Source organism: Sphingopyxis sp., assembly GCF_035998905.1.
Classification (GTDB): Bacteria; Pseudomonadota; Alphaproteobacteria; order Sphingomonadales; family Sphingomonadaceae; genus Sphingopyxis.
In genome coordinates, this window is record NZ_DASYHG010000018.1 from 1 (window position 1) to 217,598 (window position 217,598).

At 65.4% G+C, this 217,598-nt stretch carries 187 protein-coding genes, 1 tRNA gene and 2 pseudogenes; 90 read left to right on the forward strand and 100 right to left on the reverse strand.

All coding sequences use genetic code 11. The features are described 5' to 3' along the window. Window positions 1–321: 321 nt before the first annotated feature. A complete protein-coding gene (locus VGN62_RS08870) occupies window positions 322–1,167 on the forward strand; it encodes a 23S rRNA (adenine(2030)-N(6))-methyltransferase RlmJ (RefSeq protein WP_327452864.1) in 846 nt (281 codons plus the stop codon). Window positions 1,168–1,263: 96 nt separating this feature from the next. Here VGN62_RS08870 and VGN62_RS08875 read toward each other — a convergent pair whose 3' ends face one another. Next, window positions 1,264–2,469 carry an acyl-CoA dehydrogenase family protein gene (locus VGN62_RS08875; protein WP_327452866.1) on the reverse strand — a complete coding sequence of 402 codons (1,206 nt, stop codon included), beginning with the start codon at window positions 2,467–2,469 and terminating at the stop codon, window positions 1,264–1,266. 1 nt (window position 2,470) lies between these two features. After that, window positions 2,471–3,886, reverse strand: coding sequence for an aldehyde dehydrogenase family protein (locus VGN62_RS08880; protein ID WP_327452869.1), 1,416 nt, complete (start codon window positions 3,884–3,886; stop codon window positions 2,471–2,473). Between the two features lie 111 nt (window positions 3,887–3,997). On the opposite strand from VGN62_RS08880, the gene VGN62_RS08885 reads away from it, so the two are divergent. Both VGN62_RS08885 and VGN62_RS08890 read left to right on the forward strand, forming a co-directional pair. After that, a complete protein-coding gene (locus tag VGN62_RS08885) occupies window positions 3,998–4,408 on the forward strand; it encodes a GFA family protein (protein WP_327452871.1) in 411 nt (136 codons plus the stop codon). Then, entirely contained in the window at window positions 4,405–6,633 is a 2,229-nt protein-coding gene (locus tag VGN62_RS08890; RefSeq protein WP_327452873.1) for a CoA transferase, read from the forward strand. Before VGN62_RS08885 ends, VGN62_RS08890 begins: the two co-directional genes overlap by 4 nt. A 100-nt stretch (window positions 6,634–6,733) precedes the next feature. Here VGN62_RS08890 and VGN62_RS08895 read toward each other — a convergent pair whose 3' ends face one another. The 4 genes from VGN62_RS08895 to gluP form a co-directional block, all read right to left on the reverse strand. After that, window positions 6,734–14,686 carry an autotransporter-associated beta strand repeat-containing protein gene (locus tag VGN62_RS08895; protein WP_327452875.1) on the reverse strand — a complete coding sequence of 2,651 codons (7,953 nt, stop codon included), beginning with the start codon at window positions 14,684–14,686 and terminating at the stop codon, window positions 6,734–6,736. A gap of 269 nt (window positions 14,687–14,955) precedes the next feature. Then, entirely contained in the window at window positions 14,956–16,068 is a 1,113-nt protein-coding gene (locus VGN62_RS08900; RefSeq protein ID WP_327452877.1) for an endo-1,4-beta-xylanase, read from the reverse strand. 1 nt (window position 16,069) lies between these two features. Next, complete coding sequence (locus VGN62_RS08905; RefSeq protein WP_327452879.1) at window positions 16,070–17,083, reverse strand: formylglycine-generating enzyme family protein; 1,014 nt, start codon at window positions 17,081–17,083, stop codon at window positions 16,070–16,072. 68 nt (window positions 17,084–17,151) lie between these two features. Next, a complete protein-coding gene (gene gluP, locus VGN62_RS08910; RefSeq protein WP_327452881.1) occupies window positions 17,152–18,453 on the reverse strand; it encodes a glucose/galactose MFS transporter in 1,302 nt (433 codons plus the stop codon). A 174-nt stretch (window positions 18,454–18,627) separates the two neighbouring features. On the opposite strand from gluP, the gene VGN62_RS08915 reads away from it, so the two are divergent. Both VGN62_RS08915 and VGN62_RS08920 read left to right on the forward strand, forming a co-directional pair. Continuing rightward, window positions 18,628–20,238 (forward strand): sulfatase, encoded by a 1,611-nt coding sequence (locus tag VGN62_RS08915; RefSeq protein ID WP_327452883.1) that lies wholly within the window; start codon window positions 18,628–18,630, stop codon window positions 20,236–20,238. Next, a complete protein-coding gene (locus VGN62_RS08920; protein WP_327452885.1) occupies window positions 20,235–21,911 on the forward strand; it encodes a sulfatase in 1,677 nt (558 codons plus the stop codon). Before VGN62_RS08915 ends, VGN62_RS08920 begins: the two co-directional genes overlap by 4 nt. On the opposite strand, the gene VGN62_RS08925 is transcribed toward VGN62_RS08920, so the two are convergent. Genes VGN62_RS08925 through VGN62_RS08935 form a run of 3 tightly spaced genes read right to left on the reverse strand, consistent with a single transcriptional unit; the run spans window position 21,877 to window position 26,731 of the window. Next, window positions 21,877–23,088 (reverse strand): MFS transporter, encoded by a 1,212-nt coding sequence (locus VGN62_RS08925; RefSeq protein WP_327452887.1) that lies wholly within the window; start codon window positions 23,086–23,088, stop codon window positions 21,877–21,879. The genes VGN62_RS08920 and VGN62_RS08925 overlap by 35 nt on opposite strands. Further along, window positions 23,085–24,137 (reverse strand): LacI family DNA-binding transcriptional regulator, encoded by a 1,053-nt coding sequence (locus VGN62_RS08930; RefSeq protein ID WP_327452889.1) that lies wholly within the window; start codon window positions 24,135–24,137, stop codon window positions 23,085–23,087. Before VGN62_RS08930 ends, VGN62_RS08925 begins: the two co-directional genes overlap by 4 nt. A gap of 14 nt (window positions 24,138–24,151) precedes the next feature. Then, window positions 24,152–26,731, reverse strand: coding sequence for a glycoside hydrolase family 3 protein (locus VGN62_RS08935; RefSeq protein ID WP_327452891.1), 2,580 nt, complete (start codon window positions 26,729–26,731; stop codon window positions 24,152–24,154). A gap of 134 nt (window positions 26,732–26,865) precedes the next feature. On the opposite strand from VGN62_RS08935, the gene VGN62_RS08940 reads away from it, so the two are divergent. The 3 genes from VGN62_RS08940 (at window position 26,866) to VGN62_RS08950 (ending at window position 29,110) form a co-directional block, all read left to right on the forward strand. Beyond that, window positions 26,866–28,365 carry a sulfatase gene (locus VGN62_RS08940; protein WP_327452894.1) on the forward strand — a complete coding sequence of 500 codons (1,500 nt, stop codon included), beginning with the start codon at window positions 26,866–26,868 and terminating at the stop codon, window positions 28,363–28,365. 114 nt (window positions 28,366–28,479) lie between these two features. Continuing rightward, complete coding sequence (locus VGN62_RS08945) at window positions 28,480–28,722, forward strand: hypothetical protein (RefSeq protein WP_327452896.1); 243 nt, start codon at window positions 28,480–28,482, stop codon at window positions 28,720–28,722. A gap of 73 nt (window positions 28,723–28,795) precedes the next feature. After that, complete coding sequence (locus VGN62_RS08950) at window positions 28,796–29,110, forward strand: EF-hand domain-containing protein (RefSeq protein ID WP_327452897.1); 315 nt, start codon at window positions 28,796–28,798, stop codon at window positions 29,108–29,110. Between the two features lie 105 nt (window positions 29,111–29,215). Here the strand turns inward: VGN62_RS08950 and VGN62_RS08955 are convergent, their stop codons facing one another. Next, entirely contained in the window at window positions 29,216–32,110 is a 2,895-nt protein-coding gene (locus VGN62_RS08955) for a TonB-dependent receptor (RefSeq protein ID WP_327452899.1), read from the reverse strand. A gap of 196 nt (window positions 32,111–32,306) precedes the next feature. Here VGN62_RS08955 and VGN62_RS08960 point away from each other — a divergent pair, with 196 nt between their 5' ends. The 5 genes from VGN62_RS08960 (at window position 32,307) to VGN62_RS08980 (ending at window position 40,118) form a co-directional block, all read left to right on the forward strand. Beyond that, window positions 32,307–33,761: a sulfatase family protein gene (locus VGN62_RS08960; RefSeq protein WP_327452901.1), complete on the forward strand. Its 1,455-nt coding sequence runs from the start codon at window positions 32,307–32,309 to the stop codon at window positions 33,759–33,761. A gap of 70 nt (window positions 33,762–33,831) precedes the next feature. After that, window positions 33,832–35,409: a sulfatase gene (locus tag VGN62_RS08965; RefSeq protein WP_327452903.1), complete on the forward strand. Its 1,578-nt coding sequence runs from the start codon at window positions 33,832–33,834 to the stop codon at window positions 35,407–35,409. A gap of 12 nt (window positions 35,410–35,421) precedes the next feature. Then, window positions 35,422–36,450, forward strand: coding sequence for a hypothetical protein (locus VGN62_RS08970; RefSeq protein WP_327452905.1), 1,029 nt, complete (start codon window positions 35,422–35,424; stop codon window positions 36,448–36,450). Window positions 36,451–36,631: 181 nt separating this feature from the next. Then, window positions 36,632–38,296, forward strand: a complete 1,665-nt coding sequence (locus tag VGN62_RS08975; RefSeq protein ID WP_327452907.1) for a DUF1565 domain-containing protein — start codon at window positions 36,632–36,634, stop codon at window positions 38,294–38,296. 193 nt (window positions 38,297–38,489) lie between these two features. Then, complete coding sequence (locus tag VGN62_RS08980; protein WP_327452909.1) at window positions 38,490–40,118, forward strand: putative Ig domain-containing protein; 1,629 nt, start codon at window positions 38,490–38,492, stop codon at window positions 40,116–40,118. A gap of 133 nt (window positions 40,119–40,251) precedes the next feature. Here VGN62_RS08980 and VGN62_RS08985 read toward each other — a convergent pair whose 3' ends face one another. Continuing rightward, entirely contained in the window at window positions 40,252–40,605 is a 354-nt protein-coding gene (locus tag VGN62_RS08985; protein ID WP_327452911.1) for a helix-turn-helix domain-containing protein, read from the reverse strand. 104 nt (window positions 40,606–40,709) lie between these two features. On the opposite strand from VGN62_RS08985, the gene VGN62_RS08990 reads away from it, so the two are divergent. Further along, the gene (locus VGN62_RS08990; RefSeq protein ID WP_327452913.1) at window positions 40,710–41,414 is read left to right on the forward strand and encodes a glutathione S-transferase family protein; all 705 of its coding nucleotides are present in this window, start codon (window positions 40,710–40,712) and stop codon (window positions 41,412–41,414) included. Window positions 41,415–41,502: 88 nt separating this feature from the next. Next, window positions 41,503–41,985, forward strand: coding sequence for a GFA family protein (locus VGN62_RS08995; RefSeq protein ID WP_327452915.1), 483 nt, complete (start codon window positions 41,503–41,505; stop codon window positions 41,983–41,985). A 12-nt stretch (window positions 41,986–41,997) separates the two neighbouring features. Here the strand turns inward: VGN62_RS08995 and VGN62_RS09000 are convergent, their stop codons facing one another. Beyond that, complete coding sequence (locus VGN62_RS09000; protein WP_327452917.1) at window positions 41,998–42,684, reverse strand: AraC family transcriptional regulator; 687 nt, start codon at window positions 42,682–42,684, stop codon at window positions 41,998–42,000. A 43-nt stretch (window positions 42,685–42,727) separates the two neighbouring features. Beyond that, a complete protein-coding gene (locus VGN62_RS09005) occupies window positions 42,728–43,156 on the reverse strand; it encodes a nuclear transport factor 2 family protein (protein WP_327452919.1) in 429 nt (142 codons plus the stop codon). A 122-nt stretch (window positions 43,157–43,278) separates the two neighbouring features. Between VGN62_RS09005 and purT the strand changes: the two genes are divergently transcribed. The 6 genes from purT to VGN62_RS09035 all read left to right on the forward strand — a co-directional run bounded on the left by purT (window position 43,279) and on the right by VGN62_RS09035 (window position 52,024). Beyond that, the gene (gene purT, locus VGN62_RS09010; RefSeq protein WP_327452921.1) at window positions 43,279–44,457 is read left to right on the forward strand and encodes a formate-dependent phosphoribosylglycinamide formyltransferase; all 1,179 of its coding nucleotides are present in this window, start codon (window positions 43,279–43,281) and stop codon (window positions 44,455–44,457) included. A 29-nt stretch (window positions 44,458–44,486) separates the two neighbouring features. Beyond that, a complete protein-coding gene (polA, locus tag VGN62_RS09015; RefSeq protein ID WP_327452923.1) occupies window positions 44,487–47,303 on the forward strand; it encodes a DNA polymerase I in 2,817 nt (938 codons plus the stop codon). A 100-nt stretch (window positions 47,304–47,403) separates the two neighbouring features. Next, window positions 47,404–49,101 (forward strand): Hsp70 family protein, encoded by a 1,698-nt coding sequence (locus VGN62_RS09020; protein WP_327452925.1) that lies wholly within the window; start codon window positions 47,404–47,406, stop codon window positions 49,099–49,101. Continuing rightward, a complete protein-coding gene (locus VGN62_RS09025; protein ID WP_327452927.1) occupies window positions 49,098–50,699 on the forward strand; it encodes a hypothetical protein in 1,602 nt (533 codons plus the stop codon). Before VGN62_RS09020 ends, VGN62_RS09025 begins: the two co-directional genes overlap by 4 nt. Before the next feature lie 25 nt (window positions 50,700–50,724). After that, entirely contained in the window at window positions 50,725–51,231 is a 507-nt protein-coding gene (locus tag VGN62_RS09030) for a hypothetical protein (RefSeq protein ID WP_327452929.1), read from the forward strand. 118 nt (window positions 51,232–51,349) lie between these two features. Then, window positions 51,350–52,024 (forward strand): CDP-alcohol phosphatidyltransferase family protein, encoded by a 675-nt coding sequence (locus VGN62_RS09035; protein WP_327452931.1) that lies wholly within the window; start codon window positions 51,350–51,352, stop codon window positions 52,022–52,024. Between the two features lie 3 nt (window positions 52,025–52,027). Here the strand turns inward: VGN62_RS09035 and VGN62_RS09040 are convergent, their stop codons facing one another. Beyond that, the gene (locus VGN62_RS09040; protein WP_327452933.1) at window positions 52,028–52,921 is read right to left on the reverse strand and encodes a prephenate dehydratase; all 894 of its coding nucleotides are present in this window, start codon (window positions 52,919–52,921) and stop codon (window positions 52,028–52,030) included. A gap of 181 nt (window positions 52,922–53,102) precedes the next feature. Between VGN62_RS09040 and VGN62_RS09045 the strand changes: the two genes are divergently transcribed. After that, window positions 53,103–53,753, forward strand: a complete 651-nt coding sequence (locus VGN62_RS09045; RefSeq protein WP_327452935.1) for a cytochrome c family protein — start codon at window positions 53,103–53,105, stop codon at window positions 53,751–53,753. Then, window positions 53,753–54,190: a cytochrome c family protein gene (locus tag VGN62_RS09050; RefSeq protein ID WP_327452937.1), complete on the forward strand. Its 438-nt coding sequence runs from the start codon at window positions 53,753–53,755 to the stop codon at window positions 54,188–54,190. Before VGN62_RS09045 ends, VGN62_RS09050 begins: the two co-directional genes overlap by 1 nt. 34 nt (window positions 54,191–54,224) lie before the next feature. Here VGN62_RS09050 and VGN62_RS09055 read toward each other — a convergent pair whose 3' ends face one another. Together VGN62_RS09055 and VGN62_RS09060 are read right to left on the reverse strand one after the other, a co-directional pair. Beyond that, entirely contained in the window at window positions 54,225–55,100 is an 876-nt protein-coding gene (locus VGN62_RS09055) for an LOG family protein (protein WP_327452939.1), read from the reverse strand. 48 nt (window positions 55,101–55,148) lie between these two features. After that, entirely contained in the window at window positions 55,149–55,850 is a 702-nt protein-coding gene (locus tag VGN62_RS09060; protein WP_327452941.1) for an extensin family protein, read from the reverse strand. A 171-nt stretch (window positions 55,851–56,021) separates the two neighbouring features. Here VGN62_RS09060 and VGN62_RS09065 point away from each other — a divergent pair, with 171 nt between their 5' ends. The 3 genes from VGN62_RS09065 (at window position 56,022) to VGN62_RS09075 (ending at window position 59,986) form a co-directional block, all read left to right on the forward strand. Beyond that, on the forward strand, window positions 56,022–57,149 hold the full coding sequence (locus tag VGN62_RS09065; RefSeq protein WP_327452943.1) for a phosphoserine transaminase: 1,128 nt from the start codon (window positions 56,022–56,024) through the stop codon (window positions 57,147–57,149). Between the two features lie 81 nt (window positions 57,150–57,230). Next, on the forward strand, window positions 57,231–58,817 hold the full coding sequence (gene serA, locus VGN62_RS09070) for a phosphoglycerate dehydrogenase (protein WP_327452945.1): 1,587 nt from the start codon (window positions 57,231–57,233) through the stop codon (window positions 58,815–58,817). Window positions 58,818–58,873: 56 nt separating this feature from the next. Beyond that, entirely contained in the window at window positions 58,874–59,986 is a 1,113-nt protein-coding gene (locus tag VGN62_RS09075; RefSeq protein ID WP_327452947.1) for an ATP phosphoribosyltransferase regulatory subunit, read from the forward strand. Here VGN62_RS09075 and VGN62_RS09080 read toward each other — a convergent pair. After that, entirely contained in the window at window positions 59,983–60,360 is a 378-nt protein-coding gene (locus VGN62_RS09080) for a DOPA 4,5-dioxygenase family protein (protein ID WP_327452949.1), read from the reverse strand. The two genes, VGN62_RS09075 and VGN62_RS09080, sit on opposite strands and share 4 nt — an antisense overlap. Window positions 60,361–60,792: 432 nt before the next feature. Further along, entirely contained in the window at window positions 60,793–61,737 is a 945-nt protein-coding gene (locus VGN62_RS09085; protein ID WP_414713264.1) for an alpha/beta hydrolase, read from the reverse strand. Window positions 61,738–61,873: 136 nt separating this feature from the next. On the opposite strand from VGN62_RS09085, the gene VGN62_RS09090 reads away from it, so the two are divergent. After that, entirely contained in the window at window positions 61,874–63,163 is a 1,290-nt protein-coding gene (locus tag VGN62_RS09090) for an adenylosuccinate synthase (protein WP_327452951.1), read from the forward strand. Here VGN62_RS09090 and VGN62_RS09095 read toward each other — a convergent pair. Continuing rightward, on the reverse strand, window positions 63,153–64,040 hold the full coding sequence (locus VGN62_RS09095) for a haloalkane dehalogenase (RefSeq protein WP_327452953.1): 888 nt from the start codon (window positions 64,038–64,040) through the stop codon (window positions 63,153–63,155). The two genes, VGN62_RS09090 and VGN62_RS09095, sit on opposite strands and share 11 nt — an antisense overlap. 88 nt (window positions 64,041–64,128) lie before the next feature. Here VGN62_RS09095 and VGN62_RS09100 point away from each other — a divergent pair, with 88 nt between their 5' ends. Further along, window positions 64,129–64,629: a L,D-transpeptidase family protein gene (locus tag VGN62_RS09100; RefSeq protein ID WP_327452956.1), complete on the forward strand. Its 501-nt coding sequence runs from the start codon at window positions 64,129–64,131 to the stop codon at window positions 64,627–64,629. A gap of 9 nt (window positions 64,630–64,638) precedes the next feature. Further along, complete coding sequence (locus VGN62_RS09105) at window positions 64,639–65,229, forward strand: NADPH-dependent FMN reductase (protein ID WP_327452958.1); 591 nt, start codon at window positions 64,639–64,641, stop codon at window positions 65,227–65,229. On the opposite strand, the gene VGN62_RS09110 is transcribed toward VGN62_RS09105, so the two are convergent. Then, window positions 65,226–66,530: a spinster family MFS transporter gene (locus VGN62_RS09110; RefSeq protein ID WP_414713265.1), complete on the reverse strand. Its 1,305-nt coding sequence runs from the start codon at window positions 66,528–66,530 to the stop codon at window positions 65,226–65,228. The genes VGN62_RS09105 and VGN62_RS09110 overlap by 4 nt on opposite strands. A 112-nt stretch (window positions 66,531–66,642) precedes the next feature. Here VGN62_RS09110 and VGN62_RS09115 point away from each other — a divergent pair, with 112 nt between their 5' ends. Then, a complete protein-coding gene (locus VGN62_RS09115; protein WP_327452960.1) occupies window positions 66,643–68,220 on the forward strand; it encodes an amidase in 1,578 nt (525 codons plus the stop codon). A gap of 3 nt (window positions 68,221–68,223) precedes the next feature. Here the strand turns inward: VGN62_RS09115 and VGN62_RS09120 are convergent, their stop codons facing one another. The 3 genes from VGN62_RS09120 to VGN62_RS09130 form a co-directional block, all read right to left on the reverse strand. Further along, a complete protein-coding gene (locus tag VGN62_RS09120) occupies window positions 68,224–68,979 on the reverse strand; it encodes a methyltransferase (RefSeq protein WP_327452962.1) in 756 nt (251 codons plus the stop codon). An 85-nt stretch (window positions 68,980–69,064) separates the two neighbouring features. Further along, complete coding sequence (locus tag VGN62_RS09125) at window positions 69,065–69,547, reverse strand: DUF2721 domain-containing protein (protein ID WP_327452964.1); 483 nt, start codon at window positions 69,545–69,547, stop codon at window positions 69,065–69,067. Then, entirely contained in the window at window positions 69,547–70,767 is a 1,221-nt protein-coding gene (locus VGN62_RS09130; RefSeq protein WP_327452966.1) for an LL-diaminopimelate aminotransferase, read from the reverse strand. Before VGN62_RS09130 ends, VGN62_RS09125 begins: the two co-directional genes overlap by 1 nt. A gap of 114 nt (window positions 70,768–70,881) precedes the next feature. On the opposite strand from VGN62_RS09130, the gene VGN62_RS09135 reads away from it, so the two are divergent. The 3 genes from VGN62_RS09135 to clpS all read left to right on the forward strand — a co-directional run bounded on the left by VGN62_RS09135 (window position 70,882) and on the right by clpS (window position 74,120). After that, entirely contained in the window at window positions 70,882–72,657 is a 1,776-nt protein-coding gene (locus VGN62_RS09135) for a class I poly(R)-hydroxyalkanoic acid synthase (RefSeq protein ID WP_327452969.1), read from the forward strand. 123 nt (window positions 72,658–72,780) lie between these two features. After that, the gene (locus VGN62_RS09140) at window positions 72,781–73,530 is read left to right on the forward strand and encodes a phasin family protein (RefSeq protein ID WP_327452971.1); all 750 of its coding nucleotides are present in this window, start codon (window positions 72,781–72,783) and stop codon (window positions 73,528–73,530) included. A gap of 236 nt (window positions 73,531–73,766) precedes the next feature. After that, window positions 73,767–74,120, forward strand: coding sequence for an ATP-dependent Clp protease adapter ClpS (gene clpS / locus VGN62_RS09145; RefSeq protein WP_414713266.1), 354 nt, complete (start codon window positions 73,767–73,769; stop codon window positions 74,118–74,120). Between the two features lie 3 nt (window positions 74,121–74,123). Here clpS and VGN62_RS09150 read toward each other — a convergent pair whose 3' ends face one another. Together VGN62_RS09150 and VGN62_RS09155 are read right to left on the reverse strand one after the other, a co-directional pair. Next, window positions 74,124–74,651 carry a hypothetical protein gene (locus VGN62_RS09150; RefSeq protein ID WP_327452973.1) on the reverse strand — a complete coding sequence of 176 codons (528 nt, stop codon included), beginning with the start codon at window positions 74,649–74,651 and terminating at the stop codon, window positions 74,124–74,126. A 51-nt stretch (window positions 74,652–74,702) separates the two neighbouring features. After that, window positions 74,703–75,194, reverse strand: coding sequence for a helix-turn-helix domain-containing protein (locus VGN62_RS09155; protein ID WP_327452975.1), 492 nt, complete (start codon window positions 75,192–75,194; stop codon window positions 74,703–74,705). 89 nt (window positions 75,195–75,283) lie between these two features. Here VGN62_RS09155 and VGN62_RS09160 point away from each other — a divergent pair, with 89 nt between their 5' ends. Then, the gene (locus tag VGN62_RS09160) at window positions 75,284–76,015 is read left to right on the forward strand and encodes an SDR family oxidoreductase (protein ID WP_327452977.1); all 732 of its coding nucleotides are present in this window, start codon (window positions 75,284–75,286) and stop codon (window positions 76,013–76,015) included. Continuing rightward, on the forward strand, window positions 76,009–76,611 hold the full coding sequence (locus tag VGN62_RS09165; protein WP_327452979.1) for a 2-hydroxychromene-2-carboxylate isomerase: 603 nt from the start codon (window positions 76,009–76,011) through the stop codon (window positions 76,609–76,611). Before VGN62_RS09160 ends, VGN62_RS09165 begins: the two co-directional genes overlap by 7 nt. Before the next feature lie 4 nt (window positions 76,612–76,615). On the opposite strand, the gene VGN62_RS09170 is transcribed toward VGN62_RS09165, so the two are convergent. Next, the gene (locus tag VGN62_RS09170) at window positions 76,616–77,524 is read right to left on the reverse strand and encodes a DMT family transporter (protein ID WP_327452981.1); all 909 of its coding nucleotides are present in this window, start codon (window positions 77,522–77,524) and stop codon (window positions 76,616–76,618) included. A gap of 81 nt (window positions 77,525–77,605) precedes the next feature. Continuing rightward, window positions 77,606–78,592 carry a DUF3011 domain-containing protein gene (locus tag VGN62_RS09175; protein ID WP_327452983.1) on the reverse strand — a complete coding sequence of 329 codons (987 nt, stop codon included), beginning with the start codon at window positions 78,590–78,592 and terminating at the stop codon, window positions 77,606–77,608. 211 nt (window positions 78,593–78,803) lie between these two features. On the opposite strand from VGN62_RS09175, the gene VGN62_RS09180 reads away from it, so the two are divergent. Both VGN62_RS09180 and murA read left to right on the forward strand, forming a co-directional pair. After that, window positions 78,804–79,265, forward strand: a complete 462-nt coding sequence (locus tag VGN62_RS09180) for a hypothetical protein (RefSeq protein WP_327452985.1) — start codon at window positions 78,804–78,806, stop codon at window positions 79,263–79,265. A gap of 43 nt (window positions 79,266–79,308) precedes the next feature. Further along, window positions 79,309–80,595, forward strand: a complete 1,287-nt coding sequence (gene murA, locus VGN62_RS09185; RefSeq protein WP_327452987.1) for a UDP-N-acetylglucosamine 1-carboxyvinyltransferase — start codon at window positions 79,309–79,311, stop codon at window positions 80,593–80,595. Here murA and VGN62_RS09190 read toward each other — a convergent pair. From VGN62_RS09190 to VGN62_RS09215, 6 genes are all read right to left on the reverse strand, one after another. Next, window positions 80,582–81,847, reverse strand: coding sequence for an alpha/beta hydrolase family protein (locus tag VGN62_RS09190; RefSeq protein WP_327452989.1), 1,266 nt, complete (start codon window positions 81,845–81,847; stop codon window positions 80,582–80,584). The two genes, murA and VGN62_RS09190, sit on opposite strands and share 14 nt — an antisense overlap. Before the next feature lie 35 nt (window positions 81,848–81,882). Further along, complete coding sequence (locus VGN62_RS09195) at window positions 81,883–82,791, reverse strand: DMT family transporter (RefSeq protein WP_327453234.1); 909 nt, start codon at window positions 82,789–82,791, stop codon at window positions 81,883–81,885. A gap of 50 nt (window positions 82,792–82,841) precedes the next feature. Continuing rightward, window positions 82,842–83,852 (reverse strand): threonine aldolase family protein, encoded by a 1,011-nt coding sequence (locus tag VGN62_RS09200; RefSeq protein ID WP_327452991.1) that lies wholly within the window; start codon window positions 83,850–83,852, stop codon window positions 82,842–82,844. Window positions 83,853–84,230: 378 nt separating this feature from the next. After that, window positions 84,231–84,710 (reverse strand): hypothetical protein, encoded by a 480-nt coding sequence (locus VGN62_RS09205; protein WP_327452993.1) that lies wholly within the window; start codon window positions 84,708–84,710, stop codon window positions 84,231–84,233. 41 nt (window positions 84,711–84,751) lie between these two features. Beyond that, complete coding sequence (locus VGN62_RS09210) at window positions 84,752–85,969, reverse strand: argininosuccinate synthase (RefSeq protein WP_058536710.1); 1,218 nt, start codon at window positions 85,967–85,969, stop codon at window positions 84,752–84,754. A 77-nt stretch (window positions 85,970–86,046) separates the two neighbouring features. Then, window positions 86,047–86,610: a hypothetical protein gene (locus VGN62_RS09215; protein ID WP_327452998.1), complete on the reverse strand. Its 564-nt coding sequence runs from the start codon at window positions 86,608–86,610 to the stop codon at window positions 86,047–86,049. 83 nt (window positions 86,611–86,693) lie between these two features. Between VGN62_RS09215 and VGN62_RS09220 the strand changes: the two genes are divergently transcribed. Both VGN62_RS09220 and VGN62_RS09225 read left to right on the forward strand, forming a co-directional pair. Continuing rightward, the gene (locus VGN62_RS09220; protein WP_327452999.1) at window positions 86,694–87,653 is read left to right on the forward strand and encodes a YafY family protein; all 960 of its coding nucleotides are present in this window, start codon (window positions 86,694–86,696) and stop codon (window positions 87,651–87,653) included. 48 nt (window positions 87,654–87,701) lie between these two features. Next, on the forward strand, window positions 87,702–88,139 hold the full coding sequence (locus VGN62_RS09225) for a DUF1801 domain-containing protein (RefSeq protein ID WP_327453001.1): 438 nt from the start codon (window positions 87,702–87,704) through the stop codon (window positions 88,137–88,139). Window positions 88,140–88,145: 6 nt separating this feature from the next. On the opposite strand, the gene VGN62_RS09230 is transcribed toward VGN62_RS09225, so the two are convergent. The 5 genes from VGN62_RS09230 to VGN62_RS09250 all read right to left on the reverse strand — a co-directional run bounded on the left by VGN62_RS09230 (window position 88,146) and on the right by VGN62_RS09250 (window position 93,490). After that, a complete protein-coding gene (locus tag VGN62_RS09230; protein ID WP_327453003.1) occupies window positions 88,146–88,772 on the reverse strand; it encodes a hypothetical protein in 627 nt (208 codons plus the stop codon). Between the two features lie 61 nt (window positions 88,773–88,833). Continuing rightward, the gene (locus tag VGN62_RS09235) at window positions 88,834–90,081 is read right to left on the reverse strand and encodes a cyclopropane-fatty-acyl-phospholipid synthase family protein (RefSeq protein WP_327453005.1); all 1,248 of its coding nucleotides are present in this window, start codon (window positions 90,079–90,081) and stop codon (window positions 88,834–88,836) included. Window positions 90,082–90,119: 38 nt separating this feature from the next. Beyond that, on the reverse strand, window positions 90,120–90,899 hold the full coding sequence (locus VGN62_RS09240; protein WP_327453007.1) for a molybdopterin-dependent oxidoreductase: 780 nt from the start codon (window positions 90,897–90,899) through the stop codon (window positions 90,120–90,122). Then, complete coding sequence (locus tag VGN62_RS09245) at window positions 90,896–91,747, reverse strand: cytochrome b/b6 domain-containing protein (protein WP_327453009.1); 852 nt, start codon at window positions 91,745–91,747, stop codon at window positions 90,896–90,898. The genes VGN62_RS09240 and VGN62_RS09245 overlap by 4 nt, the downstream gene beginning before the upstream one ends. A gap of 30 nt (window positions 91,748–91,777) precedes the next feature. Then, window positions 91,778–93,490 (reverse strand): class I adenylate-forming enzyme family protein, encoded by a 1,713-nt coding sequence (locus VGN62_RS09250; protein ID WP_327453011.1) that lies wholly within the window; start codon window positions 93,488–93,490, stop codon window positions 91,778–91,780. A gap of 77 nt (window positions 93,491–93,567) precedes the next feature. On the opposite strand from VGN62_RS09250, the gene lgt reads away from it, so the two are divergent. The 6 genes from lgt (at window position 93,568) to VGN62_RS09280 (ending at window position 99,557) form a co-directional block, all read left to right on the forward strand. Beyond that, the gene (gene lgt, locus VGN62_RS09255) at window positions 93,568–94,443 is read left to right on the forward strand and encodes a prolipoprotein diacylglyceryl transferase (RefSeq protein ID WP_414713267.1); all 876 of its coding nucleotides are present in this window, start codon (window positions 93,568–93,570) and stop codon (window positions 94,441–94,443) included. Between the two features lie 52 nt (window positions 94,444–94,495). After that, complete coding sequence (locus VGN62_RS09260) at window positions 94,496–95,500, forward strand: class I SAM-dependent methyltransferase (RefSeq protein ID WP_327453013.1); 1,005 nt, start codon at window positions 94,496–94,498, stop codon at window positions 95,498–95,500. Continuing rightward, window positions 95,497–96,015: a GNAT family N-acetyltransferase gene (locus VGN62_RS09265; RefSeq protein ID WP_327453015.1), complete on the forward strand. Its 519-nt coding sequence runs from the start codon at window positions 95,497–95,499 to the stop codon at window positions 96,013–96,015. The genes VGN62_RS09260 and VGN62_RS09265 overlap by 4 nt, the downstream gene beginning before the upstream one ends. After that, a complete protein-coding gene (gene pgeF, locus VGN62_RS09270; RefSeq protein WP_327453017.1) occupies window positions 96,012–96,779 on the forward strand; it encodes a peptidoglycan editing factor PgeF in 768 nt (255 codons plus the stop codon). The genes VGN62_RS09265 and pgeF overlap by 4 nt, the downstream gene beginning before the upstream one ends. Window positions 96,780–96,786: 7 nt before the next feature. Next, complete coding sequence (locus VGN62_RS09275; protein ID WP_327453019.1) at window positions 96,787–98,193, forward strand: DASS family sodium-coupled anion symporter; 1,407 nt, start codon at window positions 96,787–96,789, stop codon at window positions 98,191–98,193. A gap of 71 nt (window positions 98,194–98,264) precedes the next feature. Continuing rightward, entirely contained in the window at window positions 98,265–99,557 is a 1,293-nt protein-coding gene (locus tag VGN62_RS09280) for a cystathionine gamma-synthase family protein (protein WP_327453021.1), read from the forward strand. Here the strand turns inward: VGN62_RS09280 and VGN62_RS09285 are convergent. After that, complete coding sequence (locus VGN62_RS09285) at window positions 99,554–100,279, reverse strand: HAD-IB family hydrolase (RefSeq protein WP_327453238.1); 726 nt, start codon at window positions 100,277–100,279, stop codon at window positions 99,554–99,556. The genes VGN62_RS09280 and VGN62_RS09285 overlap by 4 nt on opposite strands. A 101-nt stretch (window positions 100,280–100,380) precedes the next feature. Here VGN62_RS09285 and VGN62_RS09290 point away from each other — a divergent pair, with 101 nt between their 5' ends. From VGN62_RS09290 to VGN62_RS09310, 5 genes are all read left to right on the forward strand, one after another. After that, entirely contained in the window at window positions 100,381–101,487 is a 1,107-nt protein-coding gene (locus VGN62_RS09290) for an ABC transporter permease (RefSeq protein WP_327453023.1), read from the forward strand. Beyond that, on the forward strand, window positions 101,487–102,353 hold the full coding sequence (locus VGN62_RS09295) for an ABC transporter ATP-binding protein (protein ID WP_327453025.1): 867 nt from the start codon (window positions 101,487–101,489) through the stop codon (window positions 102,351–102,353). The genes VGN62_RS09290 and VGN62_RS09295 overlap by 1 nt, the downstream gene beginning before the upstream one ends. Next, on the forward strand, window positions 102,353–103,294 hold the full coding sequence (locus tag VGN62_RS09300) for an MlaD family protein (protein ID WP_327453027.1): 942 nt from the start codon (window positions 102,353–102,355) through the stop codon (window positions 103,292–103,294). The genes VGN62_RS09295 and VGN62_RS09300 overlap by 1 nt, the downstream gene beginning before the upstream one ends. Window positions 103,295–103,305: 11 nt before the next feature. Continuing rightward, window positions 103,306–103,905 (forward strand): ABC-type transport auxiliary lipoprotein family protein, encoded by a 600-nt coding sequence (locus VGN62_RS09305; RefSeq protein WP_327453029.1) that lies wholly within the window; start codon window positions 103,306–103,308, stop codon window positions 103,903–103,905. Between the two features lie 137 nt (window positions 103,906–104,042). Then, window positions 104,043–104,363 carry a multidrug efflux SMR transporter gene (locus tag VGN62_RS09310; RefSeq protein WP_327453031.1) on the forward strand — a complete coding sequence of 107 codons (321 nt, stop codon included), beginning with the start codon at window positions 104,043–104,045 and terminating at the stop codon, window positions 104,361–104,363. Between the two features lie 6 nt (window positions 104,364–104,369). On the opposite strand, the gene pepN is transcribed toward VGN62_RS09310, so the two are convergent. After that, window positions 104,370–106,970 carry an aminopeptidase N gene (gene pepN / locus VGN62_RS09315; RefSeq protein WP_327453033.1) on the reverse strand — a complete coding sequence of 867 codons (2,601 nt, stop codon included), beginning with the start codon at window positions 106,968–106,970 and terminating at the stop codon, window positions 104,370–104,372. A 46-nt stretch (window positions 106,971–107,016) separates the two neighbouring features. Between pepN and VGN62_RS09320 the strand changes: the two genes are divergently transcribed. Beyond that, entirely contained in the window at window positions 107,017–107,808 is a 792-nt protein-coding gene (locus VGN62_RS09320) for an SDR family NAD(P)-dependent oxidoreductase (protein ID WP_327453035.1), read from the forward strand. On the opposite strand, the gene VGN62_RS09325 is transcribed toward VGN62_RS09320, so the two are convergent. The 16 genes from VGN62_RS09325 to VGN62_RS09400 form a co-directional block, all read right to left on the reverse strand. Beyond that, a complete protein-coding gene (locus VGN62_RS09325; protein ID WP_327453037.1) occupies window positions 107,805–109,070 on the reverse strand; it encodes a DUF445 domain-containing protein in 1,266 nt (421 codons plus the stop codon). The genes VGN62_RS09320 and VGN62_RS09325 overlap by 4 nt on opposite strands. A gap of 70 nt (window positions 109,071–109,140) precedes the next feature. Further along, complete coding sequence (locus VGN62_RS09330) at window positions 109,141–112,557, reverse strand: efflux RND transporter permease subunit (protein ID WP_327453039.1); 3,417 nt, start codon at window positions 112,555–112,557, stop codon at window positions 109,141–109,143. Window positions 112,558–112,595: 38 nt separating this feature from the next. Next, window positions 112,596–113,774: an efflux RND transporter periplasmic adaptor subunit gene (locus VGN62_RS09335; RefSeq protein ID WP_327453042.1), complete on the reverse strand. Its 1,179-nt coding sequence runs from the start codon at window positions 113,772–113,774 to the stop codon at window positions 112,596–112,598. Window positions 113,775–114,095: 321 nt separating this feature from the next. Continuing rightward, window positions 114,096–114,365 carry a GlsB/YeaQ/YmgE family stress response membrane protein gene (locus VGN62_RS09340; RefSeq protein ID WP_327453044.1) on the reverse strand — a complete coding sequence of 90 codons (270 nt, stop codon included), beginning with the start codon at window positions 114,363–114,365 and terminating at the stop codon, window positions 114,096–114,098. Between the two features lie 122 nt (window positions 114,366–114,487). Then, a complete protein-coding gene (locus VGN62_RS09345) occupies window positions 114,488–114,751 on the reverse strand; it encodes a GlsB/YeaQ/YmgE family stress response membrane protein (protein WP_037555527.1) in 264 nt (87 codons plus the stop codon). Between the two features lie 1,015 nt (window positions 114,752–115,766). Beyond that, window positions 115,767–116,909, reverse strand: coding sequence for a DUF2853 family protein (locus tag VGN62_RS09350; protein ID WP_327453046.1), 1,143 nt, complete (start codon window positions 116,907–116,909; stop codon window positions 115,767–115,769). Window positions 116,910–117,039: 130 nt separating this feature from the next. After that, on the reverse strand, window positions 117,040–118,029 hold the full coding sequence (nadA, locus tag VGN62_RS09355) for a quinolinate synthase NadA (protein ID WP_062184388.1): 990 nt from the start codon (window positions 118,027–118,029) through the stop codon (window positions 117,040–117,042). Between the two features lie 68 nt (window positions 118,030–118,097). Continuing rightward, window positions 118,098–118,811 (reverse strand): adenylate cyclase, encoded by a 714-nt coding sequence (locus VGN62_RS09360; RefSeq protein WP_327453050.1) that lies wholly within the window; start codon window positions 118,809–118,811, stop codon window positions 118,098–118,100. Between the two features lie 65 nt (window positions 118,812–118,876). After that, window positions 118,877–119,512 carry a DUF4230 domain-containing protein gene (locus VGN62_RS09365; RefSeq protein WP_327453052.1) on the reverse strand — a complete coding sequence of 212 codons (636 nt, stop codon included), beginning with the start codon at window positions 119,510–119,512 and terminating at the stop codon, window positions 118,877–118,879. Further along, complete coding sequence (locus VGN62_RS09370; RefSeq protein ID WP_327453054.1) at window positions 119,509–120,303, reverse strand: hypothetical protein; 795 nt, start codon at window positions 120,301–120,303, stop codon at window positions 119,509–119,511. Before VGN62_RS09370 ends, VGN62_RS09365 begins: the two co-directional genes overlap by 4 nt. Then, on the reverse strand, window positions 120,288–121,205 hold the full coding sequence (locus tag VGN62_RS09375) for an MBL fold metallo-hydrolase (RefSeq protein ID WP_327453056.1): 918 nt from the start codon (window positions 121,203–121,205) through the stop codon (window positions 120,288–120,290). Before VGN62_RS09375 ends, VGN62_RS09370 begins: the two co-directional genes overlap by 16 nt. 151 nt (window positions 121,206–121,356) lie before the next feature. Then, on the reverse strand, window positions 121,357–123,033 hold the full coding sequence (locus VGN62_RS09380; protein ID WP_327453058.1) for a M56 family metallopeptidase: 1,677 nt from the start codon (window positions 123,031–123,033) through the stop codon (window positions 121,357–121,359). Further along, window positions 123,030–123,398, reverse strand: coding sequence for a BlaI/MecI/CopY family transcriptional regulator (locus VGN62_RS09385; RefSeq protein WP_327453060.1), 369 nt, complete (start codon window positions 123,396–123,398; stop codon window positions 123,030–123,032). Before VGN62_RS09385 ends, VGN62_RS09380 begins: the two co-directional genes overlap by 4 nt. 582 nt (window positions 123,399–123,980) lie before the next feature. After that, window positions 123,981–124,313, reverse strand: coding sequence for a Grx4 family monothiol glutaredoxin (gene grxD / locus VGN62_RS09390; protein WP_327453062.1), 333 nt, complete (start codon window positions 124,311–124,313; stop codon window positions 123,981–123,983). A gap of 49 nt (window positions 124,314–124,362) precedes the next feature. Further along, window positions 124,363–124,596, reverse strand: a complete 234-nt coding sequence (locus VGN62_RS09395) for a BolA family transcriptional regulator (protein ID WP_327453064.1) — start codon at window positions 124,594–124,596, stop codon at window positions 124,363–124,365. Between the two features lie 10 nt (window positions 124,597–124,606). Then, on the reverse strand, window positions 124,607–124,933 hold the full coding sequence (locus tag VGN62_RS09400; protein WP_327453066.1) for a DUF1476 domain-containing protein: 327 nt from the start codon (window positions 124,931–124,933) through the stop codon (window positions 124,607–124,609). Window positions 124,934–125,141: 208 nt separating this feature from the next. On the opposite strand from VGN62_RS09400, the gene VGN62_RS09405 reads away from it, so the two are divergent. From VGN62_RS09405 to VGN62_RS09440, 8 genes are all read left to right on the forward strand, one after another. Further along, window positions 125,142–128,246: a CHAT domain-containing protein gene (locus tag VGN62_RS09405; RefSeq protein ID WP_327453068.1), complete on the forward strand. Its 3,105-nt coding sequence runs from the start codon at window positions 125,142–125,144 to the stop codon at window positions 128,244–128,246. Window positions 128,247–128,250: 4 nt separating this feature from the next. Next, entirely contained in the window at window positions 128,251–130,341 is a 2,091-nt protein-coding gene (locus tag VGN62_RS09410; protein ID WP_414713268.1) for a CHASE2 domain-containing protein, read from the forward strand. Continuing rightward, window positions 130,328–131,089, forward strand: a complete 762-nt coding sequence (locus VGN62_RS09415) for a hypothetical protein (RefSeq protein WP_327453073.1) — start codon at window positions 130,328–130,330, stop codon at window positions 131,087–131,089. Before VGN62_RS09410 ends, VGN62_RS09415 begins: the two co-directional genes overlap by 14 nt. A 182-nt stretch (window positions 131,090–131,271) precedes the next feature. Then, on the forward strand, window positions 131,272–133,095 hold the full coding sequence (locus VGN62_RS09420; RefSeq protein ID WP_327453075.1) for a ShlB/FhaC/HecB family hemolysin secretion/activation protein: 1,824 nt from the start codon (window positions 131,272–131,274) through the stop codon (window positions 133,093–133,095). Window positions 133,096–133,124: 29 nt separating this feature from the next. After that, window positions 133,125–140,879, forward strand: a complete 7,755-nt coding sequence (locus VGN62_RS09425; protein WP_327453077.1) for a hypothetical protein — start codon at window positions 133,125–133,127, stop codon at window positions 140,877–140,879. A gap of 49 nt (window positions 140,880–140,928) precedes the next feature. Continuing rightward, window positions 140,929–142,395 (forward strand): cysteine--tRNA ligase, encoded by a 1,467-nt coding sequence (gene cysS / locus VGN62_RS09430; protein WP_327453079.1) that lies wholly within the window; start codon window positions 140,929–140,931, stop codon window positions 142,393–142,395. Between the two features lie 38 nt (window positions 142,396–142,433). After that, on the forward strand, window positions 142,434–142,790 hold the full coding sequence (locus VGN62_RS09435) for a hypothetical protein (protein WP_327453081.1): 357 nt from the start codon (window positions 142,434–142,436) through the stop codon (window positions 142,788–142,790). Window positions 142,791–142,797: 7 nt separating this feature from the next. Continuing rightward, window positions 142,798–143,742 (forward strand): D-2-hydroxyacid dehydrogenase, encoded by a 945-nt coding sequence (locus VGN62_RS09440; RefSeq protein ID WP_327453083.1) that lies wholly within the window; start codon window positions 142,798–142,800, stop codon window positions 143,740–143,742. On the opposite strand, the gene VGN62_RS09445 is transcribed toward VGN62_RS09440, so the two are convergent. From VGN62_RS09445 to pyk, 7 genes are all read right to left on the reverse strand, one after another. Continuing rightward, the gene (locus VGN62_RS09445; protein WP_327453085.1) at window positions 143,739–144,587 is read right to left on the reverse strand and encodes a metallophosphoesterase; all 849 of its coding nucleotides are present in this window, start codon (window positions 144,585–144,587) and stop codon (window positions 143,739–143,741) included. The two genes, VGN62_RS09440 and VGN62_RS09445, sit on opposite strands and share 4 nt — an antisense overlap. Window positions 144,588–144,630: 43 nt before the next feature. Next, on the reverse strand, window positions 144,631–146,565 hold the full coding sequence (locus tag VGN62_RS09450) for a cytochrome C (protein WP_327453087.1): 1,935 nt from the start codon (window positions 146,563–146,565) through the stop codon (window positions 144,631–144,633). 16 nt (window positions 146,566–146,581) lie between these two features. Then, window positions 146,582–147,463 (reverse strand): hypothetical protein, encoded by an 882-nt coding sequence (locus tag VGN62_RS09455; RefSeq protein WP_327453089.1) that lies wholly within the window; start codon window positions 147,461–147,463, stop codon window positions 146,582–146,584. Next, window positions 147,463–149,898, reverse strand: a complete 2,436-nt coding sequence (locus VGN62_RS09460; RefSeq protein WP_327453091.1) for an NAD(P)-binding domain-containing protein — start codon at window positions 149,896–149,898, stop codon at window positions 147,463–147,465. The genes VGN62_RS09455 and VGN62_RS09460 overlap by 1 nt, the downstream gene beginning before the upstream one ends. A 248-nt stretch (window positions 149,899–150,146) precedes the next feature. Beyond that, a complete protein-coding gene (locus VGN62_RS09465; protein WP_327453093.1) occupies window positions 150,147–150,536 on the reverse strand; it encodes a DUF3060 domain-containing protein in 390 nt (129 codons plus the stop codon). 92 nt (window positions 150,537–150,628) lie between these two features. Continuing rightward, window positions 150,629–151,402, reverse strand: coding sequence for an arginyltransferase (locus tag VGN62_RS09470; protein WP_327453095.1), 774 nt, complete (start codon window positions 151,400–151,402; stop codon window positions 150,629–150,631). Window positions 151,403–151,730: 328 nt separating this feature from the next. Continuing rightward, entirely contained in the window at window positions 151,731–153,185 is a 1,455-nt protein-coding gene (gene pyk, locus VGN62_RS09475) for a pyruvate kinase (protein WP_327453097.1), read from the reverse strand. A gap of 122 nt (window positions 153,186–153,307) precedes the next feature. Between pyk and VGN62_RS09480 the strand changes: the two genes are divergently transcribed. The 14 genes from VGN62_RS09480 (at window position 153,308) to pal (ending at window position 162,228) form a co-directional block, all read left to right on the forward strand. Beyond that, window positions 153,308–153,628, forward strand: coding sequence for a DUF1244 domain-containing protein (locus VGN62_RS09480; protein WP_327453099.1), 321 nt, complete (start codon window positions 153,308–153,310; stop codon window positions 153,626–153,628). Window positions 153,629–153,692: 64 nt separating this feature from the next. Next, window positions 153,693–153,935, forward strand: coding sequence for a DUF2312 domain-containing protein (locus tag VGN62_RS09485; RefSeq protein WP_192648455.1), 243 nt, complete (start codon window positions 153,693–153,695; stop codon window positions 153,933–153,935). Window positions 153,936–153,956: 21 nt separating this feature from the next. Continuing rightward, complete coding sequence (locus VGN62_RS09490) at window positions 153,957–154,274, forward strand: YbjQ family protein (RefSeq protein WP_327453106.1); 318 nt, start codon at window positions 153,957–153,959, stop codon at window positions 154,272–154,274. A 57-nt stretch (window positions 154,275–154,331) separates the two neighbouring features. Further along, window positions 154,332–155,078, forward strand: a complete 747-nt coding sequence (locus tag VGN62_RS09495; protein WP_327453108.1) for a YebC/PmpR family DNA-binding transcriptional regulator — start codon at window positions 154,332–154,334, stop codon at window positions 155,076–155,078. Further along, window positions 155,075–155,548, forward strand: coding sequence for a crossover junction endodeoxyribonuclease RuvC (ruvC, locus tag VGN62_RS09500; RefSeq protein WP_327453240.1), 474 nt, complete (start codon window positions 155,075–155,077; stop codon window positions 155,546–155,548). The genes VGN62_RS09495 and ruvC overlap by 4 nt, the downstream gene beginning before the upstream one ends. 58 nt (window positions 155,549–155,606) lie before the next feature. Beyond that, window positions 155,607–156,206, forward strand: a complete 600-nt coding sequence (gene ruvA / locus VGN62_RS09505) for a Holliday junction branch migration protein RuvA (protein ID WP_327453110.1) — start codon at window positions 155,607–155,609, stop codon at window positions 156,204–156,206. Further along, window positions 156,203–156,607 (forward strand): GFA family protein, encoded by a 405-nt coding sequence (locus VGN62_RS09510; RefSeq protein WP_327453112.1) that lies wholly within the window; start codon window positions 156,203–156,205, stop codon window positions 156,605–156,607. The genes ruvA and VGN62_RS09510 overlap by 4 nt, the downstream gene beginning before the upstream one ends. Further along, window positions 156,600–157,628, forward strand: coding sequence for a Holliday junction branch migration DNA helicase RuvB (gene ruvB / locus VGN62_RS09515; protein ID WP_327453114.1), 1,029 nt, complete (start codon window positions 156,600–156,602; stop codon window positions 157,626–157,628). Before VGN62_RS09510 ends, ruvB begins: the two co-directional genes overlap by 8 nt. Before the next feature lie 101 nt (window positions 157,629–157,729). Next, window positions 157,730–158,209 carry a YbgC/FadM family acyl-CoA thioesterase gene (locus VGN62_RS09520; RefSeq protein WP_327453116.1) on the forward strand — a complete coding sequence of 160 codons (480 nt, stop codon included), beginning with the start codon at window positions 157,730–157,732 and terminating at the stop codon, window positions 158,207–158,209. After that, a complete protein-coding gene (tolQ, locus tag VGN62_RS09525) occupies window positions 158,203–158,901 on the forward strand; it encodes a protein TolQ (protein ID WP_327453118.1) in 699 nt (232 codons plus the stop codon). The genes VGN62_RS09520 and tolQ overlap by 7 nt, the downstream gene beginning before the upstream one ends. Further along, entirely contained in the window at window positions 158,901–159,410 is a 510-nt protein-coding gene (gene tolR / locus VGN62_RS09530; protein ID WP_327453120.1) for a protein TolR, read from the forward strand. The genes tolQ and tolR overlap by 1 nt, the downstream gene beginning before the upstream one ends. Window positions 159,411–159,551: 141 nt before the next feature. Continuing rightward, the gene (locus VGN62_RS09535) at window positions 159,552–160,241 is read left to right on the forward strand and encodes a hypothetical protein (RefSeq protein ID WP_327453122.1); all 690 of its coding nucleotides are present in this window, start codon (window positions 159,552–159,554) and stop codon (window positions 160,239–160,241) included. A 5-nt stretch (window positions 160,242–160,246) separates the two neighbouring features. Continuing rightward, window positions 160,247–161,611: a Tol-Pal system beta propeller repeat protein TolB gene (gene tolB / locus VGN62_RS09540; protein WP_327453124.1), complete on the forward strand. Its 1,365-nt coding sequence runs from the start codon at window positions 160,247–160,249 to the stop codon at window positions 161,609–161,611. A 101-nt stretch (window positions 161,612–161,712) separates the two neighbouring features. Beyond that, window positions 161,713–162,228, forward strand: coding sequence for a peptidoglycan-associated lipoprotein Pal (gene pal, locus VGN62_RS09545; protein ID WP_414713269.1), 516 nt, complete (start codon window positions 161,713–161,715; stop codon window positions 162,226–162,228). Here the strand turns inward: pal and VGN62_RS09550 are convergent. From VGN62_RS09550 to VGN62_RS09620, 15 genes are all read right to left on the reverse strand, one after another. Further along, window positions 162,215–162,955 carry a prepilin peptidase gene (locus VGN62_RS09550; RefSeq protein ID WP_414713271.1) on the reverse strand — a complete coding sequence of 247 codons (741 nt, stop codon included), beginning with the start codon at window positions 162,953–162,955 and terminating at the stop codon, window positions 162,215–162,217. The two genes, pal and VGN62_RS09550, sit on opposite strands and share 14 nt — an antisense overlap. 31 nt (window positions 162,956–162,986) lie before the next feature. Continuing rightward, window positions 162,987–163,703, reverse strand: a complete 717-nt coding sequence (gspN, locus tag VGN62_RS09555; RefSeq protein ID WP_327453128.1) for a type II secretion system protein N — start codon at window positions 163,701–163,703, stop codon at window positions 162,987–162,989. Beyond that, window positions 163,700–164,182, reverse strand: coding sequence for a type II secretion system protein GspM (gene gspM / locus VGN62_RS09560; protein WP_327453130.1), 483 nt, complete (start codon window positions 164,180–164,182; stop codon window positions 163,700–163,702). The genes gspN and gspM overlap by 4 nt, the downstream gene beginning before the upstream one ends. Then, window positions 164,179–165,324 carry a type II secretion system protein GspL gene (gene gspL, locus VGN62_RS09565; RefSeq protein ID WP_327453132.1) on the reverse strand — a complete coding sequence of 382 codons (1,146 nt, stop codon included), beginning with the start codon at window positions 165,322–165,324 and terminating at the stop codon, window positions 164,179–164,181. The genes gspM and gspL overlap by 4 nt, the downstream gene beginning before the upstream one ends. Window position 165,325: 1 nt before the next feature. Next, the gene (gene gspK / locus VGN62_RS09570) at window positions 165,326–166,333 is read right to left on the reverse strand and encodes a type II secretion system minor pseudopilin GspK (protein ID WP_327453134.1); all 1,008 of its coding nucleotides are present in this window, start codon (window positions 166,331–166,333) and stop codon (window positions 165,326–165,328) included. After that, complete coding sequence (gene gspJ, locus VGN62_RS09575) at window positions 166,330–166,944, reverse strand: type II secretion system minor pseudopilin GspJ (RefSeq protein ID WP_327453136.1); 615 nt, start codon at window positions 166,942–166,944, stop codon at window positions 166,330–166,332. Before gspJ ends, gspK begins: the two co-directional genes overlap by 4 nt. Continuing rightward, window positions 166,941–167,318, reverse strand: a complete 378-nt coding sequence (gene gspI / locus VGN62_RS09580; protein ID WP_327453139.1) for a type II secretion system minor pseudopilin GspI — start codon at window positions 167,316–167,318, stop codon at window positions 166,941–166,943. The genes gspJ and gspI overlap by 4 nt, the downstream gene beginning before the upstream one ends. Then, entirely contained in the window at window positions 167,308–167,790 is a 483-nt protein-coding gene (locus VGN62_RS09585; protein ID WP_327453141.1) for a GspH/FimT family pseudopilin, read from the reverse strand. Before VGN62_RS09585 ends, gspI begins: the two co-directional genes overlap by 11 nt. Further along, a complete protein-coding gene (gspG, locus tag VGN62_RS09590; protein WP_414713272.1) occupies window positions 167,765–168,241 on the reverse strand; it encodes a type II secretion system major pseudopilin GspG in 477 nt (158 codons plus the stop codon). The genes VGN62_RS09585 and gspG overlap by 26 nt, the downstream gene beginning before the upstream one ends. Before the next feature lie 32 nt (window positions 168,242–168,273). Next, window positions 168,274–169,488, reverse strand: a complete 1,215-nt coding sequence (gspF, locus tag VGN62_RS09595; RefSeq protein ID WP_327453145.1) for a type II secretion system inner membrane protein GspF — start codon at window positions 169,486–169,488, stop codon at window positions 168,274–168,276. Further along, the gene (gene gspE / locus VGN62_RS09600; RefSeq protein ID WP_327453147.1) at window positions 169,481–170,974 is read right to left on the reverse strand and encodes a type II secretion system ATPase GspE; all 1,494 of its coding nucleotides are present in this window, start codon (window positions 170,972–170,974) and stop codon (window positions 169,481–169,483) included. Before gspE ends, gspF begins: the two co-directional genes overlap by 8 nt. After that, window positions 170,971–173,184: a type II secretion system secretin GspD gene (gene gspD, locus VGN62_RS09605; protein ID WP_327453149.1), complete on the reverse strand. Its 2,214-nt coding sequence runs from the start codon at window positions 173,182–173,184 to the stop codon at window positions 170,971–170,973. Before gspD ends, gspE begins: the two co-directional genes overlap by 4 nt. A 6-nt stretch (window positions 173,185–173,190) precedes the next feature. Next, window positions 173,191–174,072, reverse strand: a complete 882-nt coding sequence (locus VGN62_RS09610) for a type II secretion system protein N (protein ID WP_327453151.1) — start codon at window positions 174,070–174,072, stop codon at window positions 173,191–173,193. A 163-nt stretch (window positions 174,073–174,235) separates the two neighbouring features. Continuing rightward, window positions 174,236–176,938: a TonB-dependent receptor domain-containing protein gene (locus VGN62_RS09615; RefSeq protein ID WP_327453153.1), complete on the reverse strand. Its 2,703-nt coding sequence runs from the start codon at window positions 176,936–176,938 to the stop codon at window positions 174,236–174,238. A gap of 81 nt (window positions 176,939–177,019) precedes the next feature. Continuing rightward, entirely contained in the window at window positions 177,020–178,594 is a 1,575-nt protein-coding gene (locus VGN62_RS09620; protein WP_327453155.1) for a hypothetical protein, read from the reverse strand. Window positions 178,595–178,909: 315 nt separating this feature from the next. Between VGN62_RS09620 and VGN62_RS09625 the strand changes: the two genes are divergently transcribed. Continuing rightward, window positions 178,910–178,996, forward strand: a tRNA-Leu gene (locus VGN62_RS09625). 329 nt (window positions 178,997–179,325) lie between these two features. Here VGN62_RS09625 and VGN62_RS09630 read toward each other — a convergent pair. The 15 genes and pseudogenes from VGN62_RS09630 to VGN62_RS09700 all read right to left on the reverse strand — a co-directional run. Then, a complete protein-coding gene (locus VGN62_RS09630; protein WP_327453157.1) occupies window positions 179,326–179,979 on the reverse strand; it encodes a hypothetical protein in 654 nt (217 codons plus the stop codon). Then, a complete protein-coding gene (locus tag VGN62_RS09635) occupies window positions 179,954–180,850 on the reverse strand; it encodes a DNA-processing protein DprA (protein WP_327453159.1) in 897 nt (298 codons plus the stop codon). The genes VGN62_RS09630 and VGN62_RS09635 overlap by 26 nt, the downstream gene beginning before the upstream one ends. A 426-nt stretch (window positions 180,851–181,276) precedes the next feature. After that, window positions 181,277–181,498: a DUF2274 domain-containing protein gene (locus VGN62_RS09640; protein ID WP_327453161.1), complete on the reverse strand. Its 222-nt coding sequence runs from the start codon at window positions 181,496–181,498 to the stop codon at window positions 181,277–181,279. Between the two features lies 1 nt (window position 181,499). Beyond that, a complete protein-coding gene (locus tag VGN62_RS09645) occupies window positions 181,500–182,732 on the reverse strand; it encodes a TrbI/VirB10 family protein (protein WP_327453164.1) in 1,233 nt (410 codons plus the stop codon). Further along, a complete protein-coding gene (trbG, locus tag VGN62_RS09650; RefSeq protein ID WP_327453166.1) occupies window positions 182,729–183,550 on the reverse strand; it encodes a P-type conjugative transfer protein TrbG in 822 nt (273 codons plus the stop codon). Before trbG ends, VGN62_RS09645 begins: the two co-directional genes overlap by 4 nt. Beyond that, a complete protein-coding gene (gene trbF, locus VGN62_RS09655) occupies window positions 183,547–184,371 on the reverse strand; it encodes a conjugal transfer protein TrbF (protein WP_327453168.1) in 825 nt (274 codons plus the stop codon). Before trbF ends, trbG begins: the two co-directional genes overlap by 4 nt. Window positions 184,372–184,374: 3 nt before the next feature. Next, window positions 184,375–185,691 carry a P-type conjugative transfer protein TrbL gene (gene trbL, locus VGN62_RS09660; RefSeq protein WP_327453170.1) on the reverse strand — a complete coding sequence of 439 codons (1,317 nt, stop codon included), beginning with the start codon at window positions 185,689–185,691 and terminating at the stop codon, window positions 184,375–184,377. 158 nt (window positions 185,692–185,849) lie between these two features. Beyond that, window positions 185,850–186,563 (reverse strand): P-type conjugative transfer protein TrbJ, encoded by a 714-nt coding sequence (trbJ, locus tag VGN62_RS09665; RefSeq protein ID WP_327453172.1) that lies wholly within the window; start codon window positions 186,561–186,563, stop codon window positions 185,850–185,852. Next, window positions 186,560–189,010: a conjugal transfer protein TrbE gene (gene trbE / locus VGN62_RS09670; protein WP_327453175.1), complete on the reverse strand. Its 2,451-nt coding sequence runs from the start codon at window positions 189,008–189,010 to the stop codon at window positions 186,560–186,562. The genes trbJ and trbE overlap by 4 nt, the downstream gene beginning before the upstream one ends. Next, window positions 189,004–189,273 carry a VirB3 family type IV secretion system protein gene (locus tag VGN62_RS09675; RefSeq protein ID WP_327453177.1) on the reverse strand — a complete coding sequence of 90 codons (270 nt, stop codon included), beginning with the start codon at window positions 189,271–189,273 and terminating at the stop codon, window positions 189,004–189,006. Before VGN62_RS09675 ends, trbE begins: the two co-directional genes overlap by 7 nt. Next, window positions 189,270–189,638, reverse strand: a complete 369-nt coding sequence (locus tag VGN62_RS09680; protein WP_414713270.1) for a TrbC/VirB2 family protein — start codon at window positions 189,636–189,638, stop codon at window positions 189,270–189,272. Before VGN62_RS09680 ends, VGN62_RS09675 begins: the two co-directional genes overlap by 4 nt. Window positions 189,639–189,640: 2 nt before the next feature. After that, window positions 189,641–190,582 (reverse strand): P-type conjugative transfer ATPase TrbB, encoded by a 942-nt coding sequence (trbB, locus tag VGN62_RS09685; RefSeq protein WP_414713273.1) that lies wholly within the window; start codon window positions 190,580–190,582, stop codon window positions 189,641–189,643. A 32-nt stretch (window positions 190,583–190,614) separates the two neighbouring features. Then, a complete protein-coding gene (locus VGN62_RS09690; protein WP_327453183.1) occupies window positions 190,615–191,019 on the reverse strand; it encodes a CopG family transcriptional regulator in 405 nt (134 codons plus the stop codon). Between the two features lie 4 nt (window positions 191,020–191,023). After that, on the reverse strand, window positions 191,024–193,078 hold the full coding sequence (locus VGN62_RS09695; protein WP_327453185.1) for a conjugal transfer protein TraG: 2,055 nt from the start codon (window positions 193,076–193,078) through the stop codon (window positions 191,024–191,026). A gap of 202 nt (window positions 193,079–193,280) precedes the next feature. After that, a pseudogene (locus VGN62_RS09700) lies at window positions 193,281–193,601 on the reverse strand (EamA family transporter); the annotation flags it as partial. A gap of 150 nt (window positions 193,602–193,751) precedes the next feature. Here VGN62_RS09700 and VGN62_RS21335 point away from each other — a divergent pair. From VGN62_RS21335 to VGN62_RS09715, 3 genes and pseudogenes are all read left to right on the forward strand, one after another. Beyond that, window positions 193,752–194,234, forward strand: coding sequence for a proton-translocating transhydrogenase family protein (locus tag VGN62_RS21335; protein ID WP_349256065.1), 483 nt, complete (start codon window positions 193,752–193,754; stop codon window positions 194,232–194,234). Between the two features lie 13 nt (window positions 194,235–194,247). After that, window positions 194,248–195,705 carry an NAD(P)(+) transhydrogenase (Re/Si-specific) subunit beta gene (locus VGN62_RS09710; protein ID WP_327453187.1) on the forward strand — a complete coding sequence of 486 codons (1,458 nt, stop codon included), beginning with the start codon at window positions 194,248–194,250 and terminating at the stop codon, window positions 195,703–195,705. 29 nt (window positions 195,706–195,734) lie between these two features. Beyond that, window positions 195,735–195,827: pseudogene (locus tag VGN62_RS09715) on the forward strand (ATP-binding protein); the annotation flags it as partial. A gap of 91 nt (window positions 195,828–195,918) precedes the next feature. Here the strand turns inward: VGN62_RS09715 and VGN62_RS09720 are convergent. The 5 genes from VGN62_RS09720 to VGN62_RS09740 form a co-directional block, all read right to left on the reverse strand. Next, the gene (locus VGN62_RS09720) at window positions 195,919–197,067 is read right to left on the reverse strand and encodes an acyl-CoA dehydrogenase family protein (protein WP_327453189.1); all 1,149 of its coding nucleotides are present in this window, start codon (window positions 197,065–197,067) and stop codon (window positions 195,919–195,921) included. 37 nt (window positions 197,068–197,104) lie between these two features. After that, window positions 197,105–198,121, reverse strand: a complete 1,017-nt coding sequence (locus VGN62_RS09725; protein ID WP_327453191.1) for a phosphotransferase family protein — start codon at window positions 198,119–198,121, stop codon at window positions 197,105–197,107. A gap of 50 nt (window positions 198,122–198,171) precedes the next feature. Next, on the reverse strand, window positions 198,172–200,547 hold the full coding sequence (locus VGN62_RS09730; RefSeq protein WP_327453193.1) for a TonB-dependent receptor: 2,376 nt from the start codon (window positions 200,545–200,547) through the stop codon (window positions 198,172–198,174). A 293-nt stretch (window positions 200,548–200,840) separates the two neighbouring features. After that, window positions 200,841–201,623 (reverse strand): SDR family oxidoreductase, encoded by a 783-nt coding sequence (locus tag VGN62_RS09735; RefSeq protein ID WP_327453195.1) that lies wholly within the window; start codon window positions 201,621–201,623, stop codon window positions 200,841–200,843. Next, window positions 201,620–202,966 (reverse strand): 3-hydroxyacyl-CoA dehydrogenase, encoded by a 1,347-nt coding sequence (locus tag VGN62_RS09740; RefSeq protein WP_327453197.1) that lies wholly within the window; start codon window positions 202,964–202,966, stop codon window positions 201,620–201,622. Before VGN62_RS09740 ends, VGN62_RS09735 begins: the two co-directional genes overlap by 4 nt. A 121-nt stretch (window positions 202,967–203,087) precedes the next feature. On the opposite strand from VGN62_RS09740, the gene VGN62_RS09745 reads away from it, so the two are divergent. From VGN62_RS09745 to VGN62_RS09790, 10 genes are all read left to right on the forward strand, one after another. Further along, the gene (locus VGN62_RS09745; protein ID WP_327453199.1) at window positions 203,088–204,266 is read left to right on the forward strand and encodes an acetyl-CoA C-acyltransferase; all 1,179 of its coding nucleotides are present in this window, start codon (window positions 203,088–203,090) and stop codon (window positions 204,264–204,266) included. A gap of 13 nt (window positions 204,267–204,279) precedes the next feature. Beyond that, window positions 204,280–205,818, forward strand: coding sequence for a class I adenylate-forming enzyme family protein (locus tag VGN62_RS09750; protein ID WP_327453201.1), 1,539 nt, complete (start codon window positions 204,280–204,282; stop codon window positions 205,816–205,818). Continuing rightward, window positions 205,815–206,324, forward strand: coding sequence for a flavodoxin domain-containing protein (locus VGN62_RS09755; RefSeq protein ID WP_327453203.1), 510 nt, complete (start codon window positions 205,815–205,817; stop codon window positions 206,322–206,324). The genes VGN62_RS09750 and VGN62_RS09755 overlap by 4 nt, the downstream gene beginning before the upstream one ends. Before the next feature lie 44 nt (window positions 206,325–206,368). After that, a complete protein-coding gene (locus tag VGN62_RS09760; RefSeq protein WP_327453205.1) occupies window positions 206,369–208,099 on the forward strand; it encodes a long-chain fatty acid--CoA ligase in 1,731 nt (576 codons plus the stop codon). Continuing rightward, window positions 208,096–208,890: an enoyl-CoA hydratase/isomerase family protein gene (locus tag VGN62_RS09765; protein ID WP_327453207.1), complete on the forward strand. Its 795-nt coding sequence runs from the start codon at window positions 208,096–208,098 to the stop codon at window positions 208,888–208,890. The genes VGN62_RS09760 and VGN62_RS09765 overlap by 4 nt, the downstream gene beginning before the upstream one ends. Beyond that, window positions 208,887–209,657, forward strand: coding sequence for an enoyl-CoA hydratase-related protein (locus tag VGN62_RS09770; RefSeq protein WP_327453209.1), 771 nt, complete (start codon window positions 208,887–208,889; stop codon window positions 209,655–209,657). The genes VGN62_RS09765 and VGN62_RS09770 overlap by 4 nt, the downstream gene beginning before the upstream one ends. After that, window positions 209,575–210,852, forward strand: coding sequence for an epoxide hydrolase family protein (locus VGN62_RS09775; protein WP_327453211.1), 1,278 nt, complete (start codon window positions 209,575–209,577; stop codon window positions 210,850–210,852). Before VGN62_RS09770 ends, VGN62_RS09775 begins: the two co-directional genes overlap by 83 nt. Beyond that, the gene (locus VGN62_RS09780; RefSeq protein ID WP_327453213.1) at window positions 210,849–212,087 is read left to right on the forward strand and encodes an FAD-dependent oxidoreductase; all 1,239 of its coding nucleotides are present in this window, start codon (window positions 210,849–210,851) and stop codon (window positions 212,085–212,087) included. Before VGN62_RS09775 ends, VGN62_RS09780 begins: the two co-directional genes overlap by 4 nt. Window positions 212,088–212,164: 77 nt before the next feature. Beyond that, complete coding sequence (locus VGN62_RS09785) at window positions 212,165–212,980, forward strand: Phenylacetic acid catabolic protein (protein WP_327453215.1); 816 nt, start codon at window positions 212,165–212,167, stop codon at window positions 212,978–212,980. A 159-nt stretch (window positions 212,981–213,139) separates the two neighbouring features. After that, window positions 213,140–213,976: an alpha/beta hydrolase gene (locus tag VGN62_RS09790; protein WP_327453217.1), complete on the forward strand. Its 837-nt coding sequence runs from the start codon at window positions 213,140–213,142 to the stop codon at window positions 213,974–213,976. On the opposite strand, the gene VGN62_RS09795 is transcribed toward VGN62_RS09790, so the two are convergent. Together VGN62_RS09795 and VGN62_RS09800 are read right to left on the reverse strand one after the other, a co-directional pair. Next, window positions 213,973–214,908: a PaaX family transcriptional regulator C-terminal domain-containing protein gene (locus VGN62_RS09795; RefSeq protein WP_327453219.1), complete on the reverse strand. Its 936-nt coding sequence runs from the start codon at window positions 214,906–214,908 to the stop codon at window positions 213,973–213,975. The two genes, VGN62_RS09790 and VGN62_RS09795, sit on opposite strands and share 4 nt — an antisense overlap. Window positions 214,909–214,989: 81 nt before the next feature. After that, complete coding sequence (locus tag VGN62_RS09800; RefSeq protein ID WP_327453221.1) at window positions 214,990–215,373, reverse strand: hypothetical protein; 384 nt, start codon at window positions 215,371–215,373, stop codon at window positions 214,990–214,992. A gap of 91 nt (window positions 215,374–215,464) precedes the next feature. Here VGN62_RS09800 and VGN62_RS09805 point away from each other — a divergent pair, with 91 nt between their 5' ends. From VGN62_RS09805 to VGN62_RS09815, 3 genes are all read left to right on the forward strand, one after another. Next, complete coding sequence (locus VGN62_RS09805; protein WP_327453223.1) at window positions 215,465–215,764, forward strand: putative quinol monooxygenase; 300 nt, start codon at window positions 215,465–215,467, stop codon at window positions 215,762–215,764. Between the two features lie 89 nt (window positions 215,765–215,853). After that, window positions 215,854–216,363: a DUF3617 domain-containing protein gene (locus VGN62_RS09810; RefSeq protein ID WP_327453225.1), complete on the forward strand. Its 510-nt coding sequence runs from the start codon at window positions 215,854–215,856 to the stop codon at window positions 216,361–216,363. Window positions 216,364–216,599: 236 nt separating this feature from the next. Then, the gene (locus tag VGN62_RS09815) at window positions 216,600–217,538 is read left to right on the forward strand and encodes a tyrosine-type recombinase/integrase (RefSeq protein ID WP_327453227.1); all 939 of its coding nucleotides are present in this window, start codon (window positions 216,600–216,602) and stop codon (window positions 217,536–217,538) included. Window positions 217,539–217,598 lie beyond the last annotated feature (60 nt).

Here is a 217,598-nt window from a genome sequence, read left to right on the forward strand (position 1 = left end):
CGGGAGGGGTCGGGGGTGGGCAGCCACGTTACGATCAGGCCCACCCCGCTGCGGCTAACGAACAAGTTCGCAAGCCTCGCTGCCCCTCCCGCAAGCGAGAGGGGAAATCAGTTCATCACCGCAACGTCCGCTCTCCACCCCAAAGCGGACGGTCTCTGCCGGTTTGGTCGGATCGCAACGCGGACTTGAGGCCTTGCACGGAATGCTTTGAAGGTTGCCGCCCGACGCTATACGGGCACCGGATTGGTTGCTTCCATCGCCTCGCCCGGCTTCCGCGCCCGGCCGTTCGATGAAGGCAGATCGCCGGGATTCTGAATTACAATGAATTATCGCCATAGCTTCCATGCCGGCAACAGCGCCGATGTCGTAAAGCACGCCCTGCTGATCGCCCTCGTGCGGGCCTTGCAGCAAAAACCGGGCGCGCTGACCCTGATCGACACCCATGCCGGTTGCGGGCTGTACGACCTTGGGGGCGAGGAGGCGAGGCGCACCGGCGAGGCTGTACAGGGCGTGCTGCGCGCCTTTGCCGACCCGAACCCCTTGCTGGACGACTATCGCGCCGCCGTGCGGGCGGTGAATGCCGGCGAAGAGCCGCGTCTCTACCCCGGATCGCCGCGATTTCTGGCGCAGCTTCTGCGCCCGCAGGATTTTCTGGTCCTGAACGAGAAACATCCCGACGACGTCTATGCCCTGCGCGGCGCGATGCGCGGCACTTCCGCCGCCGTGCATCAGCGCGACGCCTACGAGCTTTGGCTGGCGATGCTGCCGCCCCGAACGCCTCGCGGCGTGGTGGTGGTCGACCCGCCGTACGAGCAGACCGACGAACGCGAACGTATCACCGCCACCCTCGCCACCGCGCACCGCAAATGGGCGCATGGCGTGACGGTGATCTGGTATCCGCTTAAAGACCGCGCCACGCATGCGCGCTGGAAAGGGCAACTCCGCAATCTTGGCATCCCGAAAATGCTGAACGTTGAGCATTGGTTGTACGATAGCGACCAGCCCGACATCTATAACGGCGCGGGCTATAACGGCGCGGGCCTTTTTATCGTCAACCCGCCCTACGCCTTCACGCAGGCGCTGCCGCCTCTGCTGGAAGCGCTGCGCGCGGCGCTGGCGCCCGAGGGGCATAGGGGGAAGATCACGACCGACTGGTTGGGCGACTAGAACAAATCGCCTTCGCAGGGGCGACGGTGGTGCAATCGTCCGCTTCCCGCACCGTCCTTGACGTCCACCGGAAGGACGGGTTCGCGATTACGGGAATCAAATCCCCAGTTCCGCCTTCGCCAATATCCCGCGCTGGATTTCGTTCGTCCCCGCGTAGATGCTGCTCGCGCGTTCGTTGAGATAGTGGAGCGGTGCGATCGCCTGCCACACCTCTCCGCTGCAATAGTCGTCGAGGATATGGCCGGGGATCGGACCGCCGGGCATCGCGACGCCGGGCTGGAACGCGCGGGCGAGCGGCCCCGCAGCGTCGAGCGCGAGTTCGGTCACGCGCTGCTGCAATTCGGTGCCGAGGATTTTCATCATCGAGGCATCGGCGCCGGTCGGTGCGCCCGCCGACAGCCGCGAGAGGATATCGCTTTCGAGCCGGGCGAGGATGTCGCAGCGGATGCGCGCTTCGGCGATCCGCACGTCGAGCAAGGCACGCGCGGGGCCGGCAGGCTGCGCCGCGACCTGCTGCGCCAGTTCATCGAGCGCAACCTCGATCTCGGGCGCATAGGCGCTGCCGCCGCGTTCGAATTCGAGCAGATATTTGGCGACGGTCCAGCCGTCGTCGATTTCGCCCAGCACGTTCGCGACCGGCACGCGAACATTGTCGAAGAAGATCTGGTTCTGGATATGCTCGCCCGACGCCATGACGATCGGGCGCACCTCGATCCCCGGCGAGGTCATGTCGATGAGCAGGAAGGTGATGCCCTGCTGCTTGCGTTCGGTCTTCGCCGTGCGGACGAGGCAGAATATCCAGTTCGCGACATGGGCGTGCGTCGTCCATATCTTCGTGCCGGTGCAGACAAGATTGTCGCCGTCGCGCACCGCCTTCATCTGCAGCGCGGCGAGGTCCGATCCCGCGCCGGGTTCGGAATAGCCCTGGCACCAGAAATGCTCGCCGTTCAGCATCCGCGGCAGGAAGAAAGCCTTTTGCGCATCGGTGCCGAAACCGATGATCGCGGGACCGCACATCCTGATCCCCATCGGCGACACCGGCGGCGCGCCGGCGCGCACCCGCTCGCTCGCGAAGATATGATGCTGGACGACGCTCCAGTCGCAGCCGCCGTGCTCGGCGGGCCAGGCGGGCGCCGCCCAGCCCTTCGCGTGCAGCCTTTCCTGCCAGGCCATTTGCGACGCGTGGTCGGCGTAAACCGAGGTCATCAGCTTGCCCGCGCGGCGCAGTTCGGGGGTCAGCTCGGCCGCGAAGAAGGCGCGAACCTCTTCGCGGAACGCGTCGTCTTCGGGGCTAAGCTGCATGTTATCGGGCCGCCTTCGGGATGAAGATCGCCTTGGGGCGGGTGAATTCGAGCAAGCCGGGCACGCCATTTTCCTGTCCGAAGCCCGACTGCTTCGCGCCCGCGAGCGGAGTGAAGGGCGTCGACTGGAGATTCTGGTTGATCCAGACGGTGCCGGTGTCGAGCCGGTGCGCGATCGCGGTCGCCGCCTCGACATCGCCCGACCACACCGCGCCGGCGAGGCCATAGTCGCTGTCGTTGGCGCGCGCGACGACATCGTCGATGTCGGTGAATTTGAGGAGCGGCAAAACGGGGCCAAAGGCTTCTTCGACGACGACGCGGCTGTCCTCGGGCGGATTGTCGACGAGCGTCAACGGCACGAAATAGCCGCGATCGGGCACCGCCCCGCCTTCGAGCAGGGTCAGCCCATTGGCGCGCGCATCGTCGAGCAGCGCGAGGACGCGGCGATATTGCGGCTCGTTCTGGATCGGGCCGTAGCGATTGCCCTGCTCCGCCCCGTCGCCGACAGGCAGGTCCTTTGCGAGCTGGTGGAGACGGTCGCGCAAGGCATCGTAGATGTCGGCGTGGATATAGAGCCGCTTGGTCGCGACGCAGACCTGCGCGCTGTTGTGGAAGGCACCTTCGAACAATTGCGCCGCGACCGCGTCGACATCGACATCGGGCAGCACGATCGCGGCGTCGTTGCCGCCGAGTTCGAGCGTGATGCGCTTGAGATCCTTCGCCGCCGATTCCATCACGCGGCGGCCGGTCGCGGTCGAGCCGGTAAAGCTGATCTTCGCAAAGCCCGGATGCGCGGTCATCAGCGGGCCGAGCGCATCGCCGCCGCTGATGATGTTGATCACGCCCGCGGGAAAGACATCGCGGATCAGTTCGCCGATACGCAGCGTGCAGAGGGGCGTGAAGGGCGAGGGTTTGAGCACGAGCGTGTTGCCCGCCATCAGTGCCGGGCCGACCTTCCACGCGGCGAGCAGCACCGGGAAATTCCATGGCACAATGCCGCAGACGACGCCGAGCGGGACATGATGCACCTCGATCCGGCGCGTATCGCTATCCTCGGTGACGTCGACGGGGATGTCGAGCATCGTCGTCGCCTTCATCCACATCGCGGCGCCGAGGATTTCCATCTTCGCGCCGGGCAGCGGACGCCCCTGTTCCCGGACGAACAGCGCGGCGAGTTCGTCGGCATGCGCCTCGATCGCGTCGGCCGCCTTCGCCAGCGCGGCCTTGCGCTCGGCGATCGGCGTGTCGCGCCATGCGGGAAAGGCGCGCGTCGCGGCGGCGACCGCGGTGTCGAGATCGGCGGCATCGGCATCGGGCGCGGCGGCGAATATCTCGCCCGTCGCGGGGTTGCGTACATCGATCGTCCGCGCCGCAGACACCGCGCGGCCATCGATCGTCATCGCGAAAGTCTCGCTCATTTACCTCTCCACCTCTTGCGGCCGGTTTTGCGCCGACCGATTGTCTGTTGCCGACTCCATAAACTAATGTCATTAGATAAAAGCGCAACAGCAAAGATATGGGAGAGAGTGATGAGCGAGATCGAGGGCGGGTGCAATTGCGGCGTGGTGCGTTACCGGCTGAGCGCCGATCCGATCGCCGTCGCGGTGTGCCATTGCGCGAACTGCCGCCGCCAGTCGGGCAGCGCCTTTTCGGTCAACGTCATCGTTGCGGAAGGCGCGATGACGCTGACGGGCGACCTCGCCACTTATGAGGATTCCGACACCGAAAGTGGCCAGCCGGTGCTGCGGCAATTCTGTGCGACCTGCGGCTCGCCGATCCGGTCGCTTTCCGCTGCCTCGCCCAAGGTCGCGATCGTCAAGGCAGGGACCGCCGACGAGCCGGGGCGTTTCGAACCGGCGATCCATGTCTGGACCTCGACCGCGCTGCCGTGGGTCGAAATCCCCGCGAACCTGCCGCAATTCCCCCGCAACCCCGGATGAGCGCCGACCGGCCGCTGGCGGGGCTGCGCGTCGTCGATCTCGTCGAAGGGCCGCTGGCGCCGATCACACGCTACCTCGCCGAACTGGGAGCGCGCGTCGATCGCTATGGTCCGGTGACGGGCGATGCGGCGGATATTGCGGCGAATGCGGGAAAGATCGTTCACGCCGGGCCGGTCGATCCGGATGCACTGGCCGAGGCGGATATCATCGTCGCGCCGCCGGCTGCGCTCGATTATGATGTGCTCGCCGTGGCCAATCCCGCGCTCGTGCTGATGGAGGTCAGCGCTTTCGGCATCGGCAACAGCCTGAGCGACTGGCAGGCGAGCGATGCGGTCCTGCACGCGCTGTCGGGCAGCCTGTCACGTTCGGGCATTCGCGGGCGGGCGCCGCTGCTACCGCCCGGCGAACTCGCCTGGCAATGCGCCGCGGCGCAGGGCGCTTATGTGCTACTCGCCGCCTGTTTCAAGGCGCTGCGTTCGGGCGTCGGCGACCGCATCGACTTTTCGGCGCTTGACGGTGCGATGCAGGCGCTCGATCCGGGCTATGGCATCAACGGCAGCGCGACGATGGGACGCCCCGTTCACCTGCTGTCGCGCGACCGGCCCGCGAAGGGCACGCAATATCCGATCTTCCCCTGCGCCGACGGTCAGGTCCGCATCTGCCTGCTCGCGCCGCGCCAGTGGCAGGGGATGCTCCGCTGGATGGGTGAGCCCGCAGCCTTTGCCGGGCCCGAATTTGCGAAGATCGGCACGCGGCAACAGTCGGAAGAGCTGCAGGCGGCGCTCGCCGCCTTTTTCGCGCCGCGGAAGCGCGCCGAACTGGAAACGGAGGGCCAGGCGCACGGGGTGCCGATTGCGGGGTTGCTGAGTTTCGACGAGTTTGCGGCGAGCGAGCAGGTCGCGGCGCGCGAGGCATTGACCGAGGTGGCACTGGCAGACGGGCGGCGCGTGACGCTTCCGAACGGGGTGCTGACGATCGACGGCGCGCGCATGGGACCGGTCGGCGCGGTAGAGGATACGCCATCGCTGGCAACCGGCGACGAGGCGCTCGCCCGGCCGTTCGAGGGCCTGAAAGTCCTCGATCTCGGCGTGATCGTCGTCGGGGCCGAAGCAGGGCGCATGTTCGCCGACGGCGGCGCCGATGTGGTGAAGATCGAAAGCGCGGCCTTTCCTGACGGATCGCGCCAATCCTACCTGCCCTACGGTCTCTCGGCGAGCTTCGCCGCGGGGCACCGGGGCAAGCGCAGCCTCGGACTCGACCTGCGGCAAGATGAAGGCCGCGCGCTGTTCCTCGACCTGGTGCGCCAGGCCGATGTTCTGCTTTCGAACTTCAAGCCGGGGACGCTCGACGCGCTCGGTCTTGGCGCCGATGTGCTGACGGCAGCGAACCCGCGGCTGGTGATGGCCGACAGCTCGGCCTTCGGCCCGACGGGGCCGTGGGCGAAGCGGCTCGGCTATGGCCCGCTCGTCCGCGCCGCGACGGGGCTGACCGGGATGTGGCGATATGAAGACGATCCGGCAAGCTACAGCGACGCGGTGACAGTCTATCCCGACCATGTCGCGGGCCGCATCAGCGCACTCGGCGCGACCGCGTTGCTGATCCGGCGACTGCGCACCGGACGCGGCGGCACCGCAAGCGTGTCGCAGGCCGAAGTGATGCTGGGGCAGTTTGCCGCACTGTTGATGGCGGACGACGCGCCGCAATCCGCCGGCCCCTCGATAGTCATGCGCGCGCTAGGTGACGACGAATGGTGCGTACTTACCCTTCCCGGCCGCGCGTCATCGTTGGAGGGTCTGCTCGGCGGTGCTTCGCTCCATGAATGGGTCGGCGCCCGATCGCCGATCGACGCCGCGCAGGCCTTGCAGGCCCGGGGCATCGCAGCAGCACCGATGCTTCGGGTCGCCGACCTGCCCGGCTTCGCCTATTGCGTGGAGCGCGACTGCTTTCGAAGCGATCGACACCCGTACCTCGCCGAACCGGTCGTATCGGAACGCGCTGCGGCACATTATCGCAACCTCGCGGCTCCGCCCGACCAGCCGGCACCCCTGTCGGGCGAGCAGACAAACGAGGTCATTGCGACCTGGCTTGGCCTCGGCGCTGCCGAGATGGCGGCATTGGAGAGCACAGGAATTTTGCAGCCCACTGCCCCGACTGTGTACGCGACGATCGATTCCCATCTCGCCGCCGAGACGTCACCGCAATCGCCAGCCGCTGTTACCACTTAGGCGGTGGTGGGCCGCCTTGCCGTCAGCGCGGGCCACGAGACCCCCGCAGGCGCGCGAAAGCACCGCCACAGCGGGTCAACGCTGCACAAGGCGACCATGATCAGAAATCCCAGCGTGCGCGCAGACGCACGCCATAGTCCTTTTGTGCGGACGAGAGGGCGCCGACGAAGCCGAAGCCGAATTCGCCGCCCATCGCTTCGGTCGTCGCGCCGAGCCGCAGCCGGATCACGTCACGCCCGGCATTGACCGCACCGACGGTGAAGCGTTCGCCGTTCGAGGCAAAGCTGGCGACCCGTGTCGCACGGTCGTTTCCGAAGCGATGCTCGCCCGCCACTTCGACATCGAGCGCCAACGGCGTCTTGCCCAGCCTGAACAACGGGCCGCGCAAGCGGATGCCTGCGGTACCGGTCACGACCTCCTGTGCCGCGCGGGCGATGTCGAGCGCCGCGACCGAGCTCCCTTCGCTGGCCGCATCGAGTTCGGTACGGACGAAGGCTGCTCCCGCGAAGGGTTCGATCGCGAGCGATCCGGCTTGCGCCTTATAAGCGAGTTCGCCGAAGGCCTGCCACTGCTCACCCTCCTGCTTCGCCTTCAGCGCATTCTGGATCGTTCCGAGCGAAACGCGGCGGCTGGTGTCGATGCCGAGCCAGCTATATCCTGCGCCAAGCCGCACGGCCGCCTTGCCGAAATCGAAACCGCCATAGGCAAAGAGCGACGTCGTATCGATCTTCGCCTCGCCCGCCAGCGCACCGAGGTCGAGGTCATCCTTGGCATAGAGCGCGCCGACGCCGATCTTGCCGGTGCCGCCAAGGCCATATTCGAAGCCCCCGGCCAGCCCGTAGCGGACGCCGTCCATGCCCTGATAGCCGCCCCGTGCGTCGAGCTTGCGGTCGGCGATAATCGCATCGCCCCACGCCGATCCGCCCTCACCGCTCGCTCCCGCGAGGCGTTCGGCGATCGGACGGCGATCGTCGGCCGCGTTGCGCCCGGCGGCCGCCAGGACGCCAGCGTGAACCTCTCCCGACAGCGCCGAAAAGGCGCGCCGCGCCCGGTCGCCGTCGAGGTTGAGCACCGCGTCGTAGAGCGTGCCCGGCCCGCCCGCGTCGAGCGCCGCACCGACCGCGCGCTGGTTCGGCGTCGCCCCGATCCCGGCGAAGCTGACGTCGTTGCGCGTCATGCGAAGCTGTACCGCGGCGGGTCCATAGAGGAGCGACGCGTCGAGGAAGGCAAGATTGTCGGTGACACCGGCAAAGGTGCCGGTCACCGCGCTGCCCGTCAGGATCGTATAATCGGTGCGGTTGGCAAAATTTGTGCTGCCGTCGCCGAGGACCGAAACGGTGCCGCCCTGGATCGTGACGGTGCCCGTTGCCGCGATCAGGTCCGACGCCCCCGCCGGATTGATTTCGACCTGGTAGGTCGATCCCGCGGCGAAGGTCAGGTTACCCGCGACATTCAGCGTGCCAATCGAATTGCCGGGCGCGATAGCGCCGGTCACGACGAGTCCGCCGACGCGGCCGCTGCCGCCCAGCGTCGCGCCGCTCGCGACGTTGACCGTCGAGGCCAGCGATCCGTTGACGACCAGCCGTCCGGCAAGGACATTGGTCGCGCCGGTGAAGCTGCTGGCGCCCGAGAGGGTCAGCGTCCCGCTGCCGGCTTTCGCGAGCGTGCCGCTTTCGGTGATAATTCCGGCAAATTCGCTGTCCGCCGCACCGCCGACAGTCAGCGTCGCGCCGCCGAGCATCACCGTACCCGCGCCCGAAAGCCCGGCCACCGACTGCGCAAACCCGTCGATATCGGCGGTTGCCCCGGTGCCGGCGGTGAGCAGCCCGGACCCGAACGCGCCCGCCGCAGCGGCGCGCAGCGTGCCACCCTGCACGGTTGTCGGACCGCTATAGCTGTTGGCGGCGGAGAAGATCAGCGTCGAGCCGCCTGCCTTCGTCAGTCCCCCGCTGCCAGCGATGGTGCCCCCGAAGCTCTGGCTGCCGCTGGCGCGGTTGACCGTGAGGACATTGCCGCCGAGCCGCACCTGCGAGCCCGCCGCGCCCGTCAGGCCGCCGACCGTCTGCGCGCCGCCATTGGCAATATCGAACGCTGCGCCCGCCGCAAGCGTCAGGTTCGACGTCGCCGCGATCGAGCCGCCCGGACCGATCGCAAGCACGCCCCCGTTGACTGCGGTCGCCCCGCTATATGTGTTGGTTCCCGCAAGGGTCAGCGTGCCGGCGCCCACCTTGGTCACCCCGCCGGTGCCGCCGATCGCGCCTTCGAAGCTTCCCGCCCCGACGGTGAGCGAATTCGCGCCCAGCGCCACCGCGCCGCGCCCGTCGAGCATCGCGAGCGTCTCGTTCGTCCCAAGCCCGAGCGTCGCACCCGCCGCGACCGTTACCCGCGCGGTGTCCGCGAGCGCGCCGGCGCTCGCCGCCTGCAGCGCCCCCGCCGCAACGAGCGTCGCGCCGTCATAGCTGTTCGTCCCCGAAAGCGTCAGCGTGCCCGTGCCCGTCTTGGTGAAGCTGCCGCTGCCGCCGATCGATCCCGCAAAGCCGCTGTTCGCCGCGCCGCCCGCGCTGAAACCATTGCCGCCGAGCAGGATGGTGCCCGCCCCCGACAGCGTTGCCACTGCGTTGACCGTTCCCGCCTGATCGAAGCTCGCGCCCGCGGCGATGCCAAGGTCGCCGCCGCCGATCTTGCCCGCGAGCGTGCCGCCCTCGACAAGCGTCGCTCCGGTGTAGGCGTTCGCACCGGTCAGGGTCAGCGTGCCCGCGCCCTTCTTGGTCAGGCCGCCCACGCCCGAAATCGTACCGCTGAACAGGGTCGAGGTGCCGTTGCCGCCCGCCGTCAGCGAACCACCCGACAAAGTCACCGACCCTGCACCCGCAAGGCTGCCGATTTCCTGTGCCGCCGCGATATCGAGCGTCGCGCCGCCGTCGACGGTGACTGCGCTCGTCACCGGGATCGCCGAACCGCCGAGGGCGCGGAGCGTCCCGAACGCGACCTTGGTATCGCCCGCATAGCTGTTGGCGCCCGACAGGATAAGTGTGCCCGTGTCGTTCTTGACGATGCCGCCGGCGCCGCGGATCGTTTCGGCGATCGTCACGGTGACGCCGGGGTCGACGCGCAGGTTCGTCGCCGCATCGGCGATGACAAGCGCGCCCGATCCGTTCGCGATGACATAGCCGTCGGTCATGAACTGCATGCCGCGCAGTGCGATAGTGTCGTCGACGGTGACCGTTCCGGCCGCGCCCGCGAAGACCGCGAAATTGCCGCCCCAGACATTGTTGGTGGCGCCGGTCATGCCGGTCCAGTTGGCCGCCGCATTCGTCCAGCTTCCGCTGCCGCCCGCGATGACGCCGTCGGCGGCGGGATTCGCGCCGTCCCAGAACTGGATGTCGGGGATCTGCTCGGCGATGACGAGGTTGACCTGCCCGCCGATCGCGGTCTGGATCTGCGCCTGTGCGGGCGAAAAGCCCGCAGGAAGTGCGCCGACCGACAGGCCGTTGTCGGTAAGGGTGCCGCCATAGTCGAACAGGCGATAGACGCCGGTGCCGAACCCGCCGGCATTGCGCCCGTTGACGGTACCATCAAGCGTCAGATTGCCGCCCACCTGGATGCGGTCGCTCGCCGCGAGATTGCCCGGCGCGCCGAGATCATAGTTCAGCACCGTGTCGGCGCCGAGCACGAGCCCGCCGACGGTCAGCGTGCCGACGCCATTGCCGCCCGCCTCGATAATCCCGCTTCCTGCGGTCAGCGTTCCCGCGATGCTGCCCATGCCGGCGAGCGTCGCGCTGCCGCTCAACGTTGCATCACCGCCGACGCTGCCCGTCAGGAGAAGCGTACCCGCGGTGACGTTGGTGACACCGGTCAGGCCGTTACTTCCCGACAGGGTCAGCGTCCCTGCACCCGCCTTGGTAAAGCTGCCGCTGCCGCCGATCGATCCCGCAAATTCGCCATTGACCGCATAGGTTGCGGTCAGGCTGCCTCCGCCGAGTGCAACCACGGTGCCGGTGACCCCGGTCAGGTTGTTCACCGATCGCGTGCCCGAGGCGCCCGAAATGTCGAGGGTGGCACCCGCGCCGGTGAGCGCGACCGCCGCCGATCCGGCGATCGCCCCGTCGCCCGACAGCGCCAGCGTACCGCCGGAGATCGTCGTCGCGCCGGTATAGCTGTTCGCACCGCCCAGCGTCTGCGTACCGCTGCCGCCCTTCGCCAGCCCCGCGCCCCCAGAAATCACGCCGGTAAAGGCGAAGTCGCCGCCGCCGGTCAGCATCAGCCCGCCGCTCGCCGCGCCGAGCGTGACGGCGCCCGCGCCGAGGAGGCCGCTGGCGTGCGCTCCGAAACCGGCAAGGTTGACGGTCGCGCCCGCGCGCACGTCGAGCGACCCGGTGCCGAGGGCGTCGATCGCCTGCGCACGGAGTGTGCCGCCCTCGACGATCGTCCCGCCGGCATAGCTATTGCTGTTGTTGAAGCTGATCTGGCCGGTGCCCGTCTTGCGGATGCCGCCGGTGCCGGTGATCGTCCCCAGATAGTTGAGACTGCCGCCGTCGTTGACGATCGTCAGCTGGTTCGCGCCAAGCCGGATCTGCGACGTCGTCACCGCGCTTTGCAGACGGGTGATCGTGCGCGCGCCATTCGCTCCGCTGATATCGAACACGCTGTTTTCGCCCGACATGTTGAAGCCGCTCGTCGCGTCGACGCTGCCAGTGCCGGTTAGCGCGAGGGTACCGCCCATGACGTTCGTCGTGCCGGTATAGGCATTCGCCCCCGACAGCGTCAGCGTTCCGGCGCTGCTCTTCACGATATTCCCGGTGCCCGAGATCACGCCCGCGAAGCTGCCGTCGTCGATCTGGAGCCGGCTGGCCCCGCCCGCGACCGCGCCGCTGCCGGTGAGCGTGCCGAGCACGCTGTTGGCGCCGAGCGCAAGCGTCGCGGCTGCGTCGACCTGGACGTCGGCGCCGCTGCGCAGCGCGTTGGCGACGCCGAGCACGAGGGTGCCCTGCCCCACTGTCACCAGCCCGTCGAAGCTGCTGGCGCCTGCCAGCGTCATCGTCCCCGCGCCGGCCTTGGTGAAGCCTCCCGCGCCGGTCATGGCGCCCGAATAGCTGGTCGAGCCGCCGTTGGCGCCCGCGGTCAGCGTCGCGCCGAGCGCGACATTGCCCGCCCCGGAGAGCGAACCGACGGTTTCGGCATCGACCAGTGCGAGCGTCGATCCCCCCGCCAGCGTGACCGCGCTGGCGTCGGCGATCGCCGCGCCGCCCTGCACCTGCAATGTGCCGCCTTCGACGAGGGTGGCGCCGCTATAAATATTCGCGCCCGACAGGATCAGCGTGCCGCCGTCGCGCTTCGACAGGCCGCCGGTGCCGCCGATCGCGGCCGCGATGGTCGCGGTAACGCCGGGGTCGGTACGCAGGCTGGTTTCGGCGGTATCGGTGGAGAGGCTGCCCGTCCCCGCGGCGATCACATAGCCGTCGGTCATGAACTGAAGGCCGTCGAAGACGATCGCATCGTCGACGCTGACCGTTCCGGCGGCGCCCTGGAAGACCCCGAACGCGCCTTCCCATGCGGCGTTTGTCGCGCCGTCGAGGCTGGTCCAGTTGGTCGCCGCATTGGTCCAGCTGCCGCTGCCGCCCGCAATCACACCGTCATCGGCCGTGCCCGCGCCGTCCCAGAACTGGATTCCCGACGCGGTCGCGGAGATCACCAGATTGACCTGGTTCGGCGCGATCTGGACCGTACCCTGCGACAGGAAATAGCCGGCGGGCAATCCGGTCACCGAGAGGCCGTTGTCGGTCACCGACCCGGTGACGTCGATCAGGCGATAGACCCCCGCGCCAAAGCCGCCGGCATCGCTTGCGTTGAGCCGCCCGTCGAGCGTCAGATTGCCGTTTACCTGGATACGGTCGCTCGCCCCGCCGACCCCGGGTGCGCCGAGGTCGTAGTTCAGCACCGAGGTCGAGCCGAGGATGAGCCCGCCGACGGTCAGTGTGCCCACGCCGCCATTGCCGATATTGAGCGTCGCATTGTCGGCCAGGGTCAGCGTGCCGCCGATGGTCCCCGCGCCGTCGAGAATCGTTCCGCCGAGCGCCGAGACGTCGCCCGCGACGCTGCCCGTCAGGAGCAACCGTCCGAGCCCCAGCTCGAGCGGCCCGGTCAGCGCGTTCGCCCCCGACAGGGTCAGCGTCCCCGTTCCCGCCTTGGTGAACTTCCCGCTGCCCGCGATATTGCCCGCGAACACCGCATCGGCCGAATAGGTCGCGGTCAGGTCGACCGCGCCGAGTTGGACGCTGCTGCCCGCGGCGCCCGAGAGATTCTGGACCGATTGCGCGCCGCTTGCGCCCGCGATGTCGAAACTGGTTCCCGCATTGGCGAGTACCAGCGACGCCGACGCGCCGATGCTGCCGGCACCCGCAATCGCGAGTGTTCCGCCGCTTACCGAGGTGTTGCCGGTGTAGCTATTGGCGCCCGACAGCGTGAGCGTGCCGCTGCCCGCCTTGGTCAGGTTGCCCGCCTGTTCGATCGTACCGGAAAAGCTGGTCGAGGCGTTGTTGCCGCCGGCGGTCAGCGTCGAATTCCCGGCCGTTCCGAGCAGTACCTTGCCCGATCCGGCAAGGCTGGCGACGGTCTGGTCGAAGCCATTGGCGTTCAGCGTTCCCGTCGCCGAAATGTCGACCGCCGATCCGGGCGCGAAGACATTGGCCGCGTCGCCGCGAAGGCCGCCATTTTCGATGAAGGTCGTGCCGGTATAGCTATTCGGCGCGGTCAGCACGAAGGTGCCGCCGTTCTGGATCCGGAGGTCGCCCGATCCCGACAGCACCGAGTGCACCGTGACGGCCGTCCCGTCGCCGGGGTCGTATGTGCTCGACTGGGAGGTGAAACCGGTGCGGCCGACGACGAAGGTCCCGTTGTTGGTGATCGCACCGCGCAGGAAACCGCCGCCCACCCCGCTGGGGCTGTCGACCCAGCGCAAGGTCGCGCCGCTGTCGATCGTGACGCTGGTCAGCGGTGCCCCCGATTCGGAGCTGATCGTCGCGTTCTGCGTCCAGTCGCCGCTTTGGACATGGATGTCATCGAAGTTGCTGACGACGCCAAGCGTCGCCGGCCCCGTACCGGCGAGCAGGTTCAGCCGGTCGCCGCCGGCGCTGGATCCGTTGAGCCGCCCGATCACCGTCGCGCCGGCATGGAGGTTGAGTATATTGGCGCCCGTGCCCGTGAAATTGACGGCGTTGGCGTTGGTGCTGGGCGTCGCCGGGGCGGGCGTTGCGCCGGGTGCGTTGCCGTTCTGCGTCAGGCTCGATGCGCCGAGGGTGACGGTATTGCCTGCATTGCTGCTCAGCACGATCGCGCCGGTGCCGAACCCCGTGATCGTGCCGTTATTGGTGATCGTCGAAGCGCCGTTCAGCACGATCGCGCTATTACCAACCCCTGTAATCGTGCCGTTGTTGGTGATCGTCGAAGCCGTTCCGGAGATGATCGCCTGCAGTCCGGCCGCTGCGATCGTCGCTCCGGCATTGTTGGTCAGAACGAACTGCGCCCCGCCGATGTCGCCGATCTCGATCGCCGCATTGCTCGTACCGGTGGTTTCGATGCGGCCGCTGTTGTCGATGCGGATCACCGACCCCGGCGCACTGAACCCCGGGTTCGTCGGGGCGAAGCGAATGGCGTTGCGGATCGTGCTGCGGATGGTTCCGCTCGCATTGTTGGTGATGGTGACATTACGCGCAGCGAAGTCGCCATTGCTGTTGATCGCGCGGGCGTTCGCGTTGGTGGTCGCCTCGATCAGCCCCGAGTTGGTGATCACGACACCGGCGCCGCTGGTGACCGCATTGATATTGACGGCCTGTGGGCCGTTGACGCTGAAGCTCGCGCCGGGATCGACTGTCAGCGTATCGTCGGCGTCCATGTTGAGGTTGGTGGTACGCGGCGTTCCTGCAGCGACCGTCGTATTTTGCGCCAGAGCGACGGCCGGGAAAGCAATTACTGCGCATCCCGAGAGCAACAGCGCCATCTTCGCGCCTCGCCCCAAGGCCGAAAATTCGCGCGCGCGGTTGCTGGTCCCTTGCATCGTCAACTCTCCCCTGTCCCGGCCGATTCGACCGCGGATTTCCCACCGAAAGAAGGTTACCCCTTCCTTCTTGACAATGTTGTCTATCCTATTTTTCCGCCATTGACAATAAAGTCATAGACCGGACAATTTGCCACCGGTGTCTGAAAGGCAGCGGCGCTCACGGTCGCGGGCCGTCAGGGCGAAGCGATCCCGCCCAGCCGGATTCCATATAAGTTAGGGAGGAGCGCGGCCGGTTCGCCGGCCGCGCCATTCAACGGACGATCGGTCTACGCCTTGCGGACCGGCGCAGCGGCGAGCGCTTCGGCGATCGCAGTGCGCAGCGGCTTCGGCCGCATCTCTGCATCATAGGGATGGCCGCGCATCGCAAGGCCGTCGGGGCGACGGCGCTCGCCGGGATAGCCCGGGCGGTTAAGGTAGGAATCGAAGTCGGTCAGGCTCCATGTCACGACCTGCCTCACATTGGTGAAGCTCAAGGTCAGGTCGAGATACCCCTTGGTGAACGCTGCGACCTCGGCATCGCGCACGGCAGGCTCGGTCGCGGCGACATTACGGTCGCTGCAATCGAGTTCGGTGATCAGCACGTCGAGCCCCATGCCCTGCACCGCCTCAAGGAATTTGCGCCACGCCAGCTCGTCGCGCTTGCGGCCGAGCGTGCCGCCGATATGGCTCTGGATGCCGAGCGCGTCGATCTTCACGCCGCGCCCCAGCGCGCCTTCGAGCATCCGCAGCACGCCGTCGCGATGGTCGGCCTTCGCGTCCCAGCTCATATAGTCGTTATAGACCATCTGGCACTTGGGCAGCGCTTCGCGCATCATCGCAAAGGCGATGTCGATAAAGCGTTCGCCGAGAACGCGCAGGAAGAGCGAGCTGCGCAGTGCGCCATCCTGCAACTGCACCACCTCGTTCACCGCGTCCCACGACGGGATCGTCGGATAGCGTTTTGCCAGATAGTCGCAATGCCGCTGCATCAGCGCGACGAGCGGCTTGCCGCCGTCCCTCGCCAGATCGGCCTCTTTCGCGAGCATCCAGTCGGGGATGCGATTGTCCTGGCTCCACACAAAGGTGTGACCGCGCAGCTGCATCCCCTCGTCGGCAGCGAAGCGATAGAAAGCGTCGGCCTCGGTCTCGCGATATTTGCCCTCGATACGTTCGAGATGCTTCCACTTGAACTCGTTCTCGGCAGTCAGCACCCCGCACTCGCGCGCGATCAGCGCGCGCGAGTCAGCCCGCTTCAGCTGGTCGAACGACGCGGCGGTCCCGAAGCGCAGGCCGCGGCGCCGCGCGATGGCCTCGAGCGTCCCGGCCTCGGCCGCGCGCGCGGCTGTTGCGGCGAGCGCGGCGCCGGCGGCGCTGGCGATGAAGGAACGACGACCGAGCATCTCAGGCCTTTGGCGCCTGATCATAGACAAGGCGGAAGCCGACATTGCTGGTGCCGAGGCCGGGGTCGCGGCCCTGCCGCGATGCGGGGCGGTAGCGCTGGCAATAATTGGGGGCGCACAAATAGCTTCCGCCCTTGACCGTGCGCGACGGCATTCCGGGGTTCAGCGGGTCATAGGCGTTATTCTCGTCCGGACCCTTTGGGTTATCCTTGTCGTCGGGGTTGTGACCGGGCTTGAAGAAGTCGGTCGTCACTTCCCAGACATTGCCGACCATGTCGTAAAGCCCGTTCGCATTGGGCTTGTAACAGCCGACCGGCGAGACGCCCTTGAACCCGTCGGTTTCGGCATTGTAGTTCGGGAAGGCGCCCTGCCAGCTGTTTGCTTCCTCCGGCTGGACATTCTTCGACCGCTTGCCCGCGCTCGCGGCATATTCCCATTCGGCTTCGGTGGGCAAGCGCCCCCCCGCCCATTTGGCATAAGCGACCATATCGTCCCATGCGAGGTGGACGACGGGCTCGTTCGCGATCCTATCGGCACCGGTCGGGCCATAGGGTTTTTTCCAGTTCGCGCCGGGCACATATTTCCACCAGTCGGAATAGTTGTTCGACGGGAAATCGGGCGGGGTGAACACCGCCGACCCCGCCTTCAGCATATCGGCCGGAATCTGCTCCACGGGCACCTGGAACTGCTTCGGATCGACGGGCTTTTCGGCGACGGTGACATAGCCGGTCGCCTTGACGAAATCGGCGAACTGGCGGTTCGTGACCTCGTGCGGATCGATCCAGAAGCCCGCGACGGTCGTTTCGCGGACCGGGCCTTCCTCGGCATAAACATCGTCTTCGCCCATCGCGAAGGTGCCGCCCGCAAGCTTGACGGGCGTGTCCCCGATCGCGGGACATTTGCGCGGCGTCGCCGCAGCTGCCGCGGTTTCCTTGGCAGCGTCCCCATCGCTGCACGCCGACACAAGGCCGAGCAGCGCGACACCGAGAATCGGAAACAGGGTCGAACGGGTCATCATTTTCTCCACGCGGGCCGTGGTAACGGCCATCAGGCTACCGGGGCTGAACGCCATCCGGCGGCAGGTCAATGGGCAAGTGCGGGCGTTCCCTGGGCGGCGGCACGCGGCTCTGCGCGCCCGGCGGCGAGCGCGAAGAGCATGAGCAGCACATAACAGGCGAGCGGCACGACGAAGGCCGCCGCATAGCCCGACGCGTCCGCCACCGCGCCGGCGGCGAGCGGCAACAGCGCGCCGCCGATGATCGCGGTGCAGAGGAAGCCCGAGGTTGCTTCGGCCGACGCCGCCGAGCGTTCGAGCGTCAGCGTAAAGATCAGCGGGAACATGATCGAGTTGAACAGCCCGATGCCGAGCGCCGCATAGCCCGCCGCCGCGCCGGGCGTCATATAGACAAACAGGCACAGCAGCGCGTTGGCGACCGCAAAGGCCGCGAGCAGCCGCGCCGCGGGGATCCGCGTCAGCAGCGCCGACCCGGCGAAACGGCCGATCATCGCGCCGAGCCAATAGAGGCTGACGAAATAGCCCGCCTTCTGGAGCGGGATACCCCACACGCCATCGTCCGCGAGGAAGAGCGCAAGCTGCGTCCCGATTGCGACCTCCGCGCCGACATAAAGGAAGATCGCGAGCCCGCCGAGCAGCGCCCAACGCGACGAAAAAACCTGGCGCAGCGTGTCGATGAAGCCGGGTGCCGCGCCGACCGCGGCGGGCGCGGCGTCGGCGATCCGGCGGCGCGAACGCCAGATGAAGGCCGCAAGGAATGCCAGCAGCGCGGCGACGATCAGGAAGCTGAGATCGATCGAGGCGAGCGCGGCCGAGCGGTCGGCGGCGCTGATCACCTGCCCCTCGGGCACTTCGACGCGTTCGAGCAGCAGCTTCGCGCCGAGCAGCGGACCGAGCACGGTGCCGAGCGAGTTGAACGCCTGGCTGAAGGTCAGCCGGAAATGGCTGCGTTCGGGCGAGCCCAGTGCGGCCGCGAGCGGGTTCGCCGCGACCTGCAGGATCGTGATCCCGCTCGCGAGGATGAACAGGCCGAGCAGCACGCCTTCGTAAGTCGCGAGATTGCTCGCGCCGAGGATCACCGCGCAGGCGAGGATCATCAGCAGGATCGCGAGCACGATCGACGGGACGGCGCGCAGCCGCGCGACGAGCAGCGCCGCGGGGATCGAAACGACGCCATAGGCGATGAAAAAGGCGAAGGCGGTGAGCTGTGCCTCGACGTTCGAAAGCGAGAAAATGCCCTTCACCGCCGCGACGAGCGGGTCGATCAGCGAAGTGATAAAGCCCCACGCGAAAAACAGGGTCGTGACGCTGGCGAAGGCGCCAGTGGCCTGGGACGCGGCGCGCGTCGGGGCTTCGGCCCGGTCGTTCATATTGGCTCTCCCGCTGCCGAATCAAATCGTCGGCGACGCGGCGACATTGGCAGGTTGCCATCTTATGTCAATATTGTCATAACTGCGAATCAGCCATTTATGAACAGTTGGCGCGATCGGGCAGGCCACGGCGGCCGAACGATACCGATCCGCCGTATCGGGTGAGGAATGACAATGAAGAACGACAAGCCGGGACATTTTCGCGCGGTGCGGATCGCCCTTGCCGCGACAGCGCTCACGCTCTTGGTGCCGGCGAATCCGGCCTTGGCGCGCGAAGCCGCGAAGCCCGCGCACCCGAACATCATCTTCATCCTCAACGACGACCAGCGCTATGACGCGATGGGGTTCCTCGACCCGTCGATCAAAACGCCGAACATGGATCGTATCGCACGCGAGGGCGTGCATTTCCGCAACGCCTTTGCGACCACCGCGCTCTGCTCGCCGAGCCGCGCCTCGATCCTGACCGGGCAATATATGCACAACCACGGGATCGCCGATAACAATATCAAGTTCCGCCCCGGCACCTTCTTCTTCCCGCAGGCGCTCCAGCAGGTCGGCTATGCCACCGCCTTCATCGGCAAATGGCATATGGGCGGGCATACCGACGCGCCGCAGCCGGGCTTCAACCACTGGATCAGCTTCAAGGGCCAGGGCAATTACCTGCCCGACGACGGCAAAGGTGGGCCGCGCCACGTCCTCAACATCGACGGCAAGCGCGTCGAACAGCGCGGCTATATCACCGACGAGCTCAACCAATATGCGCTCGACTGGCTGAAGCAGCAGAGCGGCAAGCAGCCCTTTTTCCTCTATCTGTCGCACAAGGCGGTGCACGCCGATTTCGTCCCTGCCGAGCGCCACAAGGCGCTCTATTCGCGCGACAGCATCAAGGTGCCCGATTCGATGGCCGACACGCCCGAGAATCGCGCCGGCAAGCCGATGTGGGTGCAGAACCAGCGCAACAGCTGGCACGGCGTCGACTTCCCCTATCACTCGACGCTCGACATCAAGGATTACAAGCTTCGCTATAACCAGACGCTCGCGGCGGTCGACGAAGGGATCGGCGCGATCATCAAGCAGCTTCAGGAGCAGGGCCAGCTCGACAACACGATCATCATGATGATGGGCGACAATGGCTTCATGTTCGGCGAGCATGGCCTGATCGACAAGCGCAACGCCTATGAGGAATCGATGCGCGTCCCGCTGATCGCGTTCAGCGGCGGGATGAAGGGTGGGCGCGTCGTCAACGATATCGTCGCCAACATCGACATCGCCCCGACCTTCCTCGCCCTCGCCGGCGCAAAGACCGATGCGAAGATCGACGGGATGAGCTTCGCTGACCAGCTGATGGGCCGCGCGGTCACCGGCAAGCCGCGCACCGCGCTCAATTACGAATATTATTGGGAATATAATTACCCGCAGACGCCGACGACCTTCGCGCTGCGCGGCGACCGGTATAAATATATCCAGTATCACGGGGTGTGGGACACCGAAGAGCTCTACGACCTCCAGAACGACCCCAGGGAAATGCGCAACCTGATCGCTGACCCGTCGCTGAAGAATATCGTCCGCACGATGCGCGCGGCGCTGTTCGCGGGGCTCGATCCCGAAGAAGCGCGCGCCTATGTCACCTTTACCGAGCGCAATGGCGAGGGCGCGGTGCTCCGCAATCGCAAGGGCGGAAAGGCGGCCGATTTCCCCGATCGCTGGATGCGCAACGGCGACGAGGCGGACCTGCGCGACAACCTCAAGACCGAGGGCGGCAAGAAAGAGAGCATTTCCGAATGAGCCGTGCGCTGGCCGCGCTCGCGCCCCTGCTCCTCGCCGGCTGCGCGATGTCCGCGCAGCCGGCCGGGGTCGCCCCGCCCGTGGCGGCGCGTCCCAACATCATCCTGATCACCGCCGAGGATCTGAGCCCGCGTTTCGGCGCCTATGGCGACACCGTCGCGGTGACCCCCAACATCGACCGGCTGGCGGCCGAAGGCGTGAGCTTCATGCGCGCCTTCACCACCGCGGGCGTCTGTGCGCCGTCGCGGTCGGCGCTGATCACCGGGGTGCACCAGGAAACGCTCGGCACGATGCACATGCGCACGCGCGATTTCGGGACGAAGAGTAAGGACGGCACGCCCTATGAAGCGGTACCCCCCGCCGAGGTCAAAGCCTTTCCCGAACTGCTGCGCGCCGCGGGCTATTTCACGATCAACGACCAGAAGACCGACTATCAGTTCGGCAATCCCTTCACCGTCTGGGACCAGAACCGCGACGGCGCCGACTGGAATGCGCGCCGCTCCGGCCAGCCCTTCTTTGCGATGATCAATCACGAACATACGCACGAAAGCCGCACCTGGCCGCCGGGTACCGACCCCGCGCTGCACTCGTCGGTGCCGAATGTGATGAAGCAGAACGCGCGCCTCGACGCCGAGAAGAATTTCGCGCCCACCGACCCCGCGATCGTGCGCGTCCCGCCCTATTACCCCGACACCCCGATCGTTCGCGCCAATATTGCGCGGCAATATGACAATGTCCGCGCGATGGACGCGGCGGTCGGCCGCCTGCTCGACCGGCTGCGCACCGAGGGGCGCTTCGACGACAGCATCATCATCTTCATGACCGATCATGGCGACGGCCTGCCGCGCGGCAAGCGGACGATCTTCGACAGCGGCACGCAGGTCCCGCTGATCGTCCGCTTTCCCGACAAACGCGGTGCGGGCACGAAGCGCGACGATCTGGTCAGCGCGGTCGACCTCGCACCGACCCTGCTCCACTGGGCGAAGGCACCGGTGCCGAAATGGATCCAGGGCCGCGACCTGTTCGGCGGCAAGGCGCCGCAAGCGATTTTCATGGGCGGCGACCGCTTCGACGAGGTCACGCAGCGCTTCCGCGGCGTGCGCGAGGCGCGGTTCCATTATATCCGCTATTTCTCGGACCTGCCCGTCATCCCGTCGCTGGCGTACCAGAACGTCAACCCGATCATGCGCGAATGGCGCCGGATGCTCGCCGCGGGCGGGCTGACGCCGGTCCAGCGATCCTATCTCGAAGGCCCGGCGCCGCGCGAGCTGCTGTTCGATACCGCCGCCGACCCCGACGAAGTGACGAACCTTGCGGGCGACCCGCGTTACGCCGATGTGCAGAAACGGCTGGCGGCGCGGCTCGATACGTGGATCGCCGCGAGCGGCGACCAGGGACGCGACAGCGAGGCGGTGATGGTCGCGCGCATGTGGCCGGGCGGCAAGCAGCCAGCGACCGCGCCCGTCACCGCGTGCCGGATAGCGCCGGGTAAGCTGCGCCTGCAGTCGGCGACGCCCGGCGCGTCGATCGGCTGGGGCGGCACCGACGGCAAGGCCAACCTCTATGCCGCGCCGCTGGCGGAAGGGGCGCCCTTCATGGCGGCAGCGATCCGCTATGGCTACAGCGCGAGCGCCGCGGTCACGATCGATCCGGCGCGGGTTCCACGGTGCTGAACGCGCGTCCGTAGCGCAACGCGAACAGCGCGATACAGGCAAAGCAGAGCGCCGGCACGACCAGCGCGGCGGCGAGCGAGAATCGATCGGCGACCTCGCCATAGACAAGCGGGATCACACCGCCGCCGACGATGCCGGTGCAAAGCCAGCCCGCCGCCTTCGCGCGTGCCTGCGGCTCGAGGTCCGCGCTCGCGATCGCGAAGACGGTCGGGAATTGCGGTCCGCCGAACAGGCCTACGGCAAGGATTGCGACCGCCGCCGCAAGACCGCCTGCGCTGCTCGCGACCATACACAGCGCGGCCGCGACCAGCGCCGCCGCAGCCAGCACCTTCTGCCGTTCGAAGCGCACAAGCAGCGGCACCGCGCCGAAGCGTCCCGCCAGCATACCGAGCCAGTAGAGCGAAACCAGCGCTGCCGCCGCATCGCGCGTCACCATCAGCCTGTCTTCGAGCAGGTTCACGAGCGTGGTGGTGATCGCGACCTCCGCCCCCACATAGAGGAAGATCGCGGCGACCCCGGCGCGCAGTCGCGCCGCTTCGGCCGGTCCCATCGTCCGTCCCGGTCCCTCCGGACGGGGCGATTGCGCGGCGTCATTCTCGCGCAGCGTCAGCCGCGCGAGGAGCGCGAGCGCGAGGACGAAGATCGCGACGCCGACGAACAAGAACCGCACGGGTTCGAGTGCATTGTCGGGGGTCCCGAGAAACGCCGCCCCTGCGATGATCGGCGCAGCGACCGTCCCCAGCGAGTTGAACCCTTGCGCAAAGGTCAGATTGCCCGACGCGCTGCGCAATCGTCCCTCGACCGCCGCGAGCGGGTTCGCCGACACTTGCAAGAGCGTGATTCCGCTCGCGAGCACGAAGATCGACGGCAGCAGCGCGACGAATTCGCCCGCGAGCGTCGCCAAGGCCAGCCCGAGCGCACCCAGCCCCATGAGCAAGAGACCGAGCATCGCGCCGTTACGAAAGCCGATGCGCGCAGTGATCGCTCCCCCGGCCCGCGAGAAGAGCAAATAGGTGATGAAGAACGCCGACTGGACGAGCAGCGCGTCGCGATAGCCGAGTTCGAACGCCGCCTTGAAATGCGGAACGGTCATCCGCACGAGCACGCCGACGACGCCCCAGCTCAGGAAAACGGCGAGCAGAGTTAGCCGCCCCGCGAGACCGAGCCGGTAGTTCACCGCCGCTGCGGCGCGGCGCCCGTCGATTCGCGCACGACCAGTTCATAGTCGAGCTGGACGCTGTCGAGCGTCGCCTCTGGGTCGCGCTGATATTCGATCACCTTGCGCGCGGCGGTCGCAGCCATTTCGGCGACCGGCTGGCGGATCGTCGTCAGCGGCGGCCACATCGCCGCAGCCGTCGCGGCATCGTCGAAACCCGCCACCGAAACGTCGCCCGGCACATGGAGTCCGCGGCGCTGCACCGCGATCAGCGCGCCCGCCGCCATATCGTCGTTGCTTGCAAAGATCGCCGTCGGCATATCGGCGAGCGCCAGCAGCGCATCGGCGCACACGAGCCCCGACCGCATCTGGAAATCGCCCTGCTGCACCAGCGCCTCGTCGAAGGGGATGCCGGCGGCGGCCAGCGCCTCGCGATAGCCCCGCAGGCGGTTTTCAGTCGTCGCGGTCCCCGCACGGCCCTTGATGAAGCCGATGCGCCGGTGCCCCAGTTCGATCAGGTGGCGCGTCATCGCGGCGGCGGCGGCACCATCGTCCATCGACACGCCGAAGCCGAGGGTGAGTTCGCGGCTCGGCGCGATCCGCGCAAACGGACGCCCCAGCTTCGACAGCGCCCCGAGCACCGACGGATCGTCGCACAGCGGCGGCGGTACGATCACGCCGTCGAGATTGCCCTGGACGACGAGCTGGGTGATCGCCGCGCCCAGTCCCTTGCCGTTACGTTCGAGCGGCTCGAACACGAGCTGGTAGCCCTGCTCCTTCACCGCCTGCTGCGCCCCGATCAACAGGTCGAAGGTATAGCTTGGGTTGGGGTTGTCAAAGACGAGGCCGAGCATGAACGAGCGCGACCCGGTCGTGCTGCGCGCCGAGATGGTCGGGCGATAGTTGAGCTGCTCGATCGCCGCGCGGACGGCCTTGCGCGTTTCCTCGCTGACATTCGGTTCCTGCCGCACGACGCGCGAGACCGTCTTGATCGACACGTCCGCAAGGCGCGCGACATCGGTGATCGTCGAACGACGCACCTGGGTGTCGAGGCTCTCCCCGTCGGACATGCTTCTCCCTCGCATCAGCAGGACAGTTTCCGTCCACGCGCCGGGCCGAGGCCCAGGCTAGCAAGCTGGATAGCGAAGCGACCGTCGGTGGCAAGCATCAGCGGCATGTCGACGTTCGAAAAATCGACATTGGCGCCGGTGAAGCATTTGAGCGGGATGCTGACTTCCTCCCACTGGCCGACGGTCAATTGCTTCAGAAGCGGCGTCAGGTCGACGCTGCCATTTTTCGGCACGGTGCCGAAGCTGGCGGTTACATTGGCCGTCGGCGCATCGAGAAGCGAAGCCGAAATCACGACCGCCTCGTCGTCGGCGACGCGTTTCGACATGTCGACATCATTATAGCCGAGCACGAACATCTTGCCGCTTCCCTTGCCCGACCAGCGCGCGATCTTCGTATCTTCCTGCCGGTTGCGGTCGGCGCTCTCGAAGCTCACCGCGCCGGTGCGGCTGGTGACGAAACGGTCGCCTTCGGTCTTCAGCCGCGCCTCCGCGCTGTCGCCGAGATAGACGCGCCAGGGTGCGATTGCGCGGCCTTCGGAAAAGAAGATGCCGTTGCTCGCGGCGCGCAACATATCGGCGGAGATGCCCGGGTCCTCGCCCAGCTTGCCGAGCGGCTTGCGGCTGGCGAGCGAGAGGCCGTAGCCGACGGGGAACAGCGGATCATAGCCCTTGTCGCCGACGTTGAGCGCGCTCTGGCTCGCGAGCTTCGGCCACGAGAAGGACAGGCGGCCGGTGAAATCATGGACCGGCCCGCCGTCGGCGTCGGCGACGATCAGGTCGGCAACGGCGCGGCCGCCTTCGGTTCCCGGCAGGAACGCCGCGATCATCGCGTCGCTCGCGTTCAGTTGCGGGTTGATCCACAGCGGCCGGCCGCTGAGGAATACGCCGATCGTCGGGATGCCCGCGGCCTTGAGCTTGCGGATAGTGGCGAGGTCGGGATCGCTGTCCGCGGCCTTGTAGATCACGCTTTCGCGGTCGCCCTGATATTCCGCATAGGGCGTCTCGCCGAACACAACGACGGCATAGTCGGGCTTGTCGGCAAAGCTGCCGTCGCGGCTCAGTGTCGCGGCGCCGCCATTCGCCTCCAGTGCCTTTTTCAGCCCGGCATTAACGCTCGTCGATCCGGGGAAATCCTTGTTGGCGAGGCCGGTGCCCTGCCAGTTCATCGACCAGCCGCCGACGAGCATCGGCACATTGTCCGCCGCCGCGCCCGCGACGAGCACCTTGGAGTTCGCCGGGAACGGCAGGATTTTCGGATCGTCTTTCAGCAACACCATCGACTGGCGTGCCGCACGGCGCGCGACCTCGCGATGTTCGGCGGTGCCGATATGCTGCTGCCCCGCAAAGGCGCGCGCCGACGGCTTGGGCGCATCGAACAGCCCGGCGCGTTCCTTGACGCGCAGGATGCGGCGCACCGCATCGTCGAGCCGCACCATCGGGATCGTCCCGTCACCGACCTGCTTGACGAGATTTTCGTAGAGCGGCTTCCAGTCGACGGGGATCATGTACATGTCGACCCCGGCGAGCAGCGCGTCGGGGCAATTGCCGTTCGAGCAGCCGGGGATCAGCGCATGGCCGTTGAAATCGCCGACGACGAAGCCGTCGAAGCCGCCATGCTCCTTGAGCATCGAGGTCAGGAGCGGTCCATGGCCGTGCATCCGCACCCCGTTCCATTTCGAATAGGACGCCATGATCGTCTGCGCGCCCGCCTGGAGCGTCGGCACATAGGGCGCGAAATGAATATCGCGCAATTCGCCCTCGGGCACCACGGCGTCGCCTTGGTCGCGGCCGTTCTGCGTGCCGCCGTCGGCAACGAAATGCTTGGCGGTCGCGATGATCGACCCCGCCGGGAAGAATTTGCCCTTGGGATCGCCCTGCAACCCCTTGGTATAGGCGGCGCCGAGAATACCCGCGATCTTCGGGTCCTCCGAAAAGCCTTCATAGGTACGGCCCCAGCGGTCGTCGCGTGGGATCGAGAGCGCGGGCGCAAAGGTCCAGTCGGTGCCGATCGCGGCGCTTTCGACCGCGGTGACGCGCCCGATCTCGACCATCAGCTTCGGATCGTTTGCGGCGCCGAGCCCGATATTGTGCGGAAAGATCGTGCCGCCGAACACCGAATTATTGCCGTGGACCGAATCGATGCCCCAGATGATCGGCACCCCGGCGCCGCCATCGGCCTTGTCGGTCGACGCCGTCCAGAAGGCGTCGGCGAGCTTCAGCCAGTCCGCCGCGGGCGCATAGACATTCTTGTTCGGACGCCCGTTGCCGCCGTTCAGCACCGACCCGATGTGATATTTTTTCACCTCTTCGGGGGTGATGTTCATGATCTCGGGCTGGAGCAGTTGGCCGACCTTTTCCTCGACGCTCATCCGCTTCAGGATCGCGTCGATGCGCTTCTCGGTCTTCGCGCGGGGCCCTTGCGGAACCGCCGAGCCGATCACCGGCCAGCTCTTGATGTCGAGCTGGACCTCGCCCGCGGGAAGACGCGCAGGCTTCGCCGCTCCATCGCCGGCGATCGCCGCCGCCGAGCAACCGGCCATGCCGAACGGCAGCATCGCGAGAGCCCAGAGCGAGGGGCGGAAACCTTTGGCCATCATATTCTCCCTTTGCCGGTGATCCGGCCTGGCGCGACGCCCCAGTTCTGCGACAAAACTGCGACAATTGCGCGATTGACAATGTTGTCTATTTAAGGAATGACCGGGCTAGTCAAGAAAAATATGGGATATGGATGAGTATGTCTGGATTGCTTCCCCTGCTGCGTTCGACCTCGCTGGCCACCGCGGGCCTCGCCCTCGCCGCGTGCGCGTTGACCGGTGCCTCCGCCACGCCGGCGCCTGCTACGGCGATGGAACAGGCCCCTGCCCCCAAAGCCAAGGGCAAGCCCAATATCCTCTTCATCATGATCGACGATTTGCGCCCCGATCTTGGCATCTATGGCCATCCGACCGCGCAGACGCCGAATATGGACGCACTCGGCAAGTCGGGGATCGTCTTTGAAAATGCCTTCGTCAGCCAGGCCGTATGCGGGCCGTCGCGCGCGGCGCTGATGACCGGACTGCGCCCCGACACGACGGGCATCCAGGATTTGCAGACCCCCGTCGACAAGGCGGTTCCCGACGCGGTGACGCTGACCGACATGTTCAAGCGCGCCGGGTACGGCACCTATGGCTATGGCAAGATCTATCACCACACCGACGACAATGCCGACGGCTGGACGGTCCGCAAACCCGACATGGAAAAGGTCCTCCAGCGCCAGAAGCGCAAGGATGGCGAAGAGAAGGTCGCGGTCGGCCGCGTCGCGAGCGGCGACGACCTGCCCGACACGATCAACGTCAATCTCGCGCTCGAACAATTGCCCAAGCTCGCGAAGAGCGGCGAACCCTTCTTCATGGCGGTCGGTATCCACCGCCCCCACCTGCCCTTCGTGTCGCCGAAGAAGGATTGGGACCGCTACACCGCAGCGAAGGTCCCACCGCCGATCAACCCGGAGGGTCAGAAAGGCGCGCCGCCATGGGCGCTCGTCGCCTATGAGGTGTGGAATTATCCCGACACCAAGCCCTTCCAACCCGACATGCCGAAGGACAAGGCCGACGAACTGCGCTGGGGCTATCTGGCCGCGGTCAGCTATGCCGACGATCTCGTCGGCAACCTCATGGCCGAACTCAAACGCTCGGGGCTCGACGACAACACCATCGTCGTCTTGTGGGGCGACCATGGCTGGAAGCTCGGCGACCACGCCAAATGGTCGAAGCACAGCACCGCGAACATCGACATCCACATCCCGCTGATCATCCGCGCGCCGGGCGAGACCCGCGCGGGCAGCCGGACGAAGGCGCTGGTCGAGACGGTCGACATCTATCCGACGATCGCCGAACTCGCGGGCCTTTCGGCGCCCGCCAATCTCGAAGGCCTGTCGATGGTGCCCGTGCTCGAACAACCGGCCCGCGCATGGAAACAGGCCGCCTTCGCCCAATATGGCCGCGCTGGCGGCCTCACCGAGGGCAATGGCGCGCTGACCGGCTATACCGTCCGCACCGACCGCTATCGTTACACCGGCTGGGTCACCGCCGCGGGCAAGCTCGTCCGCGCCGAACTCTACGACCTCCAGAAGGACCCGGCCGAAAGCGTGAACCGGATCAACGAAGCCGGGTACAAGAGCGCCGCCACCGAACTCGAAGCGATCCGCAAAGGAGGCTGGAAGCCGGTGCGCGAACGCGTCGGGCGCTGAGACAGACAATGCCCCCTCTGTCGCGACACTCTGCGACAATTTTATACAGCGATGGCATCAGATCGAGCGATGTGAATGGTAGGAGCACGGCAGTCATAAAAAAGGAGAAACTCCATGATTGCCTTGCTCCCCACCCTGCTCCTGTCCGCCAGCGCCGTCGATGCTGCCCCGGCGCCGACGACCTTCGAATACGACGGCCAGCGCTATCGCGCGGTCGATTTCCAGCGCGGCGCGAACCGGATCATCCGCGGCAAGCGCAGCGACGGCAAGAAGTTCCGCTTCGTCGTGCGCGACGACCGGGTGACAGGCGTGGTCGACGACCAGCCGGTCGAATTCCCGCTCGCCGACGCGCGCTGACCGGACAGGCGGCCCGAGGGGCCGTCCAATAACCGCCAACCAATGACCATCGGGACGAAATAGAGGATTGCACATGCGTAAACTGATCATTGCCTTCACCGCCATCGGCCTCGCCGCCGGCACCGCACCCGCTCACGCCCAGGAAGGGCGCGGCAAGATGTTCGCCAAGTTCGACGCCAATGCCGACGGCCAGCTCGACGAAAGCGAAGTCACCGCGTTGCTGAAAGCGCGCGCCGAAAAGAAGGGCCAGCCCGAGATCGCCGATCCGAAGAAGGTGAAGCGCTTCATCAAGAAAGCCGACACCGACGGCAATGGCACCGTCAGCCAGGCCGAGATGCAGGCTGCGGCCGCCAAGCCCGCCGCCCCCGAAGGCGGCGCTGCCGACTAATCCTGCCGACAAGCCACAAGAGAAAGGGGCCGGGGATCGTCATGATCCCCGGCCCCTTTCCTTGATGCCGGACCCGCAGCGACCACGCGGACCCGGCGGGGATTGTCAGTTCTTGATGCGGATCCCGATCAGGACACGCCGATCGTTGACGCGGTAGGACAAGAGCCGCTCCTGGATTTCCTGATAACGAAGCTCGGGTTCGTTGAGCAGGTTGAGCCCCTCGACGCTGACGCTGATGTTCGGCGTGATGTCATAGCTGATCGAAGCGTCGAGCTGGCCATAGGCCTTGGCGAACGACGCCTGGTTCGTGTCGGTGCGCTCGTCGTAGAATTTGCTGCGCCAGTTGTACGCCGCACGCGCCTGGAAACCCCATTTCTCGAAATAGCCGATGAGGTTGTAGCTGTGTTTCGACAAATCCTGCACCGGCAACACCGTGCCGCCCGCGCTGGTCGAGCCGCCGCTGGCATCGACATAGGTATAGTTGGCGACGAAGCCGAGCCCGTCGAGCGGCGACGGCAGGAAGTCGAGGCTCTGCTGCCAACCGAGTTCGACCCCCTTCACCTTCGCCCCGCCGACGTTGAGCGGCTGTTCGAGGCGGGTGCGATCCTGACCGACAAGGCAGCCATCGTTGCCCGGGGTCGTCTCCAGTCCGCCATCGGGGGTCGGAAGACAGATTTCGCTGATCCCGCCTTCGATCCGCTGGACGAAATCCTTGTAGAAGAAAGCCGCCGAAATCAGGTTCGATTTGCCGAAATATTTCTCGATCGACAGGTCGAACTGCTTGACCTCCTGCGGTTCCAGAAGCGGATTGCCGCCGCGCGCGCGATCGAAAGAATCGCTGATGATCACCGTCGGGGCCGAATCGAGCAGCGAGGGCCGTGCGATCGATTTCGCCGCGGCGAGACGGACGTAGAGGCGATTCATCGGCTCGAAGGTCAGGTTCATGCTCGGCAGGAACTTGGAATAATTGTTGCCGACCGTCAGCGACTGCAAGGTGATCGCTCCCTGCGTCCCGCCGGGGATGATACCGCTTGCCGACTGATCGGTGCGGACCCAGCGGACGCCGGCGTTGCCGAAGACCGTCAGGCCGCCCAGGTCGGCCTCGAGGTTCATCTTCGCATAAAGCGCCTGGTCCTTGCGCGTGACATCGAAGCCATAGGTCGTGTCGGCGGCGAAGACGAAGCCATATTTCTGCTGAAGCCGGTCGAGGTTTTCGTTCAGATAGCCGGGGTCAGGGTTGAACCAGAAGCGCTGGAAATCGCCGGTCGCGCCGTCGAGCAGGTCATCGAAGGGCAAGCCGACGATCAGGCCGGGCTCGGCGGCGTCGAGCGCCGGGTAGAGCGTGCCGCCGAGCGTACCATCGGCGGCGCCGGCGGCGTCGCGTGCGCGCATCCGCGACCGGTAGCCGCGGTAATGCGCGTGGCGCCCGCCGACCTCGATCGACTTGATCGGCCCGGAATCGACTTCGTAGGTGAGGTCGAGGCGTATCGCGGTCTCGCGCGTACGCTGGCGGTCGCGATTGATCGCAATATTCGCGAAATTATAGGTCGCGAGGTTGGTGAAATCATACCGCGCGTCGTCGCGGAACGCCGTCACCCGCTGCCCGTTCACCACCGACTGGAGCGGAACGATCGTCGGGATGTCGCTGCCGGTCGTATAGTCGAAGTAGAAGAAGGGGCGCTCGGCATTGTTGATGCCGCTCGTCGTGTTGATGAACTGGTTAAACTGCTTGCCCGAGGCGAAGGAGAATTGCGATTCGACGTGCAGCCGGTCGGTCGCGTCCCACTTGATCCCGGTTTGCAGCGACAGAACATCCTGCTGCGGCGGGTTCGATGCGCCCGACAGGTTGAACCCGATACCTTGCGGCCGCCCCTGGTTGTTGAAGAAGCCGGTCAGGCCCTGAAGCACCGTGTGGTCGGGCGAAACGAGGAGGCTCGCCAGATTGGCATATTGCGGGCCGAGCCGGCTACCGCCGTTCACCGTATCGGGCGTGATCGCGTTGGACAGGTTGGCGACGACCTGATGGCTTTCGTCCGACGCCTTGCTCTTGCTGTACGTGCCGTTGATGTAGAATTCGAAACGCGTCGAGGGCCGGAGCTGGATCGCGCCGGTCCAGCTTTGCAGCTTGCGCACCTGTTCGGTCACGCGCAGCCGCGTCTGCAACGGCACATAGACGCCGTCCTGCAGGTCGGTGATGATGCCGCTCGTGCCGTCGCGCGTGATCGCTTCGCCGACCACCCCGTCGCCGTCGAGGTCGCGCCCGATCCCGTTCACCGCTTCCCAGCCGCGCACGTCGAAAAAGTCCTGCCGCAGCTTGCGATGGTTGCGCGTGTAGCTCAGCATCACGCCCATCTCCCCATCGCCAAGCGACCAGCCCTTGCTCGCGAGCAGGCTGAAGTTCGGGGTCCATGCGTCGGCACGCTCGGCATATTGCGCCTGAACGTTGCCCGACAGGATCAACTTGCCCTTGTTGTCGAGCGGCATCCGCGTGTTGAAACGGACGGTGGCGCCGAGCGAGCCTTCGATATCGCTCGCCGACGGCGTCTTCACCACCTCGATCTTCGAAAAGGCTTCGGACGGGATCGTGTTGAACGCGATGCCGCCGCCGGCGTCGGTGCCGATCTGGGTCTGGCCGTTGATCTCGACGCGGTTCTGCGCAAAGCCGCGCACCGCAATTTCGGACCCTTCGCCAAAGTCGCGGTTGATCTGCACGCCGGTGATGCGCTGCATCGCCTCGGCGACGTTGGTGTCGGGCAGCTTGCCGATATCCTCGGCGCTGATGACATCCTTGATCTGGTCTGCCTGTTCCTTGTCGCGCGCGGCGTTCGCCAGCGAGGCGCGAATGCCGGTGACGACAATTTCCTCGGTCGTCGGCGCATCAGCGGGCGGGCTTTCCTGCGCCGCGGCGGGCATCGCCATCATCGCAACGGCCAGCAACGATACGCCGGCGAGCGCGTGCCGCGATGCCGCGGACGGACGGTTGGCGTGACTACGGATCATTCTACCTCTCCCCTCGGGCGGGTGATTCGCATGTCACCGGCCTCAAATATCGTCAAATCTCAGTGATGAGAGGCGCAAAATTTGGGTCGCCTCATCGTCCCTGCATGCCCTATATGACAATATTGACAGCAAATGACAATATTATCATTATAGCTCCAGGCCGAACGAGAGATTCGGATCGACCTGGGAGAGTTTGATGCACCGGCACACGGCCCGATTCCTGGCATCTGCGCTGATTTTTGCGACCCTGGCCGCCGCGCCGGCGCGCGCCGAAACAAGCGCGCCGCGCCCGAATATCGTCCTGATCTACGCCGACGACATGGCCTATGGCGACATGAGCGCGAACGAGGCGGGTGCGTGGGTCGAAACGCCGAACCTCGACGCACTCGCAGCATCGGGCGTGCGCTTCACCAACGGCTATTCCGCCGCGCCGGTGTGCGGCCCGAGCCGCGTCGCACTGCTGACGGGCGCCTTCCCCGCGCGCTATGGCGCGCAGTGGAACCCCGACACGGGCAAGGTGCGCATTCCCGACGAACGGCTGTTGCCCGCAGTGCTCGGCGCGGCAGGCTATGTCACCGCGGTTGTTGGCAAGTGGAACCTGCCCAACAACCCCGCAAAATCGACCGGGCATGTCGCCGACAAGATGATCTGGGGCGGCCGATACTGGCCCGAGGCCGACGGGCGATATATCGGGGTTGGATCGGGATCGGGCGCCGAAGGCGGCGATTCGGGCAAATGGGACGCCTCGAAGCCCGGCAACCTCTATCTCACTGACAAGCTCACCGACGAAGCGGTCGCTTTCCTCGATCGCCGCGACGGATCGAAGCCCTTCTTCCTCTATCTCGCCTATAATGCGCCGCATAGTCCACTCGAGGCCGCCGATCGTTTCCGCGATCGCGTCGCGCATCTCGATAGCGAGCCGAAGCGGCTTTACGCCGCGATGCTGCTCGCGCTCGACGAAGGCGTCGGCCGCGTCCGCAAGGAACTCGCCGCGCGCGGGCTCGACAAGAACACGATCGTCATCTTTGCCAGCGACAACGGCCCCGCCAAATCGGACTTCAAGGGTTACAAGCCCGAATGGCCGGCCGAGATCCTCGGCGCGCGCGGGCAGCTTAGCGGCATGAAAGGCACCTTCCGCGAAGGCGGCGTGCGCGAACCCTTCGTCATCAGCTGGCCCGGCACGATTGCGCCGGGGCAGGTCCGCGACGAGCCCGTCGTGACCGTCGACCTATACCGCACCCTGATTTCGCTCGCGGGCGGCCGCGCTCCGGCGTCCGCCGTCCCGGTCGATGGCGCCGACCTCTCCCCGCTGCTCAAGGGCGCGGGTACACTCGGCGAACGCGACCTCTTCTGGGCCGGACGCGCCTGCAAACCGGGCAAGGGCTGCATCGATTCGGGTGCGGTCCGGCGCGGTCCCTGGAAACTGCTGATCGAAAATGGCGGTACGCCGCGGCTGTTCGACCTGGTCCGCGATCCGGGCGAGAGCCGCGACCTCGCCGCGGCGAACCCGGACATCTATAGCGCGATGCGCGAACGCTATGCCGCGTGGCGCAAGAGCTTGCCGCCGAACGCAGCTGGCGACACCGGCAAGCCGGAGGAAAAGGCCGCGCCGCGGAAACCCAGGAAAACACCACCAGCGGAGGGCGCATGACATCGCGCCTTCACCCTCACGTCAGCCGACACGCGCTATTCTTTCCATCCGATAACCGGAGAGCTTGACCATGTTCCTTTCACTTTCGCCGCGTCCTGTCCTGTTGACGGCCACCGCTGCCGCGCTGCTCGGCGCATCCGCCCTCGCCTTCGCCCCGGTGGCCACCGCCGAGCCCGCACCGGCACCGGCCGCAAAGAAGGCCGCCGCGCGCCCGAACATCCTCGTCATCCTGATGGACGACCTCGGCTGGCGCGACGTCAGCTATGCCGGATCGGAATTTTACGAGACACCCGCAATCGACAAGCTCGCGCGCGACGGAATGCGCTTCGACAATGCGCATGTCGCCTATCCGCGCTGCACGCCGTCGCGCTACGCGCTGATGACCGGTCGCAACCCGGCGCGTGCTCAGATTCCCGGCGGCACCGGCGGCGAAGTGATGGCAGCGTCGGAGTTCACCGTTGCCGAAGCGCTGCACGACGCGGGCTATGCGACCTTCTTCGTGGGCAAATGGCACCTCGGCAAGACCCCCGACGCGATGCCCGACACACAGGGGTTCGACGTCAATATCGGCGGCGGCTCGGCCGGCGCCCCCGGATCGCATTTCTTTCCCTATGGCGCCGAAAAGGGCCGCGCGATGGGCCCGGGGCTCGATACCGGCAAGCCCGGCGAATATCTGACCGACCGGCTGACCGACGAAACGATCCGCCTGATCGAGGCGCACGAGAAGGCGAAACCGGGGCAGCCCTTCTTTGCCTATCTGTCTCACTATGCGGTGCACACGCCGCTGCAGGCGAAGCCCGAGCTGAAGGCGAAGTTCTCCAAGAAGCTGGCGGCGATGGGCGGCGCGAAGGCAGACGCCTATCTGGCGCGCGATGGCGAGACCAAGAAATATCAGGACAATGTCACCTATGCCGCGATGCTCGCGAGCATGGACGAGAGCGTCGGCAAGCTGCGCGCCGCGCTCGACCGGCTCGGCATCGCCGATAATACGATCATCGTCTTCACCTCCGACCATGGCGGACTCAGCAATCGCGGCGCGGGCGGCAATCGCGAGGTCGCGACGAGCAACCTGCCGCTGCGCGCGGGCAAGGGCCATGTCTATGACGGCGGCACCCGCGTGCCGATGATCGTGCTGTGGCCGGGGCACACCAAGGCTGGCAGCCGATCGAACGCCTTTGTCAGCAACACCGACCATTATCCCTCGTGGCTCGAAATGGCCGGCGCGGCGCTGCGCCCGAAATCGCATGTCGACGGCGTCCCCTACCTGCCGCTGCTCGCGGGCGGAAAGGGCGATCCGGCGCGCGTCACTTACTGGTACAGCCCACGCCCGCGACCCAACCAGACCGGCGACACCGCCGCGGGCGCGGTACGCGTCGGCGACTGGAAGCTGGTGCGCAACTACGATCCGTCGAAAAAGGGCGAGCTGTTCAACCTTGCCGTCGATCCCGGCGAGAACAAGGACCTTGCGGCGAGTGACCCGAAGCGCGCCGCGTCGATGCGCCAGCAGATCGATGGATGGCTGGCGTCGATCGGCGCCGCGAAGCCGCACCTGGGGCGCGGTGCCGAAGCCGACAAGAAGGCGGCGCGCAAGGAGAAGCGCCGCGCGGCCAAGGGCAAGGAAACCGCCCGCGAACAAGACGAAGATTGAGGACCGGACCGCGTGGCGCGAGACCGCCTCTTCCTCTTGGTTGGTATGTCGCTGCTCGGCCTCGCCGCGACCCCGGCAACGGCGGCTGAAGAGGCTGGCACCTGCCCCGACCGGGCGCCGGCCGATCTGATCGCGCTCGACAGCCCGGACGGCGCGCTGACCGCGACAATCGCGCCCGCCCGCGGCGGCGAGATGGTGTCGCTTCGCCTGCTTCAGGGCAAGGAGCGGCGCGAGCTTCTCTATCGCGGCGGCAATTTCTGCGAAGCCGACGGGTTCGACGGCAAGGCGCCGGTGCTGTGGCCCGCGACCGGCCGCACCTATTTGCCCGATACGCCGGGACAAAAGCCGCAACGCGGCTGGCTGTGGCAAGGCAAGGCATACGACATGCCCGTCCATGGCTTTGCGCGCGACCTGCCGTGGCGGGTGGTGGCGCAAAAACGCGATGGCAGTGAAGCGAGCGTGACGCTCGAACTCGTCGACACGCCCGAAACGCGAAAGCGCTATCCCTTCGGCTTCGGCTTCCAGCTTCGTTATGTCCTGCGCGGCTCAACGGTATCGGTCGAGCACCGCATCCGCGCCGACAAGGACAATCGCAGCGCGATGCCCTTTTCGCTGGGCAATCATATCGCCTTCGCCTTGCCGCCGGGCGGCGCGGCGCTGACCACCCCGGCGACGCGCCGCCTGCTCCTCGATGGACAGGCGCGGCCGACCGGCGGATCGGAAGCGATCGGCCCGCTCGAAGGCGCAAGTCTGGCGCCGTTCAGCACCGGCCCCGCAGTGCCGCTGGCAGGCTATGGCCCACGTCCCGCAGCGCGGCTCGACTTCGCCGACGGCCTGTCGATCGCGGTCGAGCATAGCGGCAGCACACCCGCATCGGGCGACCCCGTTGGCTTCAACATGTGGGGCGACCTTCAGAAGGGCTTTTTCAGCCCCGAACCTTGGTGGGGGAAACAAAATGCGCTCGCGACAGGCGATGGCGCGGTGCGGCTGGAACCCGGTGCACAGTTCGAATGGGCGTTCGCAGTATCCATAAAATACTGAATTAAAACAATGCGATAAATCACAAACAGGGAGAGAAATGATGGGGCATCGTGGATCTGTTTTGGCATCGGCATTGGTGACGATGATCACGCTTTCCGGATGCGGCGGGGGCGGCGATGATGCCCCTCCTCCCGTCACGGTTACGGCAACGGCTCCGGCGGCAGGAGCCGACGCCGCTGCAATGTCCACATCCTCGTGTACGATGACGGTGACGACCAATTCGCCCGTCGATTGCAAGCTGTCGACCTCGCTGACGGGCCCGGTGACATGGACCTTTACTACCGCCGCGCCCGAAGGGATGATCGTCCAGCCCAAATCGGGCGAGATCCGCTGGACCCCGATGGCGGCGCAGACGGGCAGCTTCGCGGTCAACGCGACCGTTACCAACGGATCGCAAAGCCAGAACCGCAACTTTACGGTTACCGTCGGCGCGGGCGCCGCCGACCCCGCCGGTATCTATGTCGCGCCGAGCGGTGCCGACAGCAATGCCGGCACAGCGACCAGCCCGTTCAAGACGCTCAAAAAGGCGGTACAGTCGGTCGCGCCGGGGCAGACGATCTTCGTGCGCGGCGGCGAATATAAGAATGCCGAATACGGCCAATCCTGGGGTTCGCGGACCGAATCGAGCCTTGTCCGCATCACCACGCCGGGCACAGCCACACAGCCGATCATATTGCGCCCGTTCGGCAACGAATATGCCAAGCTGACGAGCGATGTCACCGCGATCGCGGCGCAGGGCGCCGATTACTGGACGATCCAGGGCTTCGAGATCATGGGGGGCGCCCAAGCACTCGATTATGAAACCGTAATGGGGATGTGGTGGACCGACGGCGACGCCTCGCGCCGGATCACCGGCGGCGGAATCCAGAACAACAGCAGCGATCATGTCACGATCCGCGACAATGTGATCCACGATTTTCCGGGCGGCGGGATCAACAATCGCGGCATGGAATTCGTCAATGTCGAGAATAATATCGTCTACAACAATGCGTGGTGGACGATTTCGGGGACGAATGGCGTCTCATCGGTTTCGATGGCGACGACAGCACCCGCAAACGAGACGCTGGAAACGGTGATCTACTCGGGAAATCTGGTTTTCGGCAACCAGCAGCTCATCATGTCGCACGTCTTCTCGAAGGGCTTTGTGAGCCTCGAAATCGACGAAGGCGCTGGCATGTTTCTGCAGAATGAAGGCGTCACCGACGTATCTCCCGGCACATTCCGCAATCGCGTTGGCATCGAGAACAATATCCTCGCCTATAATGGCAAGGGCGGCGTCGGCCTCAACGGCATCGGAAAGATCGTCGGTCAGGTGCGCTTCTCGCGCAATTCCTTCTATCTCAATGCGCGCGTCGCCGAGGCGGCGGGCGAGATTACCAAGCGCGATTCCAGACTCTATTCGGTCGAGAACAATCTGTTCCACCCGCGCCCCGACAAATATACCATCCGTTCTTATACCAACGAATATTCGGGTATCCTCGCCAACGCCACGACCGGCGCCAGCAACGACGGCAACAAATATCCCAGCATCCAGGTGTTGGCGGCCGTGTTCGCCGATCCGGCGGCTGGCAACTTTACCCCGGCAAGCGGTGTGCCATCGGGTATGGGCGTGATCGCCACCGTCCGTCAGGCGCTCAGCAAGCGGCTGGCCGAATATGGCATCCCATTCGTCGCACCGACGCAGACGGTCGACGCCGCATATCTCGCCGCGATGAAGCAGCGGATCTTCGACACCTGGCCGGCGTCGCGCAGCACGATCCGCCTCGACGATCCCGTCACGGGCCACAGCTACACCTATGCGCAGCGCTGCCACTATCCGAACACGCCGACCAGCGCGCCCTGCTGAGCCGAGCGAGATGCAATGCGGGTGACCCCGCAATCGACAAAACAGGGAGGCAATGATGAAGCGAGCAATGATTCCATCGTCGCTTGGGATGGCGGCGTTAATGAGTTTGGCGGGATGCGGCGGCGGCGATGACGCTCCTCCTCCCGTCACGATTACCGCGACGGCCCCGGCGCCAGGAGGCGATGCCTCCGCGATGTCCGCGTCCTCCTGCACGATGACGGTCACGACCAATTCGCCCGTCGATTGCAAGCTGTCGACCTCGCTGACGGGCCCGGTGACATGGACCTTCACGACAGCCGTGCCCGAAGGCATGATCGTCCAGCCCAAATCGGGCGAGATCCGCTGGACCCCGATGGCGGCGCAGACGGGCAGCTTCGCGGTCAGCGCGACCGTCACGAACGGATCGCAAAGCCAGAACCGCAGTTTCACGGTGACCGTCGGTGCGGGCGCCGCCGATCCAGCCGGTCTCTATGTTGCGACAAGCGGCGCCGACAGCAATGCCGGCACCGCGACCAGCCCGTTCCGCACGCTGCGCAAGGCGGTGCAGACGGTCAATCCGGGGCAGACGATCTTCGTGCGCGGCGGCGAATACCGGAACGCCGAATATGGCCAGCCCTATGGCGCGCGCACCGAAGCGAGCCTCGTTCGTATCACGCGCGACGGCACCGCGGCGCAGCCGATCGTGCTGCGTCCGTTCGGCAATGAATATGCCAAGCTGGTGAGCGACGTCAGCGGCATCGCGATGAGCGGCGCCGATTACTGGACGATCCAGGGTTTCGAGATCATGGGCAACGCTCAGTCGCTCAATTTCAACATTGCGATGGACAATTGGTGGAACGACGACATCAACCCGCTGTCGGGACGCGGCGTCCCCGCGTCGAGTTCGGACCATCTCGTTCTGCGCGACCTCGTCGTCCATGACTTCCCCGGCGTCGGCCTTGCCAACAACGATGCCGAGTTCGTCAATGTCGAGAATAATATCGTCTACAACAACGCCTGGTGGTCGACCGGCGGCGTGCACGGCATCTCGCTGTCCGATCTCAAGACCACCAGTCCCGCCAATGCGGCGCAGCAGACCATCGTGATGGCCGGCAATATGGCGTTCGGCAACCAGTCGCTGATCATCTCGCACGTCTTTTCCAAGGGTTTCGTCAAACTCGAGGTCGACGAAGGCAATGGCCTGCATATGCAGAACAATCGTTCGACCTTCCAAGGCCGCGCGCTGGTCGAGAATAATCTTGCGATGTGGAACGGCAAAAGCGGGCTCGGCTTCAACACCTTCGACCGCGCGACGGTGCGGCGGAACGGCTTCTATCTCAACGCGCGTATCGTCAACACGGGCGAACTGAGCCTCCAGAGCACCAACGCGGAGACGATCGAGAATAATCTGTTCCACCCGCGCAGCAATCGCGTCACGATCAAGGACTTCCAGCAGGCCTTCACCAATGTCGCCGCCAATGCGACGCTGTCGGGTATCGCCGCCGACGCGGGCAAATATGCTTCGATCCTGCGTCTCGCCGCGGTGTTTGCCGATCCCGCGAACGGCGACTTCGCGCGCGCGAGCGGCGTGCCATCGGCGATGGGCGTCGACAGCACGACGCGCCAGATGTGGAAGAACCGCCTCGCCGAATATGGCATCGTGCCCGCCGAGCCCACGCAGGTCTTCGACGCCGCCTATATGCAGCTGATGAAGACGCGCATCTTTGCGAATTGGCCCGCGAGCTACAGCCAGATCACACTCGAAGACAATGAGACGGGTCACAGCTACACCTATGCGCAGCGCTGCCATTTTCCGGGGCCGCCGACGTCGGCGCCCTGCTGATACGCCGGGCTGCCCAGATCGAACGGTGCGGATATTCGGCAAGCTCCCGCAGAGGCTCGCTCCGGCTTGCCGATGCGCCCTGCGGGAAAGCTTTCATCCGCACAAAGCGAAGCAGCGCCGCTGCCGGGCGATTTCAGCCATCGCCCGCGGCGGCGACGGCCGCGACGGCATCGGCCCCGCCCGCTGTCGTATCCCACCAATCGCCCAGTGCATCGATCAGCGGCACGAGCCGTTCGCCGTCGGGGGTCAGGTCATATTCGACGCGCCGCGGATAGCCTTCGAACTCGGTACGTTGGACGATCCCCGCATCCTCGAGCTTACGCAGTTCGAGCGTCAGCATCTTGTGCGAGATCGTCGGATTGTCGCGGCGCAGGTCGCTGAATCTTTTGGTTCCGTCGCTGAGATAATAGAGGAGCAAGGTCGGCCAGCGGCCGCTTAGCACCTGCATCACTTCCTCGATCGGACAGCGCGAAACCAGATCTTTCATCGGGGCCTCATGGTTACAAAAAGGTGCGTAATTTACGTGGCGATAGCGCGCCCTATACCTGGCTTCGCTGCGCAGCTCCCCCCTTCAGAAGATGGAGCAATACATTGGAACCGATCCTTATCTATGGCTTCCCGCTGGGAAGTTCCATGGGCCTTGTCGCGGCGCTCGAATGGCTGGGCAAACCCTATCGCCTGTGCCGCGTCGACATGCTCGGCGAAATGCGCGAGCCCGCTTATGCCGGCATCAACGCGCGGCACGAAACCCCGGCGCTGATTACCGACGAGGGCCATGTGCTCACCGAAACCATGGCGATCGCGCGCTGGTTCGCGGCGCGCGACAGCGAACGGCGCATCAGTTTCGACCCGCTGTCGCGCGAAGCCGACCGGATGACCCAGTTGATGGGGTTCATCAATTCGGGCTTCACAGGGTCTTTCACCCCGCTGTGGGTCGCGCTCGAAATGGACCCGCCGCGCCCCGCGCTGCAAGCGGCGCTCCGCGAATGGGGCAAGGAAGCGGTGATCGGGCGCCACGACCGGCTGGAGAAAATGGTCGGCGATGGCCCCTATCTGGTCGGCGATCGGCCGACGCTGGCCGACGCGCTGTTCATCGGGGTCGCGCGCTGGCTGGAGTTTCACGAGGTCGCCGAGCCCGTTCGCTGGCCCAGGCTCGCGGCGCTGCGCGCAAGGCTGGAGGCCGATCCGGCCGTTGCCTATGCCACCGCGCTCGAAAGCGGCGAGACGGTGCCGGGACGGGGCTTTTGCCTCGGCCATGTCCCGCTCGCCGAAGTGATCGAGCGTTACGGTGCCTGATGGGACGGGTGCGCGGCGCACTGCCGCTGCGCACCCGTCCCCCGCTTGCGCGATTGTGGGCGCCCGCCACCTTTGATAGCAAGACGCCATGGACAGGATCGAAACCGAAGCGTCGGGCGGGTGCCAGTGCGGCGCCGTGCGCTATCATGTCACCGCGGTGCTCGACAGCTCGCACATCTGTCATTGCCGCATGTGCCAGAAGGCGGCGGGCAATTTCTTCATCGCGCTGATCGGCGTGCCGCGCGACGCGATCACATGGACGCGCGGCGAGCCGGCCGCCTTCAACAGTTCGGACAAGGCCGCGCGTGGTTTCTGCCGCGACTGCGGCACCCCGCTCTTTTATGATTATCCCGAAAGCCGGCACATCAACCTGACGACCGGGTCGTTCGACGAACCGGCGCGCTTTGCGCCAAAGATGCAATTCGGTGTCGAAGGCCGCCTGCCGGTTTTTGCCGGCCTGCCGATCCAGGCCGAAGGCACGACCGAGGAAACGATGAGCAGCCTCGTCGGCGCGATCCGGGCGAGCAATCACCAGCACCCCGACCACGACACCGACGCCTGGCCCGAATAGCCGCGCGGGACGTCAGTTCACGGACAACCCTGCTATCGCGGCGCTGGGGGTCAGGCCAAAGAAGTGGCGAAAGGCGCGTGAAAGATGCGCCGTATCGGCAAAGCCCGCATCCATCGCCGCGGTCCGCACCAGCGCGCCCTCGGCCAGCTGCTGCGTCGCATATTGCAGCGCGGACCAGAGCTTGAACGCGCGAAAGCCCTGCCCTGTCGCGGCCTTGAAAAGGCGCAGTGCCTGTGTTCGCTCCATGCCGAGGCGCCGCGCCAGCTCGCTCTGCGGCATCCGCCACATCGGGTCGGCATGGATCGCGGCCACCGCCGCCGCGACCGCGGGCGGGATCGCCCCCGCCGAAGGGGCCAGCCGGTCGCGCAGTGCGGCAACCGCCGAAGCATCGCCCTGCATCGCATCGTGCGCCGCATAGGCGAGCTTGCCCGATAGAGCCTGCCCCAGCGGCGCGTCGAAGGGAAAGGCAAGGCCGTTGAGATAGAGGACGTCGGCGCCGCGCTCGGCAAAGTCGACCGCATGGATGATCCCGGGCCGGACAAGCACGACATCGCCCTCGACGCGCTGCCCGTCGCGTTCGAGCCGCAGCGGCCCGGTGCGCCCGACCAGCACCGCCGCCACGGGATTGGCGTGCGCCGCGAGCCGGCGGGTCCCGACCGGGAAACAGGAATTGAGGAAGGGCAAAACCGGGTCGGGCATGGCCGCGACTATCCTCCCGGCGCGCGCGGCACGCAAGCTAACGCTATCGCGCGATTCCGGCCCGGGCAAAGGCGGCGGTCATCTGCTGTGCGTCGGGATAGACATGCTTGGCCGTGACCAGCCCGTCGGCATCGACCGTGACGACGTCGACCATCTCGACATGCGCGACGAAGCGGCTGTCGTCGGGAAGCGCGAGCGACAGGACCATCCTCCAGTCGAAGACCCAATAATTGTGACCATAGAGCCGCCGGCCCATCGTCTGCGAAAAATCATAGGTGTCGAACAGCGTGCGGCAATGCGCGCGGAGTGCGGCGCGACCGACGATCGGCTCCGACCCGTCGTGAAGCTGGAAGATCGTATCCGCCGAGTGAAGCGACGCGATCAGCTCGGCGTCCTTCGTTTCCCATCCGACATGGTAGCGGTCGAACAGCGCTTCGGTCGGCAGGGTTTTTTCAAGCTGTGCGGTGGACATCGACTTTCTCCCTTGTTGTGCGACGAACCTACGCGCCGCACGCCCGCACGCGTTGAACAAACGTGCATTGCGTCCGGGCGCGATATCGGGTGTGAGAAGCCCGACAGAATCGGAGCGAACGCATGACCCCCACCGCCACCATCCTCCTCCTCGGTTCGGGCGAGCTCGGACGCGAGTTCGTGATTTCGGCCAAGCGGCTCGGTTGCCGCGTCGTCGCGTGCGACAGCTATGAAGGCGCGCCCGCGATGCAGGTCGCCGACGAATATGAGGTTTTTTCGATGCTCGACGGCGATGCATTGCGCGCGGCGATCGCGAAGCACCGCCCCGATCATATCGTCCCCGAGGTCGAGGCGATCCGCACCGAAATCCTGGCCGAGGTCGAAGCCGAAGGTTTCCACGTCGTCCCCTCGGCGCGCGCCGCGCAGCTGACGATGAACCGCGACGCGATCCGCGACCTCGCGGCGAGCGAACTCGGCCTCCAAACCTCGACCTTCGAATATGCGACGAGCCGCGAGGGATTGGCGGCGGCCGCCGAACGCATCGGCTTCCCGCTCGTCGTGAAGCCCGTCATGTCCTCGTCGGGCAAGGGCCAGAGCACGGTCCGGGACGCCGCCGGCATCGACGCGGCGTGGGATTATGCCGCAGCAGGGATGCGCGGCGACCGGCTGCGCGTCATCGCCGAGGCCTTTATCGACTTCGATTACGAGATCACCTTGCTCACCGTCCGCCACAAGGATGGTGTCGCCTTCTGCCCGCCGATCGGACACCGGCAGGAACGCGGCGACTATCGCGAAAGCTGGCAGCCCGCGGCGATGTCCGATGCGGCGCTCGCCGCCGCGCAGGCGATGGCGACGAAGGTCGTCGATGCGCTCGGCGGTCACGGCATCTTCGGGGTCGAATATTTCGTGAAGGGCGACGAGGTGATCTTTTCCGAACTCTCGCCCCGCCCGCACGACACCGGCATGGTGACCTTGATCTCGCAGCCGCTCTCCGAATTCGACCTTCACGCGCGCGCGATCCTCGGCCTCCCGATCCCGGCGATTGCGGTGCCCGACGCGAGCGCGAGCGCGGTGCTCCTTGCCGACCGCGACGCATCGGACTTTGCGATCACCGGGCTTGCCGGCGCGCTCACGGCGCCGAATGCCGAAACGTCGGTCGATGCGCGCATTTTCGGCAAGCCGGTCACGCGGCCGTATCGCCGCATGGGCGTCGCGCTGGCGAAGGTTGCGGGCGGCACCACCGACGAAGCCCGCGACGCCGCGGTAGCCGCGGCGGCGAAACTCGTGATCGACTATCGCTAGCCTGCAACCGCCCTGCTACACCCCGCGCCATGTCGGAAAAGAATCATCTCTATCTGGTCGATGGCTCCAGCTACATCTTCCGCGCCTATCACCGCCTGCCGCCGCTGACGAACCCCAAGGGGGTGCCCGTCGGCGCGGTCTATGGCTATACGACGATGCTGTGGAAGCTCGCGAAGGACCTGCACGACGCCGACGGGCCGACGCACCTCGCGGTAATCCTCGATCATTCGAGCCAGTCGTTCCGCAACGAGATTTACGACCAGTATAAGGCGAACCGGCCCGAACCGCCCGAGGATCTGCGCCCGCAATTCCCGTTGATCCGCGACGCGACGCGCGCCTTCTCGCTGCCGTGCATCGAGATGGAGGGTTTCGAGGCCGACGACTTGATCGCCTCCTACGCCGAGGCCGCAGTGCGCGAAGGCTGGGACGTCACGATCGTGTCGTCGGACAAGGATTTGATGCAGCTGATCCGCGAGCCGACCGATGGCTCGCCGCATGTCGACATGCTCGACACGATGAAGAATGTCCGGCTCGGGCTCGACGCGGTGAACGAGAAGTTCGGCGTCACGCCCGATCTGGTGGGTGACGTGCTCGCGCTGATGGGCGATGCCGTCGACAATGTGCCGGGCGTGCGCGGGGTCGGGCCCAAGACCGCGACCAAGCTGATCCAGGAATATGGCAACCTCACCGCCGCGCTCGACGGCGCGGAGACGATGAAGGCGTCGAAGCTGCGCGAAAACCTGATCGAGCACCGCGGACTTGCCGAATTGTCGCGCATCCTCGTCGACCTGAAACGCGACGTCGCGCTGCCCGACGCACTCGACACTCTCAAGCTCGGCGCGATCCCGCCCGAACCCTTGAAGCTGTTCCTCGACGAACATGGCTTCCGCTCGCTCTCGGCCAAGCTCGACCTTGGCGGTACCCCCGGCGGTCCCCCGACCCTGCCCCGCGCGACGGCCGCTCCGGCGGCGGCGACGCCTGCCGGGCCGTCGACGCCGACGCTGCCCGCCATGCCGGCGATCGACCGCGCGCTTTACGAGACGGTGACGACAGTCGAGGCGCTCAACCGCTGGATCGACGCGGCAAAGGCTGCACATGTCGTCGCGATCGACACCGAAACCGCGACGCTCGACAGCGTCACCGGCACCCTCGTCGGCGTCAGCCTGTCGACGGGTCCCGGCAAGGCCTGCTACATCCCGCTCGGCCACGGCGGGACCGACATGTTCGCCGAAAAGCCCGAGCAGGTGCCGCTCGCCGAAGCGATTGGCCGCCTCCACGCGCTGTTCGCCGACGAAGCGGTGCTCAAGGTCGGACACAATCTGAAATATGACATCGGCGTGCTCGCCCAGCACGGCATCTCCGTCGCCCCCTATGACGATACGCTGGTGATGAGCTTCGCGCTCGACGCGGGCAAGCACCAGCACGGGCTCGACGAGCTGGCCAAGCTGCATCTCGACCATGTCTGCATCTCGTTCAAGGAAGTGTGCGGCACGGGCAAATCGCAGATCAGCTTCGCCGAGGTGCCGCTCGACCGCGCGACCCAATATGCCGCCGAGGATGCCGAGGTCGCGTGGCGGCTGTGGAAGCTCCTTAAGCTCCGCCTCCCGATCGAGGGCGGGACGCGCATCTATGAAATGGTCGATCGCCCGCTCGCCGCGGTGGTCGAGGGGATGGAACGCGCCGGCATCATGGTCGACCGCGAATATCTCGCGCGCCTGTCGGGCGAGTTCGCGAACGAGATGCTGCGCATCGAGGGCGAGATCCACGAGCTTGCCGGGCAGCCCTTCGCGATCGGCAGCCCGAAACAGCTCGGCGAAATATTGTTCGACAAGCTCGGCCTGAAGGGCGGCCGCAAGGGCAAGTCGGGCGATTGGTCAACCGACCAGAACGAGCTCGAACGGCTCGAACGCGACGGTGTGCCCATCGCGCGCAAGATCCTCGAATGGCGCCAGCTTGCCAAGCTGAAGTCGACCTACACCGACGCGCTGCAGCAGCAGATCAACGCGACGACCGGGCGCGTGCACACGAGCTACAGCCTCGTCGGCGCGCAGACAGGGCGGCTGTCGTCGACCGACCCCAATTTGCAGAACATCCCGATCCGCACCGAAACCGGCCGCCAGATCCGCGATGCCTTCATCGCGGCGCCCGGCCATGTGCTGATCGCCGCCGACTATAGCCAGATCGAGCTGCGGCTCGCGGCGCATATGGCCGACGTCCCCGAACTCAAGGAAGCCTTTGCGCAGGGGCAGGATATTCACGCCGCGACCGCGATCGAGTTGTTCGGCGAGGTCAACCGCGACACGCGCGGCAAGGCGAAGACGGTCAATTTCTCGATCCTCTACGGCATCTCACGCTGGGGCCTTGCGGGCCGGCTCGAAGTCACGCCCGACGAGGCACAGGCGCTGATCGCGCGCTACTTCGAACGCTTCCCGGGAATTTCGGACTATATCACCGACACGCTCGAAAGCGCGCGCGCGAAGGGTTACACCGAGACCTTGTTCGGCCGCAAAACCTGGTTCCCGCGCATCAAGGCGGCGAACCAGAACGAACGCGCGGGCAGCGAGCGCGCCGCGATCAACGCGCCGATCCAGGGTACCAGCGCCGACCTGATCAAGCGCGCGATGGCACGGATGCCGACGGCGCTGGCCGATGCGGGGCTTTCGGACGTCAAGATGCTCCTCCAGGTTCACGACGAACTCGTGTTCGAGGCGCCCGAGGACAAGGCCGAAGCCGCGGGCGCGGTGATCCGCGCGGTGATGTCGGGCGCCGCCGAACCCGCGCTGACGCTGTCGGTCCCGCTCGAAGTCGAGATCGGCATCGGCAAGAGCTGGGGCGAAGCGCATTGATGGCCGGACCAACTTTCCGTTGATTGCATAAAAGACATGTTGCACCCCGAAAGGCAGATGATGGCGAATCCGCCACGTCGCGGGGAATTTCGGGGGCAAGATGATCGTCGGCATCGACTTGGGTACGACCAATAGCGCAGCGGCAATCTTTGAAAATGGCGAAACGCGGCTGATCCCCAATGCGCTGGGCGATCTGTTGACGCCGTCGGCGGTCGCCATATTGCCCGACGGAACAACCCTGGTCGGCAAGCCGGCGCTCAATCACTGGGTGGTGAAACCCGCCGAAGCGATCACCAGCTTCAAGCGTTTCATCGGAACCAGCCGCGCCATCAAGATCGGCCGATATTCGTTCAAGGCCGAAGATCTGTCGGCGATCGTCCTGCGCAGCCTGAAAGAAGATATCGAGGCGGCGACGGGTCAGGAGGTGACCGAAGCGGTCATCACCGTCCCTGCCTATTTCAATGACAAGCAACGCAAGGCGACGCGGCGCGCCGGCGAACTCGCCGGGCTGAAGGTCGCGCGGCTGCTCAACGAACCCACCGCCGCCGCGCTCGCTTTCGGCATCGCCGACAAGGAGGATCGCGAACCCTTCCTCGTTTTCGACCTGGGCGGCGGCACCTTCGACGTCTCGATCGTCGAAATGTTCGATGCGATCGTCGAAGTGCGTGCTTCGTCGGGCGACAACCGGCTGGGCGGCGACGATTTCACCAATGCGATCGTCGCGCATTGGACGGCAAACCACACATTCCCTTCCGACGTCCGGCGCAACCTGCTCGACGCTCGTCTGTTCCAGGTTGCCGACATGGCGCGGCGGATGCTGACCGACCAGAATGAGGCACAGGTCACGCTCACCCTCTCCGACCAGCAGTTCGATCTGAAGATTACCGCCGACCAGTTCGAAACGCTGTCGGGATCGCTGCTCGCGCGCCTCCGCGATCCGATCTTGCGTTCGCTGCGCGACAGCAATTTGCGCATCGAGGCGCTGAGCGACATCGTGCTCGTCGGCGGCGCGACACGCATGCCGATCATCCGGAAAGCGATCACGAAGATGTTCGGCCGCTTTCCCAATCATGTCGTGCACCCCGACCATGCGGTCGCCATCGGCGCCGCGATCCAGGCCGGGCTGGTCGCGCGTAACGCCGCGCTCGACGAAGTGCGGCTCACCGATATCTGCCCCTTTACGCTGGGCGTCGAAGTCACCGAATATGACAGCCATGGCCGCCTTCGCGATGGCCTGTTTTCGCCGATCATCAGCCGCAACAGCCCGACCCCGATCAGCCGCACCAACAATTATGCGTCGATGTCGGACAATCAGTCGCACATCAAACTCAACATCTACCAGGGCGAATCGCGCGAGGTTGCGAACAACATCCTGCTCGGGACGATGGAATTCCCCATTCCAAAGAAGCCGGCAGGACAAGTCTCGATCGACTGCCGCTTTACCTACGACAGTTCGGGCCTGCTCGACGTCGACGTGACGATTCCCGAAACGGGCGAGACACGGTCGATGCTGATCGCCGACGACAGCGAGGCGCTGACGGCCGAGCAGCTCGAAGCGCGGCGCGACCAGCTCGCGGCGCTCAAGACGCACCCGCGCGACGTCGCCGAAAACCAGTATATCGCCGGCTGGGCGGCGCGGCTTTATGAAGAATTTATCGATGAGCGGCGCGAGCATATCGCGCGAATGCTGCTCCATTTCGAAGGCGTGCTCGAAACGCAGGATCCGCGCGCGATCGAGGAAGCCCGCGGGTCGATGGCAGTTGCGCTGCGGGAAATGGAGCAGGATCACCGGCTGTGACCAGCGTCCACTGGCCGTGGTCCGTCCTCGACATCGCGCCGACAGAGGACCGCAAGGCGATCCGCGAAGCCTATTCGCGGCTGCTCAAGGCGCTCGACCATGAGGCCGAGACCGAAGCCTATATGGAATTGCGCGATGCGCGCGACGCGGCGCTTTCGGGCCAGTTCCTCCATGCCCCGTCGGCCGACGACGACAACGAGGATGATTTCGGCCTCGGCGACTTGTTCGACGACGGCGCCGAACCCGAAGCACTGCAGCCGGCGATCAGCGAACCCGAAGAAAAACCTGTTTTCACGGTCACGTACAGCGAAGAGGACGACCGGCGTTTTCAGCGCGTCGTCGACCTGTTCCTGCAAGACGACGAATTGGCACCGGCCGATGCCGAGGAACTTGGGCGGCATGTCGATGCGCTGTTGGGCGACGAACGCATGGCCGATCTCGGCCATTATGCACGCGTCGAAGGCTGGCTCGCGCAATTGCTCGCCGACCGCTTTCCGCGCGGCGCCGACCTGTTCCCCAAGGTCGCCGAATATTTCCACTGGGCCGAGCGCGCGCACGAACTGGGCATCCATCCGGCGATTCCGTGGCTCTTCAACGCGCATGACGGCCGGTCGCTGGTCCACGAACTCGGCACGCCCGGCCACGCTTATCATCGCGAATGGCTGGAACTGACGAGCGGAAAGCCCAAGGGCCCGTTGTGGACGCGGGCTATCGACAAGCCGCGCATGACCAACCTGATCGCGACGGTGCGACGCGACTACCCCTGGCTGGAGCAGGAGCATTGGCAGCCCGAACTTGTCGCGCGCTGGGAAAAGAAAGTCGAACGGAGCGGCGGCGTCGGCGGGCCGAACCCGTGGGTATGGTTTGTCTTCGTCTGCATTTTCTTTGGGGCGCTGCCGCAATGTTCGGCGCTGGATACCAAGTCGCTCGAGAGGGATGCCAATCCCGTCATGGCCGCGGCGCTGGAGGCAGAAAATGCCGATCGGGCGGTCACCGCGTTTCTCGGCCGCAATTTTCCCGAGGCCGTTGCCAAGGGCCGCACGCTGGAATCGCTGAAAGCCAAAAGCCCGGCGATCTATGAAAAGCTCCGCGAGCGGGCGAAATATCTTCCCGACGATCAAAAGAATGCCGACAATGTCCTGATGACGGACCTGACCGACGCCTATTTCATGACGGTCGACAAATTGCCGTCCGATCGTCAGGTCGCCGATGCAATGCTCCGCGTCGCGGCGCTGAAAAAGCTGCGAAAGGATCCGCAAGGCTGCGTGCAATTCATCGTCCAGCCCGCGCAATATGCCCGCAGCGGCAATGCGCCGGTCATTCTGACCGAAGCCTATCGAAACCAGATCTATACGGTGCTGCATGACGACTATGGCACGGTCAAATGGGCGTTCGCGCCCAACGAATTCGTGTTGCCGGGCGAGCTTGTGGGGAAATTGATCGATCGTTCGGGCCTCAGCGAAAAGCGCGTTCGCGCCGCCATCAGCGCGCGCGATTCCAACGACCTCGATACGTGCATCGTCACCACGAGCTTGCTCGAACTGCTGACCGAAATCCCGCGCAAACAATCCGAAAAGATTCTGCCGGTCCTGCTATAGGCCATCGAATCGAGAGAAGCCGACGATGAGTCCCCCTGCCTTTTTCCTGCTCGCAGCCCTCGCCGCACAGCCGTCCGGCGCACCGGCGCCCGTCACGCACGGCACCGCGGTCGCGGCAACGCCGGCGATCCCCGACGAGGACGTCCGGCTGTTCGCGGCGATCGCCGGGCGAAAGGTGGCGGGGCGCCCCGTCAGCGGCCCGTATCCGACCGCCGACAAGATCCTGATCCTGTCGCGCGACGATCGCGGCAATCCCGAAATCGGCGCCAGCTTCGCGATATCCGCGCGCCAGTCGCTGCCGCCGCCACCGCAAGGTACGCTCGCGGTCGTGCGGCTGCACCAGCGGTCCGAAACCACCATCCCCGGCCCGACCCCCGACGACCTCGCCTTCGTCGCTGCGAACAAGCTGCCCTTGTTCGTGATCGGCGAATGGGCGCGCCCTGCGCCGATGTGGGAAGTCGCATGGGTCGACGACGCCGTGCGGTACCGCAACATCGGCGAGGTCGGCGAAATCGGTCCCTGGCAGGACTGATCGTCGCACGCATGCGGCGCGCGACCGCCCTGCCCTTTCGCAAACCGGACTTTGCCTCTATGACGCCGCGATGACATCCGGCCGGCACTTTTGTGACAGCCGGCAACAAAGGGTCCTCATGAGCAAGTTCGAACCCGTCGCGAAGGCGCCGGTCCGCATCCAGCAGAATATTCTCGCGCGCAGCGAACGCCGACTTCTCAACTGGTTATGCGCACGCCTTCCCGGCTGGGTGACACCCGACCAGCTCACCACATTGGGCTTTGCGGGCGCGGTGCTCGTCGCCGCGGGCTATGTTCTCAGCTGGTTCGACAGCGAATGGCTCGGCCTCTCGCTCGTCGGCTATATCGTCAACTGGTTCGGCGACTCGCTCGACGGCAGCCTTGCACGCTGGCGCGGCATCGAGCGGCCGAACTATGGTTATTTCGTCGATCATAGCGTCGACGCGCTGGCGACCTTGCTGATGATCAGCGCGATCGGGATGAGCCCCTATATGCGGCTCGACGTCGCGCTGATGGCGGTAATCGGCTATTTCCTGTTGTCGATCCACACCTTCATCGCCGCGAAAATCCTCGGCGAATTCCGCCTGTCCTATATGGCGGGCGGGCCGACCGAGCTGCGGCTGATGCTGATGGCGATGACGATCGCGATGCCGATCATCGGCGGCGGCGATATCGGCGGCACCAATTTCTCGGTCTTCGACCTGTTCGCGCTCGTCGTCTCGAGCATCCTCGTGACGCTGTTCATCGTCCAGACGTCGGCGACCGCGCGGATGCTGCGTCGCCGCGGCGGTTAGCCCCTAACTGCGAACCCGCGCCTGCGGATAGGTGCCGAGCAGGCGCAGCGACTTGGTCTGGAAATCGAGTTCCTCGAGCGCGCGGTCGATCCGCTCGTCGCCCGGTGCGCCGACGATGTCGCAATAGAATTGCGTCGCGGCGAAGCTGTCGCCGGCCTGATAGCTTTCGAGCTTCGTCATGTTGACCCCATTGGTCGCGAAGCCGCCGAGCGCCTTGTAGAGCGCGGCGGGGATATTCTTCACCTCGAACATGAAGGTCGTCATCAGCGGCCCTTCGACGCCCGCAAAATCGGTCAGCGGCTGGCGCGCGAGCACGACGAAGCGCGTCGTATTATGGTCGGCGTCCTCCATCCCGGTACCGTGAAGCGTCAGGCCATAGAGTTCGGCCGCATGCGGCGGCGCCAGCGCGGCCAGCCCGACCTCGTCGCTGTCGGCAACCCACGCCGCGGCGCCCGCGGTGTCGCTGTGCGCGACGGGGGCGATTCCGTTTGTCCGCAGCCAGTGACGGCACTGGCCCAGCGCCTGCTCGTGGCTCATCGCGCGCGTCACGGGGCCGAGGTCGCGGCTCATCAGGCCATAGCGGATCGGCAGGAAATGCTCACCGACGATCGACAGGCCCGATTCGGGCAGCAGGAAATGGATGTCGGCGACGCGGCCGTGCAGGCTATTTTCGATGGGGATGATCGCGCGGTCGACGCGGCCGTCGCGCACGGCATCGATGGCATCCTGAAACGCATAGCAAGGCAGCGGCAGCGAATTCGGATCATATTCGCGCGCGGCAAGATCGCTGTTCGCGCCCGGCGCGCCCTGGAAAGCCAGCCCGCGCGCGGGCTCGGCGAGCGCCGCCGTCCGCATTCCATCGACCAGATGCTGTGCCGAAGCCGAATAACTGCCCATGATTGCCTTCCCAAGCTTGAGCCGCGGCGCATAGCCGTCTGCCCGCGCCCGCGCAACCGGCGCCCTTACCGTGTCGTCGCGCGATTTCATCCCCTTGCGCCGCCGTCGCCGCACCAGTAAGGGAGCGTCCAAATCAAATATGCGCCCGGCAAGCGGGCGTCAGCTAACGGGGCTGCTACGCATGGACAATCGCAACAATACTATTGCCGGATGGGTACTGTTCGCCGGCATTTGCGCGCTGGGCCTGACTGTCGGGTCGAGCATGTTGTTCGCCAGCCACAACCCCGAAAAGCCCGGTTATCCGATCGAAGACGCCGACGGCGGCGCCGGTGGCGGCGAATCGGCCGTACCGCTTCCCAACCTGCTCGCTGCCGCCGATCCGGCGAAGGGCGAAGCCGTGTTCGCAAAATGCGCGGCGTGCCACACGATCGCATCGGGCGGCGCCAACGGCATCGGCCCGAATCTGTGGGGCGCGCTTGGCAAGGCGCACGGCCACGTCCCGGGCTTCGCCTATTCGGCGGCGCTGAAGGGCGTCCCCGGCAACTGGGACTTCGCGGGCATGGACGAATGGCTGAAAAGCCCGCGTAAATATGCCCCGGGCACCAAGATGTCGTTCGCCGGCCTCAGCAGCGCCGAAGATCGCGCAAACCTGATCGTCTATCTGAACAGCCAGGGTTCGAACCTGCCGCTGCCCGCCGCCGAAGCGGCCGCTGCACCCGCCGACGGCGCCGCGCCTGCGGAAGCCGCCGCTGCGGCCCCCGCAGCCGAAGGCGCCGCCGCCCCGGCGGCCGACGCTGCGGCAGCGCCCGCCCCCGCCGAAGCCAAGAAATAATGCGCATCGCGCCCGTCCTGCTGGCGGGCGCGCTGACGCTCGCCGGCTGCGGCAAGAGCGAGCCACCCGCCGAGGCGCCTGCGACAGGCGAACCCGGCATCGAGGCACCGGCACCCACGGTCGCACCGACCGCGGCGATGGGCGAGCAAATCTTCCGGCGCTGCGTCGCCTGTCACACGGTCGACAAGGGCGGTTCCAATGGAATCGGTCCCAACCTGCACGGCGTCGTCGGTGCCGCCGTCGCGTCGAAGCCCGATTTTTCCTATTCGGGTGCGATGAAGGCGAAAGGCGGCGTCTGGGACGAAGCCGCGCTCGACGCCTATCTCAAGGCCCCGATGAAGGCGGTTCCGGGTACGCGCATGGCCTTTGCCGGGGTGATCGACGACGCCGACCGCAAGGCGCTGATCCTGTTCCTGGAAGAACAGTCGAAAAAATAATATCGTCGCCCCCGCCTTCGCGAGGGCGACGCGATCAGCCATGATGTTCGATATTCGCGTAGAAATCGGTGATGATCTTCCACGCCTCGTCGGCGGTCTCGACGAATTTGAACAGATCGAGGTCGCGCGCACTCACCACGCCCTCTTCGACCAGCGCCTCGAAATTGACGACGCGGTGCCAGAATTCCTTGCCGAACAGCACGATCGGGATCGGCTTGATCTTGCCCGTCTGGATCAGCGTGAGCAGTTCGAACATCTCGTCGAACGTCCCGAACCCGCCGGGGAAGACCGCAACCGCGCGCGCGCGGAGCAGGAAGTGCATCTTGCGGAGCGCGAAATAATGGAACTGGAAGCTGAGCGACGGGGTGACGAAGCGGTTCGGTGCCTGCTCGTGCGGCAACACGATGTTGAGCCCGACCGATTCGCGGCCTTCATCATCGGCGCCGCGGTTCGCGGCTTCCATGATCGACGGGCCGCCGCCCGAACAGACGACGAAATGACGACAGCCCTTGTCGTCGCACGGATATTGGCTCGCCAGCCGCGCGAGCGCGCGCGCCTCGTCATAATATTTCGCCTTGGCCTTCAGGCGGCGCGCGATGTTGCGCTGCACATCGTCGGTCGCCGCGGCTTCCAGCGCGTCGGCCTGCGACGGTTCGGGGATGCGCGCCGAGCCATAGATGACCAGCATCGATTCGATGCCGGCCTCGTCGAGCAATAATTCGGGTTTCAGCAGTTCGAGCTGGAAGCGGACGGGACGCAAATCCTCGCGCAGCAGGAAATCCTTGTCCTGGAACGCCAGCTTGTAGGCGGGATGTGCCGTCTGCGGGGTGGTTGTCGCCTGTTTGGCGAACTCTGCGTCGTCCTTGGCTTTGTGGAAACGCGAACGATGGGGTTGTTTGTCTTCTGCCATTAGCGGACGGCTAGCCGCTTCGCGTGACTTTGCCAAGACGAATGGGGGTCAGCGGCAGTAGCCGTTGCCGCTCATGTCGAAATGGAAATGATTATAATGCGCGGCGTTGTAATCGGGGCCAAGGACCGTACCGAAGCGGCGGCAGCCCGATTTGTGCAGCGCGCGAAGGAAATCCTGTGACGGCTTGTCACCCGTCCACCCGCCGTCGAGCATGATGCGGCGCCCGTCGGCAAGCACGAAACCCGACACGTCAACCGCGTTCGAATAGGCGTGCTGCGACAGCCGCCCCGAACGGCCGCCATAGATGTTGCGGCAGCTATAGGTGCCGAAGGTCTCGATCTTCACGACCTCGGTGCCGAAAAATTTCCGCGCCGCGGGCTTCACCGCATATTGCGCCCACGCCGCGAAATTCTTTGCGAGCGGGCAGGTCATCGCGCCCAGCCCCGATACCGGGGTACCGATGTCGAGCAGCTTCACCGAATCGATCGAGGTGCAGCCGCCGCCATGATCCTCGTTGGCGAGCGGCGTGAAACGCACCCCGGCCTGTTTGAGGTCGAACGCGCATTGCTGTGCTTCGGCGCTGACAAAGGATGGGGTGCCGACGGCCTGCGGACGGTTCGGCTTGCTCGCTTCCGGACGCTTCCCGCCGCTGTTCTTCATCGCCTCCGGCGCGCCGAAACAGGCGGAAAGTGCCAGCGCCGCCGTGGCGGCGATCAGGATCCGGGGCTTCAAGAAGTTCGGGATCGGCATGGCCGTCAAATTACCGACGAAATGGTTAACAAGCTGTATACCTTTTCCTCCACTCGTCGAAAATTTCGCGCGGCCCGTGCAATTTGTTTGACAGTTGCGTCCCCGCCCCTAAACGCGGCGCCGGGCCACGCGGTCCCAACGCCGCGCGAGCTCTCTGCAAGGAGAGACTAAATGAGTGAAGTGACGACGCCACAGGTGCGCCCGACGCGCCCCTATTTTTCCTCCGGACCCTGTGCGAAGCCGCCGGGCTGGGATGCCTCCAAAATCGCAACCGAATCGCTGGGCCGCTCGCACCGCGCCAAGATCGGCAAGACGCGCCTCCAATATTGCATCGACCTGATGCGCGAGATGCTGCAGCTGCCCGACACGCACTGCATCGGCATCGTTCCGGGATCGGACACCGGCGCCTTCGAAATGGCGATGTGGACGATGCTCGGCGCCCGCCCCGTGACGACGCTCGCCTGGGAGAGCTTCGGCGAGGGCTGGGTCACCGATGCCGCGAAGCAGCTCAAGCTCGACCCGACCGTCATCCGCGCCGACTACGGCCAGCTTCCCGACCTCGGTCAAGTCGACTGGTCGAATGACGTCCTCTTCACCTGGAACGGCACCACCAGCGGCGTGCGCGTTCCGAACGGCGACTGGATCGCCGCCGACCGCGAGGGCCTCTCCTTCGCCGACGCGACCAGCGCAGTGTTCGCTTACGACCTGCCGTGGGACAAGATCGACGTCGCGACCTTCAGCTGGCAGAAAGTGCTCGGCGGCGAAGGCGGCCACGGCGTGCTGATCCTCGGCCCGCGCGCGGTCGAACGGCTCGAAAGCCACACCCCCGCCTGGCCGCTGCCGAAGGTGTTCCGCCTCGTCTCGAAGGGCGCGCTTGCCGAGGGCGTGTTCAAGGGCGAGACGATCAATACGCCGTCGATGCTCGCGGTCGAGGATGCGATCTTCGCGCTCGAATGGGCGAAGTCCTTGGGCGGCCTCGACGGCCTGAAGGCGCGCAGCGACGCAAACGCCGCGGCGCTCGACAAGATTGTTGCCGAGCGCGAGTGGCTGAGCCACCTCGCCGCCGATCCCGCCAGCCGCTCGAAGACCTCGGTCTGCCTGTCGGTCGCCGGCGCCGATGCGGATTTCATCAAGAAATTCGCGGGGCTGCTCGAGAAGGAAGGCGCCGCGTTCGACATCGCGGGCTATCGCGACGCACCCCCGGGCCTGCGTATCTGGTGCGGCGCGACCGTCGACACCGCCGATATCGAAGCGCTCGGCCCCTGGCTCGACTGGGCCTACGCCTCGCTCAACGCCTGATTGTGAGCCCCGGCGCAAGCCGGGGCCCATTTCCCCATTCCGCCAAAGGTCCCGGCTTTCGCCGGGATACGGAGATATAAAATGACCGCACCCAAAGTCCTCATCAGCGACAAGATGGACCCGAAAGCCGCCGCGATCTTCAAGGAACGCGGCATCGACGTCGATGTCATCACCGGCAAGACGAAGGAAGAGCTGATCGCGATGATCGGCGACTATGACGGCCTCGCGATCCGTTCGGCGACGAAAGTCACCGCCGACGTCCTCGCCGCCGCGACGAACCTGAAGGTCGTCGGCCGCGCCGGCATCGGCGTCGACAATGTCGACATTCCCGAAGCGTCGAAGAAGGGCGTGATCGTGATGAACACGCCCTTCGGCAACAGCATCACCACCGCCGAACATGCGATCGCGATGATGTTCGCCCTTGCCCGCCAGATTCCCGAAGCCAATGCCGGAACGCAGGCGGGCAAATGGCCGAAGAACGACTTCATGGGCGTCGAGCTGACGTCGAAGACGCTCGGCCTGATCGGCTGCGGCAACATCGGCAGCATCGTCGCCGAACGCGCACTGGGCCTGCGCATGAAGGTCGTCGCCTTCGACCCCTTCCTGACGCCCGAGCGCGCGATCGAACTCGGCGTCGAAAAGGCCGATCTCGACACCTTGCTCGCCAAGGCCGATTTCATCACGCTGCACACGCCGCTGACCGACCAGACGCGCAACATCCTGTCGAAGGAGAATCTGGCGAAGACCAAGAAGGGCGTGCGGATCATCAACTGCGCGCGCGGCGGCCTGATCGACGAAGCGGCGCTGAAGGATGCGCTCGACAGCGGCCATGTCGCGGGCGCCGCGCTCGACGTGTTCCAGACCGAGCCGCCCGCCGCCGACCATCCGCTGTTCGGCGCACCGAACTTCATCTGCACCCCGCACCTCGGCGCATCGACCGATGAAGCGCAGGTCAATGTCGCGATCCAGGTCGCCGAGCAGCTGTCGGACTATCTGCTCACCGGCGGCATCACCAACGCGCTCAACGTCCCCAGCCTCTCGGCCGAGGAAGCGCCGAAGCTGCGTCCCTATATGAGCCTTGCCGAAAAGCTCGGCAGCCTCGTCGGCCAGCTCGCGCACGACAATCTCACGACCATCTCGGTCGAGGTCGAGGGCGCCGCCGCCGAGCTCAACCTCAAGCCGATCACCGCCGCGGTGCTCACTGGCCTGATGCGTCGCTATTCGGACAGCGTGAACATGGTCAACGCCCCGCACCTCGCGCGCGAACGCGGGCTCGATGTCCGCGAAGTGCGCCACGACCGCGACGGCGACTATCACACGCTCGTCCGCGTCACCGTCGCGACCGAACAGGGCGACCGCTCGGTCGCGGGCACGTTGTTCAGCAACGGCGACCCGCGCCTCGTCGAGATGTTCGGGATCAAGGTCGAGGCCGACCTCGACGGCCACATGCTCTATATCGTCAACGAGGACGCCCCGGGCTTCATCGGCCGTATCGGTACCGCACTCGGCGAAGCCGGGCTGAACATCGGCACCTTCCACCTCGGCCGCCGCGCTGCGGGCGGGGAAGCGGTGCTACTGCTCAGCCTCGACTCGCCGATGCCCGAACCTTTGCTGTGGCAGCTCTGCCAGCTTCCCGGCGTGAAGACGGTGAAGGGCCTCAAGTTCTGACACGTTACGGCGGGAGCGGTTGAAACGCTCCCGCCACCCGCCTAAGGCCGCAATCGATGACCAAGGCCCCTGCCCTGCTGCCCGAAGGTTTGCGCGACCGCCTCCCCCGACAGGCGGAGGCCGCGTCGCGCGTCACCCGCGCGCTCGTCGATGCGATGCGCGCGCATGGCTATGGCCGCGTGTCGCCGCCGCTCGCCGAATTCCGTGAAACGCTGGGCGGCGACGACGATCGGTCTTCGCGCGACCTGCTCCGCTTCACCGATCCGGTATCGCAGCGCACGCTGGCGCTGCGCCCCGACATCACACGGCAGGTCGGCCGCATCGCGACATCGCTGCTCGCCAAGGCGCCGCGCCCGCTGCGCCTCTGCTACGCCGGACAGGTGGTGAAGCTGCGTGCGAGCCAGCTCCGCCCCGCGCGCGAAATGCTCCAGGTCGGCGCCGAGCTGATCGGCAGCGACAGCGTCGCCGCGGCGCGCGAGATCGTCACGGTCGCGATCGACGCGCTCGAAGCCGCGGGAATCGGCCCCGTCACGATCGACTTCACCCTGCCCGACGTCGTCGATCTGCTTGCGAACGGCCCGCTTCCCGTCGACGCCGATATCCAGCAACTCCGCGACGAACTCGATGCCAAGGACGCTGGCGCGCTTACGCGGATCGGCGCCGCGGCCTACCTGCCTTTGCTCCGCGCAACGGGGCCCTTCGATCAGGCGATCGCCGACCTCCGCGCGTTCGACATCAGCGGCGTCCTCGCGGCGCGCATCGATGCGCTCGAAGCGATTGCCGCGCCGATCCGCGATCGCGTGACGCTGACGCTCGATCCGACCGAGCGCCACGGCTTCGCCTATCAAAGCTGGTTCGGCTTCCAGATCTTCGTTCCGGGACAGGGCGACGCGGTGGGCCGCGGCGGCGGTTATTCGATCCCCGTCGGCGAACAGGAGGAGTCGGCGGTCGGCTTCTCGCTCTATCCCGATCCGCTGATCGACGCGGGCCTCGGCGCCGAAGACGACGCCGACCGCCGCATCTTCCTGCCGCTCGGCCACGATCCCGCGCTCGCGGCGAGCCTGCGCGCCGACGACTGGCAGACGGTCGCGGCACTGTCCGAAGGCGACGACGCCCGCGCGCTCGGTTGCGGGTTTATTCTCGGCCCGGACGGACCGGTAGAGGCTTAAAAGTCAGCCCCGCCGAACCGCGCGATCCCCTGATTGACCCCCGGCGGGTCGAGCACGGTCACGTCGAGTTCGACGGGTTCGCCAATCCAGTGCGCCAGCGTCGTATGATCGGCAAGATCGTCATCGGTCAGCGGATGGACCAGCGCGCGAAGCCCCGTCGCCGCGATCAGGGCGGCGACGGCATCCTGTGCGCGGGCGAGGAAATGCACCTCATATTGCGCGATCGGATGCGGCCCCACCGCACGGTCGGTCATCGCGCCGACGAACAGGATCGCGGGATCGCGCCCGAAATCGTCGCGCAGCGCCGCCGCTACGGGGCGCTCGGCAGGATCATAATAGATGTGCGCGTGATAGGGCGCGTCGGGGTTTGTCATACAGGCATCGCTTTCCGGGTCACATCGCCCCGGACTTGATCCCGGGCCTGCCTGTCTTGAAGGAAAAGGCGGGTCCGGGGTCAAGCCCCGGATTATTCCCCGGTCCGGCGATCATTTTGAACGCTTCGGCTAGCGTGATGCCGATGCAACGGAACGATCGCCACGAACAGCTGTTGTCGGAATATCGAAACTGAAATCGAGGGCGGATCGCCCTCGCCGTCGGAGAAAGAGAATGAAAAAGCTTCTCACAATTTTCGCACTTGGCAGCTCGCTATTGGTCCTGTCGGCTTGCAACACAGTGGAAGGTGCAGGGAAAGACGTTGAATCCGTTGGCGACTGTGCCGATGGAGTGAAAGGCAACTGCTAGCAGCGGCATCGGGAATTTGCGGGAACCGGCATAGCGGAACGGCAACCAGTCACCGCTAGCCGTTCCTACCGCGCGAACACCCGCTTCAACCACGCATCGACCGTCGCCGTCGGCGCATAGGACGGATCGCCCAGCCGCCGGTTGATTTCGGCGTGTCCTTGCAAGCCTTCGCCCGAAAAGCTCCCGCGCTCGACTCTGCTCCCGCCTGCAGTCAGCGCCCTGTCGAGCGCCTCCGCCTGTCGAACCCCGTCGGGCCGCTGGACATGGAGGAGCAGGAATTGCGGCGCATTGGGTGCGGCCGCCTGTAGCGTCGGCGACAACGCCTTTTGCCGCGCCGGATCGGTCCCGAACGCCTGAGCGTATGTTTTCTGCATGATCGGCGGCCCGTCCTTCATCTGCGCGGGTACGTCATAGGCGGCACCATCGATCGGAATGACGCCGGCGATGTCGGCGAAGCCCAGCCCTGCAGCACGCAGATATTTCTCGTCGGTGCCAACGAGCGCAACCAGATGCGCACCTGCGCTATGTCCCATGATCGCGATCCGCCGCCGATCGATACCAAGGCTGTCCACACGGTCGATCAGCGCCTTCACCGCGCTCGCGACATCGGCCGCCTGCTGCTCGACCGTCGCATCGGGAACGAGGCGGTAGTTGATCGACGCAAAGGCATAGCCTTCGCCCGGATAATGCACCGGCTTGTACCGGCCCGTCGCATTGTCCTTGCTGCCGCGCTTCCAGCCGCCACCGTGGACGAAGACGACCAGCGGTGCCGGCCGCTTTGCATTCTTCGCGCGCCACACATCGAGAGTCTGCAACGCATCGCTGCCATAGGAAATCGTCTCGCTGCCGGGCGCCTTCGGCCCCTCGTCGGCACCCATGCGTTCGGCGAGGCGCTCGCGCAGCCGGTCGCGCAGTTTCTCGCGCGCGTCGGCGAAGGGCGCCGGTACCGTCACACTCGCGACCGCGAAGGCGGCCAACACCGCATATCCAAAGCAGTTTCGTTTCGTCATGGCGCGTCTCCGCTGTCCCGGCGGTGCCGTTCTCGGCCGCAAATGTCGCAAAATCATCCCGCTTTGGGTTGCCTCTGCGGCCAAATCCGCTAAGGCCGCGCCGGGCCGGAAGGGCCTCGCACAGCAGGACATCGTCATGGCAAATGTTACCGTCATCGGGTCGCAATGGGGCGACGAGGGCAAGGGCAAGATCGTCGACTGGCTCGCCAGCCGCGCCGATGCCGTGGTCCGCTTCCAAGGCGGTCACAACGCCGGCCATACATTGGTCGTCGGCGAGCAGGTCTACAAGCTTTCGCTGCTCCCCTCGGGCATCGTCACCGGCACGCTGTCGATCATCGGCAACGGCGTCGTCCTCGATCCCTGGGCGCTGCGCGACGAGATTACGAAGCTGCGCGGCCAGGGCGTTGCCATCAACCCCGAGAATTTCGCGATCGCCGACAATTGCGCGCTGATCCTGCCTTTCCACCGCGACCTCGACGCGCTGCGCGAAACCGCCGCGGGCGCGGGCAAGATCGGCACCACCGGGCGCGGCATCGGCCCCGCTTATGAAGACAAGGTCGGCCGCCGCGCGATCCGCGTCTGCGACCTTGCGCATCTCGACAAGCTCGAGCCGCAGCTCGACCGCCTGACCGCGCACCACGACGCGCTGCGCGCCGGTTTCGGCGAGCCGCCGATCGATCGCGAACGGCTGGTCGCCGACCTCCGCAAAATCGCCGACTATGTGCTCGAATATGCGCAGCCGGTGTGGAAGCGCCTGAAGAAGGTCCGCAAGGCCGGCGCGCGCATATTGTTCGAAGGCGCGCAGGGCGTGCTGCTCGACGTCGATCACGGCACCTATCCTTTCGTCACCAGCTCGAACACCGTCAGCGGCACCGCTGCGTCGGGTTCGGGCCTCGGCCCCTCGGCGGTGGGTTTCGTGCTCGGCATCGCCAAGGCCTATACGACGCGCGTCGGCAGCGGCCCCTTCCCGACCGAGCTCGAGGACGAGATCGGCCAGCGGCTCGGCGAGCGCGGGCATGAATTCGGCACCGTCACGGGGCGCAAGCGCCGCTGCGGCTGGTTCGACGCCGTGCTCGTGCGCCAGAGCTGCGCCGTGTCGGGCGTCACCGGCATCGCGCTGACCAAGCTCGACGTGCTCGACGGCTTCGACACGATCCGCATCTGCACCGGTTATCGCCTCCGCGGCAAGATCCTCGACTATTTCCCGGCGCATGCCGCCGATCAGGCCGAAGTCGAGCCGATCTACGAGGAAATGGACGGCTGGCACGAATCGACCGCGGGCGCGCGCAGCTATGCCGACCTGCCCGCGCAGGCGATCAAATATATCCAGCGCGTGCAGGAACTGATCGAAACCCCGATCGCGCTCGTGTCGACGAGCCCCGAGCGCGAGGACACGATCCTGATTCGCGATCCGTTCAGCGACTGACGGCGGCGACGTCGCGGATCGCCGCGACGAAGCCTGCCGGGTCGTCCTCCTGGATGAAATGCCCGCCCTTCAGCGTGCGGTGAGCGATGCCGCGCGTTCCCGGAACCCGGCTCGTGAACAGCGCGTCGCCACCGCGGGTGATCGGATCGCCGTCGGAAAAACAGCAAAGGAACGGCTTGTCGAATCCCTCCAGCGCCGCCCATGCGCGCTTCTGGTCGGGTACCGCGAGATTGTCGCCCAGCGGGACGAACGACGGATAGACGCGCGCCGCAACCTTCGACGCGCGCGTCGGGAACGGTGCATCATAGGCCGCGATCTCTTCGACGCTCAATTCGCGCTTCGTCCCCGCCTTGACGATCTTGCCGATCGGGAAGACCGGGCTGTAGCGCGAGAAGGCGCGCCAGATGGCGAAGGCGCGCGGCGCGGGCTGGCCTTCGGGAAGGCCGCCGTTCGACAGCGCGACCCCGGCGAAGCGTTCGGGGATTTCGGCCACCAGCCGCAGCCCGATCAGCGATCCCCAATCCTGGCAGGCGAGGATCATGTTTTTCAGGTCGAGCGCCTCGATCCACTGGCGCATCCACGCAACCTGCGCGGCATAGCTGTAGGCGCCGCGATCGAGCGGCTTGTCCGACCGGCCGAAACCGACGAGGTCGGGCGCAACGACGCGAAAGCCCGCCGCGGTCGCCGGGCCGATCATGTGGCGGTACAGATAGGACCAGGTCGGCTCGCCGTGCAGCATCAGCACCGGCTGCGCGGCGCGTTCGCCCTCGTCGACATAATGGACACGCAGCCCGTCTGCGATTTCCAGATAGTTCGGCGCATAAGGCCAGTCGGGCAACGCCGCAAAGCGCGCATCGGGCGTGCGATAATTGGTCATGATGTCGATCCCCCCAAACGCATCTTAACCGCCGCGGCCGCACTGGCAACCACTTGCCGGGCACCGCCAAAACCGTCAGGGTCGCGCGATGCGTTCGTGCATCCTCTCCGCCTCCCTGCTGCTCGGTGCGTGCGGCGCCGCCAGTTCGCAGCCGGCGCTGCCCGCGGGGACCAAGGTCGACCGCCTGCTTGTCGACAAGAGCGACCGGGTGCTGATCGCCTTTGCCGGGAACCGCGAGGTCGTGCGCTATACGGGCATTCGCTTCGGCGACGCGCCGCAGGGACACAAGCAGTTCGAGGGCGACGAGCGCACGCCGGAGGGGCGCTACACGATCAACGGGCGCAACCCGAAGAGTGCGTATCACCTGTCGCTGCGCATCTCCTACCCCAATGCCGCCGACCGCGCTTATGCAAAAGCGCGCGGCCGTTCGCCCGGCGGCGACATCTTCATCCACGGCCAGCCGAACGCCTGGCCTGGCCCCGCCATCGCGCGCGACTGGACCGATGGCTGTATCGCGCTATCGAACGCCGAGATAAAACAGCTGTGGGACATCGTTCCCGACGGTATCCCGATCACCATCAGACCTTAGGAACCCGCCATGCCCCGTCATATCCTCGTTTTCTACGGCAGCTATCGCCGCGACCGGCAGGGCATCAAGCTCGCGCGTTGGATCGTCGAGGCGCTGAACGCCCGCGGCGACAGCGCGGAACTGGTCGACGCCAAGGCCATTGACCTGCCGATGCTCGACCGCCGGTTCAGCGATTATGCGCCGGGCGAGGCGCCCACCGCGATGGCCGAACTCGCCGCAAAAATTGCCGCCGCCGATGGTTATGTCTTCGTCACCGGCGAATATAATGGCGGGCTCCAGCCGGGGCTCAAAAATCTCGTCGACCATTATCTCGACGGTTTCGCGTGGCGCCCCGCCGCGATCGCCTCCTATTCGGCGGGTCCGTTCGCCGGGGTTCGCTCGGCGACGGCATGGCGCACGACGCTCGGTGCGATGGGGATGGTCGTCACCTCGACCCCGCTCGGCCTTGCCCGCATCGGCGGTGCGTTCGATGCCGACGGCAATCCCGCGGGCGAGGACGGCACGCGGATCGCGCGGGCCTTCGCGCGCTTTGCCGACGACCTCGGTTGGTGGATCGACGCCGCCAACGCGCAGCGCGCGGCAGGGGCTCCGCCCTTCTAGCCCGATTTGAGCTCGGCGTTCAGCCGCAGGCTCGCACGCCAGAAGAAGAAGGCGGGGATCAGTCCCAGCCAGGCGGCGCCGTAAAGGACATAGCGCACGCTCTCGACCCCGACCGCCGGCTTCAGCATCTCCGAGGCGATTCCGAACAACAGCGGGCCGAGCCCGAGGCCGATCAGATTCTGGAGGAACAGCATCACCGCGCTCGCCATCGCGCGCGCCTGCGGGCGGACGAGGCCGTGGACGCAGGCAAAGGTCGGCCCGTAATAAGCAGCGTTGAGCATGGTCGGAATGAAGAGCAGCGCGATCGCGACATGCCATTCGTCGACCCAATAGCCGAGAAAGAGGATCGGCGCGGCGATCGCCATGCCGACCGCCGGAGTCGTCAGCATGTGCCGCCTGTCCACCTTGCCGAAACGATCGGCGAGATAGCCGCCAAGCCAGGTTCCCACGATGCCCGCGACACCAAGCGCGACGCCGAGCAGCAGCCCGGTCTCGCCCGCGCTCAGCCCGTGCGAACGCTGGAACAGGATCAATGCCCACACGCCCTTGCCGTAACCGAGAAAAGCGGTGAACGACGAGGCGATGGCGATGTAGAGGAACGCGCGCGTGCCGAAGACTTCCTTGAGCGCGCCGCCGACATTGAACTCGGTAGCGGGGGCGGCGGCATCGGCCGACGCCTTATGGCGCACCTCCTTGATCATCAACGGCAGGACGAGGGCAAGCAGGATGCCCGGAACGCCGACGACCATGAAAGCGATGCGCCAGCCCCATGCGTCGGCAATGAGCCCGCCCACGATCAGCCCGAGCAGGCTGCCGATCGGAATACCGAGTCCGTAGAAGGCAATCGCCGACGCGCGCTTTGCGGGCTCGACGCGATCAGTGATCAGCGAGTGCGCCGCGGGCGTGCATCCCGCCTCGCCCACCCCGACGCCAATCCGCGCGAGGAGCAATTGCACGAAATTCTGCGCCATGCCGCAAAGCACGGTCATTCCCGACCAGATGGCGAGCGAGACCGAGATCAGTCCGATGCGGTTGGTCGTCGGCTTGTCGGCGTAACGCGCGATTGGAATACCGAGAAAGGTGTAGAAAAGCGCAAAGGCGAGGCCGGTAAGCAGCCCGATATCGGCGTCCGAAAGCGACAGGTCGCGCGCGATCGGCTCGGCGAGGATGTTGACGATCTGGCGATCGAGGAAGTTCAGGATGTAAACCGCGAGCAAGACCCACAGCATCCGTCGAACCGGTGTCGCCGCACCACCTGCCGGCGCCGTTGCGGCGGCCGTCATCGCCTCATTCTGGCTCATCATTTTCTCCCGTGACAACATGGGAGCAACACACGGCATCCATGTCAACGCCATTGGGGCGAGCCGAAAATGCCCACTTGCAATTGCCGCTACGGCTGCCAGCCTGCGGCGCATGCAAAAAATTTCGCTGCTCGCCGCTTCCGCCCTGCTCGCGATCACCCCGGCCGCCGCGATGCCGCCGCCGCTTCCCGAGGTCGAGGGCAAGGATGCCGCGACACTGCGCGCGGAAATGGAAAGCGGGCAAATCTACGAAGGTCTGACTCCACTTGTCTATCTCGACCGGGTCGGCCGGATTGACGATTACGGGCCGAAGCTCGATGCCGTCATCGCGACGCGGTCTCAGACGGAGCTCGGTGACGAAGGCAAGCGGCTCTACGACGAGCGGATGGCGGGCAAGGCGCGTGGGCCGCTTCACGGCATTCCCATCCTGATCAAGGACAACGTCGAGGTGGCCGGGCTGCCGACGACTGCGGGATCGCTCGCACTGAAGGACAATGTGACCGGCCGCGATGCGCCGCTCGTTGCGCGCCTGCGCGAAGCCGGCGCGATCATCCTCGGCAAGACAAACCTCAGCGAATGGGCCAACATCCGGTCGGACAATTCGACGAGCGGATGGAGCGCGGTCGGCGGCCTCACCAAAAATCCCCATGCGCTCGATCGCAACACATGCGGCTCGTCATCGGGCAGCGCCGCCGCGGTTGCAGCCAGTCTCGCGCCGCTCGCGATCGGAACCGAAACCGACGGCTCGATCACCTGCCCCGCCGGGGTCAACGGTATCGTCGGTTTCAAGCCGACGGTGGGCCTCGTCAGCCGCACGCATATCGTGCCGATCAGCCACAGTCAGGACACGGCCGGGCCGATGACGCTGACGGTGCGCGACGCCGCCGCGGTGATGAGCGTGATCGCGGGCAGCGACCCCGCCGATCCCGCGACAGCCGAGGCCGATGCCCGCAAGATCGACTATGTCGCCGCGCTGTCGCCGGATGCGCTGAAGGGCAAACGCGTCGGGGTGATGCGCGACCGTGTCGGCGACCGCGCCGATGTCGCGGCGCTCTTCGGCGCCGCACTCAAGCAGATGGAAGGCCTGGGTGCGACATTGGTCGAGATCGCCGACAGCCGGAAAGGCAGTGAGGGGCTCGGTGCCGCCGAGTTCGAAATATTGCTCACCGAACTCAAGGCCGACATGGCCGCCTATCTCGGCACCCTGCCGGACGCGGATGCACCGAAATCGCTGGCCGACCTCATCGCCTTCAACAAGGCCAATCCCGAAGAGCTGAAATGGTTCGACCAGTCGCTGTTCGAGATGGCCGAAAGCAAGGGCGGGCTCGACAGTCCCGCCTATCTCGCCGCGCGCGAAAAGGCGGCGCGGCTCGCCGGGCCCGAGGGGATCGACCGGCTGCTCAAGACCCATGACGTCGACCTGCTCGTCGGGGTCACCAACGGCCCCGCCTGGGTCAGCGACCTTGCCAAAGGCGATAGCTACAACAGCCCCGGCACGAGCCAGCTCCCCGCCGTCGCCGGTTATCCGCACCTGACCGTCCCGATGGGCGCGGTCGAAGGGCTGCCGATCGGCATCTCGTTCATCGGGGCCAAGTGGAGCGACGCCGACGTGCTGGCGGCGGGCCATGCCTATGAGCAGGCGAGCCGGAAGCGCGTGACGCCGGCCTATCGGGCCAGCGCCGCGCCCTGACCCTTACGCCGGTTTTTTGAACCGCATCATGAAACGGTCGGTCTTGCCGCGGATCGCGGGGTCGAACACATTCTTGCTGTGGTCGTCCGCCGCTATGCGCAGCGCATCGCTGTCGCCGTCGAAGACGAAGCCCGCGCGCTCCATGTCGGCGCGCACTTTCGCAGGGTCGATGCGGTGCAATTTTTCGACGAGTTCGCGCGTATCTCCCGCGGGACCGGCATGATCGACGACGATCACAGATCCGCCGGGGCGCACCGCGCTGAGCCAGTTGGCGAGCATCGCATCGACATCGACGCGCGGGAATTCGAACTTCTCGCTCTGCCAATAGAGGTCGTGATAGACGAGGTGGGTAAAGATCATGTCGACGCTTTTCGGCGCCAGCACGATCGTATTTACCGGCCGAACCATCGGCGCCATGTTCGGATAGGCCTTGGCGATCATCGCCCAGGTTTCCGCCTTGTGGAACCGCGGCGGATTCATCGGGATCACCGTGCCTTTGGGGCCGACGAGATCGGCGAGCATTTCGCTGTAATAGCCATTGCCCGCGAGCAGGTCGGCGACGGTCGACCCACGCTTCACCTGCGCAAAGGCGAGCACGTCGGCCGGATGGCGCCCTTCGTCGAGCTTGCGGTTGTCGGCAAGCCGGTCCTTGTCGGCGACAGCGGCGGCAACCGCCTTGTCGGGCGCGGCGGCTGCCGCGGGCAGGGTCAGCAAAAGGGCAGCCCCGAACAGCGGCGTCAGCAGTCGATATTGGCTCATAATATCTCTCCCCGGTTTCAGCATTATCTGAAACCGGGGAAAACGGATCGCGAGCGGCGTTCGACCAGCGGTCGCCGCGCGGCGATCAGCGCCGGTCGCTACGCCGTTTCCAGCCCATTTCCTCAAGTTCGAGCAGTTCCATCGGCACGTGAATGGCGCGCACCGCGAGCCGGACCTCGACAAGGAACAGGATCAACGAGACGAGCAGCAGCAGCATCGCCGCCGCAAAGGCCCATGACGCCGCGACCCCTAGGTTGATCCCGGTGAAGGCCTGGGTGAACAGTAGCGCGACGAGCACGCAGACGACGATCCCGCACGCGACCGCGGAGAGGATCGAATTGTTGATGATCCCCATCCTTCGGTCGGCGATGCGCAGTTCGGCGACGATGCGATCATGCTCGAGGCCCTCGGTCTCCGACCAGCGCTCCATCAGGTTGCGCGACCGGTCGACGACGCGCGCGAGCCGGCCGGCAATGACGTTGAGCAGGCTGCCGGTCGCCACCAGCAGGAATACCGGTGTGACCGACAACTGGATCGTTTGCGCGATCGCGCTCGCGTCGAGGGTCATTATCCCCCGCTGCCCGCCGCGACCGACGGGGTGTTCACGCCGTGCATGGCGAGGAACTTGCGAACGTTCCGCGCCGCCTGGCGGATGCGCTGTTCGTTCTCGACCATCGCGATGCGGACATAGCCTTCGCCGTCCTCGCCATAACCGACGCCCGGTGCGACCGCGACCTTGGCGTGAGTCAGGAGTTGCTTCGAAAATTCGAGGCTGCCCATCTCCTTGAGCGCGGGGGGCAGCGGTGCCCAGGCGAACATCGACGCCTTGGGGCTCGGGATATCCCAGCCCGCGCGGCCAAAGCTTTCGACCATCACGTCGCGGCGCTTCTGGTACAGTTCGCGGTTCTTCGCGACGATGTCCTGCGGGCCGTTCAGCGCCGCGCACGCCGCGGCCTGGATCGGGGTGAAGGCGCCATAATCGAGGTAGGATTTGACGCGCGTCATCGCGGCGATCAGCCTTTTGTTGCCGACCGCGAAGCCCATGCGCCAGCCCGCCATCGAATAGGTTTTCGACATCGAAGTGAATTCGATCGCGACGTCCTTCGCGCCCGGCACCTGCAGGATCGAAGGGGTGGGGTTGCCGTCGTAATAAAGCTCGGAGTAGGCAAGGTCCGACAGGACCCACACCTTATTCTCCTTCGCCCAGGCGACGAGGCGCTCGTAGAAAGCGAGGTCGACAGACTCGGCGGTCGGGTTCGACGGATAGTTGACGACAAGGATCGACGGGCGCGGCACGGTGAACGCCATCGCGCGGTCCAGCGCGCGCCAGTAATTCTCGTCGGGGGTCGTCGGCACGCTGCGGATCGTCGCACCCGCGATGATGAAACCGAAGGTGTGGATCGGATAGCTGGGGTTCGGCGCGAGCACGACGTCACCGGGGCCGGTGATCGCGGTCGCAAGACTGGCGAGCCCCTCTTTCGAGCCCATCGTCACGACGACCTCGGTTTCGGGGTCGAGCTCGACGTTGAAACGGCGCGCGTAATAATTGGCCTGCGCGCGGCGGAGGCCCGGAATACCCTTCGACTGCGAATAGCCGTGCGCATCGGGCTTCATCGCGACTTCGCAGAGCTTCTCGATCACATGCGCGGGCGGCGGCAGGTCGGGGTTGCCCATCCCCAGGTCGATGATGTCCTCTCCCGCAGCGCGGGCGGCCGCACGCATCGCATTCACTTCGGCGATGACGTAGGGCGGCAGGCGCTTGATGCGATAGAATTCATCTTCGGACATGGGAAACTAGAACAACTCCTTTGCGTTAGGTGTGGTTGACGCGCGCGGCAATCTCGCCAGCGGCATCGCGGCTTGTTATAGGCATAATATCCGCACTGACCAGCAGGAACGAGCATGAACGATACGGGCAAGGACGACACGATCGAAACGCCGAATCCCTTCATGCCATCCCCCGACGACATGCAGCATTGGGCGAGCGTTATCGGGCGCGCGCAACAGATGATGCTCGAATATGCGCTGGGTCAGGCGAACGAGGGCAACACCAGCGCTGCGGCGCTGTTCGATCCCGCCAAATGGCTCGACAACCCGGCGACGAAGCTGTGGACCGAGCAGTCGTCTAAAATGTGGGAACAAGGCGTCGCCTTCTGGACCTCGCTCGCCAGCATCGGCCAGCCGATCGTCCCCGACGCGCCCGAGGCCGCGAAGGACCGCCGCTTCACCGACCCCGAGTGGATCGCCAATCCGGTCTTCGCGATGATCCGCCAGACCTATGGCCTGCTCGCCGAACAGATGCTGGAGACGACGCGCCAGTTCGAAGGGCTAGATCCCGCGGCGCGCGCGAAAATGGAATTTGCCGCGAAGGCAATGGCCGACGCGATGGCGCCGACGAACCTCGCGCTCACCAACCCCGAAGTGATACGGCGTGCGGTCGAGACGCGCGGCGAAAGCCTGCTCAAGGGTCTGAAGCACATGCTAACCGACCTGTCGCGCGGACAGCTTTCGCATGTCGATCCCGATGCGTTCGAGGTCGGGGTCAATATCGCGACGACCCCGGGCAAGGTGATCCACGAGACCGACCTCTACCAGCTCATCCACTACACGCCGACGACGAAGGAGGTCTTCACCGTCCCGCTCGTCATCTTCCCGCCGTGGATCAACCGCTTCTACATCCTCGACCTCAACCCCGCGAAAAGTTTCGTCGCCTGGGCGGTCGAACAGGGCCTCAGCGTGTTCGTCGTGTCGTGGAAGTCCGCCGACGCGTCGATGAGCGAGATCGTCTGGGACGATTATGTCGCGGCGCAGGTCGATGCGATCGACACGGTGCGCGAAACGCTGGACGTCCCGCACGTCCACACGATCGGCTATTGCGTCGCGGGCACGACGCTTGCCGCAACGCTCGCGATGCTGTCGGCGCGCGGCGAGGCCGACAAGGTGAAGTCGGTGACCTTCTTCACCGCGCAGGTCGATTTCGAACAGGCCGGCGACCTCAAGATGTTCGTCGACGACAGCTATCTGGCGCTGCTCCAGCAGCTTTCGGCGCCGGGCTTCCTCGACGGGCGCTATATGGCCGCGACCTTCAACAGCCTGCGCGGGCGCGACCTCATCTGGAATTATGTCGTCAGCAACTACCTGCTCGGCAACGACTATCCGCCGTTCGACCTGCTCTACTGGAACGGCGACACGACGAACCTACCGGCGAAATGGCACCGCCAGTATCTGGTCGACCTTTATCGCGACAATCGCATGGTGATCCCGAACAGCCTGTCAGTGATGGGGACGCCGATCGACCTCAGGAAGATCGAAACCCCCGCGTTCATTCAGGCGGGGCGCGAGGATCATATCGCGCCGCTTTCGAGCGTCTGGCGCCTGATGGACCATCTGTCGGGGCCAAAGACCTTCCTGCTCGCGGGTTCGGGGCATATCGCGGGAGTCGTCAACCCGCCCGCCGCGGGCAAATATCAATATTGGACAGGCGATAGTAGCGCCGCGACGCTCGACGATTTTGTCGCGGGCGCCTGCGAGACCAAGGGCAGCTGGTGGCCGCACTGGATCGGCTGGATTTCGGCACAGGATAGCGCAAAAACCGCCGTAAAGGGCGCGCGCATCCCCGGAAAGGGCGCCAAAAAGGCGATCGAGGACGCACCCGGACGCTATGTCAAACAGCGGTAATATCTAGCGAATATCTTCGCCGTCGGGGCGCGGCAGCAGAATTTTGTGCAGTGCACAAAAAATACTCTTGAAATCGCCGCGCCGCTCCTATATTGTGCACTGCAACATAAAGGAGTTGTCCCTATGGCTACCAAGATGGATAGTGCCGAAAAGGCTTTCGAAGCCGCGACGCTGGAAACCCCCGCAAAGCCGGTGGCGACTCCTGCTGCCCCGGCCCAGGCTGCTGCACCCGCAGTCGCTCCGGCCGCGGCCCCTGCCCCGGTCAAGACGGTGAAGGCAAAAGCCAAGCCGGCCGCGAAGAAGGCTGCTGCCCCCAAGGCCGCCGCCAAGAAGGTCGCTCCCAAGAAGGCGACCGTGAAAATTGCATCCAAGCCCCTCAAGGCCGCGCCGAAGCCGGTCGCTGCCGCCACCAAAGGATTCAAGACCATGAACGACACCGTCAAGAAGTTCGCCGACGAAGCGAAGACCCGCGCCGAAGCCCTGACCGCCGACTTCAACGAGAAGGCCAAGGAAGCGATGAGCAAGACCAGCAAGCTCGCCGAAGAAGCCGTCGAATTCAACAAGGCGAACGTCGAAGCCCTCGTCGAAGCCGGCAAGATCGCTGCCAAGGGCATCGAAACGCTCGGCCAGGAAGGCGTGACCTATGCTCGCAAGAGCTTTGAAGACACGACCGCTGCGCTGAAGGGCTACACCGCCGTCAAGACTCCGGCCGACTTCTTCAAGCTCTATGCCGAAAACAGCAAGAAGGCGTTCGACGCCGCCGTTGCGCAGACCTCGAAGACCAGCGAACTCGTCGTCAAGCTGACGAACGACAGCTTCGCGCCGATCTCGAACCGCGTTTCGGTCATCACCTCGAAGATGAAGGCCGCCTAAGGCGCTTTCACCTTCCGTTGGCGCGGGCACCTTCCCCCTCCCTCCCCGCCTGCGCCGACACCCCAAGGCCGCTCGCTTCCCCAGGAAGCGGGCGGTACTTGTTTTTGTGGGGACCCGTTCGCCACGCTGGCGAACAAGAGGTTAAAATCCGCGCGCGCGCCCCTTGCGCTTCGACTGCGGCTTGCGATATTCCTGACATGATGTTTCGAGTTTCCACCCTGTTTCCGGCCCGCGCGATGGCGGAGTCAAACAATGTCCGCGCCATGGCGGACAAGGACGACGGCGCACCGGGCAGCCCCGGCGTCGGCATTGCGACGCGCACGCGCGCCAAGGCCAAAAAACCTTCGATGTACAAAGTGCTGCTGCTCAACGACGATTACACGCCGATGGAATTTGTCGTGATGGTCCTCCAGCGCTTTTTCAACATGGATATCGAGCAGGCGACACAGGTCATGCTGCACGTCCACCAGCAGGGCGTCGGCGTGTGCGGCGTCTTCAGCTATGAGGTTGCCGAGACCAAGGTGAACCAGGTGATGGACGCTGCGCGGCAGAACCAGCACCCGCTGCAGTGCACGCTGGAAAAAGCCTGACCCTTATTCGGCGGGCTGTTTTTGCGCCGCGTCCAGCAGCTTGGGTAATTCCGGAAACAGACGGCGGTAGACGACGTCGGACGCCGCCCTGTCGGCGAGGCCGAAATAGGGATCGACCAGCATCTCCGCAAATTGCTGCCCGGCCGGCGTTGCGATGAAACGCCGGACGGCGGCCAGATCGGCGGCCGACATCAGGCGAAACTGGTTGACCAGAGGCACGTAGATATTGGCCTGTTCTTCGGGCCATACCGCATCGACGCGGGAATGGATCGCCCCGACAAACGCCTGAAGAACGGGCTGGTCCCGAACATCTGGATGCGCGACCGCGAGCCAGCCGAGCGCTTCTCGGGCCACTGCGGAGCGCGTCCGAAATCGCAAATCGCCGTCGTTCGGAGCGACCAGTTCCTTGGCCAGGCCATTGGCTTCGGCCATCACCGCCGGATCGGGTGGCGGCGGTGGCGGCGGGATCGCATGCGCCGGCATCGCGAAAGCAAGGAGCGCGACAAGACTGACGAATGATCGGCCGCGCATATTCGTCCCCCTCATATCAAGCGGATAGCGTATCAGAACGCGCCCCGGGGTCTACCCTGCCCGTGCCGCCTGCTCTGCCTTCAGCGCGGGCGACGGCTCACCCTTCAGATCGCCATAGCCCAGCGGCGCGCCGCACCCCGGACAGACCATCGCCGTCCCGACATCGGTCCCGCACGCGCGGTGGATATAGCGCATCGCCAGCCCGCCCCCGGTCTCGCCGTCAACATAGGCCCAGCGCTCGGCCCAGCCGCGCATCGCATAGAGCACACCGAACAAATCCTTGCCCTTGTCGGTCAGCCGGTACTCGTGGCGCGGCGGCTTGTCCTGATAGGCTTGGCGTTCCACGACGCCTTCCTTCTCCAGCAATTTGAGCCGCGCGGACACGAGCTGCGGCCCGAGGCCGGTGTTCGCGGCGATCGCCTCGAACCGCCGCCGCCCGAAGAACAGGTCGCGCAGGATCAGCAGCACGGCGCGGTCGCCGAGCAGTTCGGCCGACCGCCCGACGGGGCAATAAGTATCCGAAAGATCCGTGCGCCTGGGCATCTCGCGTCCTTAGCCTCCTTCGGCGGGGAACAGAAATCACTTGTCACTATGATTATCATAGTTACGATGAGCAGCAAGAGGAGAGTCGCATGTCCAATCCAGCTGCCGTCATCATTGGAGCCGGCGATGCCACCGGCGGCGCGATCGCCCGCGCTTTCGCTGCCGAGGGGCTGACCGCCTGCGTCAACCGCCGCGCGCGCAACGCCGACCAGCTCGAAGCGCTCGCGCAGTCGATCCGCGATGGTGGCCATAAGGCGCGCGCCTTTCCCGGCGACGCGCGCGTCGAGGACGAAATGATCGCGCTGTTCGACGCGGTCGAGGCCGACGTCGGCCCGGTCGAGGTCGCCGTGTTCAACATCGGCGCCAATGTGAACTTCCCGATCGCCGAAACGACGGTGCGCGTTTACACCAAGGTCTGGGAAATGGCGTGCCTCGGTGGCTTCCTGATGGGGCGCGAGGCCGCGAAGCGGATGAATCCACGCGGCCGCGGCACGATCATCTTCACCGGTGCCACCGCCAGCCTGCGCGGCGGATCGGGCTTCGCCGCCTTTTCGGGCGCCAAGGGCGCGCTGCGGATGCTCGCCCAGTCGATGGCACGCGAACTCGGACCGCAGGGCATCCATGTTGCGCATACGATCATCGACGGCGCGATCGACACCGACTTCATCAAGGGCCGCCACCCCGATTTCGACAATGCGAAGGCGCAGCAGCTGATCCTGAACCCCGATGCCATCGCCGCCAATTATGTCATGCTCCACAATCAGCCGAAAAGTGCGTGGACGCACGAACTCGACCTCCGTCCCTGGGGAGAAAAATGGTGACCAAAAGTCTGGAACTCATCTTCGATTTCGGCAGCCCCAACGCCTATCTGTGCATGAAAGCGCTCCCCGAACTTCTCGACCGCACCGGCGCCGACCTGGTCATCACGCCATGCCTGCTTGGCGGCATCTTCAAGGCGACGGGCAACAAGGCGCCGATGATCCAATATGCCGACGCGTCCGCGAAGCTCGCTTATGAAAATCTGGAAATGCGGCGCTTCATCGAAAGGCACGGCCTCGCCAAATTCCGCCTCAACCCGCATTTCCCGGTCAACACGCTGACGATCATGCGCGGTGCGATCGTCGCGGCCGACGAGGGAAGCCTCGACGATTATGTCGACGCGGTGAACCGCGCGATGTGGGAAGAAGGGCTGAAGATGGACGACCTCGAGGTCATCGCGACCTTCCTGTCGGCGAACGGCTTCGACGGCCCCGCGTTGCTTGCGCGCACGCAGGAACCCGAGATCAAGGCGAAGCTGGTCCAGAACACCGAAGCCGCGGTCGCGCGCGGCGTGTTCGGCATCCCGACCTTTTTCGTCGGCAGCGAGATGTTCTTCGGCAAGGATCGCCTTGCGCAGGTCGAGGAAGCGCTCGGCTGACGGGTCAGTTTGCTGCGGAGCGCCCCGCGACCCAGATTCCCGCCAGCACCAGCGCCAGCCCGGCGACATGGAACAGGTGCAGCGTTTCGCCGAGGAACAGCATCGCAAGCCCCGCGCCCATGAGCGGCATCACATTCATAAACTGTGCGGTCGCCGCCGAACCGATCAGCTCGACCCCGCGATTGAAGAAGAGATAGGCAAGGAACGACGGAAAGATCGACACATAGGCGATCGCGAGCGCACTGCCCGTTTCGGGCACGATCCGCCGCCCCGAAGCGAGCTCCATCAGGTAGACGGGGGCGATCACCACCAGCCCGACCATGATCGACGCCGCGAGGAAGCTCAGCGGATGCACCGGCGGCCGTTTGCGCAGCAGCACCGAATAGAGCGCCCAGAGCAGAACCGCGAAGGCGATGATCGCATCGCCGGCGTTCAGCCGCAGTGCGAGAAGCAGCGCGAAATCGCCGCGTGCGATCACCATCAGCACCCCGGCAAGCGACACCAGCACCCCCGCGACCTGCCGCGCGCTCGTCCGGTCGCGCATCACCAGCCCGCCGAGCATCAGGATCAGCGCAGGCTGCGCCGACTGGATGAGCATCGAATTGAGCGCGGTCGTCGTCTGCAACCCGCTATAGAGCAGGGTGTTGAAGGCGCCGATACCGAGCGCGCCGAGGATCGCCATGATCGGCCAGTGCTGACGCAGTGCGGGCCAGTCACGTTTGAGATGCGGCCAGGCGAGCGGCAGCAGCAGCGCGAGCGCGAAGGTCCAGCGCCAGAAGGACAGCGCGGCAGGCGGGACCAGCTCGCGCGCGGCGCGCCCGACGATCGAATTGCCCGCCCAGAACAGCGCGGTCATCGAGAGCAACGGATAGGCCCGCGACCAAAGCGCCGCAGCCGGGCCGTCGTTTCGCATGATATTTCCGGCTCCCGCTGCGTCCCCGACCCTCCGTCATCCCGGCGCAGGCGGGGATGACGGACCGGGATTAGCCCGACCTCAGGTAAAGTCGAGCTGGATGATGTCGCTGGGGGTTGCGCGGCAATACATCTCGACCTGCTTTGCGCCGTCGGGATAGGTCGCGGTCATCGTCGCGCGGATGCGCCAGCCGCCATTGCCCTGTTCGAGCGAGACCAGCTTGTCATACGACAGCCGTGTACCGCCGGTGATGCCGATCTGGCGCGCCGCGTCGTTCATGCAATTTTGCACCGACGGCCGCGCCGCGCTCGGCAGGCCGCTGAGGTTCGCGCTCAGCGTGGCGGGTCCCTTCGGCGGATGCGTCACCGCCGCTTCCTCGGTCCCGTCGGGTTTCTTCTTTTTCTTGCTCGCCAGCAGCGCTAGCAACCCGCCCGCGACAACGATGCCACCGATGATCAGCCCGGTGCTCGGCCCCTTGTCCTTGTCCTTTTCGGGCGGGCGAACGTTGCGATAGCCATAGCCGAATTCGGCGCGGCAGCCCTTGTCGACCCAGATATAATCCTCGGTATAGCCCCATTGGCGTCCGGCATTGCACTTGCCGGCAATCTTGCGCGTGAGCTCAACGCGATTGTTCGTCCGGACATTGCACTGCTGGTAGCGATAGCTCCACGATTCGCAGTTCATTATCCCGGCAAAATCGTCGACCGGCTGCGGCAGCGGGGTCGGATAGCCACCATCATTGGCATAGCCATAGCCGAATTCGGCACGGCACCCGCCGGTCACCCAGATATGGTCGCTGCCATAACCCCAGCCGCGCCCACGCGCGCAATCGCCGCCGAGAATGCGCTGGATTTCGACGCGATTGTCGGTCCGCACATAGCAGCGCTGCTCGCGATTGCCGCGCGATTCGCAGCGGATCGTTCCCGCATAGCCGGTGCCGGGCCTCGGCGGCTGGATCTGGGGTCCGCCGGTGGGCGGCCAAGGCCGGGTCTGCGCGGCGACCGGAAGCGCCAACTGCGTTCCGACCAGCGAAAGCGAGGTGATGATCGCGACGACAGGATTCCGCATGTCTTTCCCCTTTTCGACAAATGCTTTTCCGTAAAACGCAGCCCTTACGCATTCCGTCTAAGCCGCCATGGTTTCATATTTCGGGCATCAGCGCCACGAAGAAAGCGTGGAATGCACCGAATGACTTAACCAATCACCGGGCTTTCCTTGCCGCCTTTGATCGATTAGCTTTCGCGCCGGGTCGCGCCACCGCAACAGGGAGAGCCGACACATGACGACATCGATCATCGACGGACGCGTCGAATCCGCCGAACTGCGGCGCGCGCGGGGCGGCCTGTCCGTCTTTCGCACCATCACCTTCCAGCCCGATAGCGGGCCGACGCGCACTATCCGCAATGCCGTGGTCAAACAGAATGTCGCCGACGAATTGACCCCCGGGACGCAAGGCCGCTTCTATCTTTACAACGCCTTCGACCAGAAGGGTGTTCACGTCGTCCGAACCCCGGACGGCCGTGCCACTTACGGTTTCGCCACCAACAACCAGAAGCTATTCCTGCTGACCGGCGTGCTTTCGGTGGTGTGGATGGCGTTGCGGATCGCGACCGAGGGCGATGTCCCGCTGCTTGCCATATTGCTGCTGATCCTCGGCGTCGTCGGCTATATCTTCATGGGCAAGGGCGAACGCGAGGCAAGGACCCAGTTCGACGGTGACGGGGGCTATCATCCTACATAGCTAGTCGGCTTGCGCGGCTTCGCGCATGCGCTAAAGACAGCCGATGGATCAAATCGTCATTCGCGGCGGCCAGCGACTCAAGGGCCGTATTCCCATCTCCGGCGCCAAGAATGCGGCGCTCACCTTGCTGCCCTGCGCGCTGCTCACCGACGAGCCGCTGACGCTGCGCAACCTGCCGCGGCTCGCCGACGTCGACGGGTTCGGGCACCTGCTCAACCAGCTCGGTTGTTCGACGACGATCGAAGGCTCGCGCCCCGAGGATTTCGGCCGCGTGATGACCGCACGCACGACGACGCTGACCTCGACCGTCGCGCCCTATGACATTGTGCGCAAGATGCGCGCGTCGATCCTGGTGCTCGGCCCGCTGCTCGCACGCGCAGGCGAAGCGACGGTGTCGCTGCCCGGCGGCTGCGCGATCGGCAACCGCCCGATCGACCTCCACCTGAAGGCACTCGAAGCTTTCGGGGCCGAGATCGAACTCGCGTCGGGCTATGTGAAGGCAAGTGCGCCCGGCGGCGGACGCCTGCCCGGCGGCAAGTTCACCTTCCCCGTCGTGTCGGTCGGCGCGACAGAAAATGCGCTGATGGCCGCAGTGCTCGCCAAAGGCACCTGCGTGCTCGAAAATGCGGCGCGCGAGCCTGAGATCGTCGACCTGTGCAACTGCCTTGTCGCGATGGGCGCGCATATCGAGGGTATCGGCACCGAAACGCTGACGATCGAAGGCGTCGACCGCCTGCACGGCGCAACCTATCGAGTGATGGCCGACCGGATCGAGGCGGGCAGCTATGCCTGCGCCGCCGTGATTACCGAGGGCGATGTCGAACTGGTCGGTGCGAAGGCCGACGAGATGGAAGCGACGCTCGCTGCGCTCCGCCAGGCGGGTGCGACCGTCGAGGAGACCAAGGGCGGTATCCGCGTCGCCATGTCGGGCCGCGCCGAGCCCGTCACCCTGTCGACTGCGCCTTATCCGGGCTTCGCGACCGACATGCAGGCGCAGTTCATGGCGATGGCGACGCTCGGCAAGGGCGCGTCGCTGTTCACCGAAACCATCTTCGAAAACCGCTATATGCACGTCCCCGAACTCGCGCGCATGGGCTGCGACATCGACGTGCGCGGACGTAGCGCCGTCGTGCGCGGGGTGGAGAAGCTGATCGGCGCGCCGGTGATGGCGACCGACCTGCGCGCCTCGATGAGCCTGATCATCGCGGGCCTCGCCGCCGAAGGCACGACCGAGGTCAACCGCGTCTATCACCTCGACCGCGGTTACGAGCGGCTCGAGGAGAAGCTGCAGGCGGTCGGCGCCGATATCGAACGGATCAGCGCGGGGTAAGCCGCTCGGCGCGGCCATAAGAGCCGCGCTCGTCGCGCTTGATCCAGTCGGCGAGCAATTTCAGATAGCCATCGGTGATCCGCGTGACCTGGCGTTCGCCGTTTGCGTCGGTGGTGAATTCCCACATGCCGTGATCGGTCTGGGGAAAGAGATAGACGTCGACCGGCTTGCCTTGCTTCGCGAGGCCGAGCAGCGCGCCGCGCGTCGTCTCGATCGGCGCCTCGCGATCCTCGCCCGCGAGCACCCAGAGCAGCGGCGCGTCGAGCTTCCTCAACGCCGCGACCGCGTCATAGTCCCAGATCAGTTCGAGATTGTCGACGCGCGCACGGCCAATCCGCTTGAGCATGTCGCTCGGCATCCGCGCAATCGCGCCGCTATATTCGCCCTCGATCTTCGCGGCCCACGGCTTGCCCGCCATTTCGGCCCGCACCGCGTCGAGCTTGTCATAGCCGATGCGGAAATCGGACAACAGCAGCCCTGCCGTCGCCTGCGACAGGCGATTGACGAGCGCTTCTGCATCCTTGCCCAGCCCCGCGGCGCGGACCTCGGATACCATCTGCTCGCGGTCTTCGTCAATCGGCGAGGCAACGAGGCCGAAGCCGATGGCGACAAAATCGGCCTTGGTCCGTGTCGCCGCGAGCGGCGCGACCCAGCCGCCCTGACTGCCGCCGAAAAAGCCCGCGCGGGCATAGCGGCCGGCCGCCATGCTGCGCGCCTGCCCCAGCGCATTCGCCGCGTCCTCGGCGAGCAGTTCGAAATTCTGCGTATATTCGCCCTCAGATCCGCCCGTGCCCCGCTTGTCGTATACGAAGACCGAGATCCCTTGCGCGGCCATCGCATAGCCATAGATACCGCCGATCGGCGAGGTGCGTTCGGACCCGTGGACCATGACGACAAGCGGGCGCTTGGTGTCGGCGCCCGGCGGCTCGATCAGCACGCCGGTCATTTTCGTGCCCACGCTGTCGAAGGTCACGGGCGTCTCGCGAAAGGCGATCGGTGTCCAGGCCTTGCCGCCAACGGTCACGTCGCCGGTTCCGCACTTAAGGGGTACGCCGGCATCGGTGGTCGCACCGCGGCGGCCGTCACGAAACAGATAGCGCAGCCCGGGAGCCGCCACCGCCGGGGACTTCACGAGCACGACGAAATCGCCGTCGGGCGCCGCATAGGTGCCGGGCGCGCAGGCGACCTGCGCCAGGGCCGGCGTTGCGGGAAGAGCGAGGAGAAGGGCGATGCCGCCGAGGAGATGTTTCATAAGACTGTGTTATATAACCAACACAGCAATGGCAACTAGCTTTCGGGTTCGACGGGCACCGACACCATATTGCCGCTGACCGACGGCCGTTCGGGCCGCTTCGCGACCGCGATCACCAGCCCGATCAGCGCGACGATACCGCCGGCAACCGACAGCATCGCCCAGCGATAGCCTTCGAACGCGGTCGAAAAGCCCATAGCGATAATCGGGATCAGCACGCTCGACCAAGCCGCCTGCCCCGGCCCGACCGCGCGGATGATGTTGAAATAGAGCGGGAAGGTCACCGCGCTCGCGATCACGCCAAGGTAGAGTACGCCGCCGATATAGGTCGCGGTCGGCTCGACCACCGGCGGCCCGGTCGTGATCCACGCATAGCTGCCGTCGGCGAGCGCGCCGAAGAGCATCGCCCAGGCGATCATCACCACCATCGACTGCGCGCGCGCCAGATGCGTTCCCTGCATCACATTGGCGGTCGACGCGCTCATCACCCCCGTGAGCGTCAGGGCCGTGCCGAGCAGCACCTCGCCCGCATCGAGCGCCGCGGCCCGATATTCCTGCAGGATCATCAGCCCGACGCCGACGATCGCGATCCCGGCACCCGCGAGGAAACGCCCCTCGAGCGGCGTCTTCAGGAAGACGCGGCCAAGCAAGGTATTGGGCACGATCAACAGCGCAAACAGCACTGCGACGAGGCCCGAGGTGATATGCTGTTCCGCCCGGTAGACGAAGTTGAAGTTGAAGGCGAATTGCGCGATCCCGAGCAAAAGCGCGAAAAGCATCGCGCGCGGCGCGAGCAGCAGCGGCTCGCGGCGCATTGCGGCAAAGGCGAACATCGCGATCGCCGCGACGGCAAAGCGATAGGTCACCGACCAGCTGGGCGGCACGACACCGAGTTGCCCGGTGATGACGATCCATGTCGAACCCCAGATCAACGTCACCAGCATGAAGGGCAACAGCACCCTCGGGCTGAGCAGCGTGAGCGGCTGCTCGGCGCTCACAGCGCGCCGATCGCGGACGCCAGCGGCGCGACGGCTTCGGCATCCTGATCCCAGCTGACCACGAGGCGCGCCGCGCCCTCGCCCCAATCGTAGAAATCGAACCCGGCGCCGCGCAGCTTCGCGGCTTCCTCGGCCGTCAGCCGGACGAACAATTCGTTCGCCTCGACCGGATACATCAGCCGGCTCCCGCAGGCGGCCGCGAGCTTGGCGGCACCGGCGTTTGCGGCGCGGGCGTTGGCGAGCCACAGGTCGTTCGCGAGCATCGCGCGGATCTGCGCCGCGACAAAGCGCCCCTTGCTGAGCAGGTGCCCGCCGCGTTTCTTGAGCTCGCGCACCCCCGGCCCGCCGCTGCCGCCGAAAAAGACGATCGCCTCGGCCATCATCGCACCATTTTTGGTGAAGCCGAACGACAGCGCGTCGACCCCGGCACGCCAGGTGACGTCGGCCGGCGAACAGCCGAGAAACGCAACGGCGTTGGCAAAGCGGGCGCCGTCCATGTGGAGCTTCATGCCCGCGCCTTTGGCAATCTCGCTGATCTCGCCGATTTCACCCGCGCGCCACGACAGGCCATATTCGGTCGCGTTGGTGATGCTGATCGCCGCGGGCTGGACCTGATGCACATCCTTGCGGATCGCGGCGATCCGGGTCTTCAACGCCTCGGCGTCGATCTTGGCCCCGCGTCCGGGCAGCGTCATCAGCTTGGCACCGCCCGAATAAAAGGTCGGCGCACCGCATTCGTCGACCTCGATGTGCGCTTCCTCATAGCAGAGGATGCCCTGCCAAGGGCGCACGAAATGCGCGAGGATGATGCTGTTCGCCGCGGTCCCGGTCGGGATCCAGACGACTTCGCACGTCGTCTCGAACAGCTCGGAAAAGGCCGCGTCGAGCGACTGGCTGAGCGCATCGCCGTCATAGGCGGTGTCGACATGGTTGGCGGCCGCCAGCGCCTCCATCACCACGGGGTGGACGGTCGCGGCATTGTCGGAGAAAAAGCGGGTCGCAGTCATGGACCGCGCCTTAGCGCAGGCGCGCGTCGCTGCTAACCCTTCATTTTTGCTGCGTATCGACGGATACGTCTGCGGCGTCGTCGACGGGCGCTTGGCACCATGCTGCGCGGCCGCCACCGATCAGCGGTTGTCAAAACGGTATAGTTTGCGCCCGAAGGTTCGCGAACGCCGGACCAGATAGCGGCCGGGCAGGAGCAGTCGGCTACGAACGCCATGATGGTCGATCCACAAGCCGGTACGCGGAACGATGATATGGCAGGGTTGCCATTCATATTCCGCGACGGGAAAGGGATCTTTGTTCGGCATGGAGCATCACACCTAAACGGCGCGACTACCCATTTCTTTCACATTTTCATCGATTTGGCTAGGCTGACATGCTCAGATTCCAAGGCCATCGGCGCAGTCGAACACCGATGCAAGCTTACCTCGGAAACCGGAAACATCCGGGCCCACATCAACCAGAACAGCATCGCCGATGCTGCCCGCATCGAGGCGTTCGTGAAGCGCGATCGTCAGCGAATCTTCGACGAACAGATCGCCGACGAAACGATTATGCGCCACGAAACGAAGCCGCTGCGGCGAGGATTCGATCACGACGGCGCGCCACGCGGGGCCATAGCTCGACTTCGTCCACAGCTTGGCGCCCACAGGCAGCGCGCGCGTCGGCTTGCCGGTAACGACCGCGACATTGATCATCGTGCGGTCGGCTTCATTGAAAGCCTGGCGAATCTCGATCGAGCCGGTGCCGAAGCGCGCGATACACTCGCCCGCGGTGCGGTTCACATAGCCGAGGTCGGCATAGCTGGCATCGCTGAACGCAGGCGTCAGGCTGGCGGCCGCCAGCAAAAGGGAGAACATGAACCAGGCTCCTGTAACGGCCGGGTCCGTGCCCGGCCGCTTTACTGACCCTGTTTCGCCAGCAATTTCAAGCGCAAGGCATTCAATTTAATGAAGCCCGCCGCATCCTTCTGGTCATAGGCGCCGGCATCGTCCTCGAAGGTCACATGGCGTTCGCTGTAGAGGCTGAGCGGCGACTTGCGGCCGACGACGCTGGCATTGCCCTTGTAGAGCTTGAGGCGGACGGTGCCCGTCACATTCGCCTGGCTGTGGTCGATCGCCGCCTGCAGCATCTCGCGCTCGGGCGCGAACCAGAAGCCGTTGTAGATGAGCTCGGCATATTTCGGCATCAGCTCGTCCTTGAGATGCGCCGCGCCGCGGTCGAGCGTGATGCTTTCGATGCCGCGGTGCGCACGCGCATAGATTTCGCCGCCCGGCGTCTCGTACATCCCGCGCGACTTCATGCCGACAAAGCGGTTCTCGACGAGGTCGAGGCGGCCGATGCCATGCTTGCGGCCGAGGTCGTTGAGTGCCGCGAGCAAGGTCGCGGGCGACATCGCCTGACCGTTCAGCGCAACGCCGTCGCCGCGCTCGAAATCGATCGTGATATATTCGGGGGTGTCGGGCGCGTCTTCGGGGTTCACCGTGCGCGAATAGACATAGTCGGGCGTCTCTTCCCACGGATCCTCGAGCACCTTGCCCTCCGACGAGGTGTGAAGAAGGTTCGCGTCGGTGCTGAACGGGCTTTCGCCGCGCTTGTCCTTCGGCACCGGGATCTGGTTCTTTTCGGCGAAGTCGATCAGCGCGGTGCGGCTGGTCAGGTCCCATTCGCGCCACGGCGCGATGACCTTGATGTCGGGGTTCAGCGCATAGGCGCTGAGTTCGAAGCGCACCTGGTCGTTGCCCTTGCCCGTCGCGCCGTGCGCGACGGCATCGGCGCCGGTTTCCTTGGCGATTTCGATCAGGCGCTTCGAAATCAGCGGGCGTGCGATCGAGGTACCGAGCAGGTAATCGCCCTCGTAGCGGGCATTGGCGCGCATCATCGGGAAGACGAAATCGCGGACGAATTCCTCGCGCACATCGTCGATATAGATATGCTCGGGCTTCACGCCCATCAGCTCGGCCTTGGCGCGCGCGGGCTCGATCTCTTCGCCCTGCCCGAGATCGGCGGTGAAGGTCACCACCTCGCACCCATAGGTGACCTGCAGCCACTTCAGGATGACGCTGGTATCGAGGCCGCCCGAATAGGCGAGGACAACGCGCTTGAAGGACTCGGACATGATGGCACCTTTGGCGAGGGAAAGACGCGGGCGCGGCTAGCAGCCCGCCGCCAAAGGTGCAACCGGCTTGGCCCTCCTCAGGCGACGCGCGTCCAGTCCATGAACCAGTTGTCGTCCCACGTCTTGCCGCCGTCGCGCGAGGTGCCCTGAAACCAGCGGCAGCTCTTTGGCGTGATCCGGTCCCACACGCCGCGATAGAGTTCGGGGCCCCCATTTCCGTCGGCGCCGCCTTCGCCTTCGGACAGGAAAGTGCCGACGCCGTCCTCGAACACGCCGAGCTGGCCCGGCACCGCGACGACGCCAGACTTGGCGTTCACAAAATGGTCGGACCAGATTTTCTTTTCGACGTCGAGCAGGCGAAGTCCCATTCCCGAAAAACCGCGCGCCGGAATGCGCAGCTCCTCGATGCTGGCGATGCCCGCGAGAATGCCGACGACGGTCGCCTCGCCGGGGAATTCGATCCATTTTTCACCTTCGCGGAATTTGTTGTGGATGCGCCATTCACCGGTGAGGAAATCGAAATCGCCGGGCTTGCCGACGGGGACGGGATTGATGGCGGCCGAAACGGCGATGGGGACGAGGCTGGACATGAAGGCTCCTGTGCTAAGCGCGATGATGGTACGGCGGTCGATATCGGTCATGGGGTCGCTCCCTCGGTGACCCCGCCCTGCTACGCCGCTCATCCTGACATTCGCTGTCAGTTATTTTCTGCTACAGCGAAAAAATGCGTGCGAGCCGTCTCCTCTCGATCCTGATCCTGCTGCAATTGCGCCAGCGGCTCACCGCCGCCGATCTCGCCGCCGAATTCGAGGTGTCCGAACGCACCATCTATCGCGACATCGACGCGCTGTCGGCGGCGGGCGTACCCGTCTACGGCGACCGCGGCCCGGGCGGCGGATTCCAGTTGCTCGACGGCTATCGCACGCGGCTGACCGGCCTGTCGGCGGGCGAGGCGGAGGCGGCGACGATGATCGGCCTGCCCGGTCCAGCCGCCGAACTCGGACTCGGCGCTGCGACGAGCGCGGCGCGCGGCAAGCTGCTCGCCGCGATTCCAGGCGATGGCGGCGTGGTCGCCGACCGCATGGCGGCGCGCTTCCATCTCGATCCGGTCAATTGGTACCGGAGCCGCGAAAGCCTCCCCTCGCTCCCCGCGATCGCCCGCGCGGTGCTCGACCAGCGCCAGCTCGCGATGCGTTACGAAAGCTGGCAGGGCCTGCGCGACTGGACGGTCGAGCCGCTCGGCCTAGTGATGAAGGCCGGCACCTGGTACCTCGCGGCGCGCGGCGCCGGAAAGATAAGGGTCTTTCGCGTTTCGAACATCCACGCGCCCGAGGCCCGCGACGCGACGTTCGACTGGCCTAGGGATTTCCACCTGCCCTCATGGTGGCAGGCCGAACAGGCGCGTTTCGAGGCCGAACTTTTCGCGACCGCCGCAACCGTCCGCGCCTCGCCCGAAGGCTGCAAGCGGCTGGCGCAGCAATCGCCGCGCGGCGCGGACGCGGTCGCGACGGCAGGCGCGTGCGACGGAAACGGCTGGTGCGAAATGACGCTGATGATCGAGGACAGCGACCATGGCGCACGCGAGATGCTTGCGCTCGGCGCCGAGGTCGAAGTGATCGCACCCGCCAGTTTTCGCGGCCGCATCGGCACGCTCGCGCGCGCGATTGCGGCTCGCCACGCCTGACTGGATTTGCGGCACCAAGGCGCTAATCTGGCGCAAGGGAGAAAGGTCATGGGCAAAGCCGACATCAAGACGAAGGCCACCGAAGCCGGCGTCGCCGATTTCATCGCGGCAGTTCCGGACGCACGCCGCCGCGAAGAAGCCGCGCTGATCGACGCGATGCACCGCCGCGTGACCGGCCTCGACCCGAAAATGTGGGGGCCCTCGATCATCGGCTATGGCAGCTACGACTATCTTTATGACAGCGGCCGGTCGGGGACGATGTGCCGCGCCGGGTTCAGCCCGCGCAAGGCCGCGATGACACTCTATCTGATGGGCCATTATTGCGACCGCCAGCCCGAGGCCGACGCGCTGCTCGCGCGGCTCGGCAAATATAAGAACGGCAAGTCGTGCCTTTACATCAACAAGCTCGCCGACGTGGACTTGGAGGTGCTCGAACAGCTCGTCGTGCTGAGCTGGGATGTCATGAACGAAAGATATCCCGGCTGAGGCACGCTAAGGCAGGACCTGCCTCAGATCGTTGAGGCTGCGCACCGCGCGCGGGCGGTTCGCCTTGCTCAACATCACGACGCTGCCGATCAGCAACAAGGCGCTGAAGCCCCAGACAATGCCGGCAAAAATCATGTCTTTCGTTTCGATCGGCCGCATAAGGCCTTTCAGCGTGTCATAGCCGACATAGCCCAGGAACCCGGCCAGCACGACCATGAGCAGCGCATATAGTGCCGATTCCCAGCCCTGCAGCCCGCGCTCGACGCGATCGAAACGGCCGATCCGTTTCATCTCTTCGGCCAGGTGCACGACGAGACGGCCATAGATCAGCTTTCCGCCCCACATCGGGCGCAGGATCAGCTTTCGCTCGCCGTCGCGCCAGATCATGCAGCGATGGAAATCGAGCGCGCGGGTCTTGCCCTGATCGACCGCGGCGCGAAGGCAGCGAATGTCGGCGAGGGGAATTTCGGCGCGCCCGCGCCGCGAACCGGTCAGGATCAACAGCGGCGCGGCGTCGCCGACAATCCGCGCCTCGACGCGCAGTCCTTTCAGCCCCGCACGGCGTAGCGACCAGCAATTGCCTAGCCGGTAACGGCTGAACTCGTCGCGCTTGTCCCAGTCGGCGTCGTCCATTCGCCCCCTCCTTCACGGCCCGCGCCCTGACCGAACCGCGCCGCGCCCGCTATGCCGGCCGTCACACGCCGCGTGTGCCGAATTCGCGCTCGGCGTCGCCAAGATAATTGCGCGTCAGCGGCAGCGCGTGGCGGCTGCGCGCGAACTGGATCTGGTAATTGCCCATCCCGCCGCTTTCGAACGCCGAAGTCGCACCCGCGAGGTAGAAGGTCCACATGCGAAAGAAGCGCTCGCCCATCATGGCGACGATTTCCGCCTCGTGCGCGAGCGTCCTTGCGTACCATTGGCGCAAGGTCAGCGCATAGTGGAGGCGCCATGTTTCAACATCGGTGACGATCAGCCGGCTCTTCTCGCTCGCCGCGAGCGTCTCGCTGAGCGCGGGGATATAGCCGCCCGGGAAGATATATTTGCGTGTGAAGGCATCGGTCGCCCCCGGTTTCCCGAACCGCCCGATCGTGTGAAGCAGCATCACCCCGTCGGCGGTCATCAGGTTGGCGCAGGCGCGAAAGAAGGTCTCGAAATTGGGCGCGCCGACATGCTCGAACATGCCGACCGACACGATGCGGTCGAAGCGCCCGGCCTCGCGCGCGGCGAGATCGCGATAGTCGATCAACTCGAACGTCACGCGGTCGGCGACGCCCGCCGCTTCGGCGCGCGCGCGCGCGAGCGCAAGCTGCTGCTCGGAAAGCGTGATCCCGAGCACCTCGACCTTTTCGAGTTTCGCGAGCGTGATCGCTATCCCGCCCCAGCCGCAGCCGATGTCGAGGATGCGCTGCCCCGGTTTGAGTGCCAGTTTCGCGGCGATATGCGCCTTTTTCGCCGCTTGTGCTTCGTCGAGCGTCATCCCCGGCCGCGGCCAATAGGCACAGCTATATTGCATGTCGTCGTCGAGGAAGAGGCGGTAGAGGTCGTTGCCGATGTCGTAATGATGTTTGACGTTGGCGCGCGATTGCCGCTGCCGGTTGATCGAGCCGATCCGCGTCTTCACCCATTCGGCCCGCCGGCCCAGCCATGTCTTGTCGTGCAGCCGCGCGCCCCGGTCCCACGGTGTGTTCATGCGGATCAGCCCGACGAGGTCCATGATGTCGCCCTCGGCCAGCTCCATCTCGCCGTCCATGAACGCCTCGGCAGCGCCGAGGCGCGGGTCGAGGATGATGCGGCGCATCCCCCGGCGATGGGTGAAGCGGATCGTGACCTCGGGAAAACCGGACGCCGGCTGCCCATATTCTTCGCGAGAACCGTCGGGCGCGACGACGGTCAGCCGCCCCTGACGGATGATCCGGGAGAGAAACGGACGCAAGATCGACATTTTACGAACCGAACATCCGGGCCGCAAAAGGGTTGCGTTCAGATGCCCGCATACCATTCATAATCGATGCGATCCTCCCAATAGCCGCCCTTGCCCGCGCCGATCGCATCGAGGCTGGCCACCGCCTGTATATCGGTAAGATATTTGGCGTGCTTGTAGCCGAGCTGGCGCTCGATCCGGAGGCGCAGCGGCGCACCGTTGGCGATCGGCAGCACCGCATCATTGAGCGCCCACGCCATGATCGTCTGAGGGTGCAGCGCGTCGACCATGTCGCAGCTTTCATAATAAAGATCGCCGCCGATCCGGTCGGCGCAGCGAAAAACGATGTAGCGCGCGCTGTCCCTCACGCCCGCCGCGGCGAGGACGTGGCTGAGCTGCGGCCCCGTCCACTGGCCGATCGCGCTCCATCCCTCGACGCAGTCGTGCCGCGTGATCTGGGTGCGTTGCGGCATCGCGCGAATGTCGGCCATCGACAGCGACAGTGGCCGTGCGACAAGGCCGGTCACCTCGACGCGCCAATCGGCAAAGCCGCCCGCCGCGTGCGCGGCATAGGCCGCACCGGGCGGCAGCTTGGTCCCGTTCGAACGAAAGGTCGGCGACAGGTCGGCGCGCGTGAATTCGCGCGCGAGCGCGTCGCGGTCCATCAGCGCGCGCTGGCTGGCGCGGTTCATCTCCTCGCCCATCGACAGGATCTTGCGCACCGCCGGCGCCTCGTTGATCGCGTCGCAGCCGGATAGCAGCGGCAGGGTCCCGGCCGCGGCGACCAGCCCGCCGGCGCGGGCGATCAACCGGCGGCGCGGAAGGATCAGCCCGCTCATCGCCCGGCCTTGCGTTCGGGCGGCAGCCGGAACCAGCCGGTGATCATCGAGCGAACCTCGTTCACCGGCCCCGCGAGCAGCACCATCGCGATATGGACGAGGAAGAAGGCGACGAGCAGCCAGGCCACGATGAAATGGATCGACCGCGCCGACTGGCGCCCGCCGAACAGGTCGAGCAGCCAGGGCGTCGACGCATTCATCCCCGGCGACATGGTAAGGCCGGTTGCGATCATCAGCGGCAGCAGGACAAAGATGACGCCGATATAGCTGAGCTTCTGGAGGATATGATAATGCGCCGCGGCCTCGCCCTTCGGGAAACGCAGCTGCGCATGGTCCTTCACGTCGTGCCAGATATGGCGCGGCGACCATTCGGCGCGGCGGACATGCAGGTCGCGTTTCAAATGCCCGCCGAAGAGGCTCCACAGCATGTAGAGCGTCAGGCTGATCGCGAGCACCCATGCGAACAGCAAATGCCAGCGGCGCCCGTCGGCGAGGCTGTAGGTGGTCGGGATCGTCGCCCAGCCGGGAAAGGCCCAGGTCTGCTCGACACCCTTGGCGTCGGTCCAGCGACCGAGCACGCCGGTCGTCTCGATCCGCGTTTCGCCGATGCGCAGGAAACCCGTCTTCGGCGTCGAGCCTACCGCGAGCCACGCATAATCGGGGTTCGCGCCATATTGCCCCCAATAGAGGCGCGGGTGGGCGTTGAAGATCATCAGCCCGCTCATCAGCAGGACCAGCAGCGTTAACGCATTGACCCAGTGCCAGATGCGCGCCGGCAGCCGGTGGCGATAAACGCGAACCGGCGATGCGCCTTCCGAAGGAGCGACGGGAGTTTCAGCCTCGGCCATGGTCCCGGTTCGCTCCTTCGCTTCGTCCGGTTACGCGACGACCTTTGCCGCATATTCCTCGCGATACTGGCTGCGCAAGCTGACCTTGTCGATCTTTTCGCTGCCAAGCTTGGGCAGCGCGTCGTTCGCCAACCAGATCTGGCACGGCACCTTATAGGGTGCGAGCCGCGCGGCGAGGAAGGCGATCAGATCGTCGGCGGTCACATTGCTGCCGGGCTTCATCCACGCGACCGCGCCGACGCACTCGCCGAGCCGTTCGTCGGGCAGGCCGAACACCGCGCATTCGTTCGTCTCGGGATGCTCGTAGATCGCAGCCTCGACTTCCTGGCAGCTGATATTCTCGCCGCCACGGATGATGATGTCCTTCTTGCGGTCGACGATGAACAAATAGCCGTCCTCGTCGAGATAGCCGAGGTCGCCCGAGCGGAAATAGCCATTGTCGAAGAACGCCGCCTTGGTCGCCGCCTCATTGTTCCAATAGCCTTCGAAATTGCACACCGACCGGATGCACACTTCGCCGACCCCGCCCTGCGCCACCGGATTGCCGTCATCGTCGAGGATCGCGAGATCGACGAGCGGCTTCGAGGCGGGGCCGGTCGACATCGGCTTCGCGAGGTAATTTTCGTTGATGATGCCGCATCCGACGGCGTTCGTTTCGGTGAGGCCATAGCCGAGCAGCGGCTTGCCCTCGCCCATCTCGGTGGCGAGGCGCTTCACATGCTCGGGCGGGCGCGGCGCGCCGCCGCCGGCGTAGCTCTTGCACGTCGACAGGTCGTAATTCTGGCGGTTCGGGTGGACGAGGATTTCATAGCTCATCAGCGGCACGCCGACGAAATAATTGACCTGCTCGTCCTGGATCAGTCGCATCGCCTCTTCGGCATTCCATTTCGGCATCAGCACCAGCTTGCGGCCGAGTGCGAAGCTTTGCAGGAACACCGGGACTTCGGCGGTGACGTGGAACAGCGGGGTGCAGATCAAGGTCGCGGGCTGGATGTCCGACATCTGCCCGTCTTCGGTCAAGAGATGCACGATGCTCGCGGTTTGCGTCACATAGTTGAAGATCGCCTGGCACACTGCTTCGTGGCGCGAATAGGCGCCCTTCGACTGGCCGGTCGAACCCGAAGTGAAAAGGATGGTCGCGAGGTCCTGTCCCGTCAGGCGCGGCAACTCGGTCTCCGCGCTGCCGCCGGCACCGGTGATCGGCGCGATCGCAAGATCGATCGGCTGGGTGATATCGAGCGTGATGACCTTCGCGCCGTGCTGCACGCCCGGCTCTTCGAGCCGCGCCGCGCGCTGGACGTCGGCGATGACAAGCTTCGCCTCGGCATCGTCGATCCCGGCAGCGAGCTCGCCCCCCTGCCACCAGCCGTTGAGCAAGGTGGCGCAGCCGCCCGCCATCAAGATGCCGATATAGGTCACGCACCAGGCATTGGCGTTGCGCATCGCGAGGCCGACGCGGTCGCCGCGCTGGACGCCATGGCCTTCGATCAGCCCCGCCGCCACCTGCCGCGCCGCACCATAGACCTGCTTGAACGACAGCCGCTCGTCGCCTTCGACGAGGAATGTCGCGTCGCCGTGCATCGCCGAGAAAAACGCGACATAATCGGCCAGGTTGGTCGGCGCGTTGGTGATGAAGGGCAACTGCTGACCGAAGCGTTCGACGGACCCGAGCTGGATCGGTCCCCCCGGACCGGTGATCAGATTAAAAGCGGCTTCCAGGCGCAAATCGAGCGCTGATGGCATCTTGTATCTCTCCTCTTGGTCTCGCTCGCCTAACCCCTTATGGGGAGGCCTCTCCTGGGGAAGGACAGCGCGACGATATGTTTCTTTTTGCAACCTTAGCCGAAGCAACGCAATATGTGAACTTCCACGAGTTGATGGGTGAAAACTCCGAGATCGCGTTCAGCGTTTTCGGGCTGCCGATCCGCTGGTACGCGCTCGCCTATCTCGCCGGGATTTTCGTCGGCTACTGGTATTTGCTGAAGCTGATCGCGCAGCCCGGCGCCCCGATGGCGCGGCGCCATGCCGACGACATGATCTTCTATGCGATGCTCGGGATCATCCTCGGCGGCCGCCTCGGCTATGTGCTCTTCTACAACCTCGGCAACTATCTCCAGAAGCCGCTCGAAATCTTCAAATTGTGGGACGGCGGCATGTCGCTCCACGGCGGCGTGATCGGCGTGCTGATCGCGATCTGGTATGTGACGAAGAAGGAAAAGCTCAGCTTCCTGCGCTTCTGCGACTATGTCGCGTGCGTCGTCCCCTTCGGACTCTTCTTCGGCCGCCTCGCCAATTTCGTGAACGGCGAGCTGTGGGGCCGCGCGACGACTGTGCCCTGGGCGATCATCTTTCCGGACAGCGGCACGATGGATCCGCGCCACCCGAGCCAGCTTTACGAAGCGGGTCTCGAAGGCATCGTGATGATGGCGATCCTCGCCTTTTTCTTCTGGCGCACCGACGCGCGCTACAAGCCCGGCTTCCTGTTCGGCATGGCGGCGATCATCTATGGCCTCAGCCGCTTTGCGGTCGAGTTCGTGCGCGAGCCCGACGTCCAGCTCGGCACGCTGTCGTGGGGGCTGACGATGGGCCAGACACTCACCGTGCCGATGCTGCTGATCGGCTTCTGGCTCGTCGCCACCGCAAAGGGCCGCCGCAAGCGGATCGAGCCGGTCGCCGGACTCGACAGCGTTGCGTGACGGACCGCCAAGCCCCGACGAGCTGATAAACGAAATCGCGGCGGCGCGGCCGATGACAGTCGCCGACTATATGGCGGCGGCCAACGGCCATTATTATGCGACCCGCGACCCGCTCGGCGCCGCGGGCGATTTCACGACTGCGCCCGAAATCAGCCAGATGTTCGGCGAAATGGTCGGCATCTGGATCGCCGACCTTTGGTCGCGCGCGGGCAGCCCCGCGTTTCGCTATGTCGAACTCGGCCCCGGTCGCGGCACCCTCGCCGCCGACGCACTGCGCACGATGGCGCGCTTCGGCTGCACCCCAGCCGGCATCGACCTTGTGGAGACGAGTCCGACGCTGCGCGCCGCCCAGCTGACGCGCCTGCCCGCCGCCGAGCATCATGACGAGGTCGACGCGCTGCCCGGCGACGCGCCGCTGATCATCGTCGCGAACGAGTTTTTCGACGCCTTGCCGATCCACCAATATGTCCGCACCAGCGATGGCTGGCGCGAGCGCATGGTCGAGCGCGGCGCCGGCGCGCTGGCGCCGGTCGCGGGCAGTGTCCCCGCCGACGACGCCATACCGGCGGTGCTGCGCGACAAGCCCGAAGCGACGATCGTCGAAACGACGCCGGTTTCGGCAGCGATCATGCAGCGCTGCGCCTTTCGCCTCGCGCGGCAAGGCGGTGCGATGCTCGCGATCGACTATGGCTATGCCGGCCCCGCCGCGGGCGACACGCTGCAGGCGGTGAAGGCGCACCGCTTCGTCGACCCCTTCGCCGACCCCGGTGAAGTCGACCTGACCGCGCACGTCGATTTCACCGCGCTCGCCGAAGCCGCGCAAAGTGCGCGCGCGTCGGTCAGCCCGCTGACGACGCAGGGCGACTGGCTGCAAAGGCTGGGTATCGACGCGCGATTGCAATCGCTGACCGCCGCAGCACCCGCCCGCGCCGACGAATTGAAGGGGCAGCGCGACCGCCTGGTCGAACCGCGCGCGATGGGCGATTTGTTCAAGGTGATGGCCTTCACCGCGCCGGGCTGGCCCGCACCCGCAGGATTTACAGGAGACACCGCATGACCGCCGTCCAATTGGCGACGCCCGACGATGCCGAGGCGATCGCCGCCTTTGCCGAAGCATCCTTCACGCACACCTTCGGCCATATCTATGACCCGGCCGACCTTGCGCTTTTCCTGTCGAGCTGGAACCCGCCCGACCGCGTGCGCACACAGATCGCGAGCGACGACCATGATATCGGGGTCGTGCGCGACTCTGCGGGCGCGATCCTCGGCTATATCAAGATGGGTCCGCTCGACTTCGACCTGCCCGCGGACCAGCCGACCGACAAGGCCGCCGAACTGCACCAGCTTTATGTCGCCGAAGCCGCGAAGGGCACGGGCGTCGCGGCGGCGCTGATGGACTGGGGCATCGGCTGGGCGCGCGAGCGCGCCGCAATCCTCTATCTCTCGGTCTTTACCGAGAATGACCGCGCGCAGGCCTTTTATCGCCGCTACGGCTTCTATGACGTCGGCCGCAACGCCTTTCGCGTCGGCAACCATATCGACGAGGACCGTTTCTTCAGGCTCGACCTGTGACGGCGCCGTTCGTCACCGCCCCGTCGCTCGACGGCATCGCGCACGGCTTCTTCGGCCGCCGCGGCGGCGTATCGGCAGGCGAGCTCGCCTCGCTCAACTGCGGCCTCGGATCGAACGACGACCCCGCGCTGATCGCCGAAAACCGGCGGCGCGTCGCCGAAGCGGTGCTTCCGGGCGCGGCGCTGACCGGTGTCTATCAGGTCCATGGCAATCGCTGCGTGATCGTCGATGGTAACACCGATCTCAGCGCGCGGCCCGAGGCCGACGCGCTCGCGACCCGGACGCCGGGCATATTGCTCGGCATTTTGACCGCCGACTGCGTGCCGGTGCTGTTCGCCGACCGCGATGCCGGCGTCGTCGGCGCAGCGCATGCGGGCTGGAAGGGGGCGCTGGCCGGGGTCACCGACGCGACGCTCGATGCAATGGAAAGCCTTGGCGCGCGCCGCACCGATATCGCCGTCGCGATCGGCCCGTGCATCGCCCGCGCCTCCTATGAAGTCGACGAGGCGTTCGTCGAGCGCTTCCTTGCGGACGATCCCGCGAACGAACGCTTCTTCGCGGCGGGCAAGCCCGGCCATGCGATGTTCGACATCGCCGCTTATGTCGCCGCACGGCTCGCCGCGGCGGGCGTGACGCGAATTGCCATCGGCGGGCAGGACACCTATGCCGAGGGGCAAGACTATTTCAGCTATCGCCGCGCGTGCCACAAAGGGGAAAATTCCTATGGCCGCCAATTGTCGGTGATCGGACTGACGGGAGGATAAGGGGTCGATGACGCGCACGCGCTGGTTGGGGTTGATCGGCGGGCTCGTCGTCTTTTGCATCATGCTTCTGCTCCCGGCGCCTGCCGGGATGGAGGTCACCGCCTGGCGCGTCGCGGCGCTGACGGTGTTGATGGCGATCTGGTGGATGACGGAGGCGCTGCCGCTGACCGTCACCGCGCTCCTGCCCTTCCTGACCGTACCCGCCTTTGGCGTCATGGACGCCAATGCGATCGCGAAGGAATATTATTCGCCGATCCTGTTCCTGATCCTCGGCGGCGCCTTTCTCGCGCTCGCGATCGAGCGCGTCGGATTGCACCGGCGCCTAGCCCTCGCGCTGCTCAAACGCGCGTCGCCCACCGCATCGGGTCTGCTCTTTGCCTTCATGGCGGCAACCGCGCTGCTGAGCATGTTCATCTCGAACACGTCGACTGCGCTGATCATGATTCCGATCGCGATTGCCGTCGTGCGCGCCGGCGGCGTCCGGGACGGCGAGACCGAGGGCTTCGCCGGCGCGGTGATGATGGGCATCGCCTTCGCCGCGTCGATCGGCGGGCTCGGCACGCTCGTCGGCAGCCCGACCAACGCCATCGCCGCGGGACTTATCGAAAAGGCGCTCGGCCTGCGCATCTCCTTCCTCGACTGGGCGGTCTACGGTGTCCCCATCGTCTTGCTGTCGACCCCGATCGCGATGTGGATCCTCGCACGCGTCCAGCGGCTTGCCGATCATCCCTTCGACGGCACGGCGGCCGCCGCCGCGCTCGGCAATCAGGCGATCTGGTCGACCGCCGAACGGCGCGTCGTCCCGATCTTCCTGATCGTCCTCGTCGCGTGGATCGCGCAGCCCTGGCTCGAACCGATGCTGCCCAAGGGTGCGCTGACCGATGGGACGATCGCGGTCGCGGGCAGCCTCCTGCTCTTCATCCTTCCCGACGGCACCGGGCGCCCGCTACTGCTGTGGAAAGAGGCCGACCGCGCGCCGTGGGGCGTCATCATGATGTTCGGCGGCGGCCTCGCACTCGCCGCGGCGATCACCGCGAGCGGGCTGGCGGCTTGGCTCGGCGCGGTGCTGGCCCCGCTCGGCAATGTGCCGACGATCCTGCTCGCCGCCACGATCGTCGCGCTCACCATCCTGATCACCGAGTTTGCGAGCAATGTCGCGACCGCGAGCGGGATCATGCCCGTGCTCGCCGCGCTGATCGCCGCGACCGGCGTCGACCCCGTCCTGCTCGCGCTGCCCGTCGCGATGGCGGCGAGCTGGGGCTTCATGCTGCCGTCGGGAACCGGCCCGAATGCGCTGGCGTGGGCAACCGGCCATATCGCGCTGCCACGCATATTGAAGGCGGGACTCGCACTCGACATCATCGGCGTGCCGCTGCTGATCGGAGTGATCTGGACCATCGCGATGATCGGATGATCCCACGCAATATAGTTTCAAACGAAACTTCAGGCGCTATAAGGGCCGCCACACTCAAGGAGCATCCCCCAATGGCCATGCGCGGCAAACCCAAGACGAACACGAAGAAAATCGGCGATCGCGACCTCAGCCCCGCCACGCTGATGATGGGACTCGGCTATGATCCCATGCTCTCCGAAGGTTCGCTGAAGCCGCCGATCTTCCTCACCTCGACCTTCGCGTTCGAAAGCGCGGCCGCAGGCAAGCGTTTCTTCGAGCATATCACGGGCAAGCGCGAAGGCCCCGCCGACGGCCTCGTCTATTCGCGCTTCAACGGCCCGAACCAGGAAATCCTCGAGGACCGCCTTGCGGTCTGGGACGGCGCCGACGACAGCCTTGTCTTTTCCAGCGGCATGTCGGCGATCGCGACCCTGCTCCTCGCGCTGGTCGGCCAGAATGACGTGATCGTCCATTCGGGCCCGCTCTATGCCGCGACCGAGACCTTGATCGCGCGCATCCTGTCGCGCTTCGGCGTCAGCTTCGTCGACTTCCCTGCGGGCGCGACGCGCGAGGAAATCGACGCGATCCTGGCGCGCGCGCAGGCGCTCGCCGACGAAAAGGGCGGCAAGGTCGCGCTCGTCTATCTCGAGAGCCCGGCGAACCCGACCAACGCGCTTGTCGATGTCGAGGCGGTCCGCGCCGCGCGCGACGCCGCTTTCCCGGGCGAGCAAAAACCCGCGATCGCGATCGACAACACCTTCCTCGGCCCGCTGTGGCAAAAGCCGCTGAACCAGGGCGCCGAACTTGTCGTCTATAGCCTCACCAAATATGCCGGCGGCCATTCGGATCTCGTCGCGGGCGGCGTGTCGGGCGACCAGCATCTGCTCAACCTGATCCGCCCGATGCGCAACACGATCGGTACGATCTGCGACCCCAACACCGCGTGGATGCTGCTTCGCAGCCTCGAAACGCTCGAACTGCGCATGAGCCGCGCGGGCGAAAATGCGCTGAAGGTCTGCACTTTCCTCCGCGATCATCCGAAGGTCGAAGGGCTCGGCTATCTCGGCTTCATCAGCGATCCGCGCCAGAAGGATATTTTCGATCGCCACTGCACGGGCGCCGGATCGACCTTCTCGCTCTTCATCAAGGGGGGCGAGGAAGAAAGCTTCCGCTTCCTCGATGCGCTGAAGATCGCCAAGCTCGCGGTCAGCCTCGGCGGCACCGAGACGCTGGCGAGCCATCCGGCGGCGATGACGCATTTGTCGGTCCCCGAAGAACGCAAGAAGGCGCTCGGCATCACCGACAACCTCGTGCGCGTATCGATCGGCATCGAAGACCCCGACGATCTGATCGCCGACTTCGCGCAGGCGCTCGACGCGGTCTAACGACCGCGGCGCGCGCGCCAGTCGACGACCTGCCACCCCATTTGCGGCGCGAGCTTCCTCAGCCCGCGCGAGGGCGTCGTTGCGACCGCCTCGTCGGCGAAATGCAGCATCGGATGGTCGGAGACATGGTCCGAATAGGCCCGGATATGCGCGCTGTCGCGCGTAATATCATTCGCTGCCATCCAGCCGTCGATCCGCGCGAACTTCGCCTCGCCATAACAATTGTCGCCGGCGAGGCGCGCATGGATGTGATCGGCACCGTCGGGTTCGTCGAGCTGCGTCGCGAGGACATCGTCCATGCCGAGCCGCTCGGCGATCGCATCGACATAGAGGTGGAAGGACGCGGTCGCGAGGAGCAGCCGATACCCTGCCTCGCGGTCGGCAGCGATCTGTTCGAGCGCGGCGGGATGCAGCCCGCGCGCGACCACCTTGTCGGCGTAGCTTTCGGCCAGCGGCGCGATTTCGGTCCGGCGAAAGCGTTTGCCGACGAGGAGCCTGAGGTTGATCGCCTTCAGCCGCGACCGGTCGATCAGGCGCAGCGAATAAGCCGCGCCGGCAAGCCCGACGAGCGGCAAAAGCAGCAATCGCCATTGCTGGCGCCGCCGCGCAACATGAATGAGGAAACCGCTGTAAGTCCCTGAACGCGTTATCGTCCGGTCCATGTCGTACATGGCAACGCGATGCGCATAGTCGGGGATCGTCGTGGTGAGCGGCTCTTCCATCCCCCACCCATAGTGTGACCGCGCGACGTGGCCAAGACCCGCGATGCCAGCCATGGATTCGCTTGCCGTCACGGGGCAAATAATACAATGTCCTCCGCACGATGGTGGCCCGGGCGGATTTCGAACACAGCGACGGCGCCGATGGCGCCGAAGTTCGCTTCACGGGCCGTCTGACGCTCGCGCGTCTCGGCGATGTCCCCGCGCGGCTCGACGCGCTCGGCCCGATCGCGACGCTCGACCTCTCGGCGCTCGAACGCATCGACACGGTGGGCGCGTGGATCGTGACGCGCACCGTCAACGAACATGGCGCGCAGGTCGTTGGCGCGACCGAGGAAGCGCAGCGCCTGCTCGACGCGCTGGCGAGCGACAAGAGCGAATATCGCGTCCACCGCGACCGCCGCCCGATGTGGACACGCATGCTCGAGCAGGTGGGCACCGCCAGCGTCGCCATCTGGCACGAACTGATCGGTATCGTGGGCTTTTTCGGCGCGATGATCGTCGCGCTCGGCATCCAGATTCGCGCGCGACGCCGCCTCCGCTGGAACGCGGTCGTCACGCGCTTTCAGGCGGTCGGCGTCGACGCGCTCCCGATCATCGGCCTGATGAGTTTCCTGATCGGGATCGTCATCGCGCAGCAGGGCGCGGTCCAGCTCGAACAATTCGGACTCGAGGTGTTCACGATCAACCTCGTCGGCCGCGCCTCGATCCGCGAACTCGGCTTGCTGATGACCGCAATCATGGTCGCGGGCCGATCGGGGTCGGCCTTTGCGGCGCAGATCGGCACGATGAAGCTGACCGAAGAGGTCGATGCGATGCGCACGATCGGCGTGTCGCCCATGGAGGCGATCGTGCTGCCGCGCGTCGCCGCGTCGACGATCACGATGCCTTTGCTCGGCTTTTACGCCAGCCTGTGCGCGATCGCCGGCGGCGGCGTCTTCTGCTGGATCGGGCTCGATATGCCGCCGCTCACCTATATCCAGCGCTTACGCGAGATCATCCCGATGACCGATTTCTGGATCATGCTGATCAAGGCGCCGGTGTTCGGCATATTGATCGGCGTGACCGGATGTTACGAAGGCATGCAGGTTCGCCAGAATGCCGAAGAAGTCGGCAAGCGCACGACGTCGGCGGTGGTCGCCGCGATCTTCCTGGTCATCGTCCTCGATGCGATGTTCGCCGTCTTCTTCTCTTCGCTGGGATGGAATTGATGAGCGAAGAGATCGAACAGGAAATCAAGGAAGAGCTGGCGGCCGCCGACGCGGTGCGCCCCGAAAAATTCGACGAGGCGATTTGCATTCGCGGCCTTCGCAACCAGTTCGGCGACGCGGTGATCCACGACGGCCTCGACCTCACCGTCCGCTCGGGCGAGATCCTTGGCGTCGTCGGCGGATCGGGGACCGGGAAATCCGTGCTGATGCGCTCGATCATCGGGCTCCAGACGCCCGCCGCGGGCGAAATCGAGGTCTATGGCAAGACGCTCGACACCATCGCCGACGAAGAGGAATCGCGCGACCTGCGCCGGCGCTGGGGGGTGATGTTCCAGGGCGGCGCGCTCTTCTCGACCCTCAGCGTCGCCGAGAATATCCAGGTCCCCTTGCGCGAATATTATCCGCGGCTCGACCAGCGCCTGCTCGACGAAATCGCGGCGTACAAGGTCCAGATGGTCGGCCTGCCCTCCGACGCGGGCCCCAAATATCCCGCCGAGCTGTCGGGCGGCATGGTCAAGCGTGCCGGTCTTGCGCGCGCGCTCGCGCTCGACCCCGCGCTGCTCTTTCTCGACGAACCGACCGCGGGGCTGGATCCGATCGGCGCCGCGAAGTTCGACGAGCTCCTGCGCGGCCTCGCCGATACGATGGGGCTGACCGTTTTCCTGATCACGCACGACCTCGATACGCTCTATGCCACGTGCGACCGCGTCGCGGTGCTCGCCGAAAAGAAGGTGATCGCGGTCGGCACCATCCCCGAATTGCTTGCCACCGAGCATCCGTGGATACAGGATTATTTCAACGGACCCCGCGGGCGCGCGGCTGCAAACTGCAATATCGCGCTGGAGCGGCAGGATAGGAAAAGCTGATGGAAACACGGTCGAACAATGTGCTCGTCGGCGCTTTCGTCCTCTTCTTCACCGCGGCGCTCGCCTTTTTCGTAGTCTGGCTGGCGAACGACAGCGGCGGCGAGAAGCGCGAATATGACATCTTCTTCAAACAGTCGGTCGACGGGCTGAACAAGGGCGCGCAGGTGCAATTTTCGGGCGTGCCGTCGGGGCAGGTCCGCGAGATCGCGCTGTGGCCCGACGACCCGCAATTCGTGCGCGTGCGCATCGAGGTCAACGAAGGCGTCCCCGTGCTGCAGGGCACGACCGCGGCGCTCGAGGGCGTCGGCTTCACCGGCGTTTCGCAAATCTCGCTCGACGGCGCGGTCAAGGGGGCGCCGCCGATCGCCGACAAGGGGCCCGCAGGCAAGCCGGTCATCCCGACGCGAGTCGGCGGTCTGGGCGAACTGCTCAACACCGCACCGCAATTGCTCCAGCGCCTGTCCACCCTGACCGAGCGGCTCGCCGAACTCGCCGACGATGAAAATCAGGCCAGCCTTCGCGGTATCCTCAACAATGTCGAGGCATCGACCGCGATCCTCGCGCGCAACGGCCCGGCGCTCGAACGCGCGCTCGCCGACACGCGCATCGCGATCCAGCAGACGGGCAATGCCGCCGAACAGATCGGTAACCTCGCCGCATCGGCGCAAGGCACGATCGACCGCAATGTCGACCCGGCGATGGCGAATCTGCGCGATACGCTGAAGTCCGCGAATGCGTCAATGGCAACGCTGGAGTCGGCGATTTCCGACGCACGGCCGGGTCTCAAGACCTTCAGCGAAACGACGATCCCCGAAGCCAATGCGCTGATCCGCGACCTGCGCCGCACCTCCGCCTCGCTATCCAGCCTGACCGACAAGCTCGACCAGCAGGGTGCCGGCGCCGTGCTCGGCGGCAGCCAGCTGCCCGATTACAAGAAATGAGGACCCACGCCATGATCCGCCGCCTCCGTGCCCCGCTGCTCGCCGCTGCCGCCGCCGTTTCGCTGTCGGCGTGCATCGGCCTCGGCGGCAAGACCCCGCCCTTCCTGCTGACGCTCGACGCCGACGCGGCTCCCCCGGCCGGGGGAGCGCGCACCGCCGCCGAAGCCGCGACGCTGACGATCCTGATTCCTACCGCGCCGCAAAAGCTGCGCACGACGCGCATCCCGGTGCAGCAGGACGAGGCGAGCGTCGCTTATGTCAAGGATGCGCAATGGGTCGAGGCACCTTCGCGCCTGTTCCAGCGGCTCGTGTCCGAGACCGTGTCGGCGCGGACGTCGCGCGTCGTGCTCGACGAGGGACAATATCTGACGGCGCCGGGCGAGCAGCTCGCGGGCCAGCTGATGGAATTCGGCGTCGATGCGCGCACGAACGAGGCGGTCGTGGTCTATCAGGCGATGCTGGTGGCAGCAGGCGGCAAGACCGTAACCCAACGCCGGTTCGAGGCGCGCGAGGCGATCGGCGGCAAGGTCGAGGCGAAACCCGTCGGCGAAGCGCTGACCCGCGCCGCGAACAAGGTCGCAAGCGACGTGACCGGCTGGCTGGGCGGCTGAACCCGCCCCTCGGCGCAGTTGCCATTTCGGCCGGAGCCGCTTAAGGGCCGCGGCACATCACCCATCGATGCGCCGCCTCTTCCGGGTTTCCGGCCGCGCACTTCCTTTCGAGCCCGCCGACTTGAAAGGACCGTCTTATGGCGTGGGTCATCCTCGCGATCGCCGTCGTTACCGAAATCATCTGGGCGCTGAGCCTGAAATGGGCTGCGACGATCGGCACATGGCAAGCCTCGATCGTGCCCGTGTCGCTCAGCTTCCTCAACATGGCGCTGCTCGCCTTCGCGATGCGCGGCATCTCGGCCGGCACCGCCTATGCGATATGGACCGGGCTCGGCGCGGTCGGGGTGATCATCGGCGGCATCTTCTGGTTCGGCGAGAAGGTAAACGCCGTCCAGGTCGGCTTCATGGCGCTGATCGTGATCGGCGTCGCCGGGACCAAGCTGTTCTCGACGACCTGAGGCGCCTTACCCGAGCAGGCTCTTCGACGCCTGCTCGGTGACGTCGCGCGACAGGCCGGGCTGCGCGAGGATGCGCGCCAGTTCGGCTTTCATCATCGCGGCGCGCGCCTCGTCGAACCGTTTCCAGCGGCCGAGCGGCGGGGTCATCTTCGCCGCCGTCTGCGGGTTCTTTGGATCCAGCGCGATGACAAGGTCGGCGATCAGCCGGTAGCCCGCGCCGTCGGCGCGGTGGAACGCCGCCTGATTGCCCGTCAGTGCGCCATAGAGCGAACGCACGCGGTTGGGGTTCGCGAGCGTGAAGTCGGCGTGCTCCGCCAGTTCCTTCACCGCATCGGCGGTATCGGGGCGCAGCGACCAGGCCTGCACCTGGAACCATTTGTCGAGCACGAGCGGATTGTCGCGATAACGCTGGTAAAAAATGTCGAGCGCGGCCACGCGCTCGTCGCTGTCGCCGTGCGCAAGCGTCGCCAGCGCGGCCTGCCGTTCGGTCATCCCGTCGGCGTCGGAGAAGATGCGGAATGCCAGCGCGGGCGCGTCGTCCGCCCCGGTTGCCGCGAGATAGGCGAGCGCGACGCCGCGCAGGCGGCGGCCGCCTTTTGCGCCCCGCGACAGATCGGTCGCGGGCGGCGCGTGCCCGGAAAGGATCGAACGCCACTCGGTGTCGAGCGCGGCGCCGATCGCCGCTTGCAGCGCGAGCCGTTCGCGCCGGATCGCGTCGGGGTCGACGGTGACCATCTGGTCGCCGATAAAGGCTTCGCTCGGCAGCAAAACCGCCTCGGCGACGAAAGCCGGGTCGCTGTCGCGGCCCGCGAGCGTCTGCGCCACCGCTTCGATCACCGCGCCATTGTCGGCTGTCTTTCCGGCAACCGCAGCGACGAGCGTGTCGAGCATCAGCTGTTGCAGCGCTTCATAACGCGCGAAAGGATCGTCATCGTGCGCGGCGAGCCAGGCGAGTTCGCCCTCCTCGCGCGCGAAATCGACGATCACCGGCGCCGAAAAGCCGCGATTGATCGAAAGCATCGGGCGGCTGCGATAATGACCGAGCGGCACCGCCATTTCGGCGCCGTCCAGCAGCACGAGCTGCTCGGCCTCTTCGCCATGGCCGCCGTCAAGGTCATAGGCCTTGATGCGCAGCGGGATCAGCATCGGCGCCTTGTCGGGCTGGCCCGGCGTCGGCGGGACGGCTTGCGTCAGGTGCAGCGTTCGCGCACCCGTCGCCGCGTCGGTGTCGATCCGCGCGGTGATGCGCGGCGTGCCCGCCTGACCGTACCAGAGGCGGAACTGCGTCAGGTCGATGCCCGCGCCGTCCTCGATCGCGCGCACAAAATCCTCGCACGTCGCCGCCTCGCCATCGTGGCGATCGAAATAGAGGTCGGTGCCTTTGCGAAAACGGTCGGGGCCGACCATCGTCGCCATCATGCGGATGATCTCGGCGCCCTTGTTATAAATGGTCGCGGTATAGAAGTTCGAGATTTCCTGGAAACTGTCGGGGCGGATCGGATGCGCGAGCGGCCCCGCATCCTCCGGGAACTGCGCGGCGCGAAGCAGGCGGACATCCTCGATCCGCTTGACCGGGGGCGAGCCCATGTCGGCGGAGAAATTTTGGTCGCGAAAGACCGTGAAGCCTTCCTTCAGGCTGAGCTGGAACCAGTCGCGGCAGGTCACGCGATTGCCCGACCAGTTATGGAAATATTCGTGCGCGACGACGCCTTCGACCCCGTCATAATCGACGTCGGTCGCGGTGTCGGGGTCGGCGAGGATATAGCGGGTGTTGAAGACGTTGAGCCCCTTATTCTCCATCGCCCCCATGTTGAAATCGCTGACCGCGACGATGTTGAACAGGTCGAGGTCATATTCGCGGCCATAGACGCGCTCGTCCCACGCCATGCTGTCCTTCAGTGCCTGCATCGCGTGGCCGGTACGCGCTTCGTCGCCGCCCCGGACCCAGATGCCCAGTTCGACCTCGCGCCCCGACATCGTCGTAAAGCTGTCCTTGTTGACGACGAGGTCGCCGGCGACGAGCGCGAACAGATAGGAAGGCTTGGGCCAGGGGTCTTCCCACAGCGCCCAGTGCGTGCCGCCCGCTCCTTGGCCCTGCTCGATACAATTGCCGTTCGACAACAGGATCGGGAACTGCGCCTTGTCGCCTTCCATACGCACCTTGTAGCGGCTCAGCACGTCGGGCCGGTCGGGGTGGAAGGTGATGCGACGGAATCCCTCGGCCTCGCACTGCGTGCACAGCATGCCGTTCGACGCGTAAAGGCCCATCAATTGCGTGTTCGTCGCCGGGTTGACGACCGTATCGACCTCGACCGTCGCCGCGGTTCGCTCGCCGAGGTCGACGATCAGGTCGCCGCCGCCCATGCGCCAATCATTCCACACCTCGCCATCGACGCGCACCGCCGCCGGGGTGATCCCGTCACCGCGTAGCGTCAACACCGCCGGCGCATCGGCATCGCGCACCACCGACAGCACCGCACCGACCCTGGTTTCATCGACCCCCAGCGCGAAATCGAGCGCGATGTCGGGAACCTGCCACTCGGGCGGGCGATAATCGCCGCGATGGATGGTGACGGGAACGGCGGGCGTGGAAGAGGCGTCGGTCATGCGATCGATCTAGGCACAGCGCCCTCGACACGCAATAAGGCGCGCGATGGGACAGATGCTGATTTTCGGAACGGGCTATGCGGCGAGCCATCTCGCCGACCGGCTGCGCGCGCGCGGCTGGGAGGTCGCGGGAACGACACGGGACGGGCGCGCGGGCAGTATCGCCTTTGCCGACGATGTCGCGGTGCTCGCGGCGCTACGCGGCGCCACGCATATCCTGTCGTCGGTGCCGCCCGCCGACGGCGCCGATCCGGTGCTCGCGCGCTACGGCGAAGCGATCGCTCTCGCCCCGGCCACATGGACAGGCTATCTCTCTTCGACCGGCGTCTATGGCGACACAGCGGGCGCGTGGGTCGACGAAAGCGCGCCCGTCAAAGGCCGCCGTCCCGACCGCAACGCCGCCGATGCGGCATGGGGAAGCCTGCGCGGCGATATTCGCATCTTCCGCCTCCCCGGCATCTATGGCCCGGGCCGCTCGATCCTCGAGCGCATAGCCGAGGGCCGCGCGCACAGGACCGACCTGCCCGCGCAGGTTTTCAGCCGCGTCCATGTCGATGACATCGCGGGCGGCGTCATCGCCTCGTTCCGGGGTCCGGCAGGGGTCTATAATCTCGCCGACGACGAACCCTGCCACCAGAACCGCCTCGTCGAATGGGGCTGCGCGATGCTCGGCGCGCCGCTGCCGCCACTCCAGTCGCTCGACGAGGCCGGCCTGTCGCCCGCCGCGCGCGCCTTCTATGCCGAGAACCGCCGCGTCGCGAACGGCAAGGCGAAACGCCTGCTCGGCTGGAACCCGCGCTATCCGAGCTTTCGCGAAGGTCTAGCGGCGAGCGCCTAGATCAGCACGTCGACGGTGTGGATCAGCACGCCGACGAGGCCGCCGACCAAAGTCCCATTGATGCGGATATATTGCAGATCGTCGCCGACCGCATTTTCCAGCCGGTCGGTGATCGTCTTCGCATCCCAGCCGCGGATCGTATCCGAGACGAGCTTGAGCGCCGTCTCGCCATAGCTGTCGACCATGCCGACGACCGCACGGCGCGCATAGCGGTTGAGCGTGCGCTTGATCCCCGCATCCTCGCCGAGCATCGCACCGAACTGGGTGACGAGTTCGCCGATCCGCCCCGCGAGCATCGTATCGGGGTTGCGCGCGGCCTTCAGCAGCGCGGTGCGCCCCTGTTCCCACAATCCGTCGAGCCAGCGCTTCACCGCCTTGTTCTCGAGCAGTTCGTCGCGAACCTTGGCTACCTTCGCCTTCACCTCGGGATCGTGCTGAAGGTCGAGCGCCATCTTGGCGAGCCCTTCCTCGACGCGGATGCGCAAGGGGTGCGTCTCGTCGACCGCCATTTCGCTGAGCAGCTTCGACAGCCCCGCGACGATGCGATTCGAAATGCTTTCGTCGAGCCCGGTGAAGCGCACGATCGCGTTGCTATTGTCGTGCACCATCTGGTGGATCAGATGCTCGTTGAGTTCGAGCGTCTTCGATCCCCATTTGACCATCGCATCCAGAAGAGGCTGGTGCCGCCCCTCGGCGAGCGCCGCTTGCAGCGCCTGTCCGAGCAAGGGCGCGACGTCGAGCTCGCGCAAGCGGTCGGCGATCGCCGACTTGACCATGCCGCCGAGGCGTTGCTGGTCGAGCGCGCCGAGCCCGTCGGCGATGATCCGCGACGCGCCGAGCCGCAGCCGCCCGCCGCCCTCGCCGGGTTCGGAGAGGAATTTGCCGACCGCACCCGCGACGTCGACCGTCTGCATCTTGCGCGCGATCAGGCGCGGCAGCAGGAAGTTGGTGAGCAGGAAGCGCGCGAGCGTGTCGCCGATGCGGTTCTTGTTGCGCGGGACGATGGCCGTATGGGGAATGGGCAGCCCCATCGGGTGGCGAAACAGCGCGGTCACCGCAAACCAGTCGGCGAGCCCGCCGACCATTGCCGCCTCGGCAAAGGCGCGAACGAAACCGATCGCCGGATGGACGTCCTGAAAATATTTGGCGCCGATGAAGACAAACGCCATGACGACGAGCAGACCCGTCGCGACGACGCGGATATTCGACCCTTTCGCCGGAATGGCGACGCCAATCGGGCGGTGAAGCGTACGGTCCGTCATGCACACCAAATGGCGAAATGCCGCAAAGGTTGCAACCGGCGCAGTGGCTTACCGCGCCGGCCGATCCCCTTTACTCCGCCGGTTCGGGCACGGGCGCCCCGTGCGGCTTGCTATCGTCGCCCTTCTTGTAGGTAAGCAGGTTACGCGAGAAGAAGCGGCCGAGGCGCTTTTCGATGCTGTCGGCGAGGCTGAAGCCTGCGGGGACGATCAGCAAGGTCAGCAGCGTCGACAGGATCAGGCCGCCGATCACGACCACGCCCATCGGTGCGCGCCACGCCCCGTCGCCCGACAGCGAGATCGCCGTCGGCACCATGCCCGCGACCATCGCGACGGTCGTCATCACGATCGGCTGCGCGCGCTTGCGCCCGGCGTCGAGCAGCGCCTCCATCTTGGCGACGCCATGGTCCATCTCCTCGATCGCGAAATCGACGAGCAGGATCGAGTTCTTCGCCACGATGCCGAGCAACATCAGGAGGCCGATATAGACGGGCATCGAGATTTCCATGCCGGTGACCGCGAGGCCGAGCAGGCCGCCGAGCGGCGCGAGCAGCAGCGACGACATGTTGACGAGCGGCGACAGGAAGCGGCGGTAAAGGAGCACCAGCGTCGAGAAGACGAGCATCAGCCCCGACACGACCGCGATCATGAAGTTGGTGATCAGCTCGGCCTGCCACTTGGCGTCGCCCTGGATGACCTTGCGGATACCCTGCGGCATATTCTTGACCGCGGGCAGCGCATCGATCTTTTTCTGCGCTTCGCCCGTAACGAGTCCGGGAGCGAGGTCGGCACCGATCACGATGCGCCGCGTCTGGTTATAGCGGCGAAGCTCGGTCGGCCCGGCGCCGAAGCCGATTTCGGCGACCGATTTCAGCGGCACCGTGGTCCCGCGCGAGGTCGGCACCGGCAGGTTCTCGATCGTCGCGAGGCTGCGGCGCGAATCTTCGGACAGCAGCACGCGGATCGGGATCTGGCGATCCGAGAGCGAGAATTTCGCCGCATTCTGATCAATGTCGCCCAAAGTCGCGATACGGATCGTCTGGCTGAGCGATGCGGTCGTCACGCCGAGTTCGGCGGCAAGGTCCATCCGCGGGTTGACGATGATTTCGGGGCGCGGAATGTCGCCCTCGATCCGCGGCGCGCGCAGTTCCTTCACCCCGCCCATCTGCTCGACGATCAGGCGCGCGTGCTTTTCGAGCGCGACCGGGTCGTCGCCGCCGATGACCATGGTGATATCGCGGCCCGAAAAGCCGCCCGACTGGCTCTGGAACGACACGCGCGCATCGGGGATGGCGGCCAGCTTCGGTTGCAGGCTGCGCTCCCATTCGACACTGCTCATCGGCCGCTCTTTCTTGAGCGTGATGAAGGCGTTTCCGCCACCGACATTGACGTCGTAGAATGCCGTTTCGACGACCGGGCTGTTGTCGAGGATCGCGCCGATCTGCCGGACGATTTCCTCGCTCTGCGCCAGCGTCGAACCCGGCGGCAGCTCATAACGCACCTGGCTGTAATCGCTGTTGATCGTCGGCTGGAACTGCTGCGGCAGGACCATGAACAAGAGGATGCTCGACGCGAAGGCGAGGAAACCGATGCCGACAATCCACACGCGGTGGTCGAACAGGCGGGCGTAGGCGCGCTGCACCATGAACTTTGCCCAATGCGTGTACGCCCACTGGCGCATGCCCAGCACATGCGCGAGCGCGCCGAGGAGGATCGCGACAAGGCTTGCCCCGAGGAAAACGAAGAGCGCGGTGAACGGCGTCTGCAGCAGGAAGTAGAGCGCCGGATTGGGGCCGTCCTGCCCCGCCGGGACCGGCTGGAAATAGTTGTAGATGGCAAACAGGACGTAGAGGCCCGCGAGCACGAGGGGCACGCCCAGATAGGCCAGCTTCGTCGTCGCCTCCTCGTAACGCGCGCGCACGGCCCGATGCTTCGTGCTGTCGAGCGTCCACGCGAGTACCTTTTCGTACCGGTCGACCCACGGTCCCGACGCATGGTCCTGCTCGCCCTGCGCCGACAGGAAATAGGCGGCGATCATTGGCGTAATCATACGCGCGACCGCGAGGCTGACGAGCACCGCAAAGACGACGGTCATCCCGAACTGGATGAAGAACTGGCCCGACACGCCCGGCATCAGCGCGACGGGGAGGAAGACCGCGACGATCGACATCGTCGTGGCGACGACCGCGAGGCCGATTTCGTCGGCGGCGTCGATCGAAGCCTGATAGGCGGTCTTGCCCATGCGCATATGTCTGACGATATTCTCGATCTCGACGATCGCATCGTCGACGAGCACGCCTGCAACGAGGCTGAGCGCGAGCAGCGACAGGCTGTTCAGCGAGAAACCCATCAAGTCCATGAACCAGAAGGTCGGGATCGCCGACAGCGGGATCGCCAGCGCACTGATCAGCGTCGCGCGCCAGTCGCGCAGGAACAGGAAGACGACGACGACGGCGAGCACCGCGCCCTCGATCATCGCGAGCATCGAGCTGCGATATTGTTCCTTGGTATATTCGGTGCGCGTGAAGAGGATCTTGAAGTCGACCTTGGGGTTGTTCTTCTTGATCTCGGCGAGCTTCTTCATCGTCTCGTCGTGGATCGTGACGTCCGACGCGCCCTTGGCCTTCTCGATCGAGAAGCTGAGCACCTGCCGCCCCTTGATCTTCGCAAGGTTGCGCTGTTCGGCATAGCCGTCGGTCACCTTCGCGATATCCGACAGGCGAATGGTGCGGCCGTTGCCGATCGACAGGCGCGTTTCGCCGAGCTGGAACGCGTTGGCGGCGTTGCCGAGCACGCGCACCGCTTGCTCGGACCCGGCGATTTCGGTGCGCCCGCCCGCGGCGTTGACGTTCGTCTGGCGCAGCTGCTGGTTCACCTGGCTGGCGGTCAGGCCATAGCTTTGCATCCGTGCCGGATCGAGGATCACGCGGATTTCGCGGTCGACGCCGCCCGAGCGGCGCACCTGGCTCATGCCGGGGATCGAGAGCAATTCCTTGGCGACGCTGTTGTCGACGAACCACGACAATTGTTCGAGCGTCATGTCCGACGCCTCGACCGCGAAATAGGTGATCGGGCCGCCCGCGATGTCGACGCGCACGACCTGCGGTTCGAGAATACCGTCGGGCAGGTCGCTGCGGATCTGCGAAATCGCCTGGTTCACGTCGTTATAGGCGCGGTCGATCGGGGTGCCGATCGCGAACTGCACCATCGTGCGGCTGTTGCCTTCGCCGACATAGGACGACATTTCGTCGACGCCGCTGACCCCGCGCACCGCCGCCTCGACGCGCTGGGTCACCTGCGTTTCAAGCTCCGACGGCGCCGCGCCGGGCTGCGCGACGATCACCTGCACCGCCGGGAATTCGATGTCCGGATTGTCGTTGACGTCCATCCGGTTGAAGCTGACGATACCCGCCAGCAACAGCAGCACGAACATGACGATCGGCGGCACCGGATTGCGGATGCACCAGGCGGAGATGTTGCGGAAGCTCATGATTCAGACGCCTTTGTGCGAGACCGGCCCGGATTGCCTTATTGCGACGATTTCTGGACCACCGGCTTCACCTTGTCGCCGGGGTTGAGGAAGGCGCCGGCGAGCACGACGACGCGTTCGGTGCCGTCGAGCCCCGACGCGATCGACACGCCATCGTCGGTCACGGTACCGACCTTGACCAGTCGGCGCTGGATCTGGTTCTTGTTGTCGACGATCAGCACGAAATTGCCTTCGGGACCGCTCTGCACCGCGCTTTCGGGAAGCATCGGCGCCTGCTCGGTGCCCGCGACGAGGCGCGCGTCGGCGAAGCCGCCGGGACGGAGCGCCGCGCTGTACGGAAGCGCGATGCGCACCATGCCCTGCCGCGTGTCGGGATTGACCACCGGCGACACCTGCCACACCGGCCCCGTGATCTGCACATTGGTGCCGACGGGGTTCACCGTCGCGCGCGTGCCGACGCGGACGCGCTGCAAATCGGCCTCCGCCATCTGCGCCATCATTTCCATCTCGCCGCCGCGCGCCATGCGGAACAGCACGCCGCTGCCCGCACCGACGATCTGGCCGGTCTCGACCTGGCGCGTCAGCACCAGGCCCGCCGCCGGGGCGACGATGTTGAGGCGGCCGTTGCGCGCCTGCGCCTCGGCATATTGCGCCTGCGCGACGCGGACGCGCGCATTGGCGGCGTCGCGGGTCGCGCGTTTGCGGTCCATGTCGGCCTTCGAAATGAAGCCGCGGCCGACCAGCGCCTGCGCGCGTTCGAGTTCGGCCTGCGCCAGGTCGGCATCGGCCTGCGCGACGCGGATCGAAGCGGCAAGGCTCGCCGCCTGCTGCGTCTGGACCGAGCGGTCGATGATCGCGAGCGGCTGGCCGGCGTTGACCCACTGGCCGGGCTCGACGAGCACGCGGACGACCTGACCGCCTTCGCCGACGACGCCGACGGGCATTTCACGGCGCGCCGCGATCGTGCCGTTCGTCGAAATCGTCGCTTCGACCGACTGGCGGCCGGGGATGACGACCGTGATGTTGGGAATGCTGGCCGCGCCGGGACCGCCCGCAGCGCCCTCGCCGCCGGCTGCGCCGCCCTTGCTCGAGCTGAAGGCGTACCATGTCGCCGCGAGCGCAAGCGCGATCAGCACCAGCGCGACGATCAGCCGTGTCCGGTTCCGGCGGCTGTCCGCCTCTTCATAATAGCTCTGCGTGCCCGCCAGGCTGTCCATCGAATCCACTTTCCGCTCGTAGTTCACGCCGATTCCCTCCCTGACTTGCGCGGCTTCCGGTACGGCAGGCACGGCAGCGCCCATCCCCCTTCACCCCGCGCGACAGGATCGATCCTGCACGAGGTGTATTACCTAATTAAATCACCACTGGCAAGAGGCGAAACTTCGCCCTCTCCCCGCGCCCCGGACGGCGGGCCATAGGCGTATCTGCGTGCGATTTCCAGTGGTTACGGACATGAAAAAGGGCGGCGCGCCCCGGGGGGCGGCCACCCTCTTGTCTTGGCGCCGGTCGCGAAGGAACCGGCTGTCAGTTAGCGGCGGTCAGCGAACGCGCCCGCGCCGGACGAGGTTGACGATCCCGAGCAGAAGCACCGCACCGATGAACGCGGTCAGGAGGGTCATCGGGTCGAATGCATCGCCGCGCAAATGGCCTCCGCCAAGAAAGCGGCCAAACAGGAAGCGGCCGAGGATCGAACCGATACAGCCGACGATGATGTTGAGGAAGATACCTTGCTGCGCATCGGTGCGCATGACGATGCTCGCCAACCAGCCGATAACGCCGCCCATGATGATTGCGATAATGAAATCCATGACATTGACCCCCTACGATCGTTGTTGGCGCCTGACCCTGCAGGCATCACATTGGTAACTCAAATATTTGATATCGCCTAGCGGAATGGCGGCGGTGCCACGACGCCTCGCCGCCGCCCGGTTCAGCGGACGCTGCCGCGCCGGATCAGGTTGATGATGCCCAGCAGCACGACCGCGCCGATAAAGGCCCACAGCAGGCCGACCGGACTGAAGGTATCGAGACTGGCCCCCATGCCGAAAAAGCTGCCGAGGAAATTGCCGAGGAACGCACCCACGATCCCGACGACGACGTTGAGGATAATCCCCTGCTGCGCATCGGTGCGCATGACGATGCTGGCGAGCCAGCCGATGATGCCGCCGACGATCAAAGTGATGATCAAACCCATGATTTTCCCTTCCCTGAAGCGGCCGGGCAAACGCCGACACCCGGCTCCCATGCGAACGTCCGGTCGCGCCCGGACATCGTTTCAACGATGACAGAGGAATGCGGCCAGGGAGCGAAAGGTTCCCGGCCGGCCCGCGCGGGCTCGGCCGGGAAAGTGGGATCGGTTCCTGATCGGGAACGTCTCCGGGTCGCAATTTCGGGATTAAGCAGCCGCGTTTGACGCTGTTGTGACGAAGCGCACAGCCGCGAAAATAAATGGCGGGCGTGGAGGCAGCGGCCGGCGCTGCTGCTACGCGATGCGGAGGTCCCGCCCGGCACGCGAGCGCTCGACAAGGAACGCGCATACGAAATGGGGGCCGGCATCGCTGCCAACCCCCACTATCCGGCTTTGCCCCACGTACCTCGCTCCACCTCATCCCGTTCCGCTTTTCTTGCGATCAGCGGCCCGCAAAACGATGCGTCGCGGCGCACGCCGGAACAATCCGGCGACGGTTTGGTCGGCCCCCTTTCGGGGGCCGGCCGCACCTGGAAAGCCCTTCATCATCTCTTCTTGCGTCCGCCGAAGCGGTCGCTGTCCAAGCGATGGACTGCATTTCCTGTACCCGATCGGGTCCGCATCAACTCGTGGGAATCGCTGCGTTCCGTGACCAGGCTATCGGTCGATTTCCTCGTCAATCCGTCCGTTCTCTTCCGGCTAGTCTTGCAACTACCCTTGATGTCCCGGTGGTTCGTCGTCTCTGTCGTCCGATGATTTGAAGCTGACATGAAGCTTTGGACGCGCCAACAAAAAAGGAGCGAAAAGCCCCCGCGGATCGCCCCCGCTTGTGGATAAGTCCGGCATTAGCAACAAGCGGATTCGCCGCAGCATTTTTGTAACAGCAGTGCAGCATTTTCGGATTCGGTTTCAGGCCGAATCGCGCCCGCCGATCAGCTCCGCGAGTCGCGACTCGGCGTCTGGGCCAAAAAAAAGCGGGACCCGCAGGCCCCGCTCCCTTTTCATAAGGGTCGAAGGACGATCAACCCTTCACGGTCACCTCGACCCGGCGCGCCGCCGAATTGTCGGTGCCCGTCGTCGTCGCTTCGGCCGGCTTTTCCAGCACGACCCGGTCGGCCGCGAAGCCGAGCTTCTCGAGCGCCGCCTTGACACTCTGCGCGCGGTTCTTCGACAGTTCGGCATTGGCCGCCGCATTGCCCGTCGGGTCGTTATAGCCCGAAACCGCCAGCGTCGCGGCCGGATTGGCGTCGAGATAGGCCTTTACCGCCGATGCCGCGGTTGTCAGGTCGTTCGACACCTCCGATTTGCCCGTGTCGAAGTAGACGGTGAGCATCGGCTTGCCCTCGCGGTCCGCCGCGACGACGCCCGCGCCTGCGGGGATCGCCGCCGCAGTGGCCGTGCCGGCCGCGCCGGTTGTGTCGACGGTGCCATCGCCCGGCGCCACACTCTCGCTGATCGCCGTGTCGTCGGTGGCCGGCGCAACCGCGGCGTCCTGTTTCGAACAATAGCGCAGGCCGAAGAAGATCAGCGCGGCGAGGACAAGGGCGAGAAGCAGCCAACCGAGCCAGCCCATGCCGCCGCCGCTATCGCCGCTGCTGCCGATATCGCCGGTGCCGCCCGAATAGGCCTGTTGCGGACTGGCCGCCGCAGGCGCCGGGTCCACGGGCGCGGCGGCCGGTGGAGGTGCAGCGGCCGCCGGCGCCGCCGCGGAAGCCCCGGCGAGGCCCGCCGCAGCGAGCGGTGCGGCGGATGCGCCCGGATCGTCCTTGGGAGCATCGCCGTCCGCGCCGCCAATGGCCGCCATCGCTGCGGCCGCACCGGCGCCGCCGACCGCGCCCGCTGCACCGCCGAACAGCGTGAGCAGGCCGAAATGCCGCGCGAGGAGGTAATAGACGGTGACGCGGTTCTTGGTCCGGTCGCCCTTCATCTGTTCGCCGACATTCGCGATCGCCGCGTCGAGCGTCGCATCGTCGTCGGTCAGTCCCAGCTTCTTCTTGAGGAAATTCTCGCGAACGCGGTCGGTTTCCTTCTTGTCGGTAAAGGAGACAAGCGAGGAATCGCGATTTCGAAGTGCGATGCCCAGATATTTGATGATCGCCGACACCACCGCTTCGTCGGCGTCCGCGACATATTTCCTGACATCCGCCAGCCAATCTTCTGCCATGCGATTATCCTCCTGCCAGACGCAAGAATTCGCCGTCAGACGCTCGCACGGGGGGCGAGACTCGCGCCTTAGGAGGCGGAACTTATATCATTTTCCGCAAATGCAACATCGCGGGGCCGGATAGCGCGACTTATCGCTTGCCGAGGTCGCCCTTGCCCACGGTGCCCGATGCCATCTCCAGCATCCGGTCGAGGCTCTTGCGCGCGGCGAGGCGGAGCCCCTCTTCCATCTCGATCTGCGGCTTCAAATCGCGCAGCGCGATGTAGAGCTTCTCCATCGTGTTGAGCGCCATGTACGGGCAGATGTTGCAGTTGCAGTTACCGTCGGCGCCGGGCGCGCCGATGAAATTCTTCTCGGGCAGCGCGAGCTCCATCTGATGGATGATGTGCGGCTCGGTCGCGACGATCAGCGTGTCGCCGGGGAAGCTTTTCGCAAACTGCAGGATGCCACTGGTCGATCCGACATAGTCGGCATGATCGACGATATGCGGCGGACATTCGGGGTGCGCCGCGACGGGGGCCCCCGGATGCTGGGCCTTCAATTTGATCAGCTCGGTTTCGCTGAACGCTTCGTGCACGATGCACACGCCGGGCCACAGCAGCATCTCGCGCCCGAACTTGCGGTTGAGATAGCCGCCGAGATGGCGGTCGGGACCGAAGATGATCGGCTGGTCCTCGGGGATCTGGCTGATGATCGTCTCGGCGCTCGACGAGGTGACGATGATGTCGGAGAGCGCCTTCACCGCCGCCGAGCAATTGATGTAGGTCAGCGCGATATGGTTCGGATGCGCCTCGCGGAACCGCTTGAACTGTTCGGGCGGGCAACTGTCCTCGAGGCTGCAACCCGCGTCCATGTCGGGCAGGATCACGGTCTTTTCGGGGCTGAGAATCTTTGCAGTCTCGGCCATGAACTTGACGCCGCAAAAGGCGATGACGTCGGCGTCGGTGTCGGCCGCCTTGCGCGACAGTTCGAGCGAATCGCCGACGAAATCGGCCAGATCCTGAATCTCGGGCTTCTGGTAATAATGCGCGAGGATGACGGCGTTGCGTTCCTTGCGCAGGCGCTCGATTTCGGCGCGCAGGTCGAGGCCTGAGAGATTCTCGCGAACGGGAGCAGTCATGGCGTTTCCTTATATGGCTTTTGCCTTGGCGCACCCCCTACACCGCTGCCCGCGGGAGGGCAATTCGGCTATCGACCGGCAAGCTGCTCCGCAAGCGCGATGACAGGGGGCGTCATCGCCAACAGCGATATGGCGACGCGCGTCGCGATGACAACCGCACCGATCGCCCATGTCGCCGGATGCACCGCACCGCGCGTCCGGCGGTCATAGGCCGCGACGATCGCGACGACCGCCAGCTGGCAAAGTGCCACCGCCGGCTCCGCCCATGGCCCCATCAACGGAATCGGAAGCAACCGGCCGAGCGCGGGTTCGAGGATTACGATCGTCGCCCCAATCATCAGCCGCCGGTGCCAGTCGGTCGCGCTGCGCCGCCGGATCGCCCACGCGACCATCGCGCCGAATACCAGCGACTCGGTCACCGTCAGCGCGAGGAAATAGGGCGGCGTGAAAAAGGGCGGAAAGCGGTTCAGTACCAGCGACGCGATGCCGGTGAAAACGCCGAGGCAGGTGATGAAGATCGCGAGCAGCCCGCCGATCCGCCCAAGTTGGCGATGCCGCGCCAGATTGCCCTGCGACACAAGCGTCGGCTGCGCGATCAGCAACGCGAGCCACGCGAGCATCGCGACACCGTGGACATGGACCCAAAAGGGCGCCGCGACCGGATCGACAAAACCCCGCAGCGCGAATTGCAGGAAACCGAAGACGATGAAGATCGCGAGGCCGATCGCCATGCGATGCCAGAAAAGTTCGGCGCGCGCGGCGCCCCCCGCTGTCGTAGCCATGCCCTGTTCCCCTGCCCGACCCGGGCCGAAGAATAGCACCGCACCAAAGATACGGAAGCCGGGTTTTACCCAGTCGGGGCGTCGGCGAAGCGCGCGGTCACCTTGGCTTCGATACCGGCGGCTTTCAACGGCATGGCGAAGCTCTGCTCGACCGCGGTACGCGCCGCACCCTGCGCGAGGCGCATCGGGGTCGCGCCCTTCGCCTGCGCGATCAGCTCCTCCTGCGCGCGCTTGCGATTGGCGGCGTCGAGCGTGCGTTCGGCATCGGTCAGGGTGAGCAGGATTTCGCCATCGCGATACTCGCTGATCGCATCGATATCGATTTCGGGTCCCGCGAGCCGCAGCGGCGGCAAGGTGACGGTGAGCGCATTGGTCGCCGCATCCCAATCGAGGTCCGATTGCCTGAGCTTGCCGAGGTCGAGTTCGTAGCGGACCGTGCCCGGCATGATCAGCGTCTTCTTCGCGCTCAGCCCCATCCGGCTCTGCGTCGAGGTCACCACCGCGACATAGCGCGCGGTGAAGGGAACGAGCACATTCTGTTCCTGGAGGCCCTGCAGGCTCGCGGCGACGACGGTTTCGGGGTCATAGCCCTTTTGCCAGTCCTGCCATGCCGCGACCGCCCACCAGACGGCGACGAGCAGCAACGCCGCGGCGGCGAGCAGGATGAGACGGGGGGCGAGGCGAGCGGGGGAGGCGGTCATGGTGTCGTATAATCCGAACAATCGGGCGCCGGCCGGTCCATTTCATAGCGCGACGTCGCGGGGTTATAGCGCAGCGTGCGTTCATAGCTGCACTCGGGGTCTTTCGCGTGGACGAGGTCCGCTGCCTTGAGTCGCAGTCCGCCATTGTCCTGCGACCGGCGCGCGGTGCGAGGGTAGGCGGTCGCCACCGCGCGATAGGTCAGCGCGGGGAGCTCGCCCGCCTCGGCAGGCCCGGCGGACAGCGTGCCGGTGAAATTATATTCGTCGTGGCACGCCTCGCGCCGATCCTTCATCGCCTGTTCGGAAAAACAGGCGCGGATCATCAGCGAGCTGTCCCACACGACATCGAGCACCTCGTCGCCGACGCGCATGTTCGACGGCGTGGTGTCGAGGCGCAGCAGGCGCAGCCGGCTGCCGTTACCGCCGCCCCCCGAATACATAGCCGTCTGGCTGGTCACGACGCCCATCAGATATTGGCGTGCATCGGCCAGCGCGTCGCCGTGTGGCGCTACGGCGATCAGATAGGGCCAGAGGTCGAGCGACTGGCCGTCGTCGCGGCTGTACGGAAGCGGCAGATCGCGCGCATCGTCGGTCATTGGCGCCGTCAGGACGAGCCCGCCCTCGGCCCCGCCCGCCTTTGCCGGCCCCGGCAGGTCGAGGCACAGGCTTTTGTCGGGAAGGCATTTCCGGTCGCCCTCTCCCGCCACCAGCGCGATGACGACCGGATCGGACGCGGCGGCGGGCTGCGCGGCAGCAATCAAAAGCGCGAGCAGCATCAGGCGAGCGTCCATTCGTCATTCTGCGCCCGAACGGCGCCGCGCGTCTGGAGGTCGATCAGATGCGCGAGCACCGAGCGGCCGGCGGCGCCATTGAGCCGCGGATCCAGCCCCTTGTACATATGCTGCACCATTTCGGGGATGACGCGTGTCCCCTTTTCGAGTTCGCGCAAGATCTGCCGCTCGCGCTGCTTGCGGTGGCCGAGCATCCCGCGCACGAGCTGCCGCGGCTTGGTCACCGCGGGGCCGTGCGCCGGATAATAGACGCGGTCGTCGCGGTCATAGAGTTTCGAAAGGCTGGCCATATAGGCGGCCATGTCACCGTCGGGCGGGCTGACGACGCTGGTCGACCACGCCATGACATGATCGCCGGTGAACAGCGCACCGCTTTCGACGAGCCCGAAGCACAGATGATTCGACGTGTGCCCGGGGGTCGCGACCGCCTCGAGTGTCCAGCCGTCGCCCGCAATCCGCTCGCCGTCGGCGAGGACGCGGTCGGGGGCATAATCGGCATCGAAGGCCGAATCGGCGCGCGGGCCATCGTCGGACAGCGCCAGCGGCGCGCAGCCAATGATCGGGGCGCCAGTCGCTGCTTTCAGCGGCGCGGCGGCGGGCGAATGGTCGCGGTGGGTGTGCGTGCACAGGATCGCGGCGACGCGCTGGCCATCGACGGCGCGCAGGATCGCATCGACATGCCCTGTGCCATTGATGTCGGCGGGGTCGCCGATGCTCAGGCCCGAACCGGTCGGGCCGGGGTCGATCACCGCGACGTCGCTGCCCGCGCCGACGATCCACGTCTGGGTGCCGGTGAAGGTATAAGGCGACGGGTTCGGCGCGAGCACGCGCCGCACCAACGGCTCATGCTGCTCGCAATCGCCGGCGCGGATGCTGTCGGGCCAGGGCTTTTCTTCGCTCATGCCGCCCATGTGGCATCGCAAGGGGCGAAGGAAAAGACATGCGCGTCAAAAAGAGGGGACGTGAAAAAGGGAGCGACGTGCGTCACTCCCTTTCCCCGCCCCTGCCGCCGGCCCCACCGGGGAGCAAAGACCGGCGTCGAAGCTGCTCGGGCTAATCGCCCGATTTCTCTATCTCGGCGATCGCCTTGTCGAGGTCGGCGGCGACCTTGGTGCGCATGTCTTCGGACAGGGTGCGCGCACGTTCGCCTTCGGCGAAAGCTTCGCGCGCCTTCTTGAGCGCCGACAGCCGCGCGGCCTTGGCTTCGGGCCCGTCGCTGCACGCGAACATCATGACGTGGCTGCGCTTGTTGCCGTCGCTTTCGTCGCGGTTGACGATCGGCGCGTTTTGCTTGCTGCCGCATTTGCCCATGACGAACGCCTTGCCGTCCATCGTCCAGGCGCGAACGGGCATGGGCGGCATCGGGGGCATCGGCGGCATCGGGGCCATGGCCGTGCGAAGGCGCTCCCTGCGCTTGGCTTCGAGCTTGTCGGCGATCGCCTCGGCGCGCTTGCCGGTGACTCCCTGTTCCTTGAGCGTCGCGATGACATCGTCGCGCGACAAGCCGCCGTGCGAACGGATCTCGATGCGGCGCATCTTATCCTTCCCGTCGGCGGGAGCGAACATCACCGTGGGCGCCTTGCTTTCGCCTTCGCCGTCGCGGCGGATGACGATGCGGTGCACTTCGCGCTTATTCTTGCCGTCGTCGGCTGTGCTGTCGTCGCTCTGCTCGGTGAAGACCATCACGCCGGGCGCGTCGGGGGCTGCGAGCGCCTCGGGCGGCGGCGGCGCGTCGGGAGCGGGCGGCGGCGCGGGGACATCGGCGGTCTGGGCCCTCGCCACCACGATCCCCGCGGGGACGAGCGTCGCGGTCGCGCCAAGCACCGCGAGCGTCGCGCTGCCGATCAGCAACCGGCCGACCAGCCCGCGCTTTTTCGAAATATCCTGCCTCGTCAACATTGTGAGCCTCTCCTGCAGATTATCGTGGACCGCCATCGGCGCGGCGAGCGACAAGCGCGGCCCGACCGCCGCCTTGACGATCGCGGTCGCATAGCGCGCGGTGCGCTCGCCCCGTTCGTCCTGGTCGGCCATCGTCAGCACGCGCGCATCGCATGCCGCTTCCTGGTCGAACCGGAAGGCGCGGATGGCGCGCCAGGCAAAGGGATTGAACCATTGCGCGGCGAGCAGCACGAGCGCCGCGCTGTTCGCCCACAGATCGCCGTGGCGGTGGTGCGACAGCTCATGATCGATCGCCAGCGCGCGCTCCTCGGCGACATAGCGCGCGAAGAAATCATGCGGCACGGCAACGTAGCGCCGCCACAGCCCGAAAGCGACCGGACCATCGACCGCATCGGACATCACCAGCCGGATCGTGCCGATCGGTTCGAGTTCGACCGCATCGCCCAGCACTTCGCGGCGAAAGCGCTGGTGCGACACGAGCGCGGTGACCAGAACGGCCGCCATTCCCGCCGCCCACAGGGCAAAGAAGACCGGGATCAGCTCGGCGAGCGACCAGAGCGGCTCGGCCGCCGCCGCGGTCACCGCGACCGGCAGTCCTTCGGGCACCATCACGATGGCCTCGGTCGCCGGCGCGGGCATCACGACCACCGGGTCGGCGAAGGGCAAAGGCGGCATCACGAGCCGCAGCGCGGGCACCGCCCACAGGGCATAGGTCAGCCGCGGGCCGAAATGGCGCGCAAAGGGCTTGCGAATGATCAGGACGAGGAGGACGAGGAGGCCCGTGGTGACGAGCGTATCGGCCCATGCCTGAAGCAGCATTGCGGGGCTCATGACTTGAGCCTCTTCAAGAGCGCCTCGATCTCCGCGATGTCGGTGTCGGTCAGCGCCTCGCGGTCGGCGAGATGCGCGATCAGCGGGCTGACGCGGCCGCCGAACAGGCGATCGACGAAGCGCTGCGATTCCTCGCCGACGGCGTCGGCGCGTTCGATCGCGGGGCTATAAAGATAGCGCCGGCCATCGGCTTCGGCGGTGACCGCGCCTTTCTGGACCAGCCGGGCGAGCAGCGTCTTCACCGTCGCCTGCGTCCAGCCGTTGGCCTTGCCGATGCGCGAGGTCAGGTCGGCGGCGGTCTGCGGGGCTTCGTCCCACAGTGCCGACAGCACCTGCATCTCCGACTCGCTTGCTCGTTCTGCCATGCGAACCCCTCCCATTGGCATCGCCTGTCTGCGATACGACTACAGATGTAGTCAATGGGCTGAACGCTTGCTGAACGAAGCTGAACGACAAAGTGTCGGGATTTTTGACACTGCGCGCACCCGGTAAGGAATCGCTAACCAGCGTCTCGCGCCGGAATCCGCGTGGGCGCCAGATTGGCACGGCAATTGTATAGTATCTGATGTTCCCGAGTGTTCCGCTCAATGGAGCGGTGGGGGGCATCAGTCTGGTCCCTGATGCCCCCTGCCCCCACCCGGGAAATCCCCACTTGCCCCCGATGCTGACGGGGGGCGGAGCGGCCGAAAGGCCCCGCCCCCCGGAGGCTTTTTCGTCGATCGCTATCACCAATGGATCGCGCGACCGCTTTCGACCGGTGGCGGACCCATCCATCATCGTCACCCCGGACTTGATCGGGGGTCCACGACGACGATGCTATGGATCCCGGATCAAGTCCGGGATGACGAAAGAGGGTGAACGAACGTCCGCCCCATCCTCGATCCGACAAACAAAAAACCCGCCGGGACGCTCGTCCCGGCGGGTTTTGATTCGATATCGCGCGGCGCTTATTCGGCGCGCGTCGGAACCCCGTCCATCAGCTGGTGCAGTTCGCCGGCTTCCCACATTTCCATCATGATATCGCTGCCGCCGATGAATTCGCCCTTCACGTAAAGCTGGGGGATCGTCGGCCAGTCCGAAAATTCCTTGATGCCCTGCCGGACTTCCATGTCCTGGAGCACGTCGACGGTGTCATATTCGATGCCCAGCCGGTCGAGCATCGCGATCGCGCGCGAGGAAAAGCCGCACTGCGGGAACAGCGGCGTGCCCTTCATGAACAGCAGCACGGGGTTGTCGGCGACCAGCTTGGCAATGCGGTCGTGGGTGGTCGGGTCGGTCATCGTCAGTCTCCGGGCAGGCGCGCCGTCGCGCCGCAAATATATATGGCCCCTATGAAGGGATGGCGGTGGTCAATTGCAAGGCATGAAGTTCGCCGCCCATGCGCCCTCCCAGGGCTGCATAGACCGCCTTGTGCTGCGCAACGCGCGTCATCCCTTGAAAGGAGGCGCTGACGACATGCGCCGCATAATGGTCGTTGTCGCCGGCAAGGTCGGTGATCGTCACCTCGGCATCGGGAAAGGCCCCGACGATCATCGCCCGCAAATCTTCCTCGCGCATACCCATGTGGATCGCCTCAGCCCTGGCTGTCCATGAACTGACGCCGCGCTTCGGCGGTCTTGTCGTTCAGCACCGCGCGGATTTCGGCGTCGCTGATCTCGACCTGCGCCGCGGTCAGGTCGCCCGCGAGCTTGCGGATGACGTCTTCGTCGCCCGCTTCCTCGAAATCGGCCTGCACCACCGCCTTGGCATAAGCGTCGGTTTCCTCGGGGGTCAGCCCCATGCGTTCGGCCGCCCATTCGCCGACCAGCCGGTTGCGGCGCGCGGTGATCCGGAACTGCACCTCCTGGTCGCGTGCGAATTTCGCTTCATGGGCCCGTTCACGATCGTCAAATGCGCTCATCTTGTCCTCACCGGTTAAGCTGTCCCCCGCAGATAGGTGGCCCGCCCCACCGGCGCAAGCCGCCTGTGCGGCAGATCACTTCCCTTTTTCAGACGAAGGGGTTAGGGTCGCGGCCAAGGGAATGGGTCGTACCGCAGCAACAAAGACTGCACCTTGCCGGACATGCGCCGGCACGGGGCCTTTACGCATGTGTTTGGGGGATTTGGTGATGACCGTTCGACGTCCGCATTTTGTGCCGGTTCTGGCGCTGCTGGCTCTTGCCGCGCCCGGAACCGCGCTTGCGCAGGGCACCGACCCAACGCTTCGCGACAGTTTTTCGATCGGCAGCGAGGGCGGCTCGTTGTGCGAGGTGCAGGCGACCGTCCGCGACGGCGTGGTCAAGGGGATGTTCGACCGCGCGTGGACGATCATCTGCCGCGATGCGAGCCAGCCGGTCGGCTATGTCCGCCTGCTCCGCGCCAGCCCCGACGAAGCGCGCGCGCGGATCGAGCAGGGCCGCGCCGGCACCATCAGCTGCGCCGCCGGGGGGACCTGCACCGTCCGGGACAGCAATATCGAGTGGACGACGCGGATCGAGAGCGACGGCAGCAACGTCTATAGCGTCGAGGGTTTCGCCGCCTATGGCGACGCGCTGAATATCGCGCTCGAGTCGGTGCGCCGGCACAAGATCGTCCCCGGGGTCATCAAGGTCGCGACGACATCGGTAGGCGGCAACGACGGCTTTGCCCGCACGCTTGCCGGGGCGATCGACGTCGACAAGGCGCTGGCCGAGGGATATCGCCGCAACCACAGTGGCGACTATGCCGAAGCCGCCGAATTTTTCGAAGCGCTGTCGCGCCGCACGCTCGAGGAACAGGCGGCCGCCGATATCGACCCGACCGAGTTCACGCTGAACCGCGCCCTGCAACGCTCGAACCTCGGCGAATTTGCCGAAGCCGAGCGGCTGTTCGCCGAGGTCGAGGCCGTCCCGACCGGCGATCCCGTGCAGGTCCGCCTGCGCCGCAACTTCCGCGCGATCAACGCGCTGAACCAGCGCGACTATGACGGCGCCGCGAACCTGTTGCGGCAACCCGTCGCCCCGCTGGCGGGCGGCGTGACGGTCGCGGGCGGCGCGGTGACGCTGACCCCCGAAATCGTCGCGGGGGTGAACAGCGGCGCCAACGCCCGCGCAGTCCGCCAGAGCGGCGACCGCGAACGCCTCGCGCCCGCCGAACGCGCGCAGATCATCGATGCGCAGGCGATCCACCTGCTTGGTACCGTCGAACGGCTCCGCGGCAATGCCGAGGCCGCCAAATCGGCGCAATTGAAGGGCTTGTCGGACGCGCTTGCGGTCCGGCAGGGCCGCGTGACCTCGATCATCCGCCTGCGTTCGCAGATGCTCGGCGAACTCGCGCTCGCCGAAGAGGCGCTGGGCGACACGGGCGCGGCCGATGCGCGCTTTCGCGAATCGGTCGATGCGCTCGCGATCGAATATCCCGAAACCAATGCGCTCGCGTCGGCGCGCGCACGTTATGCTGCCTTCCTCACCCGCCAGGGTCAGGACGACAAGGCGATCGCCATCTATCGCGAGGTCGTGACCGCGCTTGCGGGATCGCAGCGTTCGACCACCGGCATGGCCAATATGATGGCGCCCTATTACCGGCTGCTCGCTAGCCGGTCGGCGACCGACGCGACCGCCGCGGGCGAATTTTTCGTTGCCAGCCAGCTTCAGGTTCGTCCCGGCGTCGCCGACACGCAGGCGGTGCTGGCGCGCGAATTGTCGAGCGGCAGCGACGACGGCGCGCGCCTGTTCCGCCAGGCGACGACGCTGAACCGCGACATCGAACGCGCGCGGATCGAGGATGCACGCCTTTCGCAGCTTCCCGAATCGCCCGAGATCAACGCGCTGCGCGCCGACATCAAGACCCAGCTCGACAATCTGGCGTTCCAGCAGGCCGAAACCGTCGTGGCGCTGTCGGCCTTCCCGCAATATCGCGTCGTCGCACAGGGCAAACTCGACCTTCCCGAATTGCAGAAGGTGCTGCGGTCCGACGAAGCCTATCTGAAGATGCTCGTCGTCGGCGACGCGGTCTATGCGATGCTGATCGAACCCGGCGGCGCGCAGCTCTGGAAGTCAGACATCAGCGCCGCGGGCCTCGACAGCGCGGTCGATACGATCCGCTCGACCATCTCGATCGTCGAGAGCGGCCGCCGCGTCACCTATCCGTTCGACGCAGCGACGGCATACAAGCTTTACGGCCAGCTGTTCGGCCCGGTCGCCGCGCGGCTGCCCGCGGTGCCGCACCTGATCTTCGAACCCGACGGCGGGATGCTGCGGCTGCCGATCAACCTGCTCGTCACCGCCGACACCGGGCTTGCCGCCTATGAACAGCGGGTGCTCGACCCCGACGCCGACCCGTTCGACATGCGCCAGATCGCCTGGCTTGGCCGTACGACACGGCCGAGCACCGCAGTCTCGACGCTGGGTTTCCGTAACGCGCGGCAAGCCGCACCGTCGAAGGCGGCGAACCAATATTTCGGCCTCGGCGAGAATCTGCCGGTGAATGGCAAGCTGTTGCCCTCGACCGGCACCCGCGGCGCGGCAGCGGCCGCGCTCGACGGCGATTGCCTGTGGGACGTCGCGCAATGGTCGCGCCCGATCTCGGCCGACGAGCTGGTGACCGCCCGCAACGCTATGGGCCAGGCGGCGGGCACGCTACTCACGGGCGGCGCCTTCACCGACACCGCGGTGAAAAACCGCACCGACCTTGGCGATTATCGCATCATCCACTTCGCGACCCACGGCCTTGTCACCGCGCCGCGTCCCGCCTGCCCCGCCCGCCCCGCGCTCGTCACCTCCTTCGGCGGCGGCGATTCGGATGGGCTGCTGACCTTCCAGGAGATTTTCGACCTCAAGATCGACGCCGACCTCGTCATCCTTTCGGCATGCGACACCGCGGGCGCGGCTTCGGTTTCAGCGACGCGCGAAGCCGGGCTGTCGAGCGGCGGCGGCAATGCGCTCGACGGGCTGGTGCGCAGCTTCATCGGCGCCGGCGGCCGCTCGGTGATCGCGAGCCACTGGCCCGCGCCCGACGATTTCGACGCGACCAAGCGGCTGATCGGCGGATTGTTCGCCGCCAACGAAGGGACGAGCGTCGCCGACGCGCTGTGGAGCACGCAGATGCGCCTGATGGACGACAAGCAGACCTCGCATCCCTATTATTGGGCGGGCTTTGCGATCATCGGCGACGGCGCGCAGCCGCTGCTCCACGGCGCGACGGCGACCGCGGCGACCGCCCGCACGGGAGAGGCCGCCGGCCGCGCCGCCCGCTGATCCGATGAACGCAGCCGAAGCCACCCTTTCCGCGGCGGACACGGCCGTGCCGGACGGCCAGCGGGCCGCCGTGCCGCTGGGCAAGCGCGTGCGCCGGCTGGTCATGCAGCTCGGCCCGTCGCGGATGGCGGCGACGATCGTCTTCCTTGTGATCGCGATGCTCATCGCGCGCTTCAGCTGGCAGATGCCGTTGATCGATGCCGCCGAACGCGCGCTTTATGACGCGCGCGCGACGCTGATGGCGCCGCATGTCGAACAGGACAAGCGCATCACCCTCGTCACCTATAATGACGAGACGCTGTTCAACACCGGCATCCGTTCGCCGCTCGACCGGACGATATTGGCGAACGCGCTCGGCAATCTCGACCAGATGGGGGCGAAAGCGATCGGGATCGATATCGCCTTCGACTCGCCGCGCCCCGACGACGATGTGCTGAAGGCGCAGTTGCGCGCGATGCAGACCCCGACCTGGCTCGCCTATGCCGAACAGGCGAGCAACCCGAACACGATCTTTTACGAACAGCAGAAATATCTCGAAGCCTATATCGCCGACGTCGCGACCGCGAAGACGAAGCCGACGAGCGTCCTGTTCCGTACCGACGACGACAGCGTCATCCGCCGCTGGCCCGACCGGCCGAAGAACCTGCCGCCTCTCATGTCGAACGCGCTCGCCCCGGTCGATCCGGCCTATGCGAACTATCAGGGCAATATCCGTTTCCTCGTCCCGGCGCGGGCGGCGAAGGGGCAGGAAGAGCCGGTCTTTGCCAATATCCCGATCGACACTTTCGCGATGCCGATGGATGCCGAGATGCGCGCGGGCTTCGCCGAACTGGTCAAGGGCCGCTATATCCTGATCGGCGGCGACATCATCGACAACGACCAGTTCAACACCCCATTGAGCCGCTTTGTCGACCCGATCACCGGGCAGCACGAAACGATGATCGGCCTCGAAGTCCACGCGCACATGCTGGCGCAGCAGCTCGACAACGCCTGGTCGCGCCCGCTCGCGGGGCCGGCGCTCTGGGTGCTGGCGGTCCTGATCGTCGTGGCGGGCGGGCTTACCAGTCTCATCGATCTGCGCGCGCGCTGGGTCGCGCTCGCCTTCCTCGGTCAAATGGCCTTTTTCGTGGCTTTTCCCTTCTGGCTGCAGGGCCGCGGCGTCGACACGTTGACGCTGCCGACCTTTGGCTGGGCGATCGGCTGGCTGTTCGGCTATGCCGCGGTCGGCACCGCGGCGCGCACGATCGGATCGCGCCAGCGCGCCTTCGCGCAATCGGCGCTCGGCAAATATCTACCCGCCGACGTCGCGGCGCAGATCATGCGCGATCCCGACCAGCTCTCGCTCCACGGCGAAAGGCGCAACATCTTTTGCGTCTTCACCGACCTCGAAGGCTTTACGAAGCTGAGCCACGCGGTGACGCCGGAAACCGTCGCGCGGTTGCTCAACGAATATCTCGACCGGCTGTCCGACATCGTGCTCGAACATGGCGGGACGATCGACAAATTCGTCGGCGACGCGATCGTCGCTTTCTGGGGCGCGCCGCTGAGCCGCGCCGACGATGGCGAAAGGGCCGCCGCCGCGGCGCTCGCAATGTATCAGGCAGGCGAAAAATATCGCGTCGACCTTGCCGCCGAAGACGTCCCGCCGATCGGCATGACGCGCGTCGGCCTCCACGTCGGCGACGCGATCGTCGGCAATTTCGGCGGCGAGGGGCGCATCCAGTACACCGCGCTCGGCGACAGCATGAACACCGCCTCGCGGCTCGAAGCGGCGAACAAGAGCCTGAAGACCGGCGTCCTGATCTCGGCCGAGGCGGCCGCGCGATCGGGCCGCGACGACCTTGTCCCGATGGGGCGGGTGACGCTGCGCGGCCGCGCGCAGCCGGTCGATGTGTTCACGCCGCGCCCCGACCTCGACCCCGGACAGCGCGCGCGCCTCGCGGCGCTGGTCGCCGCGCACGGGGGGAATGACAAAAAGACCTATGTGACCTGTGCCACAGCAATACAGGCGGATTTCGGTCAGGATCCAGCCATCATGTTTCTGATAGAACGTCTGAACGAGACCAACGAGGGAGAAAGCTATGTCCTTTCCTGACTTCCGGATGCGCCGCCTCGGCCTCACCGCCGCGGCCGCCATCGCCGCCATCGCCTGCGTCGGCACCGCTGCCGCGCAATCGATGGTCGTCCGCTCGACCGGGCCTTCGGCCGCCAAATACCCGACGGGCGCCAAGCTCAAACCCGCCGACAAGCTGACCCTCGTCGCGGGCGACAAGGTCGTGCTGATGCAGGCCGGCAAGACCCGCACCCTGTCCGGCCCCGGCACCTTCGGCGCCACCGGCACTGTACAGGCCAGCCAGTCGCTGGGCGGCAATGTGACGCGGATGCTCGCCAAGGGGCCGACGATGCGATCGCGCGGGGGGTTCACCCGCGGCGATCCGGCGGCGCCAGCGCCGGCAGATGTGCGCGCGCCCAATTTGTGGCTGCTCGACTATCGCGAAGCTGGAACCTTCTGCGTCGCCGATCCGGCAACCTTGATGCTGTGGCGTCCCGACATGGAAGGCGACACCGCGCTGGAAATCGAAAGCGCGGGCAAGAAAGCGACCGTCGCAATCGTCGACGGCGCGAATTTCCGCAAATGGCCGACCGACGTGCTGCCGGTGCAATATGGTGCCGACTATCGCCTGTCGGGCGGCGGCCTCGCACGGCCGGTGACGGTGCGCTTCACGTCGATAGACAATGCGCCCGACACGGTCGAGGCATCGATCGAGCTGTTGATGGCCAAGGGCTGCTCGCCGCAGCTCAACCGGCTGGTCGACACGATGTCGGAAGCCGAGGCCGGCTGAAGAACGTGGGTGGGGCGGCCATTGTAACCGCCCTATCCATCTGATATTCATCCAAGGAAATTCCGCCAGTCGCGCGGCGGTAACATTTCCTTGGGTCGCAATTCGCCCCGCCGGTTCGCCGGCGGAGCAGTGGAGTTGGCGTGCAGCGACTGTCGCGGCGCGCCCGTACGCAAGGGGTGGTGATGGCCGTGTCGGGGGATATGGGGAATGACGGGATCGACGTGCGCAAAGGCGCCGTGATCCGCAGAGCGCTGGCCGGTTCGGCGATTCTGATCGCCGCGGCCTTGCCCGCCGCGGCGCTGGCACAGGCAACGCCGCAAATTCCGACACGCGAGGAAATCCAGCGTCCGACGCTGCCCCCCGCGGCGCAGCCGAGCGAGCAGATCGTCGCGATCGACGACGAGGTCGAACGCGCGCCCTGCCCGCTCGCCAATCCCGAATTCGCCAACGTCCGCTTCACCTTGCGCGGGGTCGAATTTTCCAGCGTCGAAGGCATCGACAACGCGGTGCTCGCGCCGAGCTGGTCCGACCGTGTCGGCCAGGAGTTGCCGATTTCCGCCGTGTGCGACATTCGCGACCGCGCGGCGACGATTCTGCGGTCGAAAGGCTATCTGGCCGCGGTCCGCGTGCCGCCGCAGACGATCGGCGACGGCGTCGTCAAGCTCGACATCCTCGCCGCGCGGATGGCGCGCATCGAGGTGCGCGGCGACGCAGGGGCGAACGAACGGCTGCTGCAGCGCTATCTGTCGCGGCTCGACGACCAGCCCGTCTTCAACATCGTCGACGCCGAACGCTATCTGCTGCTCGCGCGCGACATTCCGGGGATGGACGCGCGCCTGACGCTGCGCCCCGGCGCGGTCCCCGGCGAAGTCGTCGGCGAAGTCACCGTCACCCGGACCCCCTTCCTGTTCGACTTCAACGCGCAGAATTTCGGTTCGCGCGACGTCGGGCGCTGGGGCGGCATCGCGCGCGCGCGCTTTGCGGGCCTGACGGGCATGGGCGACCTCACCACCGCCAGCTTTTACGCGACCCCGGATTTCGACGAGCAAAAGGTGGTCCAGGTCGCGCACGAATTCCGGGTCGGCGGCGAAGGGCTGCGCTTCGGCGCAAGCTACACCTATGCGTGGACGCGCCCCGACATCACCGGGCTTCCTATCAAGTCGGATACGCAGATCGTCAGCCTGTTCGCCGCCTATCCGCTCGTCCTGACGCAGGCGAACCGCGTCACAATCGGCGGCGGGCTCGATTTCATCGATCAGGACATCAGCCTGACCAGCGTACCGATCAACGAAGACCGGCTGCGTGTTTTCAACCTCCGCGCCGACGCGAACTGGATCGACCCCGCATCGATCGCCGGACGCGGCGGCTTCGGCCCCGCCGAACCGCGCTGGTCGCTCTCGACATCGCTCGAAGCGCGGCAGGGGGTCAGCTTCCTCGGCGCCAGCGACGGCTGCGGCCCCGGCGGCGCGGCCTGCTTCCTGCCCGGCGCGGTGCCGCTGACCCGCATCGAAGGCAAGCCCGATGCCTTCCTCGTCCGCGCGAACGCGCTGGCCGAATGGCGCCCCACCAAATTGTTCACGCTGTCGGCCGCACCGCGCGCGCAATGGGCGAGCGACCCGCTGCTCGCCTATGAAGAATTTTCGGGCGGCAATTTCACCGTCGGGCGCGGGTTCGACCCCGGCACGGTGATCGGCGACAGCGGCGTCGCGGTGGCGCTCGAGGCGCGCTACGGCTCGTTCGTCCCGGCCAACACCGAAAGCTTCACCTTCCAGCCCTTCGTCTTTTTCGACGCGGCGTGGGTGTGGAACAAGGATAGCGCGTTCAACGGCCTCAATCCGCAGAAACTCTTTTCGGCAGGCGGCGGGATACGCGCCGCCTATGGCGATCTCGCACGGCTCGACGTGACGATGGCGGTGCCGCTCAATCGCGGCGGCTTCCTCACCGAAAAGCCCGATCCGCGACTGCTCGTTTCATTGACCACCCAGTTCGGCGTGAGGGCGCGCTGACCATGACTTCTGCATCGAGGACAAATGCCATGCGTGCCACCGTCACCCGCTCGCCCGTCCGCCATGGCAAGCAGAAACTGCTGACCAGCTGTGCGATCGCCGCCGGGATCGCAGCGCTCGCCTATGGCGGGCCGACGCTGGCGCAGGTCAACGGCAACGCCGTACCCGTGCTCACCGGAGCCGGCAGCAGCGTCAACAGCAATAGCGGGACGAACACGACGACGGTCACCGTCACCCAGGCGCAGAGCATCTACAACTGGGTCCCGACCGACACCGCCCCGACGGGCGGTGCTATCGATTTCCTGCCGGTCGGCGAAAACTGGAACTTCATCGGCACCGGCGACTACACCGTCCTCAATCGCTTCGTGAACGGCGGCGGCGGATCGCTCAGCCGCGAGATCGCGCTCAACGGCACGGTCAACAGCTATGTCGGGTCGACCACCGGTCCGCGCGGCGGCAATATCTGGTTCTATAACGCCGGCGGCATCCTGATCGGCGCGACCGGCGTCATCAACGTCGGCAGCCTCGTCCTGACCAGCAATGACATCGTCACAACGGGCGGCCTGTTCGGCCCCGGTGGTACGATCCGCTTCAACGGAACGGCGGGCAGCACGTCGGCGATTACCGTCAACGGCGCGATCAATGCAAACAAGGTCGGCAATCCCGGCGGCAGCTATGTCGCGCTCGTCGCGCCGCGCGTCGTCCAGGCCGGCGCCGTCCGCGTCGATGGATCCGCGGCCTATGTCGCCGCCGAAGTAGCCGATATCCGCATCAACAACGGCCTGTTCGACATCAATGTGACTCGCGGCGTCGAGGGCGGCAACGTGATCACGCACACGGGGACGACGACCGGCCCGGGGCATCAGGACGGCGACATCGACCAGAACCGCATCTATATGGTCGCCATTCCCAAGAATGACGCGGTCACGATGCTGGTATCGGGGACGATCGGCTATGACGATGCCGTCTCGGCCACCGAAGTCGACGGCGGGGTACGCCTGTCGGCGGGTTATAATGTCGTCGGCGGCGAACTCGCGGCGACGCCCGCGAACGCGACCGCGGCCAATATTACCGCGGGCGACACGCGCTTCCTCAGCGGCACGATCGCGCGCGCCAGCAACGTCTTTGCCGCGCAGCCGACGCAGCCGCTTCCCGGTTCGCCGCCGCCGATGTCGTCGGCGGGCCAGTTCTTCGTCGAAGGCAGCGGCACCTTCATCGGTGACGCCAGCTCGACAGTTTCGATCGGCGCCAACCAGTCGGGCGGCGCCACCGGCACCTTCACCGTGCAGTCGGGCGGCCGGGGCGGCGCGCCGGGCGTTGCCGCTGTCAACGTCACCGGAGGCACGCTTTCGGCGCCCGGCGGGCTCACCATCCGGGCCACAGGTACCCCCGACGCCGTGACCGGCAACAGCCAGGGCGGCACCGCAAGCCTGACGATCACCGGTGGCAGCGTCACCTCGTCGGGCGTGACGGTCGAGGCGAACGGCACCTCCGACGAAGGATCGAGCGGCGCAACCGGCGACGGGCGCGGCGGCAATGCCAGCATTACCGTCAGCAACAGCGGCAGTTCGCTGACCGCCGGCAACATCTTCATCAACGCGATCGGGCGCGGCGACAATAGTTTCGCCAGCGGCCCGCCGGCAGCCAACGGCGACGGTGTCGGCGGGACGGCCAGCCTGACCGTGTCGAACGGCGGGGCCGTCGGTCCCGCGACCCTGCTTTCGATCGATGCCCGCGGTATCGGCGGTATCGGCGTCACCCAATCGGGCGACGGCATCGGCGGGACCGCGCGGATCGCGGTGTCGGGCACCGGATCCTTCCTGTCGGCGACGCAGAGCTTCGTCCAGGCCGGCGGCGATGGCGGCGGGAGTCTCGCGGGCTTTACGACGAGCCAGAATGGCGGCGACGGCACAGGCGGCACCGCCGAAGTGCTCATCAACACCGGCGCATCGTCGACCGTTTCGCTCGGCGCACTCGGCGCGAGCGCGCTCGGCCGCGGCGGCAATGCGAGCGGCAGCGAAAATGCGAGCGGCGGAGACGGCACGGGCGGCACGGCGCAATTGACAGTGGACGGCGGCGTCAACGCCCAGTTCACGGCGATCACGCTCAACGCATCGGCGCTGGCGGGCAATGGAACGAGCCCCAGCGGAACCACCGGGCAATCGGGCAACGCGCGCGCCAACAATGTCACGCTCGCCGCGACGGGCGGTTCGACCATCGACAGCAGCGGCTTCATCAACCTGTTCGCTGTCGGGATGGGGACCGCGGGCGAGAATTTCGGCACGGGAACGGGCGGCAATGTCGCGGTCAACGCGACTGCGGGTGGCACGATCACCACGGGCAACCGCCTGACCGTCCAGGCGATGGGCGGGAACTCGTCGCTCGCAATGGCCCAAAGCGGCGGCAACGGCGTCGGCGGCAACGTCGATTTCCTCGCCGATGGCGGGACCATCGTGGCCGAAGTGTATGACGTCGATACCAGCAGCAGCACGGTCAACGTCACCGGCACCGGCGGCACCGCGCGCGGCGGGACCATCGACCTCTTCGCGCGCAATGGCGGCGAGATCCGCGCCACGCTCGACGCGACGAACCAGTTCAATACCAGCGCGGCGTCGGGCAGCAGCGCAGCCGGCACCGCGGCGACGGGCGGGACGATCCAGCTCATCGCCGATGGAGGCCGCCTTGACCTTGGCGTCGGCGCCGACCTCTTGGCCACGGGCACCTCGGGCGGCGCGGTGACGGCGGGCGCAACGGCGACGGGCACCGGCGGTTCGATCCTGATCCGGACCGCCGCAGCCGCCGGCAGCGAAATTGACTATGGCCAGTTTTTTGCCACGACCGACGGCCGCACATCGGTGCAGTTCGAGGTTCCGGGCGGGCCGATCGATACCGCCGGAAACGGCCTTGGCGGCACGATCGCCGTCGATGTCCAGGGCGGGACCCTGTCGGGCGGTTTCATCGAGCTGTCGGCGAACGGCTTTGGCAGCGGCGGCAGCGCCAACGGCACCGGCGGCACCGCGACCTTCACCCAGACGGGCGGCGACATCTCGATCAGCGACATGTCCGTCAGCGCCGATGGCTTCGGCGGCACGGCACCGGGCGTTTCGGGTACCGGCAGGGGCGGCATCGCGAGGATCGACCTGTCGGGCGGGACGATCACCGCCGCCGACATCATCGCATCGGCAAGCGGCGAAGGCCGTTCGGGCCTCGACGGCGACGATCAGGATCCGGCCAATATCACCGCAGGCGGCACCGGCGGTGCCGGTATCGGCGGCAATGCGATCATCAACATCGGCGGAACCGCCATCGTCGATGCGAGCGTCATTGCGGCTTATGCCAATGGCACCGGCGGCACCGGCGGCGCCTTCAACAATTTCTCCAGCTTCGGCGGCACCCCCGGCACACCCGGAAACGGCGGCGACGGGACCGGCGGTACCGCGAACGTCAGCCTGGCAGGCGGTTCGGTCACGGCGAGCAGCGTGATCGCCGACGCGTCGGGCATCGGCGGCGAGGGTGGCTCCTCCTTCTTCTCGAGCAGCTCGGGCGGCGCGACCGGCGTCGGCGTCGGCGGCACCGGCGGCACCGGCCGGGGCGGGATTGCAACGATCGGGCTGGCGGCGACGTCGGGGACGATCGCCGACGTGGGCGCGGTCGCGCGGGGCATCGGAGGTCTGGGCGGTACGCATAATGTCGGCGGCGCCGGCGGCGACGGCTATGGCGGTATCGCACAGGCGATCATCGACGATTTCGACGCGGGCACGCTCCAGATCGCACTCGACTCGACCGCTGAGGGTGGCAACGGCACCAATGGCCGTGACGGCCGCGGCGGCAATGGCGGCAATGCCTTTGGCGGAACGTCGAGCGTCCTCGCCGACGGCGCCAATGCGAGCGTCAGGGTAACGGACGCCAATTTCATTACCGGCGCCACCGGCGGCAATGGCGGCAACGGCAACCTGGGCTTCTCCTCGTCGGCGGCGGTCGCGCCGTCGGGCGGGAACGGCGGTAGCGCGCAAGGCGGCGCGATCGAAGTCATCGCACGCGACGGCGCGGCGATGACGCTCGGCCTGTCCGCCGGCGATACGGTGGAACTCCACAGCACCGGCACCGGCGGCAACGGCGGCAATGGCAGCGCCGCCGACTTCGGCGCCGGCAATATCGGCGGCGACGGCGGCCTTGGCGGCGGCGGTGTCGGCGGATCGGTACGCCTCGTCGCCGATGGCGGCACGATCACGACGGCCGGGGAACCGCTCGAAATCGATGTCAGCGGCCAGTCGGGAAGCGGCGGCACGGGCGGCCTTGCGGGCGGCGGCGGCAGCCTGCCCGGCTCGAACGGCGACTTTGCCGGCACTGCGGGCGGCCGCGTCAATATCGACGCGCGGACGACCAGCGCGGGGGCCGGGCTTATCGACCTCGGCAACACCAATATCTTTGCGAGCGGCGACACGGCGGGCCGTGTCGAAATTCGCAGCGACAGCCGGGTCAACTTCGCCAGCCTCGACGTCGAGGTGCTCGGCCTCGCCGATCCGACGAACAACAACACCGACATAGCGCCGACGGGTATCTTCCTTGGCGCCAACGGCGGAACGATCGAAGCCGGGAGCCTGTCGCTGATCACCGACGGTTCGATCGGTCTTTATGCTCAAGGCGCCGGACGGGTGATCGTCGGCGAGACGGCGCAGCTTCGTGCGGTCGATCAGGTCGACATCCGCCATGACCAGCGCGGCGCCAATGCCGCACCGACGCTGGAGATCACCGACGACCTGGCCATTGTCGCGGGAACGAGCATCAGCGCCGCCGCGGGCAGCCTGCTGGCCGCTGGCGGCACGCTCTCACTGACGGGCGAAGGGCCGGGCGCGACGATCGGCGTCGACCGGCTCGACGCGACCGATATCGCGATCAACGGCAGCGGGGCCGCAAGCGTCGAGCATGCCGAGGCGGTCAATGATTTCACCGCGAGCGCGGGCAGCTTCCGCACCGGGCTCAACTCGATCATCACGGGCGGCGACATCACGATCACCTCGCCGGGTGCGGTCGACCTGGGCAATTCGAGCGCGGGCGGCTTCGTCCAGGTCTCGGGCCAGTCGATCGTCTTCAACAATGTCGATGCCGGCCTGAACGTGAACCTGTTCGCCGATGGAACGGCGGCGGGCGCCGAAGGGATTCGCGGCGGGTCGATCGACGCTGGCGGCGACACCACGCTCTTCGGCAACAGCATCGCGCTGACCGGCACGGTCACGGGCACCGGGTCCTTCTTCGCTTTCGGCACGGATGGCGCGGTGGCGGTGAACAACGCCAATGTCGACGGCACCATCTCGATCTTCGCGGCCGACAACCTGACCGGCACCTATGTCGCCGGTGGCAATATCTTCTTGAATTCCAATGCGAATATTAATGCATCGGCGCAGGCCAATGGCGGCTATGTCGATGGCAACGGCATCCTGGCGGAAGGCAATCTGTTCGTCGTCGCTGCAGGCGATGCGGCGCTGACGAACAGTTCGGCGGGGCGCATGTTCGGCGTCAGCGCAGGGGGCGCCGCGGCGGTGAACGGCGGCACGGCGGGCGAGGATATCCTGATCCTCGCCGGCACCACCGCGAACCTGACCAATGTGACGGGCGGCGACGACATCACCGTCCGCGCGCCGGGCAACATCACTGCGCTCAACGTCCGGACGACGGGCACCGGAGCCGATACGCATATCCTCGAATTCTCGACCGCGTCGGGCAGCCCCACCTTCACGATCGGCACCGGCGAAGGAACGCAGGGCATCAACGGCGCCGATATCGTGATGGCATCGACGGCCGGTGCGATCGACGCGACGACGCTGTCGGCGGGCGACGACATATTGCTCAATGCCGCGGGCAGCATTGCGGTCAACGGCGCCACGACGCTGGGACTCGGCACCATCGGCGGCGACAGCAGCATCCGCACGCAGGGCGGCGCGACGACGCTTGCCGGTCTCGACGCGTTCAGCGACGTCGTCGTCGACGCAGCGGGCCTCGCGAACCTCACCGGCCCCGTGGCGGCGGATCGCGACGTCATAATCAACGCACAGGACGTCCGCCTCGCAACGCTGACCGGGACCGGCGGCGCTGCGGCCCCGACGGTGCAGGCCGGCGGCAATGTGGTGGTCAATTCGTCTGCGGGCATATCGGGCGGCGGTGTTCGCGCGTCCGGCGACGTGGCGCTGACCGCTGCAACGGCGATCGGCCTCACCGCGGTCGAGGGCCAGAATATCGCGCTCATCGGCGCGAACGGCATCGACGTGAACGCCGTCACGGCGCTCGGCACGTCCCTCATCGACAGCGCCGACGGCAACATCCGCATCGGCGCCCTCGCCGCCACGGGCGCGATCGACGCCAGCGCCCAGGCGATCCGCATCGAAAGCGGGAGCGGCATGAATTTCGCCGCGCTCACCACCGACGCCGGCGATGCCTATGTCCGCTCGACCGGCAACCTGTCGGTCGCGAACGCCAATGTCGCGGGCACCGCCGACCTGCGCACGGAGGGAGCGACGATGAACGTCGGCAACCTCGCCGCGACGAATGCTACGCTCGAAAACACGGGCGGTTCGCTGACCCTCGGCGGCGTGACCGTGACGGGAACGCTCGGCGCCGCGGCGCGCACGACGCTCGGGATCACGGGCGTCGTCACGGGCCAGTCGATTTCGCTCGCGTCGGGCGCGATCGACATCGGATCAGCCGGCCGCGTCGGCACCGCCGGGGTGACCCAGGCATTGTCGGTCACCAACAACAACAACGCCAACCAGACCTTCATTGGCGGCACCGGCTCACCCGGCGCCTATCATCTCAGCGCAGACGAGATGACGCGCCTCTACGGCACGCAGATCGAGATTGTCGCGCCCGAAGTCGCCGCCGCAGGCGGCACCTCGGTCGGATCGGCTGCCCCGCCCGACGTCATCGTCGATGGCTTCACCATGACCGGCGGCGCGTCGAATTCGAACCTCGGCGCGAACGGCGCCCTGACGATCCGCACACCGGGCAAGATGCGCGTGATCGGCAACGTCCAGCTCACCGGACTGACCGACGCCAACGCGCTCAATTTGCGCGCCGACGATGCGCTCGAAGTCATCCTTGGGCAAGGCAGTGTCCGGCTGGTCAACGGCACGGCGCCGGCGGGCCAGCTCAACATGGTGTCCGCCGACATCATCGTTGCGACGCAGGCGGCGATCACCGCGGTCGGCGCCGCCACGACCATCGACGCGATCAACTCGCGGCTGGGCGAGAATGACGGTATCGTCCTCGACGAAGGCGCGCTCTTTGCACGCGGCATCCGCGCCAACGTCGCGGGCGGCTTCTATGTCCAGAACAGCGGCGCGGGCACCGAGGCGGCGCAGCGCCGCGGGCTGACCTTCGGCGCCGGCGGGCTCGACGTGACGACGCAGGGGCAGTCGCGGATCGTCATCAACGGCGTGCACCTGGGACCGAACGGCCAGATCACCGGGCTCGATACGATCGGGCTGCTGACCATCGGCGGGGTAGCACCGGTCGTCGGGACCTATGACCGGCGCTCGACCTTCAACGGCTGCTTCATCGCCAATACGGCCGCATGTACGACCGTCGCCTTCGACGTCGAGAACAGTTTCCCGGTGCAGGACGTGATCGAGGAAGAAACCGAAAGCGATGACGGCACCGAGGGCCAGAGCCTGCCGGTGCCGCTGATCACGATGCGCGAGCTCGATCCGCTGACCGGCGAGCCGCTGCTCGACGATCCGGTGACCGGCGCGGGCAATGACGATCTGTGGACCGCACCGACCGGGCAGTAACGAGCGTATCGGTTGACGGACTGCCGTGGCGCAAGGCATGGGCGGCGGGATGACCGACGCCCCTGCCCCGCCGCTCATGCTGTTCAACAGCCTGACGCGCAGCCTCGAACCCTTCGAGCCCGTCCACCCCGGCGAGGCGCGTGTCTATAGCTGCGGCCCGACGGTCTATAATTTCCAGCATATCGGCAATATGCGCGCCTATGTCTTTGCCGACACGCTTGGCCGAACGTTGGCCTTCAAGGGCTACGCTCTACGCCATATCATCAACATCACCGACGTCGGCCACCTGACGTCCGATTCCGATGCCGGCGACGACAAGATGGAAAAGGCGGCGGCGTCGCAAGGCAAATCGGCGTGGGACATCGCCGCGTTCTACACCGCGGAGTTCAAGCGCGACCTGAACTGGCTCAACGTGCGCGATCCCGCCAAATGGACGGTCGCGACCGAATATGTGCCGCGGATGATCGACTTCGCGAAAAGCATCGCCGACCGCCATTGCTACGAGCTCGATAGCGGCCTCTATTTCGACGTCTCGACCGTCGCCGACTATGGCCGGCTCGCGCGCGCCGTCACCGACGACGGGGAGGGCCGCATCGAAGAGGTCGAAGGCAAGCGCCACGCGGCCGACTTCGCAATCTGGCGCAAGACCCCGGCCGGCGAGACGCGCCAGATGGAATGGGATTCGCCTTGGGGTCGCGGTGCTCCCGGCTGGCACCTCGAATGTTCGGTGATGGGCGAAGCCGAACTCGGCATGCCCTTCGACATCCACACCGGCGGGATCGATCATCGCGAAATCCATCATCCGAACGAGATCGCCCAGAATCAGGCGTATCGCGGCTGCGGCAGCCTCGATTGCGCCGAACATTCAGGCGCCCGGATGTGGATGCACAACAATTTCCTCATCGACCGCGGCGGCAAGATGTCGAAGTCCACCGGCGAATTTTTGCGCCTGCAACTGCTGGTCGACAGGGGCTACCACCCGCTCGCCTATCGCCTGATGTGCCTGCAGGCGCATTATCGCAGCGAGCTGGAATTTTCGTGGGAAGGCCTTGGCGCCGCGCTTACGCGGTTGAAGCGGCTGGTGATGGTCGTCGAACAGTTGAAGTCTGCTAGCTCGCAGCCTCCCGTGAAACCAATTGACTGGTGGACTGAGCGGTTAGGTGCTTTTGAGGACGCAATTTCGGATGATCTGAACACTCCGAAAGCACTGATCTGGCTGGACGATGTCCTAAGCCTGAAGAAATTCAACGCCGGCGAACGGCTGGCCGTCGTGAAGGACATGGATCAAGTTCTCGGACTTGAGCTCCTGACCCTCACCCGCTCCGATCTCCGCATCCGTCCCAAATCCGCCACCATCACGGAAACCGACATCGAAGCCACGCTCCTGCGCCGCAAGGAAGCGCGCGCGGCAAAGGATTTCGCCGCATCCGACGCGCTCCGCGACGAGCTGATCGCAGCGGGTGTGGAAGTGATGGACGGCGACCCCCTCGGCTGGGACTGGCGCCTCGCCAATTAGAGACTTGCCGCACCGTCGCTGGCTGCTAGCCTCGTTGCATGTCGCAACTGATCTGCTGGCTCCTTGTCGGTCTTGTCCACCTGATCCCGGCGCTGGCCCTGTTCCGGCCGGCGCTGATCACGCGGCTTTACGGCGTTCGGCCCGACAGTCCGCTCTTCCTGCTCATGCATCACCGCGCGGCGCTGTTCTTCGCGGTGCTCGTCGCCTGCGTCTGGGCGGCGTTCGACCCCGGCGGACGCAAGCTCGCGACATTGCTCGCCGCAATCTCGATGCTCAGCTTCCTCTTTCTCTACCAGTCATATGGCCGCCCCGCGCAGCTCGGCACCATCGCGCTCGTCGACCTGATCGGCCTCGTCCCGCTGGCCTGGGCGGGCTGGCACGCATTTCAGCAGTAGGAATATCATGACCAAGACCGTCACCGTCCTGTCGGGCCTGATCCGGCCGCTTGTCGAAAACCGCCTGCCCGACTGGGTCGAACCGCGCTTCTTTGCGTCGAAGGAAGAAGCGCTCGAACTCGCGCCCGCGGCCGAAATCGGCTGGTTCGACATGTACGACAAGAAGGATATGGCCGCCGTCATCACCGCGGCGACGCAGCTCAAATGGCTGAACTCGATCTACGCCGGGGTCGACGGCATGCCGCTCGACCTGCTCCACCAGCGCGGCACGGTGGTAACCAATGGCGCGGGGATCAACGCGATCACCATCGCCGAATATGTCGTGATGGGAATGCTGACCGTCGCCAAGGGGTATCGCGATGTCGTGCGCGCGCAGGAACGCCGCGAATGGCTGATGGACTCGCCGGGCAAGGTCGAACTGTTCGGCTCGAAGGCGCTGCTGCTCGGCTATGGCGCGATCGGCAAGCTGATCGAGGAGCGACTGAAAGGTTTCGCAGTCGATGTTACCGTCGTGCGCCGCTCACAGGGGCCGAACACGCTCACGCCCGACCAGTGGCGCGCGCAGCTCGGCGATTTCGACTGGGTGATCCTCGCGGTCCCCGCGACGCCCGAAACCGACGGCATGATCGGCGCCGCCGAATTCGCGGCGATGAAGCCGACCGCGACGCTGATCAATATCGCGCGCGGCAGCGTCGTCGATCAGGACGCGCTCGTCGCAGCGCTCGATAGCCAGCAGATCGCGTCTGCCTTCCTCGACGTCACGACCCCCGAACCGCTCCCGTCGGACGACCCGCTGTGGAGCCTCGACAATGCGCATATCACGATGCACCTGTCGGGCCGCGCGCAGGACAAGATGTTCATCCGTTCGGCGCAGCGCTTCCTGGAGAATCTCGATCGCTGGAAAAAGGGCGAGGCCGTCGAGCCGCGCGTCGATCTGACGCTAGGCTATTAACGCGGCCGCTCGGCCTTCAACTCGCGCACCAACGGCTGCAGCCGCTCGTCATATTTGGCGAGCATCGTGTGCGCGCCGGCATGGTCGTAGAAGCTGACGAGCTCGCGCCCGTTCCAGCGGTGGAGCGCATAGGCGGGATCTTCGGCGACGATCATCGGCCGGTCGTCGGGATGATTCTCGTCGATCGGGCGAAGGTCGAGCGACACTTGCGGTGCGGTCGACGAGCAGATCGCAATCGTCCGCCCCTCCCACGCCACGGTCACGCTGCGATGAAGGTGGCCGCAGATCAGCCCGCGGACCTGCGGATGCCGCCGCACGACGTCGGTGAAGGTCGCGACCCACGGTTCGTCGGGGTCGGTGTTCATCCACTCGATCCCGCTTTCGACCGGCGGGTGGTGCATGACGATATAGGTCGGCTTGGCGCTGTCCTTTGCCAGTTCGGCGTCGAGCCACGCGGCGCGCCGGTCGCAGAAAGCACCGCCATGGCGCCCTTCCTCGAGCGTATCGACCGTCACCAGCCGCAGCTCGGGCAGTTCGATCGTGTACTGGACGAACCCGTTGCCGTCGTCGAAGCCGGGAAAGCGCGCGTGGAAATTATCGCGCAGGTCGTGGTTGCCGACGCTGGGCCACACGGGAAAGGGGCAGCGCGAAAAGGCAGTCACGAGGCGGCGATAGCTGTCGTCGTCGCCGCGATCGGTGATGTCGCCGGTCGCGAGCAGCAGGTCGGGGCGGTTCGGCCCCTCGATCAGCACGTCGAGCACCTCGTCGAGGCGCTTGCGGTTATATTCGGCCGGATTGTCCGGATCGAACCCGATATGGATATCGGTGATCTGTGCGATCAGCATATCCGTCCCCCGTTCCGGCCGGCTGGTCCCGGCCCATAAAACTTCACCCGCCCCGCCTTGCCCCGTGCAAGGGAGGTGTGCGCCACGTCACATCGTAAAGGCCCCGCCCCCCGGTTCCTGTGATCATGCTCACACCATAGCTAGCAGCAAGAGGTTTATTTGTGATTGCAGCGGTGTTTTTCTTGGTTTTTCGCGGCGGCATCCACGGTTTCCCACCGTCCGAATGATATTCGTGGCACATCGCGCAGGGCGATTCGGTCGCGGTCTCGACCTTCACCACCCGCGCCCCGCCCTCGCCGACATGGCAGTCGCGGCACTGGCGCACCCCGGGGACGAGGAGATCGGTCGACGCCTTCGACGCGGGCGCGGCGGTGTGGCAATCGGCGCATTCGGTTTCCTTGTGCGCGTCATGGTCGAACCAGCCCTTCTGCAGGTAGCGCGGCGTCTGGGTCACTGAGGCGACGCGCCAGCCGGTTCCCGCCTGCGGGGCGAAAATCGTATGGCAGTCATAACAGGCGCCGCCCTTCGAAAAGACCGCGCGCACGGCATCCTGCGCGCGCGACGGCCGCGCCGCGACTTCGTTGAAATAGATATTGTAGACCTGCCCCTCGGCATAGGCGCCGGGGCGCCGCCGCTGCATCCCGCCGAGCTGGAGCGGCCGCGCGGGCGGGGTCGAGCGATAATAAGCGGTGAGATCGGCGACGACCTGGTCGGGTTCGCCATGACGCAGCGTGCGCGTCACGCCGCCCACGGTCTCGAACGCGAGGCTGTGGCACATCGCGCAGTCGCGTTCCATCTCGACCGGCTTGACGCGCACCCCGTCGGCTTCGACGCGGTGGCAGTTCGCACATTCGAGTTTCTTGCCGAAATCATAGCGGCCGCGGAAGCTCGCCGCCATGCGCGCGACCCCGCCGGTCGCCTGCAAGTGCATGTCGTGCGGGAATTTCAGGCCGTTGTAATCGACCGTCCCCTTAGCCAGCGTGGTGCGCACCGGCTTCGCGCCCGGCGCCGACCGCACGAGCGGACGGAATTCGGGATGGCTCGTGCCGAAATCGGCAGCGTCGGCGAGCGTCGTCGGGTGGCCCGCGGCCTTGAGCCGCGCCGACATGCCGTCGTGGCAATCGGCGCAGAATTTCTGCGGCGTCGCGGGCATCGGTCCCGCGCCTTCATGCTCGGTATGGCACTCGACACAGCGCCCCTGCGGCTTGTTGAAGGTCTTGGCAAAGCCATCGAGGATGCGTTCACCGACACCCGGCGGATGGCGCGCAGCGAGCAGCATCGCGGTCGGCGCATTGGCGTGCGCCATGCTCATCGCCTTGTGCTCGCCGGTGTGGCAGCCGACGCACGCCTTGTCGGTCACCGCGACGAAGGGTTCGACATGGCACGACTGGCAATCGTTTTTCAGGCTGGCGTGCGCACTCGACAGCGGCCCCGACAGCCAGGCGCTGTCGGCATGATAGCCGTCAGGGCGTTCGTTCACATTCTTGTAGCTGTACCAAGCCCAGATCGGCCCGATCAGGAAAGCGAGCAGCATCACCGCCGCGAACAGCCACGCCCCCATGCGCTTGCCGAGCATCACGCCTTGCAGCGAGAAGGCCTTGACCTCGTCGACGTCCTTCGACGATTGCGACAGCTCGTCGATCCGCTCGACGAGCAGGATGATATTGTCGCCCTCGCGCGCGATCGTCAGCCGGTGGCCGCCGAAACGCAGCTCGCCACCCGAGCCACTGTCGATGTCGGCGACGGTTTCGCTGCGGCCGTTGAGGTCGAACCCCAGCCCCTCGTTCGCCGCGACGCGCACGGTCCGGCCGTCGGCGCTGCTGATCGTCGCATGATGCGGGTTCACCGCAAGATCGGCGACGTGGATCGTGTTGCCGCCCTCGCGGCCGAGCGTGATCGTGTCGCCCGGCAGCGCCTGGTCGCGGATGATCTGCTTGCCCGTCTTCGTCGTCGAGATGCGGCGCAGGATGAAGCTCATGATCCCCCTCCCCGCCTTACCAGTAGAAAAAGACGCTGATGATGTGCGCCGACAGCGCCGCGATCAGCGCAAAGGTCAGCGGCACATGCACATAGAGCCAGATTTCGAGCAGCGCGCGGATGCGTAGATGCCGCCGCAGCCGCGTCAGTGCGGCTTCCTTTTGCTTGAGCAGCCCGACGACCTTCTCGCGCGCCTCGCGGTCGCTTTCGTGCGAGACCGACAGCGTGCGCAGCGCCGCCGCAGTCGCGCAATTCGGATAGCGGCCCGACAATCGCGCGCCGATGCCGCCCGCGAACGGATCTTCGTCGAGCGCTGCGAGCACCGGCGCGGTGTCGGCGGGCGTCAGCGGTTGCGCCGCGCTGTGCAGCTGGCGATCGAAGGCGCGGATCGCCTCGAGCATCTGCATCTGCGTCATCTCGTCGCGGTTGTTCGAAAGCGCCGCGGGTAGGGTCGCATAGGCGATGACGCCATAGAGTCCCGACAGGATCACGAGCATCATCAGCGCCCACGCGAGCGTGTGGACATTCCACCCGAGCTGGAACCCGGTGTGCCAGGTACCGATGACGATCAGGCTGAGCCCGAGATAGACATGCGCCGAGGTCCACGCCTTCAGCGACCAGTAATCGCTCGTCATCTTGCGTTTGCGATAGCCCATTGCGGTGAGCCACAGGATGAGCGCCGCACCGATCGTGCCGAGTGTATAGCCGTACCAGCTGCCGCCATTGTGCCGCGGCGTCACGTCGACCAAGGCGTAGCTCACGATGATCAACAGGCAGAGCGCGCCCGAGATCTTCGCCCAACGGAAACCCGCGTAGCGCAGGAACCCTTCATGCTTGCGCTCACGGACGCGCTCGGTCTGGGTCGCCTTCGACCGGCGGCGTTGAAACAGGCTCGCCATCAGCCGGCATCCTCTTCGAGCCGCGCGATCGACAGGAATTCTTCAGGCGAGACGCGGATCGCGGCACCCGTCGGACACGCCCGCACGCACGCCGGGCCGCCCGAGATGCCCTTGCACATGTCGCATTTGACCGCGATCTTCTTGGGCTTTTCGTCGCCCAACTGCTTCTTGGTCCATTTGGGCGACGGCTCGCCCGGACCGGGGCCGAAGCCGGTGAGCAGCCAGCGCAGCAGGCTCGGCTTCTCCGGTGGTGCGGCCTCCATGCGGATCACGCCATAGGGACAGTTGCGCATGCAGTTGCCGCAGCCGATGCAGCCGGGTTCCATGAACACCTCGCCATCGGGGCCGCGGTGGATGACGTTCGGCGGGCAGTCGGCCATGCAGTGCGGATGCTCGCAGTGGCGGCAGCTCGTCGGCACGTGCAGGTGCGCAAAGGTCTTGCCCGCCTCGCGGTCGAGCCGCGACAGCCCCTCGTGGCTGTCGGCGCACGCTTTCTCGCAATTGTCGCAGCCGACGCACAGATTCTCGTCGATCAGCAGCGCGTCGGTCGCCTCGCCGAGCCCTTCCTTCATGATGAAGCTCGCGGTGTCCGAATACAGATCGACCGCGCTCGAATAGCTCGCCTTGCGCGATTCGATGAAGCTGTTCATCTGCGCGCGTTCGGCGACCGCGGCCTCGGTCGCCTCACGCACCTGCGGCCGCGCGGCGAGCATCTTGCGAAAACTTTCGCCGGTCAGCTTGATCAGTTCGGCGCCAACCGCCGCCTTGACCGTGGCGTTGCGCGGCGCGCCGCTCAGCACGCCCATTTCGCCAAAGAAGCTGCCAGCGGGCAGATAGCGCAGGAAGATCGGCTTGCCGCCGATATCCTTCTCGACGACCATCGATCCCGACCGGATAACATAGACATCGTCGCCCTGCTCGCCCTCGGTCAGCACGACCTTGCCCGCGGGCACGCGCTCGACCTCGGCCGTATCGACGACGGGACCGAGATCCTCGACGGTCAGTCCGCCCTTGAAAATCTGGAGCAATTGCCGTTCGAGCGAGATGCGGTTGATCACGCGCTTCGCGCCGGGCACCGCAGCCATCAGCTTGAGCGCCGCCGTGCGCGACACTTCGACGAAAATGCCGTCTTCGCCCGCGCGGATCGTCGCGCCGCGCTTGCGCCCCGAAATCAGGCCGACCTCGCCAAAAATCGACCCCTGTTCGATCGGCACGGTGACGCCGGGGCCGACCTCGACCTCGGCAAAGCCGTCGGCGATCGCGAACAGCGACGATCCCGGCTCGCCTTTCTCGAACACGATGTCGCCCTTGCGATAAAAGGCGACCTTCGAATCGAGCATGAATTCGCGCATCTGCAGGGGCGACACGTCGGCGAAGATGCTGATGCGGGTGCGCAGATATTCGAGCCATTCGCTGACCATCTTCTTTTGCGGCAGATCGGCGAAGATCGCCGCCAGATCCTTTTCGTCCGCCGGGGTCAGGCCGGTGTTGCCGCCCAAGAACTCGACGACGTCATAGCCCTGGTTCATGCAATGCTTGATCAGCGGATAACCCGCGAGCGCGCCGATCACGAAAATGCCGGGAACGGTCGATTCAAAGGTCGGCGACAGCTTCGGGAAGGCCTCGCGGTCGGGGCCGGTAAACTCGATCCCCATCGATTCGACGAAGCCGCGCGGCGCGACCGATCCGAGGCGCGCGACGATCACGTCGCATTCGATCCGCTCTTCGCCCGTCGGGGTTTCGAGCGTCAGCCAGCCGGGTTCGACCTTCTTGGGCTGCGTCTCGGTGCGGATCGACATGAAGCCATTCTCGCCCGCCTCCATCATGTCGGCGACATTCTTCGCCTTGGCGCGCGCGAAATCCTTCGAGCGGTTGAGGATGGTGACGGTGTTTTCGAGCGCTTCCTCGGCGACGCCGAGCGCATTTTCGATCCCCGCGTCGCCCGACCCGACGACGGTGATATGCTTGTCCTTGAAATCCTCGGGATCGTCGACCTGATAGATGATGTGCGGCATGTCCGCGCCTTCGCAGCGCATCCGGTTCGGATTGCCCTGCGTACCGATCGCGAGCACGATATTCTCTGCCGTGTAAACCTCACCCTTCGCCGTCTTGATCGCAAAGGCGCCCTTCTCACCCGTCACTTCGGCGACCTCGGCGTGATACGCCACATTCACCTTGTTGTTCGCGGCGTCCTCGTCCCAGTTACCGAGGATATATTCGCGCGCACCCTCGGCAAAACGGCAGTCGGATCGCAGGTCGAGCCGTTCGGGCGTCGCGAGGACGCGCTTGCCTTTTTGATATTTGAAGATGGTGTCCGACAGGTGGTCGGTCTTTTCGAGCAATATGTGGCTGAGCCCGAGCTGCCCGGCGCGCGACGCGGCGCTGAGCCCCGCGGGCCCCGATCCGATGATCGCAACCTTGACCGGCTCGCTCATGCGCGCGCCACCGCGCGGCAAAAGCCGCACCTGCCATCGCTGACCGTGATGCTGAACGCGCGCACGGGCATCCTTTCCCCCTGTCGCCAGCCCCCCGGCGAAATCATAACGGATGCGACCCGGACTTATGTCCTCGGCGCAAAGCTATGCCCTTGAAAGCGAGGAAAGGTCAACCGGTGGCGGCGAGAATCTGGCCGTTGCGAGACGTTCGCAATTAGGCGGATTTGTGCGGGCTGGCGCCACTTTCGCTAACGCAAGGGGCGCACCTGATTGTCGACACCCTGAACCGAAATGCGCGGCTTGCCGTTGCCGCGGATCCGCCAGCTTACGACATTGTCGACACCCGAAACACGAAGGTCGGCGCCGGGCGGCAAAATTATGCTGATCTGGTTGTCGACGCCATTGACCGTCAGACCGGGGCAATCGCCGACGAAGTCGATGCGATTGCCCGAACCCGAAACCTCGGCCGGGCGCCCTTCGCAATCGATCTGATGTGCCTGGTCGACGCCGTTGATCGACGCGCCGTCGCGCGTTCCCGCGCCCTGACGCGGCTGCGCCGCGAGCGGTGAGGCGGCAACGGCGAGCCCGGCAGCAAAGGTCGAAAGCAGGAATTTTTCGGCGCCACAAGTTTGGAACAAGGCCATCTCCTATGTTCCCCGCCTCGAAAATCCCCTTAGGGTTCAATGGCCTGCGAAAAGCGCCTCGTCAACCAGCCAACGCTGGCGAACCGTCAGGCGAGCTCGAACATCGCCGCGATGCGCTCGGGCTGGGTCGGTTCGAAGCGCGACCAGCCATCGGGACCGAGCCGTTCGAGCGGGCGGAAGCGTGCCTTGTAAGCCATGCGCGCCGACCCTTCGATCCAGTAGCCGAGATACACGTAAGGAAGTCCGGCACGCGCGGCGCGCTGGACATGGTCGGCGATGATATAGGTACCGAGTCCCTCGCGCAGCGGATGGCCCGCGTCGAAGAAGCTGTAGATCATCGACAGCCCGTCGCCCTGCCGGTCGGTCAGGCAGCAACCGACGAGGCGCCCCTTGGTGCCGTCGGTCGTCGGCTCGCGATATTCGATCATATAGCTATCGACCGGGGTCTGTTCGACCATGTCGGCGAAATCCTGCTCGTCCATGTCGGCCATGCCACCGTTCGGATGGCGTGAGCCCAGATAGGAGCGGAGCAGCGCATATTGCTCTTCGGTCGCCCATGGCTTGCACGCGGTGGCGACGAGGTCGCCGTTGCGCCGGATGTTGCGTTTCTGCGAATTGCTCGGGGTAAACTCGCCCGCGCAGACGCGCACCGACACGCACGCCGAACAATCGGCGCAGCTCGGACGATAGGCAACCGACTGGCTGCGGCGAAAGCCGATGCGGCCGAGCGCGTCGTTCAGTTCGTTCGCCGTGTTGCCGCTGAGCTCGGTGAACACCTTGCGCTCGGTCTTGCCCGCCAGATAGGGACAAGGCGCCGGGCTGGTGACAAAAAAGCGCGGAAAACGGAACGGTGCGGACACGCGAAAACAACCTCCGGACTGGCGATGCGGAGCCCCCCGACGCGGGTCCGACGCGCTACTTGCACCAACTATGCCGCGCGGCGTCAATGGTGCAAAGCGCATTTACCATTTTAGGACGTCCCGTTCTGAATCAACCCCGAAATTTTGTGAATCAGCCGGTAACTCTTGTGCCGATTTGAATCGATCTTGATCCTCCCTGCGGCGAAGCCGTGGGGAGGGGGACCGCCGCGAAGCGGTGGTGGAGGGGCAGCAACATCACGCAATAGCCCCTCCGTCAGCGCTTCGCGCTGCCACCTCCTCATGCCTTCGGCACAGGGAGGAATGTTGATCAGCTATACCCGCGCAGCTCGTCGCCGGTCAGCGTCGCGACGTGCAGCACGTTCGTCGACCCCGGGGTACCGAACGGCACCCCCGCCATCATGACGAGCTTCGCGCCCGACTTGCAGATGCCGTGGCGCAGCGCCATGCGCTTGCCCTTGGCGATCATCTCTTCGAAGCTGCCGATATCCTTGGTCGGCACCGCATGCGCGCCCCAGAGCAGGCCCATGCGCCGCGCCGCTTCCTTCTTGGGCGTCAGGACGAGCAAGGGCGCGCCCGGCCGTTCGCGCGCGACGCGGCGTGCGGTCGAACCCGATGCGGTGAAACAGATGATCGCGTCGGCGGCGATCGTCTGGATGATCGTACCGGCTGCCTCGGCGAGGGCATCGGCGGTCGTCGCGTCGGGTGCCGTCTCGGTGAAGTGGAGGCGGCGATAATAATCGGGGTCGCTTTCGACCGAACGCGCGATGCTGTCCATCATCGTCACGGCCTCGACCGGCCAGGCGCCCGCCGCGGTCTCGGCCGACAGCATGATCGCATCGGCGCCGTCATAGACGGCGGTCGCGACGTCGGACACTTCGGCGCGCGTCGGCGAGGGCGAGACGATCATCGATTCGAGCATTTGCGTCGCAACGACGACGGGCTTGCCCATCCGGCGCGCGGTCGCGACGATCTTTTTCTGGAGCGGCGGCACGGCCTCGGGGGGAAGTTCGACCCCCAGGTCGCCGCGCGCGACCATCGCCGCGTCGGCGAGCTCGAGGATTTCCTCGATCCGCTGCACCCCCGACGGCTTTTCGAATTTCACGAGCAACGCCGCCTTGCCGCCGATCAGCCGCCGCGCCTCGGCGACATCCTCGGGCCGCTGCACGAACGACAGCGCGATCCAGTCGACATGCTGTTCGAGCGCGAAGGTCAGGTCCTTGCGGTCCTTTTCGGTCAGTGCGGCGAGCGGCACGACGACGTCGGGGACGTTGACGCCCTTGCGGTCCGAAATCTTGCCGCCGACCTCGACCACCGTTTCGATCCGGTCGGACGCGACGCTCTTGACGCGCAGCACCAGCTTGCCGTCGTCGATCAGCAGGCGCGTGTCGGGTTCGAGCGCGGCGAAGAGTTCGGGGTGCGGCAGGTGGACGCGCGTCGCGTCGCCGGGTGCCTTGTCGGTGTCGAGCGTGAAGGCCTCGCCCTTCACCAGTTCGGCGGGGCCATCCCGGAACGTGCCGACGCGCAATTTCGGCCCCTGCAGGTCGACGAGGATCGTCGTCGGGCGGCCGGTGTCCTTTTCGAGCGCGCGGATCGCCGCGATCACCTTCGCATGGCCGGCGTGGTCGCCATGACTCATATTGACGCGAAAGGCGTCGGCGCCCGCGCGGTGCAACTCCGCGATCATCTCCGGGTTGGCGCTTGCGGGGCCAAGGGTCGCCAGGATGCGCACCTTGCGCTGGCGGGGGGTAAAGCTCTGAACCACAAATGCTCCGATGACAGGGGACGCTAGGGCAATGCCGCCTTGATGCGATGGACGCTAGGGCAATGCCGCCTTGATGCGATGAAGGCAACAACCGTATAGCTATTCAATCAAAGGGAGTAGCCATGTCCTGCAGCGACGATCAGCCGAATTCCAATAATGCGCTCGACGCGCTCGACGATGCCGCCGCCGCCGCGGCGTTCCGCCGCCTCGTTCGCCTGCTCCAGCATCGCAGCGACGCGGCGAACATCGACCTGATGGGGCTCGCCGGATTTTGCCGCAACTGCCTTGGCGACTGGATCGCAGAGGCCGCGGACATGGACAAGGAAGCGGGCCGCGCGATCGTCCACGGCATGCCCACCGCGGAGTGGAAAGCGCGCTTCCACGTCGCCGCGACCCCCGAACAGCTCGCGCGGATGGAAGAAAGCATGGCCAAGAATCCCTGACCCCGCTAATCGGGCGCCGAGGCGATTCTCGCCACGCAATCATCCAATCTGAGCGGAGTATAAAATGAGCGAAGCCACCGTGTCCGACGAACAGCTGCGTCTTTTCATCGAGCGTATCGAGCGTCTGGAAGAAGAGAAAAAGGGCATCGCCGACGACATCCGCGACACCTATAACGAAGCCAAGAGCAACGGCTACGACCCGAAGATCATGCGCCAGATCGTGCGCCTGCGCAAACTGCCGGTCCACGACCGCAAGGAAATGGAAGCGATCCTCGACGTCTATAAATCGGCGCTCGGAATCGACTAAAAACCACGAGGGAGAGTGACGATGTTCAGCACCACCACCAACAATGTCGAGGGCCGTCCGGTCCGCGAATATCTGGGCATCGTCACCGGCGAGGTGATCGTCGGCGCGAACCTGTTCCGCGACCTGTTCGCGTCGATCACCGACATCGTCGGCGGCCGCTCGGGCAAATATGAGGATGTCCTCGCCCGCGCGCGCAAGGAAGCGATCTCCGAGATGGAAGCCGAAGCGGCGCGCCTCGGCGGCAATGCGGTGATCGGCGTCGATCTCGATTATGAGGTGCTCGGCCAGAACGGCTCGATGCTGATGGTCAGCGCGTCGGGAACCGCCGTGGTTGTCTGAAACCTCGCTTCGCGCTAGTGGCGGCGCCACATTCATTTCATCGATCGGGAACCGCAAGTGGCCGGCCATAGTAAATTCAAGAACATCATGCACCGCAAGGGTGCGCAGGACAAAAAGCGCAGCAGCCTCTTTTCGAAGCTGAGCCGCGAAATCACCGTTGCGGCGAAGATGGGGCTGCCAGATCCCGACGCGAACGCACGCCTGCGCGCTGCGGTGAACGCTGCCAAGGCGCAGTCGATGCCGAAGGACAATATCCAGCGCGCGATCGACAAGGCGGCGGGCAACGACGGCGATAATTACGAAGAAATCCGCTACGAAGGCTATGGCCCCGGCGGCGTATCGCTGATCGTCGAGGCGCTGACCGACAATCGCAACCGCACCGCGACGAACGTCCGCACCGCCTTCTCGAAGAACGGCGGCAACCTCGGAACCTCGGGTAGCGTCAGCCACGGTTTCGACCGTCTCGGCATGATCAGCTATGGCGCGGGTGCCGGCGATGCCGACACCGTGTTCGAAGCCGCGCTCGACGCGGGCGCCGACGACGTCGAATCGTCCGAGGACGGTCACGACATCTGGACCAGCGTCGATTCCTTGCACGAAGTCGCGAAGGCGCTCGAAGCAAAGCTCGGCGAAGCCGAGGGCGTGAAGCTCGCATGGCGTCCGACGCTCAAGAGCGAAGTCGCCGACGAGGCGCTGGCGCAGACTTTGTTCAAGCTGATCGATACGCTCGACGACGACGACGATGTCCAGACCGTGTGGGGCAATTACGAAATCCCCGATGCGGTGATGGAGAAGCTCGGCTGATCATCCTGGGTCTCGACCCCTCGCTCAGTTGTACCGGCTGGGGCGTCATCCGCGTCGAGGGCAGCCGGATCAGCCACATCGCCAACGGGCAGGTGAAAACCGACGCGAAGGCTTCGCTGCCCGACCGGCTCGCTTATCTCGACACCGTGCTCGCGGCGGTGATCGTCGATCATGCCCCCGCTTGCGCGGCGGTCGAGGAAGTCTTCGTCAACGACAATCCGCAATCGACGCTGAAGCTCGCGCACGCGCGCGGCGTGGTGTTGCTCGGCTGCGCGCGCGGCGGGTTGGCGGTGACCGAATATGCCCCGCGGCTCGTCAAGAAGGCGATCGTCGGCACCGGCGGCGCGGCGAAGGAACAGGTGCAGGCGATGCTCCGCGTCCTGCTGCCCGGCGCGAAGGTCGCGGGCGCCGATGCGGCGGATGCGCTCGCGGTCGCGATCTGCCACGCGAACCATCGGCCGCGAGTCTGAACACCGTCATCGAGGGAAATTGATTCCCTTTTCGTTCTCCCCGCGCTAGCACCGATCCATGATCGCGAAACTCACCGGACGGCTCGACAGCAGCGGCGCAGGCCATGCGGTGATCGACGTCGGCGGCGTCGGTTATCTGGTCGAGGCATCGGCGCGGACATTGGACGCGCTCGGCCCGGTCGGCGGCGACGTCACCATCCACACAGAGATGCTTGTCGGCGAGGATTTCCTGCGCCTGCTCGGCTTCGCCAAGGCCGAGGAACGCGACTGGTTCCGCCTGCTCACCAGCGTGCAGGGCGTCGGCGCGAAGGTCGCGCTCGCGATCCTCTCGGCGCTCGAACTCGGCGACCTGCAACGTGCGCTCGCGAGCGGCGACAGCGCGATGATCGCGCGCGCGAACGGCGTCGGCCCGAAGCTCGCGCAGCGGATCACGCATGAACTGAAGGACAAGGCGGGCGCGTTGGGCGGGATTGCCGGCAGCACCCCGTCAGTTGCGGCAACCGCCGGTCCGCTTGGCGACGCCGTCACCGCGCTCACCGGCCTCGGCTTCAAACCCGGAGAAGCCAGCGCGGCGGTCGCAGCGGCAAGCGAGGAACTGGGCGTGGGCGCGAGTCTCGACGCGCTGGTGCGCGCGGCGCTAAAGAAGGCGGCAAAGTGACCGAGCGCGTTCGCAACGCCTCCTGCCGCTGCGGCCAGCTCCGCATCGCCTGCTCGGGCGAACCAATCCGCGTATCGGTCTGCCACTGTCGCAATTGCAAAGCGCGGAGCGGCAGCGCCTTTGCCGCACAGGCGCGCTTCCCCGCCGAGAATATCCGCACAGAGGGCCAGGCGAAATTGTACCAGCATCCCGGCGGAAGCGGCACACTCGCGGACTTCTACTTCTGCGAAAACTGCGGCTCCACGCTCTGGTTCCTCAATCACCCGGAGCTCGACAGCTATGCCGTTCCGATCGGCAATTTCGAACCCGGCCATGACTTCGAGCCGCAATTTTCAGTCTATGAGGATCGTCAGTTACCTTGGGTTTGTATCCTCGGCGAGGCAATAGAGCGTTATGACTGAGCCCGCCCTCACCACCCCGATCCGCACCCCGGAGGATGCCGACGCCGCTTTGCGGCCGAAGTCGCTCGCCGAGTTCGTCGGGCAGGCGGCGGCGCGCGAGAATCTGCGCATCTTTATCGAGGCGGCGAAGGCGCGGGCCGATGCGCTCGACCATGTGCTCTTCTATGGCCCGCCGGGGCTCGGCAAGACGACGCTGGCGCAGATCGTCGCCAAGGAACTCGGCGTCGGCTTTCGCTCGACGTCGGGTCCGGTGATCGCGAAGGCGGGCGACCTTGCCGCGCTGCTCACCAATCTCGAGGACGGCGACGTCCTGTTCATCGACGAGATTCACCGCCTGTCGCCCGCAGTCGAAGAAATCCTCTATCCCGCGATGGAGGACCGCGCGCTCGACATCATGATCGGCGAAGGGCCGTCGGCGCGCAGCGTCCGCATCGACCTACCGAAATTCACGCTGGTCGGCGCGACGACGCGGCAGGGGCTGCTCACGACGCCGCTGCGCGACCGCTTCGGGATTCCGGTGCGGCTCAATTTCTACACCCATGGCGAGCTTGAGCAGGTGATCGCGCGCGCCGCACGATTGCTGGCGTTGCCGATCGCGTCCGACGGCGCGCTCGAAATCGCGAAACGCTCGCGCGGGACACCGCGGATCGCCGGACGATTGCTCCGCCGCGTGCGCGATTTCGCGACCGTCGCGGGTCACGCGATCGTCGACGCGAAGGCGGCCGATGCCGCGCTCAACCGTCTCGAAGTCGACGCACTGGGCCTCGACGCGATGGATCGGCGTTACCTCACCATGATCGCCGACATCTATCGCGGCGGCCCCGTCGGGGTGGAGACGCTCGCGGCGGGCCTCAGCGAACCGCGCGACACGATCGAGGATGTCATCGAACCCTATCTGCTGCAGGCCGGACTGATCGCGCGCACCGCGCGCGGGCGCATGCTCAACGCGAGCGCATGGAAGCATCTGGGGCTCAATCCACCCGCGGGCTCGCAGGACGGACTTTTCGATCAGGCGAAATAGGCGGATTTCCGCGGCTTTCATTCTGCCAACCGGCCCCGATCTGCGACGAACCGTTGGTTAGGGGTTTGCGACGAGTCGTTGCGACGCTATCGGTTGGGACAATGGTAAACGTCCCGCCTCCCTTCATCCCCGGCGCCTTCGTCGGGGCTGAGCATCATTACCGGGCGCGCGTCTATTTCGAGGACACCGACCTTTCGGGCATCGTCTATCACGCCAATTACCTGCGCTATATGGAGCGCGCGCGGTCGGACATGCTGCGCATCGCGGGGATCGACCAGCGCGCGGCGATGGAGGGCGGCGAAGGTAGCTGGGCGGTCACCGACCTCGCGATCAAATACCGCAGCCCGGCGAAGCTCGACGACGATTTGCTCGTCGTCAGCACCGTCGAGGCGGTGCGCGGCGCGAGCGTGATCATATCGCAGCGCATCCTTCGCGGAACTGACACGTTAAGCGGCGAGACATTGACGGTCGGGCAAGTCACCGCCGCCTTCCTGTCGCCCGAGGGCCGGCCACGCCGCCAGCCCGCAGGGTGGGCCGACCGATTTACCGCCATCATGAATGGAGAGACTTTCCCTTGCTAGACAATATCTCGCTGGCCGCCGACGCGGCGACCCTGTCCCCCGTCGCGCTGTTCCTGCAAGCGGACATCATCGTGAAGGCGGTGATGATCGGCCTCCTCGCCGCCTCCATCTATGTCTGGATGGTGATCTTCACGCACGGCCGCGGGGTCAGCAAGTTGATGAGCGCGTCCGAACGCTTCGAACGCGATTTCTGGCGCGCCGACAATATCGACAAATTCTTCGACAAGAACAGCGGCGAGGAACTGCCGAGCGCCAAGGTGCTTTCGGCCGGGATCAGCGAATGGCGTCGATCGACCAAGGGCAAGATCGTCGATCGCGAAGGCACGCGCGAGCGCCTCGGCATCGCGATGAACTCGGCCGTCGCGGGCGAAGTCGACCGGCTCGCCGAAAAGATCGGCACGCTCGCCACGATCGGCTCGGTCGCGCCTTTTGTGGGCCTCTTCGGTACCGTGTGGGGGATCATGCGCAGCTTCACCGCGATCGCGGCGGAAAATAACAGCAGCCTTGCCGTCGTAGCTCCGGGGATCGCCGAGGCCCTCTTCGCGACCGCGATCGGCCTGTTCGCCGCTATCCCCGCAGTCATTGCCTACAACGCCTTCTCGCAGCGCCTGAACCGGCTCGAATCGCGCCTCGGCCGCTTCGCCGACGGGCTGCACGCGACCTTCAGCCGCGAACTCGAGGTCGAAGCCTGATGGCGATGACCGGACCTTCGGGCGGCATCGGCGGTCGGCGCGGCCGCGGCGCTCGGCGCGCGCCGATGGCCGAGATCAACGTCACCCCGCTCGTCGACGTGATGCTCGTGCTCTTGATCATCTTCATGATCACCGCTCCCCTGCTCGCCTCTGCCGTCCCCATCGACCTGCCCGAAAGCCGGGCGAAGCCGGTCGAGACCGAAGATCAGGAACCGGTGCAGCTGTCGATCAACGCCGACGACACGCTCTATATCGGCGAGGACGTCGTGCCCGAGGCCGAGCTTCCCGCGCGGCTCGACGCGATCGCGCGCGAGAATGAAGGCAAGGACAAGCCGCGCCAGATCATGCTGCGCGCCGACAAGGGGCTCGATTACGGGCGCGTCATGCGCGTGATGGGCGAGCTCAACCGTGCGGGCCTGACCCGCATTTCGCTGGTGACGACAGGTTCGGAAGGCGCCGCCAACAGCGCGTCCGCCGCGGTCACCGACGGTTCAGAAACGCAACCCTAGGTTGAGATGATGGCCGAACAACGGGCAGTGAGGGGGAATGAAAGACGCGGGTTCGCCATCGCGGTGGCGGCGCATGTCCTGATTATCGGGCTACTTTCGTTTCAATGGACCCCGGGCGACCGCCGTTTCGACAACCCGCCGATGGAAGTCGATTTGATCGCCGAAACCGCGGTCCAATCGACCGCGCCGGTGATCAGCGAGACCCCGCCCGCCGCGCGGCTCGGCGAAGAGGACAATGTCGACATCGCGGCACCCGAACCGATGCCGGCGCCGCCGCTGCCCGAACCGGTCGTCCGTCCGCCCCCCGCGCCGACACCGAAGCAGGTGGCGCGCCCGAAAGCGGCGCCCCCGAAACAGCCCCCCGCAGCGCAAAAGGCGCAGCCGAAGGCCGCCCCGAAAGCCCCGCCAGCAAAGGACCGCCCCACCCGCCCGACCGGCCGCCTCGATGGCATCGCCGAGGGGCTTTCGCGATCGCAGCCCAAATCGCCTGCGAGCAAGGGCGCGCCCGCGGCGGCGACCGCCGCCGAGGTTCGCCGCTCGATCGACGTCAGCATCAAAGCGAAGGTCGGCCCGCGCTGGAACGGCTGCCGCATATCGGGGGTCGATGTCGACCAGCTCAAGACCGTCGTGAAGTTCAAACTCACCCAGTCGGGCGCGCTCGCGGGCTTCACCAGCGTCAACACGACGGGCGAAAACGACAGCAACAAATTCCAGGTCCAGCGGCACCAGGAATGCGCCAAACGCGCGGTCGAACTGGCCGCACCCTTCGACCTGCCCGAAGAGAATTACAGCTTCTGGCAGAATTACACGCTCGATTTCATCAAGAGGTAAGAGAGATGCTCCTCCGCCCGATCAGCCTTTCGCTCGCCCTGCTGCTCACCGCGGCACCGGTCGCCGCGCAGACGAACCCAGCACCCCCCGCGGTCACCCCGACCGAACCGCGCGAAACGATCGAAGGCACGCTGTCGCAGGACCGCACCGTCATCGCGATCCCGGCGCTCGCGACGCCGTCGGCGCAGACCGTCGCCGGGCTGCGCACCGATACACTTGGGCGCCAGATCGCCGAAGTCATCGCCGCCGACCTTGAGCGCAGCGGCCTCTACGCTCCCGTCGGCCCCGCCGGCCTTCGCGCGATCTCGATGGCCGAAGTCACGGCGCCGCGCTTTGCCGACTGGCAGGGAAACAACGCCGAAAATGTCGTCCATGGTTTCGTGCGCGCGAGCGGCACCGGCGGTCTCGTCGTCGGCTGCTATCTCTACGACACCCAGCTCGGCAGCGAGCTGGTACGGCAGGGTTTCGAGATCCAGCCCGGCGACTGGCGCCGCGCCGCGCACAAATGCGCCGACGCCATCTATTCGCGCCTGTCGGGGGAATCGCCCTTCTTCGACAGCCGTGTCGCCTATATCGCCGAAAGCGGGCCGAAGGGGAATCGCATCAAGCGGCTCGCGATCATGGATTCGGACGGCGGCAACCACCGCTTCATCACCAATGGCCAGGCGCTGGCGATTTCTCCTCGGTTCTCTCCCGATTACAAGAAGATCGTCTACGTCTCCTATCTGAACAACCGCGTCCGCGTATTCATCTATGACGTGGCATCCGGGTCGCAGAAGCTGGTGACCGAAAGCGCGAACGCGACCTTCGCGCCGCGCTGGTCGCCCGATGGCACGCAAATCCTCTATTCGATGGCGGTGAACGGCAACACCGACATCTATCGCATCTCGGCGAACGGCGGCACCCCGGTGCGGCTGACCAACACGCCCGGCATCGACGTCGGGGGCAGCTTCTCGCCCGACGGCAAGAAGATCGTGTTCGAGAGCGACCGGTCGGGCGGCCAGCAAATCTATACGATGAACATCGACGGGTCGAACCAGCAGCGGATCAGCTTTGGCGGCGGCCGGGCGGCGACGCCCGAATGGTCGCCGCGCGGCGACCTGATCGCCTTCACCCGCATGGGCGGCGGCGAGTTCCGCGTCGGCGTGATGACCCCGTCGGGCGGCGGCGTGCGGATGCTGACCAACAGTTGGCAGGACGAGGCGCCGACCTGGTCGCCGAATGGCCGCGTGATCCAGTTCTTTCGCACGACGCGCGGACGCGAAGGCAAGTCGAGCCTGTGGCAGGTCGACCTGACCGGCGTGAACCTGCGCCGCCTGCCGACCCCGCAGGACGGATCTGATCCCAGCTGGGGCCCGGTACTTCCCTGAGGAAAACCGGAACCAAAGGGATGCGATCGGGTTCAACTATCGCGTCCTGAACGGGCCAATTCGGCCGCACGATTGATTTTCAACAACAAGAGGACAGAAACATGACGATACGCAAAAGCACCGCGATGATCGCGGCGATCACCATGCTTGCTGTTGGCGCCTGCGCGAAAAAGGCCCCCGACACGCTTCCCCCCGCCCCCGAAGGCACCGGGGATACGGGCACCGACACCGGAACCGGGGTCGTCCCCGGATCGCAGGAAGATTTCCTCGCCAGCGTCGGCGCCATGGGCGACCGCGTTTTCTTCGATTATGACCAGTATAATGTCGACGCACAGGATCAGGCGACGTTGCAGACCCAGTCGCAGTGGCTGCAGCGCAACCCCGCCGTCCGCGTCACGCTCGAAGGCCATGCCGACGAACGCGGCACCCGCGATTACAACATCGCGCTCGGCGAACGCCGCGCCAACGCCGCGAAAAATTATCTCGCGTCGCTCGGCATCGATCCGTCGCGGATCAGCGTCATCAGCTATGGCAAGGAACGCCCGGCCGAACTCGGCTCGACCGAGGAAGCCTATGCGAAGAACCGCCGCGCGGTGACGGTCGTCATCGGGCGCTAAGCAGCGGCCATAGCGGCACCGTCACGAAAGCGGCGGTGCAGGCAAAGACACCGAAGGGGACCCGTCGCGCGCTGAGCGGCGGGTCCCCTTTTCGTTGAGCGGTGATCGCCCAGGCAATCCCGCCGAAGCTGGCGAGCAGCAGCAGCAGGGGCAGCGCCTGCCAACCGAGCCACGCGCCAATCGCGGCGACGAGCTTCGGGTCACCGCCCCCCATGCCCTCGGCGCCGCGCATACGGCGATAGGCCCAGGCGACCAGCGCGAGCACAGTGCCACCGACGAGCGCGCCGATCCAGCGATCGGGCAGCGTGGTGCCGAGCATCGGCCCCGCGAGCAGCAGGCCAGTGATGGCGAGCAGCGCATTGAGGCGGTCGGGAAGCCAGAAATGGCGCGCATCGAGGAGCGCGAGCGGCAGCAAAAGCCAACCGAACAGCGCCCAGAGCCATCCCGCCGTGCCGGGCGCGAGCGCAAGGGCGACAGCGCCGATCAGCGCCGACCCCAGCTCGACCCGCCAGTGAAAGGGCGCAATCGGCGCGCCGCACGTCCGGCAGCGTCCGCGCGACGCGAGCGCGGAGAGCAGCGGCACGAGATCGGCAGCGGCCAGCGAACGCCCGCAGCCGTCGCATTGCGACCGCCCGAGCACCGAACGCCCCGTGGGCCAGCGCAGTACCAAAGTCGCGATAAAGCTGCCGAGAAGCAGTCCGATCAGCCCGGCAAAGGCGACGCCCATGCCGAAGGGCCAGGCATCGAGGAAGGTCACGTCAGAAGCGGCCCGAAGTCGCCAGCACGAACCCGTTCGGGCCAGCCTTGAAGCCGAGTGCCGCGAGCGCCCCCGCCATCGCCGGATCGCGGTCGACATTGATCGCGAACTGCGCGCGATAGGCCCCTTTGCCGTCGAACGACAAGGTCAGCCGTTCCATGCCCGACTGGCTGGCGAGCGCCGCCTGCGCCCGCCCCTTCGCACAGGAGAGCGGTCCCGACAGGCCGCGCGAGAGGTCGAGGCCTGCTATCGGCGCGGTGACCGCGAGCTGGATGCGGCCGGCCGCGCTGGCGCATTGGCCTGCATCGTCGAACCGCACCGTCGCGCCCTCGAAGCGGATCGTATCGACGGGGATCAGGCCGAGCCCGCCCGACATCGATGTCGTGCCGCTGACCTCGGACACGCCGCGCGGGTCGCTGCCATGCAGCCGTCCGGCGAGCGCGCCGAGCCGTTCGTCGGCGCGCGAAAAAGCGAGTTCGACCCCGCCGCCCAGCAGCGCGAGCGGCGAAAGGCTGGCGCGCACCGTGCCGAGCGGCAGCGCACCGAGCCGCGCCTCGACCAGCTCGCCCGACCAGATCGAACCACGCACGTCGCGTGCGGTAATGCCCGCGTCGGTCGCGCCCGAAAGGCCCAGCGCGAGCCGCATCGGGAAGGTCGCAATGACAAGGAGGAGCGCGAGCAGCAGCGCCGCAATACCCCAACGCCGGCGCGCGCTCATCGGCCGCCCTTCCGGAGTTCGGCGGTCAGCCCGACGGTGCCGTCGGCGGCAGGCGTGATCGTCAACTGGTCGACGACGAAGCCCTGCCCCTCGAGCGAGGCGAGCCAGTCGGTGAGCACCGGTGCCTTGGCCGTCGCGATCGCGATCGTCGCCTGTCCTTCGCCCCGCGCCTCGTTGCGGTCGAGCGTCAGCCCGATCTCGCCCGCCGATTGCGCCAGATATTGGTCGATCGCGACCGCATCGACCGTTGCGGCGACCGATTTCGCCGGGCGCTGCGCGAGCAATTGCACTTTCGCGGCAACGCGGCCTTCGCGTTCGATTGCGGCGCGATGCTGGTTTTCCAGATCGACGAAGGCCGCAACCGCCGGGCGCCCGAGCCCCCAGACCAGCACGCCGAGCGCAAGCACGCCCGCGATACCCACCAGCCAGCGTTCGCGCGGCGACAGGCCGATCCACCAGTTTTGCAATCGCTCGGTCATGGCACCGCCCGGATCGTGATGTTCGCCATCTGCTGGCCGTCGCTACCCGCCATCGGCTGCGCGGTGACGCGATAACCGCGTGCCTGCAGCGCGAGCAGCACCTTGTTGATATCCTCGACGCGCGGTGCGGCGAGCGTCGTCGTCAGCGTCCCGTCGGTGCGATGCGACAGCGTCTTGAGCGACACGCCGGGCGTATCGCCCATCGCATCGTAAAGCGCCGACGCAGGAACAGAAAAAGCGAGCGGCCCGCCGCCGGCGGCGGCAAGACGGCGGTCGAGTTCGGCTTCGGCCGCGGTCGCGTCCACGGCGGTCACCCCGGTCTTTTTCGCCATGGCAACGACCTGATCGTCGGCGCGGCCCGTGTCGGACGCAAGGCGGATGGCATAAACGATCGGGACCAGCAGGCTGACGACCAGCAGCGCAATCGCGAGGCGCTTCGCCAGCCGCAGCATCGCCGGATCGACCGACCAGCTGCGTTTGGGTTTCCACCCCCCGCTGAGCAGGTCGATCGGCGGTGCAGCGAGCGTCAACAACAGCGCCTCGCGCATCCGGTCGGGATCGAGCGGTGCGACGGTGTGGCCACCTGCGATCAGCGGATCGAGTTCGGGATCGGACAGCCAGGCATGGTCGGCGGCGCGGACTATTTCTTCTCCGCCCACCTCGGCCTTCCACAGCGTATCGGGTTCGGGCGGCGGTACCGCCGCCGCCGCGGGGACGATGGCAAGGGGAGCCAGATTGCGCGTTTTCAGCCACCCGGTCCACGCGGTCATCGCGGCGTGGCTGGTGACCGCAACCGGGACCGCCTGTCCCGCCTCGGCCGGCTGGCCTGCGACGACATGAAGCAATGCGGCATCGCCGAGGCTTGCCTTCAACGTGTCGATCCGCGCCGCCGCAGCCGCCTGCGCCGGGGCGGCATCGGGATAATGAAGCCAGCGGAGCGGCACGTCGGCGGCGGGTGCCAGTGCAACCAGCCGGTCTTCGGGACTGTCGTCGCGCGGCTTTTCCCACGCATCGACCCATCCGTCGTCCTGCCCGCTATCGACGATCACGCCATCGTCGATGCGCAGCCACGCGGGCTGCGGCGCATTATCTTCGCCAAGCGTCGCCACCGGAGGCAGCCAGAGAACCAGCGTGCTCGCCATTTCAGTCGCTCTCGCCCCAGTCACGGCGCACGATCACCGGCGGCGCAAGCCCGGCAGACGGCGCCCCGCCATTGGCATCGATCAGCGAAACTGCGGTCAAGAAACCGTCCCCCATCGTCACATTCGTCGTCAGCGCCAGCCAGCGGCTGGTCACCCCTGCCTGTTCGGCGACATCGGTTGGCGGCTCGCGCCCTTCGAACGGGCCCGCCTCCCAGAATCGCACGCTGCTGCCATAGCCGCCGGCGGGACGCGCCGCCAGCGCCGCCCGCGCGTCGGCGAGCGTGATTTCGCCGGGCAGCAGCATCGCGACCAGCGGCGCCTGTTCGGGCGCGAGCGTGTTGACGTTGAGCCGCACCGGCTCGGTCGTCGGCAGCACGCACACCCAAGGCTTGAGCCGCGCATAAATCTTTGGCGTCACGCCGCGCACCGCGCGCAGCTCGCTGACATCGGCCATCTTGCGGTTGGCGGGGAGGTATGCGCCCTGCATCGCGCGATAGGCATTATCCTCTGCGCCAAGCGGGCCTTCGTTGCTGTCGCTGTCGATCCAGTCGGCCGTGGCACCCGCAATCGCCTGCGCCTGCCCCGGATCGATCCCGAGCAAAGTCATCAATTCGCCGAACTGGCGCATCGATCCCGAACGCTGACTGAAACGCCCCGGCGTCGTTTCGGCGACGAGGCTGTTGAGGTTGAAACAATTATTCGCATCGGTGAGCTTCGCACGCCCTTCGCCGCCGGGCAGCGGCAGCGTGAAATCGCGGCCGAGCCACCCGCCCGCCAAGGTCAGTTTCGCGGGATCGCGCCCGACCAGGTCCGCGACGCGGCGCAGCGCGATCTGCTCGGCGGCGAAGGCGTAAGCGCGGCCCTGATCGACCGTTGCTGCACTGCCCGCGATCCGCGTCGCGAGCGTCAGCCGGTCGAGCGCGGTCGCGGCGATCACCGCCATCACCGCGACGAGCAGCAGCACGCTGAGCAACGCCGCCCCACGTTCATTCTTTGCGCTCTGCCTCATGGTACCGGCGCCTCGGCAGCCGCCGGCGGCGGGGGCAAGGCCGGCGCGGTCAGGAACAGCATCGTCAGCGCCTCGCGCCCGGTCCGCGCCAGCCGCACTTCGACCGCGCGCGGCAGCCGATCGCCGGGTTCGGAACTCCAGCTCTCACCCCAATTGCCCCGCTCGTCGCGATATCGCACGGCGACGCCCGCGACCTCTCCGACGAGCCGGTCGCCCTCGCCAAGCGCGGTGCCGTCGAGCATTGGCTGGGTTGCGCGGCGCCATTCGTTGCCGACGCGCGCATAGGCGACGCGCTCGACACTCGGGCGCGGGCTTCCGTCGAGCGACCCCGCGCCGCTGTGGACAAAGGCAAATCCGTTCGATGATCCGACGAAGGCCGGAACCGCCTCCCCCGCCGGCCCGCGCGTCGAGCGCTGCACCGCCTGCGCAAGGTCGTTCGCCATCACCGCGCGGAGCCGGTTGATGCCCCCCATCGCCTTCAGCCGTTCCTGCACCGCGTCCTGCGTATCGACGCTGCTGCGCAGCAGGCCGACGCCCATCGCCGCGATCGCCGCGAAGATCGACAGCGCGACGAGCATCTCGACGAGGGTGAAGCCGCGTTCGTCCCTCATCGCGACGGCCGGATGATCGTCAGCGCGGCCTGTCCGCGCCCGCTTTCCGGACGAACGAACAGGTCGATGCGCAGCAAGGCGTCGTCGGCGGTCTTGGCGACGCGCTGTTCGACGCGCCAGTTGCGCCCGGCGTTCGCAACGCCGATCGCGCTGTTGCCGATCGTCGGCGGCGCCGGGTCGGTCCACAGTTCGACCGCGCGATTCTGTGCCACAATGCCCGCCATCGTGCTTTCGTCGAGGTCGCCCGCGGTGCGCACCGCATATGCGTCGAGGCGTACGAGCGCGAGCGCGGCGATGCTGATCACACTCAGGGCCACGAGCATTTCGAGCAGGGTGAAGCCGCTTTCGGAACCTTTGGCGCGCTCACTGCCCACGGCTGACCTCCCCGGTCGCCGACACGCGCAAGATCTCGCGCGCATCGCCGCCGGTGAGCACGACCGCCTGCGGCGTCGGGCTGGTGCCGACGCGGTCGAACAGGATGCGCGCCGCGCCCTGTCCGTTGCCCGCGACGAAGCGCACGTCGCCGGGCCAGCTCCGCTGTTCGAAGGCACGGCCGGGAAGCGGTTGCCATTCGCCCGATACCCGCCGCTCGAAGCCATAGCCCGATGGCGCGAAATGGACCGCGACGCTGCGCCCCTCGATCACCGCGACGTCGCGCGCGGCGGCGAGCCGCGCGGCGAGCCGGTCGGCCTCGCTGCGCACGCTGCGCTCCTCGCCGGGGATGGTGAGCACGACGGCGGTCGCGGCGAGCGCCATGATCGCGAGCACGACCATCAGTTCGACGAGTGTGAAGCCGTTGGCGTGGGGACGCGTGCGCGTCTCAGCCGTCGCTGCGAATATCCGCATTGTCGTCGGTCCCGCCGGGGGCGCCGTCGGCACCGAGCGACCAGACGTCGAACGCCTTTCCGTTCGGCCCCGGCGCCTGATAATTATAGGGGCGCCCCCACGGATCGGCGGGCAGCTTCTTGATATAGCCGCCGCGGCGATAGCGTTCGGGCTGCGCGAGCGACGGCGGCGGCGTGCTGAGCGCGTTCAGCCCATCGGTCGAGGCGGGATAGGTCAGATTGTCGAGGCGATATTGTTCGAGCGCGGTTTCGAGCGTCGCAATATCGGCCTTGGCCTTGGTCACCATCGCGCGGTCCTGGCTGGGCAGGACGTTGATCATCACAACCGTTGCGAGCAGCCCGATGATGAAGATCACGACCATCAGTTCGGTCAGGGTGAAGCCGCGCTCGCCCTTCTTGCGGCGGCGCTGGATCGGGGGCCGGCCCTCGCCGGAAAAGGAGGTATCGAGCATCAAGCGAAAGAATAGCTGCATCAGCGACATTTTCATAGTCCGGCTAGGTTCTGCAACTGAAGGATCGGAAGCAGGATGGCGAGGATAATCAGGGCTACGCACGACCCCATAACGACAATTATGACAGGTTCGAGAAGCGCCATCGACGCGGCCGTAAAGCGGTCGAATTCGCGTTCGAGATAATCGGCGGCGCGCTCGAGCATCTGCTCGAGCCGCCCGGCGCTTTCGCCGCTCGCGGTCATATAGACGAGAAGCGGCGGAAAGACCCCGGCGTCGCGGAGGGCCGCGGACAAGCTGCCGCCCGCGCGCACCTGATCGACGATCGTCGCGGTCGCGCCCGCAAGCGCCGCGTTGCGGATCGTCGGAAGCGTCAGGCGCAGCCCCTCGACGAGCGGCAGGCGGCTCGACACCATCGTCGACAGGGTCCGCGCAAAACGCGCGGCATAAAGATCGCGGAGCAGGCGGCCAAGGAGCGGCAAGCGCAGCAGCCGTGCGTCGACGCGCGCCTTGAACGCGGGGCGCCGCATCGCGCTCACCCAGCCGAAGCTCGCGGCTGCGATCAGCAGCGCGATCAACCACCACCAGTTCGCGGCGAAGCTGGAAATTGCAATCACCGCGCGGGTCAGGAACGGCAGCTGCTGGCCGGTGTCGGTGAATTGTTCGACGACGCGCGGGACGACGAAGATCATCAGCGCGGCGACGACGCCGATTGCGACGATCGCAAGTACGATCGGATAGGCGAGCGCAGCGATCAGCTTGCCGCGCACCTCCGCCTGCCGTTCGAGCAGGTCGGCGAGGCGTGCGAGGATCACCGTCAGGCTGCCCGTGGTTTCGCCCGCGGCGACCATCGCGCGATAGAGCGGCGGGAAGCTCGCCGGCTGGCGCGCCATCGCGTCGGCAAGGCGGCGGCCTTCGAGCAGCCCGGCGTGGACGTCGCCAATGACGGCGCGGGCATTTTCGGCCTCGCTCTGGCGCGTCAGCGTGCGCAGCGCCTCTTCGAGCGGCGCGACCTCCGCGAGCGTCGCGAACTGGCGCGTGAAAAGCGCAAGGTCCTTGCTCGACAATCTGTTGCGGCGAAATGCGAACAGCGAGCGGCCGGCGGGCTTCGCCCCCGCCGCCTCGACCGCGACGATATGGAATTTGCGGCGGATCAGGTCGGCGCGCGCGGCATCGTCGTTCGCGGCGGTGAGCCGCCCCTTGCGCTCGCGGCCCTGGCTGTCGATCGCCACATAGCGATAATCAGGCATCGACATCCTCGCGCCGCGCGATGCGGATCGCCTCCTCGGCGGTCGTCAGCCCCTTCGCAACCATCGCACGCGCAGCGGACGCCAGCGTCGGCGATTTCAGGAAGGCGTGTTTCGCGATCATCGCCTCGTCACCGCCATTGTAGATATAGCGGCGCACGGTCTCGTCGACCTTGATCGCCTCGAACACGCCGATGCGCCCGCGGAACCCGCTGTGGCCGCACTGTTCGCAGCCCTTCGGCCGCCAAATGACAGTGCCGATGTCGAGCCCCAGCATCGCAGCAACGCTGTTATCGGCCTGCACCGGCTCGCGGCAATGGTCGCATAGCTTGCGCACGAGCCGCTGCGCGAGCACCGCACGAAGCGTCGAGGCGAGCAGGAAGGGTTCGACCTTCAAATCCTTGAGACGCGTGATCGCGCCCACCGCGTCGTTGGTGTGGACAGTCGAGAGGACGAGGTGGCCCGTCAGCGACGCCTGCACCGCGATATCGGCGGTTTCGCGGTCGCGGATTTCGCCGACCATCACAACGTCGGGATCCTGGCGTAGGATCGCGCGGAGGCCCGCGGCGAAGTCGAGCCCGACCTTGCTGTTCACCTGCGTCTGGCCGACGCCCTCGACGGCATATTCGACCGGATCCTCGACGGTCAGGATATTGCGCTGGCCGTCGTTGAGCTGCTTGAGCGCGGCGTAAAGCGTCGTCGTCTTGCCCGACCCGGTCGGGCCGGTGACGAGGATGATGCCATTGGGTTCGGCGAGCGCCTCGCGCAGGATCTGGTCGGCGGCACCCGACAGGCCGAGAACGTCGAAGTCGATCCCAGCGGCATCCTTGTCGAGGATACGCATGACGACGCGTTCGCCCGCGCGGCTGGGCAATGTCGAAACGCGCACGTCGACCGCCTTGCCCGCCAGCGTCAGTCCGATGCGGCCGTCCTGCGGCACGCGGCGCTCGGCGATGTCGAGGCGCGCCATCACCTTGATACGGCTGACGACGACGGGGGCGACATGCGGCGGCATCCGCAGATGTTCGCGCAGCACGCCGTCGGTGCGCATCCGCACGACGAGGCCGCTTTCATAAGGTTCGATATGAATATCGCTGACGCCCTGCCGCACCGCTTCGGCGATGATCGCGTTGATCAGGCGGATCGCGGGCGCGTCGTCGGCGCTGTCGAGCAGGTCCTCGGCGCTCGGCAGGCTGAAGTCGATGTCGCTGCCGTCGAGCGAGCCCGCCATCGCGGCAGCCGAACTGTCGACAGCATAATGGTCCGACAGCAACCGGTCGAAATCGGCGGCGTCGGCGGTTGCGACGCGCAGCGGCTGCGCGAGGTAGCGCTTGACCTCGATCAGCACCGCGGGGTCGCTGCCTTCGCGCAAGGTCGCGAGCCAGACGCCGTTTTCGCCGGGCGCGATGACGACGCCATGCGCGCGGGCAAAGCCGTAAGGAATATCAACCGGCGCCGGGGGAGGCGCCGCCGGTTCGATGTCGGTCACGGATAATCTCCGGCGGGAGGAGCGGGCGCCTGTGAAATCGAGGGCGGGACTTCGGTCGAAATGACGCTGCCGTCGGGACCGCGCAGTTCGGGCAGGTTGACCGGACCGACGGTGACATCGGTGGCAGTCGCAGCGCTCGGCACCGGCGGCACGGCGCCCAGATAGTCGCGCACTAGCGTGTCGATCGCGGGCTCTTCGCCCGGATTGCGCTGGAGCTGGAAGTCGCGGACATAGCCGTAGCGGCGCGCGGTCAGCGCGGCATTGTCTTCGCGATTGCGCAGGATCGTCGGGCGGATGAAGACCATCAGATTGGTCTTCGAGCGCGTGCGGCTGCGCGATTTGAACAATTCGCCGAGCAACGGAATGTCGCTGAGGAGCGGGATGCGTTCGATCGTCTTGCGCTCGTCGTCGTTGAGCAGCCCGCCGATCGCGAGGATCTCGCCATCGTCGACCGTCAGCACCGTCTCGAACGCGCGCTTGTTGAGAATGAGGTCGCTGTTGCGCGACGAGACGGGTCCCGCGACGCTCGACACCTCCTGCCGCAGGAACATCTTCACTTCGCCCGCGCCATTGACCTGCGGGGTCACTTCCAGCTTGATCCCGACTTCTTCGCGCTGGACGGTGCGGAAGGCATTTTCGAAATTATCACCCAGCTTTTCGCCCGTGGTGATCGGGACATCCTGCCCGACGAGGAATTTCGCGGCCTGATTGTCGAGCGTAACGATATGCGGGGTCGCGAGCAGGTTCGAGGTCGTGTCCGATTTCACCGCGTTGATGATCGCGCCGAAGATCGTGTTCTTGCCGATGTCGCCCGCGAAGCCCGCAAAACCGCCCGTCGCGGTGAGGAGCGACGCCGCGGCCGCTTCCTGCAGGCTGTTGCCGAGCGAGCTGTTCGTCTGGGTGACCGTCGTGTTGCCGTTGACCGTCGTCGTCTCCTGCGACAGCCGGTTCGCGGCATAGGCGCCGCCGAGTGTCAGGATATTGGGCTGCGCGTTGCTGTAGCTGGTCGCGACGAACGGGATATTCTTGCCGCCGAGCAGGAATTGGACGCCGAGGCGTTTCGCCGCATCGTCGCCTATCTCGACGACGATCGCCTCGACGAGCACCTGCTGGCGCCGGCTGTCGAGCTGGCGGATCAGTTCGCCGAGCATCCGCTGCACTTCGCTGTTCGCCGCGACGATGATCGCGTTGGCGCCTTCGTAGCGGGTGACGATCGCGGGACCGCGGGTCGAGATGCTGCCGCTTCCGCCGCCGCCCACCGATGTCGCGGCTGGCGCGGCGGCCGCCGCCATAGGCGCGCTGCCGCCGCTGGAGGACGAGGATGATGAGGTCGATGCGGGCGGCAGGCCCGCCTTCTGTGCCGGGTCGCTGCCCCCGCCGATCAGTTGTTGCAGCGTCGGGAGCAAGGTTTCGGCGTTCGCATGTTCGAGCCAGTAGACGCGCAGTTCGGTGCCGCCCGCCGCCTTGGCGTCGAGGTCGTGCGCCATCGACACGAAGCGCGCGACGAGCGCCTGGTCGCCGCGCAGCGCAATCGCGTTGCTGCTGTCGATAGGCACGATCGCGAGCGGCGCGCGGGCGCCTTCGCCCGCCGCAGGGACAAGCGCGGTGAGCGCGGCGGCGATCTCGCGCGCGCCGGCATTCTTCAATGTGACGATCTGGCTGGTCGAGCTGTCGCGGTCGATACTCGACGCAAGCGCGCGAATGCGGCGGATATTGTCGGCAAAGTCGGCGACGACGAGGCTGTTGGCGTTGCGGTTCGCGGTGAGCGAACCCTGCGCGCTGACAAGCGGGCGCAGCGTTTCGACCGCCGCGACCGCGTCGATGTGCTTGAGGCGGATGATTTCGGTGACGAACTGGTTCTGCGCCGCGCCGCCGCTGCCGATGCGGCCCGGCTGTGCCGCCGCGCCGTCGATCGGCTGGACGCGATAGCTGCCGTTCGGTCCGGGAACCGCGACCAGCCCGTTCGAGCGCAGGGTCGCGAGGAAAATCTCGAAATATTCGCTGCGCGACAGTGGCCGGTCGGTGACGACCGACACCTTGCCGTTCACGCGGCCGTCGATGACAAAGGTGCGCCCGGTAATCCGCGCCGCGTCCTGGATGAAGGCGCGGATATCGGCGTCGCGGACGTTGAGCGTATATTGGGCGTAGGTCACGGCCGGCGTGGCCGAAACCAGCGCCGCGGCAAGCATCAGGGAAAGTTTCAGGCGCATGGGTCTCTATTGCTTCGAAAGGAAAATGGCGACGGGAACGACGCTGGCGCCGCGCTCGACCTCAAGCGCGATGCGCGCGCCCGGCGTAAGTTGATTGGCGAGCGCAGCGGCGTCGCTCGCCGATCCGATCGCGCGACCGCCGACCGAGCGGATGACATCGCCGGGGCGCAGTCCCGCCGCGCGGAAGGCTGCGCCGTCGCCTTGCGGCTGGACGACGATGCCGGTGACGCGGCCGTTCTCGGTCCGCGGCGCGAAGCCGACGCCCGCCTTGATCGCGGCGGGGGTCATTTCGCCGCTCGCGCTTGCGCCAGCCTGAGCCGACCCGATTTCGGGGGTCGGCGCGGGAAGCGGCGCCGCAGGATTGGCGACGGGCGCCGCGCCGCTCTGGTCGAGGAACAGGCTTTCGCGCGCGCCTCCGCGGTCAAGCAGCACATGGTCGAAGGCGACCCCGGCGAGCTTCAGCCCGGGCGCGATCTCGTCGCCGACCGCATAGCTATTCTGTATCCCGTCCTCGCCCGCGATGATCGCCGAGCCACCGCCCGTCGCCTCGTTGAGGTTGATGCCGAAGAGGGTCAGGCCAGCCGAAGTGACGGTCGCCGAAGCGGGGCCCTGTGCATTGCTGCGGAAAAAGGGATCGAGGCTGGAGAAGAGCGCGCGCCGCTCGGCGGGCGAAGCGATCACCGCCGCCTGCGGCTGCCATGCGCCGAGCGGCGACAGCGGCGTGAGCAATACCCAAAGCAGGCGGACGCATTGCCAGACCAGCAGCGCACCGAGCAGGCCGACGAGCAGCGTCGGCCATATTTCGCGTGGGTGCCGGCGCCCGGCGCGCAGCCAGGAGGGCAGCGCACGCGGCAGCCGAACGGCCGATCCGGACATCAGCGTCGCCATGAAGTCTTCCCTGTCCCCCAACTGAAAAATCGGTCTCGCGAATCGCCTAGGGGCGAACGGTGACAATCAGTTGACCGGAAGATTACAGTTTTTTGACGGCCGGGCGAGTCCGCAGCGACGGCCCGAAACGATCCTCCCCGCCGCAGCGGGGAGGATATAGGTTTCAGAATTTGAGCGATGCGCTGAGCGAGAAGGTGCGGCCCAGCTTGTAGCGGTTGAAATAGATCTTGTTGTCGCCCGACGTCTGGACTTCCTGATATTTGCGTCCGGTCAGGTTGCGTGCCTCGAACTTCAGCTCGATTTCCTTGTTGAGCAGGGTCAGCCCCTGACGCGCGACGAAATCGAGCTGGATGCCCGGTTTTTCGAGCAGGTCGGGCTGTCCCGACGGGCCGCGGCTGGTCACGCGCGGGCTGGCGTAGGTGATGAGCAGGGTCTGCTGCGACAGCTTGTCCTGATCTTCCAGTCCGATCTGGACGTTGACCAGATGGTCCGACTGCCCCGTGAGCGGCGAACCATCGAAGAAATAATTGCTCGCGTCCTGCACCACCCCGTTGATGACGGTGGTGTCGCCCGCACCGACTTTGATGTCCGACTTGGTGAAGGTGTAATTGCCGATCAGCACGAGGCGGCGGCTGGCCCAGAAGGGCGAGTCCGACAGCGTGTCGAGCGCGAAATATTTCTGCGCTTCCAGTTCGACACCATAGAGCGTCGCCTTCGGCGCGTTGGCATAGCTGGTGTTGATCGATGAATCCGAGATCGAGGTATAGGCCTCGATCGGCTTGTCGATCGATTTGTAGAAACCGGCGGCGGTGAAACGCTGGTCCTTGGCAAAATACCATTCGTACCGCAGTTCGGCATTCCACAATTCGCTGTCGCTGAGCGACGGGTTGCCGCGGAACAGGCGGTTCGATTCCGGATCTTGGTAGATTTGCGCCACCAGTTCGCGGAACTGCGGACGCGCGATCGTCTTCGACCCGTTGAAGCGCACCTGCATATCGGGTGCGACTTCCCAGGTCAGCGTCACCGCGGGCAGCCAGTAATCATTGTCGAGGTTCGTCGAGACGATCGAGCTGCCGCCCGTTCCGAACAGGTCGACCGGAACGACGGTCTGCTTGCCTTTCTCGTAACGGACGCCGGCGTTGATATTGATTCCCGACATCAGCTCGGCCTGCACCTGTGCATAGCCGGCGTGGGTGGTCAGGCCCGCGTCGAACGCCGCGGTGCCGTCCTGCGCCGAGGTTTCGATCAGGCCGATATCATAGAGCTGGATCGTCGCGTCGGAGAGCAGATAGTCGGGACGCAGCTGCGTCACCGCAACGGGCAGGCCCGATGCGCGGAACTGAAACGCACGGCGAACCGAAGTACGCTTCGTATCGCTATAAGCATAACCGACCGTCGCCGTGATGCGCGAGGCGAGCTCGTACGACAGGTCGACGCCGCCCGACCACAGATCCTCGTTGAGGTCCGAGAAGGCGATTGTCGCGTCGCCGCGGTTTCCGCCAAGGTCGTTGACGAACTTGTCGCCGGTGGGATCCTGCGTTGTCGGCAGGTTGGTGCGGACGTAAGTAAAACCGCGCTCATAGGGCGCTTCGCGCTGCGAATTGGCATAGGCGCCGCGCAGGTCGAGCTTCAGCCGGTCGAAATGGAATTCGCCCACGAACTGCGTGTTGATCAGCTGCCGTTCGTACCAGGCGGTGTCCTGCTTCATGATATCGCGGCCGACCTGGTTCGCGTCGGTGCCGACCGCGAGGCGCGCCTGCTTCAACGTGTCGCGGATATAGAGGTTGGTCCAGCGCAGCTTGTGCTCGCCGATTTCGAGACCGAAACCGAGCAGGCCGTTCACCACGACGCGATTGTCGGTCACGACGCGGTTGTAGCTGGTCTGCGGGTCGCCCGACAGATCTTGCTCGACCGAGGTCTGCTGCAGCGTGTCACGGGTGCGCCACTTGTTGCTGATCCCCGCGGTCGCGATGATACCGAGTTCGCCGTTCGCGAAGGGGATCGTCGTGCCGCCGGTGATGCCGGCCGACCAGTTGACCGGGATGTGGTTATTCTGTTGCAGCAGCGTCGTTTCGGCGTTCACGAGTTCCATCTGGATCGCCTTGAGGTCGTCCTTCGTAAAGTCGGCCCCTTCCAGAATCGGCTTGCCGCTCGCGAACGCGGCCTTCAGCAACGGCGGCACATCGCGCGTCCCGTCGTCGAAGCCCGTCCAGTCGGTGTCGCTGCCATAATAGGTGTAGCCAAGTTCATTCGTCGTTTCGCTGTCCCATCCGATGCCCCCGCTAAGCGTCAGGAACGGCTCGCGCGGGATCGCCTTGGTCGTGAGATTGATCACGCCGCCGCCGAATTCGCCGGGAAAATTCGCCGAATAGCTCTTCTGGACTAGGGTCGAATCGATGACGTTCGAGGGAAAAATGTCGAGCGGAACGACGCGCTTCAGCGGCTCGGGGCTCGGCAGCGGCGAACCGTTGAGCAACGCGAGCGAATAACGGTCACCAAGGCCGCGGACATAGACGAAACCACCACCGACGACCGAGAGGCCGGTGACGCGCTGCAGCGAGCCCGAGATGTCGCCTTCGCCGGTGCGCGCGATGTCGGCCGATGACAGGACCGAGACGACTTCGGGCGTCGCGCGAACGACGTTGGGGGTGAAGCGGCCGGTGACGACGATTTCCTGATCGGCGCCGCCCGGGATCGAAACATCGGCCTCTTCATCCGCCGGCGCGGCGTCGCTAGCCGGCGCCTCGGCGGTGACGGGCGGCGCATCGGCGGCGGGCTCGGCACCGGCGTCCTGCGCGAGCGCGGCGGGCGCAACGAGCGCGGAGCTTAGGAGGAGCAGGCTGGCGAAAAACGGCCGCTTGGTCATGATGGAAAGTCCCCAATTATATGCAGGAAGGGAGCGGGCCAGCCCGGTCGGCGTGCCCGCTCCCCATTGGATCGCGAGCGATCAGGTCGTCGGAATGGCGCTGCAGCTCTTGCTCGACGTGCCGAAGTTGGCGGTCGTCGAGTTGCAGGTCCAACCCTGGTACCAGGTGTCGTTGGCATCGCGGACGGCGCCGACATAGGCGGTGGTGTCGAAGAAGGCGTTCAGCGTCTTCGCATTGAAGGGCGTGAAGCCGGTTTCGGTCGCACCATTGATGAACAGGCTGGTGAGCGACGGCACATAGTTCGAACGGTTGTTCGTGCCGCCTTCGAAGATCGCCTGGACCTGGGCGTCGGTGACGCCGCTGGTGCCGCGGAACGGCGAGGCATTGCACTGCATCGACACCGACTGGAAGACCGGCGGGCCGGCTTCGTCGAGCGCGGGGTTCGCCGCCTGCGTCGTCGTCGCGCTGTTAAGGCCGAGGCAGCGGAAGCCCGGAGCCACGATCAAGCCGTTGGCGAACGTATAGTCGGCACCGCCGCGGACGAGGATCGACACACCGTTGCCCGCCGCATTGTTCCGATGGATATAAGTGAAGTTCGAAATCGCGACACGCTGGCGCGGGCTGGTGTCTTCGTTGCCGTTCGAGTCGATTTCCATCATCGAGTCGCCGACCAGACCGTCCGCACGCTGTACGCCGATGACATACTGGATGTTGCCCTGATAACCCACGTCGGTGTCGAGGCTGTCGTCTTCGGCCCCGGTGATGACCAGATGCTTCATGTTCACGCGGCCGCCGAACACTTCGATGCCGTCGTCCGAGCTGTTGTGGATCTGGATATGGTCGAGCTGCGTGCCCGAACCGACGCCCGACGGCGTCAGCCCCTGCAGTTCCTTGTCGGCGCTGAGGATGAAGCCCGAGTAGCGGATTTGGACATAGGACATGCGGCCCGAATTGTCGGCAGGCTGGGCGCCGCCATATTTCGCGCCCGAGGTGCCTTCGGTATCGCGTTCGCACGCCACCGTGCCCGGCGTCGCGGCGGGCGCGTCGCAATCGGTGACCGGTGCGCGGCCGAGCAGAACAACACCACCCCACAGCTGCGAAGTCTGGTCACCGGCGGAGCCGACGACGTTGCCGCGGCCGGTGAAGACGATCGGCTGGGTCGGGGTGCCGACGGCGTCGATCCGATTGCCGCGGTTGACGGTGAGGAAGGACACGCCCGTCGCGCCAAAGATGGTGACGCCCGGATCGATCGTCAGCGTGACGACATTGTTCGTGCTCGCCGCACCCTGATCGGTGCCGACGTCGACGCGGCCGGGGAGCGAATAGATGACGCCTGCCACTTTCGGAATCGCGGTCGTCGCGGTGAAGCGCGTCGGGAAACCGCAGTTGCGCCATTCGTTACCGCTGGTGTCCGAAATCGTGCCGAGATTGGCCAGTTGATCGGGACCGGTGATGGTCGGGCAGTTCGCGGCCGGGGTCACGGTCGCCGGCGGCGTCGGCGTCGGGGTGGGGGTCGGCGTCGGGGTGGGGGTCGGCGTCGGGATAACGATCACGCCTTCGCCCGGCGACGCGACGCCGTCGGCACCGCACGCCGCAAGGATGGAACAGGCCACGCCGCTGAGCATGACCAAACGAATGCGTGCGAAAGCCGCCATGAAAATCTCCGTTCCCGGTGTGCGCCCCCAGATCGTCGAGCGGCGCCCCTGATGAAAAACATGCCGCGAACGAGATGAGATAGCTGACTCGCCCCCGGTGACGCCGCCACTAGGGTGATTCGATGACGGTCTGACGCCAGAGCCATGACAATTGAGTGACGCTTTCGAGTCGGTTCGATGACATCGGCGGCGCCGGCTGGCCCGCTTGTTTGCGCCAATGAAAATAAATCGGACGAAGCTCGCTTGCATCGCCCGGAAAGCTTTGCTAGGCGCCCGCTCCTACCTGGTGCCGGCCCGTCCGGACCATCATGATGTGCGGTCGTGGCGGAACTGGTAGACGCGCAACGTTGAGGTCGTTGTGGCCGAAAGGCCGTGGAAGTTCGAGTCTTCTCGACCGCACCATTATCCATTGATTTCATTGGATAATTTTTGGCCTTTGGCACACTTTGGTGCAGGCGTTTTCTGCTTAGCTGTGCCAAATATCGGACGAAAAATCCCGCCATTCGACGAAATTCGTCTTCGCCATTATTGCGCGCATCGTCTGCGCGGGCCGCATGAATAGGGCGGGCACGGTTTCGCCCCGCCATTTTGGCGACAGCGACTTGCCTTGGACTTGGTGCACGACTCTTGCTGAATCGGAGCGAAAGTGCGCTAGTCGTAAACTGAAGTGCGACGGCTCGGTATCCGCTGCCGGCTGTGGCTGTCCGCTTCAAAGTGACTGTCTGGCACTGCTAAGAGTCTTCGTCGCCCCAAGCGATGGCGGGCAGGACGCGTCTCGCGACGAATAGCCCGACCATCTTCACGCCGGGAAAGTGCGGCCTGAGCAGACGCTGCGCGGCCTTGAACGTCGTGCCATTCGTAATCACGTCATCCAGCAAAATGATGCCGCCAGGATCCTTCGGCAGCAAGTCGGTCACGACGCGCATGGATTGGACCAGTTCATCGATCGAGGGACGATGGTCGGCGCGCTTGGCCTGCTCTCTCGGCGCGACCGTCTCGAGCAGGCAGCGGACATTGGCCTCGTTCGATACGGCACGAGCAATCTTTTCCATGCGATCATCATATTCAGCATGGTCGCGAGGTTTTGATGGTGGTGCAGGGACTAGAATGACTTCGCCGCGGGCAGCCTTGCCCGATGCCGTCCGGATCGCGGCGGCAATTCTCCGGATGGCCACTTCCTTATACAGGTAGTCCGGCTTGCCCTGGCGAGTGACCGGCTTTTGCAGGTTTGAGATTAGATTGTTTGTCTCGCCATGCTCGAAGCCGGCGCGCGACGTATATTCACCAAAATAGAGGCAGCGGTCGTCGGCCTCGAGATGGGCATGATCGCCGCGTTCAATATCGCCGATGAGGCGCGGCTTAACCGACCAGTCGCTGTCGGACATCGGCATAGTCCCGCACGCGAATAGCGCCTTGTTCCTCAAACCGGGCGGGCCAGGTCAGACGGCTATCCTCGAACGCGCTGTTCAGGATGAAGAGCTTGCGGCCCTGCTTAAGCGCCTCGCGGGCTTGAACCAGCGTCCCGGATGTTTCGCCGGCCTCGACAATCACTGTCGCCTCGGTCAGCGCCGACATGGTCTTGTTCCGCTCGGGAAAAAAGAAGCGGTTGGTCGTCGGATTCTGAGCGGCGTAGCGCTCGATCGGCACTTGGCTGACGACCAGATGCTCGCGTGCGATAAAATCTTGAAGCTCGGCATTCTCCGCCGGATAATGCGACGAGAGCGGCGTGCCGAGCACAGCGATCGTCCGCCCGTCCGCCTCGATCGCGGTCCGATGCGCCACCGTGTCGATACCGCGTGCCATCCCGGAGACGATCGTAAATCCGTCCTCGACCAGCGACCGGACTATCTTGCGCGCACGAGCTCGCCCGTCCGCCGACGGATCGCGGGTCCCGACGACGGCTACCGAACGCGTGTGAACGAGATCCCAGTGGCCCTGATAATAAAGGAGTTCGACCGGGTGGGTCGCCTCGCGAAGACGATCGGGATATTCGAGCTCGCCGTGGAGCCGGATATTGAAGTTGCCGTGGAGGCGACTGCGCAGGTGCTCTATCGCCTTGGCGGCGGCTTCCTGCGCCTCGCCGCGGTCGACGAAATCCGACGGCCTTGCGCCGGGATCCTTTGCGAAACGCGACGCGAGGGTCTTGAAACTCGCGCCGGCTTGCATCCAGAGGCGTTCGTAGGCGCCGAGTTCGAGCGCAGCGTCGATCGCATCGTCGAAAATCTCCGACCCCCGCGAGAGCGGCAAACTTGCCATAGGAACCTCCTGCCCCGTCGGGGCATAATCGCAAACCTTCGAGACGTCAGCCGTCAATATTCCTGAAGGCATAATTCATTCCTTCTGGAATATAGAACATAATAAGAACATTGCCAATGCGCCTGTGCACGACCGCTGATCGGCTCGACGCTGTTCACACCGCACGGGGACGTCCGCGCCGAGCCGAGATAGCGAAACTATGTTCAATCGCCCATTCGCGGACGATGTCCGGGACCCATCGCGGCCGCGGCAATGATTTGACCCGTGGCGGTAGTCGGTCCGGACATTGCGACACCATTCGGCAAATCGTCGATTCCGAATAGCCGATGAAGCGCGCAAGTTCGCGTGGCGTCCAGAGCTTGTCGTCTTCCAATTTTTTGCGATGCCCCCGTCACCGATAGCCGAACGAAGCGGACGGCTTCACGGTCACCGGCCCAGTTCCTTCTTCGAACGCAAGAAGGCGCGGTCGCTGTCGAGGAAGGCCGATAACATCGCCGGAATGAGTTCGACGACCGGCTCTTCGACGCCGTAAGCGGCGGCATAGGCCGCCGCATAGGCAGCAAGACGTTCGTGCAGTTCTGGAAGGATCGCGATTGCGACCTTAATCGGGGTTCGGTCCGGCAGACGGGCCAGTTTGAGATCGGCCATCTCACTTCCCTTCAAGCCAAGGCTTCAACACAATATCCTGATGGACCACGATACGAAGCGGCCAGCCCGGGCGCACCTTGAGTGTCGGCTGGATACCGAGGTTGCGTGCAACGATCTGATCTCCGGCGCGCGCAGCATTCTGCTGCGACGACTCGCGTAGCGCGCGAACGAGGTCGCTCTCTGCGCTCCCGAAACCGAGTTCGGTCCCGACCCCGAGCAGCGTGGAAAGGACGACGCCCTTCAGAAGCTGCCACGTATGACGGTCAATCCGGTCGGCGAGGCCGGCATAACCCTCGGTGTCGCTTGCCGGCGTATTATCGAGCCGGATCGATGAGCCGTCGGGCAATATGATCCGCTGCCAGACGACCAGAGCCCTGCTCTGACCGAAGGCCACGACATTGTCATAGCTCCCGACGAGCTTAGACCCCTGCGGGATAAGCACGGCTCGTCCCGTGACGCTGTCGTGCACATTCGTGGTGATTTGCGCTGTCACCAGGCCCGGTAGGTCAGAATTGAGTCCCGTGATCAGGCTCGCCGAGATGATGCTCCCCGCCTGCACCGTCCAGGGCGAGACGGGTTCGACCAGACGATGGGGGCTCGTCTCGCTTCCACCCTCGTCGCGAAAGGCCGGGCCGGGCTTCGCGGCCGCCCTTTCCCGACCATCTCCACCCTCCGACGCCGCCGGCGCGGCAACGCCGGTTAAAGGTGCCCCTGCCGCCTGAACACCGGAGCGCCGCAGCATGATCTCGGACTCGCGCGCTGCGCGGTCCTCTGCCGCAATACGCTGACGCTCCGCCTCGGCCCGCTCCGCAGCCCGGGCCTCGGCGTCACTCCCGGTTCCGGTTCCGGCTTCCGCCATTTCGAGGTCGCGCTGATGGTTCAAAATCGGCCTGCCAAGGTCGCCGGGGAGTTTTGGCCCGAGCGGCGGCGCATCGCCATAGCCGGTCGGCGCATTCGCCAGCGCGTCGGGCAGTTTCGGCGCATCGATTGGCGCACGCTCTTCGCCGGCGTTTGCCGCCCCCCTGTTGACTGGCATGAGGGCAAGCCATGCCGCGCCGCAAATCATTGTGGCTCCGAAGCCGCTCGCGGCGACGATGACGCCCTTGCGAAACCGCGTCGCGCGCGGTGGCTTCGCGCGCAAGACCAGCGTCTCGGGGTCGACCTTCGGCGTCGGGTTGGCCGCCGGGATCGGGGCGGCTGGCATCGGAGCGGGGGCGGTCGGGGCGTCGTTCATTGTCCACCTCCCTGCCCCGACCCGCCGAGACGCATGATGCGGACGATCTTCTGCTTCTTGCCGCCGAGGCGAAGCTCCGCGGAAGTGAACAACCGATCAACGATGTAATAACGTCCCGCCATGCGGTAATTGACGAGTTCCGCCTTGCCCTTCTCGCCGACGACGAACAGCGGCGGCGCCTCGTCGGTAGCGATCGTCGGCGGGAACTCGATCCAGCTTTGCCGGCCGTCATCGAAGACGCGGACGGGCCGCCAGGCGGTGCGGTCGCCGCTGATGCGGTATTCGAAGTTCAACCGCTCGATCTCGACAGCCGCCGAAACCGGCCGCGCCGCCTCCGCCGCGGCGCTCTGGCGCTGCCATGCGAGCAGCTCGTCGGCGGGATAGGTCCAGCTGATCGCCGGCATGGCAGCCGACGCCCGGCTCGCGAGCTGGATTCGGTACACGCGGCGGTCGGTGGTGATGACGAGGTTCGTCGACAGTCCGGGGGAGAATGGCTTCACCAGGATATGCGTTCGCCGGCCTTCGCCGCTCCCGCTCGTCGTATCGCCGACGGTCCAGCGCACCGTGTCGCCGGCGGCGACCGACGTCAGCGTCTCACCGGGCTGGAGCGCGATGTCGCTGATCCGGCCTGGCATGGTGTAGAGACGGTAGAGCGCGCCGTCTGCAAAGGGATAGACCTGCACGGCATGCAAGAAGCCGCTTGCCGCGGGTTCGTGCAGTGCGGCCTTGTTGGCCGCTGCAACCGCAGACGGCGACTGCGCGATGGCCGGGGCTGCCAGCGCGAACAGTGCGGCGGGCAGGATGAGGGTCCGGATCATATCGTCATTCCTTCGGTCTGGGAGGGCGCGGCTCCGGCGGCCGGCCCGAGCGGCGAGCCTTGCGGGACATTCCGCGGCATAGGTCCGGCGGCCGGTGACTCCGCCGGCGCCGCAGCCTCGATGCGGGGCAATGCCGGGGTTTCGAGTTCGCGGCTCCAGTCGATGGCATCGACGTAGAGGCCGAGCGGATTCTTTCGCAGTGCGTCGGCGGAGCGCGGGGGCCGGACCTTGATCGTCAGGACCGCGGTCCAGCGCGATGTTGCAGACAGGCTGCCGCGCTCGAACGCCTGTTCGGTCCAGTTGACCCGGAAACTATCGTCCGACGCCCGCACGATGCTCGTCACCTGCACCGACACCGTGTGCCGGCCGATCTCCGCGAAGGGGTCGGCTGCGCGCGCATATTCCCCGAGGAACAGGGCGCCGCGGGCGGTTGCGAAATCATAGGCCGCGAGCCAGTTGTCGCGCATCAGCACGGCATCGAGCGACCGCGCGCGGATGTGCGTGATGAAGCGGCCGAGATGCCAGGCTATCTGCGGATCGGTCGGCCGATACTCCGCGTCCGCCCTCGCGACGGCTTGCGCCTGCCCCAGCCGGTCGACCTCGACGACATAGGGCACAATGCGGCTCTGAAGCGACTGCCAGACGAGCGCCGAGGCCAGTCCGACGGTCAGAGACAGACCGCCGAACGCCATGAGGCGCCAGTTCTTCGCCTGCACCCGTGCGTCGCCGATCCGGACATCCCAGAGCTGACCCGCTCGCTGATAGGGTGTGTCGGGTTCGGGCGTCTGCCCGTAGCGCTGAACGGCTCGTTTGAATCGCATGGTTCAATCCCTTTCCTTGATGTCGGGGGTGGCGGATGCGCCGCCGCGATCGCCTTCCTTGATCGTATGGATCGCGGTCTGGCGCCGAAGGCGCGCGGTTTGCTGGCTCTGGAGACGTGCAGCCCAGGCGGGCGGCGCGCCCTGCGCCTCGGCCGGGGACGGCGCGGTAGAAGCGTGCGCGGCACCGGCGCCGCCGGTGGTGCCGGCGTTCCAAGCGGCGTCGCGTCCGCGTTCGGCAGCGTCGCCCAGCCCCGCGATCGAACGAAGCCGATTGGCGGCGGCGCCTCTCGCGGCCGTCGTCATGCCGCCGATACCGGCGCCGATCGTCGAGGCGCCCGAGGTTTCCTGGCCGAGCTTGTAGGCAGTGGAGGCGGCGCTCCCCATCGAGGTTCCGGCGCGGATTGCAGCAAGACCCGCGCCCCCAAGCCCGCGCGCCGCGGCGAGCGCGCCCGCCCCGCCCATGGCAAGACCGCCCGCGGCAAGCGCGGAGGTTGCGACCACCGAACCCGCCCCAAGCTGCGGCGCGCCCGCGACCAGTCCCGAGGCAATCGCCGGCCCGAAGATAGCGAGACCGAAGAGCGCGAGGCTCGCAAGCATCAGCGACACCGCCTGCTCGATCGTTACGTCCTCGCCGGCCAGCGCGCCGGTAAACTGCGCAAAATAATTGGAACCGATGCCGACAATCACGGCGAGGACCATGACCTTGACGCCCGAGCTCACGACGTTGCCGAGCACGCGTTCGGCGAGGAAGCTCGTCCGGTTCCACAGCGCGAAGGGAACGAGCACGAAGCCGGCGAGGCTGGTGAGCTTGAACTCGAGAATGGTGATGAAGAGCTGGATCGCGAGGATGAAGAAGGCGCCGATAACGATGACCCACGCGATCACGAGCACCGCGATTTCGATGAAATTGTCGAAAAAGGCGATCGGACCGACGAGCTCCTTGGCCTGCCGGAGGAGCGGCCAGGCCGCGTCGAAGCCTGTCCCGGCGAGCCGTCCCGGCATGAGCAGGTCCTCGGCGCCGATCGCGCTGCCGCCCGCCACCAGGCCAAGCCCGGCGAACGACCGGAAGATGATTTCGGAGAGACTCTGGAAACTGTTCAGGATCAGCGCGAACACGCCGACGTAAAGAATCTTCTTCAGGAATTTGGCGACGACATCGTCCTCGCCGCCGAGCGCCCAGAACAGGCCCGCGAGCGTGATATCGATGCCGATGAGGATGGTGGTGAGGAAACCGACATCGCCGCCCAGCAGCCCGAAGCCGCTGTCGATATAGGCGATAAAGGCAGCCATGAACTGGTCGATGATATTCAGATCGTCCATCGGTCGGTTTCCTCATCCGGATGTTTGTCGCGGAGGCCGGCAGCCAGGCTCGATGGCGAACCCTGAACCAACGGCGGTGCGGCAGCCCCCGCGACGGGGCAGCTTTCGGGCTCATTGAGCGGGTGCGGCCCGTCCTGCCCCTTGTCGTCAGACGCGGATCAGCGGGGCGGCGTCCACGCCTTGCCGTCGCCGAGGAAGCGGTCCGTCCGTTCGCGCCCTTCGCGCTCGCTCTGCGCGCGGCGCGCCTGTTCGAGCGCGCTCGCACGGAACTGCGCCGCCATCAGCTGCTGGATCTGAAACTGCTGCTTGGCCGCGAGCGCGAGGAGCTGGTTGGTCGCCTGCTGCGCCTGCAGCCCGCCCTCGGCGCCCTGGCTTTTGCCCACGATCGCCTTCAGCGCCTCGGCGTCGCCGCGAACATTTTCGGCGATGCCGCTCTGCACCATCATCGCCTGGCGGAAGGCCGCCATCTCGCGGTCGAGGCGCTGCCTCGCCGCGGCGACGCGGGTGTCGCGCGTCGCGAGATGGTCGAAGCCGGTCGGAAAGGCCTGGCGGAACTGCTCGTCGAGGCGATCGACTCGAAAGTCGATGCCCTGTGCCTGCCCCATCAGCCGGTCGATTTCCTGCAGCCGCTGCTGCAGCGCCGCCATTTGCGGAAAGTCGATCTTCGACAGCTGCTTCTGTTGATTCACCAGCATCTGCGCTTCATTCTGCAGCGACTGGATCTGCTGGTTGATCTGCTGGAGCGTCCGCGCCGCCGTCAGCAAATTCTGCGAGTAGTTGGCGCTGTCGAAGACCGGTACCGCGTGCGCGGCCGATGTGGTGAGCGTCGCGGTGGTGGCGGCGAGCACGAGCGTCATCATAAGCTTTTTCACTCTACTTCTCCTTCAGGGGGAATTTCGAAACTGGCGAGGAGGCTGGCTGCCCATCCGAGCCCGGCCTCCGCGAGGAAGCGCGCCGCAAAATCCGCGCGGCCGTGCTCGGCGAGAATGCGCGTGATGCGCTTCTGGCTATCGGGGTCGGAGGCGCCGCACAGCGCGAGCGCGATGGGCCCGAGCCCGAGCTCGAACAGCCGGTTGCCACGCGCCGACTGGAGATAATATTGGCGCTTCGGCGCGGCGCGCGCGATCAGTTCGATCTGCCGGGCGTTGAGCCCGAAGCGCGCATAGGCCGCCTCGCTCTGCGGTTCGACCGCACGGTCGTTGGGAAGCAATATACGCTGCGGGCAGCTTTCGATGATCGCGGGCGCCACCTTGCTTTCGGCGATGTCGGCGAGACTCTGCGTCGCGAAAATGACGCTGACATTCTTCTTGCGGAGGACCTTCAGCCATTCGCGGATGCGCGCCGCGAACAGCGGGTGATCGAGGAACACCCAGGCCTCGTCGAGAATGAGCAAGGTCGGCCGCCCGTCGAAGCGCTCTTCGAGTCGATGAAACAAATAGGTCAGCACCGGCGACGCCGCGCCCGGCTGCCCCATCAGCGCCTCGGTCTCGAAACACTGGATGTCCGCGAACGCGAGGTCGTCCTCGGCAGCGTCGAGCAACTGCCCATAGGGTCCCTCGAGCGTGTAGGGTGCAAGCGCGGTCCTGAGCCTGGTCGACTGCAGGAGCAGCGACAGGCCGGTGAGCGTCCGTTCCGCGCGCGGCGCCGACGCGAGGCTCGTGAGCGCCGACCAGACCGCCTCCTTGATGTCGGGTGTCGTTGGCACCGCTTCGTGCGCGAGCAGCGCGGCGATCCATTCGGCGGCCCAGGCGCGCTCGTCGGCGCGGTCGATCGACGCGAGCGGCTGGAAAGCGACGGTCTTGCCTTCGCCGTCGTCGGCGCCGAGGCCGAGCGCATGATGCGCGCCGCCGCAGGCGAGAACGGCCGCGCGCGCCGAATAGCCCTTGTCGAAGATGAAGACCTGCGCGCCTGCGTAGCGGCGGAACTGGAGCGCAAGCAGCGCGAGCAGGACCGACTTGCCCGCGCCCGTCGGCCCGACGATCATCATATGGCCGACATCGCCCACATGCGTCGACAGGCGGAACGGCGTGGTGCCGCTGGTCTCGGCGATGAGCAGCGGCGGGCCGCCGAGATGATTGTTGCGCGGCGGCCCTGCCCAGACCGACGAGAGCGGCATCAAATGAGCGAGATTGAGCGTGTGGACGAGCGGCTGGCGAACATTGGCATAGACCTGCCCCGGCAGCGACCCGATCCAGGCCTCGACGGCATTGACGGTCTCGCGGATCGTCGTGAAGCCGAGGCCGTTCACGATACGCTCCACGCTGCGCAACTTCTCGTCGGCACGCGCGCGATCCGCGTCGGCGACGATGATCGTCGTGGTCAGATGGCCGAAGGCGACATGGTCGCCGCCCAGCGCCTGCAGCGCGAGATCGGCGTCGAGCATCTTGTTGTCGGCATCGCTGTCGAGAAGCTGCGCGGGCTGATTGTACATGACCTCGCGGAGCAGCGCGGTGATCGACTTGCGCTTGTTGAACCATTGGCGGCGCAGCCGCGTCAGCGCCTTCGTCGCCTCGGTCTTGTCGAGCGCGATGAAGCGCGTGACCCAGCGATAGCCGAAGCCCTCGTGATTGAGCGCGTCGAGCATGCCGGGGCGGCTCGATCCCGGGAAACCCATCACCGTGACGCTGCGCAGATGGAGGTCGCCGAGCATCGGCTCGAGTCCGCCGGTGAGCGGCGTGTCGGCGAGCAGCCCGTCGAGATACATCGGCGTCTCGGGCACCGCGACGGCATGACGCTTCGCCGAGATCGTCCCGTGCAGATAGGTCAAGGTTTCGGCGTCGCCGAGCGCCCGCACCTCGGGCATGAACCCGGCCAAGAGGTCGAGCACCCGATCGGTCTCGGCGACGAAGGCGGCAAGTGCCTGGCGCCAGTCCCGGCCCTTCGTGTCGCCGCTTCGCTCGACCAGCGCGCGCGTCGCCGCGTCGACCTGGTCGGCGGACGGAAGGAAAGTCAAAGTCAGCCAGTTGAAGCTCTCGAAATGCGCGCCCGCATTCTCGAAGCCGGCGCGGCGCTCTTCGTCGACGAGCCGCGAGGCGGGATCGGGGAAGTCGCTCACCGGATAGCCGAGCGCCTCGCGCCGCTCGGCCTCGGCATGGACGGCCCACCCCGAGCCGAAGCGTTTCAGCACATTGTTCGCGCGCGCGGCGACTGCGACAAGTTCGGCGTCGGTCGCGCTCTCGAGGTCGGGACCGCGGAACGCCAGCACGCGGCTGAAGCTGCCATCCTTGTTGAGGACGACGCCGGGCGCGACGAGCGCGGCCCATGGCAGGTGATCGGCAAGCCGATCGCTCTTGCGGCGATATTCGGCGAGGTTCAGCATGACAGATGCCCCCGCTGACGGAGGTGCCGCACGAGCACCGCCGCAAAATCGGGATCGCGCTTCGCCGCCATCACGGCGATCGTGTGACCAAGCGCCCAGAGCGCTATGCCGGCGACCCATTGCTGGAGGCCAAGGCCGAGCGCCGCCGCGACCGTTCCGTTGACGATCGCGATGGCGCGCGGTGCGCCGCCGAGGAGGATCGGCTCGGCGAGTGCCCGGTGCAGCGGGGCCTCATAGCCCTCGATCGAACGCCCGACGGTCATGCGAGGAGCGCTCCGCCACCGAAGCTGAAGAAGGAGAGGAAGAAGCTCGAGGCGGCAAAGGCGATCGACAGGCCGAAGACGATCTGAATGAGCCGCCGGAAGCCGCCCGCGGTCTCGCCGAAAGCGAGCGTGAGCCCCGTGGTGATGATGATGATCACCGCGACGATCTTGGCGACCGGTCCCTGCACCGATTCGAGCACCTGCTGCAGCGGCTCTTCCCACGGCATGCCCGAGCCCGCGGCGTGCGCCGCGCCCGAGAGCCCGAGCACAAGGCCGAGTTGAATGCTAACCGCGGCCAGCCGCAGAAGCTCGGGCGCACGGGCGCGGGCCTTTGGAAGCGAGGGAGCAAGAGCGCGTATCTCCATGGTCATTCTCCTGATGCTGGGGGAATCAAATCGATGAGGGCGTAAGCGCCGTCGGCATCGAGGCCGGCGACGCGCGCCGCGCCCGAGACGCGGCGCGCGAGTCCCCGTCCCGAGATGAAGACGATGATGTCGATCGCCTCCGCGATGAGCCGGCGCGGGACGCTGACGACGCCTTCCTGGACAAGGCTCTCGATGCGGTAGAGCGCCGACAGCGCGCTGTTGGCATGCACCGTCGCGATCCCGCCGGGATGGCCGGTGTTCCACGCCTTCAGCATGTCGAGCGCCTCGGCGCCGCGAACCTCGCCGACGACGATGCGGTCGGGGCGGAGGCGAAGCGTCGAGCGGACGAGGTCGGCCATCGAGACGCTGCCCGGCCGCGTGCGCAACGCGACGACGTCGCGTGCCGCGCACTGGAGTTCGCGCGTGTCCTCGATGAGGATGACGCGCTCGTCGATATCGGCCATTTCCGCGAGCAGCGCATTGGCAAGGGTGGTCTTGCCCGAGCTCGTGCCGCCGACGACCAGAATATTCTGCCGCTCGGCGACCGCATAGGAGAGCATTGCCGCGGTGCCCCCGGCCATGACACCGTCGCCAACATAGTCGAGCAAAGTATATATACGCGCCGCGGGCTTTCGGATCGAGAAGCAGGGCGCGAGGCTGACCGGCGGGAGGATACCCTCGAACCGCTCGCCGGCCCCCTGCCCGTGCGGCGGCAGTTCGGCCGAGACGATGGGCGAAGCGGCATGCACCTCGGTGCGCGCATGACTCGCGACCAGCCTGATGATCCGCTCGACCTGCGCGGCGTCGTAATGCGCCCCGGTCTCGACGCGCCCTTCGCCAAGCCGGTCGATGCGCAGGACGCCGTCGGGATTGACCATGATCTCCTGCGTGACCGGATCGGCGAGCGCGGCTGCGATCGTCGGTCCCATCGCGGTGCAGAGCATTGCGCGCCGGCGCTCGAACGAAGCCCCTCCGGTCACGACCCAGTCTCCGCGTCGCCCTCGGCGCCGATCGACCGCCGTCCGCCGGCGATCTGCCGTCCGACCTGTGCCACGAAAGCATTGAAGCGCTCGCGTCCGACCGCCCGCGCCGCGCTGTCCGCCTCGGGCAGCGGCGCGGTCACCATCAGCTGATATTGAACGAACAGGGAAAGACTCTCGAGGAGCACATCGATGTCGCGCCGCGCCTTCGCGATCTCGCGGCTGATCCGGTCGAGCCGGCCCTTGACGAGATCGTCGATCTCCTTCGCCGCGCGGCGCGCGAGAAAGCTGCGAAGCGCGTCGTTGACGATACCGCTCTTGGTCGCACCGGGCCGGGCAGCGAGCGCATCGAGCGCCTCGCTGACATCGCGGTCGATGTAGAGGTTCTGCCGATACTTCATGGGTTCAGAGCCCCGGCAGCAGGTCGTGCCCGCTCGTTTCGTTGAGGCCATGACCGCGCGCGACGTCGCTCAGCCCCTGCGGAGCGGCACCCTGCGCGCGCTCCATCGCCTTGCGCTCGGCGGCAAGATCATGATCGTCCTGCTCGGCGGCGATCAGGACGAGCTGTTTCGGCTCCTCCGGGGCGAGCGCGATCTCTTCGGCGATGCCGGGGTGGCGCTCCTGCTCGCGGCCGCCATCACCCGTTCCGTCGTTCGCGCCATCGCTTGCGTCCGCGAGCCGCGCGTCGGGCCGCCGTGCAAAACTTCCCCAGTCGTTCGGGCGCGGCTTGGGGCAGTCGACTGTCTCGCCCTCGCCCGTTCCCTGCGACCCCGGCGGCGGGAGCAGGCGGCTGCGAAAATTGGCGTCCTCATAATAGCGCAGCTTCTTCGCGCGGATCGGCGCCAGCCCCGACACGAGCACGAGCTCGTCGTCGGCGGGAAGCTGCATGACCTCGCCCGGTGTCAGGAGCGGGCGCGCGGTTTCCTGCCGGCTGACCATGACATGCGCGAGCCAGGGCGCGAGGCGGTGTCCGGCATAGTTGCGCATCGCGCGCTGCTCGGTCGCGGTGCCGAGCGCGTCGGATATGCGCTTCGCCGTGCGCTCGTCGTTGGTCGCGAAGGCGACGCGGACATGGCAATTGTCGAGGATCGAATTATGCTCGCCATAGGCGCGCTCGATCTGGTTGAGCGACTGCGCGATCAGGAAGGCGCGGATGCCGTATCCCGCCATGAACGCGAGCGCAGTCTCGAAAAAGTCGAGCCGCCCGAGCGCCGGAAATTCGTCGAGCATCAGGAGAAGTTCGTGACGCCGCACGCGCGATCCGCGCTCGTCGAGCTTCTCGGTGAGGCGGCGGCCGATCTGGTTCAGGATCAGGCGAACGAGCGGCTTGGTGCGCGAGATGTCCGACGGCGGAATGACAAGGTAGAGCGACACCGGACTGTCGCCCTCGACGAGGTCGGCAATCCGCCAGTCGCACCGCGACGTGACCTTGGCCACCGTCGGATCGCGATAGAGGCCGAGGAACGACATCGCGGTCGATAGCACCCCCGACCGCTCATTCTCGCTTTTATTGAGCAGTTCGCGCGCGGCCGACGCGATGACCGGGTGAACGAGCGGCGCGTCCTTCGTGCCCAGATGGTTGGTGGTCATCATCCGCCGGAGCGTCGCAACGAACGGACGCTGCGGGTCGGAGAGGAAGGAGGCGACCCGCGCCAGCGTCTTCTCCTCCTCGGCGTAGAGGATATGCAGGATCGCGCCGACCAGCAGCGAGTGCGACGTCTTCTCCCAATGGTTCCGGCGTTCGAGCGCGCCTTCGGGATCGACGAGGATATCGGCAATATTCTGGACGTCGCGGACTTCGTTCGCGCCGCGGCGAACCTCCATCAGCGGATTATAACGGGCCGAGCGCGCATCGGTCGGGTCGAAGCGCAGGACGTGCGAGAAGCGCGCGCGCCAACCGGCGGTGATCTGCCAGTTCTCGCCCTTGATGTCGTGAACGACCGCCGAGCCCGTCCAGCTGAGCAAGGTGGGGACGACGAGGCCGACGCCTTTGCCTGATCGCGTCGGCGCGAACGCCATGACATGCTCGGGCCCTGCGTGGCGGAGGTAGGCGCTCGCATGACGGCCTAGAAAGACGCCCTTGTCGGCGTCGAGTCCCGCACGCCGGATCTCCTGCGGCGCGGCCCAGCGCGCCGAACCATAGGTGGTTACATGCCTTTGCTGGCGCGCACGCCACAGCGCCCCGAAGATCGCGGCCGCGCAGCCAAGGAAACCGCTGGCGGCGGCGAGCGTCCCGGCCTTGTCGAATATCTCGGGCGCATAGGCGTCGAAATGATACCACCAAGGGAAGATCGACCAGGGGCGATAGACCGGAATATCGAGGATGATGAACCACGGCGCGCCGAGTTCGGGCTGGTAGCCGAGCATTGCGGCGCACCACTGCGTCGCGGCCCATATGCCACATATGACGATGAGAAAGACAACGGCGATCTGGCCGACAAGAAATTTGGTGGGCTGCATGGTCGGACTCCGCCCCGGGCGCGAATTTGCCGCACGGGTTCATGTCCACCAAGATCGCTCGCATCCTCAGCCGGGAACATGGGGCTCTCGGGATGCCTACGGGTGCCGTAAGGTGGCTGGAGTTCGAATTCTCACGCGCAGGCTCACCGGAGTTAGCCGACGAAACGCGACATCAATGGAGCCAGATCCGGCTTCGCCTTCCCTATTGGCGCTTAGCGGAAGGCATGGCGCAACCAGCCGACGCCGTCATGATGAGGAGAATGGCAAGCCACTGGAGCGGCGTCAGAACTTCGCCGAGCACAAAATAACCGGCGAGGGCCGCAACGGCTGGGGCGGCGCTTAGCAGAATCCCGAAAACATGTGCTGGCAACCGGCGCATCGCTTCCATCTCCAGAGAATATGGCAGCGCGCTGGAAAGGATTGCGACGACAAACCCGAGAGCGAGCACCGCAGGGCTCAGTAGCGCCAAGCCGCCGCTTGCCGCCCCGATCGGAATGTTGATGGCGGCAGCGACCATCAGCCCCCACGCAACCGCGTCGCCCCCAAGAGCGCCGGATGCTCGCGGATCCCGTCCGCGCCGAACGCGAAAGCTATTTCGACGCCGGCATCGGCGCCACGATTGCAAAGGGGCTCGAGGTCGACCTTGGAGGATGACGTCATCCGCGGCGCGACGGTGGCACACGCCCGGGCGGTGACCTTCCCGCCTCCGCCGCCCAAGGTGGCGGCCATCGCGGCGCAGAAGCCGCGCGAAAAAATTCCCGAACTCACAGCCGAAGAGCGCCGCATGCTCGAGACGAGCCGGTTCCGCTCCCAGACGCGCAATCAGGTCGGCCTGCTTGCCGCGGCGGGCCTGGGCATCCTTCTTCTCGGCGCGGTCGCGCCGCCTAGTTTCATGGGCCACCTCATCGTCTTTGCCCTCGCCTGTTTTGTCGGTTTCCAGGTGATCTGGAATGTCAGCCACTCGCTGCACACCCCGCTGATGGCCGTTACCAATGCAATTTCGGGCATCGTGGTCCTGGGGGCATTGCTCCAGATTGGATCGTCCTCCGCTCTGGTGACCCTGCTCTCGGCTGTCGCGGTCCTCGTTGCCTCGGTCAACATCGTCGGCGGCTTCCTCGTGACCCGGCGGATGCTCGCCATGTTCCAGCGCAGCTGAAGGGAATCCAGCAATGCTTGCAAACGGCATCGTCTCGGCGGCCTATCTTGTCGCCGCCATCCTCTTCATCCTCTCGCTGGGCGGCCTGTCCGGCCAAGAGAGCGCCAAGCGCGCCGTCTGGTACGGGATCGCCGGCATGGCGCTTGCGATCGGTGCGACGCTCGGCGGACGCGACGCCGGCAATCTCCCGCTCGTGGCCGGGCTCGTCGCGGTGGCGGCGCTCCTCGGCTGGATTGTCGCGAAACGCGTCCAGATGACCGAAATGCCGCAGCTCGTGGCGGCCCTGCACTCGTTCGTCGGCTTGGCGGCGATCCTCATCGGCTTCAACGCGCATCTCGAGCAAGAAGCCGTGCGGATTCTGGGTGCGACGGAACGCGAGGCACTCACCGGCTTCGCAGCGATCCTCGCGCACAAAAGCGCGGTCGAGATCGGCATCCTCAAAGCCGAGCTTTTTCTCGGTATCTTCATCGGCGCCGTCACCTTCACGGGTTCGATCGTGGCTTTCGCCAAACTCGCCGGAAAGCTGGACGGCAAGGCGCGGAAGCTACCCGGTGGCCACGCACTTAACGCCGTCGCGGCGCTGCTCTCGGTGGTGCTCCTCATTCTTTATGTCGGCGGCGTTGGCGTCGAGGGCCGCGAACTTGCGGTTCTCGGTATCATGACCGCGCTGTCTCTGTTCATCGGCTTTCACCTGGTCATGGGGATCGGCGGCGCCGACATGCCGGTGGTCGTCTCGATGCTCAACAGCTATTCGGGCTGGGCAGCGGCCTCGATCGGCTTCACGCTCGGCAACGACCTGCTCATCGTCACCGGCGCGCTCGTCGGTGCCTCTGGCGCCATCCTCAGCTACATCATGTGCAAGGCGATGAACCGGTCGTTCGTTTCGGTCATCCTGGGCGGATTTGGAACGGTCGCAACCGAAGCTCAAGCGATCGAGGGCGAACAGATAGCGATCGATGCCGATGGCGTCGCGGCCGCGCTCAACGACGCCGAGAGCGTGATCATCGTCCCCGGCTACGGCATGGCCGTCGCACAGGCGCAGCAATCGGTATCGGAGCTCACCCGCAAGTTGCGCGCAGCAGGCAAGACGGTGCGTTTCGCAATCCATCCGGTGGCGGGCAGGCTTCCCGGCCACATGAACGTCCTGCTTGCAGAGGCAAAAGTGCCCTATGACATCGTTCTCGAGATGGACGAGATCAACGAGGATTTCCGGGAGACCGACGTCGTCATCGTGATCGGCTCCAATGATATCGTCAACCCTGCCGCGCAGGACGATCCCGGCTCCCCGATCGCAGGGATGCCCGTTCTGGAGGTCTGGAAGGCCAAGCAGGTTTTCGTCTCGAAGCGGGGACAGGGCACCGGCTATTCGGGAATTGAAAATCCGCTCTTCTACAAGGAGAACACACGGATGTTCTACGGCGACGCGAAGATCGCGGTTGACGGTCTCATACCGAGGCTGTCCGAGGTGTGAGGGATTGCAGAACGGGCCGGGCTAATCCCAAGATGACTACGCCACTGCTCGACCGCGTTACCCAACACTGCGATATCATCGAGACGGGCAACGACAGCTGGCGCTTGAAAAACCGCCGCTGACCGCCACCTTCGGCACCTTCAAAAATCTATCCTGCGCTGCGCGACTAACCAACATCATCCGAAAAAGGGGTCCCTCACTGAACGCACCCGGCTAGCGGAGGGAACGCGCAATTATTTCCTTCATGACTTCGTTTGGCCCCCCAAAGATGCGATGGACTCGGGTGTCGGCGAAGGCGCGACAGATCGGATAGTCCCACATATAACCGTAACCGCCGTGCAGCTGTAGCAGTTCGTCAAGGATTTTTGACTGGATTTCACTAACCCACAACTTGGCGGCAGCCGAGGTGGCGGAATCTAGAATGCCCTCATTGGCAAGCGAGATGCATTTGTCCACGAAGACGCGGGCCACGAGAATTTGCGTCTTGGCCTCGGCTAGCTTGAAGCGGCTGTTCTGGAAATCGATCAAGCGTTGCCCGAACGCGGAACGAGCGGATGCGAAATCGATCGTCCACTGTAACGCGTTTTCGAGAAGCGCGGCTCCCATGATCGCAATTTGCAATCGCTCCCATGCAAGCTCCTTCATCATGAGCTGAAATCCGCCATGAAGGGTGCCCAGAAGCATTTCTCGTCCAACCACGACTTCATCGAAGAAGAGTTCTGCAGTATCTTGGGCATGCATTCCTAGCTTGCGCAGAGGCTTTCCACGAGAAAGGCCGGCGGAATTGCCTTCCACAAGGAAAAGGGAAATGCCGTGCGCGCCTGCATCCGCCTCCGTTTTCGCAGCGACCAGAATGAGATCGGCCATCACGCCGTTCGTTATGAATGTCTTTTGGCCTCTGAGAACAAACGAATCGCCTCGGCATTCGGCGCGGGTCGTCAGCGCCTTGAGATCGGATCCGCCTCCCGGCTCCGTCATCGCGATCGCTCCAATAACGGCCCCGCTCGCCATCGCGGGCAGAAATTGCGCCTTTTGTTCCGCCGTTCCATACGCTTCAAGATAAGGTGCCACGATATCCGAATGGAGGCCAAAGCCCGGCCCAAAGTAGCCGGCTCCGGCGACCTCCTCCATCACGATGGCGCTATGCATCCGATCACCGCCTCCGCCACCATGTTCCGCAGAGATGCCAGGGCATAATAGCCCGGCCGTGCCGGCTTTCAGCCACAGCTCGCGCGGGACCTGCCCTGCTTGGTCCCATTCGAGGCAATTGGGCTCGATCTCTTTCTCTACGAAGCGCCGCACCTGAACGCGATAAGCGTCATGCTCGGGTCCGAATATGTCTCTTTGCATCTTGAACTCCATCTGCCACGGCCGTTTCGCCGAGGGGTTTGCACGATTGTCAGGCTCCGGCGCGCAAGGCGAACGACCAACCCGCTTCGGCCATCGGTCGCAACCGATCAACAACTTGAGCGGCCTCCTTGGACGACGCATTGCCCTGCTGAAGTCTTTGCCGAATTCCCTGGATGATAGCTGCGCCGCGAAACAGGTTGAAGGCGAAGTACCAGTCGAGACTATCAGGTACATCGATTCCGCTTTCGACAGCATATCGTGCCAAAAGCTCATCAGCGGTCGGCAGACCCAGCGCCGCCAAATCGAGGTTCCCCAGCGCCGCCTGTCCATCGGCGGGCAAATGCCAGTTCATCAGCAAATAGGAGAGATCGGCAAGAGGGTCTCCCAGCGTCGCGAGTTCCCAGTCGATCACCACTGCGACTTCGGCGCGATGCCGGTCAAATATGACGTTATCGATACGATAATCGCCATGGACAATTGCAATATGTTGCTGCGCCGGCATGTGTTGCGGAAGCCACTCGATCAGCTTCTCGATAGCGCCAATCTCTTCAGACTGTGCCGCCCGATACTGCGTTATCCAGCGCGAAATCTGGCGGGACAAATAGTTCCGCCCCTTGGTGGTCGCGTCGGGCCGCAGCATCTCCACCGGTAGCTTGTGCAGCCGAGCAAGCGCCGACAACATGGCGAAGTGGATATTCGAGCGCTCCGCTTTCGGAACGCCGGGTAGGCGCGCGTCCCAAAACGTTCGTCCATCGACATGCTCCATGACATAGAAGGGCGCGCCAATTGCAGCAGGATCTTCACAGAGCGCAATTGGCCGTGCCACTGGGAATCCGGCAGGGTGAAGCTTTGAAAGCAGTTCGAATTCACGCTCGACGGCGTGCGCCGACGGCAAGGTCGTACCGAATGGCTTCCGACGGAGAACAAAAGTCCCGGCTTCCGCCTCTAACAGATAGGTCGGATTCGACTGGCCACCTTCGAACCTGCGGACAGATACAAGCTCACCGAAACCGTAATCCTGCAGCCGCAGCCAATCCGCGAACTGGCGGAGGTCTATATCAGTCACGCCCGCAAGCTCCCTACCGCGGGGCAGGGCGCGCCCTGCCCCGTTTTCCCCTAGAACTTGAAGCCGACCTGGACGCCGATCTGACGGCCGCGATTGATCGTAGCAAAGCGTGATCCCGTCATGATGGGCGTGTCACTCGTCTGGTCGGTATAGAGCTTGTTTGTCAGGTTCTTGCCGAAGAGAGCGAGAGTCCAAGGGCCTGTTTCCGGACTGATCGCCAAGCGTGCATCGAGAAGAGTGAAGCCCTTCTGCTGAACCAAGGGATCATTGTTCAGCGATGGATTGAACGTCGAGCGGAAGTTCGCGTCAACACGTGCGATTACCTCCAAGCTTCCGACCGGCTGTACGTATTCGAGGCCAGCCGAGCCCGACCATTTCGAACTATAAGGCGTCTCCGCGCCGGACAGGTCCTGAACGCAAACCTGCCCTGCCGGGGTGGTGGCGCGCTGCTCGAAATAGCAGCCGGCCCCGGGAAAGCTCAGATATTTGGAGTCGAGGTAAGCTGCAACCGTCGACAGTGTGAGGTTCGGCGTGATGCGCCAACTTGCCTCCAACTCGACACCTTGGCTACGGGATTCAGCGGCATTGCCGACGACGAAGTTCGTTGATCCGTTAAAAATGCTCACTTGAAGGTTGGTAAAGTCGGTCCGATAGGCAGCCAGATCAAGACTGACCGTCCGATCAAACAGGAGTGCTTTCAGGCCGATCTCGTACGACACGGCTTTTTCCGGCCGGAATATTCCGCCTTCGGCAACCGTCCCGGCGTAAAGCCAGTCATAGCCTCCCGACTTCGCACCCTTCACGACCTTCGCGAACATCATGATGTCGTCGGTGACGTCATATTGGACGAGCGCCTGCGGCATGAAATGCTTCTCGGAGATGCGGACGTCCCGGAATTCGTGCGGTGCGCCGAAAGCAAATTGGAACAGGTTCGAGCGAAGCGGAGCGACAAACAAATTCTCCGCTGCGGGATTGAACTCCCAGGTTCCTACGTTCGCGGCCCTGTAAATCTGATCGACTGTACGTTTAGTCTCGAGATACCGGGCGCCGATGCCGATACGGAAACGAGGACTAAGACGAAGCGTCGTATCGGCAAAGACCGACCAGGTGTCGTTGTGCTGGTCGATTTCGTTGCGGCGCGCGAATGCCGGGACCGGGAGCCCATTCGCCGCCAAGTTCGTGTCCGTATATGCTGCCGCGAACACATGATCGTTCTGATAATAGCCTCCGACCTGAATATCGATCGCACCGACATCGACAGATGCTCGCAGTTCCTGGCTGAATTGCCGATACCGCTCTTCCTGAGCAAAGTTGAAGATTGCACGCTGTGTCAGGTCTCCGTCGGTGGATTGCGCGAAGTCATATCCCAGCCATGCGGTTGTCGAGGTAAGCGACAGATCCCCCAATGATATGTCGGCGTTGGCGTAAAATACTTCCGGGTTCAACCGGGTGAAATCTTCTGGAACGCCGTCATTGTTACGGAAGCCGAACGGCGCCGGATTTGCAACAAAGCGCACGCGGTCAAACTTCGTCTCGGTGATCGCGGGGTTGTTCAACGCATTCGATATGGCCTGAAGCGTGCTGCCGTAAACGTTCAGCCAGTTCTTCTCATATTTCAGGGTGAGCGTCACGTCGTTGACCGGTTCGATCTGCGCCGTCACCCTGATCGACTGGTTGCTATAGCGAGTATCACGGCGGGTACCCGTCGGCGTGATCGTGTGCATATCGCCACGGTCGAGCGTTTGGCTGAGACCTGCGACCCTGATCGCAAAGCGATCGGTCACCGGGACGTTTACCGCGCCCTGAAGCAAAAGTTCCTGGTTTTCGAATTCATATGCCCCGGACGCCTCAACACCGAAAGTCGACCCCGGCTTCTTTGTCGTTACGTTGACAGCACCGGCAGTCGTGCTGTTTCCGAACAAAATGACCTGCGGGCCGCGCAGCACCTCGACGCGTTCGAGATCGTAAAACGGCAGTCGGGCGAGCTCTCCACGACCAGCATAGACGCCGTCAAAGAAGCTGCCCACGGCCTGATCGAAGGAACGATTGGAACCCGAACCCGCGCCGCGGATGAAACGAAAGACGCTGACCGACCCATTGTTCTGGCGAAAGTTCGGGATATAGACCGCCAGATCCTGCTGCTGAACAATATTCCGATCGGCGACGATGTCGCCAGAAACCGCAACGATAGAGATAGGGACGTCACGCAGGTTCTCGGCTCTCCGCCGCGCCGTAACGACGATATCATCGAAACCGCCAGAAGACGATTCCGCCCGGTCGTCGAATTCTCCTTCGGCTTGCGCGGACTGCACCGCATCCGCCGACGGATTCTCTTCGCCCACATCCTGCGCGGAAGCCGCCGTCGGCCCAGCGAGCAAGAACACCAGCAAACCGCAACGAGCGGCCGTCGAGAACAATCCCTGCATGCAATCCTCCCCAAAAATGAGCCGACGAATCCCGGCTTCGATTGGATCAATATACAACAATTTTGTCGCATTGCACGTAATATTTGTTTTATAAAATCCGCACCGGAAGCCGGCTTAATTGAGACCGGATGGTTCAAATTAACATACTGATTTACAATAAATATTATCTCAGCGTCGTAAGTTCGGAACGACGCTTAAAGAGCCTCAATGATCCATATAATACCCTTTGCTTCGTGATAACTGGATTTATCGTTTCAATTGCGGCACCGTAGGCCGAATCACGGACGAGGGTTTCAGTCGAATCCCGCAATTGTTGCGCCACCGTCGACAACGATGGTTTGCCCGGTAACAAAACGACCAGCACGCGCAGCAAGAAAGACCGCGGCCCCGGCTATTTCCTCCGGTTCGGCAATTCTGCGGAGCGTCGCCGCCTGCTCGAGACGCGCCAGAGTTGCAGGATTTTCCCACAGCGCGCGCGCGAAATCGGTCCTGACTAGGCCAGGGGCGATGCAGTTGGCTGTGACACCGGACGGCCCCAACTCGGCCGAAAGATTTCGCGCGAGCTGGATGTCAGCGGCCTTTGAGACATTGTAGGCGCCAGCCTTCGTCGTTGCGGACATGCCACCAATCGACGAGACAATGATAATAGCCCCTTCGCGCCTGCTCACCATCCCTGGCGCGACCATCTGGCACAGCCAGTGCGTCGACAGGATATTGTTCTCCAGAACCTTGCGGAACTGCACGTCGGGGATTTCTGACATTGGGCCGTAAAAAGGATTCGTCGCAGCATTGCATACCAAGATGTCGATTTTTCCATGGGCGGATTGCGTGCGCGCCACCAGCGCCTCGAGGTCGTCGCGCGAGGAAATATTCGCAGCGACGGCCATGGCAGCATCGGCGTGCACAGCATTGATCTCGTCGGCCACCTCGTCACATGCTTCCTGCTTCCGACTGGAAATGATGACTTTCGCCCCATGATCGGCAAAGGCCGTTGCGATGGCCCGGCCGATACCGCGCGATGAGCCGGTAACGATAGCTGTTCGCCCAGCAAGGTCGAACATCGGAGGAATCTTCATGCGGTGCCTCCCTTGCCTTTGCGGCGATCCTGGTCGAAATCACCGAACCCTTGTCCGTTTGCCGCAAGCCGGCGCAGCAATGGTGCGGGCTCCCAATAGTCTCCGCCGGCACGCCGATATCGCTCAATACGCGACAATATTTGCGCGACACCAACACTGTCAGCATAATGCATCGGCCCGCCCAACGTGGCGGGAAAGCCGTAACCCAACGTGAAAATCAGGTCGAGATCGGACGCCCGTTCAGCGATACCCTCCTCCAAAATGCGCGCGCCTTCATTCACTAGAGGCAGGACGCATCGATCAACAATCTCGGTGGCAGCAGCGATGCGAGGAGTCACCCTTAGCCGTTCCCGCTCAATTTGAGCGAGCCTTGCGATATCAGGGTCCGCCCCTCCTCCCGAGGTAGGCCTGTGCAAATAGTAGCCCCGGCCCGTTTTGCGGCCAAACCTGCCCAACTCGAAGAGGCGATCGGCCATCCTGTAATAAGCGGTATCGCCGGGCAACGCCTGAGAATTGGCCCTCCGCGCCTGATAGGGCACATCAATACCGACCAAATCTGCCACTTCCAGCGGCCCCATCGCCATGCCAAAAGCGCGTAGCGCGGAATCGATTTCCTCCACGCCCGTTCCTTCGAGCAGAAGGCGGTTGGCTTCCCGCCCCATGCCTTCCACCATTCGATTGCCAGCAAATCCATAACAGTTGCCGACGACGATACCGGATTTCGAGAGCGCCATAGCCAGCCTCACTGATGTCGCGATGACATCACTGCCGGTGGCCGATCCTTTCACGATTTCAATCAACGGCATTACGTTTGCTGGGCTGAAGAAGTGCAGCCCGACGACGCGATCAGGGTGGTTCGACGCAGCAGCAATCGTGTCAATGTCGAGCGTTGACGTGTTTGTAGCGAGAATGGTGCGACCGGCAAATCGGCGGTCCAGCGCGGCGATTATCTCTTGCTTCAGTTCCAGTCTCTCGAACACCGCCTCGATTATTATGCCTACGTCCGGAATAGCTGAAATATCATCTGCCCAGTAAATCTTCTCGATCGCGACCTCCCCCGCGGACCGTGACAGCCGACCGCGCGCCACGGCCCTTTCCACGTCGGCCTCGATGGCGTCGCGGGCCGCTTTGAGTGCTTCAGCATTTGTATCGACGAGCGTCACTCCAATCCCGGCACTAGCGATGGAGAGTGCAATACCTCGGCCCATGGTCCCGGCGCCGACGACGGCCGCCTCCCTAATCCGTACTGCCCCCTCGACAGACCAGCTCTCGGCGGCCTGCGCTTTCGCCGACTTCAGATGCTCCAAGGCACGGATCTCAGCTGCCCCCAAACAATTCGTCATGCTACGATTCTCCCCATTTTCAGATTTTCTATATACAACATTTTTTTGTTCTCATACACAAATTTTGTTGTATATTTAGGTCGATTCGGAGCTTAACGCTTCACCAAAAGGGGGAAGAATCATGCGCGAAGCCGCAATCGTTTCGACCGCGAGAACGCCAATAGGCAAAGCATATCGGGGCGCGTTCAATGACTTTGAGACGCCCAGCATGGCAGGGATCGCGATAGCGGCCGCGGTCGAACGCGCCGGCATCGATCCGGCAAGGGTGGAAGATGTTGTGCTCGGTGCTGCGCAGCTGCAGGGATGCCAAGCGAGCACGCTTGGTCGCTTCGCAGCGATGGCAGCAGGACTACCCGTTACAACGGGCGGAATGACGATCGATCGCGCTTGCTCGTCGGGCTTGATGGCGATCGCGACCGCGGCGAAACAGATCCAGTCTGATGGGATGGACATTGTTGTCGCCGGCGGCGCGGAATCGATCAGCCTCGTCCAGAATGAACATATGAACATGCATCGCTACCGCGATCCCCGGCTCGCGGAGAAGATGCCGGCGCTATACCTCACGATGCTCGAAACCGCGCAAATCGTGGCGGATCGCTATAACGTCAGCCGCGAAGCCCAAGACACCTACGCGTTCGAAAGCCATCGTCGGACCGCACTCGCGCAGCAGGCTGGCCGGTTTGACGCCGAGATCGTGCCTGTAAAGGTCCGAAAAGTCGTTCATACCTCCGACGGCAGCCAAGATGTCGGAGTGGAACTGACCGTCGACGAGGGCGTTCGCGCCGAAACCACGATCGAAAGCCTTGCTCGCCTCGATCCGGTGACCGGTGAGAACGGCTCGATAACGGCGGGCAACGCGTCGCAGTTGTCAGACGGCGCTTCGGCGTCAGTTCTGATGGAAGCCGGAGTAGCAATCCGCGCGGGGCTGGAACCACTGGGTTTCTATCGCGGAATGTGCGTTGTCGGCTGCGAACCCGACGAAATGGGAATCGGTCCTGTGTTTGCAATCCCGCGCCTTCTCGAAAAGCACGGCCTAGGAATCGACGATATTGGGTTGTGGGAGCTCAACGAGGCGTTCGCGGTCCAGGCGCTCTATTGCCGCGACCGCCTGGAGATTGATCCCGAACGTTACAACGTCAATGGCGGCGCCATAGCAGTGGGCCATCCCTATGGCATGTCGGGTGCCCGAATGGCTGGTCATGCTCTGCTGGAGGGCAAGCGCAGGAATGTCCGTCACGTCGTCGTCTCGATGTGCATCGGCGGTGGACAGGGCGCCGCTGCGCTCTTTGAAGTTGCGTAAAATGCGGAGCGCAATGAGCAGCGGCAGGCAGATCGGTAGCCGCCTCGAAGGCCCTCGGCTGGAACTGGAAGCGACGCCCCTGCATGACCTGCTCGACCGCGCGGCCGGCAGCCATGGTGCAAGACCTTGGCTGAGTGAGGGAGAGACTATCCTGTCTTACAGCGAAGGTGTCGCCGCCGTTGCCGCGATGGCATCGCGTCTCGCTCAACTCGGGATTTCCCGCGGCGATCGCGTGGCTGTGTTGATGCCGAACTCCATCGCTTTTGCAATTATTGCCTTTGCCTGCTGGCGGCAGGACTTCATTCTGGTCGGGCTCAATCATATCTATAGCGACGAAATGCTTGCCCAGTTGGTTGACGACGCAAGACCAGCAATATTGGTGACAAGCGACCTCGGCGACCTGCCGGTGCGAGCCCGCACTCTTACGGAGCAATCAGGCACCAATTTGCTTGTTGTTGATGCGACAGCCCGCCTCCTTCAGCGGCAGGGTTTCGACGTCACGATTGCGTCGGCGCCCGACCCGTCGCTCGCGGCGCTGCAATATACGGGCGGGACGACAGGATTGCCGAAAGGTGCAATGCTGTCACACCGCAACATCTCGATCTGCGTTGCCCAGATATGCGAGGGCATGCGCGACTTTCGCGAGGCAAGAGAAAAATTCATCGCGCTCGGCCCCTTCTCGCACGTGATCGGGACAACGCTGACGCTCGCACTTGCCACGGCACTCGCAGCCGAGATCGTGATTCCGGAGCGATTCGACGCCGAAAAGACGACCGAGTTCATTCTGGACCAAGAGATCACCACGATCTTTGCAGTCCCCACAATTTTTGCGGCAATCGCCAAAAGTAGGGCGGCCAAAAAGGGAGACTGGAGCGGACTCACTTATGCGCTGTGCGGTGGCGCGCCCCTGGCGGCGAACGATAAGACGGCTTTCGAGGCCGTGACGGGCGTTCGTCTCCATCAAGGCTATGGTTGCTCGGAAACCGCTTCGGCAGCTGTGTTCACTGCCGGCACCCGTGCCGTTCCACCAGGATCAATAGGACAACCAATCGCCGACTGCTCCATTGAGATCATCGGTCCTGACGGCGCACCGCTTCAGCCGGGAGAAACGGGCGAAATTGTCGTGACCGGGCCGAACGTGATGGAGGGGTATTGGCAAGGCTCACTTCCAGTGATTGAACCGATAAGCCGCAGCTTCGCCACGGGAGACTGCGGTTACATCGACAAGGGCCATGTCTTCATAGTCGACAGGCTCAAGGACATGATCATCGCCAGCGGTTTCAATGTTTATCCGGCCCGCGTGGAAAGGGTCGTACAAGCGCATCCGGCGATTGCAGAGGTGGCCGTCGTGGGTAAACCGGATCCATATCGCGGCGAAACCGTCAAGGCGGTTGCCATTCTCAATCCGGGAATGACGCTCACTCTCGAAGAACTGCAGCAATTTGCAGGAAAAAGGCTTTCTCCACTCGAAATGCCACGAATTCTTGAGTGCGTTGTCGACCTCCCGCGCACGCCCATTGGAAAAGTGGACAAGAAAAGGCTGCGTGCATGACGTTCCACAGCACAATCAAACTCGAAAGCCAGCAAATCAACGGCATGACCCAAATCACCAGACTTACCATTCTGCCGGCCTCGCAGTCCGGCACCGCCATCCATGTGGCCGAGGCGATCAAGGACCGGCTCGATGCCTTGGGCAGCCATGTTGTCGAAATCGTCGAGGAAGGACGAATACCGGATATAGGCTTTGCCGACACCGACGTCCTGCTCTTGGTTATCGCTACCCATGGCGAAGGCGAGGTTCCCGACAGCTTTCTGCCCGTATACGAAGCCCTGCAAACCCAGCGACCGAACCTCACGGACCTGCGTTACGGCGTGGTAGCGCTTGGGGATATGACTTATCATAACAGCTTCTGCGGAGCTGGCAGGATTATCGACGGGATATTCGGCGACCTTGGCGGCTCGCGAATTGGCGAGCGCTGTGAGATCGACGCGTCAACGCAACCCTTCGCCGACGAGGACGCGCTGGCTTGGCTCGAACATTGGATCGAAGCCCTGTGAGCTCGGCGATCGGAGATAGTTCGTCCGATCCAACGTGGTCGGCGATGCTGTGGGGTATGATCGCGGATCGCGGTGACGCCCCCGTGCTCCAGGAACGGAAAAACACCGGTTGGCAGCCAATCAGCTGGAGAGCCTTCGGTCAGCGGATCGAAAGCATCGGGTCCGCGCTCCTTGCCAGCGGCTTGGCTCGCGGCGACCGTGGTTGCATTCTGGGCGCGACCGGCGCCGACTGGCTTGCGATCGACGCAGGCATGATGTCGATCGGAATGATAAGCGCCGGCGTCTACCCAACTGAGCCGCCCGACCGCTTGGCCTATATCGCCGGGGACTGCGGCGCGCGCATCCTGTTCGTCGATAGCGAAGCACAACTCGCCAAGGGTCTAGCCGTCCTGGAACGCTGTCCCAATTTGAAGGCCATCGTAGCATTTGGCTTCGTGCCGCTCGACGACCACCCAGCCGTGACGACGCTGGATTCATGGATCCTCAATTGCGACAGCGATCAAGGGAGATTTGGCGATGCCCGGTCGCAGGTTCAAGCAGACGATGGCGCCATCCTCGTTTATACATCGGGAACGACCGGACAGCCCAAGGGCGCACTGGTCACGCACGGCGCCATAGCATGGCAGGTCGAGCATTCGGCGCGGCTCTATCACCCGGAGCCGGGATGGAGCCGCCCCTCCTATCTCCCATTGTGCCACATTGCCGAACGCTATTTCACATTCTTCGCGATGCATGGAGACGGTGTCTCCTACATGGTCGATACCCCCGCCAATTTCGGCAGCGCCGTAACGGAAATACGTCCGCAGTTCATTCTCGGCGTCCCGCGCATTTTTGAGAAATTCCACGAAGCATTCCAAGCTTCGGATCTCGACAAGTCAATCCCGCACCTTGCCGCCGCGCTTGACCGAGGAATGCTTATTGCTGACGAGATCTTGGCCGGACGAGAAGCCCCTCTCCTGTTGCGCGATCGAACACGGCAGGACGCCGAACCCTTGGGTGCGGCACGCGCAGCTCTCGGCCTCGAGCGCGTGCAGATGCTGACCAGCGGCGGTGCGGCCTTCGCACCCGACCTGCTGCGATGGTTTCTCGCGCTCGGCATCCCGATGCTCGAAATGTACGGCATGAGCGAAAGCGGTGTCATCGCTTCTAACCTTCCAAGCTCAATTCGCGGATCGACCGTCGGCAAGGTCTGCGATTTCACCGACGTAATGCTCCGCCCCTCCGGCGAGATCGCTGTCCGCGGCCGCGGGGTATTTTCCCGCTATTGGGGCAAACCCGAGGCAACCGCGGCAGCTTTCGAAGATGGCTGGTTCCTGACCGGTGACATCGGCCGGTTCGACGAGAGCGGACATCTCAGCATTGTGGGGCGCATCAAGGAGATCTTCATTACGTCGGGGGGTAAGAATATCTCGCCGGCGGAGATCGAATCGCGCTTGCGCGCATCGCCTCTCTTGCTCGATGCCATAGCGATCGGCGATGGTAGGAAATTTGTTTCCGCCCTGCTTCAAATCGATGAGATCGCCGTCGCGAACGCCGTACAGCTCTCGCCTGATATCGCGCTGCTTGCGCGCGACAGCAGGGTCCAGGCATTATTGAAGGCCGAAGTGGACGTCGCAAACAGCGGCCTCTCGCACGTCGAGCAAGTCAAGACCTTCCGCGTTCTCCCGCGTGCCTTGAGCCAGGATTTCGATGAACTCACGCCAACACTGAAGGTGAAACGGGCTGTCGTGACGTCCAATTTCAGCTCACTTGTCGAGGAGATGTACTCCATATGACCGATATTATGATCAAATCCGCCATCGACGCCGGCGTGATGACGGTCCGGCTCTCGCGCCCGTCCAAAATGAACGCCCTTACTGGCGAAATGATCGCCGAACTGCATTCGATTTTCGTCGCGATCCGAACGAACCCTTTGGTACGTTGCGTCCTTATCGAGGCGGAAGGCCGGGCTTTCTGTGCTGGTCGAGATCTCGCGGACGCAGGCGCCAACGAGGACGCCGAAGTGTTACTGAATTCGACGGTCAATCCCATGATAGAGGCTCTCTACGCTTGCGAGAAGCCTACGATTGCGGCTGTTAATGGTGTCGCCATGGGCATCGGACTTGGTCTCTGCCTAGCTTGCGACATTGTCTATGCGGGGACGAGCGCAAGCTTCGCCTCGCCCTTCGCAAATCTCGGCGCAGCGCTGGATTCGGGGGGGCATTTTTTCCTGCCCCGCCTGATCGGTAGCGCCAGGACCTTGGAACTGATTTACACAGCCCGGTCAGTCGATGGACAGGAAGCCGAACGGTTCGGCCTCGTCAACAAGGCCGTCGCGGATGATGTTCTCGCCAGTTCGACTCGAGCGCTTGCGCACCGCATCGCGACGGGGCCCGCGACCGCATTTGCCGGGCAGAAGGCCTTGCTGCGAACAGCTCTCGCCTCCGACCTCCACGGGGTTCTGGCCGCCGAGGCGCGCCTTCAGGGAGAATTGGCGAATACCGAAGACTATGCGGAAGGCCTTGCTGCTTTCCGTGAAAAGCGCCGGCCGATGTTCGGTGGCGCATCGAAGGGCACACAGGCATGAACCTTATCAGGACAGAGATCACGGGACGCGTGGGGGTCGTAACGTTCGACCGTCCCGAGGCCAGAAACGCGATGAACGGTTCCCTGATGCGTCAGTTGGGCGAAGCGCTCGACACGTTCGAGGCAGACGAGAATGTCGGGGCGATCGTGGTTACGGGAAGCGACAAGGTGTTTTCCGCGGGCGCCGACATCAAGGAGATGCGCAATCTCAGCTTCGCCGACGCCTATCTCGAAGACTTTGTTACAAAAGACTGGGAGCCGATTCCGAAATGCCGCAAGCCGGTGATTGCGGCAGTGGCTGGGATTGCTGTTGGCGGCGGATGCGAGATCGCGTTGTCGTGCGACATTATCGTCGCCGACGAAACGGCGCGGTTTGGTCAGCCCGAAGTCCAGGTGGGCACCATTCCCGGTGGCGGCGGCACGCAGCGCCTGGCGCGGCTGGTGGGGAAGGGCAAGGCGATGGAACTTTGCCTGACGGGGCGCATAATCGGCGCGTTTGAGGCGGAACGCATCGGGATTGTTACCACGTTGGTCCCTCCCGGCGAAGCTCTGACTGCCGCGATGGCGATGGCGCAGAGGATTGCCGGATTTTCGCTGCCGATCGTTATGCTGATCAAGGAATCGGTCTCCAGAGGATTTGAAGGCACGCTCGCCGAAGGCCTGCGCTTCGAAAGACGGATGTTGCATGCAGCTTTCGCTCTCGATGATCAGAAAGAGGCGATGGCAGCATTTGCGGAAAAACGCTCGCCGCAGTTCCGGCATCGTTGACCACGGCAATCAGGAGAAGCCGATAATGCTTGATGCCGGCACGTCGATGCGGATCGCCTTCGATCGCGAACAGATTAGAGAACTGCGCCGCCGTGTCGCCCAGTATCGCCGCCCTCCAGGCGTATCCGGCAGCGGATGGGGCATGGGCATCGACCTTGATTGGTTCGACGGCCTCATGGAATATTGGTCCACGAAGTTTGACTGGGACAACATTGAGAAGCAGTTGAACGAACGCGATCACAGGCGCGTGACGATCGGGGATGGGCATGGGCGCTCCATCGGCGTGCATATCGTTGTGGAGCCGGGGTCCAATCCGGAGGCCGCCCCGATCTTGTTGACGGCGGGCTGGCCTTCGAGCTTCCTGGAATATGAAGGCGTTCTGGACCGCCTCGCCCATCCGGAGCGGTTTGGCGGACGAGCGCACGAAGGGCGCACGCTCATAGTTGCCGACCTCCCCGGCTTCGGGCTGTCGGATATCCCGGTGGCTCCGATCGATCATCGCACCATGGGCGCGATGTGGAAGCGCCTAATGGTCGATCACCTCGGCTTCGACCTCTTTATAGCACATGGCGGTGACTGGGGCGCCGTTGTTAGTTCTTGGCTGGCGCTGGATTATCCAGGGCATCTCTGTGGCCTTCACCTCTCCATGCTCGGGCTGAAGCCAAATATCCAGAGAGACGCATTGCTGAGCGAAGCCGAGAAGGCTTGGCTCGGCCTTAGCAAGCAACGCCTGGCGGCCGATGGAGGATATCGCGAGACGCAGGCCACAAAGCCCAACACGTTGGCGGTTGGCCTGTCGGACAGCCCCGCTGCCCTTGCGGCATGGATCGTGGAAAAATATCACGGCTGGACGGGCGGCTTGCGCCATAGTCCTCCCTCGCTGTCGCCAGATCAGATGTTAACAGCAGCGACGCTCTACTGGATCGGAAATCGACTTCCGAGCGCCAACTGGATATACTGGAGCGACCGCCAGGCCGCCGACATCGCGCTCGCAGAAGGGGAACGCGTTGAGGTTCCGACCGGGCTGGCAGTGTTCGGGGACGGCTTCTTCCCCCCTCCCCCGAACGATTGGGCGGCACGCGCCTACAACATAGTTCATCGCAGGGACCACCCTTCAGGCGGACATTTCGCGGCCTGGATCGAGCCGGAAGCTTTCGCCGCGGCGCTTGCCGACTTCTGCCGGACGATCACATGACTTCCCGGTCAATTGCCGTTGTGGGAAGCGGCCCCTCGGGATTGTACGCGGCCGACGCGCTCGTTCGCTTAGATCCGGAAGCGACGATCCACATATACGAACGCCTCCCCACCCCCTTTGGCCTCATCCGTTTCGGCGTAGCTCCCGATCACCCGGGCACGAAGGCGGTCACGCGCCAGTTCGACCGCCTGATGGCGCGCCCGAATCTCAGGTTTTTGGGGAATGTTGAGGTCGGCCGCAATCCGGACCTTGATGAGCTACAGGCCGCATATGATCTTGTCATCATGGCCACCGGCGCCCCTCGCGACAGGCGGATGGACATAGAAGGTGATGAACCGGGGCAGATATATGGCTCCGCTGCCATCACAGGGTGGTACAATGGCCACCCCGACCATTCGGACGAAACCCCGGTGATCGGGCGCCGCGTCACCATTTTCGGAATGGGCAATGTAGCGATCGACATTGCCCGGATACTCCTGAAGCCGCGCGACGAGCTTGCGCACACCGATATGCCTCCGGCCGTTGTCGCCGCCTTGCGCGACTGCCTCCCCGACGAGGTGTCCCTCGTTGCTCGCCGCGGTCCGGAGCATGCGAGCTTCACGCCGACGGAACTCGCCGCGCTCGCCGCGCTCCCAGGGCTGTCGGTCCATATCGGAGGCACCATTCCAGACAATGCCGGCGACACTCTTATCGAAAAGAGGCTGGACCTTCTGCGCTCACTGAAGGGCACGGGCACCGGCGGAGATCGTCGCCTCAACCTTCTATTCGGACGCCAGCCAGCGGTTGTGCGTCGCTCACACCACGGCCAAGTTGTGCAACTCCAAAATTCAGCGACGAACCAGCAAGAGGAGCATTTAGCCGACACCCTTATTTCCGCGATCGGGTATGAATGCCAAGACCTGCCGGGCATTCGGACCGAAGACGGTCGGATTCTCTCTGACGGATCAGGCCGTGTCGCGCGCGGCGTATATGCTGTCGGGTGGTGCCGGCGGGGATCGAACGGTACGATCCCCACCAACCGGCAAGAGGCGCAGGCGGTCGTAAAGGCCGCGCTGGCAAGTCCGGATCTCACGGCAGGAAAGAGCCCGTCTCAGCTGATCGCTCGACTTGAGCAGTCGTCAGCACCCATTGTCGACTGGGCTACATGGAAGCGGATCGAGGCGATTGAGCGTGGGGACGGATGCATGCCGGGGAAGCTCGCCACTTGGGTCGAGCTTCTTGATGCCGCCAAATAGACATATAAAACATTTTTTCTCTTTTCGTTGGTGATAATTGTTGTATATTATACCAATCGAATCCGAGGAGAAATGCGATGCAAATGTATGACAAAGGCGACGAGCTTCCCGCCGACTATCGCAAGGCGCTCATTCACCTCCTGACGTTTCAAGCTGATTCAGAATATGCCGGTGCGCAGCGCGTGGGCGAGAATCTGCAATTTGCGCCGCGGCCGGAGGAGGCGTATCGCCTCTCCAAGAAGACAATGGAGGAATATGGGCACGCCTTCTACCTCTGGACCATTCTCGAAGATCTTGGGATCGACGTAAAACCTCGCCTTGAAGAGCTGCGCGACAACCCCGAGAATCCGGACCCGAAGAAGGTCAACATCATCAACGGTTTTCGCCGGGAATATTGGAAAGATCAGTTCCAGTGCTGGGAAGATGTGGCAATGATGTCCTGCGTTGCCACGCCGGGCGCGGTAATCTTTCTCGGCCAGTACTGCAAATGCTCTTATCTCCCGTGGGCGCGCGTCTCGGAGCGCATCAAACGCGAGGAAATGGGCCACATGGGTTTCGGCACATGGGCAGTTAAGCGGATCATCGAGTTCGGAGGCGAGGAAGCGCGCGAACGACTGCAGCGTCGCGTACCCAAATTCCTGCGTCAGGGCATGGGCATGTACGGCCGACCTTCCGAAGGCGACGCCCAGTCGGCCCATTTCGCAAAATATTACGACATGGGCCTTAAAATTATGACGCCCGAGGAGTGCATGGCACAGTATGTCGATCTAGTGCGCGAACGACTGGCCGACGTCGGCCTCGAGTTCATTGAAGGGGTCGAGCCCGACTACGACCAGCGCTTCGGCTATGCGATGGACGATCTCGAACTTGAGCAACATATGGCGTCTGCATGATGGCGCCAGGCAAGCGTCGCCGTTTCGCAGTCAGCAGCACCGGTCCCGGCTCGGCACGGTCACCCCTGCATGGGTAGAGCTCGGACGGCGGACGAGAGGTTTCCGCTGGCAAGGTTCGCAGGCAGGCGCCCATCGGCGCCTGCCGACTACCGGACTGCGATGGCGCTCCGCCCCTCCCCCGACGAGATTGAGGTCGACGGAACCTCGATCCAGTTTCTGACTTGGGGTCGACGCGGCTCGCCGGGACTCCTGCTTGTCCACGGGGGGCTGGCGAACGCATTCTGGTGGGCCCATCTGGGGCCCGCTCTGGCGCAAGATTATCGTGTGGCCGCCCTTTCACTCTCGGGAATGGGCCACTCGGGTCACCGACCGCATTACACCCTGGCAGGCTATGCCAATGAACTGCACTGCGTCGCTGTCTCGGCCGGACTCATGGACGCAGGCCCGCCCGTCATCGCCGCCCATAGTTTCGGCACTGCGCCTACCATGCTTCTTCTTTCAGATCCGGATTGCTGGGCGAGCGGCGCCATCTTGATCGACGGCGATCCGGATACGCTGACCGGCGAGCCACCGGGCGAAATGCGACGCGAGCGGCAATATTACCCGTCGCTATCTGCAGCACTCGCCCGCTATCGGCTCATGCCTTTCGAGCCGTGCCATAACGCATTTATCGTGGACGATATTGCCAGGGCCTCGCTTCGCAACGACGAAAACGGCTATTTCTGGGCTCATGACCCTGGCATAGGCTATCGCCTCCAGCTCAATGATCCAAGGGCCCGTATCGTGGAGACGCGCCGCCCGATTTGCATCATCCACGGGGAACATTCAGCAATCATACGGGGACCGGTCCTCGACGCATTGCGAAAGAAAGCGCCTTTCGGGACCCCGTTCTTGGAAATCGGCGGGGCCGGTCATCATACCATGATCAGCGCGCCGGCGGACACGCTTGCCGCAATCCGCCGGATGGCGGATTGGATTGCACGCACGCAGGCCTAGGCGATCGGGGATAGACCCCCGAAACGCTGGTAGAGCAGATCGCCCGCATCCCCCATCGGCCCGTCAGCCGATCGCACATGATCCCGCAGGAAGGCTTCCGACGGTTGAAGCAAGGCTTGATAAATGCTTTTGCACAAGGTGAATGCACTCATTCCCGCCCAAGGATCGGGCAGAAGATCTTTGGGCAGCCGCGGATCCTGCAGGACCGCTGATCGATATTCGTGAATCAGCAATGTGCGGAGGATGAATGCGGTTTCCCCATCGGGAACAAAACCGCGATCAAGGTCGAGCCAGAACGGACGGAAGCGCGAGAGGAAACGTTCGTAAAGCGCAGCGATACGCGGGATATCCCACGCTTTCTTGACGATGCCCCGCAACAGATTTTCGTCCTTCGGAAGTATGGACTCGGCTCGCATCACCTCGATGCGTTCGCGCAGATCCAGCTCCTGGAACAGAAATTCGACCGCCTCTATGCTCTCGGCCGCACTTATAAAAATGTCGCTGGACAGGCGCCCTACACCATTCCAGCGCAGTTCCGACCAGAGATTGCCGAGCTGCTTGGCATTGAGCCCTGATACGCCTGCCAGGAGAATGTACCAAGTCCCGGACCAGCTGAGGACCGGAGGCCCATAAACGCGCGGATAATGTTTCTTCAACCTAAGAACATGTTCCTCGGTCATCGAGTAGAAGCTGAACTTTCCGATACGTGTGGGATGCAGCCACCCGTCATGCACGAGCCGAAGGGCCGAGGTTCTCGCCAGATATTCTGCCACGCCGAAACGGTCGGCCAGTCCGACCAAGCTGGCGAGCCAGACAGTCCCCCCATGCGGAACGAGCATGTCGCCGTAAATCGTTCCAATCAACGCTTTCGGGCTGATCTTGACGCTCTTGCGAAGCGCGTCGACACGTTGTTCGAACTTTGGGCTCGCCATACTTCAGCTTTCGATGATCAAATGTTCCACAAGGGCTAAGAAGCCCGTAGAACAGCAGTCTGGGGGACTGCAACACGATCCTCAAGCAGGCAGTATCCCGTCTATGTGCGCGCGAAGCTCACCGAACGCCTCGACAGCGTCTTCATATGCATCGCGCGCCTCGGCATAATTTTCAACAAGGACTGGATCAGCCCCAGAAATCTGTATCTCACGATGCACGGCATCGCAGGCGTCCATGAGGCGATCGAGAGCCCGGCGGCTAAGAACATAGTCATTCACCCGTTCGCGCGCCTCGCCGTCGATATCAGCAAGATCGGGAACATGCTGCCGGTCGAGCGTGGCAAAATCCCTTTTCAGAATCGCCCACTCCACGTCCGAAGGCGGCCCGCCGGTCACATCGTCCCCGGCGGTATATCCGAAGCGCGCAAGTTCAACCCGACGCCCTTGCTCATTCGCCAACATCATCTTTATCGCTCCTGCCCATAGACACGCGATCAATATATGATACATTTAATATGCCATCAAGGAACCATTTTGTTTTATATAAGGAAGACGCATGCACTCCAATTCAGTCATCATGCAGGTCCAAATTGTCGCCAAGGAAGGCCGAGACGGAGAGGTTCGCGATATTCTTGCGCGCGTTGCCGAGGCTTCGCGCGCCGAAGAGGGGTGTGAGATCTACCAGCTCATGGAACATCCAAAACAGACGGGGCGCTTTTCGCTGCTGGAGCGGTGGCGCGACGCCGCAACCTTCGAGCGGCATCAGCGCTCACCGCACCTTAACGAAGGACTTTCCAGCCTGGGCGCGCTGCTCGCGGCCCCACCGTCCTTCGAACCTTGGCGCGCTCTAGAGTAACCGTTTCGTCTTCGCTGATGCAGTGGGGCGTGAGGTAATTGCGAGCGCGCAAGGAGCCCAAGAACAACAATCGATAGATTATGGAAGCTATGAAGAAGTTTCTGACGGTCGCCGCGATCAGCGCGGCGCTGGCACTGGGCGGATGTGGCAAGAGCGAAGACAAGGCGACAAAGCCGGCCGGGACAGTGAAGCGCGAAGCTGGCAACTGGAAAGCCGACGTGAAGCTGGTCAAGTTTGGAATGCCCGGCGTCCCCGACAATGTGAAGGACCAGTTGGCGAAGCAACTTGCAGCCGGCAGGGGGACCGAACAGTGCCTTACGCAGGAAAAGGCTGACAAGGAAGATGTCGCGGGCGCGCTGTCGAAGGGCTATGGCGAAGCCTGCACCTGGAACAACAACCAGATCGGCGATGGCAAGATCGACGTGGCCGGCACCTGCACGCAGGGCCAGCAGAAGGTCGAACTCGTACTCGCAGGCACCCTCGAAGCCAAGAAGACCGGTGTTCTCGTGACGTCGAAGGGCAAGTCGCCGATGGGCGGCGGGGACATGGAAATGCAGATGCAGGTCAGCAGCACCAATATCGGTCATTGCAACGGCTGAACCGCACATCAGCGCCAACGCATGAAGAGACGCGGTCCATACCGCGTCCCTTTTCAACATATGACCGACTTACATATTCGCTTTCGGGAACGCTTTGCCACTGATGGCCGATGCACGAACCACTGCGTGGATTGGCGCTGGCCTGGAGGTAAAGCCGTCCAGCGAGTGCCGCACGTGATTGAACGTCCGCGGCCATAGGCAGAGCATTTCGACTCCTTCAACTGAGGAGTCGAACGATGAATGAGCTTATCCAGATTGGCCCGATCAGCCCGCTACGCCAGCGCCTGCTCGACGACATGGCGATGCGGAGGTTCGGGCCGGAGACGCAGCGTAATTATCTGCGCGACGTCGGACGGTTCGCGACCTGGCTCGGGCGCTCGCCCCACACCGCGACCGCCGAGGATGTCCGGCAGTTCCAGATCGAGCAGCAACAGGCGGGCGTCCCGGCGCCCACCATGAACAGCATCGTTGGCGCGCTGAGGTTCTTCTTTACGCACACGCTCGACCGCCCCGACCTCGCGCGCAAGCTCGTCCGTACCAGGCAGGTGCGCAAGATCCCCGTCGTCCTGACCATGGCCGAGGTGAAGCGGCTGCTCGATGCGCCCCGCTCGCTCAAGCACCAGGCCGCGCTGTCGGTCGCTTATGGCGCGGGGCTGCGCGTCGCCGAGGTATCGGCGCTGAAGGTTACCGATATCGACAGCAAGCGGATGCTGCTGCGGATCGAGCACGGCAAAGGCGGGCGGTACCGCAACGCCATGCTGCCCGAAGGCCTGCTCCTGCTGCTCCGCGACTGGTGGCGCGCGGGACGGCAACAGGGCATCCTCGTTCCCGACGGCTGGCTTTTCCCCGGACAGAGCGCCGCAGCTCCGATCAGCACGCGCCAGCTTTACCGCGTCGTCGTCGAGGCCGCTGAGGCCGCGGATATCGACAAGCGCGTCGGACCGCATACGCTGCGCCATAGCTTCGCCACCCATCTTCTCGAGGATGGCGTCGACATCCGCGTCATCCAGGCGTTGCTCGGTCACGCCAAGCTGAACACCACCGCCTTCTACACCCAGGTTGCCACCAAGACTGGACTGCCCGCGATGACTGGTCCGTGTCAAACGGCGTTCAAAAGGGACCCCCGATCGGCGTCGAAGAGGGACCCCTTTTCGGATATGATGTTGGTTTGTTGAAGATGGCCTTGCGCTGCGTGCGGCGGAGGGCGGGCGTAGCCCGACCGGAGGCGCGCGCAG

What these genes read in the sequence shown, in the direction of transcription:
- trbE (WP_327453175.1), bottom strand. Translation starts at nt 189,010, where the DNA reads ATGCTGAACCTCGCCGAATATCGCCGCAAGAGCGATCGGCTTGCCGAT.
- VGN62_RS08985 (WP_327452911.1), bottom strand. Translation starts at nt 40,605, where the DNA reads ATGAAAGATCTGGTTTCGCGCTGTCCGATCGAGGAAGTGATGCAGGTG.
- VGN62_RS09770 (WP_327453209.1), top strand. Translation starts at nt 208,887, where the DNA reads ATGAACCTTATCAGGACAGAGATCACGGGACGCGTGGGGGTCGTAACG.
- VGN62_RS08900 (WP_327452877.1), bottom strand. Translation starts at nt 16,068, where the DNA reads ATGCTCGGTCGTCGTTCCTTCATCGCCAGCGCCGCCGGCGCCGCGCTC.
- VGN62_RS09250 (WP_327453011.1), bottom strand. Translation starts at nt 93,490, where the DNA reads ATGCCATCAGCGCTCGATTTGCGCCTGGAAGCCGCTTTTAATCTGATC.
- VGN62_RS09765 (WP_327453207.1), top strand. Translation starts at nt 208,096, where the DNA reads ATGACCGATATTATGATCAAATCCGCCATCGACGCCGGCGTGATGACG.
- VGN62_RS09630 (WP_327453157.1), bottom strand. Translation starts at nt 179,979, where the DNA reads ATGTCCGACAGCGACTGGTCGGTTAAGCCGCGCCTCATCGGCGATATT.
- VGN62_RS09200 (WP_327452991.1), bottom strand. Translation starts at nt 83,852, where the DNA reads ATGACTGCGACCCGCTTTTTCTCCGACAATGCCGCGACCGTCCACCCC.
- VGN62_RS09675 (WP_327453177.1), bottom strand. Translation starts at nt 189,273, where the DNA reads ATGACCGTCGGGCGTTCGATCGAGGGCTATGAGGCCCCGCTGCACCGG.
- VGN62_RS09490 (WP_327453106.1), top strand. Translation starts at nt 153,957, where the DNA reads ATGTTCAGCACCACCACCAACAATGTCGAGGGCCGTCCGGTCCGCGAA.
- VGN62_RS09165 (WP_327452979.1), top strand. Translation starts at nt 76,009, where the DNA reads ATGGTGACCAAAAGTCTGGAACTCATCTTCGATTTCGGCAGCCCCAAC.
- VGN62_RS09225 (WP_327453001.1), top strand. Translation starts at nt 87,702, where the DNA reads ATGGGCAAAGCCGACATCAAGACGAAGGCCACCGAAGCCGGCGTCGCC.
- VGN62_RS08980 (WP_327452909.1), top strand. Translation starts at nt 38,490, where the DNA reads ATGTCCGCGTCCTCCTGCACGATGACGGTCACGACCAATTCGCCCGTC.
- VGN62_RS09815 (WP_327453227.1), top strand. Translation starts at nt 216,600, where the DNA reads ATGAATGAGCTTATCCAGATTGGCCCGATCAGCCCGCTACGCCAGCGC.
- VGN62_RS09775 (WP_327453211.1), top strand. Translation starts at nt 209,575, where the DNA reads ATGCAGCTTTCGCTCTCGATGATCAGAAAGAGGCGATGGCAGCATTTG.
- VGN62_RS09210 (WP_058536710.1), bottom strand. Translation starts at nt 85,969, where the DNA reads ATGTCCGAGTCCTTCAAGCGCGTTGTCCTCGCCTATTCGGGCGGCCTC.
- VGN62_RS09000 (WP_327452917.1), bottom strand. Translation starts at nt 42,684, where the DNA reads ATGCCCGACCCGGTTTTGCCCTTCCTCAATTCCTGTTTCCCGGTCGGG.
- tolB (WP_327453124.1), top strand. Translation starts at nt 160,247, where the DNA reads ATGCTCCTCCGCCCGATCAGCCTTTCGCTCGCCCTGCTGCTCACCGCG.
- VGN62_RS09365 (WP_327453052.1), bottom strand. Translation starts at nt 119,512, where the DNA reads ATGACCGCCTCCCCCGCTCGCCTCGCCCCCCGTCTCATCCTGCTCGCC.
- VGN62_RS08940 (WP_327452894.1), top strand. Translation starts at nt 26,866, where the DNA reads ATGAGTATGTCTGGATTGCTTCCCCTGCTGCGTTCGACCTCGCTGGCC.
- VGN62_RS09190 (WP_327452989.1), bottom strand. Translation starts at nt 81,847, where the DNA reads ATGAAACATCTCCTCGGCGGCATCGCCCTTCTCCTCGCTCTTCCCGCA.
- VGN62_RS09265 (WP_327453015.1), top strand. Translation starts at nt 95,497, where the DNA reads ATGACCGCCGTCCAATTGGCGACGCCCGACGATGCCGAGGCGATCGCC.
- VGN62_RS08890 (WP_327452873.1), top strand. Translation starts at nt 4,405, where the DNA reads ATGAGCGCCGACCGGCCGCTGGCGGGGCTGCGCGTCGTCGATCTCGTC.
- VGN62_RS09260 (WP_327453013.1), top strand. Translation starts at nt 94,496, where the DNA reads ATGACAGTCGCCGACTATATGGCGGCGGCCAACGGCCATTATTATGCG.
- VGN62_RS09285 (WP_327453238.1), bottom strand. Translation starts at nt 100,279, where the DNA reads ATGGAAGAGCCGCTCACCACGACGATCCCCGACTATGCGCATCGCGTT.
- pal (WP_414713269.1), top strand. Translation starts at nt 161,713, where the DNA reads ATGACGATACGCAAAAGCACCGCGATGATCGCGGCGATCACCATGCTT.
- VGN62_RS09235 (WP_327453005.1), bottom strand. Translation starts at nt 90,081, where the DNA reads ATGTCGATCTTGCGTCCGTTTCTCTCCCGGATCATCCGTCAGGGGCGG.
- lgt (WP_414713267.1), top strand. Translation starts at nt 93,568, where the DNA reads ATGTTTCTTTTTGCAACCTTAGCCGAAGCAACGCAATATGTGAACTTC.
- VGN62_RS09405 (WP_327453068.1), top strand. Translation starts at nt 125,142, where the DNA reads ATGACCGTTCGACGTCCGCATTTTGTGCCGGTTCTGGCGCTGCTGGCT.
- VGN62_RS09440 (WP_327453083.1), top strand. Translation starts at nt 142,798, where the DNA reads ATGACCAAGACCGTCACCGTCCTGTCGGGCCTGATCCGGCCGCTTGTC.
- VGN62_RS08880 (WP_327452869.1), bottom strand. Translation starts at nt 3,886, where the DNA reads ATGAGCGAGACTTTCGCGATGACGATCGATGGCCGCGCGGTGTCTGCG.
- VGN62_RS09005 (WP_327452919.1), bottom strand. Translation starts at nt 43,156, where the DNA reads ATGTCCACCGCACAGCTTGAAAAAACCCTGCCGACCGAAGCGCTGTTC.
- VGN62_RS09730 (WP_327453193.1), bottom strand. Translation starts at nt 200,547, where the DNA reads ATGCAGGGATTGTTCTCGACGGCCGCTCGTTGCGGTTTGCTGGTGTTC.
- VGN62_RS08975 (WP_327452907.1), top strand. Translation starts at nt 36,632, where the DNA reads ATGTCCACATCCTCGTGTACGATGACGGTGACGACCAATTCGCCCGTC.
- VGN62_RS08915 (WP_327452883.1), top strand. Translation starts at nt 18,628, where the DNA reads ATGAAGAACGACAAGCCGGGACATTTTCGCGCGGTGCGGATCGCCCTT.
- VGN62_RS09455 (WP_327453089.1), bottom strand. Translation starts at nt 147,463, where the DNA reads ATGGCGAGCCTGTTTCAACGCCGCCGGTCGAAGGCGACCCAGACCGAG.
- VGN62_RS09780 (WP_327453213.1), top strand. Translation starts at nt 210,849, where the DNA reads ATGACTTCCCGGTCAATTGCCGTTGTGGGAAGCGGCCCCTCGGGATTG.
- VGN62_RS09085 (WP_414713264.1), bottom strand. Translation starts at nt 61,737, where the DNA reads ATGACGAAACGAAACTGCTTTGGATATGCGGTGTTGGCCGCCTTCGCG.
- VGN62_RS09150 (WP_327452973.1), bottom strand. Translation starts at nt 74,651, where the DNA reads ATGCGCGGCCGATCATTCGTCAGTCTTGTCGCGCTCCTTGCTTTCGCG.
- VGN62_RS08895 (WP_327452875.1), bottom strand. Translation starts at nt 14,686, where the DNA reads ATGCAAGGGACCAGCAACCGCGCGCGCGAATTTTCGGCCTTGGGGCGA.
- VGN62_RS09485 (WP_192648455.1), top strand. Translation starts at nt 153,693, where the DNA reads ATGAGCGAAGCCACCGTGTCCGACGAACAGCTGCGTCTTTTCATCGAG.
- VGN62_RS08955 (WP_327452899.1), bottom strand. Translation starts at nt 32,110, where the DNA reads ATGATCCGTAGTCACGCCAACCGTCCGTCCGCGGCATCGCGGCACGCG.
- VGN62_RS09380 (WP_327453058.1), bottom strand. Translation starts at nt 123,033, where the DNA reads ATGAGCCCCGCAATGCTGCTTCAGGCATGGGCCGATACGCTCGTCACC.
- VGN62_RS09735 (WP_327453195.1), bottom strand. Translation starts at nt 201,623, where the DNA reads ATGAAGATTCCTCCGATGTTCGACCTTGCTGGGCGAACAGCTATCGTT.
- cysS (WP_327453079.1), top strand. Translation starts at nt 140,929, where the DNA reads ATGACCGACGCCCCTGCCCCGCCGCTCATGCTGTTCAACAGCCTGACG.
- VGN62_RS09310 (WP_327453031.1), top strand. Translation starts at nt 104,043, where the DNA reads ATGGCGTGGGTCATCCTCGCGATCGCCGTCGTTACCGAAATCATCTGG.
- VGN62_RS09175 (WP_327452983.1), bottom strand. Translation starts at nt 78,592, where the DNA reads ATGCGGAATCCTGTCGTCGCGATCATCACCTCGCTTTCGCTGGTCGGA.
- ruvA (WP_327453110.1), top strand. Translation starts at nt 155,607, where the DNA reads ATGATCGCGAAACTCACCGGACGGCTCGACAGCAGCGGCGCAGGCCAT.
- clpS (WP_414713266.1), top strand. Translation starts at nt 73,767, where the DNA reads ATGGCGGAGTCAAACAATGTCCGCGCCATGGCGGACAAGGACGACGGC.
- VGN62_RS09610 (WP_327453151.1), bottom strand. Translation starts at nt 174,072, where the DNA reads ATGGCGACGCTGATGTCCGGATCGGCCGTTCGGCTGCCGCGTGCGCTG.
- VGN62_RS09710 (WP_327453187.1), top strand. Translation starts at nt 194,248, where the DNA reads ATGCTTGCAAACGGCATCGTCTCGGCGGCCTATCTTGTCGCCGCCATC.
- VGN62_RS09620 (WP_327453155.1), bottom strand. Translation starts at nt 178,594, where the DNA reads ATGGCGGCTTTCGCACGCATTCGTTTGGTCATGCTCAGCGGCGTGGCC.
- trbL (WP_327453170.1), bottom strand. Translation starts at nt 185,691, where the DNA reads ATGGACGATCTGAATATCATCGACCAGTTCATGGCTGCCTTTATCGCC.
- VGN62_RS09690 (WP_327453183.1), bottom strand. Translation starts at nt 191,019, where the DNA reads ATGAAGTATCGGCAGAACCTCTACATCGACCGCGATGTCAGCGAGGCG.
- VGN62_RS09195 (WP_327453234.1), bottom strand. Translation starts at nt 82,791, where the DNA reads ATGCTGGTGACGTTGATCTGGGGTTCGACATGGATCGTCATCACCGGG.
- VGN62_RS09755 (WP_327453203.1), top strand. Translation starts at nt 205,815, where the DNA reads ATGACGTTCCACAGCACAATCAAACTCGAAAGCCAGCAAATCAACGGC.
- VGN62_RS09410 (WP_414713268.1), top strand. Translation starts at nt 128,251, where the DNA reads ATGAACGCAGCCGAAGCCACCCTTTCCGCGGCGGACACGGCCGTGCCG.
- VGN62_RS09740 (WP_327453197.1), bottom strand. Translation starts at nt 202,966, where the DNA reads ATGACGAATTGTTTGGGGGCAGCTGAGATCCGTGCCTTGGAGCATCTG.
- VGN62_RS09140 (WP_327452971.1), top strand. Translation starts at nt 72,781, where the DNA reads ATGGCTACCAAGATGGATAGTGCCGAAAAGGCTTTCGAAGCCGCGACG.
- serA (WP_327452945.1), top strand. Translation starts at nt 57,231, where the DNA reads ATGACCGCACCCAAAGTCCTCATCAGCGACAAGATGGACCCGAAAGCC.
- VGN62_RS09245 (WP_327453009.1), bottom strand. Translation starts at nt 91,747, where the DNA reads ATGGCCGAGGCTGAAACTCCCGTCGCTCCTTCGGAAGGCGCATCGCCG.
- VGN62_RS08905 (WP_327452879.1), bottom strand. Translation starts at nt 17,083, where the DNA reads ATGACCCGTTCGACCCTGTTTCCGATTCTCGGTGTCGCGCTGCTCGGC.
- VGN62_RS08950 (WP_327452897.1), top strand. Translation starts at nt 28,796, where the DNA reads ATGCGTAAACTGATCATTGCCTTCACCGCCATCGGCCTCGCCGCCGGC.
- grxD (WP_327453062.1), bottom strand. Translation starts at nt 124,313, where the DNA reads ATGACCGACCCGACCACCCACGACCGCATTGCCAAGCTGGTCGCCGAC.
- VGN62_RS08935 (WP_327452891.1), bottom strand. Translation starts at nt 26,731, where the DNA reads ATGGCCAAAGGTTTCCGCCCCTCGCTCTGGGCTCTCGCGATGCTGCCG.
- VGN62_RS08920 (WP_327452885.1), top strand. Translation starts at nt 20,235, where the DNA reads ATGAGCCGTGCGCTGGCCGCGCTCGCGCCCCTGCTCCTCGCCGGCTGC.
- trbF (WP_327453168.1), bottom strand. Translation starts at nt 184,371, where the DNA reads ATGCGATTCAAACGAGCCGTTCAGCGCTACGGGCAGACGCCCGAACCC.
- VGN62_RS09275 (WP_327453019.1), top strand. Translation starts at nt 96,787, where the DNA reads ATGACGCGCACGCGCTGGTTGGGGTTGATCGGCGGGCTCGTCGTCTTT.
- VGN62_RS09155 (WP_327452975.1), bottom strand. Translation starts at nt 75,194, where the DNA reads ATGCCCAGGCGCACGGATCTTTCGGATACTTATTGCCCCGTCGGGCGG.
- VGN62_RS09180 (WP_327452985.1), top strand. Translation starts at nt 78,804, where the DNA reads ATGACGACATCGATCATCGACGGACGCGTCGAATCCGCCGAACTGCGG.
- gspF (WP_327453145.1), bottom strand. Translation starts at nt 169,488, where the DNA reads ATGCCTGATTATCGCTATGTGGCGATCGACAGCCAGGGCCGCGAGCGC.
- VGN62_RS09320 (WP_327453035.1), top strand. Translation starts at nt 107,017, where the DNA reads ATGGGACAGATGCTGATTTTCGGAACGGGCTATGCGGCGAGCCATCTC.
- VGN62_RS09680 (WP_414713270.1), bottom strand. Translation starts at nt 189,638, where the DNA reads ATGGAGATACGCGCTCTTGCTCCCTCGCTTCCAAAGGCCCGCGCCCGT.
- VGN62_RS09635 (WP_327453159.1), bottom strand. Translation starts at nt 180,850, where the DNA reads ATGGCAAGTTTGCCGCTCTCGCGGGGGTCGGAGATTTTCGACGATGCG.
- ruvB (WP_327453114.1), top strand. Translation starts at nt 156,600, where the DNA reads ATGACTGAGCCCGCCCTCACCACCCCGATCCGCACCCCGGAGGATGCC.
- VGN62_RS09045 (WP_327452935.1), top strand. Translation starts at nt 53,103, where the DNA reads ATGGACAATCGCAACAATACTATTGCCGGATGGGTACTGTTCGCCGGC.
- gspJ (WP_327453136.1), bottom strand. Translation starts at nt 166,944, where the DNA reads ATGAGGGACGAACGCGGCTTCACCCTCGTCGAGATGCTCGTCGCGCTG.
- VGN62_RS09370 (WP_327453054.1), bottom strand. Translation starts at nt 120,303, where the DNA reads ATGGACGCTCGCCTGATGCTGCTCGCGCTTTTGATTGCTGCCGCGCAG.
- gspD (WP_327453149.1), bottom strand. Translation starts at nt 173,184, where the DNA reads ATGCGCCTGAAACTTTCCCTGATGCTTGCCGCGGCGCTGGTTTCGGCC.
- VGN62_RS09810 (WP_327453225.1), top strand. Translation starts at nt 215,854, where the DNA reads ATGAAGAAGTTTCTGACGGTCGCCGCGATCAGCGCGGCGCTGGCACTG.
- VGN62_RS09280 (WP_327453021.1), top strand. Translation starts at nt 98,265, where the DNA reads ATGGCCATGCGCGGCAAACCCAAGACGAACACGAAGAAAATCGGCGAT.
- VGN62_RS09130 (WP_327452966.1), bottom strand. Translation starts at nt 70,767, where the DNA reads ATGTCCGAAGATGAATTCTATCGCATCAAGCGCCTGCCGCCCTACGTC.
- VGN62_RS09330 (WP_327453039.1), bottom strand. Translation starts at nt 112,557, where the DNA reads ATGAGCTTCCGCAACATCTCCGCCTGGTGCATCCGCAATCCGGTGCCG.
- trbB (WP_414713273.1), bottom strand. Translation starts at nt 190,582, where the DNA reads ATGCTCTGCACCGCGATGGGACCGACGATCGCAGCCGCGCTCGCCGAT.
- VGN62_RS09460 (WP_327453091.1), bottom strand. Translation starts at nt 149,898, where the DNA reads ATGAGCGAGCCGGTCAAGGTTGCGATCATCGGATCGGGGCCCGCGGGG.
- VGN62_RS09135 (WP_327452969.1), top strand. Translation starts at nt 70,882, where the DNA reads ATGAACGATACGGGCAAGGACGACACGATCGAAACGCCGAATCCCTTC.
- VGN62_RS09425 (WP_327453077.1), top strand. Translation starts at nt 133,125, where the DNA reads ATGCGTGCCACCGTCACCCGCTCGCCCGTCCGCCATGGCAAGCAGAAA.
- VGN62_RS09805 (WP_327453223.1), top strand. Translation starts at nt 215,465, where the DNA reads ATGCACTCCAATTCAGTCATCATGCAGGTCCAAATTGTCGCCAAGGAA.
- VGN62_RS08960 (WP_327452901.1), top strand. Translation starts at nt 32,307, where the DNA reads ATGCACCGGCACACGGCCCGATTCCTGGCATCTGCGCTGATTTTTGCG.
- VGN62_RS09220 (WP_327452999.1), top strand. Translation starts at nt 86,694, where the DNA reads ATGCGTGCGAGCCGTCTCCTCTCGATCCTGATCCTGCTGCAATTGCGC.
- VGN62_RS09375 (WP_327453056.1), bottom strand. Translation starts at nt 121,205, where the DNA reads ATGAGCGAAGAAAAGCCCTGGCCCGACAGCATCCGCGCCGGCGATTGC.
- VGN62_RS08965 (WP_327452903.1), top strand. Translation starts at nt 33,832, where the DNA reads ATGTTCCTTTCACTTTCGCCGCGTCCTGTCCTGTTGACGGCCACCGCT.
- VGN62_RS09050 (WP_327452937.1), top strand. Translation starts at nt 53,753, where the DNA reads ATGCGCATCGCGCCCGTCCTGCTGGCGGGCGCGCTGACGCTCGCCGGC.
- VGN62_RS09615 (WP_327453153.1), bottom strand. Translation starts at nt 176,938, where the DNA reads ATGACCAAGCGGCCGTTTTTCGCCAGCCTGCTCCTCCTAAGCTCCGCG.
- VGN62_RS09445 (WP_327453085.1), bottom strand. Translation starts at nt 144,587, where the DNA reads ATGCTGATCGCACAGATCACCGATATCCATATCGGGTTCGATCCGGAC.
- VGN62_RS09420 (WP_327453075.1), top strand. Translation starts at nt 131,272, where the DNA reads ATGGCCGTGTCGGGGGATATGGGGAATGACGGGATCGACGTGCGCAAA.
- VGN62_RS09325 (WP_327453037.1), bottom strand. Translation starts at nt 109,070, where the DNA reads ATGACGGACCGTACGCTTCACCGCCCGATTGGCGTCGCCATTCCGGCG.
- VGN62_RS09645 (WP_327453164.1), bottom strand. Translation starts at nt 182,732, where the DNA reads ATGAACGACGCCCCGACCGCCCCCGCTCCGATGCCAGCCGCCCCGATC.
- gluP (WP_327452881.1), bottom strand. Translation starts at nt 18,453, where the DNA reads ATGAACGACCGGGCCGAAGCCCCGACGCGCGCCGCGTCCCAGGCCACT.
- VGN62_RS09640 (WP_327453161.1), bottom strand. Translation starts at nt 181,498, where the DNA reads ATGGCCGATCTCAAACTGGCCCGTCTGCCGGACCGAACCCCGATTAAG.
- VGN62_RS09745 (WP_327453199.1), top strand. Translation starts at nt 203,088, where the DNA reads ATGCGCGAAGCCGCAATCGTTTCGACCGCGAGAACGCCAATAGGCAAA.
- VGN62_RS09090 (WP_327452951.1), top strand. Translation starts at nt 61,874, where the DNA reads ATGGCAAATGTTACCGTCATCGGGTCGCAATGGGGCGACGAGGGCAAG.
- VGN62_RS09205 (WP_327452993.1), bottom strand. Translation starts at nt 84,710, where the DNA reads ATGTTCTCCCTTTTGCTGGCGGCCGCCAGCCTGACGCCTGCGTTCAGC.
- VGN62_RS09695 (WP_327453185.1), bottom strand. Translation starts at nt 193,078, where the DNA reads ATGCAGCCCACCAAATTTCTTGTCGGCCAGATCGCCGTTGTCTTTCTC.
- VGN62_RS09550 (WP_414713271.1), bottom strand. Translation starts at nt 162,955, where the DNA reads ATGGGCGTCGCCTTTGCCGGGCTGATCGGACTGCTTCTCGGCAGCTTT.
- VGN62_RS09340 (WP_327453044.1), bottom strand. Translation starts at nt 114,365, where the DNA reads ATGGATTTCATTATCGCAATCATCATGGGCGGCGTTATCGGCTGGTTG.
- VGN62_RS09125 (WP_327452964.1), bottom strand. Translation starts at nt 69,547, where the DNA reads ATGACCCTCGACGCGAGCGCGATCGCGCAAACGATCCAGTTGTCGGTC.
- VGN62_RS09360 (WP_327453050.1), bottom strand. Translation starts at nt 118,811, where the DNA reads ATGGCTACGACAGCGGGGGGCGCCGCGCGCGCCGAACTTTTCTGGCAT.
- gspN (WP_327453128.1), bottom strand. Translation starts at nt 163,703, where the DNA reads ATGAGCGCGCGCCGGCGTTGGGGTATTGCGGCGCTGCTGCTCGCGCTC.
- VGN62_RS08875 (WP_327452866.1), bottom strand. Translation starts at nt 2,469, where the DNA reads ATGCAGCTTAGCCCCGAAGACGACGCGTTCCGCGAAGAGGTTCGCGCC.
- VGN62_RS09305 (WP_327453029.1), top strand. Translation starts at nt 103,306, where the DNA reads ATGATCCGCCGCCTCCGTGCCCCGCTGCTCGCCGCTGCCGCCGCCGTT.
- gspK (WP_327453134.1), bottom strand. Translation starts at nt 166,333, where the DNA reads ATGAGGCAGAGCGCAAAGAATGAACGTGGGGCGGCGTTGCTCAGCGTG.
- VGN62_RS09230 (WP_327453003.1), bottom strand. Translation starts at nt 88,772, where the DNA reads ATGGACGACGCCGACTGGGACAAGCGCGACGAGTTCAGCCGTTACCGG.
- VGN62_RS08945 (WP_327452896.1), top strand. Translation starts at nt 28,480, where the DNA reads ATGATTGCCTTGCTCCCCACCCTGCTCCTGTCCGCCAGCGCCGTCGAT.
- VGN62_RS09450 (WP_327453087.1), bottom strand. Translation starts at nt 146,565, where the DNA reads ATGAGCTTCATCCTGCGCCGCATCTCGACGACGAAGACGGGCAAGCAG.
- VGN62_RS09395 (WP_327453064.1), bottom strand. Translation starts at nt 124,596, where the DNA reads ATGGGTATGCGCGAGGAAGATTTGCGGGCGATGATCGTCGGGGCCTTT.
- VGN62_RS09105 (WP_327452958.1), top strand. Translation starts at nt 64,639, where the DNA reads ATGCCCCGTCATATCCTCGTTTTCTACGGCAGCTATCGCCGCGACCGG.
- VGN62_RS09215 (WP_327452998.1), bottom strand. Translation starts at nt 86,610, where the DNA reads ATGACCGATATCGACCGCCGTACCATCATCGCGCTTAGCACAGGAGCC.
- VGN62_RS09290 (WP_327453023.1), top strand. Translation starts at nt 100,381, where the DNA reads ATGGTGGCCCGGGCGGATTTCGAACACAGCGACGGCGCCGATGGCGCC.
- VGN62_RS09520 (WP_327453116.1), top strand. Translation starts at nt 157,730, where the DNA reads ATGGTAAACGTCCCGCCTCCCTTCATCCCCGGCGCCTTCGTCGGGGCT.
- VGN62_RS09435 (WP_327453081.1), top strand. Translation starts at nt 142,434, where the DNA reads ATGTCGCAACTGATCTGCTGGCTCCTTGTCGGTCTTGTCCACCTGATC.
- VGN62_RS09585 (WP_327453141.1), bottom strand. Translation starts at nt 167,790, where the DNA reads ATGCGGATATTCGCAGCGACGGCTGAGACGCGCACGCGTCCCCACGCC.
- VGN62_RS09115 (WP_327452960.1), top strand. Translation starts at nt 66,643, where the DNA reads ATGCAAAAAATTTCGCTGCTCGCCGCTTCCGCCCTGCTCGCGATCACC.
- VGN62_RS09095 (WP_327452953.1), bottom strand. Translation starts at nt 64,040, where the DNA reads ATGACCAATTATCGCACGCCCGATGCGCGCTTTGCGGCGTTGCCCGAC.
- VGN62_RS09790 (WP_327453217.1), top strand. Translation starts at nt 213,140, where the DNA reads ATGGCGCTCCGCCCCTCCCCCGACGAGATTGAGGTCGACGGAACCTCG.
- VGN62_RS09295 (WP_327453025.1), top strand. Translation starts at nt 101,487, where the DNA reads ATGAGCGAAGAGATCGAACAGGAAATCAAGGAAGAGCTGGCGGCCGCC.
- VGN62_RS09345 (WP_037555527.1), bottom strand. Translation starts at nt 114,751, where the DNA reads ATGGGTTTGATCATCACTTTGATCGTCGGCGGCATCATCGGCTGGCTC.
- VGN62_RS08995 (WP_327452915.1), top strand. Translation starts at nt 41,503, where the DNA reads ATGGACAGGATCGAAACCGAAGCGTCGGGCGGGTGCCAGTGCGGCGCC.
- VGN62_RS09055 (WP_327452939.1), bottom strand. Translation starts at nt 55,100, where the DNA reads ATGGCAGAAGACAAACAACCCCATCGTTCGCGTTTCCACAAAGCCAAG.
- gspL (WP_327453132.1), bottom strand. Translation starts at nt 165,324, where the DNA reads ATGGCGAGCACGCTGGTTCTCTGGCTGCCTCCGGTGGCGACGCTTGGC.
- VGN62_RS08930 (WP_327452889.1), bottom strand. Translation starts at nt 24,137, where the DNA reads ATGTCCGACGGGGAGAGCCTCGACACCCAGGTGCGTCGTTCGACGATC.
- VGN62_RS09535 (WP_327453122.1), top strand. Translation starts at nt 159,552, where the DNA reads ATGGAAGTCGATTTGATCGCCGAAACCGCGGTCCAATCGACCGCGCCG.
- polA (WP_327452923.1), top strand. Translation starts at nt 44,487, where the DNA reads ATGTCGGAAAAGAATCATCTCTATCTGGTCGATGGCTCCAGCTACATC.
- VGN62_RS09415 (WP_327453073.1), top strand. Translation starts at nt 130,328, where the DNA reads ATGTCCTTTCCTGACTTCCGGATGCGCCGCCTCGGCCTCACCGCCGCG.
- murA (WP_327452987.1), top strand. Translation starts at nt 79,309, where the DNA reads ATGGATCAAATCGTCATTCGCGGCGGCCAGCGACTCAAGGGCCGTATT.
- VGN62_RS08870 (WP_327452864.1), top strand. Translation starts at nt 322, where the DNA reads ATGAATTATCGCCATAGCTTCCATGCCGGCAACAGCGCCGATGTCGTA.
- tolR (WP_327453120.1), top strand. Translation starts at nt 158,901, where the DNA reads ATGGCGATGACCGGACCTTCGGGCGGCATCGGCGGTCGGCGCGGCCGC.
- VGN62_RS09040 (WP_327452933.1), bottom strand. Translation starts at nt 52,921, where the DNA reads ATGGGCAGTTATTCGGCTTCGGCACAGCATCTGGTCGATGGAATGCGG.
- VGN62_RS09170 (WP_327452981.1), bottom strand. Translation starts at nt 77,524, where the DNA reads ATGCGAAACGACGGCCCGGCTGCGGCGCTTTGGTCGCGGGCCTATCCG.
- VGN62_RS09030 (WP_327452929.1), top strand. Translation starts at nt 50,725, where the DNA reads ATGAGTCCCCCTGCCTTTTTCCTGCTCGCAGCCCTCGCCGCACAGCCG.
- VGN62_RS09100 (WP_327452956.1), top strand. Translation starts at nt 64,129, where the DNA reads ATGCGTTCGTGCATCCTCTCCGCCTCCCTGCTGCTCGGTGCGTGCGGC.
- VGN62_RS09400 (WP_327453066.1), bottom strand. Translation starts at nt 124,933, where the DNA reads ATGAGCGCATTTGACGATCGTGAACGGGCCCATGAAGCGAAATTCGCA.
- VGN62_RS09350 (WP_327453046.1), bottom strand. Translation starts at nt 116,909, where the DNA reads ATGGCAGAAGATTGGCTGGCGGATGTCAGGAAATATGTCGCGGACGCC.
- purT (WP_327452921.1), top strand. Translation starts at nt 43,279, where the DNA reads ATGACCCCCACCGCCACCATCCTCCTCCTCGGTTCGGGCGAGCTCGGA.
- VGN62_RS09110 (WP_414713265.1), bottom strand. Translation starts at nt 66,530, where the DNA reads ATGAGCCAGAATGAGGCGATGACGGCCGCCGCAACGGCGCCGGCAGGT.
- VGN62_RS08885 (WP_327452871.1), top strand. Translation starts at nt 3,998, where the DNA reads ATGAGCGAGATCGAGGGCGGGTGCAATTGCGGCGTGGTGCGTTACCGG.
- VGN62_RS09020 (WP_327452925.1), top strand. Translation starts at nt 47,404, where the DNA reads ATGATCGTCGGCATCGACTTGGGTACGACCAATAGCGCAGCGGCAATC.
- VGN62_RS09385 (WP_327453060.1), bottom strand. Translation starts at nt 123,398, where the DNA reads ATGGCAGAACGAGCAAGCGAGTCGGAGATGCAGGTGCTGTCGGCACTG.
- VGN62_RS09240 (WP_327453007.1), bottom strand. Translation starts at nt 90,899, where the DNA reads ATGAGCGGGCTGATCCTTCCGCGCCGCCGGTTGATCGCCCGCGCCGGC.
- gspM (WP_327453130.1), bottom strand. Translation starts at nt 164,182, where the DNA reads ATGACCGAGCGATTGCAAAACTGGTGGATCGGCCTGTCGCCGCGCGAA.
- VGN62_RS09785 (WP_327453215.1), top strand. Translation starts at nt 212,165, where the DNA reads ATGCAAATGTATGACAAAGGCGACGAGCTTCCCGCCGACTATCGCAAG.
- VGN62_RS09720 (WP_327453189.1), bottom strand. Translation starts at nt 197,067, where the DNA reads ATGGAGTTCAAGATGCAAAGAGACATATTCGGACCCGAGCATGACGCT.
- VGN62_RS09760 (WP_327453205.1), top strand. Translation starts at nt 206,369, where the DNA reads ATGCTGTGGGGTATGATCGCGGATCGCGGTGACGCCCCCGTGCTCCAG.
- VGN62_RS09065 (WP_327452943.1), top strand. Translation starts at nt 56,022, where the DNA reads ATGAGTGAAGTGACGACGCCACAGGTGCGCCCGACGCGCCCCTATTTT.
- VGN62_RS09795 (WP_327453219.1), bottom strand. Translation starts at nt 214,908, where the DNA reads ATGGCGAGCCCAAAGTTCGAACAACGTGTCGACGCGCTTCGCAAGAGC.
- gspG (WP_414713272.1), bottom strand. Translation starts at nt 168,241, where the DNA reads ATGCTCGATACCTCCTTTTCCGGCGAGGGCCGGCCCCCGATCCAGCGC.
- nadA (WP_062184388.1), bottom strand. Translation starts at nt 118,029, where the DNA reads ATGACTGCTCCCGTTCGCGAGAATCTCTCAGGCCTCGACCTGCGCGCC.
- VGN62_RS09120 (WP_327452962.1), bottom strand. Translation starts at nt 68,979, where the DNA reads ATGAGCCAATATCGACTGCTGACGCCGCTGTTCGGGGCTGCCCTTTTG.
- VGN62_RS09080 (WP_327452949.1), bottom strand. Translation starts at nt 60,360, where the DNA reads ATGACAAACCCCGACGCGCCCTATCACGCGCACATCTATTATGATCCT.
- VGN62_RS09035 (WP_327452931.1), top strand. Translation starts at nt 51,350, where the DNA reads ATGAGCAAGTTCGAACCCGTCGCGAAGGCGCCGGTCCGCATCCAGCAG.
- VGN62_RS09750 (WP_327453201.1), top strand. Translation starts at nt 204,280, where the DNA reads ATGAGCAGCGGCAGGCAGATCGGTAGCCGCCTCGAAGGCCCTCGGCTG.
- VGN62_RS09800 (WP_327453221.1), bottom strand. Translation starts at nt 215,373, where the DNA reads ATGATGTTGGCGAATGAGCAAGGGCGTCGGGTTGAACTTGCGCGCTTC.
- VGN62_RS09335 (WP_327453042.1), bottom strand. Translation starts at nt 113,774, where the DNA reads ATGGACAGCCTGGCGGGCACGCAGAGCTATTATGAAGAGGCGGACAGC.
- VGN62_RS09160 (WP_327452977.1), top strand. Translation starts at nt 75,284, where the DNA reads ATGTCCAATCCAGCTGCCGTCATCATTGGAGCCGGCGATGCCACCGGC.
- trbG (WP_327453166.1), bottom strand. Translation starts at nt 183,550, where the DNA reads ATGATCCGGACCCTCATCCTGCCCGCCGCACTGTTCGCGCTGGCAGCC.
- VGN62_RS09480 (WP_327453099.1), top strand. Translation starts at nt 153,308, where the DNA reads ATGTCCTGCAGCGACGATCAGCCGAATTCCAATAATGCGCTCGACGCG.
- VGN62_RS09060 (WP_327452941.1), bottom strand. Translation starts at nt 55,850, where the DNA reads ATGCCGATCCCGAACTTCTTGAAGCCCCGGATCCTGATCGCCGCCACG.
- pepN (WP_327453033.1), bottom strand. Translation starts at nt 106,970, where the DNA reads ATGACCGACGCCTCTTCCACGCCCGCCGTTCCCGTCACCATCCATCGC.
- VGN62_RS09300 (WP_327453027.1), top strand. Translation starts at nt 102,353, where the DNA reads ATGGAAACACGGTCGAACAATGTGCTCGTCGGCGCTTTCGTCCTCTTC.
- VGN62_RS09075 (WP_327452947.1), top strand. Translation starts at nt 58,874, where the DNA reads ATGACCAAGGCCCCTGCCCTGCTGCCCGAAGGTTTGCGCGACCGCCTC.